At 69.1% G+C, this 221853-nt stretch carries 219 protein-coding genes and 7 tRNA genes (2 of these 226 running past the window's edge); 90 read left to right on the forward strand and 136 right to left on the reverse strand.

Annotated features, from left to right (window positions below; genetic code table 11):
- The 22 genes from rpsE to AC1RN5_RS09690 form a co-directional block, all read right to left on the reverse strand.
- Positions 1-300: the start of a 30S ribosomal protein S5 gene (gene rpsE / locus AC1RN5_RS09585; protein ID WP_304700164.1), read on the reverse strand. 303 nt of this gene lie to the left of the window's left edge; the window shows 300 of its 603 coding nt (coding positions 1-300); its start codon is at positions 298-300; its stop codon lies beyond the left edge, outside the window.
- A 10-nt stretch (positions 301-310) separates the two neighbouring features.
- Positions 311-670, reverse strand: coding sequence for a 50S ribosomal protein L18 (gene rplR / locus AC1RN5_RS09590; RefSeq protein ID WP_421931210.1), 360 nt, complete (start codon positions 668-670; stop codon positions 311-313).
- Between the two features lie 3 nt (positions 671-673).
- A complete protein-coding gene (rplF, locus tag AC1RN5_RS09595) occupies positions 674-1207 on the reverse strand; it encodes a 50S ribosomal protein L6 (RefSeq protein WP_493040954.1) in 534 nt (177 codons plus the stop codon).
- 1 nt (position 1208) lies between these two features.
- Positions 1209-1604 carry a 30S ribosomal protein S8 gene (rpsH, locus tag AC1RN5_RS09600; protein ID WP_304700156.1) on the reverse strand — a complete coding sequence of 132 codons (396 nt, stop codon included), beginning with the start codon at positions 1602-1604 and terminating at the stop codon, positions 1209-1211.
- Between the two features lie 10 nt (positions 1605-1614).
- Positions 1615-1920 (reverse strand): 30S ribosomal protein S14, encoded by a 306-nt coding sequence (gene rpsN, locus AC1RN5_RS09605; RefSeq protein ID WP_304700154.1) that lies wholly within the window; start codon positions 1918-1920, stop codon positions 1615-1617.
- 21 nt (positions 1921-1941) lie between these two features.
- Positions 1942-2502 carry a 50S ribosomal protein L5 gene (rplE, locus tag AC1RN5_RS09610; protein ID WP_421931208.1) on the reverse strand — a complete coding sequence of 187 codons (561 nt, stop codon included), beginning with the start codon at positions 2500-2502 and terminating at the stop codon, positions 1942-1944.
- A complete protein-coding gene (gene rplX / locus AC1RN5_RS09615) occupies positions 2495-2809 on the reverse strand; it encodes a 50S ribosomal protein L24 (protein ID WP_215340959.1) in 315 nt (104 codons plus the stop codon). The genes rplE and rplX overlap by 8 nt, the downstream gene beginning before the upstream one ends.
- Entirely contained in the window at positions 2809-3177 is a 369-nt protein-coding gene (gene rplN / locus AC1RN5_RS09620; protein ID WP_056018090.1) for a 50S ribosomal protein L14, read from the reverse strand. The genes rplX and rplN overlap by 1 nt, the downstream gene beginning before the upstream one ends.
- A gap of 15 nt (positions 3178-3192) precedes the next feature.
- Positions 3193-3444: a 30S ribosomal protein S17 gene (gene rpsQ, locus AC1RN5_RS09625; RefSeq protein WP_215340960.1), complete on the reverse strand. Its 252-nt coding sequence runs from the start codon at positions 3442-3444 to the stop codon at positions 3193-3195.
- 12 nt (positions 3445-3456) lie between these two features.
- Complete coding sequence (rpmC, locus tag AC1RN5_RS09630; RefSeq protein ID WP_421931207.1) at positions 3457-3651, reverse strand: 50S ribosomal protein L29; 195 nt, start codon at positions 3649-3651, stop codon at positions 3457-3459.
- Positions 3651-4082 (reverse strand): 50S ribosomal protein L16, encoded by a 432-nt coding sequence (rplP, locus tag AC1RN5_RS09635; protein ID WP_421931206.1) that lies wholly within the window; start codon positions 4080-4082, stop codon positions 3651-3653. Before rplP ends, rpmC begins: the two co-directional genes overlap by 1 nt.
- 11 nt (positions 4083-4093) lie before the next feature.
- Positions 4094-4855 carry a 30S ribosomal protein S3 gene (rpsC, locus tag AC1RN5_RS09640; RefSeq protein ID WP_215340963.1) on the reverse strand — a complete coding sequence of 254 codons (762 nt, stop codon included), beginning with the start codon at positions 4853-4855 and terminating at the stop codon, positions 4094-4096.
- A complete protein-coding gene (gene rplV, locus AC1RN5_RS09645; RefSeq protein ID WP_421931205.1) occupies positions 4855-5235 on the reverse strand; it encodes a 50S ribosomal protein L22 in 381 nt (126 codons plus the stop codon). Before rplV ends, rpsC begins: the two co-directional genes overlap by 1 nt.
- A gap of 1 nt (position 5236) precedes the next feature.
- Complete coding sequence (gene rpsS / locus AC1RN5_RS09650) at positions 5237-5515, reverse strand: 30S ribosomal protein S19 (RefSeq protein ID WP_056730050.1); 279 nt, start codon at positions 5513-5515, stop codon at positions 5237-5239.
- A 3-nt stretch (positions 5516-5518) separates the two neighbouring features.
- A complete protein-coding gene (gene rplB / locus AC1RN5_RS09655; RefSeq protein ID WP_421931204.1) occupies positions 5519-6355 on the reverse strand; it encodes a 50S ribosomal protein L2 in 837 nt (278 codons plus the stop codon).
- Positions 6356-6359: 4 nt separating this feature from the next.
- Positions 6360-6659, reverse strand: a complete 300-nt coding sequence (locus tag AC1RN5_RS09660; RefSeq protein ID WP_421931203.1) for a 50S ribosomal protein L23 — start codon at positions 6657-6659, stop codon at positions 6360-6362.
- Positions 6659-7297 (reverse strand): 50S ribosomal protein L4, encoded by a 639-nt coding sequence (gene rplD / locus AC1RN5_RS09665; RefSeq protein ID WP_215340968.1) that lies wholly within the window; start codon positions 7295-7297, stop codon positions 6659-6661. The genes AC1RN5_RS09660 and rplD overlap by 1 nt, the downstream gene beginning before the upstream one ends.
- Entirely contained in the window at positions 7297-8052 is a 756-nt protein-coding gene (rplC, locus tag AC1RN5_RS09670; protein ID WP_421931202.1) for a 50S ribosomal protein L3, read from the reverse strand. Before rplC ends, rplD begins: the two co-directional genes overlap by 1 nt.
- 13 nt (positions 8053-8065) lie before the next feature.
- Complete coding sequence (gene rpsJ / locus AC1RN5_RS09675) at positions 8066-8374, reverse strand: 30S ribosomal protein S10 (RefSeq protein WP_056730043.1); 309 nt, start codon at positions 8372-8374, stop codon at positions 8066-8068.
- A 323-nt stretch (positions 8375-8697) separates the two neighbouring features.
- On the reverse strand, positions 8698-9450 hold the full coding sequence (locus AC1RN5_RS09680) for a hypothetical protein (protein ID WP_493040955.1): 753 nt from the start codon (positions 9448-9450) through the stop codon (positions 8698-8700).
- Positions 9451-9525: 75 nt separating this feature from the next.
- Entirely contained in the window at positions 9526-10365 is an 840-nt protein-coding gene (locus AC1RN5_RS09685) for a GIN domain-containing protein (protein WP_493040956.1), read from the reverse strand.
- A gap of 90 nt (positions 10366-10455) precedes the next feature.
- Positions 10456-11943, reverse strand: coding sequence for an adenosine deaminase family protein (locus AC1RN5_RS09690; RefSeq protein WP_493040957.1), 1488 nt, complete (start codon positions 11941-11943; stop codon positions 10456-10458).
- A gap of 163 nt (positions 11944-12106) precedes the next feature.
- Here AC1RN5_RS09690 and AC1RN5_RS09695 point away from each other — a divergent pair, with 163 nt between their 5' ends.
- Positions 12107-13093: an MBL fold metallo-hydrolase gene (locus AC1RN5_RS09695; RefSeq protein ID WP_493040958.1), complete on the forward strand. Its 987-nt coding sequence runs from the start codon at positions 12107-12109 to the stop codon at positions 13091-13093.
- A 72-nt stretch (positions 13094-13165) separates the two neighbouring features.
- Positions 13166-13948 carry a beta/gamma crystallin-related protein gene (locus AC1RN5_RS09700; RefSeq protein WP_493040959.1) on the forward strand — a complete coding sequence of 261 codons (783 nt, stop codon included), beginning with the start codon at positions 13166-13168 and terminating at the stop codon, positions 13946-13948.
- An 81-nt stretch (positions 13949-14029) separates the two neighbouring features.
- Here AC1RN5_RS09700 and tuf (AC1RN5_RS09705) read toward each other — a convergent pair whose 3' ends face one another.
- From tuf (AC1RN5_RS09705) to rpsL, 4 genes are all read right to left on the reverse strand, one after another.
- Positions 14030-15220 (reverse strand): elongation factor Tu, encoded by a 1191-nt coding sequence (gene tuf, locus AC1RN5_RS09705; protein ID WP_421931186.1) that lies wholly within the window; start codon positions 15218-15220, stop codon positions 14030-14032.
- 48 nt (positions 15221-15268) lie between these two features.
- Positions 15269-17347 carry an elongation factor G gene (gene fusA / locus AC1RN5_RS09710; protein WP_493040960.1) on the reverse strand — a complete coding sequence of 693 codons (2079 nt, stop codon included), beginning with the start codon at positions 17345-17347 and terminating at the stop codon, positions 15269-15271.
- A 102-nt stretch (positions 17348-17449) separates the two neighbouring features.
- Positions 17450-17923 carry a 30S ribosomal protein S7 gene (rpsG, locus tag AC1RN5_RS09715; protein ID WP_293492233.1) on the reverse strand — a complete coding sequence of 158 codons (474 nt, stop codon included), beginning with the start codon at positions 17921-17923 and terminating at the stop codon, positions 17450-17452.
- A gap of 12 nt (positions 17924-17935) precedes the next feature.
- The gene (gene rpsL, locus AC1RN5_RS09720) at positions 17936-18307 is read right to left on the reverse strand and encodes a 30S ribosomal protein S12 (RefSeq protein WP_111278705.1); all 372 of its coding nucleotides are present in this window, start codon (positions 18305-18307) and stop codon (positions 17936-17938) included.
- A gap of 328 nt (positions 18308-18635) precedes the next feature.
- Between rpsL and AC1RN5_RS09725 the strand changes: the two genes are divergently transcribed.
- Complete coding sequence (locus AC1RN5_RS09725; protein ID WP_493040961.1) at positions 18636-19247, forward strand: hypothetical protein; 612 nt, start codon at positions 18636-18638, stop codon at positions 19245-19247.
- A gap of 59 nt (positions 19248-19306) precedes the next feature.
- Here the strand turns inward: AC1RN5_RS09725 and AC1RN5_RS09730 are convergent, their stop codons facing one another.
- From AC1RN5_RS09730 to AC1RN5_RS09775, 10 genes are all read right to left on the reverse strand, one after another.
- Positions 19307-20419 carry a ferritin-like domain-containing protein gene (locus AC1RN5_RS09730; protein WP_421931194.1) on the reverse strand — a complete coding sequence of 371 codons (1113 nt, stop codon included), beginning with the start codon at positions 20417-20419 and terminating at the stop codon, positions 19307-19309.
- Positions 20420-20579: 160 nt separating this feature from the next.
- Positions 20580-24773, reverse strand: a complete 4194-nt coding sequence (rpoC, locus tag AC1RN5_RS09735) for a DNA-directed RNA polymerase subunit beta' (protein WP_421931193.1) — start codon at positions 24771-24773, stop codon at positions 20580-20582.
- Positions 24774-24865: 92 nt separating this feature from the next.
- Positions 24866-28954 (reverse strand): DNA-directed RNA polymerase subunit beta, encoded by a 4089-nt coding sequence (gene rpoB, locus AC1RN5_RS09740; RefSeq protein ID WP_421931192.1) that lies wholly within the window; start codon positions 28952-28954, stop codon positions 24866-24868.
- Positions 28955-29304: 350 nt separating this feature from the next.
- Positions 29305-29685 carry a 50S ribosomal protein L7/L12 gene (gene rplL / locus AC1RN5_RS09745; RefSeq protein ID WP_421931191.1) on the reverse strand — a complete coding sequence of 127 codons (381 nt, stop codon included), beginning with the start codon at positions 29683-29685 and terminating at the stop codon, positions 29305-29307.
- 45 nt (positions 29686-29730) lie between these two features.
- Complete coding sequence (gene rplJ, locus AC1RN5_RS09750; protein ID WP_493041484.1) at positions 29731-30246, reverse strand: 50S ribosomal protein L10; 516 nt, start codon at positions 30244-30246, stop codon at positions 29731-29733.
- Between the two features lie 408 nt (positions 30247-30654).
- Complete coding sequence (gene rplA / locus AC1RN5_RS09755; RefSeq protein ID WP_421931190.1) at positions 30655-31344, reverse strand: 50S ribosomal protein L1; 690 nt, start codon at positions 31342-31344, stop codon at positions 30655-30657.
- Between the two features lie 3 nt (positions 31345-31347).
- Positions 31348-31779: a 50S ribosomal protein L11 gene (rplK, locus tag AC1RN5_RS09760; protein WP_421931189.1), complete on the reverse strand. Its 432-nt coding sequence runs from the start codon at positions 31777-31779 to the stop codon at positions 31348-31350.
- 111 nt (positions 31780-31890) lie between these two features.
- Positions 31891-32460, reverse strand: a complete 570-nt coding sequence (gene nusG / locus AC1RN5_RS09765) for a transcription termination/antitermination protein NusG (RefSeq protein WP_421931188.1) — start codon at positions 32458-32460, stop codon at positions 31891-31893.
- Positions 32461-32465: 5 nt separating this feature from the next.
- Positions 32466-32771 (reverse strand): preprotein translocase subunit SecE, encoded by a 306-nt coding sequence (gene secE / locus AC1RN5_RS09770; protein ID WP_215340986.1) that lies wholly within the window; start codon positions 32769-32771, stop codon positions 32466-32468.
- Between the two features lie 68 nt (positions 32772-32839).
- Positions 32840-32915: transfer RNA gene (locus tag AC1RN5_RS09775), tRNA-Trp, on the reverse strand.
- A gap of 188 nt (positions 32916-33103) precedes the next feature.
- On the opposite strand from AC1RN5_RS09775, the gene AC1RN5_RS09780 reads away from it, so the two are divergent.
- Positions 33104-33277, forward strand: a complete 174-nt coding sequence (locus AC1RN5_RS09780; RefSeq protein ID WP_493040962.1) for a hypothetical protein — start codon at positions 33104-33106, stop codon at positions 33275-33277.
- Positions 33278-33354: 77 nt separating this feature from the next.
- On the opposite strand, the gene tuf (AC1RN5_RS09785) is transcribed toward AC1RN5_RS09780, so the two are convergent.
- From tuf (AC1RN5_RS09785) to AC1RN5_RS09795, 3 genes are all read right to left on the reverse strand, one after another.
- Positions 33355-34545, reverse strand: coding sequence for an elongation factor Tu (gene tuf, locus AC1RN5_RS09785; RefSeq protein ID WP_421931186.1), 1191 nt, complete (start codon positions 34543-34545; stop codon positions 33355-33357).
- Between the two features lie 24 nt (positions 34546-34569).
- Positions 34570-34643 (reverse strand) — tRNA-Gly (locus tag AC1RN5_RS09790).
- Positions 34644-34692: 49 nt separating this feature from the next.
- Positions 34693-34778: transfer RNA gene (locus AC1RN5_RS09795), tRNA-Tyr, on the reverse strand.
- Positions 34779-34901: 123 nt separating this feature from the next.
- Between AC1RN5_RS09795 and rlmB the strand changes: the two genes are divergently transcribed.
- The 5 genes from rlmB (at position 34902) to AC1RN5_RS09820 (ending at position 40223) form a co-directional block, all read left to right on the forward strand.
- Positions 34902-35699, forward strand: a complete 798-nt coding sequence (gene rlmB, locus AC1RN5_RS09800; protein WP_493040963.1) for a 23S rRNA (guanosine(2251)-2'-O)-methyltransferase RlmB — start codon at positions 34902-34904, stop codon at positions 35697-35699.
- A 126-nt stretch (positions 35700-35825) separates the two neighbouring features.
- Complete coding sequence (locus AC1RN5_RS09805) at positions 35826-37493, forward strand: hypothetical protein (protein WP_493040964.1); 1668 nt, start codon at positions 35826-35828, stop codon at positions 37491-37493.
- 80 nt (positions 37494-37573) lie between these two features.
- Entirely contained in the window at positions 37574-38326 is a 753-nt protein-coding gene (locus AC1RN5_RS09810; protein WP_493040965.1) for a YjbE family putative metal transport protein, read from the forward strand.
- A 2-nt stretch (positions 38327-38328) separates the two neighbouring features.
- A complete protein-coding gene (locus tag AC1RN5_RS09815) occupies positions 38329-39018 on the forward strand; it encodes a TerC family protein (RefSeq protein WP_493040966.1) in 690 nt (229 codons plus the stop codon).
- Between the two features lie 11 nt (positions 39019-39029).
- Positions 39030-40223 carry a lanthionine synthetase C family protein gene (locus tag AC1RN5_RS09820; RefSeq protein ID WP_493040967.1) on the forward strand — a complete coding sequence of 398 codons (1194 nt, stop codon included), beginning with the start codon at positions 39030-39032 and terminating at the stop codon, positions 40221-40223.
- A 280-nt stretch (positions 40224-40503) separates the two neighbouring features.
- On the opposite strand, the gene AC1RN5_RS09825 is transcribed toward AC1RN5_RS09820, so the two are convergent.
- Positions 40504-40641: a hypothetical protein gene (locus AC1RN5_RS09825; protein WP_304700904.1), complete on the reverse strand. Its 138-nt coding sequence runs from the start codon at positions 40639-40641 to the stop codon at positions 40504-40506.
- Between the two features lie 98 nt (positions 40642-40739).
- On the opposite strand from AC1RN5_RS09825, the gene AC1RN5_RS09830 reads away from it, so the two are divergent.
- Positions 40740-41936 carry a BaiN/RdsA family NAD(P)/FAD-dependent oxidoreductase gene (locus AC1RN5_RS09830; RefSeq protein ID WP_493040968.1) on the forward strand — a complete coding sequence of 399 codons (1197 nt, stop codon included), beginning with the start codon at positions 40740-40742 and terminating at the stop codon, positions 41934-41936.
- Here AC1RN5_RS09830 and AC1RN5_RS09835 read toward each other — a convergent pair.
- Positions 41914-42210, reverse strand: a complete 297-nt coding sequence (locus tag AC1RN5_RS09835; RefSeq protein WP_493040969.1) for a hypothetical protein — start codon at positions 42208-42210, stop codon at positions 41914-41916. The two genes, AC1RN5_RS09830 and AC1RN5_RS09835, sit on opposite strands and share 23 nt — an antisense overlap.
- Before the next feature lie 44 nt (positions 42211-42254).
- A complete protein-coding gene (locus AC1RN5_RS09840; protein WP_493040970.1) occupies positions 42255-43022 on the reverse strand; it encodes an SDR family oxidoreductase in 768 nt (255 codons plus the stop codon).
- A gap of 202 nt (positions 43023-43224) precedes the next feature.
- Here AC1RN5_RS09840 and AC1RN5_RS09845 point away from each other — a divergent pair, with 202 nt between their 5' ends.
- Positions 43225-44145, forward strand: coding sequence for a LysR substrate-binding domain-containing protein (locus AC1RN5_RS09845; RefSeq protein ID WP_493040971.1), 921 nt, complete (start codon positions 43225-43227; stop codon positions 44143-44145).
- Positions 44142-44897, forward strand: coding sequence for an EcsC family protein (locus AC1RN5_RS09850; RefSeq protein WP_493040972.1), 756 nt, complete (start codon positions 44142-44144; stop codon positions 44895-44897). The genes AC1RN5_RS09845 and AC1RN5_RS09850 overlap by 4 nt, the downstream gene beginning before the upstream one ends.
- Here the strand turns inward: AC1RN5_RS09850 and AC1RN5_RS09855 are convergent.
- On the reverse strand, positions 44866-45519 hold the full coding sequence (locus tag AC1RN5_RS09855) for a DUF1868 domain-containing protein (RefSeq protein WP_493040973.1): 654 nt from the start codon (positions 45517-45519) through the stop codon (positions 44866-44868). The two genes, AC1RN5_RS09850 and AC1RN5_RS09855, sit on opposite strands and share 32 nt — an antisense overlap.
- A gap of 3 nt (positions 45520-45522) precedes the next feature.
- A complete protein-coding gene (gene metG / locus AC1RN5_RS09860; RefSeq protein WP_493040974.1) occupies positions 45523-47337 on the reverse strand; it encodes a methionine--tRNA ligase in 1815 nt (604 codons plus the stop codon).
- A gap of 170 nt (positions 47338-47507) precedes the next feature.
- Here metG and AC1RN5_RS09865 point away from each other — a divergent pair, with 170 nt between their 5' ends.
- Positions 47508-47930, forward strand: a complete 423-nt coding sequence (locus AC1RN5_RS09865) for a DUF1761 domain-containing protein (protein WP_493040975.1) — start codon at positions 47508-47510, stop codon at positions 47928-47930.
- Here the strand turns inward: AC1RN5_RS09865 and AC1RN5_RS09870 are convergent.
- The 3 genes from AC1RN5_RS09870 to AC1RN5_RS09880 all read right to left on the reverse strand — a co-directional run bounded on the left by AC1RN5_RS09870 (position 47927) and on the right by AC1RN5_RS09880 (position 50337).
- Positions 47927-48781 carry an FkbM family methyltransferase gene (locus AC1RN5_RS09870; RefSeq protein ID WP_493040976.1) on the reverse strand — a complete coding sequence of 285 codons (855 nt, stop codon included), beginning with the start codon at positions 48779-48781 and terminating at the stop codon, positions 47927-47929. The two genes, AC1RN5_RS09865 and AC1RN5_RS09870, sit on opposite strands and share 4 nt — an antisense overlap.
- 65 nt (positions 48782-48846) lie before the next feature.
- The gene (locus AC1RN5_RS09875; RefSeq protein WP_493040977.1) at positions 48847-49983 is read right to left on the reverse strand and encodes an aminotransferase class I/II-fold pyridoxal phosphate-dependent enzyme; all 1137 of its coding nucleotides are present in this window, start codon (positions 49981-49983) and stop codon (positions 48847-48849) included.
- Complete coding sequence (locus AC1RN5_RS09880) at positions 49984-50337, reverse strand: DMT family protein (RefSeq protein ID WP_421931170.1); 354 nt, start codon at positions 50335-50337, stop codon at positions 49984-49986.
- 92 nt (positions 50338-50429) lie between these two features.
- Between AC1RN5_RS09880 and AC1RN5_RS09885 the strand changes: the two genes are divergently transcribed.
- Genes AC1RN5_RS09885 through AC1RN5_RS09900 form a run of 4 tightly spaced genes read left to right on the forward strand, consistent with a single transcriptional unit; the run spans position 50430 to position 54374 of the window.
- A complete protein-coding gene (locus AC1RN5_RS09885; protein WP_493040978.1) occupies positions 50430-51533 on the forward strand; it encodes a polyamine ABC transporter substrate-binding protein in 1104 nt (367 codons plus the stop codon).
- Positions 51530-52693, forward strand: a complete 1164-nt coding sequence (locus tag AC1RN5_RS09890; RefSeq protein WP_493040979.1) for an ABC transporter ATP-binding protein — start codon at positions 51530-51532, stop codon at positions 52691-52693. The genes AC1RN5_RS09885 and AC1RN5_RS09890 overlap by 4 nt, the downstream gene beginning before the upstream one ends.
- Positions 52690-53586: an ABC transporter permease gene (locus AC1RN5_RS09895; protein ID WP_493040980.1), complete on the forward strand. Its 897-nt coding sequence runs from the start codon at positions 52690-52692 to the stop codon at positions 53584-53586. The genes AC1RN5_RS09890 and AC1RN5_RS09895 overlap by 4 nt, the downstream gene beginning before the upstream one ends.
- Entirely contained in the window at positions 53583-54374 is a 792-nt protein-coding gene (locus AC1RN5_RS09900) for an ABC transporter permease (protein WP_493040981.1), read from the forward strand. The genes AC1RN5_RS09895 and AC1RN5_RS09900 overlap by 4 nt, the downstream gene beginning before the upstream one ends.
- Here AC1RN5_RS09900 and AC1RN5_RS09905 read toward each other — a convergent pair.
- Complete coding sequence (locus tag AC1RN5_RS09905) at positions 54371-55780, reverse strand: amidase (protein ID WP_493040982.1); 1410 nt, start codon at positions 55778-55780, stop codon at positions 54371-54373. The genes AC1RN5_RS09900 and AC1RN5_RS09905 overlap by 4 nt on opposite strands.
- 424 nt (positions 55781-56204) lie before the next feature.
- On the opposite strand from AC1RN5_RS09905, the gene AC1RN5_RS09910 reads away from it, so the two are divergent.
- On the forward strand, positions 56205-57104 hold the full coding sequence (locus AC1RN5_RS09910) for a class I SAM-dependent methyltransferase (RefSeq protein ID WP_493040983.1): 900 nt from the start codon (positions 56205-56207) through the stop codon (positions 57102-57104).
- Positions 57105-57120: 16 nt separating this feature from the next.
- Here AC1RN5_RS09910 and AC1RN5_RS09915 read toward each other — a convergent pair whose 3' ends face one another.
- Positions 57121-57633: an SRPBCC family protein gene (locus AC1RN5_RS09915; RefSeq protein ID WP_493040985.1), complete on the reverse strand. Its 513-nt coding sequence runs from the start codon at positions 57631-57633 to the stop codon at positions 57121-57123.
- Between the two features lie 155 nt (positions 57634-57788).
- On the opposite strand from AC1RN5_RS09915, the gene AC1RN5_RS09920 reads away from it, so the two are divergent.
- Positions 57789-57864 (forward strand) — tRNA-Thr (locus AC1RN5_RS09920).
- 105 nt (positions 57865-57969) lie between these two features.
- Positions 57970-58308, forward strand: coding sequence for a PilZ domain-containing protein (locus AC1RN5_RS09925; RefSeq protein ID WP_421931162.1), 339 nt, complete (start codon positions 57970-57972; stop codon positions 58306-58308).
- Positions 58309-58311: 3 nt separating this feature from the next.
- Here the strand turns inward: AC1RN5_RS09925 and AC1RN5_RS09930 are convergent, their stop codons facing one another.
- Positions 58312-58500 (reverse strand): hypothetical protein, encoded by a 189-nt coding sequence (locus AC1RN5_RS09930; protein WP_493040986.1) that lies wholly within the window; start codon positions 58498-58500, stop codon positions 58312-58314.
- 168 nt (positions 58501-58668) lie between these two features.
- Here AC1RN5_RS09930 and mgtA point away from each other — a divergent pair, with 168 nt between their 5' ends.
- Positions 58669-61233 (forward strand): magnesium-translocating P-type ATPase, encoded by a 2565-nt coding sequence (mgtA, locus tag AC1RN5_RS09935; protein WP_493040987.1) that lies wholly within the window; start codon positions 58669-58671, stop codon positions 61231-61233.
- Here the strand turns inward: mgtA and AC1RN5_RS09940 are convergent.
- The gene (locus tag AC1RN5_RS09940) at positions 61224-61532 is read right to left on the reverse strand and encodes a UBP-type zinc finger domain-containing protein (RefSeq protein WP_493040988.1); all 309 of its coding nucleotides are present in this window, start codon (positions 61530-61532) and stop codon (positions 61224-61226) included. The two genes, mgtA and AC1RN5_RS09940, sit on opposite strands and share 10 nt — an antisense overlap.
- The gene (locus AC1RN5_RS09945; RefSeq protein ID WP_493040989.1) at positions 61525-63219 is read right to left on the reverse strand and encodes an FAD-dependent oxidoreductase; all 1695 of its coding nucleotides are present in this window, start codon (positions 63217-63219) and stop codon (positions 61525-61527) included. Before AC1RN5_RS09945 ends, AC1RN5_RS09940 begins: the two co-directional genes overlap by 8 nt.
- A gap of 117 nt (positions 63220-63336) precedes the next feature.
- Between AC1RN5_RS09945 and AC1RN5_RS09950 the strand changes: the two genes are divergently transcribed.
- Together AC1RN5_RS09950 and AC1RN5_RS09955 are read left to right on the forward strand one after the other, a co-directional pair.
- Positions 63337-63804, forward strand: coding sequence for a YaiI/YqxD family protein (locus AC1RN5_RS09950; protein ID WP_493040990.1), 468 nt, complete (start codon positions 63337-63339; stop codon positions 63802-63804).
- A 62-nt stretch (positions 63805-63866) separates the two neighbouring features.
- Complete coding sequence (locus AC1RN5_RS09955; RefSeq protein WP_493040991.1) at positions 63867-64415, forward strand: c-type cytochrome; 549 nt, start codon at positions 63867-63869, stop codon at positions 64413-64415.
- Positions 64416-64767: 352 nt separating this feature from the next.
- Here the strand turns inward: AC1RN5_RS09955 and AC1RN5_RS09960 are convergent, their stop codons facing one another.
- The 3 genes from AC1RN5_RS09960 to AC1RN5_RS09970 form a co-directional block, all read right to left on the reverse strand.
- Positions 64768-67995, reverse strand: a complete 3228-nt coding sequence (locus AC1RN5_RS09960) for an efflux RND transporter permease subunit (RefSeq protein WP_493041485.1) — start codon at positions 67993-67995, stop codon at positions 64768-64770.
- Positions 67995-69185, reverse strand: coding sequence for an efflux RND transporter periplasmic adaptor subunit (locus AC1RN5_RS09965; protein WP_493040992.1), 1191 nt, complete (start codon positions 69183-69185; stop codon positions 67995-67997). The genes AC1RN5_RS09960 and AC1RN5_RS09965 overlap by 1 nt, the downstream gene beginning before the upstream one ends.
- 260 nt (positions 69186-69445) lie before the next feature.
- The gene (locus AC1RN5_RS09970; protein ID WP_493040993.1) at positions 69446-70216 is read right to left on the reverse strand and encodes a class II aldolase/adducin family protein; all 771 of its coding nucleotides are present in this window, start codon (positions 70214-70216) and stop codon (positions 69446-69448) included.
- A 112-nt stretch (positions 70217-70328) separates the two neighbouring features.
- On the opposite strand from AC1RN5_RS09970, the gene AC1RN5_RS09975 reads away from it, so the two are divergent.
- The gene (locus tag AC1RN5_RS09975; protein WP_493040994.1) at positions 70329-70949 is read left to right on the forward strand and encodes an HAD family hydrolase; all 621 of its coding nucleotides are present in this window, start codon (positions 70329-70331) and stop codon (positions 70947-70949) included.
- A gap of 33 nt (positions 70950-70982) precedes the next feature.
- Here the strand turns inward: AC1RN5_RS09975 and glpK are convergent, their stop codons facing one another.
- Entirely contained in the window at positions 70983-72482 is a 1500-nt protein-coding gene (glpK, locus tag AC1RN5_RS09980; protein ID WP_493040995.1) for a glycerol kinase GlpK, read from the reverse strand.
- A 121-nt stretch (positions 72483-72603) separates the two neighbouring features.
- On the opposite strand from glpK, the gene AC1RN5_RS09985 reads away from it, so the two are divergent.
- The 3 genes from AC1RN5_RS09985 to AC1RN5_RS09995 all read left to right on the forward strand — a co-directional run bounded on the left by AC1RN5_RS09985 (position 72604) and on the right by AC1RN5_RS09995 (position 75102).
- Complete coding sequence (locus tag AC1RN5_RS09985) at positions 72604-73728, forward strand: DUF2336 domain-containing protein (RefSeq protein ID WP_493040996.1); 1125 nt, start codon at positions 72604-72606, stop codon at positions 73726-73728.
- A gap of 31 nt (positions 73729-73759) precedes the next feature.
- Complete coding sequence (locus tag AC1RN5_RS09990; RefSeq protein WP_421931145.1) at positions 73760-74542, forward strand: NAD kinase; 783 nt, start codon at positions 73760-73762, stop codon at positions 74540-74542.
- A 77-nt stretch (positions 74543-74619) separates the two neighbouring features.
- Positions 74620-75102, forward strand: coding sequence for an Hpt domain-containing protein (locus tag AC1RN5_RS09995; RefSeq protein WP_493040997.1), 483 nt, complete (start codon positions 74620-74622; stop codon positions 75100-75102).
- A 126-nt stretch (positions 75103-75228) separates the two neighbouring features.
- Here AC1RN5_RS09995 and AC1RN5_RS10000 read toward each other — a convergent pair whose 3' ends face one another.
- On the reverse strand, positions 75229-76014 hold the full coding sequence (locus AC1RN5_RS10000) for an NUDIX hydrolase (RefSeq protein WP_493040998.1): 786 nt from the start codon (positions 76012-76014) through the stop codon (positions 75229-75231).
- 44 nt (positions 76015-76058) lie between these two features.
- The gene (gene spbR / locus AC1RN5_RS10005; RefSeq protein WP_493040999.1) at positions 76059-77207 is read right to left on the reverse strand and encodes a SpbR family protein; all 1149 of its coding nucleotides are present in this window, start codon (positions 77205-77207) and stop codon (positions 76059-76061) included.
- Between the two features lie 179 nt (positions 77208-77386).
- Here spbR and AC1RN5_RS10010 point away from each other — a divergent pair, with 179 nt between their 5' ends.
- Both AC1RN5_RS10010 and AC1RN5_RS10015 read left to right on the forward strand, forming a co-directional pair.
- Positions 77387-79204 carry a hybrid sensor histidine kinase/response regulator gene (locus AC1RN5_RS10010; protein ID WP_493041000.1) on the forward strand — a complete coding sequence of 606 codons (1818 nt, stop codon included), beginning with the start codon at positions 77387-77389 and terminating at the stop codon, positions 79202-79204.
- Positions 79205-79259: 55 nt separating this feature from the next.
- On the forward strand, positions 79260-80456 hold the full coding sequence (locus AC1RN5_RS10015; RefSeq protein WP_493041001.1) for a CaiB/BaiF CoA transferase family protein: 1197 nt from the start codon (positions 79260-79262) through the stop codon (positions 80454-80456).
- A gap of 38 nt (positions 80457-80494) precedes the next feature.
- Here the strand turns inward: AC1RN5_RS10015 and AC1RN5_RS10020 are convergent, their stop codons facing one another.
- The 3 genes from AC1RN5_RS10020 to AC1RN5_RS10030 all read right to left on the reverse strand — a co-directional run bounded on the left by AC1RN5_RS10020 (position 80495) and on the right by AC1RN5_RS10030 (position 83633).
- Positions 80495-80854: a DUF6616 family protein gene (locus AC1RN5_RS10020; protein ID WP_493041002.1), complete on the reverse strand. Its 360-nt coding sequence runs from the start codon at positions 80852-80854 to the stop codon at positions 80495-80497.
- 196 nt (positions 80855-81050) lie between these two features.
- Entirely contained in the window at positions 81051-81875 is an 825-nt protein-coding gene (locus AC1RN5_RS10025; protein WP_493041003.1) for a transglycosylase SLT domain-containing protein, read from the reverse strand.
- A 63-nt stretch (positions 81876-81938) separates the two neighbouring features.
- Positions 81939-83633: an ATP-binding protein gene (locus tag AC1RN5_RS10030; protein ID WP_493041004.1), complete on the reverse strand. Its 1695-nt coding sequence runs from the start codon at positions 83631-83633 to the stop codon at positions 81939-81941.
- 344 nt (positions 83634-83977) lie between these two features.
- On the opposite strand from AC1RN5_RS10030, the gene AC1RN5_RS10035 reads away from it, so the two are divergent.
- Positions 83978-84676 (forward strand): energy transducer TonB, encoded by a 699-nt coding sequence (locus AC1RN5_RS10035; protein ID WP_493041005.1) that lies wholly within the window; start codon positions 83978-83980, stop codon positions 84674-84676.
- A 15-nt stretch (positions 84677-84691) separates the two neighbouring features.
- Here the strand turns inward: AC1RN5_RS10035 and AC1RN5_RS10040 are convergent, their stop codons facing one another.
- The 6 genes from AC1RN5_RS10040 to AC1RN5_RS10065 all read right to left on the reverse strand — a co-directional run bounded on the left by AC1RN5_RS10040 (position 84692) and on the right by AC1RN5_RS10065 (position 90451).
- The gene (locus AC1RN5_RS10040; RefSeq protein WP_493041006.1) at positions 84692-85858 is read right to left on the reverse strand and encodes an acyl-CoA dehydrogenase family protein; all 1167 of its coding nucleotides are present in this window, start codon (positions 85856-85858) and stop codon (positions 84692-84694) included.
- Between the two features lie 65 nt (positions 85859-85923).
- On the reverse strand, positions 85924-86958 hold the full coding sequence (locus AC1RN5_RS10045) for an NAD(P)/FAD-dependent oxidoreductase (RefSeq protein WP_493041007.1): 1035 nt from the start codon (positions 86956-86958) through the stop codon (positions 85924-85926).
- A 41-nt stretch (positions 86959-86999) separates the two neighbouring features.
- Positions 87000-87779: an ABC-2 family transporter protein gene (locus AC1RN5_RS10050; protein ID WP_493041008.1), complete on the reverse strand. Its 780-nt coding sequence runs from the start codon at positions 87777-87779 to the stop codon at positions 87000-87002.
- The gene (locus AC1RN5_RS10055; RefSeq protein ID WP_493041009.1) at positions 87776-88573 is read right to left on the reverse strand and encodes an ABC-2 family transporter protein; all 798 of its coding nucleotides are present in this window, start codon (positions 88571-88573) and stop codon (positions 87776-87778) included. Before AC1RN5_RS10055 ends, AC1RN5_RS10050 begins: the two co-directional genes overlap by 4 nt.
- Positions 88563-89540 (reverse strand): ABC transporter ATP-binding protein, encoded by a 978-nt coding sequence (locus tag AC1RN5_RS10060; protein WP_493041010.1) that lies wholly within the window; start codon positions 89538-89540, stop codon positions 88563-88565. The genes AC1RN5_RS10055 and AC1RN5_RS10060 overlap by 11 nt, the downstream gene beginning before the upstream one ends.
- Before the next feature lie 233 nt (positions 89541-89773).
- A complete protein-coding gene (locus tag AC1RN5_RS10065) occupies positions 89774-90451 on the reverse strand; it encodes a Crp/Fnr family transcriptional regulator (protein WP_493041011.1) in 678 nt (225 codons plus the stop codon).
- 81 nt (positions 90452-90532) lie between these two features.
- Between AC1RN5_RS10065 and AC1RN5_RS10070 the strand changes: the two genes are divergently transcribed.
- A complete protein-coding gene (locus AC1RN5_RS10070) occupies positions 90533-91549 on the forward strand; it encodes a zinc-dependent alcohol dehydrogenase family protein (RefSeq protein WP_493041012.1) in 1017 nt (338 codons plus the stop codon).
- On the opposite strand, the gene AC1RN5_RS10075 is transcribed toward AC1RN5_RS10070, so the two are convergent.
- Positions 91546-92142 (reverse strand): TetR/AcrR family transcriptional regulator, encoded by a 597-nt coding sequence (locus AC1RN5_RS10075; protein WP_493041013.1) that lies wholly within the window; start codon positions 92140-92142, stop codon positions 91546-91548. The two genes, AC1RN5_RS10070 and AC1RN5_RS10075, sit on opposite strands and share 4 nt — an antisense overlap.
- A gap of 146 nt (positions 92143-92288) precedes the next feature.
- On the opposite strand from AC1RN5_RS10075, the gene AC1RN5_RS10080 reads away from it, so the two are divergent.
- The gene (locus AC1RN5_RS10080; RefSeq protein WP_493041014.1) at positions 92289-93080 is read left to right on the forward strand and encodes an enoyl-CoA hydratase; all 792 of its coding nucleotides are present in this window, start codon (positions 92289-92291) and stop codon (positions 93078-93080) included.
- Positions 93081-93135: 55 nt separating this feature from the next.
- Entirely contained in the window at positions 93136-94599 is a 1464-nt protein-coding gene (locus AC1RN5_RS10085; protein WP_493041015.1) for a flavin-containing monooxygenase, read from the forward strand.
- 18 nt (positions 94600-94617) lie between these two features.
- Here AC1RN5_RS10085 and AC1RN5_RS10090 read toward each other — a convergent pair whose 3' ends face one another.
- Both AC1RN5_RS10090 and AC1RN5_RS10095 read right to left on the reverse strand, forming a co-directional pair.
- Positions 94618-97059, reverse strand: a complete 2442-nt coding sequence (locus tag AC1RN5_RS10090; protein ID WP_493041016.1) for an ATP-binding protein — start codon at positions 97057-97059, stop codon at positions 94618-94620.
- A gap of 113 nt (positions 97060-97172) precedes the next feature.
- A complete protein-coding gene (locus tag AC1RN5_RS10095) occupies positions 97173-98150 on the reverse strand; it encodes a LysR family transcriptional regulator (protein ID WP_493041017.1) in 978 nt (325 codons plus the stop codon).
- A gap of 104 nt (positions 98151-98254) precedes the next feature.
- Here AC1RN5_RS10095 and AC1RN5_RS10100 point away from each other — a divergent pair, with 104 nt between their 5' ends.
- The 5 genes from AC1RN5_RS10100 to AC1RN5_RS10120 all read left to right on the forward strand — a co-directional run bounded on the left by AC1RN5_RS10100 (position 98255) and on the right by AC1RN5_RS10120 (position 100820).
- Positions 98255-98815, forward strand: a complete 561-nt coding sequence (locus AC1RN5_RS10100) for a hypothetical protein (RefSeq protein ID WP_493041018.1) — start codon at positions 98255-98257, stop codon at positions 98813-98815.
- Positions 98815-99444, forward strand: coding sequence for a GNAT family N-acetyltransferase (locus tag AC1RN5_RS10105; RefSeq protein WP_493041019.1), 630 nt, complete (start codon positions 98815-98817; stop codon positions 99442-99444). The genes AC1RN5_RS10100 and AC1RN5_RS10105 overlap by 1 nt, the downstream gene beginning before the upstream one ends.
- A complete protein-coding gene (locus tag AC1RN5_RS10110; protein WP_493041020.1) occupies positions 99441-99962 on the forward strand; it encodes an isochorismatase family protein in 522 nt (173 codons plus the stop codon). The genes AC1RN5_RS10105 and AC1RN5_RS10110 overlap by 4 nt, the downstream gene beginning before the upstream one ends.
- Positions 99959-100210 (forward strand): hypothetical protein, encoded by a 252-nt coding sequence (locus AC1RN5_RS10115; RefSeq protein ID WP_493041021.1) that lies wholly within the window; start codon positions 99959-99961, stop codon positions 100208-100210. Before AC1RN5_RS10110 ends, AC1RN5_RS10115 begins: the two co-directional genes overlap by 4 nt.
- A 199-nt stretch (positions 100211-100409) precedes the next feature.
- Positions 100410-100820: a helix-turn-helix domain-containing protein gene (locus tag AC1RN5_RS10120; RefSeq protein ID WP_421931118.1), complete on the forward strand. Its 411-nt coding sequence runs from the start codon at positions 100410-100412 to the stop codon at positions 100818-100820.
- On the opposite strand, the gene AC1RN5_RS10125 is transcribed toward AC1RN5_RS10120, so the two are convergent.
- The 8 genes from AC1RN5_RS10125 to uxaC form a co-directional block, all read right to left on the reverse strand.
- Positions 100817-101617 (reverse strand): TrmH family RNA methyltransferase, encoded by an 801-nt coding sequence (locus AC1RN5_RS10125; protein WP_493041022.1) that lies wholly within the window; start codon positions 101615-101617, stop codon positions 100817-100819. The genes AC1RN5_RS10120 and AC1RN5_RS10125 overlap by 4 nt on opposite strands.
- Before the next feature lie 10 nt (positions 101618-101627).
- A complete protein-coding gene (locus AC1RN5_RS10130; RefSeq protein WP_493041023.1) occupies positions 101628-103739 on the reverse strand; it encodes a M13 family metallopeptidase in 2112 nt (703 codons plus the stop codon).
- Positions 103740-103860: 121 nt separating this feature from the next.
- Positions 103861-104877: a sugar kinase gene (locus AC1RN5_RS10135; RefSeq protein WP_493041024.1), complete on the reverse strand. Its 1017-nt coding sequence runs from the start codon at positions 104875-104877 to the stop codon at positions 103861-103863.
- 103 nt (positions 104878-104980) lie between these two features.
- The gene (locus tag AC1RN5_RS10140) at positions 104981-107761 is read right to left on the reverse strand and encodes a TonB-dependent receptor (protein ID WP_493041025.1); all 2781 of its coding nucleotides are present in this window, start codon (positions 107759-107761) and stop codon (positions 104981-104983) included.
- 365 nt (positions 107762-108126) lie between these two features.
- Positions 108127-109599 (reverse strand): L,D-transpeptidase family protein, encoded by a 1473-nt coding sequence (locus tag AC1RN5_RS10145; protein ID WP_493041026.1) that lies wholly within the window; start codon positions 109597-109599, stop codon positions 108127-108129.
- A 216-nt stretch (positions 109600-109815) separates the two neighbouring features.
- Entirely contained in the window at positions 109816-110571 is a 756-nt protein-coding gene (gene kduD, locus AC1RN5_RS10150) for a 2-dehydro-3-deoxy-D-gluconate 5-dehydrogenase KduD (protein WP_493041027.1), read from the reverse strand.
- Positions 110572-110576: 5 nt separating this feature from the next.
- Complete coding sequence (gene kduI, locus AC1RN5_RS10155) at positions 110577-111422, reverse strand: 5-dehydro-4-deoxy-D-glucuronate isomerase (RefSeq protein ID WP_493041028.1); 846 nt, start codon at positions 111420-111422, stop codon at positions 110577-110579.
- Positions 111423-111446: 24 nt separating this feature from the next.
- Positions 111447-112886 carry a glucuronate isomerase gene (uxaC, locus tag AC1RN5_RS10160; protein WP_493041029.1) on the reverse strand — a complete coding sequence of 480 codons (1440 nt, stop codon included), beginning with the start codon at positions 112884-112886 and terminating at the stop codon, positions 111447-111449.
- A gap of 155 nt (positions 112887-113041) precedes the next feature.
- Between uxaC and AC1RN5_RS10165 the strand changes: the two genes are divergently transcribed.
- Genes AC1RN5_RS10165 through AC1RN5_RS10180 form a run of 4 tightly spaced genes read left to right on the forward strand, consistent with a single transcriptional unit; the run spans position 113042 to position 114509 of the window.
- A complete protein-coding gene (locus AC1RN5_RS10165; RefSeq protein WP_493041030.1) occupies positions 113042-113284 on the forward strand; it encodes a type II toxin-antitoxin system Phd/YefM family antitoxin in 243 nt (80 codons plus the stop codon).
- Positions 113281-113697, forward strand: coding sequence for a type II toxin-antitoxin system VapC family toxin (locus AC1RN5_RS10170; RefSeq protein WP_493041031.1), 417 nt, complete (start codon positions 113281-113283; stop codon positions 113695-113697). The genes AC1RN5_RS10165 and AC1RN5_RS10170 overlap by 4 nt, the downstream gene beginning before the upstream one ends.
- A gap of 3 nt (positions 113698-113700) precedes the next feature.
- Complete coding sequence (locus tag AC1RN5_RS10175; RefSeq protein ID WP_493041032.1) at positions 113701-114018, forward strand: MazG nucleotide pyrophosphohydrolase domain-containing protein; 318 nt, start codon at positions 113701-113703, stop codon at positions 114016-114018.
- A complete protein-coding gene (locus AC1RN5_RS10180; RefSeq protein WP_493041033.1) occupies positions 114015-114509 on the forward strand; it encodes a GNAT family N-acetyltransferase in 495 nt (164 codons plus the stop codon). The genes AC1RN5_RS10175 and AC1RN5_RS10180 overlap by 4 nt, the downstream gene beginning before the upstream one ends.
- Here the strand turns inward: AC1RN5_RS10180 and AC1RN5_RS10185 are convergent.
- Positions 114506-115984 (reverse strand): flavin-containing monooxygenase, encoded by a 1479-nt coding sequence (locus tag AC1RN5_RS10185; protein ID WP_493041034.1) that lies wholly within the window; start codon positions 115982-115984, stop codon positions 114506-114508. The two genes, AC1RN5_RS10180 and AC1RN5_RS10185, sit on opposite strands and share 4 nt — an antisense overlap.
- A 63-nt stretch (positions 115985-116047) precedes the next feature.
- On the reverse strand, positions 116048-118051 hold the full coding sequence (locus AC1RN5_RS10190) for a GTP-binding protein (protein ID WP_493041035.1): 2004 nt from the start codon (positions 118049-118051) through the stop codon (positions 116048-116050).
- 241 nt (positions 118052-118292) lie between these two features.
- On the opposite strand from AC1RN5_RS10190, the gene AC1RN5_RS10195 reads away from it, so the two are divergent.
- The 7 genes from AC1RN5_RS10195 to AC1RN5_RS10225 all read left to right on the forward strand — a co-directional run bounded on the left by AC1RN5_RS10195 (position 118293) and on the right by AC1RN5_RS10225 (position 122826).
- The gene (locus AC1RN5_RS10195; RefSeq protein ID WP_493041036.1) at positions 118293-119231 is read left to right on the forward strand and encodes an amidohydrolase family protein; all 939 of its coding nucleotides are present in this window, start codon (positions 118293-118295) and stop codon (positions 119229-119231) included.
- Positions 119232-119306: 75 nt separating this feature from the next.
- Positions 119307-119687 (forward strand): YciI family protein, encoded by a 381-nt coding sequence (locus tag AC1RN5_RS10200; RefSeq protein WP_493041037.1) that lies wholly within the window; start codon positions 119307-119309, stop codon positions 119685-119687.
- The gene (locus AC1RN5_RS10205; protein WP_493041038.1) at positions 119684-120940 is read left to right on the forward strand and encodes an RNA polymerase sigma factor; all 1257 of its coding nucleotides are present in this window, start codon (positions 119684-119686) and stop codon (positions 120938-120940) included. The genes AC1RN5_RS10200 and AC1RN5_RS10205 overlap by 4 nt, the downstream gene beginning before the upstream one ends.
- A gap of 36 nt (positions 120941-120976) precedes the next feature.
- Positions 120977-121444 carry an SRPBCC family protein gene (locus tag AC1RN5_RS10210; protein WP_493041039.1) on the forward strand — a complete coding sequence of 156 codons (468 nt, stop codon included), beginning with the start codon at positions 120977-120979 and terminating at the stop codon, positions 121442-121444.
- Positions 121445-121544: 100 nt separating this feature from the next.
- Entirely contained in the window at positions 121545-121952 is a 408-nt protein-coding gene (locus AC1RN5_RS10215) for a VOC family protein (RefSeq protein ID WP_493041040.1), read from the forward strand.
- A 28-nt stretch (positions 121953-121980) separates the two neighbouring features.
- Entirely contained in the window at positions 121981-122379 is a 399-nt protein-coding gene (locus AC1RN5_RS10220) for a DoxX family protein (protein ID WP_493041041.1), read from the forward strand.
- A gap of 99 nt (positions 122380-122478) precedes the next feature.
- Positions 122479-122826, forward strand: a complete 348-nt coding sequence (locus AC1RN5_RS10225; RefSeq protein WP_493041043.1) for a YciI family protein — start codon at positions 122479-122481, stop codon at positions 122824-122826.
- Between the two features lie 3 nt (positions 122827-122829).
- On the opposite strand, the gene AC1RN5_RS10230 is transcribed toward AC1RN5_RS10225, so the two are convergent.
- Positions 122830-123774, reverse strand: coding sequence for a DUF808 domain-containing protein (locus AC1RN5_RS10230; protein WP_493041044.1), 945 nt, complete (start codon positions 123772-123774; stop codon positions 122830-122832).
- A 153-nt stretch (positions 123775-123927) separates the two neighbouring features.
- Here AC1RN5_RS10230 and AC1RN5_RS10235 point away from each other — a divergent pair, with 153 nt between their 5' ends.
- The 3 genes from AC1RN5_RS10235 to AC1RN5_RS10245 are packed head-to-tail and all read left to right on the forward strand — an operon-like array spanning position 123928 to position 125984.
- Positions 123928-124350, forward strand: a complete 423-nt coding sequence (locus AC1RN5_RS10235; RefSeq protein ID WP_493041045.1) for a hypothetical protein — start codon at positions 123928-123930, stop codon at positions 124348-124350.
- Between the two features lie 48 nt (positions 124351-124398).
- Entirely contained in the window at positions 124399-125433 is a 1035-nt protein-coding gene (locus AC1RN5_RS10240; protein ID WP_493041046.1) for a glycosyltransferase family 2 protein, read from the forward strand.
- Positions 125434-125438: 5 nt separating this feature from the next.
- Entirely contained in the window at positions 125439-125984 is a 546-nt protein-coding gene (locus tag AC1RN5_RS10245; protein WP_493041047.1) for an arsenate reductase/protein-tyrosine-phosphatase family protein, read from the forward strand.
- Here AC1RN5_RS10245 and AC1RN5_RS10250 read toward each other — a convergent pair.
- The 3 genes from AC1RN5_RS10250 to AC1RN5_RS10260 are packed head-to-tail and all read right to left on the reverse strand — an operon-like array spanning position 125974 to position 128470.
- Positions 125974-126564 carry a hypothetical protein gene (locus AC1RN5_RS10250; RefSeq protein ID WP_493041048.1) on the reverse strand — a complete coding sequence of 197 codons (591 nt, stop codon included), beginning with the start codon at positions 126562-126564 and terminating at the stop codon, positions 125974-125976. The genes AC1RN5_RS10245 and AC1RN5_RS10250 overlap by 11 nt on opposite strands.
- Before the next feature lie 2 nt (positions 126565-126566).
- Entirely contained in the window at positions 126567-127787 is a 1221-nt protein-coding gene (locus AC1RN5_RS10255; RefSeq protein ID WP_493041049.1) for a M48 family metallopeptidase, read from the reverse strand.
- Positions 127788-127795: 8 nt separating this feature from the next.
- The gene (locus AC1RN5_RS10260) at positions 127796-128470 is read right to left on the reverse strand and encodes a hypothetical protein (protein WP_493041050.1); all 675 of its coding nucleotides are present in this window, start codon (positions 128468-128470) and stop codon (positions 127796-127798) included.
- Positions 128471-128651: 181 nt separating this feature from the next.
- Here AC1RN5_RS10260 and AC1RN5_RS10265 point away from each other — a divergent pair, with 181 nt between their 5' ends.
- Together AC1RN5_RS10265 and AC1RN5_RS10270 are read left to right on the forward strand one after the other, a co-directional pair.
- Entirely contained in the window at positions 128652-130733 is a 2082-nt protein-coding gene (locus AC1RN5_RS10265; RefSeq protein ID WP_493041051.1) for a TonB-dependent siderophore receptor, read from the forward strand.
- A gap of 10 nt (positions 130734-130743) precedes the next feature.
- A complete protein-coding gene (locus AC1RN5_RS10270; RefSeq protein WP_493041052.1) occupies positions 130744-132075 on the forward strand; it encodes a PepSY-associated TM helix domain-containing protein in 1332 nt (443 codons plus the stop codon).
- Here the strand turns inward: AC1RN5_RS10270 and AC1RN5_RS10275 are convergent.
- Both AC1RN5_RS10275 and AC1RN5_RS10280 read right to left on the reverse strand, forming a co-directional pair.
- Complete coding sequence (locus AC1RN5_RS10275; protein ID WP_493041053.1) at positions 132026-132460, reverse strand: GNAT family N-acetyltransferase; 435 nt, start codon at positions 132458-132460, stop codon at positions 132026-132028. The genes AC1RN5_RS10270 and AC1RN5_RS10275 overlap by 50 nt on opposite strands.
- A 37-nt stretch (positions 132461-132497) precedes the next feature.
- On the reverse strand, positions 132498-133922 hold the full coding sequence (locus AC1RN5_RS10280) for an MFS transporter (protein WP_493041054.1): 1425 nt from the start codon (positions 133920-133922) through the stop codon (positions 132498-132500).
- A gap of 109 nt (positions 133923-134031) precedes the next feature.
- Here AC1RN5_RS10280 and AC1RN5_RS10285 point away from each other — a divergent pair, with 109 nt between their 5' ends.
- Positions 134032-134937: a LysR family transcriptional regulator gene (locus tag AC1RN5_RS10285; protein WP_493041055.1), complete on the forward strand. Its 906-nt coding sequence runs from the start codon at positions 134032-134034 to the stop codon at positions 134935-134937.
- A 22-nt stretch (positions 134938-134959) separates the two neighbouring features.
- Here the strand turns inward: AC1RN5_RS10285 and AC1RN5_RS10290 are convergent, their stop codons facing one another.
- Genes AC1RN5_RS10290 through AC1RN5_RS10305 form a run of 4 tightly spaced genes read right to left on the reverse strand, consistent with a single transcriptional unit; the run spans position 134960 to position 140366 of the window.
- Positions 134960-136204: a gallate dioxygenase gene (locus tag AC1RN5_RS10290; RefSeq protein WP_493041056.1), complete on the reverse strand. Its 1245-nt coding sequence runs from the start codon at positions 136202-136204 to the stop codon at positions 134960-134962.
- A gap of 45 nt (positions 136205-136249) precedes the next feature.
- Entirely contained in the window at positions 136250-137458 is a 1209-nt protein-coding gene (locus AC1RN5_RS10295) for an MFS transporter (RefSeq protein ID WP_493041057.1), read from the reverse strand.
- A complete protein-coding gene (locus AC1RN5_RS10300) occupies positions 137455-137943 on the reverse strand; it encodes a hypothetical protein (protein WP_493041058.1) in 489 nt (162 codons plus the stop codon). The genes AC1RN5_RS10295 and AC1RN5_RS10300 overlap by 4 nt, the downstream gene beginning before the upstream one ends.
- Positions 137944-137969: 26 nt before the next feature.
- Positions 137970-140366: a TonB-dependent receptor gene (locus tag AC1RN5_RS10305; RefSeq protein ID WP_493041059.1), complete on the reverse strand. Its 2397-nt coding sequence runs from the start codon at positions 140364-140366 to the stop codon at positions 137970-137972.
- Between the two features lie 177 nt (positions 140367-140543).
- On the opposite strand from AC1RN5_RS10305, the gene AC1RN5_RS10310 reads away from it, so the two are divergent.
- Both AC1RN5_RS10310 and AC1RN5_RS10315 read left to right on the forward strand, forming a co-directional pair.
- On the forward strand, positions 140544-141224 hold the full coding sequence (locus AC1RN5_RS10310; protein WP_493041061.1) for a TetR/AcrR family transcriptional regulator: 681 nt from the start codon (positions 140544-140546) through the stop codon (positions 141222-141224).
- Positions 141225-141291: 67 nt separating this feature from the next.
- Positions 141292-141966, forward strand: a complete 675-nt coding sequence (locus tag AC1RN5_RS10315; protein WP_493041062.1) for a DsbA family oxidoreductase — start codon at positions 141292-141294, stop codon at positions 141964-141966.
- Between the two features lie 3 nt (positions 141967-141969).
- Here the strand turns inward: AC1RN5_RS10315 and AC1RN5_RS10320 are convergent, their stop codons facing one another.
- Positions 141970-143643: a class I adenylate-forming enzyme family protein gene (locus AC1RN5_RS10320; RefSeq protein ID WP_493041063.1), complete on the reverse strand. Its 1674-nt coding sequence runs from the start codon at positions 143641-143643 to the stop codon at positions 141970-141972.
- A gap of 316 nt (positions 143644-143959) precedes the next feature.
- On the opposite strand from AC1RN5_RS10320, the gene AC1RN5_RS10325 reads away from it, so the two are divergent.
- From AC1RN5_RS10325 to AC1RN5_RS10335, 3 genes are read left to right on the forward strand one after another with little or no spacing between them, the layout of a single operon-like run.
- A complete protein-coding gene (locus AC1RN5_RS10325; RefSeq protein WP_493041064.1) occupies positions 143960-147391 on the forward strand; it encodes a class I SAM-dependent DNA methyltransferase in 3432 nt (1143 codons plus the stop codon).
- On the forward strand, positions 147388-147885 hold the full coding sequence (locus AC1RN5_RS10330) for a hypothetical protein (protein WP_493041065.1): 498 nt from the start codon (positions 147388-147390) through the stop codon (positions 147883-147885). The genes AC1RN5_RS10325 and AC1RN5_RS10330 overlap by 4 nt, the downstream gene beginning before the upstream one ends.
- Positions 147882-148625, forward strand: a complete 744-nt coding sequence (locus tag AC1RN5_RS10335; RefSeq protein WP_493041066.1) for a hypothetical protein — start codon at positions 147882-147884, stop codon at positions 148623-148625. Before AC1RN5_RS10330 ends, AC1RN5_RS10335 begins: the two co-directional genes overlap by 4 nt.
- Here the strand turns inward: AC1RN5_RS10335 and AC1RN5_RS10340 are convergent.
- Positions 148622-149692, reverse strand: coding sequence for a LacI family DNA-binding transcriptional regulator (locus AC1RN5_RS10340; protein ID WP_493041067.1), 1071 nt, complete (start codon positions 149690-149692; stop codon positions 148622-148624). The genes AC1RN5_RS10335 and AC1RN5_RS10340 overlap by 4 nt on opposite strands.
- A gap of 101 nt (positions 149693-149793) precedes the next feature.
- On the opposite strand from AC1RN5_RS10340, the gene AC1RN5_RS10345 reads away from it, so the two are divergent.
- Positions 149794-151269: a UxaA family hydrolase gene (locus AC1RN5_RS10345; RefSeq protein WP_493041068.1), complete on the forward strand. Its 1476-nt coding sequence runs from the start codon at positions 149794-149796 to the stop codon at positions 151267-151269.
- Positions 151266-152654, forward strand: a complete 1389-nt coding sequence (locus tag AC1RN5_RS10350) for a mannitol dehydrogenase family protein (protein WP_493041069.1) — start codon at positions 151266-151268, stop codon at positions 152652-152654. Before AC1RN5_RS10345 ends, AC1RN5_RS10350 begins: the two co-directional genes overlap by 4 nt.
- Here AC1RN5_RS10350 and AC1RN5_RS10355 read toward each other — a convergent pair.
- Entirely contained in the window at positions 152651-153979 is a 1329-nt protein-coding gene (locus tag AC1RN5_RS10355; protein ID WP_493041070.1) for a pectate lyase family protein, read from the reverse strand. The two genes, AC1RN5_RS10350 and AC1RN5_RS10355, sit on opposite strands and share 4 nt — an antisense overlap.
- Positions 153980-154099: 120 nt before the next feature.
- Between AC1RN5_RS10355 and AC1RN5_RS10360 the strand changes: the two genes are divergently transcribed.
- Both AC1RN5_RS10360 and AC1RN5_RS10365 read left to right on the forward strand, forming a co-directional pair.
- A complete protein-coding gene (locus AC1RN5_RS10360; RefSeq protein WP_493041071.1) occupies positions 154100-154930 on the forward strand; it encodes a 2-keto-4-pentenoate hydratase in 831 nt (276 codons plus the stop codon).
- Positions 154931-155011: 81 nt separating this feature from the next.
- Positions 155012-156292: an MFS transporter gene (locus AC1RN5_RS10365; RefSeq protein ID WP_493041072.1), complete on the forward strand. Its 1281-nt coding sequence runs from the start codon at positions 155012-155014 to the stop codon at positions 156290-156292.
- Here AC1RN5_RS10365 and AC1RN5_RS10370 read toward each other — a convergent pair.
- Positions 156289-157632 (reverse strand): FAD/NAD(P)-binding protein, encoded by a 1344-nt coding sequence (locus AC1RN5_RS10370; RefSeq protein ID WP_493041074.1) that lies wholly within the window; start codon positions 157630-157632, stop codon positions 156289-156291. The two genes, AC1RN5_RS10365 and AC1RN5_RS10370, sit on opposite strands and share 4 nt — an antisense overlap.
- A gap of 166 nt (positions 157633-157798) precedes the next feature.
- Between AC1RN5_RS10370 and AC1RN5_RS10375 the strand changes: the two genes are divergently transcribed.
- Both AC1RN5_RS10375 and AC1RN5_RS10380 read left to right on the forward strand, forming a co-directional pair.
- Complete coding sequence (locus AC1RN5_RS10375; RefSeq protein WP_493041075.1) at positions 157799-159055, forward strand: cytochrome P450; 1257 nt, start codon at positions 157799-157801, stop codon at positions 159053-159055.
- A gap of 414 nt (positions 159056-159469) precedes the next feature.
- Positions 159470-161986 carry a TonB-dependent receptor gene (locus AC1RN5_RS10380; protein ID WP_493041076.1) on the forward strand — a complete coding sequence of 839 codons (2517 nt, stop codon included), beginning with the start codon at positions 159470-159472 and terminating at the stop codon, positions 161984-161986.
- A 235-nt stretch (positions 161987-162221) separates the two neighbouring features.
- On the opposite strand, the gene AC1RN5_RS10385 is transcribed toward AC1RN5_RS10380, so the two are convergent.
- Together AC1RN5_RS10385 and AC1RN5_RS10390 are read right to left on the reverse strand one after the other, a co-directional pair.
- Positions 162222-162950 (reverse strand): dienelactone hydrolase family protein, encoded by a 729-nt coding sequence (locus AC1RN5_RS10385; protein WP_493041077.1) that lies wholly within the window; start codon positions 162948-162950, stop codon positions 162222-162224.
- 9 nt (positions 162951-162959) lie between these two features.
- Entirely contained in the window at positions 162960-163730 is a 771-nt protein-coding gene (locus AC1RN5_RS10390) for an SDR family NAD(P)-dependent oxidoreductase (protein ID WP_421931076.1), read from the reverse strand.
- A gap of 120 nt (positions 163731-163850) precedes the next feature.
- Here AC1RN5_RS10390 and AC1RN5_RS10395 point away from each other — a divergent pair, with 120 nt between their 5' ends.
- From AC1RN5_RS10395 to AC1RN5_RS10440, 10 genes are all read left to right on the forward strand, one after another.
- A complete protein-coding gene (locus tag AC1RN5_RS10395) occupies positions 163851-165350 on the forward strand; it encodes an FAD-linked oxidase C-terminal domain-containing protein (RefSeq protein WP_493041078.1) in 1500 nt (499 codons plus the stop codon).
- Positions 165328-166383, forward strand: a complete 1056-nt coding sequence (glcE, locus tag AC1RN5_RS10400) for a glycolate oxidase subunit GlcE (RefSeq protein WP_493041080.1) — start codon at positions 165328-165330, stop codon at positions 166381-166383. The genes AC1RN5_RS10395 and glcE overlap by 23 nt, the downstream gene beginning before the upstream one ends.
- Positions 166384-167601: a glycolate oxidase subunit GlcF gene (glcF, locus tag AC1RN5_RS10405; RefSeq protein ID WP_493041081.1), complete on the forward strand. Its 1218-nt coding sequence runs from the start codon at positions 166384-166386 to the stop codon at positions 167599-167601. It abuts the gene before it with no gap.
- Between the two features lie 206 nt (positions 167602-167807).
- Positions 167808-169019, forward strand: coding sequence for an acyl-CoA dehydrogenase family protein (locus AC1RN5_RS10410; RefSeq protein WP_493041082.1), 1212 nt, complete (start codon positions 167808-167810; stop codon positions 169017-169019).
- Between the two features lie 238 nt (positions 169020-169257).
- Positions 169258-170007: an aminoacyl--tRNA ligase-related protein gene (locus AC1RN5_RS10415; RefSeq protein ID WP_493041083.1), complete on the forward strand. Its 750-nt coding sequence runs from the start codon at positions 169258-169260 to the stop codon at positions 170005-170007.
- Between the two features lie 138 nt (positions 170008-170145).
- A complete protein-coding gene (locus AC1RN5_RS10420) occupies positions 170146-171366 on the forward strand; it encodes an acetyl-CoA acetyltransferase (RefSeq protein WP_493041086.1) in 1221 nt (406 codons plus the stop codon).
- Positions 171363-171791: a nuclear transport factor 2 family protein gene (locus AC1RN5_RS10425; protein WP_493041088.1), complete on the forward strand. Its 429-nt coding sequence runs from the start codon at positions 171363-171365 to the stop codon at positions 171789-171791. The genes AC1RN5_RS10420 and AC1RN5_RS10425 overlap by 4 nt, the downstream gene beginning before the upstream one ends.
- Positions 171788-172309, forward strand: coding sequence for a nuclear transport factor 2 family protein (locus AC1RN5_RS10430; RefSeq protein ID WP_493041089.1), 522 nt, complete (start codon positions 171788-171790; stop codon positions 172307-172309). The genes AC1RN5_RS10425 and AC1RN5_RS10430 overlap by 4 nt, the downstream gene beginning before the upstream one ends.
- 4 nt (positions 172310-172313) lie before the next feature.
- Positions 172314-173072: an SDR family oxidoreductase gene (locus AC1RN5_RS10435; protein WP_493041090.1), complete on the forward strand. Its 759-nt coding sequence runs from the start codon at positions 172314-172316 to the stop codon at positions 173070-173072.
- 9 nt (positions 173073-173081) lie between these two features.
- A complete protein-coding gene (locus AC1RN5_RS10440) occupies positions 173082-173885 on the forward strand; it encodes a DUF1295 domain-containing protein (protein ID WP_493041091.1) in 804 nt (267 codons plus the stop codon).
- 41 nt (positions 173886-173926) lie between these two features.
- Here the strand turns inward: AC1RN5_RS10440 and AC1RN5_RS10445 are convergent, their stop codons facing one another.
- The gene (locus tag AC1RN5_RS10445) at positions 173927-175384 is read right to left on the reverse strand and encodes a carotenoid oxygenase family protein (protein WP_493041092.1); all 1458 of its coding nucleotides are present in this window, start codon (positions 175382-175384) and stop codon (positions 173927-173929) included.
- Positions 175385-175863: 479 nt separating this feature from the next.
- Between AC1RN5_RS10445 and AC1RN5_RS10450 the strand changes: the two genes are divergently transcribed.
- The 4 genes from AC1RN5_RS10450 (at position 175864) to AC1RN5_RS10465 (ending at position 180408) form a co-directional block, all read left to right on the forward strand.
- A complete protein-coding gene (locus AC1RN5_RS10450; protein WP_493041093.1) occupies positions 175864-176685 on the forward strand; it encodes a flagellin in 822 nt (273 codons plus the stop codon).
- Positions 176686-176875: 190 nt separating this feature from the next.
- Positions 176876-177997 carry a CapA family protein gene (locus AC1RN5_RS10455; protein WP_493041094.1) on the forward strand — a complete coding sequence of 374 codons (1122 nt, stop codon included), beginning with the start codon at positions 176876-176878 and terminating at the stop codon, positions 177995-177997.
- Positions 177998-178011: 14 nt separating this feature from the next.
- Positions 178012-179031, forward strand: coding sequence for a hypothetical protein (locus tag AC1RN5_RS10460; RefSeq protein WP_493041095.1), 1020 nt, complete (start codon positions 178012-178014; stop codon positions 179029-179031).
- A 3-nt stretch (positions 179032-179034) separates the two neighbouring features.
- Positions 179035-180408 carry an MmgE/PrpD family protein gene (locus AC1RN5_RS10465; protein ID WP_493041096.1) on the forward strand — a complete coding sequence of 458 codons (1374 nt, stop codon included), beginning with the start codon at positions 179035-179037 and terminating at the stop codon, positions 180406-180408.
- On the opposite strand, the gene AC1RN5_RS10470 is transcribed toward AC1RN5_RS10465, so the two are convergent.
- Positions 180405-181430 carry a LacI family DNA-binding transcriptional regulator gene (locus tag AC1RN5_RS10470; RefSeq protein WP_493041097.1) on the reverse strand — a complete coding sequence of 342 codons (1026 nt, stop codon included), beginning with the start codon at positions 181428-181430 and terminating at the stop codon, positions 180405-180407. The genes AC1RN5_RS10465 and AC1RN5_RS10470 overlap by 4 nt on opposite strands.
- Before the next feature lie 137 nt (positions 181431-181567).
- On the opposite strand from AC1RN5_RS10470, the gene AC1RN5_RS10475 reads away from it, so the two are divergent.
- From AC1RN5_RS10475 to AC1RN5_RS10485, 3 genes are read left to right on the forward strand one after another with little or no spacing between them, the layout of a single operon-like run.
- Positions 181568-184198 carry a TonB-dependent receptor plug domain-containing protein gene (locus AC1RN5_RS10475; protein ID WP_493041098.1) on the forward strand — a complete coding sequence of 877 codons (2631 nt, stop codon included), beginning with the start codon at positions 181568-181570 and terminating at the stop codon, positions 184196-184198.
- Between the two features lie 56 nt (positions 184199-184254).
- Positions 184255-185775 carry a tannase/feruloyl esterase family alpha/beta hydrolase gene (locus tag AC1RN5_RS10480; protein ID WP_493041099.1) on the forward strand — a complete coding sequence of 507 codons (1521 nt, stop codon included), beginning with the start codon at positions 184255-184257 and terminating at the stop codon, positions 185773-185775.
- Positions 185760-186968 carry a DUF6351 family protein gene (locus AC1RN5_RS10485; protein WP_493041100.1) on the forward strand — a complete coding sequence of 403 codons (1209 nt, stop codon included), beginning with the start codon at positions 185760-185762 and terminating at the stop codon, positions 186966-186968. The genes AC1RN5_RS10480 and AC1RN5_RS10485 overlap by 16 nt, the downstream gene beginning before the upstream one ends.
- Here the strand turns inward: AC1RN5_RS10485 and AC1RN5_RS10490 are convergent.
- The 21 genes from AC1RN5_RS10490 to AC1RN5_RS10590 all read right to left on the reverse strand — a co-directional run bounded on the left by AC1RN5_RS10490 (position 186940) and on the right by AC1RN5_RS10590 (position 205751).
- Complete coding sequence (locus AC1RN5_RS10490; protein WP_493041101.1) at positions 186940-187620, reverse strand: isochorismatase family protein; 681 nt, start codon at positions 187618-187620, stop codon at positions 186940-186942. The two genes, AC1RN5_RS10485 and AC1RN5_RS10490, sit on opposite strands and share 29 nt — an antisense overlap.
- 106 nt (positions 187621-187726) lie before the next feature.
- A tRNA-His gene (locus AC1RN5_RS10495) sits at positions 187727-187803 on the reverse strand.
- A 40-nt stretch (positions 187804-187843) separates the two neighbouring features.
- The gene (locus AC1RN5_RS10500) at positions 187844-188674 is read right to left on the reverse strand and encodes a LytTR family DNA-binding domain-containing protein (protein ID WP_493041102.1); all 831 of its coding nucleotides are present in this window, start codon (positions 188672-188674) and stop codon (positions 187844-187846) included.
- A gap of 75 nt (positions 188675-188749) precedes the next feature.
- Complete coding sequence (locus AC1RN5_RS10505) at positions 188750-189448, reverse strand: energy transducer TonB (protein ID WP_421931059.1); 699 nt, start codon at positions 189446-189448, stop codon at positions 188750-188752.
- A gap of 9 nt (positions 189449-189457) precedes the next feature.
- Positions 189458-189892, reverse strand: coding sequence for a biopolymer transporter ExbD (locus tag AC1RN5_RS10510; protein ID WP_421931058.1), 435 nt, complete (start codon positions 189890-189892; stop codon positions 189458-189460).
- A gap of 5 nt (positions 189893-189897) precedes the next feature.
- A complete protein-coding gene (locus tag AC1RN5_RS10515; RefSeq protein WP_493041103.1) occupies positions 189898-190821 on the reverse strand; it encodes a MotA/TolQ/ExbB proton channel family protein in 924 nt (307 codons plus the stop codon).
- A 618-nt stretch (positions 190822-191439) separates the two neighbouring features.
- On the reverse strand, positions 191440-193539 hold the full coding sequence (locus AC1RN5_RS10520) for a TonB-dependent receptor (RefSeq protein ID WP_493041104.1): 2100 nt from the start codon (positions 193537-193539) through the stop codon (positions 191440-191442).
- Positions 193540-193721: 182 nt separating this feature from the next.
- Positions 193722-196001, reverse strand: a complete 2280-nt coding sequence (locus AC1RN5_RS10525) for an NADP-dependent malic enzyme (protein WP_493041105.1) — start codon at positions 195999-196001, stop codon at positions 193722-193724.
- A gap of 82 nt (positions 196002-196083) precedes the next feature.
- The gene (locus AC1RN5_RS10530; RefSeq protein ID WP_493041106.1) at positions 196084-198057 is read right to left on the reverse strand and encodes a hypothetical protein; all 1974 of its coding nucleotides are present in this window, start codon (positions 198055-198057) and stop codon (positions 196084-196086) included.
- A gap of 173 nt (positions 198058-198230) precedes the next feature.
- A tRNA-Phe gene (locus AC1RN5_RS10535) sits at positions 198231-198306 on the reverse strand.
- 65 nt (positions 198307-198371) lie between these two features.
- Complete coding sequence (yacG, locus tag AC1RN5_RS10540) at positions 198372-198545, reverse strand: DNA gyrase inhibitor YacG (RefSeq protein WP_421931054.1); 174 nt, start codon at positions 198543-198545, stop codon at positions 198372-198374.
- A complete protein-coding gene (locus tag AC1RN5_RS10545) occupies positions 198542-199579 on the reverse strand; it encodes a ribonuclease E/G (RefSeq protein ID WP_493041107.1) in 1038 nt (345 codons plus the stop codon). Before AC1RN5_RS10545 ends, yacG begins: the two co-directional genes overlap by 4 nt.
- Positions 199576-200157 carry a Maf family nucleotide pyrophosphatase gene (locus AC1RN5_RS10550; RefSeq protein WP_493041108.1) on the reverse strand — a complete coding sequence of 194 codons (582 nt, stop codon included), beginning with the start codon at positions 200155-200157 and terminating at the stop codon, positions 199576-199578. Before AC1RN5_RS10550 ends, AC1RN5_RS10545 begins: the two co-directional genes overlap by 4 nt.
- A gap of 18 nt (positions 200158-200175) precedes the next feature.
- Positions 200176-200394: a translation initiation factor IF-1 gene (infA, locus tag AC1RN5_RS10555; RefSeq protein WP_215341158.1), complete on the reverse strand. Its 219-nt coding sequence runs from the start codon at positions 200392-200394 to the stop codon at positions 200176-200178.
- A gap of 154 nt (positions 200395-200548) precedes the next feature.
- Positions 200549-201001 carry an arsenate-mycothiol transferase ArsC gene (locus AC1RN5_RS10560; protein ID WP_493041109.1) on the reverse strand — a complete coding sequence of 151 codons (453 nt, stop codon included), beginning with the start codon at positions 200999-201001 and terminating at the stop codon, positions 200549-200551.
- A 6-nt stretch (positions 201002-201007) separates the two neighbouring features.
- Positions 201008-201487, reverse strand: a complete 480-nt coding sequence (locus AC1RN5_RS10565) for a UPF0262 family protein (protein WP_421931049.1) — start codon at positions 201485-201487, stop codon at positions 201008-201010.
- A 156-nt stretch (positions 201488-201643) separates the two neighbouring features.
- Positions 201644-202312, reverse strand: coding sequence for an SH3 domain-containing protein (locus AC1RN5_RS10570; protein ID WP_493041110.1), 669 nt, complete (start codon positions 202310-202312; stop codon positions 201644-201646).
- A gap of 107 nt (positions 202313-202419) precedes the next feature.
- Positions 202420-203664 carry a mechanosensitive ion channel family protein gene (locus tag AC1RN5_RS10575; protein WP_493041111.1) on the reverse strand — a complete coding sequence of 415 codons (1245 nt, stop codon included), beginning with the start codon at positions 203662-203664 and terminating at the stop codon, positions 202420-202422.
- A gap of 57 nt (positions 203665-203721) precedes the next feature.
- Positions 203722-205014: a histidinol dehydrogenase gene (gene hisD, locus AC1RN5_RS10580; RefSeq protein ID WP_493041112.1), complete on the reverse strand. Its 1293-nt coding sequence runs from the start codon at positions 205012-205014 to the stop codon at positions 203722-203724.
- A gap of 42 nt (positions 205015-205056) precedes the next feature.
- Positions 205057-205476, reverse strand: a complete 420-nt coding sequence (locus tag AC1RN5_RS10585) for a DUF2948 family protein (protein WP_493041113.1) — start codon at positions 205474-205476, stop codon at positions 205057-205059.
- A 71-nt stretch (positions 205477-205547) separates the two neighbouring features.
- Positions 205548-205751, reverse strand: coding sequence for a hypothetical protein (locus tag AC1RN5_RS10590; RefSeq protein ID WP_493041114.1), 204 nt, complete (start codon positions 205749-205751; stop codon positions 205548-205550).
- A gap of 69 nt (positions 205752-205820) precedes the next feature.
- Here AC1RN5_RS10590 and AC1RN5_RS10595 point away from each other — a divergent pair.
- Positions 205821-205895 (forward strand) — tRNA-Thr (locus tag AC1RN5_RS10595).
- 65 nt (positions 205896-205960) lie between these two features.
- Here AC1RN5_RS10595 and AC1RN5_RS10600 read toward each other — a convergent pair.
- Entirely contained in the window at positions 205961-206176 is a 216-nt protein-coding gene (locus tag AC1RN5_RS10600) for a hypothetical protein (RefSeq protein WP_493041115.1), read from the reverse strand.
- A gap of 65 nt (positions 206177-206241) precedes the next feature.
- On the opposite strand from AC1RN5_RS10600, the gene AC1RN5_RS10605 reads away from it, so the two are divergent.
- A complete protein-coding gene (locus AC1RN5_RS10605) occupies positions 206242-206820 on the forward strand; it encodes a DUF2239 family protein (protein ID WP_493041116.1) in 579 nt (192 codons plus the stop codon).
- Here AC1RN5_RS10605 and AC1RN5_RS10610 read toward each other — a convergent pair.
- The 4 genes from AC1RN5_RS10610 to AC1RN5_RS10625 all read right to left on the reverse strand — a co-directional run bounded on the left by AC1RN5_RS10610 (position 206817) and on the right by AC1RN5_RS10625 (position 209986).
- Positions 206817-207164, reverse strand: coding sequence for a hypothetical protein (locus tag AC1RN5_RS10610; protein ID WP_493041117.1), 348 nt, complete (start codon positions 207162-207164; stop codon positions 206817-206819). The genes AC1RN5_RS10605 and AC1RN5_RS10610 overlap by 4 nt on opposite strands.
- Before the next feature lie 62 nt (positions 207165-207226).
- Positions 207227-208123, reverse strand: a complete 897-nt coding sequence (locus AC1RN5_RS10615; RefSeq protein ID WP_493041118.1) for a hypothetical protein — start codon at positions 208121-208123, stop codon at positions 207227-207229.
- Entirely contained in the window at positions 208123-208500 is a 378-nt protein-coding gene (locus tag AC1RN5_RS10620) for a hypothetical protein (RefSeq protein WP_493041119.1), read from the reverse strand. The genes AC1RN5_RS10615 and AC1RN5_RS10620 overlap by 1 nt, the downstream gene beginning before the upstream one ends.
- Positions 208478-209986, reverse strand: a complete 1509-nt coding sequence (locus tag AC1RN5_RS10625) for a hypothetical protein (RefSeq protein ID WP_493041120.1) — start codon at positions 209984-209986, stop codon at positions 208478-208480. The genes AC1RN5_RS10620 and AC1RN5_RS10625 overlap by 23 nt, the downstream gene beginning before the upstream one ends.
- A gap of 232 nt (positions 209987-210218) precedes the next feature.
- On the opposite strand from AC1RN5_RS10625, the gene AC1RN5_RS10630 reads away from it, so the two are divergent.
- Complete coding sequence (locus AC1RN5_RS10630; protein ID WP_493041121.1) at positions 210219-211088, forward strand: FkbM family methyltransferase; 870 nt, start codon at positions 210219-210221, stop codon at positions 211086-211088.
- A gap of 99 nt (positions 211089-211187) precedes the next feature.
- Here AC1RN5_RS10630 and AC1RN5_RS10635 read toward each other — a convergent pair whose 3' ends face one another.
- From AC1RN5_RS10635 to AC1RN5_RS10660, 6 genes are all read right to left on the reverse strand, one after another.
- Positions 211188-211889 carry a glycine-rich domain-containing protein gene (locus AC1RN5_RS10635; RefSeq protein ID WP_493041122.1) on the reverse strand — a complete coding sequence of 234 codons (702 nt, stop codon included), beginning with the start codon at positions 211887-211889 and terminating at the stop codon, positions 211188-211190.
- On the reverse strand, positions 211889-212299 hold the full coding sequence (locus tag AC1RN5_RS10640; protein WP_493041123.1) for a hypothetical protein: 411 nt from the start codon (positions 212297-212299) through the stop codon (positions 211889-211891). Before AC1RN5_RS10640 ends, AC1RN5_RS10635 begins: the two co-directional genes overlap by 1 nt.
- Positions 212300-212308: 9 nt before the next feature.
- On the reverse strand, positions 212309-212953 hold the full coding sequence (locus AC1RN5_RS10645) for a hypothetical protein (RefSeq protein WP_493041124.1): 645 nt from the start codon (positions 212951-212953) through the stop codon (positions 212309-212311).
- Positions 212953-213201 carry a hypothetical protein gene (locus AC1RN5_RS10650; protein ID WP_493041125.1) on the reverse strand — a complete coding sequence of 83 codons (249 nt, stop codon included), beginning with the start codon at positions 213199-213201 and terminating at the stop codon, positions 212953-212955. Before AC1RN5_RS10650 ends, AC1RN5_RS10645 begins: the two co-directional genes overlap by 1 nt.
- Positions 213189-213824: a phage adaptor protein gene (locus tag AC1RN5_RS10655; RefSeq protein WP_493041126.1), complete on the reverse strand. Its 636-nt coding sequence runs from the start codon at positions 213822-213824 to the stop codon at positions 213189-213191. Before AC1RN5_RS10655 ends, AC1RN5_RS10650 begins: the two co-directional genes overlap by 13 nt.
- A gap of 76 nt (positions 213825-213900) precedes the next feature.
- The gene (locus AC1RN5_RS10660) at positions 213901-215097 is read right to left on the reverse strand and encodes a P22 phage major capsid protein family protein (protein WP_493041127.1); all 1197 of its coding nucleotides are present in this window, start codon (positions 215095-215097) and stop codon (positions 213901-213903) included.
- 259 nt (positions 215098-215356) lie between these two features.
- On the opposite strand from AC1RN5_RS10660, the gene AC1RN5_RS10665 reads away from it, so the two are divergent.
- Positions 215357-215749, forward strand: a complete 393-nt coding sequence (locus AC1RN5_RS10665) for a hypothetical protein (protein WP_493041128.1) — start codon at positions 215357-215359, stop codon at positions 215747-215749.
- Here AC1RN5_RS10665 and AC1RN5_RS10670 read toward each other — a convergent pair.
- Both AC1RN5_RS10670 and AC1RN5_RS10675 read right to left on the reverse strand, forming a co-directional pair.
- Entirely contained in the window at positions 215743-216432 is a 690-nt protein-coding gene (locus AC1RN5_RS10670) for a hypothetical protein (protein ID WP_493041129.1), read from the reverse strand. The two genes, AC1RN5_RS10665 and AC1RN5_RS10670, sit on opposite strands and share 7 nt — an antisense overlap.
- A 1-nt stretch (position 216433) precedes the next feature.
- Positions 216434-217255, reverse strand: coding sequence for a hypothetical protein (locus AC1RN5_RS10675; protein ID WP_493041130.1), 822 nt, complete (start codon positions 217253-217255; stop codon positions 216434-216436).
- A 257-nt stretch (positions 217256-217512) separates the two neighbouring features.
- Between AC1RN5_RS10675 and AC1RN5_RS10680 the strand changes: the two genes are divergently transcribed.
- The 3 genes from AC1RN5_RS10680 (at position 217513) to AC1RN5_RS10690 (ending at position 219739) form a co-directional block, all read left to right on the forward strand.
- Positions 217513-218469, forward strand: coding sequence for an IS1595 family transposase (locus AC1RN5_RS10680; protein WP_493041131.1), 957 nt, complete (start codon positions 217513-217515; stop codon positions 218467-218469).
- 260 nt (positions 218470-218729) lie between these two features.
- Complete coding sequence (locus tag AC1RN5_RS10685) at positions 218730-219359, forward strand: DUF433 domain-containing protein (RefSeq protein WP_493041132.1); 630 nt, start codon at positions 218730-218732, stop codon at positions 219357-219359.
- Positions 219359-219739 carry a DUF5615 family PIN-like protein gene (locus AC1RN5_RS10690; protein ID WP_493041133.1) on the forward strand — a complete coding sequence of 127 codons (381 nt, stop codon included), beginning with the start codon at positions 219359-219361 and terminating at the stop codon, positions 219737-219739. The genes AC1RN5_RS10685 and AC1RN5_RS10690 overlap by 1 nt, the downstream gene beginning before the upstream one ends.
- 132 nt (positions 219740-219871) lie before the next feature.
- Here AC1RN5_RS10690 and AC1RN5_RS10695 read toward each other — a convergent pair whose 3' ends face one another.
- The 4 genes from AC1RN5_RS10695 to AC1RN5_RS10710 all read right to left on the reverse strand — a co-directional run.
- Positions 219872-220582 (reverse strand): hypothetical protein, encoded by a 711-nt coding sequence (locus AC1RN5_RS10695; RefSeq protein WP_493041134.1) that lies wholly within the window; start codon positions 220580-220582, stop codon positions 219872-219874.
- Positions 220583-220713: 131 nt separating this feature from the next.
- Entirely contained in the window at positions 220714-221214 is a 501-nt protein-coding gene (locus AC1RN5_RS10700; protein WP_493041135.1) for a hypothetical protein, read from the reverse strand.
- 15 nt (positions 221215-221229) lie between these two features.
- Entirely contained in the window at positions 221230-221787 is a 558-nt protein-coding gene (locus AC1RN5_RS10705; RefSeq protein ID WP_493041136.1) for a tlde1 domain-containing protein, read from the reverse strand.
- Positions 221780-221853, reverse strand: the final stretch of a protein-coding gene (locus AC1RN5_RS10710; protein ID WP_493041137.1) for a portal protein. 1834 nt of this gene lie beyond the right edge of the window; only the last 74 of its 1908 coding nucleotides appear in the window; its start codon lies beyond the right edge, outside the window; its stop codon occupies positions 221780-221782. The genes AC1RN5_RS10705 and AC1RN5_RS10710 overlap by 8 nt, the downstream gene beginning before the upstream one ends.

The raw sequence follows: 221853 nt of genomic DNA on the forward strand, positions 1-221853 counted from the left end.
GCGGCTCTCGCGGAGCGGCACGCGGATCATCGTCTTCTTGGCCTCCTCGGTGGCCTTGCGGATGGCTTCGGGCACTTCACGCGCCTTGCCATGCCCAAAGCCCACGCGGCCCTTCTGGTCGCCGACGATCATGAGGGCGGCGAACGAGAAACGACGGCCCCCCTTCACGGTGGCGGCGACGCGGTTGATGTGCACCAGCTTCTCGACGATGTCGGAATCGGCGCGCTCTTCAGCGGGGTTGCCGCGGTTGCGATCGCGGCGATTGTCGCCGCCGCCGCCTTGTGAGTTTCCACGAGCCATCTGCGTACCCCTAGAAGTTCAGGCCGGCTTCGCGCGCGGCGTCGGCGAGGGCCTTGACCCGGCCGTGGTAAATGTAGCCACCGCGATCGAAGACGACGTCCTTGACGCCCTTTTCGATGGCGCGCTGGGCGACCAGGGCGCCGACGCGGGCGGCGGCGTCCTTGTCCGAGCCCTTGGCCTTCTTGTCGTCGCCTTCCAGCGAGGACGCGGCGGCCAGGGTCACGCCGCGAGCATCATCGATGATCTGGGCGTAGATGTTCTTGGACGAGCGGAAGACCGACAGGCGCGGACGCCCGTTGGCCAGCGACCGCAGGCGGATGCGCGTGCGCTCGGCGCGGCGCTTGGCGGTGTCACGAGGAGTAAGAGCCATGACCTACTTCTTCTTGCCTTCCTTGCGACGGACCACTTCGCCCGCATAGCGGACGCCCTTGCCCTTGTAGGGCTCGGGGGGCCGGAGCCGGCGGATCTGCGAGGCGATCTCGCCAACGACCTGCTTGTCGATGCCGCTGATCTTGATTTCGGTTTGCTTGGGCACCGCGAAGGTGATCCCGCTGGGCGGGGGCACATCCACGTCGTGGCTGAAACCGAGCTGCATGGAGAGCGCTTCGCCCTTCATCGCGGCCCGGTAACCGACGCCGACCAGCTCGAGAGTCTTCTCGAAACCGGTGGTGACGCCGATGACCATGTTGCCGACCAGGGTGCGCGAGAGGCCCCACATGGCTTGCGCCCGGGTGTTCTCGACCGCCTTGGTCAGGTTGAGCTCGGCGCCCTCGTGCTTGACCACGATCTCTTCGGGCAGGGTCCAGGAGAGTTGGCCCTTGGGCCCCTTCACCTCGATGGTCTGACCGGAGATGGTGACCGTGACCCCAGCGGGGACGGCGACCGCCTTCTTTCCGATACGGGACATTCTAGTAGACCCTGCAGAGGACTTCGCCGCCCACGTTCGCGTCGCGCGCGGCCGTGTCGGACATGACGCCCTTGGGCGTCGACAGGATCGAGATCCCAAGACCGTTCTTCACGGGCTTCAGATCAGAGATCGACGAATAGACGCGACGGCCAGGCTTCGAGATCCGGCGGATTTCCACGATGACCGGCTGGCCGTCGAAGTACTTCAGCTCGATTTCGAATTCCGGGAAGGCGCCGGGCTGCTGCACCAGGTGGTAGCCGCGGATGTAGCCTTCGTCGGCCAGGACGTCGAGGACGCGCGCGCGCATCTTCGAGGCCGGGCACATGACTTTCGCACGGCCGCGCGTGGCGGCGTTCTTGATGCGGGCGATCATATCGCCAACGGGGTCGTTCACCATGAGACCCTCCTCACCAGCTCGACTTCACGAGGCCAGGAATCTGGCCACTCGATCCCAGATCGCGCAGGGCGATCCGGCTCATACGGAGCTTGCGGTAATAGGCCCGCGGACGCCCGGTGACTTCGCATCGATTACGGATGCGGGTCTTGGACGAGTTACGCGGCAGCTCGGCAAGCTTGAGGCGAGCTTCGAAGCGTTCTTCGAGGGGCAGGCTCTCGTTGTTGGCAACCGCCTTCAGCGCATCGCGCTTGCTGGCGTATTGCTTGACGAGCTTCTTGACCATCTCGTTGCGGTTTACGGCGCTTTTCTTAGCCATCTGTTCTTTCCTTCCCGCCGGTTACGCTTGAACGAACGGGAATTGGAATTCCTTGAGAAGCGCGCGCGCTTCGTCATCGGTCTTCGCTGTCGTGGCGACGATGATGTCCATGCCCCACATTTGGTCGATTTGGTCGTAGTTGATCTCCGGGAACACGATGTGCTCCTTCAGACCCATGGCGTAGTTGCCACGACCGTCGAACGAGGTCGGCTTCAGGCCCCGGAAGTCCTTCACCCGCGGCAGAGCGATGGTGATCAGACGGTCCAGGAACTCGTACATGCGGTCGGCGCGCAGGGTGACCTTCGCCCCGACGACCATGCCTTCGCGCAGCTTGAAGCCGGCGATGGAGTTACGGGCCTTGGTGGGCAGCGGCTTCTGGCCGGCGATCTTGGCCAGGTCCGCGATGGCGGCATTGACCTTCTTGGAGTCGGCCACGGCCTCGCCGATACCCATGTTCAGGACGATCTTGTCCAGCTTGGGGATCTGCATCTCGTTGGTATAGCCGAACTGTTCCTTCATCACCGCGCGGATGCGCTGGCGATATTCGGACTTCAGCCGCGGCTCGTAAGCTTGCTCAGCCATTGATCACCTCACCGGTCGTCTTGGCGACGCGGACCTTCTTGTCGCCATCGACACGGAAACCGACGCGGGTCGGCTTGCCCTTGGAATCCACGATGGCGACGTTCGAGACGTGCAGCGCGGCTTCCTTGCTCTTGATACCGCCCTGGGGATCGGCTTGGGTCGGGCGGGTGTGACGCTGAACCAGGTTCAGGCCTTCCACCACGACACGCTCTTCCTTGGGCATGACCTTCAGGACGGCGCCTTGGCGGCCCTTGTCCTTGCCGGCGAGGATCACGACGCGATCCCCCTTCTTGATCTTCGCGGCCATCACAGCACCTCAGGCGCGAGGGAAATGATCTTCATGTGGTTCTTGGCGCGCAGTTCACGGGGAACCGGGCCGAAGATCCGCGTGCCGATCGGCTCGCTTTGCTTGTTCACGATCACGGCCGCGTTCTTGTCGAACCGGATCACCGAGCCGTCCTTGCGCTTGATGGCGGAGGACGTGCGCACGACGATGGCCTGAAGGACGTCGCCCTTCTTCACGCGACCGCGCGGGATGGCTTCCTTGACGGAGACGACGATCTTGTCGCCCACGCCGGCGTAACGACGGCCAGCGCCGCCGAGCACCTTGATGCACATCACACGACGCGCGCCGGAATTGTCGGCGACTTCGAGGTTAGTCTGCATCTGGATCATGGGATCAGACTTTCCTTACGAGCCCTGGACAGCGGCGGCCTTAGGCAGCGCTTCCCAGGTCTTGGTTTTCGATTTCGGCGCGCATTCGATGATGCGGACGATCTCGCCGGCCTTGTAGACGTTGGCCTCGTCATGGGCGTGGTACTTCTTGGACCGACGGACGGTCTTCTTCAGCACCGGGTGCAGGAAGGTCCGTTCGACCTTCACCACGAGCGTCTTGTCACCCTTGTCGGAGACGACGACGCCTTCGAGAATTCGCTTGGGCATGTGTCGTTCTCCTTAAGCCGCAGCCTGCTTGGCGCGCAGGATGGTCTTGATCCGCGCGATGTCCTTGCGGACTTCGTTCGAGCGGTGGGTCTTCTCGACCTGGCCCGTGGCGGCCTGGAAGCGCAGGTTGAACTGCTCTTTCTTCAGGTTCAGCAGGGACTCGGCCAATTGATCGGGGGTCATGCCCCGGACGTCTGCAATCTTCATCACGCGGCCTCCGCCGTGACGGTTTCGATCCGCGTGACGATGCGGGTCTTCACCGGGAGCTTGGCCGCGCCGAGGCGCAGGGCTTCACGGGCCACATCGTCCGGCACGCCGTCGATTTCGAACATGATCCGGCCCGGCGCGACGCGCGCGGCCCAGTACTCGACCGCGCCCTTGCCCTTACCCATCCGGACTTCGGCGGGCTTGTCGGTGACGGGAACGTCCGGGAAGATCCGGATCCAGACCCGACCCTGACGCTTCATCTGGCGAGTGATCGCACGACGGGCGGCTTCGATCTGGCGGGCGGTGATCCGCTCGGGCTCAATGGTCTTCAGACCGTAGGAGCCGAAGTTCAGCGTGAAGCCGCCCTTCGAGTTCCCGTGGATCTTGCCCTTGAACTGCTTGCGGTACTTGGTTTTCTTCGGTGACAGCATAGCTCTGGATCCTACGCTCCGGCCTGGTCGCGACGGTCACGGCGCGGCCCACGGTCCGGACGGTCGCCCGAACGGTCACGTCCGCCGCCTTCGCCGGCCGGGCCGGATTCGGTGGCCAGACGCTTGTCCAGCGCCATCGGGTCATGGTCGAGGACTTCGCCTTTGAAGACCCACACCTTCACGCCGATGATGCCGTAGGTGGTCTTGGCTTCGGTGACGCCGTAGTCGATGTCGGCCCGCAGGGTGTGACGCGGAACGCGACCCTCGTGATAGCTCTCGGTCCGCGCGATTTCGGCCCCGCCGAGGCGGCCGGCCACTTCGACCCGCATCCCCTTGGCGCCCAGACGCAGCGCGCTTTGCAGCGAGCGCTTCATGGCGCGGCGGAAGGCGATCCGGCGTTCCAGCTGCTGGGCGATGTTCTCGGCCACCAGTTGGGCGTCGGTTTCGGGCTTGCGGATCTCGACGATGTTCAGGTGAACCTCGCCGTCGGTGATGGTGTTGACGTCCTTGCGGAGCTTGTCGATGTCCGCACCCTTCTTGCCGATGATCACGCCAGGGCGCGCGGCATAGATGGTGATGCGGCACTTCTTGTGCGGACGCTCGATGATGATGCGCGAGACGCCGGCCTGATAGAGACGCTTCTTCAGCATCTTACGGACCTTGATGTCTTCGTGCAGCAGCTTGCCGTACTCCGGACCGTCGGCGAACCAACGGCTGTCCCAGGTGCGGTTGATGCCGAGGCGAAGCCCGACCGGATTTACTTTCTGACCCATCAGGCAGCCTCACCCAGTTCGCGGACCACGATGGTGATCTCGCTGAACGGCTTTTCAATGCGCGACGCACGGCCGCGAGCGCGGGCGGCGAAACGCTTCATCACCAGGTTCTTGCCCACGAAGGCCTCGGCGACGACCAGGGAGTCGATGTCGAGGTTGTGGTTGTTCTCGGCGTTGGAGATCGCCGAATAGAGCGCCTTGCGGACGTCCTGGGCGATGCGCTTGGGGCTGAACTCGAGTTCGTTCAGGGCCCGCTGCACCTTCAGGCCGCGGATCGACTGGGCCACGAGGTTCAGCTTCTGAGCCGAGGTGCGCAGGGTGCGCACCTTGGCCATGGCTTCAGCGGCCTCGAGCCGACGGGGTTTCGCTTGCTTGGACATGCTACTTCCTCTTCGCCTTCTTGTCGGCGGCGTGGCCGGGGAAGTACCGGGTGGGCGCGAACTCACCGAGCTTCATGCCGACCATGTCTTCGCTGACCAGCACGGGGACGTGCTTCTGGCCGTTGTGCACGCCGAACGTCAGACCGACGAACTGCGGCATGATGGTGGAGCGGCGCGACCAGGTCTTGATCACGTCCTTGCGGCCGGACCCTTGGGCGGTCTCGGCCTTCTTGAGCAGGTATCCGTCGACGAACGGACCTTTCCAGACGGAACGGGTCATGGATTAACGAGCCTTCCGAGCATGGCGCGAACGGATGATGTACTTGTCCGTCGTCTTGTTGGTGCGGGTCTTGGAGCCCTTGGTCGGCTTGCCCCAAGGCGTGACCGGGTGACGACCGCCCGAGGTGCGGCCTTCGCCGCCGCCGTGGGGGTGATCGACCGGGTTCATGACGACGCCGCGGACGTGCGGGCGGAAGCCCATGTGACGCGTGCGGCCGGCCTTACCCAGGACCTGGTTCATGTGGTCCTGGTTGGACACCGCGCCGACCGTGGCCATGCAGGTGTCCTGGACCATCCGGAGCTCGCCCGAACCCAGACGGATCTGGGCGTAGCCGGCGTCGCGGCCGACCAGCTGGGCGTAGGCGCCGGCGGACCGGGCGACCTGGCCGCCCTTGAGGGGCTTCAGCTCGATGTTGTGGATGATCGTGCCGATGGGCATGCCACGAAGCGGCATGGCGTTGCCCGGCTTCACGTCGGCCTTCTCGGAGGCGATCACCTGGTCGCCGACCTTGAGGCGCTGCGGAGCCAGGATGTAGGACAGCTCGCCGTCCTCATACTTGATCAGCGCGATCCAGGCGGTGCGGTTGGGGTCGTATTCCAGGCGCTCGACGGTCGCGGGCATGTCCCACTTCCGGCGCTTGAAGTCGACCATCCGATAGAGGCGCTTGGCGCCGCCGCCGCGGAAGCGGACGGCGATACGGCCACCGCCGCCACGACCGCCGGACTTGGTCAGGCCCTGAACCAGGGACTTGACCGGCCCGCCCTTGTGGAGCTCGGAACGGTCGACCAGCACCAGGCTACGACGGCCCGGCGAAGTCGGATTGTAATGCTTCAGAGCCATCGGCTTAGAGCCCCGTGGTGATGTCGATCGACTGGCCTTCGGCCAGGGTCACGACAGCTTTCTTGACGTCCGAGCGACGGCCCGGACGGCCCCGGAAGCGCTTGGTCTTGCCCTTGACCACCAGGGTGTTGACCTTGGTGACCGTGACCTTGAACAGCGCTTCGACGGCTGCGGAGATTTCGTCCTTGGTCGCGTCCATGGCCACGCGGAAGACGACCTTGTTCTGCTCGGAGAGCAGGGTGGCCTTCTCGGTGATCACGGGCGACAGGATCGCGTCGTAGTGGCGGGCGACGGGGTTAGCCATCACGCGGCCTCCTTCTCAGCGAAACGAGCGTTGATCGCATCCACCGCGTCCTTGGTCAGGACCAGCGTATGGCGACGCAGCACGTCATAGACGTTGAGGCCGGCGTTCGGCAGCACATCCACGTTGGGAATGTTGCGAGCGGCCAGGGCGAAGTTGTTGTCCACTTCGGCGCCGGCGATGATCAGCGCGTTCTTCAGGCCCATGGTGTCGAACTGGGCGCGAAGGGCGGCGGTCTTCGGATCGGTCAGCACCGCGGCGTCCAGGACGACCAGCGAGCCGGTCTTGACCTTGGAGGACAGCGCATGGCGCAGGGCCAGGGCGCGGAACTTCTTGGGCAGGTCGAAGGCGTGGCTGCGGACCACGGGACCGTGGGCCTTGGCGCCGCCGACGAACTGAGCCGCACGGCGCGAACCGTGACGAGCGCCGCCGGAGCCCTTCTGCTTGTACATCTTCTTGCCCGTACGAGAGACCTCGTTGCGGACCTGGATCTTGTGGGTCCCGGCGCGGCGCTTGGCGAGTTGCCAGGTCACCATGCGCTGAAGGATGTCGCCACGGATCTCGTCGATGCCGAACACGGCGTCGGACAGTTCGATCGAACCACCCTTGGCGCCGTCAAGTTTGATGACGTCGAGTTTCATTATTCTGCGCCCTCGGCTGCGGGGGCTTCGGCCGGAGCCTCGTCCACCGGCGCCGCGTCAGCGGCGGGAGCGACCTGGCCAGCCTTGCGGAAGCCGCCGGGGACCGGGGCTTCAGCCGGACGAGCCGACTTGATGGCGTCGCGGATCTTTACGTAGGTGCCCTCGGTGCCGGGGACCGCGCCCTTGATCAGGATCAGGCCGCGCTCGACGTCGATGCGCCAGACCGAGACGTTCAGGGTGGTGACGGTTTCCTGGCCGAGGTGGCCAGCCATCTTCTTGCCCTTGAAGGTCTTGCCGGGATCTTGCCGTTGACCGGTGGAGCCGTGCGCACGGTGGGAGACCGACACCCCGTGGGTGGCGCGCATGCCGCCGAAGTTCCAGCGCTTCATGGCGCCCTGGAAACCCTTACCGACCGTCTTGGCCGTCACATCGACCTTCTGGCCGGGGACGAAGTGGTCGGCGGTGAGCTCGGCGCCCACGTCGATCAGGTTGTCCGCGGTGACGCGGAACTCGGCCAGCTCATGCTTGGGCTCGACTTCGCTCTTGGCGAAGTGACCACGCATGGCCTTGGAGGTGTTCTTGGCCTTCTTGACGCCGGCTCCGAGCTGGAGGGCGACATAGCCGTCTTTATCCTGGGTCCGATGAGCGGTGACCTGGCAGCCTTCGAGGCTGAGGACGGTCACCGGCACATGGGTTCCCGCTTCATCGAAGAAGCGCGCCATGCCCAGTTTCTTGGCGATCACGCCGGTACGCATCGACCGATCCCCTCTAGAGCTTGATCTCGACGTCCACGCCGGCGGACAGGTCGAGCTTCATCAGCGCGTCCACGGTCTGCGGGGTGGGGTCGACGATATCGAGCACGCGCTTGTGCGTGCGGATTTCGAACTGCTCGCGCGACTTCTTGTCGATGTGGGGCGAGCGGTTGACGGTGAATTTTTCGATGTGCGTCGGCAGGGGGATGGGCCCCCGCACGGTCGCGCCGGTGCGCTTGGCCGTATTGACGATCTCACGCGTGGAATGATCCAGCACGCGGTGATCGAAGGCCTTGAGCCGGATGCGGATGTTCTGACGATCCATATCGCTCTTCAATTTCCCCTACAGACGACGGTCCGTCCGCGTGACTTTGACCATTTCAAAGACCAACCCAAACGCCCCCCGGGGGAGACGCTCGTACGCGTAAGTCCGCTAAAAACGACATAGGCCCGCGCGAAAGGTTTCCGCGAGGGCCCCGCCCGGTCGCCCAATTTCTCAGGGTTCCGGGTCGTTCTGCGAACCGCGTCTGCGCCTCAAATCACTTCGAAGCGCACAGCCGATCCAACAAGAGGCGCGTCTATACGTGTGCGACTCGGCCTCGTCAAGGCCAGCAACGGCCTCGGTTCAGGAAGTTTCGGAGGCGCGGTTCAGTAGCAGGCCAGGCCCGCGCAGAACTTCTTGCCCTTGGGTCGGCCCCACCGGACATTCCCATCCCCGTCATAGGCCACTTTCGCCTGTCCGGCGAGCAGGCGCACGGTGATCAGCCCCGATCCGCGCATCTCGGCGTCCAGCATGCCGACGGTTCCGCGGTCGTCGATGCGCCCGTCGCCCTTCATGATCAGCTTGGCGGTGGAGGTGACCCCCTGCCCCACCACGATGGTCCCCGAGCCGTCCACGGTGGCCCTCAGGGCGCCGTCCACGTGGCTGGCGATCACCTGGCCCGGTCCGGTCTGGGTCACGGTCAGGCCGCTGGAGAGCGGCCCCAGCCGCCAGGCGCCGCAGCCGCTGGCCGCGAGTTTCAGCGTCCTCCCCGCCCCCGCCTGGCCGAACACCGCGCCGCGGGTGGTGATGTCGGCGTCCAGCGGGACCCGCGCGGTCAGGGTGGGCAGGTCCTTGATGGCGATGGCGCGTCCCCAGCGGCTGACGCCGGCGGCGCTGCAGCGATAGCCGAACACCCAGGGCAGGGTCTGCTCCAGCCAGGAGCTGGCGCCGGTGACCCGGGCCCCGCCGCCGGCCACGGGATGGATGGCCAGCCGCGGATCGGCGGTGAGCGCCATGTCGGCCCGCGCCTCGGGGATGACCACCACCCGGGCCGCGGGGGCGTCCAGGGTCAGGGTCGGCGCGGCCATGGCCAGGGCCGGCGCCCCCAGGGCGATCGTCAGACTGAGCAGGAACTTCATGGCCCGACCAGACCAGAGAAGTTTACATATGTAAATCCCAACCCCCGGAGGACCTCTCCCGCAAGCGGCCGGACCTCAGCCGACGCTCACATTGCCCGAGCCGACGATGGCCTTGGACACCGTGCCGGTCACCGACTTGACGTGGACGTCGCCGGACCCGGCGATCTTCGCCGTCAGGCTGCCGGCCACGCCGTTGAAGTCCACATTGCCCGAGCCGGCGATGGAGGTGGTCACCTGGCTGGCGCGGCCGCCGGAGATCTTGACGTCGCCGGAGCCGGCGATCTTGACGTTCAGCGGGCCCGAGATCGAGGCCACGTCCACGTCCCCGGACCCGGCCACCGACACCTCCAGCGCCCCGGCCACGGCCTGGGTGCGGACGTCGCCCGACCCGGCCACCCGCAGGTTCGCCTCCCCGGCCGAGCCGGTGCTGGTGTCGCCGGAGCCGGCGACGTTGATGTTCATCTTCCCGGCCACATTGCCCACCGTCCAGTCGCCGCAGCCGGCGTTGGAGAGCTCCAGGCTGGCGGTCTTGCCCACCGAGCCGAACACCGCCCCGCCGGCCTCGACCTTGGCGTCCTTGGGGGTGCGGATCACGATCTGGGGCATGTCGTCATAGGCCACGTCGCCGATCCCCGAGACATAGACCCGGGTCCTGCCGCCGCTGCTGTTGCAGCTCTTGATCTTCCGGTCGAGATCGCCGTCGACGATGGTCTTGCCGGCCAGGCTGCGGACCTGCAGGGGCAGGCTCGGATTGGTGGTCAGGAACTCCACCTTGATGTCGCCCCGGTCCTCGGGGATCACCACGACCCGGGCGACGGCGTCCTTGACCTCGACGGTGGCGGCGTTGGCGGCGGACGCGGCGCCGGCCATCAGGGCCAGGGCGGACGCGGCGGCGAGAATGGTCGGGAGACGCATGGGGTCCCTCCTCTTGATGGATCAATCTTGAGGCGACGGTAGACGGCGCCGCCGGCCAAGGCAGCTTAATTCGAGGTCATGACACCGCGGTCATCTGGCGGCCGCCTCGAAGGCCGCCAGCAGCCGCTCGTGCCGCCACTGCTCGCGGGCCTTGTCGCTGGCGGCCAACAGGGCCGCGCAGGGGCCGGGCTTCGGCTCGGCCTGGCCGATCTGGCCGGCGCAGGCCTTGGCCGGCCGCCGATAGGTCCCCGGATCGGACCACAGCCCCTCCCCGCTGAGGAAGGAATAGGCGATGGCGTTGCGCGCCGAGGCCTTCAGGTCGCCATAGCTCGCCCCTTCGCCGGCGGCCCGGGCGTATTCATGGGAGAGGTCGATGCGCAGGATGCCGGCGTCGTCGGTGGAGAGGCTCACCGGCACCCGGCGCTGGCGCAGCCAGGCGTAGGGATGGGCCTTGCCGGAGACCTCCAGGATCTTGTCGTTGGAGGTGAGGTTCACCTCCACCAGGATTCCCTGGGCGGCCATCTCCGCGGCCAGGCCCTCGGCGTCGGCCTCCAGGGGCAGGTCGACCCCGTGCCCAATGCGCCGCGCCCCGGCCACCCGCACCGCCTGGGCGATGTGGAAGCGCAGGTCCTCGGGCGCGGCGTATTTGAAGGACAGCTCGCCGGCGTGCAGGGCCGCCTTGGCGGTGCGGCCGTGGTCGGTCAGATAGTCCACCATCCTCATGTGCAGGCTGTAATTGGCCAGGGCCTGGGGATGGTCCTCCGGCGCCACCAGCTGCAGCCCGACCCAGCGCCGGTCGGCGGCGATCAGCGCCACCCCGAGCTGGAGCTGGGCGAAGGTCTGTTCCGGCGGCCCAACCCGCCCGGCCTGGACCAGGTAGCGCACGGTCACCTGGCAGCCCGGCGCGGCCTCCGGCGTCGAGCACTTCATCACCGCCCGCGCCCGCGCCTCCAGGGCGTCGGTCTCGGCCATGGCGGCCGGAACCAGGGCCTCAAGGCCCGCGGCGCTGTTGGCCGCCTTCTGGGCCGCCAGGTCCCCGCCCTTCCAGCCGACCTTCGCCCCCAGGATCCGCGACGCCGCCCCCTGGGGCGTCACCATGGCCTCGAGATAGAAGGTGTTCTGCCGGGCCAGGCCGTCCATCACCAGGGCCAGGCTATCCCCGCCCCGCCTTGATCCCACCGCCCCGAAGCGCCCGAAGGCGCCGAAGAACTGGTCGTGGCCCGAGCGGTCCAGGAAGTCGGGATGACGCACAGACAGGCTGTCGATCATCGCCGTGCGCAGCAGGTCGTCGCCGCCCAGGCCCGCGGCTGGCTTGAAATCCTCGCCGGGCTGGCAGGGCGGGGTCAGGGCCAGGGTCTTGAGGTTGACGCAGAGGCCGTCCTCCGCCGCCCAGGCCAGCAGGGTCTCGGGGAAGATCGCCCCGGCGATGTGGTTGTGCAGCTCGCCGCCCTTGGGCATCTGGCGCGTGAAGGCGGTCAGCTCGCCGCCGGTCATCCTGGCTAGGTCCGGCGCGGCCTGCGCCCCGCCCGCCGACAGGGCCAGAACCAGCCCTGCGGCCGCCCAGAATCTCCTCGCCATGATCCCCGCTCCTTTGCCGCAGGCGGCCCGAGGCGGAGGGGGGAGTCAAGAGCTTGGCCGGCGAGACTAGCCCTCGCCCGACCCGCGCGAAAGTTAACGATCGGAGATTTGACAGCGCCCCCCGCAGGGCCGCGATCCTGGCTCCATCCTGGGGAGGATCACCATGCCGCGCCTGAAGCTCATCGCCCTGACCGCCCTGGCGCTCCTGGCGCCCCGGTCGGTCGACGCCGAGGCCCCCAGGCCGGCCGCCCAGGCCGTCGCCCCCGGCGTCTGGCTGATCCCCGGCGGCATCGCGCCACGGCGCCAGCCCGACGGCAATACGGTGATCTTCGCCGCCCCCAAGGGCCTGGTGGTGATGGACACCGGTCGCCACGTTTGGCAGCGCCAGGCCATCCTCGACTTCGCGGCGGCGCAGGGCCGCCCCATCGCCGCCATCGTCAATTCCCACTGGCACCTGGACCATGTGAGCGGAAACCCCGACCTGAGGCGCGCCTATCCGGCCGCGAGGGTCTATGCCAGCGCCGCCATCGACAAGGCCCTGACTGGTTTCCTGGCCAAGGGCGCCGAAGATGGTCGGGCCTATCTGAAGGCGGGCGAGCTGCCCAAGGAGACCCTGGAGGACGTCGCCGGCGACATCGCCACCGTCGAGGCCGGCGCGGCCCTGCGCCCCGACGTGGTGGTCACCGGCTCGGAAACCCGGAAGCTCGCGGGCCTGCGGCTCGCGGTGAACCTGGCGCCCCACGCCGCGACGGCCGGGGATGTCTGGCTCTACGATCCCGCCAGCCGCGTGGCGGCGGCGGGGGACCTGGTCACCCTCCCCGCCCCCTTCCTGGACACCGCCTGTCCCGAGGGTTGGCGCAGGGCGCTGGACCAGGTCTGGGCCACCCCCTTCACGACCCTCATCCCCGGCCATGGCGCCCCCATGACCCGGGCGCAGTTCGGACTTTACCGCCAGGCCTTCGCCGCCGTGATCGACTGCGCCGCCTCCGCCGAGACCAAGGCGGCCTGCGCGGCGGCCTGGACCCGCGCGGTCCAGCCCCTGCTGGGGTCGGATCCCGTCGACCTCAAGCGGGCCCAGGGCATGACCGAGTACTATGTCGGCGATGTCCTGCGGGCTCCTGGCGTGAAAGCGGACTGCCAGACCGCCTAGAAGCTTGGCCTTTTCCGCGCTTCAGCGTCGCCCTAGGGTGGCGGCAGGGACGGTTCTCAATCGGAGTGGGCTATGAAGATCAGGACATGGGCCGCTGGAGCGGCCGCGGCCGCGGGCGCGGCGATCTTGGGGGCCGCGGCCCTGGGAAGCGCCCAGGCGCAGGGCTACAGCGCCCCGCCGCCGGGAAGCTACTGGCAGAGCTGCCAGAAGGTGCGGGTGACCGACGGCGGCCGCCTGACCCTGTGGGCCGAATGCCGCGACTATAGCGGCCGTTACCGGGCGACCAGTCTCGACTTCGAGGGTTGCCGCAGCGAGATCACCAACGAGAACGGCCAGTTGAGCTGCCGAATGGCCGGGCCCTATGGCGGCCCGGGCGGCCAGGGGGGCTATGGCGACCGGGGCGGCTACGGCAGCGGAGGCTGGGGCTCCGGTGGCGGCTATAATGGGGGTTACAGCGGCGGCGGCTACGGCAACCAGGGCGGCTACGGAAACCAAGGCGGCTATGGAGGCCAAGGCGGCTATGGCGGCCAAGGCGGTTACAATGGCGGTTATAACGGCGGCTACAACGGCGGCTACAACGGCGGCTACGAGCGCCCTCGGGCCCGGGGCGGCTCCATCACCCTCTATGACGGCCTGAACTTCACGGGCGGGGCCTACGCCACCAGCACCGAGATCACCAACCTGCCCAAGCAGAACAATGACCGCACCCTCAGCATCAAGATCGGCCGGGGCGCGTGGGAGGTCTGCACGGACAAGGACTTCGGCGGCCGCTGCCTGATCCTGGACAAGGACGTGGCGGACCTGAACCGGATCGGCCTGGCCTACGCCATCACCTCCCTGCGGCAGGTCCGATAGCGCCATAGGAAAAGGGCCGCCCGGGTTTCCCCGGACGGCCCTGATCTTGTCATCCTGCCCCCAAGAGGGAGCGGGTAGAGACTACTCGACGATCTTGGAGACCACGCCGGCGCCGACGGTGCGGCCGCCTTCGCGGATGGCGAAACGCAGGCCCTGGTCCATGGCGATCGGGGTGATCAGCTCCACGTCCAGCTCGGCGTTGTCGCCCGGCATGATCATTTCCACGCCTTCCTTCAGCTTGATGATCCCGGTCACGTCGGTGGTCCGGAAGTAGAACTGAGGACGGTAGTTGGTGAAGAACGGGGTGTGACGACCGCCCTCTTCCTTGGTCAGGATATAGGCCTCGGCCACGAACTTGGTGTGCGGGGTGATCGAGCCCGGCTTGCAGAGAACCTGGCCGCGCTCGACGTCTTCACGCTTGGTGCCGCGCAGCAGCACGCCCACGTTGTCGCCGGCCTGACCCTGGTCCAGCAGCTTGCGGAACATTTCCACGCCCGTGCAGATGGTCTTCTGGACGGGGCGGATGCCGACGATCTCGACTTCCTCGCCGACCTTGACGATGCCCTTTTCGATCCGGCCGGTCACCACCGTGCCGCGGCCCGAGATCGAGAACACGTCTTCCACCGGCATCAGGAACGGCAGGTCCACCGGACGCTCCGGCTGCGGGATGTAGGCGTCCACCGTCTCCATCAGCTTCAGGATCGACTTCTCACCGATCTCCGGATCGCCGCCGTCCAGCGCCACCTTGGCCGAACCCATGGTGATCGGGATGTCGTCGCCCGGGAACTGGTACGACGACAGGAGCTCGCGCACCTCCATCTCCACCAGCTCCAGCAGCTCGGCGTCGTCCACCAGGTCGACCTTGTTCATGTAGACCACCAGGGCGGGCACGCCCACCTGGCGGGCCAGCAGGATGTGCTCGCGGGTCTGCGGCATCGGGCCGTCGGCGGCCGACACCACCAGGATCGCGCCGTCCATCTGGGCCGCGCCGGTGATCATGTTCTTCACATAGTCGGCGTGGCCGGGGCAGTCGACGTGGGCGTAGTGACGGTTGGCCGTCTCATATTCCACGTGCGCGGTGTTGATCGTGATCCCGCGCGCCTTCTCCTCCGGAGCCGCGTCGATGTCGGCATAGGCCATCGCCTTGGCCCCACCGGCCTTGGCCAGCGTCATCGTGATCGCGGCCGTCAACGTCGTCTTGCCATGGTCAACGTGACCAATCGTGCCGATGTTGCAGTGCGGCTTAGTGCGTTCGAACTTTTCTTTAGCCATTTCAAGCTCCAGCCCTGTCCGGGCTCGTCCTCTAAACTAGGGTTGGGGTTAGGCGTACTTCTTGATCACTTCGTCGGCCACGGCCTGCGGCACCGTCTCGTAGTGATCGTAGGTCATGGAGAAGTTGGCGCGTCCTTGGGAGAACGAGCGCAGGGTGTTGATGTAGCCGAACATGTTGGCCAGCGGCACGAAGGCCGTAACCACCTGGGCGTTACCCCGGGTTTCGGTGCCCTGAATCTGGCCGCGGCGGCTGTTCAGGTCGCCGATGACGTCGCCCATATATTCGTCGGGCGTCACCACTTCGACCTTCATGACCGGCTCGAGCAGCTTGGGAGCGCCCTTCTCGCGAAGTTCGCGGAAGGCGGCGCGGGCCGCGATTTCGAAGGCCAGGACCGAGGAGTCGACGTCGTGGTAGTTGCCGTCATACAGCGTGGCCTTGAAGTCGATCAGCGGGAAGCCGGCCAGCAGGCCGTTTTCCTTGGAGGTGTCGAGACCCTTCTGAACGCCGGGAATGAACTCCTTCGGGATCGAGCCGCCGACGACGGTGTTCTCGAAGACGAAGCCCGACCCGGGCTCGCCCGGCTCGAACAGAATCTTGACGCGGGCGAACTGGCCCGTACCGCCGGTCTGCTTCTTGTGAGTGTAGTCGATGTCGGCCTTGCGGCCGAGGCTCTCGCGATAGGCCACCTGCGGCGCGCCGATATTGGCGTCGACCTTGTAGGTGCGACGCAGGATGTCGACCTTGATGTCCAGGTGAAGCTCGCCCATGCCCTTCATGACCGTCTGGCCCGACTCCTGGTCGGTGAAGACCGTGAAGGACGGATCCTCGGCGACCATCTTGGCCAGGGCGACGCCCAGCTTTTCCTGGTCGGCCTTGGACTTCGGCTCGATGGCGATCTCGATGACCGGCGCCGGGAAGTCCATCTTCTCCAGGATGACTGGCGACTTCAGGGGGTCGCAAAGGGTATCCCCAGTGCGGGTGTCCTTGAGGCCGGCCAGGGCGACGATGTCGCCGGCGAAGGCTTCCTTGATGTCCTCGCGATTGTTGGAGTGCATCAGCAGCATGCGGCCGACGCGTTCCTTCTTGTCGCGGGAGGAGTTCAGCAGGCCCATGCCGGTTTCGAGCTTGCCCGAATAGATGCGGCAGAAGGTCAGCGAGCCCACGAAGGGGTCGTCCATGATCTTGAAGGCCAGAACCGACAGCGGCTCCTCGTCGGAGGCCTTGCGGACCACCGGCTCTTCCGTCTTGAAGTCGATGCCCGGGGTCGGCGGAATGTCGATCGGCGAAGGCAGGTAATCGACCACGGCGTCGAGCAGGGGCTGGACGCCCTTGTTCTTGAAGGCCGAGCCGGCGAGGATCGGATAGAAGGCGCCGGTCAGAACCGCCTTGCGCAGGCACTTCTTGATGACCTCGACCGACGGCTCTTCGCCGCCCAGATAGGCTTCCATCGCCTCATCGTCGAGTTCGACCGCGTTCTCGATCAGGTAGTGGCGGGCTTCTTCAGCCTTGGCCTGCATGTCGGCCGGGATTTCCTCGTCGCGATAGGTCGCGCCCAGGCCGTCATTGTCCCAGACCACGGCCTTCATGCGGACCAGGTCGACGATGCCCTTCAGCGAGGCTTCCGAGCCGATCGGCAGTTGGATCGGCACGGCCTTCACGCCCAGGCGATCACGGATCGTCTTCAGGCACATTTCGAAGTCGGCGCCGATCTTGTCCATCTTGTTGACGAACACGATGCGCGGAACGTTGTAGCGGTCGGCTTGGCGCCAGACGGTCTCGGTCTGGGGCTCCACGCCCTGGTTGCCGTCCAGCACCGCGACGGCGCCGTCGAGCACGCGCAGCGAGCGTTCGACTTCAATGGTGAAGTCCACGTGGCCGGGGGTATCGATGATGTTCAGGCGGTGACCGTTCCAGATGGCGGTCGTCGCGGCCGACGTGATCGTAATGCCGCGTTCCTGCTCCTGCTCCATCCAGTCCATGGTGGCCGCGCCATCGTGGACCTCACCGATCTTATGGCTCTTGCCGGTGTAGTAGAGAATCCGCTCCGTGGTCGTGGTCTTCCCGGCATCGATGTGGGCCATGATGCCGAAGTTACGGTAGTCAGAGATTTTGTGCGCGCGGGCCATAGCGGATAGCTCTGCTGGAAAAGGCGTTCGGGATAGGCTGAACGAACAGCGCGGGCGGTTTAACTCAAACCGCCCGCGCCGAAAAGGGATGGTTCGTGCTGGTTACCAGCGGTAGTGCGAGAAGGCCCGGTTGGCTTCGGCCATCTTGTGGGTGTCTTCGCGCTTCTTGACGGCGGAACCCCGGTTCGAGGAGGCGTCCAGCAGTTCGCCGGCCAGCTTCTCGGTCATGGTGTTCTCACCGCGCTTGCGGGCGGCGGTCACCAGCCAACGGATGGCGAGAGCCTTCCGCCGGTCGGGACGCACTTCGACGGGCACCTGATAGGTGGCGCCGCCGACCCGGCGGGAGCGGACTTCGATGCCCGGCGCGACGTTTTCCAACGCGGCGTGGAAGGTTTCCAGGGGACCCTGGTCCTTGCGCTTGGCTTCGAGGATGTCGAAGGCGCCGTAGAGGATATTCTCGGCGACGGCTTTCTTGCCTTCGTACATCACGTAATTCATGAACTTGGTGACCGTCAGGTCCCCGAACTTCGGGTCGGGCAGGACTTGACGTTTCTCGGCGCGACGGCGGCGGGACATTCTTCTTATTCCTTACTTAGGACGCTTGGCGCCGTAGAGCGAACGACGCTGCTTGCGATCCTTGACCCCTTGGGTGTCGAGCACGCCGCGCAGGATGTGGTAACGGACGCCAGGAAGGTCCTTAACCCGGCCGCCGCGGATGAGCACGACGGAGTGCTCCTGCAGATTGTGGCCTTCGCCCGGGATGTAGCACACCGCTTCGATGCCGGTGGTCAGACGCACCTTGGCGACCTTACGAAGCGCGGAGTTCGGCTTCTTCGGGGTCGTCGTATAGACGCGGGTGCAAACGCCACGGCGCTGAGGGCAGCCCTTGAGGGCCGGCACCTTGTTGCGCACCGGCTTATTCTGCCGGGGCTTGCGGATGAGCTGATTGACTGTTGGCATCTATTCTCTGCTCTGGAGGCGTGTGCCGTTGGGCCGTGGCGCCTCAGTTGGGGTCCGTATTCAAAAGCTCCGAAACCGGCTCGCTGAACGCAAAAACTCGCCGGCGCGCTTTGGGTCGCGTTCCGGCGGGTCTGGCTGTCCGTTTCGGGACTTGCCGTTCAACGGGGCGAAGGGAAGAATCCCCGGCCTCGAAAGGAGCGCGGTTCATACTCGCCAAGCCCCTCGGCGTCAACGTTTGCGAAAGCGCGCGCGCCTCGCCTGCTTTCGGACATGAATTCGCCCCGCCCGTCCTCGCCCTATGGCGAAGGTTGCAGGAACGGGACTGGGCATGGGGAACGGGAGGCGCTGGCGACTGGGAGCCCTCGCGGCGGCGTCCCTCATCGGCCATGTGGCCGTCCTGTCGGTCCTGGCGGTCAACCACGCCAAACCGGCGCGCTACGAGCCCGCCCCGGTGTTCGAGGTCACCATCGCGCCCCGCATTGTCGAATCGATTCCCCAGGCCTCGCCCCGGCCGCGGCCGCAGCTGCGCCCCCGTCCCTCGCGCCTGCGGCCGGACGATCTCTCCGTCGCGCCGTTGTTCGTGCCCGAGGCGCCGCCGCCGGCCACCCCGGCGCCCACGCCCCCCAGCCTGACGCCCCAGCTCTCGGCCACCCTGCGCCGCAGCCTCGGCTGCGCCAATATCGGCGGCTCAGGCCTGAGCCAGGCCGAGCGGGACGCCTGCATGGAACGTCTGGGCGAGGGGGCGAAGACCGCGGTCTATATCCCGCCGGGCCTCAGTCGCGCCAAGCAGGCCCTGCTGGATCAGGCCGCCGCCAAGCGAAAGGCCTATCGCGACTATCGCGACGCCCCGATGCCCCCGGGGCTCTCCACCTCCGACGCCGCCGGCGGCCTCACCGGCCTTGGTGACGCCGCGCCCCACAAGACCACCGTGCCCTTCTAGCCCGCGACGCAGAACGGCCCGGGGTCGCCCCCGGGCCGCCCGCAGGACGCCATGAGGTCCTAGGCGGCGATCACCTCGTCGCCGCGCATCAGGGGGGCCTCCAGGGTGGCCCAGTCGATCTGGCCGTCGTGCTTGAGGTTCTCGAACTGCAGGACGCCGAGGGCCTCGAACTTCGGACGGATCTTCTCGGTCAGCAGGCCGATCCGCTTCAGGTTGGGGATCATCCGCTCGAACAGGAAGGTGCGGAAGGCCCGGCCGCCCTGGGTGGCGTTGTTGATCTCGATCGCCTCGGCCTCGGTGAAGCCGAACTCCTGGGCCACGTTGGTGGAGACCAGGCGGTCGCGCATGACCAGGCAGGCCTCGTAGGCGAACTGGGCCCGCTCCTCGATCTGGTCCTCCGGCAGGGCCCGGATCCAGTCCTCCAGATAGTTCACCCCGAAGGCCACGTGCCGGCCCTCGTCGCGCATCACCAGGCCCACCACGTCACGCAGCAGCGGATCCTCGGTGGTCTGGTGGATGGTCTGGAAGGCGGCCAGGGCCAGACCCTCGATGAGGATCTGCATGCCGATGAACTTCAGGTCCCAGCGCGGGTCGGTGAGCACCTTGTCCAGCAGGAACTTCAGGCTCGGATTGATCGGGTAGATCATCCGGCAGCGCTCCATCAGGTACTTGTGGAACACCTCCACATGGCGCGCCTCATCGAAGGTCTGGGAGGCGGCGTAGAGCTTGGCGTCATGGGTCGGCGCGCAGCTCACCAGCTGGGAGGCCACCATCAGGGCCCCCTGCTCCCCGTGCAGGAATTGCGAGAGGGTCTGGGCGTTGGAGCGGTGGGAGAACTCGCGCTTCTGTTCGGCCGTCAGGGCCTCCCACTTGGGATGGCCGGCGAAGCCCTCAGGCCCCTCCCCGGCCGCCACGTCGCGGGGCGGCGGCGGCGCCTGCGTCCAGTCGATGTCCAGCTCGGTGTTCCAGTTGAACCGCTTGCCCAACTCGTAGAGCCGCCGGATCTTGGAATTGGCCGTCTCGTAGTCCCAGTTGTAGGAGCCGGTCAGCGGCGTGTTGAAGATCTCCCGGATCACCTCGACATCGTGGTCCGACAGGCGGGCGGCGAGGTCCTCGGAATCGAAGGTCTGGACCTCGGTGGGCGGTCCGTCGACGAGCGTCACGTGCAGCATGGCTGGCTCCCTTTCGCCCGGTCACGCGCCGGGCTCTAGGGGTGACGATAAAGATGACGCCGGCGTCATCTTTGATCCAGATCAAGAAATACACCTAAACGAAACGGCCCGGGATCGCTCCCGGGCCGCTCGTTAAGCGCACTGACTGGACGGTTTGGGTCTAGCCTTCGACCTTCTCGGCCTCGGCGTCGGCCGCGATGATATCCGGCAGCGGCTCCATCGCCTCTTCGCGGCTGGCCGAGAGGGCCTCGTCGCGCTTGGTGGCGATGCGCTGCAGGTTGCGCAGGTAAGAGCCCGTGCCCGCCGGGATCAGGCGGCCCACGATCACGTTTTCCTTCAGCCCTTCGAGGGTGTCGGTCTTGCCCTGCACCGAGGCTTCGGTCAGCACGCGGGTCGTTTCCTGGAACGAGGCCGCGGAGATGAAGCTGCGGGTCTGCAGCGAGGCCTTGGTGATGCCCAGCAGAACCGGCTGGGTGATCGCCGGGCGGCCGCCGCGGGCTTGCGCCTTGGCGTTCTCCTCGTTGACTTCCGTCATGTCGAGGTGGTCGCCCTTGAGCAGGCCGGTGTCGCCGGGCTCGAGGATCTCGCCCTTCTGCAGCATCTGACGGACGATGGTCTCGATGTGCTTGTCGTTAATCGGCACGCCCTGCAGACGGTAGACTTCCTGGATTTCGTCCACGAGGAACTCGGCCAGGGCTTCGATGCCCAGGATGCGCAGGATGTCGTGCGGATCCGGGTTGCCGTCGATCAGGTACTCGCCGCGGCGGATCACGTCACCGTCGTGGACGGCGATGTGCTTGCCCTTGGGGATCAGGAACTCGACCGCCTCGCCACCATCTTCCGGGGTGATCTTGATGCGGCGCTTGTTCTTGTAGTCGCGGCCGAATTCGACGCGGCCGTCCATCTCGGCGATGACCGCGCAGTCCTTGGGACGACGGGCTTCGAAGAGTTCGGCCACGCGGGGCAGACCACCGGTGATGTCCCGGGTCTTGGCGCCTTCCGTCGACATCCGGGCGATGACTTCACCCGGCTTGATCTCGTCGCCGTCGCCCACCGAGAGGATCGCGCCCACCGGCAGGAGGTAACGGGCCTCGCCGCCGTTGGAGATCCGCATATAGGCGCCGTCGGCGTCCAGGACCGCCATGGCCGGACGCAGGTCCGAACCCTTGGTGGAGGTGCGCCAGTCGATGACCACGCGGTTGGAAATGCCGGTGGCTTCGTCGGCCTCTTCGCGGACGGAGAAGTTCTCCACCAGGTCCTCGAAGCGGATCTTGCCGCCGACCTCGGTGATGATCGGGATCGAGTAGGGGTCCCACTCGGCCAGACGCTGGCCGCGCTTGACCTTCTCGCCATCACGGACCTTCAGGCGCGCGCCATAGGGCGGCTTGTAGGTCTCGCGATCCTTGCCGTCGACCTGCACGCTCATCTGCAGGTTCCGGGAAAGGCAGATCAGCTCGCCGTCAGGGGCGATGACGGTGTTGCCCCCGGCCAGCTTCACGGTGCCGGTGTTGGTGCTCTCGTAGAAGGACTGCTCGGCCACCTGGGCGGTGCCGCCAATGTGGAAGGTCCGCATCGTCAGCTGGGTGCCGGGTTCGCCGATGGACTGGGCGGCGATGACGCCGACCGCTTCACCGATGTTCACCGGGGTGCCGCGGGCCAGGTCGCGGCCGTAGCAGGTCGCGCAGACGCCGTTGGCGGCCTCGCAGGTCAGGACCGAGCGCACCTTCACCGACGGGACGCCGGCGTTGTCGATCAGGTCGCAGATGTTCTCGTCCATATAGGTGTCGGCCGGAACGATGACCTCACCGGTGCCCGGGTCCTTGATGTCCTCGGCGGTGGAACGGCCCAGGATGCGCAGCCCCAGCGAGACCAGGACGTCGCCGCCCTCGATGACCGCGCGCAGGGTGATGCCCCGCGTGGTGCCGCAGTCTTCCTCGTTGATGATGCAGTCCTGCGCCACGTCCACCAGACGACGGGTCAGGTAGCCGGAGTTGGCGGTCTTCAGGGCGGTGTCGGCCAGGCCCTTACGGGCGCCGTGGGTGGAGTTGAAGTACTCCTGGACGGTCAGGCCTTCCTTGAAGTTCGAGATGATCGGCGTCTCGATGATCTCGCCGGAGGGCTTGGCCATCAGGCCGCGCATCCCGCCGAGCTGCTTCATCTGGGCCTGCGAACCGCGGGCGCCGGAGTTGGCCATCATGAAGATCGAGTTGATCTCCAGCTCGCGGCCGTTCTCGTCCTTCGGCTGGGTCGAGATCTCGGCCATCATCTCGTCGGCGACGCGGTCGGTGGCTTTCGCCCAGGCGTCGACGACCTTGTTGTACTTCTCGCCCTTGGTGATCAGGCCGTCGGCGTATTGCTGCTCGTACTCTTCCACCAGCTTGCGGGTCTGGGTGACGATGGGCTTCTTCCGCTCGGGGATGATGATGTCATCCTTGCCGAAGGAGATGCCGGCCTTGGCCGCTTCCTTGAAGCCCAGCCCCATGATCTGGTCGGCGAAGATGACCGTCGCCTTCTGACCGCAGTGGCGGTAGACGATGTCGATCAGGTTGCCGATTTCCTTCTTGGTGAGGTTCTTCTCCAGGAGCCGGTGACCGACCGCCGGGTGGTGCGGGAACAGGGCCGAGATCTTCATCCGGCCGGGCGTCGTGTCGATCAGCTTACGCTCCAGCACGCCGTCGGCGTTCATCTCGCTGTGGCGGGCCTTGATCTTGGAGTGGATGCTGACCACGCCGTGGTCGAGCGCGGCTTCGATCTCGCCCAGGTCGGAGAAGATCTTGCCTTCGCCCGGCTCGCCTTCGCGGGCGAGGGACAGGTAGTAGAGCCCCAGCACGATGTCCTGCGACGGCACGATGATCGGTCGGCCGTTGGCCGGCGACAGGATGTTGTTCGTGCTCATCATCAGCACGCGCGCTTCCAGCTGGGCTTCCAGCGAGAGCGGCACGTGGACGGCCATCTGGTCGCCGTCGAAGTCGGCGTTGAAGGCCGCGCAGACCAGCGGGTGAAGCTGGATGGCCTTGCCCTCGATCAGCTTGGGTTCGAAGGCCTGGATGCCCAGACGGTGCAGGGTGGGCGCGCGGTTCAGCAGAACCGGGTGTTCGCGGATCACCTCGTCCAGGATGTCCCAGACGGCGGGCTGCTCGCGTTCCACCATGCGCTTGGACTGCTTCACGGTGCCCGACAGGCCCTTGGCGTCGAGACGCGCGTAGATGAAGGGCTTGAAGAGCTCGAGCGCCATCTTCTTGGGCAGGCCGCACTCGTGCAGCTTCAGTTCCGGACCCACGACGATGACCGAACGGCCGGAATAGTCGACGCGCTTGCCGAGCAGGTTCTGGCGGAACCGGCCCTGCTTGCCCTTCAGCATGTCGGCCAGCGACTTCAGGGGCCGCTTGTTGGCGCCGGTGATGACCCGGCCGCGACGGCCGTTGTCGAACAGGGCGTCGACGGCCTCCTGCAGCATCCGCTTTTCGTTGCGGATGATGATGTCGGGGGCGCGCAGCTCGATCAGGCGCTTGAGGCGGTTGTTGCGGTTGATGACCCGGCGATAGAGGTCGTTCAGGTCGGAGGTCGCGAAGCGGCCGCCGTCCAGCGGCACCAGGGGACGCAGTTCCGGCGGGATCACGGGGACCACCGACAGGATCATCCATTCCGGCTTGTTGCCGCTTTCGATGAAGCTCTCGATCAGCTTCAGACGCTTGGACGTCTTCTTCAGCTTCATTTCCGAGGTGGTGGTGAGGAGGTCCTCACGCAGCCGGTCGGCTTCCTTGGGCAGGTCGATGGCCCGCAGCAGGCCCTGGACGGCTTCGGCGCCGATCTCGGCGGTGAAGCTGTCGTCCCCGAACTCCTCCTGGTAGCGCATGTACTCGTCTTCCGAAAGCAGCTGGTGCTGCTTCAGCGGGGTCAGGCCCGGCTCGGTGACGATGTAGTGCTCGAAATAGAGCACGCGCTCGATGTCCTTCAGGGCCATGTCCAGCATCATCGAGATGCGGCTGGGCAGGGACTTCAGGAACCAGATGTGGGCGACCGGGCTGGCCAGTTCGATGTGGCCCATCCGCTCGCGCCGGACGCGGGCCAGGGTGACCTCGACGCCGCACTTCTCGCAGATGATGCCCTTGTACTTCATGCGCTTGTACTTGCCGCACAGGCACTCGTAGTCCTTGGTCGGGCCAAAGATCCGCGCGCAGAACAGGCCGTCACGTTCCGGCTTGAACGTGCGATAGTTGATGGTCTCGGGCTTCTTGATCTCGCCGAAGGACCACGACCGGATCTTCTCAGGCGAAGCCAGGGCGATGCGGATACGGTCGAAGGTCGGAACGGCCTGGACCGGGTTGAAGATATTCAGGACTTCCTGGTTCATCAGAATTCCAGTTCGTCAGCAGTTTCAGTGGCGAAGCGGGAGGAGCTGACGGGCCCCTCCCCTCGCATTGACGATGGCGTGCGACGCCGGCGTTAGCCGTTCTCGAGCTCGACGTTCAGGCCCAGGGAACGCATTTCCTTGACCAGCACGTTGAAGCTTTCCGGGATCCCGGCCTCGAAGGTGTCGTCGCCGCGGACGATGGACTCGTAGACCTTGGTCCGGCCGGCCACGTCGTCGGACTTCACCGTCAGCATTTCCTGCAGGGTGTAGGCCGCGCCGTAGGCTTCCAGAGCCCAGACCTCCATCTCCCCGAACCGCTGGCCGCCGAACTGGGCCTTGCCGCCCAGCGGTTGCTGGGTGACCAGGCTGTAGGGGCCGATGGAACGGGCGTGGATCTTGTCGTCCACCAGGTGGTGCAGCTTCAGCATGTAGATGTAGCCGACCGTGACCGGGCGCTTGAACTGCTCGCCGGTCTGACCATCGTAGAGGATGGACTGGCCGGAACGGGCCAGGCCCGCCTTTTCGAGGAGGTTCTCGATGTCGTCGATGTGGGCGCCGTCGAAGACCGGGGTCGCGAAGGGCACGCCCTTGGACAGGTTCTTACAGAGCTCGATCAGTTCCTCCTCGGTGTCGGGGAGTTCCTGATCCTTGCCGTAGATGCTCTGCAGGTGGTCGATCAGGGCCTTCTTCTGGCCGCCGTTCTGCCAGGCTTCCAGCAGTTCGGCGATCTGACGGCCGAGGCCGGCGGCGGCCCAGCCCAGGTGGGTCTCGAAGATCTGACCGACGTTCATGCGCGAGGGCACGCCCAGCGGGTTCAGCACGATGTCCACGTTCTGGCCGTTGGCCAGGTAGGGCATGTCCTCGATCGGCAGGATCTTGGAGATGACCCCCTTGTTGCCGTGACGGCCGGCCATCTTGTCGCCGGGCTGAAGCTTGCGCTTCACGGCCACGAAGACCTTGACCATCTTCATCACGCCGGGGGGCAGTTCGTCCCCGCGCTGCAGCTTGTCGACCTTGTCCTCGAAGCGGCGGTCCAGACGCTTGCGGGCCTCGTCGAACTGGCGGCGCATGGCCTCCAGCTCGCCCATGGCCTTCTCGTCGTCCAGGGCGATCTGCCACCACAGGCCGGGGGCGATCTCTTCCAGCTTCTCGGCGGTGACTTCGCCACGGCCCAGGCCCTTGGGGCCGGAGATGGCGGTCTTGCCGGTGAGCAGGTCGCGAAGGCGCGAGGTCATGTTGCGGTTCAGGATCGCGAACTCGTCGTCGCGGTCCTTGCCCAGGCGGTCGATCTCGGCGCGCTCGATGGCCATGGCGCGTTCGTCCTTGTCGACGCCGTGACGGTTGAACACGCGGACTTCCACGATGGTCCCGGCGACGCCCGGGGGCAGGCGCAGGGAAGTGTCGCGGACGTCGGAGGCCTTTTCACCGAAGATGGCGCGCAGGAGCTTTTCTTCCGGCGTCATCGGGCTCTCGCCCTTGGGGGTCACCTTGCCCACCAGGATGTCGCCCGGCAGGACCTCGGCGCCGATCGCCACGATGCCCGCTTCGTCGAGGTTGCGCAGGGCTTCCTCGCCGACATTGGGGATGTCGCGGGTGATCTCTTCCGGACCCAGCTTGGTGTCGCGGGCCATGACCTCGAACTCCTCGATGTGGATCGAGGTGAAGACGTCATCGCGCACGATGCGCTCGGAGATCAGGATGGAGTCTTCGAAGTTGTAGCCATTCCAGGGCATGAAGGCGACGAGGGTGTTCCGGCCCAGGGCCAGTTCGCCCAGGTCCGTCGACGGGCCGTCGGCGATGACGTCGCCGGTGTTGACCCGGTCGCCCACCCGCACCAGCGGACGCTGGTTGATGCAGGTGGAGGTGTTGGAACGCTGGAACTTCTGCAGGCGGTAGATGTCGACGCCGGCCTTGGTCGGGTCGTTCTCCTCGGTGGCGCGGATGACGATCCGGGTGCCGTCGATCTGTTCGACGACGCCGGCTCGGCGGGCCACCACGACGGCGCCGGAGTCCACGGCCACGATGGCTTCCATGCCGGTGCCGACCAGGGGCGCATCCGACTGGATGAGCGGCACGGCCTGCTTCTGCATGTTCGAGCCCATCAGGGCGCGGTTGGCGTCATCGTTTTCGAGGAACGGGATCAGCGAGGCGGCGACGGAGACCACCTGCTTGGGCGAGACGTCCATCAGGTCGACGGTGTCGCGCGGCAGCAGGCCCGGCTCGCCATTGACCCGTCCGGCCACCAGCTCCTCGACGATCACGCCGTCCTTCAGGGTGATGTTGGCCTGGGCGATGACGTGCTTGGCCTCTTCCATGGCCGACATGTAGACCACCTCGTCGGTGGTCTTGCCGTCCTTGATCCGGCGGTAGGGGCTCTCGATGAAGCCGTACTTGTTCACCACCGCGTGGGTGGCGAGCGAGTTGATCAGGCCGATGTTCGGGCCTTCCGGCGTCTCGATGGGGCAGATCCGGCCGTAGTGGGTCGGGTGCACGTCGCGGACTTCGAAGCCCGCCCGCTCGCGGGTCAGACCGCCCGGGCCAAGCGCCGAGAGGCGGCGCTTGTGGGTGATTTCCGACAGCGGGTTGGTCTGGTCCATGAACTGCGAGAGCTGCGACGAGCCGAAGAATTCGCGCACGGCCGCGGCGGCCGGCTTCGCATTGATCAGGTCGTGGGGCATGACCGTGTCGATATCGACGCTGGACATGCGCTCCTTGATCGCCCGCTCCATCCGCAGCAGGCCGACGCGGTACTGGTTCTCCAGCAGCTCGCCGACCGAACGCACCCGGCGGTTGCCGAGGTTGTCGATGTCGTCGATCTCGCCGCGGCCGTCGCGCAGGCCCACCAGGGTCTTGAGGACCGCCAGCACGTCTTCCTTGCGCAGGATGCGCACGTCGTCGGGGCAGTCGAGCTCCAGGCGGATGTTCATCTTCACGCGTCCGACCGAGGACAGGTCGTAGCGCTCGCCGTCGAAGAACAGCGACTTGAACATGGCCTCGGCGGCTTCCACCGTCGGCGGCTCGCCGGGACGCATGACGCGATAGATGTCGAAGAGGGCGTCTTCGCGGGCCGAGTTCTTGTCCACGCGCAGGGTGTTGCGCATGTAGGCGCCCATGGTCACCTCGTCGATGTCGAGGGTGTCCAGGGTGGTGAAGCCCTGCTCTTCCAGCGCCGTGATCAGCGGCTGGTCCAGCTCGTCGCCGGCTTCGGCGTAGATCTCACCGGTCTGGTGGTTCACCAGGTCGCGCGCCAGGTAGCGGCCCACCAGGGCCTCCGGCGGCAGCAGCAGGGTCTTGAGACCCGCGTCGGCGAACTTCTTGGCGTTGCGGGCCGAGATCTTCTGGCCGGCCGGGGCGATCTCCTCGCCCGTCTCGCCGTCCACCAGAGGATACTCCGGCTTGGTCCCGCGCCAGCGCTCGGGCTTGTAGGGGGTGGCCCAGCCGGCCGCGCCCTTCTTGCCCTCAAGGCGCTTCTCGTAGGGCACCGCGTCGTAGAAGGTGGAGAGGATCTCCTCCCCGTCCATGCCCAGCGCCATCAGGAAGGTGGTGGCCGGCAGCTTGCGGCGACGGTCGATGCGGACGAAGACCACGTCCTTGGCGTCGAACTCGAAGTCGAGCCAGGAACCGCGATAGGGGATCACCCGGGCGGCGAACAGCAGCTTGCCCGAGGAGTGCGTCTTGCCCTTGTCGTGGTCGAAGAACACGCCCGGCGAACGGTGCATCTGCGAGACGATGACCCGCTGCGTGCCGTTGACGATGAAGGTGCCCTTCTCCGTCATGAGCGGGATATCGCCCATGTAGACGTCCTGCTCCTTGATGTCCTTCACGGAGCGGGCGCCGGTTTCCTCGTCGGTCTCGAAGACGATCAGGCGAAGCTTGACCTTCAGCGGAGCCGCATAGGTCATGTCGCGCTGGACGCACTCTTCGACGTCGTACTTGGGTTCCTCGAACTCGTAGGTGACGTATTCGAGCACCGCGCGTTCGTTGAAGTCCTTGATCGGGAAGACGGACTTGAAGACCGCCTCCACGCCCTCGTCACGACGCTCGCCGGCGCGGGTCTCGCGCTGCAGGAACTGTTCGTAGGAGGAGCGCTGAACCTCGATCAGGTTCGGCATCTGCACGGCTTCAGGGATGCGGCCGAACGAGTGACGGATCCGCTTTTTACCGGTGAAGGATTGCGCCATTTTATTCCCTTGAGCGACGCCCGGAACGGTTTCCAGGCGTCAGGTCTTTTATCCCGCGTCCACCCTCGAACGCCCTTGCGGGCGCCGGACGCTGGAGCCCCTGTATCGCCAGGGGCGTTCCCTCGCATGGCCGGAGGGCGGTGGGCCATGCCTCGGAACATAGGCGCGCGTCAGAATCGCGTGTGACACGAATCGTATTTTGCGAAGGAGCCGAGATAATCGCTCTCGCGCAGGATGTGAAGCCCTTATCGAGATTTAGTTCGTCACGGCGTCGGCGGCGAAACGAAAACGGGCCCCGGAGATCGCTCTCCGGGGCCCGCTCGAGACAGGCGGCGAACCGCGCGTCAGTCTTACTTCACGGTGACGGTCGCGCCGGCTTCGGTCAGCTTCTTGGCGACGTCGTCGGCCACTTGCTTGGACACGTTCTCGACGACGTTCTGCGGAGCGCCTTCGACCAGGTCCTTGGCTTCCTTCAGGCCGAGGTCCGGACGGACGCCGCGGACTTCCTTGATCACGTTGATCTTCTTGTCGCCACCGGCGGTCAGGACAACGGTGAACTCGGTTTGCTCTTCGGCGGCTTCAACCGGAGCAGCGGCGCCGGCGGCGGCGGCCACGGCCACCGGAGCGGCGGCGGAGACGCCCCACTTTTCTTCCAGCAGCTTGGACAGCTCGGAGGCTTCCAGGACGGTCAGGGCGGACAGGTCATCGACCAGTTTTTCAAGCTTCGACATTTGGATAGTTCCTTAGGGAGTGGGTGTTGTCGGGGAAAATGACGATCAGGCGGCGTCTTTGGCGGCGTAGGCCGACATGACGCGGGCAAGCTGAGCGGCCGGGGCCTGCAGAACGCCGGCGACCTTGGTCGCGGGAGCTTGCAGAAGGCCGATGATCTTGCCACGGAGCTGGTCCAGCGACGGCAGGGTGGCGAGAGCGCTCACCGCCGACTTGTCCAGCACCTCTTGACCCATGAGCCCGCCGATGACGGTGAACTTCTCGTTCTCCTTGGCGAACTGGGTCGCGACCTTGGCGGCGGAGACAGCGTCCGGCGCATAGGCGATGGCGACAGGGCCGGTGAAGAGGGCGTCGCCCGCCTCGCCGACCGAACCGTCCAGGGCCTTCTGAGCCAGGGTGTTCTTCACCACCTTCAGGTGAGCGCCTTCCTTGCGGAGGCGGCCACGCAGATCGGTCATTTCCGCAACGGTCAGACCCAGATTGTGGGTCACGACCACGGCGCCGGCGTCGGCGAAGACGCCCTTGAGCGTCTCGATCGTCACCTGCTTTTGAGCGCGGTCCATTGCGGTCTCCATACTCAGGTCCAGCCGCCGGACGATTCCGGCGACCGCATAGATGATCGTTGCGTGAGGAAACCCCACGCGGCCGATCAGCCTGTCCGAGAGAAGCCGCAGCCTGCGCGCCCATTCGAAGCGAATGGTCGATGAGGCGTCATCTTCCCGTCTCCCCGCGGCTGAGGAAGGGCTCTTCCTCGCGTTACGGTCTCCGGTGACCCCGGAAACCCCGCAGTTCATGGACAGGATCGAGACCCGAAGGCCTCGAGCCCACCTCCCCTTGTCCGGGAGGCGAAACTTTAGAGGGGCGGGCTCTACACGAGCCCGGCCCGCCCGTCAAACCCGACGGGGAAAAGGAAACGGGCGGGCCCCGCGAAGGACCCGCCCGCCATATCCGACTTCAGCTGGATCTCAGCTTCAGACGCCGACCGAAGTGGTGTCGACGCGGAAGCCCGGGCCCATGGTGGACGAGAGGCTGATGCGCTTGATGTAGATGCCCTTGGCGCCCGAGGGCTTGGCCTTGTTCAGGGCGTCGACCAGGGCGCGCACGTTGGCCAGCAGGGCGTCTTCGGTGAAGCTCGCCTTGCCGATGCCGGCGTGGATGATCCCGGTCTTCTCGGTGCGGAACTCGATGGCGCCGCCCTTGGCGTCCTTCACGGCTTGACCGACGTTGGGGGTCACCGTGCCGACGCGCGGGTTCGGCATCAGGCCGCGGGGGCCCAGCACCTTACCCAGACGGCCGACGAGGGCCATCATGTCCGGCGTGGCGATCACGCGGTCGAACTCCATGAAGCCGCCCTGGATGCGTTCCACCAGCTCCTCGGCGCCGACGATGTCGGCCCCGGCGGCTTCGGCTTCGGCCGCCTTGGCGTCCTTGGCGATGACGCAGACGCGGACGTCGCGGCCGGTGCCGGAGGGCAGGCTGACGACGCCACGGACCTGCTGGTCGGCGTGGCGGGGATCGACGCCGAGGTTGACGGCGATCTCGATGCTTTCGTCGAACTTGGCGGTGGCGTTGGCCTTGACCAGTTTCACGGCGTCGGCGACGGCGTGGTTGGCGAGGCGGTCACCGGTCCAGGCTTGGACGCGTTTGGCTTGCTTGGGCATCTCTTAGGCCTCCACGATCTCAAGACCCATCGAACGGGCGGAGCCCTCGATGATCTTGGCGGCGGCTTCAACGTCGTTGGCGTTGAGGTCCTTCATCTTCTTCTCGGCGATGTCGCGCAGCTGGGTGCGCGAGATCGAGCCGGCCACGTCGCGGCCGGGCAGCTTGGAGCCGGACTTCAGGCCAAGCGCTTCCTTGATGAAGTGGGTCGCCGGCGGGGTCTTGGTGATGAAGGTGAAGGACTTGTCCTGGTAGACGGTGATCACCGTCGGCAGGGGCGTGCCCTTGGTTTCCTTCTCGGTGCGGGCGTTGAACTCCTTGCAGAAGCCCATAATGTTGACGCCGCGCTGACCCAGCGCCGGCCCGATGGGCGGCGAAGGCGTCGCGGAGCCCGCGGGCACCTGCAGCTTGATATAGCCCAGAATTTTCTTGGCCATGTTCTCCTCTGTGACCGGACGTCCGGTCTGTTGAGCCGTGGTCCGGCCCTGGCTGGGCCTCCCACGGATTTAAAGGCCCCTCCCCGCGGATGCGGAGAAAGGCGGCGCCAGTCAGGTCGTCTTTTCGACCTGGCTGTATTCGAGCTCGACCGGCGTGGCGCGTCCGAAGATGGACACCGTCACGCGCAGGCGGGCGCGTTCCTCGTCGACCTGTTCCACCGAGCCGTTGAAGCTGGCGAACGGACCATCGGTGACGCGGACCTGTTCCCCGATCTCGAACTGGATCGTGGGCTTGGGCCGCTCGACGCCTTCTTCGATGGCGCCGATGATGCGGGCGACTTCCTTTTCCGAGACCGGCTGCGGCTTGTTCTGGCTGCCCAGGAAACCGGTGACCTTCGGGGTGTTCTTGATGAGGTGGTAGGCCTCGTCGGTGAGCTCCATCTTCACCAGGACGTAGCCCGGGAAGAACTTGCGCTCGGCGTTGACCTTCCGGCCGCGGCGGATCTCCACCACGTCCTCGGTGGGCACCAGGATGTCGGAGAAGTTGTCCTCCAGCCCCTGGCTGCGGGCCTGTTCGCGAATCGACTCGGCCACCTTCTTCTCGAAGTTCGAGTAGGCGTGGACGATGTACCACTTGTGGCGGGGATTGGCGGCGACGGTGGCGGGAGCTTCAGCGTTCATTTCGACTATCCCGCATTCGCGAGCTTGAGGAGGAAGGCCATGGCGAGGGTCAGGGCCCCATCCACCAGGGAGAAGAAGGTCGCGGCCAGCACCACCATGATCCCCACCATCACCGAGGTGATCCAGGTCTCCTTGCGCGTCGTCCAGGTGATCTTGCGCGCCTCGGCGCGGACTTCCCGGAAGAACTGGGCGGGGCTGGTCTTCTTCTTCGGCGCGGCCTGCGCCAGGGCCGATGCAGGCGCGATCACCGCGGCCGTCTTGGCGGCGCGGTTCTTCATCGCTTGCGGCGTGGAACCCGGTTTCCTGGCCATCTAGGCGCTCGACACTCTCTTATAGGCGGGCGGCGGACCTCCGCGCCCTGGTCTACGTACACATAGGTTGGCAGGAGTGGAGGGACTCGAACCCACGACCCTCGGTTTTGGAGACCGATGCTCTACCAGCTGAGCTACACTCCTACGACCCTCGCCCTTGCGGGCGCGGCCTCTGAACAATGAACAGCGCGCCGGAAAGCCTTCCGGCGCGCGCTCATCGCTAGAGCCGGGTCGTTTAGCAGTGGCCGCCCCCCCAAGCAATAGTCGCGGCGCGCGGATCGAAGCGGCCGGCACCTGCGTTTGTCCGGGGCCCCGCCAGATCAGGAAATCCCATGCCAGACCGCGACCCCAACGCCGCCAAGACCCGCGACGAGGACATGAAGCCGGCCTCCCCGCCCCGCCCGGCCACCGAGCCCGCCGGGAGCAAGGATTCGAGCCGAAACGCCAAGACCCTGACCAACCCCTCGACCGGCGAGCCCGAGCCCGGCACGCCCCGCCCCACCTGACGCGCAGCAAAAAGGCCTCCGGATCGCTCCGGAGGCCTGATCTTGTCTTCCTGCCCCCAAGAGGGAGCGGGTAGAGACTACTCGACGATCTTGGAGACCACGCCGGCGCCGACGGTGCGGCCGCCTTCGCGGATGGCGAAACGCAGGCCCTGGTCCATGGCGATCGGGGTGATCAGTTCCACGTCCAGCTCGGCGTTGTCGCCCGGCATGATCATTTCCACGCCTTCCTTCAGCTTGATGATCCCGGTCACGTCGGTGGTCCGGAAGTAGAACTGAGGACGGTAGTTGGTGAAGAACGGGGTGTGACGACCGCCCTCTTCCTTGGTCAGGATATAGGCCTCGGCCACGAACTTGGTGTGCGGGGTGATCGAGCCCGGCTTGCAGAGAACCTGGCCGCGCTCGACGTCTTCACGCTTGGTGCCGCGCAGCAGCACGCCCACGTTGTCGCCGGCCTGACCCTGGTCCAACAGCTTGCGGAACATTTCCACGCCCGTGCAGATGGTCTTCTGGACGGGGCGGATGCCGACGATCTCGACTTCCTCGCCGACCTTGACGATGCCCTTTTCGATCCGGCCGGTCACCACCGTGCCGCGGCCCGAGATCGAGAACACGTCTTCCACCGGCATCAGGAACGGCAGGTCCACCGGACGCTCCGGCTGCGGGATGTAGGCGTCCACCGTCTCCATCAGCTTCAGGATCGACTTCTCGCCGATCTCCGGATCGCCGCCGTCCAGCGCCACCTTGGCCGAACCCATGGTGATCGGGATGTCGTCGCCCGGGAACTGGTACGACGACAGGAGCTCGCGCACCTCCATCTCCACCAGCTCCAGCAGCTCGGCGTCGTCCACCAGGTCGACCTTGTTCATGTAGACCACCAGGGCGGGCACGCCCACCTGACGGGCCAGCAGGATGTGCTCGCGGGTCTGCGGCATCGGACCGTCGGCGGCCGACACCACCAGGATCGCGCCGTCCATCTGGGCCGCGCCGGTGATCATGTTCTTCACATAGTCGGCGTGGCCGGGGCAGTCGACGTGGGCGTAGTGACGGTTGGCCGTCTCATATTCCACGTGCGCGGTGTTGATCGTGATCCCGCGCGCCTTCTCCTCCGGAGCCGCGTCGATGTCGGCATAGGCCATCGCCTTGGCCCCACCGGCCTTGGCCAGCGTCATCGTGATCGCGGCCGTCAACGTCGTCTTGCCATGGTCAACGTGACCAATCGTGCCGATGTTGCAGTGCGGCTTAGTGCGTTCGAACTTTTCCTTGGCCATGGGATCCTACGGGCGTTTGAGAGATGGAGCGGGTAGCGGGAATCGAACCCGCATCCTCAGCTTGGAAGGCTGCTGCACTACCATTGTGCTATACCCGCAGAACGGGGTGCTCGTGAGCGAGCCTCCATAGAGTTTCGCTCCGGCGCGTGGTGGGGGAAGTAGGACTCGAACCTACGAAGGCGTACGCCAGGGGATTTACAGTCCCCCCCCTTTGCCACTCGGGACATTCCCCCAGCGCGCTCGGAGCCACACCGAGGTCCGAACAAAAAGCCTCCGCCGATCGGTGCGTCCGGTGCTAAAGCCGGTCGCGAGCGGCGGGAAATCTGTCCGGTTCCCGATTTGGAGTGCGCCTTATAGTGTCGTCACACAGCGAACGCAACGCGCCCTGGAAGGGTTCTAAAAAGGGCCCCCACGGAAGGCATTCCGGACGGCGGGACGCGGTTTCCGACGACTGGCTCTGGGGTTGGCACGCCGTGAGCGCCGCCCTGGCCAATCCGGCCCGCGAACCGGCCGACCGCCTGCTGGCCACCGCCGACCGCGCGAAGGAGCTCACGGCGCGATTCGGACGCAACCCGGCGCTGGAGATCGTCGAGCCCGGCGTCATCAGCCACAACCTTCCCAGCGGCGCGGTCCACCAGGGCCTGGCCCTGCAGGTGGCGATGCTGGAGCCGGTGGCCCTGGAGGAATTCGAGGCCAGGCCCGGCGCGGTGGTGCTGATGCTCGACCAGGTCACCGACCCGCAGAACGTCGGCGCCATCCTGCGCTCGGCCGCGGCCTTCGGGGCGGCCGGCGTCATCCTGCAGGACCGCCACGCGCCGAAGCTGACCGGGGCGCTCGCCAAGGCCGCCGCCGGCGCCGTGGACCAGATCCCCACGGCCCACGTGGTGAACCTGTCGCGGGCCCTGGAGACCCTGGCCGACCTCGGCTGGCGGGCCGTGGGCCTGGACGGGACCGCCGACCAGTCCCTGGAGCAGGCGCTGGACGGAACCCCCACCGTCCTGGTGCTGGGATCGGAGGGCGAAGGCATCCGCCGGCTGGTGGCCGAACACTGCGACGCCCTGGGAAAGATCCCCATGCCGGGCGGTTTCGAGAGCCTGAATGTCTCGGCCGCCGCCGCGGTGGCGCTTTACGAGGCTTCCCGCACTCGCGCTTGAGGGGAATTGAATACCCGCCACGCGATTCCCCCTTTTGATTTCCGGCCCAGAGCGTGATCTGTTGCGTGACTGTTAAGGTTTAGGGCCAGTGTGCGGCTCGGATCTCGACATGGGATGGGGGCCCCAATGGCGAATATGTTGACCAAGTGGATGTTGCGCGGCGCGGCCGCGACCGTGCTGTTAACCGTCGCTGGCTGCAGCGGCCCCACCTCCCACGAGGTCGCCCCTCCCCCGGACGCCTACACCCAGGCCCCGCCGCCCGAGCTGATGGGCGCCGCGCCCGGCGCCGCCGACGACACCGGCCTGATGGGCGGCCCCGGGGGCGCTCGGCAGATCGCCCCGGCCTCGCGGCCCGCCTCGCGCTATGCCGACCGCCTGGTCACCTATCGCCGCGCCGACGGCGTCCTGGTCACGGCCATGCGGCCGGTGCCCAACCCCGAGGACATGTCGGCCCGCGAGCGCCGCCTGGTCTATGGCGGCCGCTACGCGCCCCGGGCCCATGTGAGCTCCGGAACCCGCACCCGCCATGCGGAGGCCGCTCAAGCCTATTACGCGCCGGCCAAGCCGCGCCCGGCGGTCGCCGCCAAGCCGGCGGTCGCAGCCGCCCGGCCCGCGCCCGTCGCCAAGCCCGTCATCGCCGCCAAGCCCGTGGTCGCCGCAGCGCCCAAGGTCGTGGAGCAGGCCAAGCCGGCGCCCGCGCCGAAGCCCGTCCCGGCCCTGGCCAAGGCGCCCCAGCCCAGCTTCCCGGCCACAGGCCTGGCGGTCCCCGCCGATCCCAAGCTCGCCAAGCTGCAGACCGCCGTCGGCGGCGAGGTGGCCTCCGGCTCCAAGCTCACCGTTCCCGAGGCCGTCACCAAGGGCCAGGCCGGCCAGGTGTCCCTGTCCCTGCCCCAGACCCTGCTGGCGACGATCCAGCGCGAGGCGGCCAAGCTCGGCCTGACCAAGGCCGCCAAGAAGGCCGAGGTCACCGCCACCCTGTCGGGAACCGGCTACGAAATCACCCCCAACGGTCCGCAGACCGCCAAGCTGAAGACCGGCGAAGCCGCCGCCTTCAACTGGCAGGTCAAGCCGGGCGCCGGGGAGCGTGGTCCCCTGAAGGCCGATGTCGACGCCCGCCTCACCGGGATCAAGCCGCCGATGACCTTCTCCCTGGCCAGCATCGAACAGGCCCTGGCCGCGCTGATGCCGGAAGCCCCCGCCAAGAAGAAGGGCCTCGACCTCTCCGGCCTGCTGAGCAAGCTGACCATCCCGGGGATGAAGGACGTCGCCGTGCCTGGCGTCGGCCGCGTGCCCTCCAATAAGGTCGTCGCCGGCGCCCTGGTGCTGGCGGCCCTGGCCCTGCTGATCGCGCTCGCCCGCGGCGCCTCGGAGAACCGTCGCCGCGCCGAGCGTCGCCGCAAGTTCCGCACCATGACCGAAACCGGGACCTCCCACGTCGAGCCGGAAGAGCATCATGGCGGCCTGGCCGCGCCCCTGGCGGCGGCCGCGGCCGGCGCCGCGGTGGCCGGCGCCATCGCCTCGCACCATCATGACGAGGGGCATGGCGACGCCCATGGCGACCATGGTCACGACGCCCACGCGGCGCATGACGATCACGCCGCCGCGCACGACGATCATGGCCACGCGGCCCATGACGACCACGGTCACGGCGACGCCCATGCCGCCCATGACGACCACGGCCATGCCGCGGCGCATGATGATCATGGCCACGCGGCCCATGACGACCATGGTCACGCCGCGCACGACGACCATGGGCATGACGCCCACCACAAAGAACCCGAACACGCCCACTAGACCGTAAAATCCCTCCCCCGCGTGGGGAGGGATGGTCACCTCAGCTTGCCCTGTCAGGCGCGGCGCCGCATTGAGGGGCCATGTCCCTTGCTCTGCACTTGCCTGCCGCCGGCGCGGTCGCCGCCTTCTTCCAAGTCGTGATGATCGATCTGGCGCTGGCCGGCGACAACGCCGTCGCCGTGGGCCTGTCGGCCGCCGGCCTGCCGGAAAAGCAGCGCCGCAAGGCCATCATCCTGGGCCTGGCCGGCGCGGTGGTGATGCTGATCGGCTTCGCCCTGATCACCGTCCAGCTCCTGAACGTGGTGGGCCTGCTGCTGGCCGGCGGCTTCCTGCTGCTGTGGGTCTGCTGGAAGATGTGGCACGAGCTGGCCGAGCAGGGCCGCGAGGCCTCCGCCGAGGGCGAGCGCGCCCTGGAGGAGGCCACCGGGGTCGCCATCGGCGCCCACCCCAAGCACGCCGCCAAGGCCAAGACCCTGGGCGCGGCGCTTCTGCAGATCCTGATCGCCGACCTGACCATGAGCCTGGACAATGTCCTGGCCGTCGCAGGCGCCGCGCGGGAGCACCCCAAGGTGCTGATCGCCGGCCTGATGATCTCCATCACCTTGATGGGGGTGGCGGCCAGCTGGATCGCCAAGCTGCTGCACCGCTTCCGCTGGCTCGGCTATCTGGGCCTGGCCATCGTCCTCTATGTCGCCCTGCACATGATCTGGGAGGGCCATCGCAGCGTCCTGATCGATCTGGGCAAGGCGGAGGCCTATAACGCCGCCATGCCCGGCGCCCTGGACATCACCCCCGACGAGATCGCGGCCCACGCCGCGCAGAAGAAGCGCTAGCCATGGGCGATCTGCTGGAGGTTGGCGTCTGGGGGGCCTTCGTCGCCTTTCTGCAGGTGATGCTCATCGACCTGGTCCTGGCCGGCGACAACGCCGTGGCCGTGGGCCTGGCGGCGGGAGGCCTGCCGGCCGAACAACGCCGCAAGGTGATCCTCTGGGGCCTGGCCGCGGCCGTGGTGATGCGGATCGGTTTCGCCCTGATCACCACCCAGCTGCTGGGGATCATCGGCCTGATGCTGGCCGGCGGCCTGCTGCTGCTCTGGGTCTGCTGGAAGATGTGGCGCGAGCTGCGGGAACAGGCCACCCACGCCCAGGCCGACGCCCTGGCCGAGCACGCGCCGGTCAAGCCCGCCAAGAGCTTCCGGGCCGCCTTCCTGCAGATCCTCGCCGCCGACCTCTCCATGAGCCTGGACAACGTCCTGGCCGTGGCCGGCGCGGCCCGCGAGCACCCGATGGTGCTGGTCTTCGGCCTGATCTTCTCCATCGCCCTGATGGGGGTCGCCGCCAACTGGATCGCCGGCCTGCTGCACCGCCACCGCTGGATCGGATATCTGGGCCTGCTGATCGTGCTCTATGTCGCCCTGCACATGATCTGGGAAGGCCACCGCGACGCCGTCCACCGCCTGGGCCACGCGCCCGCCTACAACGCGGTGATGCCCGGCCCCTTGGACATCAAACCTAAGGAACACTGACGGGCCGCCGGATGACCGATCTCTATCCCGCCGATCGTCATGAGCCGCTGCGCCGCCTGCCCTGGGACGCCGCCGCCGTCCGCGGGGAAATCAAGGCCATCGTCGCCGAGACCCGCCGGGCGATGCGCAGCCAAGGCCTGTGGCCGGTCCACCCGAAGGATCGGGAGACCGACTCTCCGCCCCTAGCCGATCTCTATCTGGGCGCGGCCGGGAACATCTGGACCCTGGATCATCTCACCAAGGCCGGCGCGGTGGCTGAGGCGCCAAGCCTCGCTCACCACCTGGCGCCGCTGCGCGAGCAGACCCGGGCCTATTATCAGTCGCGCGGCGTGCAGACCCGCTCCTATCTGAACGGGGACGCCGGCCTCTTGCTGGCGGAATGGCGTCTCGCACCCTCGCCAGCCCTGGCCGACGCCTTGGCCGAAGTCATCGCCGCGAATACCGACGACCCGGCCCTGGAATTCATGTGGGGCGCGCCAGGGACCATGCTGGCGGCCCTGGCCATGCATCTCGCCACCGGCGAGGCCCGGTGGGCCGACCTATTCCGGGCGGGGGCCGAGGTGCTGGAGGCGACGTTCCTGCCCGTCGCGGACTTCCCGGCGCCGATCTGGACCCAAGACCTCTATGGCTCCCAGCGCCAATATTTCGGCCTGGTTCACGGCTTCGCCGGGAACGCTTTCGTCCTGATCCAAGGCCGCGCACTGCTTGAGCCCCAAACCTGGGCTCGGTGGTCACCCCGGCTGGCGGAGACCCTGGCGGCGGCCGCCACCCATGGCGAGGGCGGCGTCAACTGGACAGCGGGGGTTGGACCCAGCCGGCCGGGCCGCATTGCGCCAGTCCAGGTCTGCCACGGCGCACCGGGCATGGTTCTGGGCCTGTCAGACCTCGACCAGCCAATCGACGACCTCTTGTTAGGTGGCGGCGAACTGATATGGCGCGCCGGCCCCCTGACCAAGGGGCCGGGAGTCTGCCATGGGACGGCGGGCAACGGCTACGCCCTCCTCAAGCTGTTCGAGCGCACCGGCGACGAGCTGTGGCTGGATCGGGCGCGGGCCTTCGCGATGCACGCCATCGGCCAGAGCCGGGCGGACGCGGAGACCGTCGGCAGGCGGCGATATTCGCTCTGGACCGGGGATCTGGGCGTGGCCGCCTTCCTCTTGGATTGCCTCGAAGGCAAGGCGGCCTTCCCGACCCTGCACCCCTGAACGCAGAACGGCGCGCCAAGCCCGGGAGGGAGCCTGGCGCGCCGGGGACCGGACGTCGCGTTGAGGGACGGGAAATGACGTCCGGCCTTGGGATGAACAATGCCGCCCCCGGCTTGAACCCGCGCTGAACGGAGCCCGGCGCCGCCTGTTCATCTCCGGCTGGAACAAAGCTTGGCCTTGTCTCGTTTCCCGACCGGCGACGAGCCCCAAGCTCCAGTCGCCAAGGCCGGAGAGTCCCCGAACCATGTCCCCCGGGGACTCTCCGGCTATGGCCGGGTGTTCAGGTCTTGAGATCGGGCCTGGAAGCCAGGAAGGCGGCCTTCTCGGCGGCCGTCAGCACCTTGCCGGGCTTCAGCCGGGCGACCTTGGGGGTCGGCGGCGCATAGATGCGGGGCTGGCCCTTGGCTGGCGGTTTCATGTCGAGGCCCTTGAGTTGGACTCCCACCATCGCACACTCCGGCGTCGCTGAGGCGACAGATTGACGACGCCGGCCGCCGCCTCGGCTAAAGACGGGCCATGACAGAGACGATTGCGGTGATCGGCGGCGGGCCGGCGGGCCTGATGGCCGCCGAGGTGCTGAGCCGCGCCGGACGGGCGGTCACCGTCTATGAGCGCATGCCGAGCCTGGGGCGGAAGTTCCTGATGGCCGGCCGCGGCGGCCTGAACCTCACCCATTCCGAGGATTTCCGCGCCTTCGTCGGCCGCTACGGCCCGGCGGCCGAGCATCTCCGCCCCCGGCTGGAGGCCTTCACCCCCGCCGACCTGACGGCCTGGGCCGAAGGTCTTGGCCAGCCCACCTTCGTGGGCTCCAGCGGCCGGGTGTTTCCCAGGACCCTGAAGGCCTCCCCCCTGCTCCGCGCCTGGCTGGGGCGGCTGGACCGCCAGGGGGTCCGCTTCCGCACCCGCATGGAGTGGCGCGGCTGGAACGCGGCCGGCGAACTGGTGTTCGCGGGCGGCGAGACCGCGCGGCCCGACGCCACGGTCCTGGCGCTCGGTGGCGCGAGCTGGGCCAAGCTCGGCTCCGACGGCGCCTGGGCCCAGACCCTGACGGCGCAGGGCGTGGCCCTGTCGCCTTTCGAACCCGCAAATGTCGGCTTCACCGTCGACTGGAGCCCGATGTTCCGGGAGCGGTTCGCGGGCCAGCCGCTGAAGGCCATCGCCCTGTCCCACGGCCGCCGCACCCTGCGCGGCGAGGCGGTGGTGGCCGCCTACGGCATCGAGGGGGGCGCGGTCTACGCCCTGTCGGCCGACCTGCGCGCGGCGATCGCGGCGGCGGGCACGACGACCGTGGAGATCGACCTGCGGCCCGGCCTGACCCACGAACAGCTCGCCGCCCGGCTGGACCGGCCCCGGGGCGGGCAGTCCACGGCCACCTTCCTGCGCAAGGCCGCCAACCTCTCGCCTCTGGAGATCAGCCTGCTGCGGGAGGCCCACGGCGCCGCCCTGCCCGCCGACCTGGCCGCCGCCATCAAGCGGGTTCCGATCCGGCTGACCGGGACCCAGGGCTTGGCCCGCGCCATCTCCACCGCCGGCGGCGTGCGCTTCGACGCGGTGGACGAGGATCTGATGCTGAAGGCCCGGCCGGGCGTCTATGTCGCCGGGGAGATGCTGGATTGGGAGGCGCCCACGGGCGGCTACCTGCTGCAGGCCTGCTTCGCCACCGGCGCAGCGGCGGCGCAGGCGATCCTGGCTAGACCGCCAGGTGGGGAATGATCCAGCGGCGGGGATATTTCCATCCCAGGGCGCGGACCTGACCGTCGGCGAGACCCAGGGTCTTCATCAGGCTGGCCGGAACCTGGCTGATGGCCTGGACCGGCTCCAGGCCAGCCACCGGGCTGGAGGCCACGATCCCGGCCTTCAGCGCATGGTCGACGCCGGTCCACTCGGCCTTGGCGCGATCCTCGTGGCCCACGGCGAAATAGTGCCGCAGGAAGGCCGTCTCCTCCGGAGCCTGCACCATCACGCCGATCAGCCAACCGCCCGCCATGCCGACCACATAGGGCCGTTCCGGCGGGCGGCCAACAGAAGGTTCTAGAACTCGGCCGAGCCGCCGTCGCAGGGCACGGTGGTCCCCGTGGTGTAGGCGCTGGCGCGGGAGGACAGGAAGATGGCCACCCCGGCGATGTCTTGCGGCGTGCCGATCCGTCCGCGCGGATTGGCCTTGGCGATGGCGTCGCCGGCCCGCGCGAGGGTCGCGGCCATCATGTGGCTGGGGAAGGGTCCGGGCGCGATGGCGTTGACCAGGATGTTCTCCGGCGCCAGGCGCTTGGCCAGGTGCCGGGTCAGCATGATGCAGCCGGCCTTGGAGGTGGAGTAGGAATAGGTCTCCAGGCCGGGGGGCTCGATGCCGTTCACCGAGGCGATGTTGATCACGCGCGACGGATCCTCGTGGGTGGCGGCGGCGCGCAGTTGCGGCAGCAGCTTCTGGGTCAGGAAGAAGACCGACTTGGTGTTGAGATCCACCACCTTGTCCCAGCCGCTCTCGGGGAACTCGTCGATCGGCGCGCCCCAGGTGGCGCCGGCGTTGTTCACCAGCACGTCCAGCTTGGGCTCCCGCTCGGCGATGGCCGCGGCCAGGCCCTCGATGCCGGCCATGGCGCCCAGGTCGAAGGGCAGAGAGATGCAGGTCCCGAACTCCGACAGCTCCTCGGCCACCCGATCGCAGACCTCGGCCTTGCGCGAGGAGATGTAGACCTTCGCCCCGTTCTCCACATAGCCGCGGGCGATCATCTCGCCGATGCCGCGGCTGCCGCCGGTGACCAGAACGACCTTGCCTTCAACGCTGAACAGATTGCGCAATGGGTTTCCTCGCAAACAGAGAGCCGGCGTCGCTGCGCCGTTGAAAGCGGGCTTTATGGCGAGGCCCGGCCCGGGTGGCGAGGGCTTTCCGCCGGGTCAGGGCAAGTTTTCGAGCATCAGGTATGGCCCGGCTCCGTGGGTGGGCGGATCGGCGAGACCGTCCCTGGCGCGGCGAGGATTTCCGACCTAGCGTAGTCGAGAGATGAGTGAATTCGATATCAATCACATACGCCGGATGGACGGCGGCCTGCTGCTGGTGTTCCGCGAGCTGCTGCGGCGCCGGCGCGCCTCCGAGGTGGCCGCGCGCCTGGGCCTCTCGCCCTCAGCGGTGAGCCACGCCCTCACCCGCCTGCGCGACCTGTTCGACGACCCGCTGTTCATCCGCCGCCCCCACGGCTTCGATCCCACCGCGCGTGCCCTGCAGCTGGGGCCGGAGGTCGAGGCCCTGCTGGAGCTGGCGGGGTCGCTGGGGCGCCAGGGCGGGTTCGACCCCGCCCAGACCGACCGTCTGTTTCGGATCAGCGCCCCGGAGTTCGTCACCGCCCTGATGGGCGCCCGCCTGATCGAGCGCCTGAACAGCGCGGCCCCGGGGGCGGGCTTCGAGGTGGCCTTCCTGGCCCAGGATCGCGCCGCCGACGCCCTGCGCCAGGGCCGGCTCGACCTGGCCATCGGCCGCTTCGGCCAGCCCCGCCCCGGCTTCACCCAAGAGCACCTGTACGAGGACCGCTACTGCGTGGTGGCGCGGCGGGGGCATCCGGTGATCGACGGGCAGATCGACTTCGAGACCTATCGCGACATCGGCCACGTGCTGAGCTTCTCCCGCAGCGAGGCGCCCCAGGAGGAGGCCGTGGAGAGCCGCGTCCAGATCGCCGAATGGCGCCAGAGGACCGTGGCCATGGTGCCCCAGTGGCTGACGGCGCTGGCCCTGGTGGCCGGCAGCGACGCCATCGCCACCCCGCCCCGCCGGCTGGCCGAGCGTCAGGCGCCGCTGCTGGGCTTGCAGGTCCTCGATCCTCCCTTCAAACCCCACGAGTTCGCCGTCAGCGCCCTGCGCCGCGCCGGCGGGGAGGACGCCGGGCTCGACTGGTTCCTCGACCAGGTGCGCGCGGCGGTGGAGCCATGAACGAGATTTCCGACGTCGCCTATGACGCCCAGGTCCTGGCCGAGATGGCCGCCTGGCGTGAGCGGGTGCTCAAGCCCGCCGGGCCCTTCGACAAGGCCGCGCGCAATGTGCAGGACAGGATCAACAACCTGATCCCGGAGAAGGTGCACGACGTCATCACCGCGGCCATGGAGCAGATGACCCGGGCGATCCTCACCGGCGCCGACTATACCAGCCCGCCACCCGTGGAGGGCGCGACCCTGCGGGCCCGCGAGGCCCAGGCCCGCGACAAGATCATGGCCTGGCGCACCACCGCCGCGGCCGAGGGCGGGGTGGCCGGCGCGGGCGGCTTCCTGTTGGCGGCGGCGGACTTCCCGGTGCTGATCGGGCTGAAGATCAAGCTGCTGTTCGACCTGGCGGCGATCTACGGCCACTCGGGCGACGACCTGGCCGAGCGGCTCTACATCCTGCGGATCTTCAGCCTGGCCTTCTCCAGCGCCTCGCGGCGTCCCGAGGCCTATGCCGCCCTGGCCGACTGGGACAGCGCCCGGGCCATGGCCGACGGCGGACTGGAGAGCCTCGACTGGCGCCGCTTCCAGCAGGAGTACCGGGACTATATCGACCTGGCCAAGCTGGCCCAGATGATCCCGGTGATCGGCGCACCGGTGGGCGCCTTCGTCAACTACCGCCTGCTGGACCGCCTCGGCGAGACGGCGATGAACGCCTACCGGATGCGCTGGTTCAACCGACCGGCAGGCGAAGCCTCGGCCTGAAGGCCAGCATGTCATCGAAGGCGCAGTAGTCGGGCGCACCGAGCTGCAGCACCTGCCCGGCGAGCCGTCCGCGCCAGGCTTCGAACGCCGCCTCGAAGTTCGCCTGCTCGTCGGCCGTGAAGGGCTCCAGCAGGTAGCCGAGCTGGGTATGGAAGCCGTAGCTGTCGTGGCCGGGCTTGCGGACTCCCGTCGCCGCCGACAGGCGGTCCCGCAGGTCGCGCAGCCGCCGCTCTTCGTCGGCGTCGACCGGGGTGAGCTCGAAGCGGAAGGGTTGGATCGGCTTGGCCAGATCGACCCGCAGCCGATAGGGCGGCGCGCAGGTCACGCCCTTCAGTCGCTCACCGACGATCTCGTCGCAGACCGGCATCGGCGCATCCAGCGGCACGCCCTCCGGCCATAGGCCGGGGGTTCGATGCTGGTCGTCGGCGCCGCCGAAGACGGTCATGTGGTAGCTGGCCACCGGCAGCAGGGCGAGCTTGCCCGCGAAGCTCGCGCCCGCCGCCTCAGCCCTGACCTCGGCCAGGCTCCGCGCCAGCCAGCCGTCCGCCGGCAGGTGGACGATCACCGTATTCCCCGCGAAGGGCTTGGCGCGCCCGTCACGATGGAACTTGGGGTGGCTCAAGCCCTAGGCCTCCGCCTCGACCGGCTCCGGCCCGCCGAAGCGTTCCAGCCAGGCGGCGACCTGGTCGTTCTCGATCTTCTTGAACAGCACCTCCGGCGCGGCGACCTTGCGGCCGGCGGGCAGGATGTCGAGGATGGCGGCGCCCTCCCCGGTCGGCCAGACGCCCGGGAAGGCCTCCCCCACCCCGCCGGCGATCTTCTCGGCGGCGAAGGGGATGAAGGGCTCCGACACCTTGGCGAACAGGGCCACCAGGTTGAGGCCGGTGCGCACGGCGACGGCGGCGCGGGCCGGGTCGGTCTTGATGGCGGTCCAGGGGGCGGCTTCGGTCAGGTACTGGTTGCCCAGCACCCAGAGCTGCCGCAGGGCCTGGGTCGCCTTGCGGAAGTCGATGGCCTCCATCTGCTCGTTCAGGTCGGCCAGCTTGGCGGTGACGTCGGCGTGGAGCTTCTCCTCCAGCGGGCCGGGCTCGCCGCCCGCGGGAACCACGCCCTCGAAGCGGGTCTCGGTGAACTTCAGGATGCGGTTGACGAAATTGCCCAGCACGTCGGCCAGGTCGGCGTTCACCTGGGCCTGAAACTGCTCCCAGGTGAACATGGTGTCGCTGCTCTCCGGCGCATTGGCCATGATCCACCAGCGCCAGTAGTCGGCGGGCAGGATCTCGAGCGCGGCGTCGATAAACACCCCGCGCTGGTGCGTCGTGGAAAACCGGCCGCCGTAATAGTTCAGCCAGTTGAAGCCCTTGAGCGTGTCCACCAGCTTCCAGGGCGCGTTGGAGGACGGCCGCCAGGTCCCGTCGGGATTCTTGGTCTCGTTGGAGCCGAACAGGGTGCAGGGGAAGCCCACGGTGTGGAAGGGCACGTTGTCCTTGCCCATGAACTCCACATAGCTGACGTCGGCGGCGGCGGGGCCGCGCCACCAGCTCTCGTACTCGGTCTCGCTGGCCGGATCGGCGCCGGGCTTGGCGGCCGACCATTCCCAGGTGGCGGCGATGTACTCGATCGGCGCGTCGAACCAGACATAGAAGACCTTGCCCGCCAGGCCCGCCACGTCGGGGCGTTCGCCCGCGGGGTTCGGGCCCCAGTCGGCGGCGTTGACCGGCACGCCCCACTCCAGGTCTCGGGTGATCCCGCGGTCCTGCAGGCCCTCGTCCAGCCACTTCAGCGCCGTGGACGTGACCAGCACCGGCCACTTGCCCTTCTTGCTGGTGATCCACTCGCGCAGCTTTCCGTCGAAGGCGGTCTGCTTGAGGAACAGGTGCAGGGAGTCGCGGATCTCGATGTCGTCGGACCCCGAGACCGAGGAGCGCGGATGGATCAGGTCGACGGGATCGAGCTGGCGGGTGCAGTTGTCGCACTGGTCGCCCCGGGCGGCGTTGTAGCCGCAGTGCGGACAGGTGCCGACCACGTAGCGGTCGGGCAGGAAGCGCTTGTCGGCGTTGGAATAGACCTGCTGGGTCACGCGGCCCTCGATGAAGCCGGCCTCCCACAGCCCCTGCGCGAAGCGCTGGGTCAGGGTGCGGTTCTGGATCGAGGACGAGCGGCCGAAATGGTCGAAGCTGATGCCGAAGCCGGCATAGAGGTCGCGCTGGATCTGGTGCTGGTCGTCGCAGTAGGACCGTACGTCCTGGCCAAGCGCCGCGGCGCCCAGTTCGGCCGGGGTGCCGTGCTCGTCGGTGGCGCAGATGTAGAGCGTCTCGCGGCCCCGCGCCCGCTGGAACCGGGCATAGACGTCGGCCGGCAGCATGGAGCCCGCCAGGTTCCCCAGGTGCTTGATCCCGTTGATGTAGGGCAAGGCCGAGGTGATGAGGATGCGGGACATGGGCGGACTCGAAATGAGGAGTTGCGGGAAGCGCGGCTTATAGGGCGCCCCATCTGGTTTTCCCAAGCCGCCCGCGCAAGTCCCGCTCGTCTTTCCCTGCGGAGAGCTTCAGCATAACGTCGGTATGGACCGTGGCCGGCAGAGCCGCGGCGGGTCAAGGGAAGAGACGAATGTTCAAGAATATCAACTGGATCGCCGTATTGATCTGTGTGGCCCTGCTGGAGGGCCTGGGCTTCCTCTGGTACGGACCCCTGCTGGGCGAGGCCTGGAGCGCCGCCTATCGCGACTCCATCGGCCGCGATCCGGACATGACCAACATGGCGGTCACCCAGAGCCTGGGGGTGGTGAACACCCTGATCCTGGTGGTCGGCCTGGCCTGGGTCTTCGCCCGCCTGGGGGTGACCTCCCTGGCCGGGATCGGCACGGCGGTGGCGGTGTGGTTCTTCTTCAACTTCACCACCATGGCCATCGAGTACCTCTATATGGGCCTCGCGCCCAACCTGGTGCTGATCAACATGGGCTACCAGCTGGTGAGCTACCTCGTCGCCGGCGCGGTTCTCGGCCTGATGCCGGCGCGGGCCAAGCCGGCCTAGGCCCCGGCGTTCACCAGGCCGAGGTAGCGCTCGAAGGCGTCGGCCGGGAGCACGCCCCGGGCGGCGAGCAGGGCGATCATGCGGCCGGCCAGGTCGATGCTGTAGAAGGCGTGATGGGCCAGCAGGGCCACGGTCTTCATCAGTTCGGGGTCCAGGCCGCCGGGCGCCACGGGGTCGCGCACATAGACGATGTCGGCCTCCAGCAGCTGGTTGAAGGGGCTGCGGAAGTCGCCGTCGCGTAGCACCGGGGCGATCGACCACTTCTTCAGGGCGGTGAAGCAGTGCGGCATGAAGCCCTGGCCGCGCATCCAGACGTCGATCTCGCCGAAACTGGGCTGGCCCTGGTAGAGCGGCACGAAGGAGACCTCCAGCTGGACCATCGCGCAGCGGGCCAGCTTGTCGGTCCCGTGGCGCAGGGCGGTCAGCTCGCCGCCCTGGATGTCCATCTTCAGGAAGTCGAGGCCCGGCAGGTCGTCGATGTCGTCCAGGCGTGTGGTGGCGACCGGCAGCTCGCGCTCGACCTCGCCCAGCCGCTCGAAGCCGTTGAAGAAGGCCAGGTGGTCGGCGCTGGGGCGGAAGAGGGAGGTCATCCCCGACTGCGGGGCGGCCAGGTAGAGGGTGGCGGGCCGCCCGTCGCCCACCACCTGCGGAAAGATCCTCACCCGCTCGCCATAGAGCTGGCGCAGGGCGTCGTGCTGGCGCGGATCGGCGTCGAAGGCGTTCAGCTCGGCGAGCCCTGCGTCCACCATGTCCTTGTAGACGGGTGTCTCCCCCAGGTCGGCGGCGCCGATATCGGCCACCTGCAGCGGCCGCTCAAGGGCCAGGAGATCGAAGAGGTCGCGGGTCGCCATGGGTCAGATTGAGACTGATTCTCGCGCCTTGGGCGCGTCTTGGGCGCCGCGGCGCGACGCTCGCCCTAGGCCGCCGTCCGCGCGGCGAACCAGGGGATCAGACGGTCGATGGCCGTCTGGATCTCGGGGGTCGAGACCGCGAAGCTCATGCGGATGAAGTGGCCGCCCTCGACGGGATCGAAGTCCAGGCCCGGCGCCGTCGCCACGCCGGTCTCGCGCAGCAGGTCCTTGCAGAAGCTCAGGCTGTCCTGGGTCAGGTGGCCGATGTCGGCGTAGATGTAGAAGGCCCCGTCCGGCGGCGCGATCTGGGTCAGGCCCAGCCTGGGCAGGGCCGCCAGCAACAGGTCGCGGTTGGCGCGATAGACCGCCACGTGGCCCTCGAGCTCCTCGCGCTCATCCATGGCCGCCAGGGCCACATGCTGGCTGAGCGTCGGGGCGGTGAGGAACAGGTTGCCGATATAGGCCCGCGCCCTTGCAAGGTCCCGCTGCGGCGCCAGCAGCCAGCCAAGACGCCAGCCCACCATGCTGAAATACTTGGAGAAACTGTTCACCACCAGGGTGTCGGGCTCGAACTCCAGCATCGACCGCGCGGGGCCCACATAGCTGAGCCCGTGATAGATCTCGTCGGAGACGATGCGGATGCCGCGCTCCCGGCAAACCCGGGCGATAGCCTCCAGTTCGCCCGCCTCGATGATGGTGCCGGTGGGATTGGCGGGGCTGGCGACGATCACCCCGGCCGGCGCGGGGTCCAGGGCCGCCAGATGCGCGGCGGTGAGCTGGAACCGGCTCTCCGACCCGCAGGCGATCTCCACCGGCTCCAGGTGCAGGGCCTTGAGGGTGTTGCGGTAGGCGACGTAGCCCGGCCGCGCCAGGGCCACCCGGTCCCCCGGATTGAAGGTGGAGGCGAGCGCCAGGACCAGGGCCGGCGAGGCCCCGCAGGTCAGGATCACCCGCTCTGGCGCGACGCTGACGCCATAGGTCTCCAGGTAATGGCGGGCGATGCGCGCGCGCAGGGCCGGGCTTTCCCAGTAGCCGCCGCGATCGGCGTCCAGCATCTCGTGGGCGACGGCGATGGCCGCCTTCGGCGCGCCCGTCGAAGGCTGGCCGAACTCCATGTGGATGATCGAGGCCCCCTCGGCCTTAAGCCGGTGAGCCAGGGTGCTGATGCCGATGGCGTGGAAGGGATCGATCTGGGCGGGCATCTAGAGCGGTCCCTTGAAGACGAAGAAGGCGCCGGCGGCGATCAGCAGGAACCCGATGCCGTGATTCCAGGTGAACCGCTCCCCCAGATAGGTCACCGAGAAGATGGCGAAGATCACGAGGGTGATCACCTCCTGCATCGCCTTCAGCTCCATGGGATCATAGACGCCGCGCCCGATCCGGTTGGCCGGGACCGCCAGGCAGTATTCGAAGAAGGCGATCCCCCAGCTGGCCACGATCAGCAGCCAGATCGGCCGGTGCTCCACCTTCAGGTGCCCATACCAGGCGAAGGTCATGAAGACGTTGGAGGCGATCAGCAGGAGGATCGGGGCGATGGCCGCCGTGGTCATGGGCATGCAGGGGCTCCGGGCGCGGGAATCGATGATTTCGCACTTAACGCGGCGGTTCGCAGCCCTATAACCTTGCGGGACGCATGGGGGAGAACGCGATGGCGGATTGGGGCAAGCGGCTGGGCATGGCCGCGGTCGGGATGATGGCGCTGGTCCTGGCCTCCTGCGGCCAGGGCGGCCCTGGAACGCTGCACATCTACAACTGGTCGGACTATATCGACCCGGCGATCCTGAAGGACTTCACCAAGGAGACCGGCGTCAAGGTTGTCTACGACACCTTTGATTCCAATGAAGTTCTGGAGACCAAGGTGTTGCAGGGGAACACCGGCTACGACCTGGTCGTCCCCTCCAACCACAACGTCCCCCGCTACATCGCCGCCGGCGCCATCCAGCCCCTGGACAAGTCCAAGCTGACCGGCCTGTCCAACCTGTGGCCCGACATCATGGCCTATATGGAGCCCTTCGATCCGGGGGCGAAGTACAGCGTCCCCTACATGTGGGGCACCATCGGCATCGGCTACAACAAGGACGCCATCGCCAAGCGCCTGCCCGGCGTCACCATCGACAGCTGGGACATCGTCTTCAAGCCGGAGAACCTGGCCAAGCTGAAGGACTGCGGGGTCTATTGGCTGGACGCCTCGGAGGACATGTACGCCGTCGCCCTGAACTATCTGGGCAAGGACCCCAACTCCAAGGCGCTGGAGGACTATCAGGCGGCCACCGAGATGTTCCTCAAGGCCCGGCCCTATGTCCGCAAGTTCCATTCCTCGGAGTCCATCGAGGCGCTGGCCAACGGCGATATCTGCATCGCCATCGGCTATTCCGGCGACATGCTGCAGGCCAAGAGCCGCGCCGAGGAAGCCGGCGACAAGGTGCACCTGGACTATGTGGTGCCCAAGGAGGGCAGCCAGGTCTGGTTCGACGTCTTCACCATCCCGAAGGACGCCCCGAACCCGGCCGCGGCCTACAAGTTCCTCGACTACATGCTGCGTCCCGAGGTGATCGCCCGGGCCTCGACTTTCACCGAGTATGCCAACGCCAACAAGGCGGCGACCGCCCTGGTGGCCCCAGACGTGCGGGACAACCCCAACGTCTATCCGACCCCCGACCAGCTGCTGACCCTGTTCGTCACCTCCTCCAAGGACCAGAGCCTGCTGCGCGAGGTGAACCGACAGTGGACGCGGGTGCAGACCGGCCGATGACCACCACGCGCCGGCCACGCCTCAACATCGGCGCCGTCCGTTCCAGCTTCGCCCCCTGGACGGACCCGGCCCTGGAGCCCCTGGTCCGGTTCGAGGGGGTGACCAAGCGTTTCGGGACCGAGACGGCGGTGAACGATGTCTCGCTGTCGATCTATGAGAGCGAGTTCTTCGCCCTGCTGGGGCCGTCTGGCTGTGGCAAGACCACCCTGATGCGCCTGCTGGCCGGGTTCGAGACCCCGGACGCCGGCCGCATCACCCTGGCGGGGCAGGACCTGGCCGGACAGCCGCCGCACCAGCGGCCGGTGAACATGATGTTCCAGTCCTACGCCCTCTTCCCGCACCTGAGCGTGGAGCAGAACATCGCCTTCGGCCTCAAGCAGCAGGGCGCGCCCAAGGGCCAGATCGCCGACCGGGTGACCGAAATGCTGGCCCTGGTGCGGCTGGAGGGCCTGGCGAGGCGCAAGCCCCACCAGCTCTCGGGCGGCCAGAGGCAGCGGGTGGCGCTCGCCCGCGCCATCGCCCCCAATCCCAAGATGCTGCTGCTGGACGAACCCCTCGCGGCCCTGGACAAGAAGCTGCGTGAGGAGACCCAGTTCGAGCTGATCGCCCTGCAGCAGCGCCTGGGCATGACCTTCCTGATCGTCACCCACGACCAGGAAGAGGCCATGGTCACCGCCGACCGGATCGCGGTGATGCGCGAGGGCCAGATCGTCCAGATCGGCCGCCCGGCCGAGGTCTATGAGACCCCCAACTCCCGCTACGTGGCCGACTTCATCGGCGACGTGAACCTGTTCGAAGGCGCGGTGACCACCGCCGACGGCAAGCGGGTGACGCTGGCCACCCCCGACTGCCCGGCGGGCTTCGAGGCCCTGGAGGACGACCCCTTGGCCGTCGGCTCCACCGCCTGGCTGGGGGTGCGGCCCGAGAAGATCCAGCTGCACCTCGACCCGCCCAAGGAGGGTCCCAACCGCATGGCCGGCAAGGTCGCCGACTACGGCTATCTCGGCGACTGGACCACCTATGTGGTGGAGCTGGAGAGCGGCCGCACCGTGCGCGCCGCCCGCGCCAACGCCTCGCGCCTGGTGGCCCGGCCCATCGCCTGCGACGATCCCTGCTGGCTGACCTTCGCCCCGGACGCCGCCGTGGTGCTGACCCGATGAAGGGTCGCCCCAGGACCGGTCTGGCGGCCCTGGCCCCCTTCCTGTGGCTGGGGGTCTTCTTCCTGTTTCCGTTCCTGCTGGTGGCCAAGCTGTCCCTATCGGACACCGCGCTCGCCATGCCGCCCTATGCGCCGCGGCTCGACTGGAGCGCGGGCTGGGCCGGGGTGCGGGCCTTCTTCGCCGCCCTGGACTTCGAGACCTACGCCCGCCTGACCGGCGACAGCCTCTACATCGCCTCCTACCTCTCAAGCCTGAAGTTCGCCGCCGTGGCCACGGGGATCCTGCTGCTGATCGGCTACCCCATCGCCTACGGCATGTCGCGGTTCGAGGCCTCGACGCGCCAGGCCCTGCTGATGGCGGTGATCCTGCCCTTCTGGACCAGCTTCCTGATCCGAGTCTACGCCTGGATCGCGGTGCTGAAGCCCGAGGGCCTGCTGAACACCTTCCTCTCCCAGTTCGGCCTGCCCGAGCTCAACCTGCTCAACACCGACACCGCGGTCTATATCGGCCTGGTCTACGCCTACCTGCCCTTCATGGTGCTGCCGCTCTATGCGGTGCTGGAGAAGCAGGACCAGAGCCTGCTGGAGGCCGCCGCCGACCTGGGTTGCACGCGGACCCAGGCCTTCTGGCGGGTGACCTTCCCCCTCTCCCTGCCGGGCGTCGCCGCCGGCGCCCTGCTCTGCCTCATCCCCATGGTGGGCGAGTTCGTGATCCCCGACCTGCTGGGGGGTTCGGGCACCCTGATGCTGGGCAAGACCATCTGGACGGAGTTCTTCGCCAACCGCGACTGGCCGGCCGCCTCGGCCGTGGCCATCGCCATGTTGGCCACCCTGGTGATCCCCATCGTCCTCTACCAACGCCAGCAGACGAAGATGATCGAGGCCGGGCGATGAAGCGCGGCGCCTCGGCGTTCAACTGGGTGGCGGTGACGGCGGGCCTGGCCTTCCTCTACCTGCCCATCGTCCTGCTGGTGGTCTACTCCTTCAACGCCAGCCGGCTGGTGACGGTGTGGGGCGGATTCTCCACCAAGTGGTACGGCGCCCTGCTGCGCGACGACCAGCTGCTGGCCGCCATCGGGGTGACCCTGCGGGTCGGGCTGATCTCGGCCAGCCTGGCCACGGTGCTGGGAACCCTGTCGGCCGTGGCCCTGGTGCGCTCGGGGCGGTTCAGGGGCCGGCTGCTGTTCTCGGGCATGATCTATGCGCCCCTGGTGATGCCCGAGGTGATCCTGGGACTCTCCCTGCTGCTGCTGTTCGTGGCCTTCGGCCTGCCGCGCGGGTTCTGGACGGTGACTGTGAGCCACGCCACGGTCACCCTCTGCTACGTCACGGTGGTGGTTCAGGCCCGGCTGATCAGCTTCGACAAGGCCCTGGAGGAAGCCGCCCGCGACCTGGGCTGCACGCCGCTGCGGGCCTTCTTCGCCGTCACCCTGCCCAATATCGCCCCGGCCGTGGCGGCGGCCTGGATGCTGGCCTTCACCCTGTCCCTCGACGACCTGGTGATCGCCAGCTTCACCTCGGGGCCCGGGGCCACCACCCTGCCGATGCGGATCTACAGCCAGGTCCGGTTGGGGGTCAGCCCGGAGATCAACGCGGTCTCCACCCTGCTGGTGGGTCTGGTGGCGACCGGGGTGATCGGCGCCTACCTGTTCCAGCAGCGGCGGGGCGGTCGCGAGGCCTAGATCGGCGCGACCCGGTCGAACCAGGGCCTGGCCGTCTCCAGCTGCCCGGCGAGGCGGAACAGGGTCGCCTCGTCGGCCATGCGCCCCACGAACTGCAGGCCGATGGGCAGGCCGCCCTTGGACCAGGCCAGGGGCACGGTCATGGCCGGCTGGCCGGTGTTGTTGAAGGCCTGGGTGTTGGGCATGAACTTGAAGAGCCGCTCGGTGAAGGCCCGCAGGTCCTCCGTCAGGTGGCCGATCGGGATGGCCGGGCTGCCCAGGGTGGAGAGCAGCAGCACGTCGTAGGTGGAAAACAGGCCCGCCACCGCCCGGCCATAGGCGTGGATGGCCGCCAGGCCGCGCACATAGGTGGCGCCGCTGACCCCGGTCCCGCGCCGATACATGCCCCAGGTGAGCATCTCCACCTCGTCCTCGGTGACCGGTCGGCCGCGGCGCTCGGCTTCGGCCTCGAAGGTGGCCGCGACGCTGGCGGCGATGACGTCGCCAGCGCCCTGCTGCATGGCCGCCAGGTTTCCCGGCACGGTCACCTCCTCCACCGTGTGGCCCAGGCTTTCGCAGAGCCGGGCGGCGTCCAGCACCGCCTGGACGCATTCGGGGTCCAGGGTGTCGGAGGCCAGCGCCGCGGTGGTGAAGCCGATCCGCAGCTTGCCCGGCGCGCGGCCGACCTCCTGGGCGTAGGGGGTGGCGGGCGCGTCCAGATAGTAGGGGTCGCCCGGCTGAGGCCGGCAGGCGATGTCCAGCAGCACGGCCGAGTCGCGGACCGAGCGGGTGACGGCATGCTGGATCGAGGCCCCGCCCCAGCCCTCCCCCAGGGGCGAGAAGGAGACGCGGCCGCGCGACGGCTTCAGGCCGAACAGGCCGCAGGCCGAGGCCGGCGTGCGGATGGAGCCGCCGCCGTCGCTGGCGTGGGCCGCGGGCACGATTCCGGCCGCCACCGCCGAGGCCGCCCCGCCCGAGGAGCCGCCGGGCGTGCGCGAGACGTCCCAGGGATTGCGGCAGGGGCCCAGGAAGGCGCTCTCGGTGATGGGCATCAGGCCATATTCGGGGGTGTTGGTCTTGCCGAAGATCACCAGGCCCGCCTGGCGGTAGGCGGTGGTGAGCGCGCTGTCGGCGGCGGCCACATTGTCCTTCAGCAGGGCCGAGCCCGAGGAGGTCACCGTCCCGGCCAGGGTCGCCCCCAGGTCCTTGAGCAGGAAGGGCACGCCGGCCAGGGCCCCACCTTGCGGCTTGGCGGCTTCCTTGCGGCCCCAGTCGGCCAGGTCGAGGGTCACGGCGTTGAGGGCCGGATTGACCTGGCCCATGCGGGTGACCGCGGTCTCCAGCAGCTCGCCGGCGGAGACCTCGCCCTTGGCCACCAGGCCCACCAGGCCCACGGCGTCGTGGCTGCGATAGTCCTCGAACTTCATGGCGCTCTCCCCGTATCTTTCCGTCAGAGGATCACAGGGCGCTTGGCCCGCGCGACCGGGAAATTCGCATGAGGGGCATTTTTCTTGGGAACACTCTCGCGGCCCGCGAATTGATAGGGGGCGACGGCAAATCGCCCCCCCGACTTGAGCCGTCGCCCTGGCCCCGGGCTCCTTCACAGGAGCGCCGGGGCTTTCTCTTTCCCCCTGCGACACCAGACCGGTTTGCGGTCGACGCGAGTCTTGGGCATAACCCGGTCAGGTTTTTGGAGACTGGCGCTCGGTGAGCGACGGTCGACCTGTCGGGGGACAGGTGATGGCGCTTCCGGCTTGGCCGGGAGCGCCTTTTCCTTGGGCGTTTCAGCATCCCACGCGCTTGCCGCCCGCCGCTCCGGCCGACATAACCGGCCAAGCTATGGAGTCGCGCATGGTCGCAGAAGTCTATGTTCCGCCCATCAACTATGACGAGGAACGGCTCCGCTCGGCCAACATCTTCCGCGACACCTTCGGCCACATGACGGACGGCCAGTGGCTGGCGACGCTCCGGGCCTCGGTCACCGATCAAACCATTGAGGGCGTCGTGTTTCCGGGCTTCCCGGACCCCGACCTGCAGTCCCGCGTGCACGGGAGTTCCGGCGTGGACGCGATCCACGAGGCCTTCATGTTCTACCTGTTCGTGAAGGGCAATCTGCAGGGATCCCTCCGCCTCGATCCCGACGCCCGCCTGCTCGACTTTGGGTGCGGCTGGGGGCGGATGATGCGTCCCTACATGCGCCACTATGATCTGGCGAACATCTACGGGTTCGAGCCGTCCACCCTGTTCTCCAAGATCGCCCGCGGCCTGAACCCCTACGCCTGCATCCTGACGGGGGAGTTCCTGCCCAACCGGCGCATCCCGCGCGACAGCTTCGACCTGGTGATCGGCTATTCGGTCTTCTCGCACCTGTCGCCGCACTCGGCGGCCCTGTGGCTGCGCGAGACCGCCGAGGTCCTGCGACCGGGGGGCTTCGCGGCCTTCACCACCTGGGGCGGCCGGTTCCTCGCGGAGCTCGCCAACCAGAAGGCCCGCAGCGAGGCCGGCCAGGAGGTCCACTGGTTCTACACCTTCGTGCTGAGCAAGATCGGCGATACGGCCGACGCCCTGCGCCGCTACGAGGCCGGGGAGTTCATCTGGCACGACACGGGTCTGGGCCCGCTCTATGGCGAAGCCTATTTCGGCCCCGACCCGCTCAGGAAGATCATCGAGGACAACCTCTTGCCCCTGGAGCTGGTGCTGTTCGACACCAACAGCCTGCCGCAGGACACCTTCATCCTGCGGCGAATCTGATCGGCGCCGGTGGCCCCTAGTAGGCGACCTCCACGCCCACCAGGTCGCGGTAGGCGTCGCGGGTGGCCTTGAAGGCCTCGAAGGGGAACTTGATGGGAACCCCGGCCAGGGCGCAGGCCAGCATCTCCAGGTGCGCCGCCCAGCCGGCGGCCGAGCGTCCGGCGTCCTCGTCGGGCGGCAGCTTCAGGGTCAGGGTCAGGTCGACGGCCTCGCCGCGCGGGGCGATCTCCCAGCGGACGGGCCGCTGAGGCTCGCCGGGGCCACTCCAGGAATATTCCAGCAGGCGGCCGGGTTCCACGGCGCTGACCGTCGAGTCGACCACCACGCCGCTGTCGCCGAAGTCGAGCCGCACCGCGCCGCCGGGCCGCAGTTCGATCGTTCCGGGCGCCAGCCACTGCGGGAGCAGTTCAGGCGCGGTCAGGGCGGTCCAGACGGCCTGGGGATCGGCCGCGATCTCACGGCTCAGGGTCGCCACCACCATCGGGCCCTCACGGAAGAAGGTCGCGGGACCAAGTTGAGCGTCTGACATGGGTCACCTCCTGGCGCCGACCCTAGGGGACCGCGCGGCGAGGCTCGTTGACCCACGTCAAAGCTCGTTCCCGTCCCAGGCGGAAGCGGTTGCCCCCCTCGCCGCGAAGCAGCTAAGGAATGGCGACCCGGCCCCAGCCCCGGGCGACGACAGACGCCGGATTAGCTCAGCTGGTAGAGCAGCGGTTTTGTAAACCGAAGGTCACGGGTTCGAGTCCTGTATCCGGCACCACTTCGAACCCCCTCTCATGCGCCGACCTGCGCCGCCTCGCCGCATTCCGCCGGCGAAAGGCGAAGCTTAGAAAAATTTAGCATCCTTGGCCTATGAGCTTGGCCCATGTCTGAAGCCGCCTGGATTGATCGTCGTGTAGAACCTCGCGCCCCCGTCAGCGACCGGGTGCGGGTCTTCTATGGTCCCAACCTCGGATCCTGGTGGGACGCCACCATGCGCGACGTCAGCGCCAGCGGGTTGAAGCTGGAGATTCCGGCCCTGGTGCCCCTGCCCAAGGCGCTCACCGTCCTGCATGTTCCGGACGGCCAGGTGTTCATCGTGCGGGCCAAGTGGCGCAACCACGACATGGTGGGCTGCAAGATCAACCAGAAGCACAGCCTGGAAACCGAGACCGACCCCGCCTTCGCCCAGATCAAGGCCGCCTGGCAGTCGCTGAAGACCTAGGGCCTAAACCGGGCCCGTCGCATCACCGGCGCCGGGGCGCTTGGAGTTCTCGCAAGGATAGGCGCTGAGTGGTTTGGCGCGTTCCTCGACCAGAAGCTGTTCGATGACACGGCGCTGATCGGGCTCGCGCTCCGACAACAGCAGTCGTTCGAAATGGGCGACGTTCAGAGCCCGCAAGACTTCCGGCGCCATGGGAACCTCCTGCCCAACAACCAAGGGTGTGTTGGACGTCTCATCATGCGCTTCCTAGATTCGCCTGTCACGGGGCTTGCTTCAACCTTAGGTCGATTTGCCGCGGGCGCGGCGGTGGCGGCTTAATCCAGATCAAGGCGGCCGATCGCACACCGCCAATGCTGCCGCATGGCCCGCCGCCCCGCCCCGCTCCCCAACCTCGCCCCGGCTCCCGAGTGGAGCCGTCCGGCGGAGGCCGTCCTCGCGGCCCTGGGCGCCACCCGCGACGGCCTGACCTCGGCCGCGGCGGCCGAGCGCCTGCGGCGGACCGGCCCCAACATCGTGCGTGACGAAGGCCACCAGGGCGTCCTCGGCCTGGCCCTGCGACAGGTCCAGAATCCCCTGGTGCTGATCCTGGTCTTCGCCGCCCTGATCGCCGGGGTGATGCAGGAGTGGCTGGAGGCGGCCATCATCCTGAGCATCGTCCTGGGCAGTTCGGCCCTGGGCTTCACCCAGGAATACCGCGCCTCCAACGCCGTGGCCCAACTGCGCCAGCGCCTGGCCCTGCTGGCCAGGGTGCGGCGGGACGGCAAGGTGGCGGCCGTCCCCTTCAGCGAGATCGTGCCCGGCGACGTCGTTCTGCTGTCGGCCGGCGCCATCGTGCCCGCCGACGCCATCGTTCTGGAGGCCCAGGACCTGTTGGTGAGCGAGGCCGCCCTGACGGGGGAGTCCTTCCCGGTGGAGAAGCGGCCGGGCCTGGCGGCGGCCGACGCGCCCCTGGCCGAGCGGACCAACATGGTCTTCCTGGGCGCCTCGGTGCGCAGCGGCATGGCCGAGGTCCTGGTGATCCGCACCGGCCAGGCCACCCAGTACGGCGCCATCGCCGAGCGCCTGAAGACCAAGCCCGTGGAGACCGACTTCGCCCGCGGGGTGCGCCAGTTCGGCGGGCTGCTGATCCGGGTGATGGTGGCGGTGGTGATCTTCGTCCTGGCGGTGAACCAGCTGTTGGGCCGGCCCTTCATCGAGTCCCTGCTGTTCGCCGTCGCCCTGGGGGTCGGGCTGTCGCCGGAGCTGCTGCCGGCGATCATCAGCGTCACCCTGGCGGCGGGCGCCCGGGACCTGGCCAAGCGTGGGGTTCTGGTCCGCCAACTGGACGCCATCGAGAACCTGGGCGGCATGACCGTCTTCTGCACCGACAAGACCGGCACCCTGACCGAGGGCCAGATCGTCCTGGAGGCCGCGACCGACCCGGCGGGGCAGGCCTCGCCGGAGGTGGCGCGCCTGGCCTTCCTGAACGCCGCCTTCGAGACCGGCATCGCCAATCCCCTGGACGAGGCGCTGATGGCGGCCGGAGCGGCCGCGGGTCTCGATACCGCGGGGTGGCTGAAGGTCGACGAGATCCCCTACGACTTCACCCGCAAGCGCCTGACCATCGTGGCGCAGGCGCCGGCCACGCCGCAGACGCGCCTGCTGATCACCAAGGGCGCCTTCAGCAACGTGCTGGACCTCTGCGTCACCTGGCGCGACGGCGATGACGAGGCGCCCCTGACGGCGGCGGCGAGGGCCCGCCTGGAGGCCTATTTCCAGGCGCGCGGCGAGGAAGGCTTCCGGGTCCTGGCCCTGGCCACGCGGACGATGGAGGTCCGCCCCGACTACGTGCGGGCCGACGAGAGCGGGATGTGTTTCCAGGGCTTCCTGGTCTTCATGGATCCCCCCAAGCCCGAGGCGGCGGCCGCCATCGCCGCCCTGGCGGCGCTCGGGGTCTCGGTGAAGGTGCTGAGCGGCGACAACCGCCACGTCGTCGGCCACGTGGCCCGCAGCCTGGGCCTGGACACCGACACCCTGCTGACCGGGGCGCAGGTCGCCGCCCTGAAGGACGAGGCCCTGTGGAACCTCGCCCAGCGCACCACCGTCTTCGCCGAGGTCGATCCGCAACAGAAGGAGCGCATCGTCCGCGCCCTGCAGCGGATGGGCCACTGCGTCGGCTATCTGGGGGACGGCATCAACGACGCGCCCTCCCTGTTCACCGCCGATGTGGGGGTCTCGGTGGAGGGCGCCGTGGACGTGGCCCGCCAGAGCGCCGACGTGGTGCTGACCCGCCGCGACCTTGGGGTGCTGCGCGACGGGGTGGTCGGCGGGCGCCGCACCTTCGCCAACACCCTGAAATACATCTGCATCACCACCAGCGCCAATTTCGGCAACATGGTGAGCATGGCGCTGGCCGCGCCCTTCCTGCCATTCCTGCCCATGGCGGCCAGCCAGATCCTGCTGAACAACTTCCTCTCCGACCTGCCCTCCATCGCCATCTCCACCGACGCGGTGGAGGCCAGCCAACTGGGGTCGGCCCAGCGGCTGGGGGTCGCCGACATCCGTCGCTTCATGATCGTCTTCGGCTTGGTGAGCTCAGCCTTCGACCTGCTGACCTTCGCGGTGCTGCTGCGCCTGTTCCACGCCAACGAGGCCACCTTCCAGACCGCCTGGTTCGTGGTCTCCCTGCTGACCGAGCTGGCGGTGGTGATGGTGCTGCGCACCCGGCTGCCGGCCTGGCGTAGCCGTCCAGGGACCCTGCTGGCCGCGACCACGGCGGGGGTGGCGGTCCTGGCCCTGGCCACGCCCTATATGGGACGGCTCTCGGCCCTGTTTGGCCTCACCCCCCTGTCGGGGGTCCTGATGGCGACCCTGGTGGGCGTCGTCCTGGCCTATATCGCGGCCACCGAGGCGGTGAAGCTGTGGTTCTTCCGGCCTCAGACGTAGCGCGGGATCGGCCCGACCTGGGGGGTCGTGTCGTTGGTCAGGTCCAGGAACACCTCGTCCACATAGCACCAGCCCCAGCCCTCGGGCGGGTCGTAGCCCTCGATCACCGGATGGGCCGTGGCCTGGAAGTGGGCGGTGGCGTGCCGGTGCGGGGACTGGTCGCAGCAGCCGACGTGGCCGCAGGTGCGGCACAGGCGCAGGTGAACCCACCTGGAGCCGATCTTCAGGCAGTCCTCGCAACCCTTGGCGCTGGGGGTCACGGGGCGGATGGCGTCGCCGTGGGCGCAGCTGTCAGGCATGGCTGGGCTCCCGATTGGACAAGGGACCGATGTCGGCCAGATAGGTGTGCAGGGCGGCCACCACCTGGGCGCCCTCCCCCACCCCGGCGGCGACCCGCTTGACCGAGCCGGCGCGCACGTCGCCGATGGCGAAGACCCCGGGGCGGCTGGTCTGCATGGGCCGGGGCAGGACGCCGGCCCGCAGGTCGAGGTCCAGGCCGGTGGGGATGAAGCCCTTGGCGTCCACCACCACCTCCGATCCGGCCAGCCAGTCGGTGTTGGGCTCCGCCCCGATGAACAGGAACAGGTGGCCGATGTCGCGGGTCGTCTCGGACCCGCTGCTTGGATCACGCCAGGCGACGGTGCGTAGGACGCCGCCCTCGCCCTCCAGGGCGGTGATCTCTGCCGGGGTCACCACCTCCACATTGGGCTGGGCGCGGATGCGGTCAATCAGGTAGCGGGACATGGTGGCCTCCAGCGGCCGCCGGGCCAGCATCCAGACCTTCTTCACCTGGCTCGACAGATAGACCACCGCCTGGCCGGCCGAATTGCCGCCTCCCACGAGCACCACCTCCTGGCCCGCGCAGAGGCGGCCCTCCAGGGGCGAGGCCCAGTAGTGGACGCAGGCCCCCTCGAAGTCGGGCAGGTCGGCGATGTCGAGGCGGCGGTAGCGGGCCCCGGTGGCGACGACCACGGCGCGGGCCCGGGCGCGCTGGTCGCCGCCGAGCTCGAGGGTGAAGGGCGCGCCGGGCTCCGAGGGAGGCAGTCTCATCGCCTCGTCGGGGATGGCCATCTCCACACCGAACTTCTGGGCCTGGTTATAGGCTCGGGCCATCAGGGCCATGCCGCTGATCCCGGTCGGGAAGCCGAGATAGTTCTCGATGCGCGAGGAGGCGCCGGCCTGGCCGCCGAAGGCGCGGCAGTCCAGCACCAGGACCGAGAGTCCCTCGGACCCCGCATAGACCGCCGCGGCGAGCCCCGAGGGGCCCGCGCCGACGATGGCCACGTCATAGATACGGTCGGGATCGATGGGCCCCACCATGCCGATGCAGCGGGCGAGCTGCCCCTCGGTGGGATTGCGCAGCAGCTGGCCGCCGGGGCACAGCACGATCGGCAGCTGGCCCGGCTCCACGCTGAAGCGGTCCACCAGGGCGCGGGCCTCGGGATCGGTCTGCGGGTCCAGGGTCTGGTGCGGATGGCCGTTGCGCGACAGAAAGCCCACCAGACGCAGGACGTCCGGATCGCCGATGTGACCGACGATCACCGGGCCGCCGGCGCCGCGCTCGATCAGGCCGACCCGGCGCAGGATCAGGGCGCGCATGATCTTCTCGCCCATCTCGGCCTCGGCCACCAGCAGGGCGCGCAGGCGTTCGGGGGGCAGGACCATGGCCTCGACGTCGCTGACAGCGGTGGCGTCCACCAGGCTGGGGCGGCCGCTGAGCTGGGCCAGCTCTCCCATGAAGGCGCCGGGGCCATGGGTGACGATCAGCTGCGGCGCCCCGCCCTCCCCGCGCCCGACGATGTCCACCGCGCCGGACAGGATCAGGGTCAGGCCGTGGCCCGCCTCGCCGGCTCGGACGATGGCGGCGCCGGCGGGATAGGTCCGCGCCTCGCCGAAGCGCCGGGCGCGGGCGATCTCGGCGGCGCTCAGGGTCGGGAACCGCTGGTCGTCGCGGGCGTCGTCGAAGGGGGGCTGGGGTGCGGCCATGGCCTATCCTTCCACCCGCGCCGCGGGGATGAAAAGCCGTGCGATGGCGGAATGGGCCGGGCGCCCGATCTTGCGGCGCCCCTGTCGCTTTTCCGTGGATGGCGCTAGGGACGCGCCATGACCCACAAGCCCATCGAGATCTTCATCGACGCCGACGCCTGCCCGGTGAAGGACGAAATCTACAAGGTCGCCCAGCGCTATGGCCTGAAGACCTGGGTGGTTTCCAACGCCTTCATGATGATTCCGAAGTCCTCGATGATCGAGCGGGTGATCGTCGACGCCGGCCCCGACGTGGCCGACGACTGGATCGCCGAGCACGTGGCCCCCGGCGACGTGGTGGTGACCAACGACATCCCCCTCGCCGAGCGCGTCCTGCAGGCCCAGGGCCACGCGGTGACCCCCAACGGCAAGCCCTTCACCGCCGACTCCATCGGCCAGGCCATCGCCAACCGGGCCCTGATGGAGCAGTTGCGCTCCACCGGCGACATCCTGGGCGGCCCCAAGCCCTTCGACCGCAACGACCGGTCGCGGTTCCTGCAGGCCCTGGACGAGATCATCCAGAAGGAGCGGCGCAAGCGGGGTTGAGGCGCTTGCCAACGGTGCGGCTTGGAGTAGCTTGCCGGCCATCCTGACTGGAGAGATTTCCCATGCGCCGCCTCGCCCTGACGCTCGTCGCCACCGTTTGCCTCGCCGGCCTGTCGGCCTGCGGCAAGACCGCCGAGAAGGGCGAGAAGAGCCAGGAGCACGCCGAGGCCGCCGCGCCGGCCGCCGCCGTGGCCGAGCCCACCGACGAGGAGAAGCACGAGCTGCTGGAGAGCCTGCCGGCCCCCTACAACACCGGCGACCTGGCCAACGGCAAGAAGGTGTTCGCCGTCTGCAAGTCCTGCCACACCATCGTGCCTGGCGGCGCCAACATGACCGGCCCGAACCTCTACGGCATGTTCGGCCGCAAGCCCGGCATGGCCGCGGACTTCAACTATTCCGACGCCGTGAAGGCCGCGACCTTCACCTGGGACGCCGAGCACCTCGACCAGTGGCTCACCAGCCCCAAGACCTTCCTGCCCGGCACCAAGATGACCTTCATCGGGGTCAAGGACGCCAAGGACCGGGTCGACCTGATCGCCTATCTGAAGGTCGAGACCGGCTACAAGCCCCACGCGGGGAACGAAGCCCACGAGGCGAACGAGGCTCACTAGCCCGCGCCGCGATCATGACCTGGGATCGGCTCGATCCCAGGTCGCGCCCGCCACCACAGGACGGCCCGCCTCAACTCCACATAACGGGTTCGCTCGGAAAACGTGTGGTGACGCCTGGGCAACCTTGACGCGCATCGCGGACACCCTCACCATATTGGGGTCGGGTCTGGTCGAGCATCTCAGCCGCGACATTTCCATCCCGCCCGTCTCCCCCCTGGTGAGGGCGGGTCTAGGGGTATGGCCTCCCCCGCTGGGGCCGTACCGGCGCCGGCTGTGCGACGCCCCCGTCGCCGCCGGCGCAACCATCCCATAGACGCACCTCCCTCCCCGCTTCGGCGGGGAGGGCTCTTGCCTATTCGGCGGCGTTGGCCGCGCGGGTCTGCTCGGCCTCCTCGAAGGCCTCGATGCGGCGCGAGGTGGCGAGCGGCGACTTCGTGAAGCGAGCCAGCAGGTTGTAGAAGATCGGCACGATGAACAGGGTCAGCAGGGTCGTGAAGATGGCCCCGAAGAAGATCACCACCCCGATGGTCTTGCGGCTCTCCCCGCCGGCCCCGCCCCAGACGATCAGCGGGATGGAGCCCGCCGCCGCCGAGATCGAGGTCATGATGATGGGCCGCAGGCGCAGGGAGGCGCTCTCGATCACCGCCTCGCGGATCGACAGGCCGTCGTCGCGCAGCTGGTTGGCGAACTCGACGATCAGGATGCCGTTCTTGGCGGCGATCCCCACCAGGATGATCAATCCGATCTGGCTGTAGGTGTTGATGGTGGACCCGGCCACCAGCAGGCCGAACAATCCCCCCAGCACCGCCACCGGCACGGTGAGCATGATCACCGCCGGGTGGATCCAGCTCTCGAACTGGGCGGCCAGCACCAGGAAGACCAGCAGCAGGGCCATGCCGAAGGCCAGGCCCACGGCGCCGCCCGCCTCGAGGTAGTCGCGGGCCGTGCCGCCCCACTTCACCGTGGTGCCGGGATGCTTGGCCACCTCGGCCTGCAGGAAGGTCACCGCCTCGCCCACCGTGTAGCCGGGATTGAGCTGAACCGAGAGGGTGATGGCCCTCAGGCGGTCGACCCGGGACCGGTCGGGGGTGTCGCCGCGCACATGGGTGGTGACCACCGAGGAGAGCGGGATGGTGGCGCCGGAGTTGGTGCGCACATAGAGGTTGGCCAGGTCGGTCTCGTTCTGGCGGTTGGCGCGGTCGGTCTGCAGGATGACGTCGTATTCCTGGCCATCACGAATGTAGGTGGTGACCTTGCGTGAGCCGAACATGGTCTCCAGGGCCCGGCCCACCGACTGGGCCGAAACCCCGAGTGTGGCGGCCTTGTCGCGATCGAGGTCCACCAGCAGGCGCGGCGAGGTGGGCTCATAGTCCAGGCGCGGCCGCGCCATGCCGGGATTGGCCTGGACCGCGGTCATCAGCGGCCGGATCAGCCGCTCGATCTCCGGGTACTCGTTGCCCACCACGATGAGGTCGACATTGCCGCCGCCGCCGGGGCCGCCGCCCCGCTGCAGGCTCGGACGGACCGAGGCGATGGCGCGGATGGCGGTGATCTTGGAGAAGTCCTTGTTGAGCTGGGCGGCCAGGTCCTGCGAGCTGATCTTGTGCTTGGCGTCGTCGGGCAGGGCGGCGTTGGCGTTGCCGGTGTTGAACTGGTTCTGGCCGAAGCGCGGAACGCCCAGGGTATAGCGGTTGATGGTCCCGTCCTTCAGCAGGGCCTGGAGGCGGGCCTCCACCTGCTTGGCGGCCGGCAGGGTGTAGTCGTAACCCGCGCCCTCGGGACCCTGGATATTGATGTCGACGCGGCCGCGGTCCTCGTTGGGGACCAGCTCGCGCGGCAGGGTGTTGAAGAGGACGAAGGCGAGACCCGCCAGCACCACCACCAGGCCCACGGCGGAGACCGAGGCCGCGCGGCGGCCCAGCAGGGCGTCGAGGGAGGCGTGGTAGGAGGCCCGCAGCTTGCCCATGCCGGAGTCGACGTGGCGGGCGATGAAGCCCTCCCCCTGCGCCGGACGCAACAGCTTGGAGGCCAGCATCGGTGACAGACTGAGCGCCAGCAGGGCCGAGAAGGCCACCGCCGCGGTGATGGCCACGGCCAGCTCCACGAACAGCTTGCCGATATAGCCCGGCAGGAACATCAGCGGCGCGAAGACCGAGATCAGCACGATGGTGGTGGCCACCACGGCGAAGAACACCTGCCGCGCGCCGCGCTGGGCGGCCACCACCGGGGGTTCGCCCTCGTCCACCCGGCGCTGGATGTTCTCCACCACCACGATGGCGTCATCCACCACCAGGCCGATGGCCAGCACCAGGGCCAGCAGGGTCAGCAGGTTGATGGAGAAGCCCAGGGGGGCGAGTACGATGAAGGTGGAGAGGATGCAGATCGGCGCCACCACCGAGGGGATGACCGCCGCCCGCCAGGTGCCCAGGAAGACGAAGTTCACCAAGGCCACGAGGGCCAGCGAGATGGCCATGGTGATCCAGACCTCCTGGATCGCGTGCTTGGTGAAGACGGTGAAGTCCACCGCGATCTCCAGCTTGGTGCCGGGGGGCAGGGACTTGTTGATCTCCGGCAGCTGGTCGGCGACCCCCTTGGAGATCTCCAGGTCGTTGGCCTGGCTCTGGCGGGTGATGGCGATGCCCACCATGTCGCGGCCGTTGGAGCGGAAGGTGCGGCGACGCTCGTCGGCCCCTTCCTCGATGCGGGCGATATCCCCCAGCCGGGTGACATAGGCGTTGGAGCCCGCGTCGCTGGCCGAGGCCGCGCCGCCGGCGGTGGCGCTGGACCCCAGGGCCCCGCCCTCCCCGGCCACGCTGGCGGAGGTCGTCGCGGCGGTGCGCGAGGCGGTCACCGGCAGTTCTCGGAACTGTTCGGGCGTGGAATAGCCGCGGGCGACGCGGATGGTGAAGTCCTTGGCGGGCGCCTCCAGGGCGCCGGCAGGGAGTTCGAGGTTCTGGGCGTTCAACGCGGTCTCGACGTCATCGACGGTGATGCCCCGCGAGGCCATGGCCTGCGGATCGAGCCATATGCGCATCGAATAGAGCTGGCTGCCGCCGAGGTTCACCTGGGCGACGCCGGGAATGGTGGAGATCCGCTCCACCAGGTAGCGGTTGGCGTAGTCCGAAAGCTGCAGCCGGTTCAGCTTGGTGGAGGAGAAGGCCAGGAACATGATCGGCGAGGCGTCGGCGTTGGCCTTGGCGATCTGCGGCGGGTCGGCCTGCTGGGGCAGTTGCGAACTCACTCGGCTGACGGCGTCGCGCACGTCGTTGGCCGCGGTGTCGAGGTCGCGGTCCAGCTTGAAGGAGACGCTGATCCGCGAGGTGCCGTCCCGTGAGGAGGAATTGACCCGATCGATGCCCTGGATGCCGGCGACCTGACGCTCGATCACCTCGGTGATCCGCTCCTCCACCACCTCGGCTGAGGCGCCGCGGTAGGTGGTGCTGACCGAGACCACGGGCGGATCGACGCTGGGAAGTTCGCGGACCGACAGCGAGGTGAAGCAGGCCAGCCCCACCACGCACAGGATGATCGCCGCCACCGCGGCGAGCACCGGGCGGCGGACGGAAATGTCGGACAGCATCATGCCGCGGGCCGGGCGCCGCCCGCTCCCTGGCGCTGGCCGCCTTGGCCGGCCGGACGAACGGCCTGGCCGGGCTGAACCTTGTTGAGGCCGTCGCCGACCACGCGGTCGCCGGCGGCGACCCCGTCCTTCAGTTCGACGAAGCCGTCCTGGCGCACCCCGGTGACCACCGGGCGCTGTTCGGCCACGGTGCGGTCGCCCTGCTTGGCGAGCACGTAGACGAAGGCGTTGTCGCCCTGGACCGAGACCGCCGATTCCGGGGCCGAAAGCGCGACGCGCGTGCCCTGGGCGATGGCCACCCGCATCATCATGCCGGGCTTCAGCCGGCGGTCGGGATTGGGGAATTCGGCGCGGGCGGTGAGCGCCCGGGTCTTCTCGTCGATGCGGGTGTCCAGCAGGGCGATACGGCCGCTGATCCGCTCGCCGGGATAGGCGTCGACCGTGGCGGTGACCGGCTGGCCCTGGCGGACCGAGGCGATGTAGCGGTCGGGCACCTGGAAATCGACGCGGATGGCGCTGGTGTCGTCGAGGGTGACGATGGCCGCGCCCGGATTGATCAGGGCGCCGGGGGCGATATCGGACAGGCCGACGACCCCGGAGAAGGGCGCGCGGATCAGCCGGTCGCCCTGGCGCGCCTGGGCCGCGGCGACATTGGCCTTGGCCGACAGATAGTTGGCCTCGTACTGGTCGATCATGGCCTTCGAGGCGAAGCCCTGCTGGCCGAGGGCCTTGTAGCGGTCATAGGCGCGCTGGGCCTGGACCATGCTGGCCTGGGCCTGGGCGAGGCCGGCGTCCTGCTCGGTGGCCTTCAGCTCCACCAGCACGGCGCCCTTGCCGACCGCCTGGCCGGGGGCGAAACGCACCCGCTCCACCAGCTGGGTGGCGGCCGCGGTCAGGGTGACCGACTGGCGGCCCTTGGCCACGCCGATTACGTCGATGGTGTCGGTGAAGGGCCGGGCCTGGATGGCGACCACCGAGACCTCGGCCGGACCGCCCATGCCGCCCATGCCGCCGGGACGCTGGGCGCCGCCCTGCCGTCCGGCCTGGCCGCCGCCGGGCCCTTGGGCCGTGGCCGCGGGAGGGCCGCCCGGGCCCGCCTTCTTGCCGAGGGTCAGCTTGTACGCGCCCGCGATCAACATGAGGATCAGCACAAGGACCGCGCCGGCGAGGAAGAAATGGCGTCGTAGCAAGCGGGGGGACTCCGTCGCCTCGATAATGCGGGCGGCAAGGGGGTTCAATTATCGCGCGGTCTTATGGTCAGTACGTAGCGCCCGTCCAGTGACAGAACGATGGCTGTACGTGTCTGGCCGGAAATAGGACGCAGACAGACCGCCCAATCGCCGTAATTGGCGGGGGCGAGCCTTGTATTCAACCGGTTAGCGCCAAGAAAACGGGCGCCCCGTCAGGAGCGCCCGCAGACTGTTGTTATGCCAAAATCATCCGTGCGCGGTCAGGCGTCGTAGCCCGGCAGCTCCCGATCGAGTCGGCGCAGGGCGCCCGGCCAGGCGAGCTTGCCGCCGATGCCGCGCATGACCTGGCCCTTGACCTCGGTCTGGGCGGCCTCCGGCGCGAACAGCACGTTCTCACGGCCGGCCGAGAGGGCCATGATCTGCATCTGGCAGGCGCGCTCCAGGTAATACATGCCGGTCCAGCAGTCGGCGGCGCTCTCGCCCACCGACAGGGTGCCGTGGTTGCGCAGTAGCATCAGGGTCTTGTCGCCGATGTCGGCCACCAGGCGCTCGCGCTCGTCCAGGTTCAGGGCGATGCCCTCATAGTCGTGATAGGCCAGACGCGGCAGGACGATGCAGGCGTGCTGCGACAGGGGCAGCAGTCCCTCCTTCTGGGCCGCGACCGCGACGCCCTGGTCGGAGTGCAGGTGCATGACGAACTTGGCGTCTTCCCGCGCGGCGTGGATCGCCGAGTGGATGGTGAAGCCCGCCGGATTGATGAAGTACGGAGTCTCCTGGAGGATCTTGCCGTCCAGGTCGATCTTCACCAGGGACGAGGCGGTGATCTCGCCGAAATACATGCCGTAGGGATTGATCAGGAAGTGGTGCTCCGGTCCCGGAATCCGGGCCGAGATGTGGGTGTAGATCATGTCGTCCCACCCGTAGAGCGCCACCAGCCGGTAGAGGGCGGCGAGGTCCACGCGGGCTTCCCATTCCTCCGCGCTGACCTTGCCCTTCAGAGAATTCACGCCTGCAAGCGAACCATCGGCCATGGCGGCCTCCCTCGTCTGATCGTTGGTGATCGTTGGTTACAGGGTCGCGCCGCGGGGCCCCAGCGTCAAGCCGGGCTTGTCGGGGCGCATGCCCCGGCCGAAGCTTGCGCCCATGAGTCCGAGGAAGCTGAGCGGGGTGATCTTCGACGCCGACGGGGTGCTGCAACACGCGGGGCCTTTCCTCGGCGAGGACTGGATCTGGCCGGCGGCGCGGCACCGGGCCTTCGTCTCCGATCTCTATGGCGGCAAGCTCTCGGCCGCCGACCTGGCCGACGCCCCGACCTTCGCCGCCGCCTGCGGCCGGGCTCTCGCCGAGGCCGGCTGGACGGAGGGCGCCGACGTCTATCTGGCACGCTGGGCGGCCCGCGCGGTAGCCCCCGACCCGGCCATGCTGGAGGACGTCCGCCGGCTGCGGGCGGCCGGCATCGCCTGCCATGTCGGCTCCAATCAGGACGCCTTCTGGGCCGCGCACCTGGAGCACGGCCTGGGCTACGGCGCCCTGTTCGACGGCCTCCACCTCTCCTGCCGCCTGGGGGCCGCCAAGCCTCAGACCGCCTTCTTCGAGGCCATGCTGGCGGCCATCCCCCTGCCCCGCGAAGCCCTGGTCTTCTTCGACGACAAGGCGGCCAATGTGGCGGCCGCCCAGGCCTGCGGCCTCACCGCCCGGCTGTTCGTCGACCGGGCCCAATACCTGAGGGACCTGGAAGATCTGTACGGCCCCTCGGCGACCTAACCCCAGGTGATCTTCGCGCGGCGCTGACGGGCCCTAGCCCTCGGTCCGCACCCGGGCCACGGCGTCGAGCCAGCGGGCGTAGGCGGCCTCGCGGCCGTGCGCGTCGAGCTTGGGATCGTGGCGCTCGGTGGCCGGCCGCGACGCCGCGGCCTCCTCCACCGTAGCGTAGACCCCGGCCCCCAGCCCCGCGAACAGGGCCGCGCCGAGCGCCGTGGTCTCCTGATAGGTGGCCCGGCCCACCGGCACCCCGGTGAGGTCTGCCAGGCGCTGGCTGAACCAGGAGGAGCGCGACATGCCCCCGTCGATGCGGATCTCCACCGACTTCCCAAAGGCGTCGGGCGCGTCGGCGCGCATGGCCTCCACCAGGTCGCGGGTCTGCAGGGCGCAGGCGTCGAAGGCGGCCTGGGAGATCTCGGCGAGCGTGGTGTCGCGGGTCAGGCCGAACAGGGCGCCCCGGGCCTCGGCGTCCCACCAGGGCGCCCCCAGGCCGGTGAAGGCCGGGACCATGACCACCCCGTGGTCCTCCTTGGCGCCCTGGGCCAGGGCTTCGATGGCCGATCCGCCGCCGGGCACGTTGAGCCCCTCGTTGATCCATTGCAGGGCCGCGCCGGCGATGAAGATCGAGCCCTCCAGGGCGTAGGTCGTCCGCCCATTCACCCGTGCGGCCACCGTCGTCAACAGCTTGGCCCGCGACAGGGGAGCGGTCTCGCCGGTGTTCAGCAGCATGAAGCAGCCGGTGCCATAGGTGGCCTTCATCTCGCCGGGCGCGATGCAGCCCTGGCCCATCAGGGCGGCCTGCTGGTCGCCGGCCACCCCGCGGATCGGAATGGCGCGGCCCAGCAGGGCGGCGTCGGTCTCCCCATAGTCGGCGGCGCAGTCCAGCACCTGGGGCAGCAGGGCGGCCGGAACGTCGAGCATGGCCAGCATCTCGTCGGACCAGCGCTGGCGCTTGATGTCGAACAGCAGGGTGCGCGAGGCGTTGGTGGCGTCGGTGGCGTGGACCTTGCCGCCGGTCAGTTTCCAGATGACCCAGGAATCCATGGTGCCCACCAGCAATTCGCCGGCCTGGGCGCGGGCCCGCGCGCCGGGGATGTCCCCCAACAGCCAGGCGATCTTGGTGCCGGAGAAATAGGGATCCAGCAGCAGGCCGGTGATCTCGGTGACCCGGGGCTCGTGGCCCGCGCGGCGCAGGTGCTCGCAGGTGGCCGCGGTGCGGCGGTCCTGCCAGACGATGGCGCGGTGGATCGGCTCGCCGGTGGCCTTGTCCCAGATCACCACCGTCTCGCGCTGGTTGGTGATGCCGATGGCGGTGATGTCCTCGATCGGCCGGCCGGACTTGGCGATCGCCTCGGCCATCACCGCGACGCTGGTGGCGAAGATCTCATTGGCGTCGTGCTCCACCCAGCCGTCGGCGGGATAGAACTGCTCCAGGGGACGGCCGGCCTCCGCCAGGGCGCGGCCCTGGGCGTCGAACAGGATGGCGCGGGTCGACGTGGTCCCCTGGTCCAGGGCCAGGATCAAAGGTTCGGCCATTTCGCCCCCTAAACTCATTCAAGCTGCACAATGCGCCGAAGGCGTGTTCAGCGGGTTGTAACCATGTTTTCATACCGTCCTGAGCAGAATCGCCGCGAACGATTCCAGCAAGGAAACGGGTTTGAGCGTAGCCGCCAAGACCGAAGAGATTCTAGGTCTCGCCAGGAGCCGCGCGGTTCACGACCGCGAGCGCCTGCTGCTGGCCATCGTCGACCTGTGCGACGCCGGCGACGGCGCCGAGGCGGTGATGAGCGCCCCGCCGGTCCAGGCCCTGCTCTCCTCCATCTTCATGAGCCTGGTGGTGGAGGCCGAGCGCGACATCCGCCGCCGCCTGGCCGAGAAGCTGGCCACCGCGGCCTGGGCGCCCGCCGCCCTGATCAATGTCCTGGCCCTGGACGACATCGAGATCGCCCGGCCGATCATCGCCGCCAGCCCGGTGCTGCAGGACCAGGACCTGGTGCGCCTGCTGGTGGAGGCCACCATCGAGCACCAGATCGAGGTGGCCCGCCGCCCGAATCTCGGCCTGCCGGTGGTGATCGCCATCCTCAAGCAGAACGAGCCGGCGGTGCTGACCGCGCTCGCCGGCAACATCAGCGCCGAGGTGGGCGGGGACCAGATCACGACCCTGGTCCAGGCCTCGCGCCGCGTCGCCTCCCTGCGCTCGCCCCTGACCCGCCACCCGGCCCTGACCGACGACCTGGCCCGCGAGATGTACCTTTGGGTCGGCCAGGCCCTGCGCCAGGCCCTGACAGCCCGCTTCCGGCTGGATTCCCAGGCCATGGACGCGGCGCTCGCCGAGTCGGTGCGCGAGGCCCACGGCGGCCTGCCCTCCGACCACGAACGCCACGAGGTCACCGAGCGCGAGGGCGAACGCGAGGAGATGGAGCAGCGCCTGCTGGCCAAGCTCGACATCGCCGGTCAACTGCGCCCCGGCTACCTGTTGCGGGCCCTGCGCGAGCAGAAGCTGTCCCTGTTCATCGGCGGCCTGGCGACGCTGGGCCGCTTCGACCCCGACCATGTCCGGCGCTCGGTGGATTCCGACCGCCCCGAGCTGCTGGCCCTGGCCTGCGCGGCCGTCGGCATCGACCGCAGCGTCTTCCCCACCATCCTGGCCCTGGTCCGCGAACTGAATGGCGGACGCCCCGGCGGCGGCCCGGAGGGGGAGCGCCGGGCCTCGGGCGCCTTTGGCCCCTTCGCGCCGGACATCGCCAACGCCGCCTTCCGTCAGGCCGCCGGCAGGGTTTGACAAGACCGCCGTTTCTCGCGCACCTCGGGCCATGTTCAAGGCCGAGCCCTTCGTGTCCCGTCTCGCCTTCCTGGCCAGCGACCGGTCGGAAGCCCAGGAGGCGCGCGCCGCCCTGATCGCCCGCTATGGCGACGCCCCGATGGAGGACGCCCAGGTGATCGTGGCCCTCGGCGGCGACGGCTTCATGCTGGAGACCCTGCACGACCAGATCGGGACGCCCAAGCCGATCTACGGCATGAACCGCGGCTCCGTCGGCTTCCTGATGAACGAGTACAGCGAGGACGCCCTGCTGGAGCGGATCAACCTGGCCGAGCGGGCCGTGATCCACCCCCTGCGCATGACCGCCCTCGACGTCCGCGGCCAGGAGCACAAGGCCCTGGCCATCAACGAGGTCTCCCTGCTGCGCCAGACGCGGCAGACCGCCAAGCTGCGAATCTCCATCGACGGCAAGGTGCGGTTGAACGAACTGTCCTGCGACGGCGCCCTGGTGGCGACCCCGGCGGGCTCGACGGCCTACAATCTCTCCGCCCACGGACCGATCATTCCCCTGGACGCCAAGGTCCTGGCGCTCACTCCCATCAGCGCCTTCCGGCCGCGGCGCTGGCGCGGCGCCCTGCTGGCCCACACCGCCAAGGTCAGTTTCGAGATCCTGGAGGCCGACAAGCGGCCGGTCAGCGCCGTGGCCGACAATTTCGAGGTCCGCGACGTGCTGGAGGTGCATGTCGCCGAGGCCCGAGACATCAGCATGCGCATGCTGTTCGACGCCGGCCGGAGTCTCGAGGAACGGGTGCTCGCAGAGCAGTTTTCCGTTTGATCTCCGGAGGTTCCCGCCTCATTCGTTGTTAACGCCTCCAATCTAGGCTTTCATCGACTAAGTGCAGGAGCCGAGTCGTGAGCCAAGAGAATTCCGGTCAGGTGATCCAGGTCCCGAACACCCTCCGCCTGAAGGTGGGCGGCCGGTTCGGAGCGATCGATCCCAGCGCCATCGCCAAGGCGGAAGCCGCCCTGAAGAGCCTGTCGGGCAACTTCTCCCAGTGGCTGAACGACGAGGTCACCAAGCTCGAAGGCGCCCGACAGCGGGTCAAGTCCGAGGGCATGACGCCCGAGACCATGGAATTCCTCTACCTGCGCGCCCACGACCTCAAGGGTCTTGGGACCACCTATGAGTTCCCGCTGATCACCCGCATCGGCGCCTCGCTCTGCCGACTGATCGACGACAAGGACAAGCGCATGCAGGCGCCCATGGCCCTGATCGACGCCCACATCGACGCCATCAAGGCCGCCGTGCGCGACGAGATCAAGACCGACGACCATCCGGTCGGCAAGGCCCTGATCCAGGCCCTGGAAGCCCGCGTCACCGAGACCGGACTGTAATCACCCTATCGCTCCCCTCCGGGGGAGCTGTCAGCGCAGCTGACTCAGGGGGCTCGGGCGGCGCCGCCGCATCCCCCTCCACGCCCTTCGGCGGTCCCCCTCCCCCGATGGGGGAGGAATTGAGTCTCACATCACATTGGCGAGCGGCTCGGCGACGATTCCGTAGCCGGCGTCGGCCGGCAGGGTCAGGACACGGCCCTCGGGGCGCTCCTCGATCTTCGGCAGGACGGTGACCAGGGTGCGGCCCTGGGCGCGCGCCATGCAGTCGGCGGCGCTGCTGGCCTCGGCCAGCAATTGCACGTTCATCCGGGTGGGGAAGATCACCTTCCGCGCCCCGGCTTCGGCCAAGCGCAGCACCTCGCCGGGCTCGATCCATTCGGCGTCAACCGTCTCGCGCCCGTCGCAGGCGGCGAGTTGGTCGGCGGGCGCCAGCGCCGCATAGAACCAGGTGTCGAACCGCTTGGGGGTCAGGGGCGGGGTGATCCAGCGGGCGAAGATGGTCAGGGCGTGCAGGTCGAGCTTGGCGTCCAGGTCCTTGACCACGTCCAGGAAGGCCAGCTCGCCGCGGTCCACCGCCTGGCGCACGTCCATCGGGGCGATCTGGTCGCCCATGGGCGAGCCGTCGGTGTGGGAGGCCAGCAGGATTCCCGCCTCCTCGAAGACCTCGCGGATGGCGGCGATGCGCAGGCCCCGCTGCTCGGCGTCGAAATCGACGTGACCCAGGGTGTGGTCGGCCCAGGTCGGGTCATGGTCACCGGCGTGGGACTTGCCGCCCGGGAACACCAGGGCGCCGGAGGCGAAGTCGATCTGGTGGTGGCGCTTGACCATCAGCACCTCGAAGGCGGGGTCGTCGCGCAGCAGCAGGATGGTGGCGGCGGGCTTGATGTCCGCGTCGGGGGCGATCTCGGTCATGCCCCCAGCTTGGAAGCCCGCGGGCCCCCGCGCAAGCCTGAGCGTCAGGCGCTCTCCGACAGGCGCACGGTGTTGCGCGCCTCCTGGGAGATGCGGTCCATCTTCTCCAGCAAGTATTCGACGTCCTCGCGGGCGGCGTTGGCGGGCTGGGTGAGGAACCGCTGCAGCATGCGCTCCTGGAACCGTTCACGGTCCTTGGCGCCGCCGTCGAACTCCATGGAGTGGAAGGTGTCCACCCCGGCCCGGAAGGCCGGGAACAGGCGCGCCGGCAGGCCTGCCCGCTCGTAGATGGCCCGCAGGCCCAGCGGGCCGGCGTCGTGGATCATCAGCCAGGTGCGGTGGTGCGGCACGCTGGCCAGCTCGGCCAGGCTCCACTCGAAGAAGGTCATGTGGCCGTGGGCCAGGGCGCGCAGCAGCAGGGAGGCGGTGAGCCGCTCGTGCTTGTGCAGGTGGCCGACGAAGCTCTTCACGTCCGGGGCGCGGCCGGCCTGGTCCACCAGGTCGATGGTGGCCCGCTCCTTGGTCCCCATGGCGATCTCGAGGGCGACCTCGGCCGACAGGGCGTGGTGGTTTAGCAGGTGGTCGCGGACCTCCTCGCTCACCAGATCGATCAGCTTCTCGGTGACCGCCAGGGGTAGGACGTTGCGATAGGCCACGGCGGCCAGCACCCGCTCGGACTTCTCAAAGCGCTCGAGGACCTTGGCCAGGGCCCGGTCGGCGAAGTCGGCGTTGTCGTTGGAGCAGGCGGCCTCCACGGCGCGCTCCACGCCGTACTCGACGATGGCGTTGGTGACGGTCTGGGAGACGCGGGGGCGCTTGGCGATCACGACCTGGCGGACGGGGCCGCCGAGCCGAACGATCTCGGCCAGGTCCTCGTCGGTGAAGACCGGCGAGGAGGACAGCATCGGCAGGGAGATGCTCTCGACGTCCTTGGCCAGCTTCAGGGCGACGTCGCGCGGCACGACGGTGGAGTTCTTCAGGGTGACGGCCAGCGCCCGGCGCACCAGCTCGGCGGCGTCGGCGGCCATGACCCGCAGGATCTCCTGGGCCTGGACGCGCTCCTCCCCGGTCAGCTCGTAGCGGTCGATGTTCCGGCACAGCTTGTGGGCCGCCACGGCGCGCTCGTCCGGGGTCGCGCCCTTGACCAGGGTGCGTATGTCGTCGTCCGTCAGCGCGGCCCGCGTGGTCGCCATGTCTGCACCTGTCCCCGATCCGGAATCACCGGAGTCCCTCACAATCATAATGCCTGGTTAGGCTTAATGATCGGTTGCCTCGCACAGGCCGACGGAAGCTGTGGATTAACGGTGTCGGGTAACCTCCCGCCAACCCTGTGGCACTACCTTACGTGGCGACATCTCCCCCGAGGCGCCCCATGGCCACGACCACAGACGATCGGACGGCCGAACCCGTGAGGGGCGGACAATCGGTGAATCAGCAGGCCTTGGAGGCGCAAACCGCCCTCCTGCCCTACGCCCTGGCGGTCTTCGCCGTCAGCCTTCCCGCCTATGTCTGGGCCGGCAGCCATGCGGTCAACGCCGTCTGGATGACCGGCACCTTCGCCATCTTCGCCGCCGCCTGGGGCGCGTTCTACGGCGTGGTTAACTGGTTGAAGGACCCCGAGGCCGCCGCCAACACCGAGATGCGCGGCCGGATCCATATCCTGGCGGCCCTGATCTGGGCCCTGGCCGTGGCCCAGATCGCGGCCTTCTCCGACGGCGCGGGGCCCGCCCGCGAGCCCCTGCTGATGACGGCGCTGGCCGCCTCGGTGGTGATCATCTTCTTCGCCTCCCCTTGGCTGCCCAGCCTGCTGATCGTCGGGCCGGCCGCCGCCGCCGGGCCGCTGATCGCCCTGTTCTCGCGGCCGCAGGACCGCGACCTGGCCAGCAACGCCTGGGGCGCCGTGGCCCTGGCCATGGCGCTCGCCCTGATCCTCAACCGCATCCTGCGCCGCCAGTTCGCGCTCGCCGCCGAACGCGAGCTGCTGATCGCCGACCGGGCCGGCAAGGTCGAGGAGGCGCGGCGCCTGGCCCAGTCCAAGTCCGATCTGGTGGCCACCCTCAGCCACGAGATCCGCAACGGCCTGACCGGCGTGGTCCACGTCCTGGCCGGCGCCGCCGGCCGCAACGGCCGTGGCGCGCCGTCCCGCGAACAACTGACCGCGGCCCTGGACGCCGCCAACGACCTGATCTCGGTGCTCAACACCACCCTGGATTCCGAGACCGCCGAGGCCGGTCGCCTGTCGGTGGACGCCCGCCCCTTCGACGTCGTGGCCCTGCTGCGCGACCTGGTGCTGCTCAACCGTCCCAACGCCTCGGCCAAGGGGCTGGAACTGTCCCTGCACGTCGCCCCGGAACTGGCCGACACCGAAACCGGCGCCGCCCTGGCCGACGCCCACCGCGCCCGCCAGATCATCGCCAACCTGATCGGCAACGCCGTGAAGTTCTCGGTCCGCGGCCGGGTCGAGGCCCGGGTCGAGCTGACCGCCGCCGGCCGCCTGGCCATCGAGGTCGCCGACACCGGCCCGGGTCTCGCCGCCGACGAGCTGGAGCGCGCCTTCGAACCCTTCCACCGCATCGAGCGGACCAGCGCCGGCACCTCAGGCGCGGGCCTGGGCCTGTCGCTGGCCCGCCAGCTCGCCCGCCTGATGGGCGGCGACCTGACCGCCCACAGCGCCGTGGGCGTCGGCAGCTGCTTCCGGCTGGAACTGCCCTATGATCCCGAGGCGACGGCCGAGCGGGTGATCGAGACCGCCGAGATCGTCCACCAGCCCGACCCCGCCGAGCGCCGCACCCTGAAGGTGCTGATCGCCGAGGACGACGCGCTGAACGCCGCCATGCTGCGGGCGGTGATCGAGCAGCTGGGTCACCAGGTGGTCCACGCCGTCGACGGCCGCCGCGCCTTCGAGCTGGCCAAGATCTGCGATTTCGACCTGCTGATGATCGACGGGCGGATGCCCAACATGGACGGGCCGGCCACCATCGCGGCCATGCGGAGCCTCGAGGACGCCAAGGCCGGCGTGCCCATCGTCGCGGTGATCGGCGGCGACGCCGACGAGGCCAAGGAGTGCGTCGACGCCGGCGCGGACGCGGTGCTGCGCAAGCCGGTGAGCGTGGCCGCCGTGGCCCGCGCCGTGGCCGACGCCATCGCGGTCACCCGCCGAGACAGCCCGCAGGCGCGCCTCACCGCTTGAGGGGCGGGCCGCCCTCCCCCACTATGATCCCCAACCAACAAGGTGGGGAACGCGCGTGCTGCTCAAGGGTCTGAAGGTCGTCGAGTTCGCCTCCTATATCGCCGCCCCCGGGGCGGCGGGGATCCTGGCCGACTGGGGCGCCGACGTCATCAAGGTGGAGCGCCCGCAGGGCGACCCCATGCGGCACGTCTTCGCCGACGCCAAGAGCGAGCTCACCGGCAACCCGACCTTCGGCATGGACAACCGCGGCAAGCGCGCCGTGGTCCTCGACATCGCCAAGCCCGAGGGCCGCGACGCCCTGGCCCGCCTGGCGGCCGAGGCCGACGTCTTCCTGACCAATGTGCGGCCGGTCTCGCTGAAGAAGTACCGGCTGGACGAGGAGACCCTGCGGGCGGCCAACCCCCGGATGATCTACGCCGTGGTCACCGGCTATGGCCTGGAGGGCCCCGACGCCCACCTGCCGGGCTTCGACGTCACCGCCTTCTGGTCGCGGGCCGGGGTGGCCCGCATGCACACCCCCAAGGGTTCCGACCCCTTCATCCTGCGCACCGGGGTTGGCGACCACACCACCTCGCTGGCCACCACCTCGGCGATCCTGGCGGCGCTCTATGAGCGGGAGAAGACCGGGGTCGGCCGGCTGGTCTCCACCTCCCTGCTGGCCACCGGGACCTATGTGGTGGGCTCGGACCTGGCGGTGCAGTTGGTGTTCGGCAAGCTGGCCTCCAACCGCCCGCGCACCGATCCCTTCGATCCCCTGGCCAACTTCTACAAGAGCCGCGACGAGCGCTGGTTCGTGCTCAATCCCCGCGGCGGGGCGGCCGACTGGCCGGTCCTGGCCAAGGCCTGCGGGCGGCCCGACCTGCTGGAGGACGAGCGCTTCAAGGGCGGCAAGGCCCGCAAGGCCAACAACCGCGACCTGGTGGCCGAGTTCGAGGCCGCCTTCGGGGCCCTCGACTTCGAGGAGATCGCCCGCCGGCTGGACGAGGCCGACCTGGTCTGGGCCCCGGTCCAGACCCCGGCCGAAGTCGCCGCCGACCCGCAGGTGGCCGCCGCCGGCGCCCTGATCGCGGTGGAGGACGGCCACGGCGGAACCTACCGCTCCCCCAACGCCCCCGCCCGCTTCCCCGGCGCCGACGCCACCCAGCGGCCGCCCGCGCCGGGCCTGGGGGAACACACCCGCGTCGTGCTGGAGGAGATCGGCTACTCGGCCGCGCAGATCGACGCGATGATGGCGAGCGGCGCGGCGGGATAGGGGGCCCTCGCGACCCAAGGCGACGAAATGGCGTAACTTCAAGCCGCCGGTTCGGGCCGTTTCAGCGCGACGTTGGCTGCCAGGACTTCCGCGACGCTGGCGATAGAACCACTGACGCCGACCTGTTCGAAGAGATCGTGCCACCCAGACTGGACGACGGCCTGGTCAAAGCCGCGCTGGAACTCAAAGCTCGGAACCTTGTAAACGCAGAAGAAGTCGTAGGGCGCCCGGTGATCGGTCTCGAGGTCGTTGTAGCCCCACCCGATCACTTCGACGCCGTTGCTGACAAGGCCCTCTACTGCGTCCCGCACACCGGCGGCGAACTGTTCCCGTTCGGTCTGCGTGAGTGCGAGCCAAGCGGGCCGATATTTGTAAAGCTCGACGAAGATCTGAGACATCCCCCAACCCCCTAGACGACCTGTCCTGACGCGGTGAATGGCCCCAAAAATCTCATAACCCATTCCCGCTGTCGAGCCGGCGATCGAGACCTTGGTCGCTCGCCCAGCGACCGCCTTTTTCGAGACGATCCACCCTTGGCCGACATCCAGGAGGTCCGCTCCCCGTCGACGCCGGCGACCGCTACGGGAGCGGTCCCTAGCTCTTGCCGTCGCGGGCGTCCGACAGGACCCGCAGCATCTCGCTGGAGAAGATCGAGCCCGACAGGCGGGCGCTGGTGGAACCTGCGTCGGGGCTCTGAGAGCCGCGCAGGATCAGGTCCACCAGGGCGTCCTGCTCCTTCATCCGCTCGGTGCGGCGGGCCGAGGCATATTGCAGGAAGCCGTCGTCGGCCGGCGCGGAGGGGGCGTCGACGCCCTTCCCCATGCCACCGGTGCGGGTGAGGTTGGCGTAGACCTCCGCCACCGTGGCCGCGCGGCCGTCGCGGTAGAAGATCGAGCGGTTGGCCTGGGCGGCGTCCGGGAACAGGGCGGCGGCCGAGGCACCGGGCCGGGTGTTGGCCGCCTCGATCAGCCGGGCCGAGCCCTGGGGGCCCAGGAAGTGGGCGGCGTAGAGTTCGCCCGCCGTGGGGGTGCGGCCGGTGCGGCCCTTCAGATAGGAGGCGTGGTCCGAGGCCAGCTCGCCGGCCATCAGCGAGGCGGCGTGGGGATCGAGCCGCAGGTCCATCACCGCCTTGCGCGCCTCGGCCCCGTTCACCGAATAGCGGCCGTCGGACCCCTTGGTGATCAGGTCGGCGTAGCGGGCGTAGCCGTACTTGGAGCCATGCTGCTTGAGGGTGGAGAGCCAGGTCTGCTCGACGAACTGGAACAGGCCGGCCGCCGAGGACGACGCGGCCTTGGCCCTGGGATTATAGCCGCTCTCGCGATTGGCGGTCTTCATCAGGAAGGTGAAGTCGACCCCCGTCGCGTTGGACGCGCGTTGGATGGCGGCTTCGACCGCGCCCCTGAGACCCTGGATCGCCATGATCCCTGGTGTGACGCGTCATGGTTAACGCCGCGCTAACCATGCTGCGGCGGACGGGCGCAGTCAGGCCACGGCCGCCTCGGCCGGGCCGTCCCCGGCCCCCCGGTTCAGGCAGTCCTCGAGGATGCCCAGCAGGCGCGACAGCTCGATGGGCTTGGCGATGAAGTCGTCCATGCCGGCGGCGAAATAGGCGTCGGTCTCGTGCGACAGCACGCTGGCGGTGACCGCGATGATCGGGGTGCGGGCCCGGCCGAGCGCCTGCTCCCGGGCGCGAATCCGCTGGGTGGCCTCCAGTCCGTCCATGCCCGGCATGTGGATGTCCATGAGGATCGCCGACCAGGCGCCGGTCTCCCAGGCCTCGATGGCCGCGGCCCCGCTGTCGACGGCGACGATCTCGATGCCGATCTGCTCCAGCAGGGTGCGGATCACCAGGCGGTTGGTGGGATTGTCGTCGGCCACCAGCACTCGCAGGGCGTCGTCGAACTCGGGATCGGCCTCGTCGGCGGCCGTCGCGGCGGGCGCCTCGGTTCGGGGCAGCGGCACGTTGAAGCGGAAGCAGGATCCCTCCCCCGCCGTGCTGCTGAAGTCGATCTCCCCGCCCATCAGGGCCAGGATGTCGCGGCAGATGGCCAGACCCAGGCCCGTGCCGCCGAAGCGCCGGGTCGTCGAGGCGTCGGCCTGGACGAACTTCTCGAACAGCCGGGGCGCGCGGTCGGCCGCGATGCCCAGGCCGGTGTCGGTGACGCTGAACCTGAGCTCGTCGCCCTCGGCGTCGATGCGGGCGGCGACCGAGCCGGCCTCGGTGAATTTCAGGGCGTTGGCCAGCAGGTTGGAGATCACCTGGCGCAGCCGCACCTCGTCGCCATATCGCCAGCCCTGGGCCTGCGGCGTCACCTCAAGATGGAAGGCCAGGCCCCGCTCGGCGGCCAGGCCGCCATAGAGGGCGCTCAGGTCCTCGGCGAACCGCCCCAGGTCGAAGGCCGACGGCGAAAGCTCCAGGCGGCCGGCCTCGATCTTCGAGACGTCGAGGACGTCGTTGATGATTCCCAGCAGGGCCCGGCCGGAGTCCTGGATGGTGGCCAGACGCGCGCGCTGCGGCTTGGACAGGGGATCTCCGGCCATGGCCTGGGCCATGCCCAGCACGCCGTTCAGGGGCGTGCGCAGTTCGTGGCTCACGGTGGCCAGGAACTCGGTCTTGCTGCGGCTGGCGCCCTCGGCCACCAGCACCAGGTGCTGGGCCTGGATGCGCAGGGCCTCGTTGTTGGCCAGCTCCTGCTCGATCTGCCGGGTCAGGGCCTCGGCCGCCAGCCTGGCGCGCACCTCGCGGAACACCACGCCTCGGGTCATGGTCGACAGGCCGATGGCGCCGAAACAACCCGCGAGGCCGACAAAGGCGTACTGCGCCGCGGCGTCGGGGCCGATCTTGCCGGCGAAGACCACCAGGGCGGCCAGGGCGACGACGACGCAAGGATAGAGCACGCGGCGGCTGGGCCCGACGGTGGCGAAGCCCAGGGCCATGATCACGAAATAGATCAGCTTGGGCGGCTCGAAATGCAGGGCGAGATACGCCACCACATTGGTGATGATCAGCAGGTTGGCGCCCAGGGTCAGCCCTTCCAGGCTGGGATAACTCACGTCCTGCCGGCCGCACCAGGCGTAGCCCGCCAGGCAGACGGCGGACGCCAGGGCGGCGAGCCCCACCAGGGTGATGAGGGCCGACCCGGTCTCATAGAAGGGATGGCTGATCGAGATGATCAAATAATAGACACTGGCCGCAAGTAGATAGCCGCGGACCACCGGCCGATATACTGACGCGAGCTCCGAGGGCGGCAAAGCCAGGCGGCTATTGATTAGCATTGTCTGATCGAATCCCAGCCGTGCCCGACAGGTATGGCTGAGCTCGAATTTAATTCAAGTTAATGCGCGTTATACTAAAGCTGAACACCCTCGAATACTTGCGACACTATGTCGCGTCTCAGCGCACGCCTGCGCCACAACCTGACCGCCCCTCGGACAAGGTTTAGCTTCCCCAAGGTCAAGTCTCCGCCATGATCGGGGCGCGACCCTGGAGCCGGTGACAAGAACAACAAAGGGAGGTCGCCTTGGTCGTCCAACACCCATTGCTCGCCGGACACCCGCGGGATCCGCGCGCCAGGCCCCCGCTCTCGCGGGCCATGACGGCGGCCATCGGGGTCTCCATCGCCGCCCATCTGGGCCTGGTGGCCTATCTCGCGGTCCAGCGGTTCCAGGCCCCGCCGGAGCCGGCCGCGGTCGCCCCCGATCCCGGCTTCAAGGTGGAGATCTACACCCCGCCGGCCAAGCCGATCCTGGAGACCAAGCCGGAACTGCATCTGCGTGAGACTCCGCGCCCCGATGTGCCGCCGGTGTCGACGATCCAGGCGCCCCCAACCCCGCCCACGGTGATCGAGACCGGGCCGCCCCCCACGTCCATCGCCCAGACCGCGGCGCCGCCGAAGGTCATCGACGTGCCGGCCCCGCCGCCGGTGATCACCTCGCCGACCTGGCTGCGCAAGCCGGGCGCGCGGGAGTTCGCCCGCTTCTATCCGGAGAGCGCCATGCGCCGGAACATCGAGGGTGGGGCGACGCTGGCCTGCCTGGTGGGCGGCGACGGCTCGGTGAGCGCCTGCCAGGTGATCGGCGAGAGCCCCGACAACGCCGGCTTCGGCCAGGCGGCCCTCAAGCTCGCGGCCTATTTCCGCATGAGCCCCCAGACCCGCGACGGCCAGCCGGTGGACGGCGCCATCGTGCGGATTCCGATCCGCTTCGACCTGGGGACCTGAGCGGGCTGGGCCTGTTCAGTAGCTCTTGGGCAGGCCCAGCACGCGCTCGGCGATGTAGTTGAGCACCATCTCGCGGCTGATGGGGGCGATGCGGGCGATCATCACTTCGCGGAAATAGCGCTCCACGTCGTATTCCTTGGCGTAGCCCATGCCGCCATGGGCCAGGACCGCGGCCTCGCAGGCGTTGAACCCCGCCTCCCCGCCCAGGTACTTGGCCGCATTGGCCTCCGCCCCGCAGTCACGGCCGGCGTCGTAGAGGGCCGCGGCCTTGAAGGCCATCAGGTTGGCGGCCTCCAGCTCGGCCCAGGAGCGGGCGAGCGGATGGGCCACGCCCTGGTTCTGGCCGATGGGCCGGCCGAACACGATGCGCTCCTTGGCGTAGGTCGTGGCCTTGGCCAGCGCCGCGCGGCCCAGGCCCACGGCCTCGGCGCCGAACAGCACCCGCTCGGGGTTCAGCCCCTCCAGCAGGTAGTAGAAGCCCCGCCCCTCCTCCCCGATCAGGTCGCCCTCCGGGACCTCCAGGTTGTCGATGAAGACGCTGTTGGATTCCACCGCCTTGCGGCCCATCTTCGGGATCACCGTGGCCGAGATCTTCGAGCGGTCGAAGTCGGTGTAGAACAGGCTCAGCCCCTCGGTGGCCTTGCGCACCTGATCCTTGGGCGTGGTCCGCGCGATGATCAGGATCTTGTTGGCCCGCTGGGCCATGGTCGTCCACACCTTGCGGCCCGAGATCACATAGCCGTGGTCGGTGCGCACCGCCCGCGTCGTCAGGCTGGTGGTGTCGAGGCCGGAGTCCGGCTCGGTGATGCCGATGCAGATCTTGTCCTGCCCCGAGATCAGCCGCGGGATGGCGCTGGCCTTCAGGGCCTCGGAGCCGAACTTGGCGATGGGCATGGGGCCGAAGATGTTCAGGTGCAGGGCGCTGGCGCCGGAGAACCCCGCCCCGGACTGGGCCACGGCCTGCATCATGATCGCCGCCTCGGTGAGACCCAGGCCCGCCCCGCCCAGCTCCGTCGGCATGGCCGTGCCCAGCCAGCCGCCGGCGGCCATGGCGGCCACGAAGGCCTCGGGGAATTCGCCGGTGTCGTCGGTGCGCCGCCAGTACTCGGCGTCGAAGTCGGCGCAGACGCGGGCCACGCTGTCGAAGATCGCCTGCTGCTCGTCGCTCAACCAGAAGGTCATCTGCCGTCCCTAGTCTTTCATTTGGTCGCGTGACGGGCGCCAAGACCGGCGTCCACTCTTGGCTGTCACGCTCCGGTGTCGAACCTGCCCGGATCGAGCCGGGCGGCATAGGGACCGACATCCCCCTCCGTCACGCAAGCGGTGATGATCCTGGCCACCAGGGGCGCCAGCAGCCAGCCGTTGCGCCGCGCGCCCACCGCCAGCAGCACGCCATGATGGCGCCCTCGGCCCACCATGGGCAGGCCGTCCGGCGTGGCGGCGCGGACCCCTGTCCGGGCGGTGACCTTCACATCCTTCACCGCCGGGAAGAGGCGCGCGCCGGCCTCCAGCAACCGCGCCACCTGATCGTCCTCGACGGCGAGGTCTTCCACCCCGGCCTGCATCGTGGCCCCCAGGGTCAGGCCGTCCGCCGCACCGGTGACATAGGCCCCCTGCCCCCGAACCACGATGCCGCCATAGGCCGGGCCTTCGGTGCGCAGGATGTGGCCCTTGATCGGGGCGAGCCGATCCAGCAGCGGCGCCATGACCGCCAGGTCGCGGCCCATGCCGGTGGCGATCACCAGTCGCTCGCCGCCCTCGAAGCCATCGGCGGCGCGGGCGTGGAAGGTGACGCCCGCGGCCTCCGCGGCCCGACGCAGGGCGACGAGCGTCGGGGCGGCGTCGATGCGCCAGTCCTCGCGGGTCAGCAGGGCGTGGCCCCAGCCGGGCGCGAGCCCCGGCGCCAGGCCGATCATGGCGTTGCGCGACAGCTCGGTGGGATGCAGGCCCAGTTTGCGGATGCCGGCGTCGGCGACGTGCAGGTAGGCGGCGTCGCCGACGGCCATCGCCCCCGCGCGATCCACCGTGACGCCGATCCGCGCCTCCAGGGCCGGCCACAGGTCGCGGGCCGCCAGCATCAGGTCGAAGTGGCCCCGCGTCTGCGCGTCCAGCACCGCCTCGAACACCGGCGCCAGCATCCCGGCCGCGACAGCCGAGGCCGTGCCGCCCTCCGGCGACGGATCATAGACCGCCACCTCGGCCCCGGCGTCGGCCAGGGCGAGTGCGGTGGTCAGGCCGAGCGCGCCCGCGCCCGCGACCGTGATCCTCGGCTTGCGGCTCATGGGCCTAACCAACGGGCTTCGGCCGTGAAATCAAGTCATTCTCACGCCGAGGGCGAGGCGCCGCGCCGATAGCGGGCCAGGCCGAGGTTGAACAGGGCCACGGCGATGGCGGCGTAGAGCACCGCCCCGAACACCACCACGGCCAGGGTCTGGCCGCCGGGATGGCGCACCATGCCCATGGGCGCCAGCACCACGAAGCCCGCGGGCAGGATGGTGAAGGCGATGGTCTTCACCGCGCCCTTGTAGATCGACCCCGGATAGCTGGAGAACAGCAGCATGAAGTCGGTCAGGTCGCGGGCGAAGCTGCGGGCGCCCGCCGCCCAGAAGGCCAGGCTGGCGAAGCTGATGCTGGCGCTGACATAGACGGTGGTTCCCGCCGCGATGGCCAGCAGCAGGGCCGGCAGGTCGGTCCAGTCCAGCCTGGCGAACACCGCGAGCACGGAGATCGCGCCCAAAAGGTCGCCCCAGGCCGTGGCGATGCTCTCGCGGGCCAGCAGGCGCGGGATCAGCCCCTTGGGCTGGGTCAGCAGGGCGTCCAGTTCCCCGCGCAGCAGGGTGGCGGCCATGTCGCGGTAGCCGCCGAAGAACACCCCGGAAATCCCCACCACAGACATGGTCAGTCCGAACAGCAGGGCCATGTCCTTCAGGCCCCAACCGCCAATCGAGCGGAAGCCGGCGAAGAACAGCACCCAGAGCGTCAGGAAAAAGATGTCGTTGACGATCATCCCCCCCACCTGGATCGCGAAGTTGCCGCGGTCGGAGAAGGAGGTGCGGATCGCCGCGGCCGACTGGGCGGCATAGAGCCGAAGGCTTCGGATCATACCCCGCCCTCCCGCAGCACCTTGGCCAGACCCGCCCGCCACAGGGTCAGGCACAGCAGGCTCAGCAGCACGATCCACAGCACCTGCCAGGCCGCCGCCTTCAGGAACATGGCCCCCGACGGATGCAGCGCCTGGACCCCGGCCCAGTAGAGGTGGGCGGCGAAGGGGGTGGCCTCGCCGATCTTCCGCAGCCAGTCGGGATAGAGCGTGATGGGGGCGAACAGGCCGCCGAGCAGGAACATCAGCTTCTGGATGACCAGCTGCACGGGCAGTATCCGCCGCGTCCAGAAGGCGCACAGCCCCGCCACCGCGTAGAGCAGCATGCCCACCGTCACCGCCAGCACGCCCAGGACGAACAGATAGGGATAGGTGGCGGCCGGCGGCCCCTGGCGCCCCGTCACCGTCAGCCACACCACCGCCGTCACGCCCAGGACCGCCAGCCGCACCAGGGTCCCGCCCAGGCTCTGGGCCAGGCTCTGCAGCAGGTAGAATTTCGGCCGCAGCAGGTGGGGCTCCAGCCCGCCGGAGCGGATGTCGTCCTCGAACCTCAGATGCACGGCGGGCAGGGACAGGGTGATCCACTCGGTGGCCAGGACGTAGAGCACCAGCCCGCCGGCCGGCAGGGGGATGGCGCCGGCCACGGGTTCGGCGGCGACCTTGTCCCACAGGGCCGACAGCACGGTCATGATCAGGACGTAGAACAGGCAGCGTCCGGCCAGCACGGTCCAGCCGGCCATGGCCTGGCCCGCCCCGATCCGCAGGGCGACGCACGCCGCGGTCAGGTCACGCCGCATGGGTCGAGGCGTAGATCTCGGCGATCACCTCCTCCATGGGGGGATCCTCGATGGTGACGTCCTCGATGCCGCCGTCGGCCAGGGCCGCGGCGATCACCTGCTCCACGCGGGTGAGCCTGGTGTCCACCTCCAGGATGGTGGCGTGGGCCTCGGAAGGCCGGCGCGTCACCCCGGGCAGGTTCAGGGACACCCCCTGGCCCGCCGACTGGAAGGTGATGATCTTGCGCCCCAGGAACCGGCGTCGAAGCTGGTCGGTGGGCTGGTCCACCACGATGCGCCCCTGGTTGACGACGATCACCCGGTCGCAGACCAGTTCGATGTCGCGGGTGTCGTGGCTGGTGAGCAGCACGGTCTGGCCGTGGTCGCGGGCATGTTCGCGGATGAAGTCGCGGATCGCCGCCTTGGCGGTGACGTCCAGGCCGATGGTGGGCTCGTCCAGGAACAGCAGGTTGGGGCCGTGCAGCAGACTGGCGGTGATCTCGCACCTCATCCGCTGGCCGAGCGACATCCGGTGGACCGGCTGGTCCAGCAGGTCGGTGAGCGCGAACCGCTCGGTCAGTTCCCCCAGCCGCTTGGCGAAGGGGGCGGCCTCCTGGTCGTAGATGTGCCGCAGCAGGGCGAAGCTCTCGCGGGCCGGCAGTTCGCCCCACAGCTGGGAGCGTTGGCCGAACACCACGCCGATACGATAGGCGAGCGCCTTGCGCTGCTTCCAGGGTGTCAGGCCCAGCACGCTGGCCTCTCCCGAGGAGGGCTCCAGGATGCCCGACAGCATCTTCAGCGTCGTCGACTTGCCCGCGCCATTGGGGCCGATGATGGCCACGCGCTCGCCCGCCGCGATCTCGAAATCGACGCCGGCGACGGCCTCGACCGTCACATGTTCGGGGGAGAAGGACTCGAAGAAGCCGCCACGCCGCCTAGCGTAGCGGTAGGCCTTGGAGAGCGACTTGACGGTGATGACGGCGGACATGGCGGGCTTCGATTTCCGAGAGGGTCGATGGGTCTGGCGAGAGGCAGGCAAGCGGCGTCGGAGCCCGGTAATTGAGCTCTTCGCCGCACGGCATCTGGCCAAACAGTTTGGTCATCGTCTCAGGTCGAAAACCCGCGAACAGGTTCGCGGAACGGCGTCATGTCTAGACGGCGATTCCCGATTTCACAACCAGGGCGCAACGAAGCTGCGCCCTGTGTGGCTTTCGCGCACGCTCATGCCCTCGCCGGCCGGCCCAGGGCGCGCAGGGCCGCGGCGTCGCGGACCCTGATGCGGCGATAGGCGACCTCGATCAGCCGGCGGGCCTCCAGTTGCTTCAGCGCCTTGTTGATGGTGGGCCGGGAGACGCCGATCATGGCGGCGAGGTCCTCCTGGCGCAGGCGCACGACCTCGCTGCCGCCGGTCCGGGCCGCCCCGGCCAGGGTGCGGGCCAGGCGCACCAGAACCGGCTGGGTCAGGCCCTGGGCCACCGCCGTCTGCGAAGCGCGGTGGAAGCCGGCGATCAGCAGGGCCAGGTCGCGCCAGATCATCGGCTCATGGGCGGCGGCCTGCTCGAGGGCCAGTTGGGGCAGGTGCAGCACACGGGCCGGGCCGAAGGCGACGGCGTCGTGGGTCTGGGGGCCGCCGTCCACCGCCGACAGGCCGCCGAACCATGCGCCCGGCCCCAGGATCACGGCGACGGACTCCTCGCCCTGCGCCGTGCTGCGCACCAGCCGGATCTCGCCCTCCAGCACCGCCGTCAGACCGTCGGGCGGATCGCCCAGGCCGAAGACGCGTCCGCCGGCCGGGACCGGCCGGACCCGCGCGGCTCTCAGCAGCAGGGCCTGGCGGTCCGCGGGCACGGCGCCGAACCAGCGGTCGGCCTGCAGGACAGTGAGGTCGGCGGGAGTCATCGGCGCGCCAGATTGTAAAGCAGGCTACAATTCCACGCGCTCGCCCATGCGACAACGCCGCGAACAGACTCGGGAGCTTCCATGCGCGCCTACCGCTTCGACCAGCTCACCAGCCTCGACGACCTGGCCCTGCACGACGAGCCGACGCCTGCGCCGCAGCGGGGCGAGGTGCTGATCCGGATCGACTCGGTGTCGCTGAACTACCGCGACCTCTCCCTGGTGCTGGGAAACTATGTCGGTCCGTCGAAGGCCGGCGTGATCCCCTGCAGCGACGCCGCCGGCGAGATCGTCGAGGTGGGCGACGGCGTCACCGCCTTCAAGGCCGGCGACCGGGTGATCAGCGCCTTCCACCCGCGCTGGTTCGGCGGCCGCCCGCCCGCCACCGCCGGCCGCGAAACCTATGGCAACGGGACCGACGGCTGGCTCGCCGAGTACAAGGTAGTGTCGCAGGAAGCCGTCGTGCGCCTGCCCGACCCCCTGACCTTCGAGGAGGGCGCCACCCTGCCCTGCGCGGCGGTGACCGCCTGGACCGCGCTCTCCGGCCACGTCCCGATCCGCGCCGGCCAGACCGTGCTGACCCTGGGGACCGGCGGGGTCTCGATCTTCGCTCTGCAGCTGGCCAAGGCGGCCGGCGCCAAGGTGATCGCCACCACCTCCAGCGCCGCCAAGGGCGAACGGCTGACCGCGCTCGGCGCCGACCAGGTGGTGAACTACGCGGAGATCGCCGACTGGGGCCGGCACGTGAAGAAGGACCTCACCGGCGGCCTGGGCGTCGACTGCGTCGTCGAGGTCGGCGGCCCGGCCACGGTCACCCAGTCCCTGCACGCGGTGCGCTGGGGCGGCGAGGTGGTGCTGATCGGCTTCCTGACCCAGGACAATCCGGGCATCGACTACTTCCACCTGAAGGGCAGCGGGGCGGTGGTGCGCGCCATCGGGGTCGGCGACCGCGCCGCCCTGGAGGACCTGGTCCGCACCGTCAGCCAGACGGGGATCAAGCCGGTCATCGACCGGGTCTTCGCCTTCGGCGAGGCCCGGCAGGCCTTCGAGCATCTCCAGGCCGCCCGTCACATCGGCAAGATCGTCATCAAGGTGGGCTAGCGGCGGCGGAACAGGGCCTCCAGGCCCTGGATCACGTCCTCCATCAGCCCGCCCTCGGTGTCGATCGGGTCGGCCAGCATCATGGAGGCCGCCCCGTGGCCGCAGGCCCAGACGGCGAGCGCCACCTTGTGGATCATGTCGGCGTCGCGGTCCTGTTGGGTGGGCGCCTGGGCGATGGCGGTTTCCAGCACGGCGAAGACGCGATCGCGGGCGGCGGCCACGTCAGGGTCGGCCAGGACCGTGGGGTCGAACATCAGGCCGTAGAGCGCCGGCTGGGCGCGGGCGAAGCTGAAATAGGCCAGGGCCGTGGCGCGGATCGGCGCGTCGCCGGCCGTGGCCGCCGCCCCGCGCAGGGCGGCCTCGAACTCGCCGAAGCCTTCGGCCGCCAGTCCCGCCAGCAGGGCCTGCTTGGAGGCGTAGTGGTGATAGACCGAACCCGGCGCGATGCCGGCCCGGGCGGCCAGGGTGCGCAGGTTCAGCTTGCCGAGCCCGCCCTCCTCCAGCAGGGCGCGGGCCTCGTCCAGCAGCAGGGCCCGCAGGTTCCCCACATGATAGCCGCGGCGGCGCGCGATCCCGACGGGCGGCCAGGGCATCAGCGGCCCTCCCCACGCGGCAGGCGGTCGATCGCGGAACGGCGAGGCATCTGGTGCTCCGATGGATAGGTGATCATTGTTCAGCGGATTGCCCCCGGTTGTCGAGGCCGGGAAACGCGGCGCGCTGGGATACGGGAGGAACGGCGATGAGCGGTGAGGTTCGCATCGAGATCGAGGCCCGCCCCGGCGGCGCCTGCGTGGCCCATGTCACCCTGGACAATGCGGCCAAGCTGAACACCCTCAACAGCGCCCTGATGAAGGAATTCGCCGCCCGCATCGGCGCGCTGGCCAAGGACGAGAGCCTGCGGGCGGTGGTGCTCACCGGCGCGGGGGACCGGTCCTTTATCGGCGGGGCGGACATCGACGAGATGGCCGGCCTGGACGCCACGACGGCCCGGGCCTTCATCACCCGGGTCCACCGCTGTTGCGCGGCCCTGCGCGACCTGCCCGTCCCCGTGATCGGCAAGATCAACGGCTACGCCCTGGGGGCTGGCCTGGAGGTGGCCGCGGCCTGCGATCTACGGGTCGCCGCCGATGGCGCGGTGTTCGGCATGCCGGAGGTCAAGCTGGGCATACCCTCCGTCGTCGAGGCCGCCCTGCTGCCGGCCCTGGTGGGCTGGGGCCGCACGCGCCAGATGCTGCTGCTGGGGGAGACCTTCAGCGCCGCCGACGCCCAGGCCTGGGGCTTGGTGGAGGCGGTGGTCCCGGCCGCCGACCTCGACGCGCAGGTGGAAAGGTGGATCGAAAGCCTCCTGGCCGCCGGGCCCGGCGCGGTGCGCCTGCAGAAGGCCCTGATCCGCCGCTGGGAGGACCTGCCGATGAAGGACGCCATCGCCGCCGGGATCGACGCCTTCGAGGCCGCGTGGAGCACGGACGCCCCGGCCAAGGCCATGGCCGAGTTTCAGGCGGCGCGCGAGGCGCGGCGAACTAACCGTTGATCACCTAGGGCGCCGCCGCTAGCCTTTCCCCAACGACAAGCGGGAAACGGAACACATGGGCGCGGACTTCAAGGTCGCCATCCTGGGCGCGGGCTTCGCAGGCCTCTGCATGGGGCTGAAGCTGCAGGCCAAGGGCGAGACGTCCTTCGTGATCCTGGAAAAGGCCGACCGGGTGGGCGGCACCTGGCGGGAGAACATCTACCCCGGCAGCGGCTGCGACATCCCCAGCCACCTCTACTCCTATTCCTTCGAACCCAATCCCGACTGGCCGGAGATCTTCTCGGCCCAGCCCGACATCCTGGCCTACATCGAGGACCTGGTGGAAAAGCACAGCCTTTCCAGCCACCTGCGTTTCAATTCCGAAGTGGTCTCCGCCGCCTGGGACGACGGGGCGGCGCTGTGGCGGATCGGCATGGCGGACGGGTCGAGCCTGACCTGCGAGACCTTCGTCACCGCCTGGGGCCAGCTCAACCGCCCCAAGCTGCCTCCGATCCCCGGCCGCGACGACTTCGCGGGACCGGCCTTCCACTCGGCCCAGTGGGACGCCTCGGTCGATCTGGCCGGCAAGCGGGTGGCGGTGATCGGCAACGGCGCCAGCGCCGTCCAGTTCGTGCCGGAGGTGGCCAAGGTCGCCGGGTCGCTGACCCTGTTCCAGCGCTCCCCCAACTGGATCGTGCCGCGCATGAACCGGCCCTACACGCCTGAAGAGAAGGCCCGGTTCCGGGCCGAGCCGTCCTTCATGGCCAAGGTGCGCGGCGACATCTTCGAGATGGCCGAGGCCCGCCTTGAGGCCAAGCGCGCCGGGACCCTGCCGGTCGAGGAGACGCCCATCCCCCTGGCCCACCTGCACGCCCAGGTCGCCGACCCGGACCTGAGGGCCAAGCTGACCCCCGACTACGAGATCGGCTGCAAGCGCGTCCTGATCTCCAACGACTTCTACCCGGCCCTGACCCGGCCCAATGTCCAGCTGGTCACCGAGGCGATCATCGCCATGACCCCGCGCGGGGTGGTGGACGCCACCGGCCGCGAGCACCCGGCGGACGTGGTGATCTACGCCACCGGCTTCGAGACCCGCTCCTTCGTGGGCGACACCGGCATCACGGGTGTGAACGGCCTGCGGCTGAGCGATGTCTGGATCGACGGACCGGAGGCCTATCTGGGACTCTCGGTCACCGGTTTCCCCAATCTTTTCATGCTGTACGGGCCGAATACGAACCTGGGGCACAACTCCATCATCTTCATGATCGAGGCCCAGGCCGACTATGTGCTGCAGGCCCTGGACGCCATCGCCACGGCGGGACCGGTGTCGGTGCGCCAGGAGGTCGCCGACGCCTACAACGCCGACCTGCAGAAGGCCCTGGCCGTCACGCCCTGGGCCGGCGCCTGCACCAGCTGGTACAAGACCGCCGACGGCCGCATCCTCAACAACTGGCCCCACACCGCGCGCGCCTACGCCCAGGCGGTCGAGCGGTTCGAGGTCGAGGATTACGAGTTGGTGCGGGCGGTCCAGCCGGCCTGACCCGCTTCCCCGCCAGGCTCAGGCGGCGGCCGAGGCCGGGTCGGCGGTCTCCGGCGCGGCCTCCAGCACCGTCTGCAGGGCGGCGAACAGGCGCGCGGCCTCGATGGGTTTGGCCACGAAACCGTCCATGCCGGCCTCGGCGTATTCCGCCACCTGGTGAGCCATGGCGTTGGCGGTGAGCGCGATGATCGGCGTGCGCGGCCGGCCCTCGGCGGCCTCCCGGGTCCGGATCACCCCTGTGGCGGTGGGCCCGTCCATCTCCGGCATCTGGACATCCATCAGGATCACGTCCCAGGGCTCCCGCGCCCAGGCCTCGACCGCGAGGGCGCCGTTGTCGACGACGGTGGGATGGATGCCGATCTGATGCAGCAGGGTCTTGAGCACCAGCTGGTTGACGGTGTTGTCCTCGGCGGCCAGCACCCGCAGGGCGCCGACCTGGATCTCGCCCGCCTGCGGCTCCTCGGCGGCGGGGGGCGGGAGGACCAGTTCCACATCGCTCTTGGCCAACGGAAGGGTGACGACGAAGGTGGTCCCCTGCCCCGGCGTGCTCCGAGCGGAGATCGCTCCGCCCATCAGCTGGGCGAGCTCGCGACAGATCGCCAGGCCCAGGCCCGTGCCGCCGTAACGGCGGGTGGTGGAGGCGTCGGCCTGCTCGAACTTCTGGAACAGGCTGGCCAGGCGCTCGGCCGGAATCCCGATGCCGGTGTCGGCCACGGTCAGGGTCAGGCCGGCCTCGGTTCGCGCCACCGACACCCGGACCTCCCCCGTCTCGGTGAACTTCAGCGCGTTGGAGACCAGGTTGTAGAGGATCTGCCGCACCCGGGTGGAGTCGCCCACATAGACGCCGCGGGCCTCGCCCTCGACCGCCAGGTCGAAGGACAGGCCCTTCTTGTTGGCGATGGCGGTGAAGGCCGCGTGCGCGCCGCGCGCCAGGTCGCTGATGTCGAAGGCCGTCTCCTCCAGCTCCAGCTTGCCGGCCTCGATCTTCGACAGGTCCAGCACGTCGTTGAGGATGTGCAGCAGCGTCTCCCCGGACTGGCGCACCACGTCCAGGCGGGTGCGCTGCAGGGGACTGAGCTCGTCGGCGGCCATGGCCTGGGCCATGCCCAGCACCCCGTTGAGCGGGGTGCGGATCTCGTGGCTCATGGTGGCCAGGAAGGTGGACTTGGCCCGGTTGGCGGTCTCGGCGTCCTCCTTGGCCTGTCGCAGGGCCTGCTCGGCGGCCTTGCGGTCGGTGATGTTCTGCAGGGCGCCGATCAGGCGCACCGGACGTCCGTCCCCGTCGGTGATCAGGCGGCAGGCGCCGGAGGTCCAGACCTCCCGGTCGTCGGCGCGGATCACCCGGTACTCGGGACGATAGGGCTCGCCGTGCTCGACGTGCCGCTTCCACTGCGCCTCGACATCAGTCCGGTCCCGCGGATCGATGGTGGCGTAGATGTCCCGATAGAGCTCGTGGTAGGTCTTGGGTTCCGTGAAGAAGGTGTCCTCGGCGCCGGCCTTGATCAGCTCACGGCGCACATAGTCCATCTCGTAGACATGGATGTCGGCGATCTCCATGGCCAGGGTCAGCCGCTGCTCGGACCGCTCGGTCCGCTCCAGGGCCTCCACCAGGTGGGTCACGTCGTGACTGGCGGCCACCATGCCGCCCACCTCACCGCGCGCGTTCCACCAGGGCGCCAGCTCGACATTGGTCCAACTGGGGCGGCCCTCGGCGTCCTGACCGGCCAGCCGCTCCTCGCGGATGGTCTCCCCCGCCAGGCAGCGGTCATAGGCGAAGCGCCAGCGTTCCGCCCACGGCGTCACCTCGTAGAGGGTGCGGCCCACCACCTCCTCGGGAACCCGGCTCACCTTCTCGGCCCAGCGAGGACTGCAGCAGAGAATTCTCTGGTCCCGGTCGGTCAGCACCACCGCGCCCGGCAGGGCCGCGACCACGGCCGTCAGGGTCGCGGAGATGGCGTCGCGCTCGCGCAGGCTCTCTTCCCGGGCGCGGGTGGCCTGGGCGCGGGCCCATTCGTCGGCGATGAAGGCCGCCAGATCCTTCAGGCGACCGGCGAGGCTGGAGTCATAGGGCTTCACCTCGGTCCCCGTCACCGCCAGCACGCCGGGCGCGCCGCCATCGGCCAGCTTGATCGGGGCGGCGGCGTAGAACCGCAGATAGGGCGGCGCCAGGACCCATTCGAGATCGGCGAAGCGCGGGTCGCGGCGGCCGTCCTCGATCCAGAGCGACTGACCGGTCTCCAGCACGATGGCCGCGCCGGGATCGAGGGGGTGGTTGCCGGAGGGATCGCGGCTGCGCCAGGCGCGGCCCCCCTGCACCAGGATCACCTGGGCGTCGACGGGGCCAAACAGGGTCTTGGCCAGGCGGGTGGCGCGATCGCAGACCTCCTGGCTGAGATCCAGCTCGAAGGGACGTTGGTCGCCGGAGTCCGTCTCCGCGCTCGTCGAGATGAGGTGTTCCATTGGCCTCCCCCCGGCTTCTGGCGCTTTTCGTCGCCGAGCGTCATCCCGCCAGGGTTAAGGGCGTATTTATACGGCGCGTCAAAAAGACCACGGCTCCTTGAAATGAGGAGAGGTCAGGCCCGCGCCGACGCCGCCGGCCAGGCCCAGCTCTCGAACTCGGAGGGGTGGATGAACTCCTTGCGGAACCAGGGCCGCTCGCGGGCGTCGAAGATCGACACCAGCCACTCGGCGACCCGGGCCACCCGCGGCGACTTGACGGCGTCGCGATGGTGGCAAAGCCAGAGCGTGCCGCTGGCCAGCGGCGGGATGTCCAGCATCACCAGGTCCTGGGTCATCCTCAGGATGGCGGTGGGAATGGGTCCGATCCCCGCGCCGCGCTGGATGGCGTAGAGCATGGCGGTCGAGGAGTTCACCACCAGGGCCGGGGCCGCCAGCTCCATGAAGGCGCTGGTCTTGGCGTGCCACTGGCCGCGTTCGCTGACCTGGGCCGAGTGGGCGATGAAGCGGTGGCCCACCGCGGCCTCCAGCTTGGTGGGGGCGCCATAGGTGTCGATATAGTCCTGCGAGGCGAACAGGGCGTAGTGCAGGGTCGCCAGCTCGGTGGCCGCCACATCGGGGACTCCGCCGCCGTCGGTGAACTGGATCGACAGGTCGATGTGGGCGTCCACCGGGTTCTCCCGGTAGAAGCCGCAGTCCATGGCCAGGCGGATGCCGGGGCTCTCCTTCATGAACTCGGCGATCTTGTCCCCCAGCAGGAAGCCGCCGACGCCCTCGGGGGCGGCGATGGTCACCTCGCCGGCGTCGTGGCGGTCGGCCTCCAGGGCCAGGCGCTCGATGTCCACCGAGGCCCGCTGCATGGACAGGGCCCGGTCATAGATCCGCTCGCCGGCCCGGGTCAGGCTGACCCCGCGCAGGCCGCGGTCGAACAGCCGCACCCCCAGCCGGGTCTCCAGGTCGTCGATGCGGCGGGTGATGGTGGGCTGGCTGGTGCGCAGACGGCGCGCGGCCGCGCCGAAGCTGCCGGCCTGGGCCGCGGCCACGAAGGTCTTGATGTCGTCCCAGTCGGCGCGCCCGCCGTCGTGATTTTCCATCCAACCCAACCAGAAACGTGGCGCCCCCATACGAAGTTCTGGGCTGCCCGCACTCGCCCCGAGGCTCTACCAAAAGCCGGCTTCACACAAGGCGCGTGACCAGCATGCCCGCCACCACCGACTTCGCACAAGCCACCCGCGACACCCTGTCGGGCCTGGGCCTGACCCTGGCCACGCCGGGCGAGATCGTCGAGGGGCACGCCATCGCCGCGCGCACCGTGAGCCCCGCCATCGCCAGCGTCGCCACCCTGCAGGCGGTCCAGGACCGCACCCAGGGCTCCTCCTTCGCCTATCGCGGCCCCGACGGCCGGCTGGCCGGCGTGCTCTGCGTCATCCCCCTGACCCGGGCCGCCGCGCCGGAGCTGGCGGCGGGACGGTTCGACGGGATCACCCCGCCCCTGGCCCAGGCCGCGCGGCCCGGCGAGCGGGTGATCGCCGTCTATGGCTGGGGCATGGCCGGGGTCAGCTGGCGCGGCCGGGCCGTGGTCATGGCCGGCGCCGTGGCCATCCACCGCGAGATCTTCGACACCGTCCCCCTCTATGGCCGGGCGGCGACGCCGGGGGGCGAGCGCGCCCTGCTGCGACGCCTGGGCGCCCGCCCCGTGCCGGGACCCGGCGGCCTAGTGGTCTGCCCCGCCTGGACCGTCCACCGGAGAGCCGCCTGATGACCGCCAATGTCCGCCTGCCCCTGGAGGCGCGCGCCCCGGCCGAGGTCGACGAGGGCCGGCTGGAGGTGGCCGTCTGCCGCACCCTGGCCGACCTGATGCAGGCCATGGCGGTCCGCTCCCTGGTCTATATGGGCGAACAGGCCTGTCCCTATGACGAGGAGTTCGACGGCAACGATTTCGCCGGCGCCACCCACCTGGTCCTGCGCCGCAACGGCGAGCCGATAGGGACCCTGCGGGTGCGCTGGTTCGCCGACTTCGCCAAGGTGGAGCGGGTGGCCGTGCGCAAGGAACACCGCCGGGGCCGGGCCACCCTGATGCTGATCCTGGCCGCCAAGAAGCTGGCGGAGAAGAAGAACTACCGGAAGATCCTCGGCTACGGCCAGGTGCGGCTGATCCCGTTCTGGGAGCAGTATTTCAACGCCTATGTCCGCCCCGCCCGCGACGGCTTCGTGGTCTCCGACCACGACTATGTGGAGATGGTGGTGGAGGGCGTGCCCCCGCCCGACGCGCTCACCCTGGACTCCGATCCCTACGAGCTGCTGCGGCCGGAGGGCGCCTGGAACGAGCCCGGCGTCCTGGACAAGTCGGCCGATCGCGTCCCCAGCAATCCGGGCGCCTTCGCATGATCTTCGCCCCGGACTCCTCGGCCCTGGTCTGCCTGGACCTGCAGCGGGAGCGGCTCGGCGGCGAGGGCGCCGCGGGCGCCGTGACGGCCTGCCGCGCCGTGCTGGAACAGGCCCGGCGGCGGCGCTGGCCGGTGCTGCACGTCCACAATCGCCACGCCCAGTTCGCCGGCGGCCGGCCGATCCCCGGCCTGGAGCCCCTGCCCAGCGAGGCGGTGTTCGCCCGCCAGGGCCCCTCGGCCTTCACCAACAAAACCTTCAGCCAGACCGCCCAGGCCCTGGGCGGCCCCCTGGTATTGGTCGGCTTCTCCCTGGCCGACACGGTGATGGCCACCGCCTTCGCCGCCGCCGACCGCGACCTGGCCGTGGACGTCGTCGAGGATGCGGTGGGCGGCGATCCCGCCACTCGGCGCGTCCTGCTCAAACCCCTTGCCGCCCTGGCGCCCCGCACCCGGGTGCTGACCTTCCGTGACCTGTTTCTCGAGGACGCCACGCGGTTCGCCGCGGCGAACATGCCATGAGCGATTTCAAGACACCGCTGAGCTTCCTGCCCGAGGGCCCGCCCCAGTGGACGGCCGAGATGGAGCTCGACGACCAGACCGTCGAGCTGCTGGAGATGGCCAGCCTGCTCAGTCCGCGGGACATGGCGACCCTGTCGGTGATCGTCCGTCGGGCCGCCGAAATCTCCGAATCCGAGGGCGAGGACGTCGCCATCGCCGTCCTGGACCAGATCCACGGCATCCTCGACGGCCGGGTGTCCGACGCCTGAGCCGCCCCTGCGGCGGTCGGACTCGCGCGCCGCGCGTCGCCAGGTCCTGATCGACGCGAGCCTGCGACCCCTGATAGGCGAGAATTAACCCTGGGGTGCGGCCCTATGTCTTACGCCAGACAATTCAGTGGCGAGGGCCCCTTCGCAGGTGCAGAAAGGCCACGCGTGTTTACGCATCCGTGACCATAAGGACATGTCTGTGAGCGAGAACCTGGACGAGGCGGGCCCTGATCCCATCGACGTCGCCGTTGGCCACCGCATCCGCGTGCGGCGCAAATGGCTGGGAATCTCCCAGTCGAACCTGGCCGAACACCTGGGCGTGTCGTTCCAGCAGGTCCAGAAGTACGAACGCGGGGCCAATCGCACCTCGGCCTCCATGCTGGTCCGCATCGCCGAGAAGCTGGAGACCACGGTCGCCGAGCTGGTGGGCGAGAACGACCGCCCGAGCGGCGACGAGAGCCTGTTCGAGAAGCTGGCCGTGCCGGGCGCCGTGCAACTCCTGGAAGCCTTCGCCAGCGTCCAGCAGCCATCCCTGCGCACCGCCATCCTCAACCTGACCCGGTCCCTGATTGAAGAGACCGAAGAACCGGCCCCCAAGCGCGCCCGCTAGGGCCGCTCGGCCGCGAAGGCCAGGTGGTGCAGGACGATCCCCGCGGTCGTCGCGACATTCAAGGAATCAAAGCCCGTGGCCATGGGAATGGCCACCGTCGTCGCGCGCGCCAGGACTGAGGCCGCCAGGCCCGGCCCCTCCGCCCCCAGCAGCACGGCGGTCTTCGCCGAACGCCTAAGGTCCACGAGCCGGGTCGCGCCGCCCGGGCTCAGGGCCACGGCCGCAAAGCCCGCGCTCTCCAGCACCTCCAACAGATCCCCCGTCGCCGTCGCGAACGGGGTGACCAGCACCGCCCCCACCGAGACCCGGATGGCCTTGCGGTACAGCGGGTCGCAGCAGTCGCTGTCCAGTAGCACCGCGTCGACGCCGAAGGCCGCGGCGTTGCGGAACAGGCCGCCCATGTTGTCGTGGTTGCCGATGCCCGACAGCGCCAGGACCAGCGCCCCCTCCCCCAGCCCGGCCAGCATGTCGGTCGCCCGCGGCGGGTCGCGCCGGCGGCCCAGGGCCAGGATGCCCCGATGGATGTGGAAGCCCACCACCGCGTCCATGGCGGCCTGGCTGGCCGCATAGACCGGCAGGTCGTCCGGGAGTTGCTCCAGCAGGTGAGCCAGCCCCGCCACCCGCTTCTGCGCGATCATCAGCGAGACCGGCTCCACCAGGGTCGAGCGGGCGAGCACGTTGAGCACCACCTCGCCCTCGGCCACGAACAGCCCCTCGCGCCCCACCAGGTCGCGCTCCCGCACGTCGCGATAGGCCGCGACGCGCGGGTCGGCGGGGTCGTCGATCGGGATGATCACGAAGCGGCGTCTACCAGATCTTCACCCGGTCGGCGGGCGCCAGATAGAGCTTCTCGCCCGGCTTGGCCCCGAAGGCCGGATACCAGGCGTCCAGGTTGCGCACCGTGTCGGCGCGGTATTCACCGGGCGAATGGCCGTCCGTCAGCAGGGCCCGGCGCAGGGCGGCCTCGCGGGCCTTGGACCGGTAGTTCTGGGCCCAGCCCAGGAAGAACCGCTGGTCGGCGGTGAAGCCATCGATCACCGGCGCCGGCGCACCCTTCAGCGACAGGTGATAGGCGTCATAGGCCGTGGCCAGACCCGCCAGGTCGGCGATGTTCTCCCCCAGGGTCAGGTCGCCGTTCACCGCCAGGTCCGGCAGCGGCTTGTAGGCGTCGTACTGGGCCGAGAGCTGCTTGGCCGAGGCCTTGAAGTGGGCCATGTCGGCGTCGGTCCACCAGTTCCGCACATTGCCGTGCGCGTCGAACAGGGCGCCGGCGTCGTCGAAGCCGTGGCTGATCTCGTGGCCGATCACCCCGCCGATGGCGCCGTAGTTCACCGCCGGATCCGCCTTCGGATCGAAGAAGGGCGGCTCCAGGATGGCGGCCGGGAAGCTGATGGAGTTCTGCATCGGGGCGTTCAGCGCATTGACCGTCTGGGGCGTCATGTACCACTCGCCGCGGTCCACAGGCTGGCCGAGCTTGGCCAGGTTGCGGCGGTATTCGAAGAGCTCGCCCCTCTGCCAGTTGCCGTAGGCGTCCCCGGCCACGATCTGCAGGCCGGAATAGTCGCGCCACTTGTCTGGATAGCCGACCCCGACCTGGAAGTTGGCCAGCTTCTCGTGAGCCTTGGCCTTGGTGACCGGGTCCATCCAGTCCAGCCGGTCGATGCGCTTGTCGAAGGCGGCCAGGATGTTCTTCACCATGCCCTCGACCTCCGCCTTCGATTCCGGCGGGAAGTATTTGGCGACATAGAGTTTTCCGATCGCCTCGCCCAGGGCGTTCCCGGTGAAGTCGACGCCGCGCTTCCAGCGCTCCGACTGCTGCGGCGTGCCCGACAGGGCGGTCGAATTGAAGGCGAAGCTCTCGTCCACGAAGGCCTTGGAGAGGTAGGGCGCGCCCCGCTCCACCGTGTGGAAGGCCAGGTAGTCCTTCCAGGCCGCCAGCGGCTCGGACGCCACCAGCTTGGCCTCCCCCGTGATGGCGGTGGACTGCCAGGCACCGAACAGCGGCTGCTTGGCCAGGCCGGCGGCGGTCAGGAAGGCGTCCCAGTCCATGCCGGGCGCCTTTTTGGAAAGCTCCGCGCGGGTCCATTGGACGTTGGTCTTGGGGATGTCGAAGGTGTCGGCCGCGGTCCAGTGCGTGGCCGCGATCTTGGTCTCCAGGGCCAGGACCCGGGCGGCGCGGGCGTCCCCATCGCTGAAGCCGGCCAACCGAAGCTGGTTGGCGACGTGGGCCTTGTACTTGGCCCGCAGGTCCACGTACTTCGCCCCGGCGTCCAGATAGTAGGTGCGGTCGGGCATGCCGAGCCCGCCCTGGATGATGTAGGGCAGGTACTGGGTCGTATCGTTCAGGTTCTCCACCACCCACAGGCCGAAGATGCGGTCGGTCTTGGTGCTGGTGGCGTTCATGATGTCCACGTCGGCGCGGATCGAGCCGCCGAGCTGGGCCGACAGGTCCTTGCGGGTCTTGATCGCCGCGATCTGCGCCAGTTCCGGGGCCAGCGGGGTGGCGCCCTTCGCCTCCACGGCCGCCTCGTCCATGAAGCTCGCATAGTAGTCGCCGATCATGCGGGCCTCGGACCCGGCCGGGCCCTTCGTCTTGGCCGCCGTCTCGATCAGCTCGACCGTGCGCTTGGAGGCCGCCTCCCGCAGGACGGCGAAGGTGTTGTAGCTGGAGCGGTCGGCGGGGATCTCGGTGGTCTTCACCCAAGTCCCGTTGGCGTAGCTGAAGAAGTCGTCGCCGGGCTTCACCGAGGCGTCCATGCCGGCGGTGTCGAAGCCGAAGGTCCCGTAGGCGGGCTTGGGCTTGGGGGCCTCGGCCACCGGCGGCGGGGTCGGCGCCGGGGGCGCGGCGGCCGGGGTGGCGCAGGCGGCGAGGATGACCGGCGCGCAGGCGGCCAGCAGCAGGGTTTTCAGGTTGGTCATTCTAAGGCTCCCAGGGGACCGGGCGCGTCACGGCGCGCTCTCAGCGTTTGAGCCTTCATACACCGGCCCGGCGATTTGGGCGCCCGGAGTGGATTAATCTTCTGTCATGCGAGGCGGTTAGCTACCGCCGCACGTCCAGCCCGCTCGCCGACAGCAGGGCCTCGACATCGGCCAGGGTCGCCGGGTTGAAGTCCCCGGGAATGGTGTGCTTCAGGGCCGCCGCCGCCACGGCGAAGTCCAGGGTCTCGGCCTCGCTCAAGCCGGCCAGCAGGCCGTGGATCACCCCGGCGGCGAAGGCGTCCCCGCCGCCGATTCGGTCGACGATGGGGTTCAGCGGCCGGCTCTCGGTGCGCCAGGCGCCCTGTCTCGAGAACAGGAAGCCGGTCAGGTCGTGGTGGTTCACCGTGTGCTGCACCCGGTCGGTGCAGGCCAGGCGCTTGAGGTTCGGCCAGGCCTTGAAGGCCCGCTCGGCGGCCCAGCGGCGCAGGCCCTCGGCCTCGAGGCCCTCCGGGGCGGCGGTCTTCAGCACCAGGGCGATGTCGCGGTGGTCGCCGAACACCAGGTCGGCCTGGCTGAGCATCTCCGACAGGATCGCCGGGGCGTCGCCGTTCCAGGCCTGCCACAGGGTCGCGCGATAATTGCAGTCCATGGAGACGGTCAGGCCCAGGCGGCGGGCGGCGCGCACGGCGTCCACCGCGGCCCCGGCGGTGTCGGGCCCGATGGCGGCGGTGACGCCGGAGACGTGCAGCCAGCTCGCCCCCTGCAGGGCCGCCTCCCAATCGATGGTCCCCGCCCCGCGGCAGAAGGCGGAGTCGGCGCGGTCGTACAGCACCTGGGCGGCCCGCTGCCCCGCGCCGGGGGTCAGGAAATAGAGCCCCATCCGGCCGGGAATCCGGGCGACGCCGCCGGTGTCCACCCCGTGGCGGCGCAGCTCGTCGATCGCCGCCTGGCCCAGGCCGTTGTCGGGCAGGACGCTGAGCATGCGGGCGGAATGCCCGAAGCGGGCCAGGGAGACCGCCACATTGGCCTCGGCCCCGCCGAAACAGACCTTCAGGCTCGGCGACTGCAGCAGGAGCTCGTTCTCGGGCGCGGCCAGGCGCACCAGCACCTCCCCGAAACAGACCACTTGTCCCGCCACGCGTCTCTCCTCTCGGCGCGGCGCAAGGGCCGCGCGCCCTACCCTAAACAAAGCGGCGCGCCGGGGAACCGGCGCGCCGAAAGTCTCTCCTCGGGGGGATGGTCTAGTAGGTGTAGCGCACGCCCAGCAGGTATTCCCGGCCGGTGTGGTGGTAGAAGTTCACCAGGTCCTTCTCGCCGTTGAACTGGTCCTGGAACTCGTCGGTCAGGTTCACCCCTTCCAGGGTGAACTTCAGGTGGTCGTTCCAGGTGTAGGTGAACGAGGCGTCGACATTGAAGGTCTCGTTGGTGCCGTCATAGGGCACCGGCAGGGCCGCGGTGTTCTCCTGGCCCAGGACGCGGGTCAGGTACTTGTCGCGGTGACTGGCCGAGACCCGGGCGCTGATCTTCTCGTCCTCATAGTACAGGGTGACGTTGTAGGCCTTGCGCGACAGCCCCGTCAGGTCGGTGGTGGCCACCGTGGCGCCGGCGGCGTTCAGGTAGTTGATGGACGATTTCACGCTCGTGTAGTTGGCCAGGATGCCGGTGTTGGCCAGGGGCCCGGGCAGGAAGCTGAAGGGCTGCTGGAAGCTGATCTCGAAGCCCTTGACGTCGCCGCCGGGGGTGTTGATCGGGGTGGTGAAGTTCCAGGTGGCCGAGGGGCTGCAGCCCACCGTGGCGCCGCAGGCGGCGGTGGCGACGCTGTCGGGGATGCCGAAGCTGTTGCCGCTGAACACCTGCTGGGTCGAGAGCGTCTGCACGAAGGTGTCGATCTCCTTCTTGAAGAAGGCGACGCTCAGCAGGGCCTCGGGCCGATAATACCACTCGAAGGACAGGTCGTAGGCCTTGGCCCGGAACGGATCGAGCTTCGGGTTGCCGGCGGTGACGGTGCGCGAGGAGCCGGAGACGCTGACGCTGGCCCCGGGGGTCAGGTTGCCCAGGTTCGGCCGCGACATGGTCTGGGCCGCGCCGAAGCGGATCAGGAAGTTCTCGAAGGGCTCGATCACCGCGTTCAGGGACGGCAGGGTGTCGTCGTACTCGCGGTCCACCGTGATCGGCACCGGGGCGCCGGCCAGGAAGGTGTAGCCCGAGGCGGTCTGCTGGGTCTTCACGTAGCGGACGCCGATATTGCCGCGGAACGGCATGCCGGCCAGCTCGGTGTCCCAGTCGGCCTGGATGAAGCCGCCCTTGTCCTTCTCGCCCACGGAGTTGTTGTTGGACAGCGACGGCTCCTTGCCCAGCCGCCAGGCCCCGCCGAAGGCGGTGGGGTCGTTGAGCATGAACAGGGACAGGGCGGTGAAGTAGTTGGGCGAGATCCAGGTGGTCGGCGTGCCGGCCGGAACCCCCAGGCCCTCGGTGGGCAGGGTCACGGTCTTGGCGTAGCTGGAGGTCGGGATCGCCAGGACGCCGGCCGGAACCGTGGTCTCTTGGTTCGAGGAGGTGCCGTTGGAGCGGCGCATCTCGGTGGTCTCGAACTCGTACTTCTTCCAGGACAGCCCGCCCTTGAAGGTCAGGATGTCGTTGGCCTTCCACTCGCCGTCGAAGGAGACGGTGTCGTAGGTGTTGACCGCCGTCTGCGGCCGCATCCGCACCTGGGTCAGGGTCCAGGCGCTGGGATTGGCCAGGTCGGCGTTGCCGTAGCTCAGCAGCGGCGCGCGGCCCTGGCCGTAATCGAACTTGTAGCCGTCCACATTGAACTGATCCCAGATGATCGTCGTCTGGATCGGGTTGTCGTGGTCGGACTTGGAGTGGCCGGCGACAGCGTGGACCTTCAGGCTGTCGGTGAGCGAATGGCTGAAGTCCAGGGAGTACTGGGTGAAGGTTGTGGACAGCTCGTCGTAGCGATCCTCGATCCGCAGATCGACGTCGTTGAAGGTGCCGGCCGTCATCACCCCGTTGGTGATGGTGGAGGACACCACATTGGTGTCGGCGATGCCGCAGGAGGTGTTGACGTTGGCCGCGGTGCAGGCGCCGCCGACGCTGAAGGACGGGGCCTCCAGGAACTGCTCCTCGCGGTTGCCGTCCAGCTTGGCGTAGAGGTAGTCGAAGGTCAGCTCGGTGGCGTCCGTCGGCTTCCACTGCAGGGCGAAGGTGGCGCCCAGGCGCTCCTGCTCCTGGTCATAGCGGTCGTAGCGCGGGAAGCGCGGATGGAAGGCGGCGTTGTTGGCCGCCGCCGCCGGATTGACAGTGGCGGGCAGGCCCGCCCCGTTGGGCAGGGCGTCGAAGCCCGGCGAGAACGAGGTGCCCGGCGCCCAGCGCACCGTCGAGGTGCCCACGTCCAGCAGCGAGCGCTTGGTGTAGGCCAGGCTGAGCAGGGCGCCGAGGGTCCCGTCGGCCCAGGTGTTGGAGATCATGCCGGCGGCGCGCGGCGAGGCGTCCTCCGACAGGGAATTGTAGCTGGCCTGGGCCGAGGCCACGAACTTGAACCCGTCATAGTCCAGGGGCCGGGCGGTGCGCAGGTCCACGGTGGCGCCCAGGGAGCCCTCCTCCGTCTCGGCCGCGGCGGTCTTCTGCACGGTGATCGAGTTGAACAGGTCCGAGGCGAAGATGTTGAAGTCGAAGTTCCGGCCGCGGTTGGTGCCCCCCGAGGCGTCGGTGCCGCCAGCGGTGGAGAGCGCCTCCATGCCGTTGATGCGCACGCGGGTGAACTGGGGCCCCAGGCCGCGCACGGTGATCTGACGGCCCTCGCCGCCATCGCGGGTGATGGCCACGCCGGAGATCCGCTGGATGGATTCCGAGAGGTTCAGGTCGGGGAACTTGCCGATGTCCTCGGCCAGGATGGTGTCGCCCGCCGTGGCGCTGCCGCGCTTCAGCTCCAGGGCCTGCTGCAGGCTGCCGCGGAAGCCGGTGACGACGATCTCGTCGACCTCGGTCTGCTGCGCGAAGGCCGGCGCGGCGACGGCCATGGCCAGAGCCGCCAGGGACGCGCCACTGAGCAGCGCGCGCGTTTTCGTCCAAGACCCAGTGCGGACCATCTGTCCCTCCCTGTGCGAAGCCGTCTGCGACGTTACGCCGTCAGACGGAGGGCGCCGATCGGCGCAACCCCGCGTTTCCCCGTTTATGACACCGGTGTCATTAACCGCTAAGAGCCTCTGACACCGGTGGCAATGAGAATAGCCATGGTTCTGTCTTATTCGCAAGACCGGTCGCTCGAAACGCGAACAGCCGGCGCCTCAAAGCTTTGCAGTGCGCTGAAACCGCCACGCCGGTGGGGATTTTGATGCGACAGGAGACGGGCGGGTCTCCCCGCCCCCCGGGGCCGGACGACAGCCTAGGGACCGAGCGGCGCCGACTGCGGGTCGGGCTTGGCCTCTTCGGGATTGAGGGTCGGACGCGGGAGGTCCAGGCCCATGGCCTTGGCCAGCTTGATGTCCAGGCCATAGGGATCGGACCGGTAGACCACCACCCCGGCCTCGTTCACGAAGGCCGAGTGGTAGAGCAGCCGCACCGGGATGTCGGCGCCGAGCTGGACGACCCCGGTGTCGCCGGTGGCCAGCACCGCCTCGAAGCGTTCGCTCACGCCATAGAGACCAGCCAGGTGGCGCGCGAAGTCCACGGCGTTCTCCACCCGCACGCAGCCGTGGCTGCGGTGGCGGGCGGCCCGGGCGAACAGGCTCTTGGAGGGCGTGTCGTGCAGATAGATGGCGTAGGGGTTCTGCATGTCGAACTTCACCTGGCCCAGCGCCGCCTTCGGACCCGGCCGCTGCACGACCCGCCCGTTGGTGACGTACATGTTCTCGCGGCGCAGATAGGCCGCGCCGCGCGGCAGGATCTCGGCCCGCGCGATGCTGGCCGGCACGTTCCAGGGCGGATTGACCACCAGCTGGCTGAAGCTCGATTGCAGGCTGGGGGTCTGGCGGTTGGCGCTGCCCACCACAGTGCGGCCCGACCAGTCGGCGACCCCGTCCCTGTAATAGGTGAAGAAGGCGCCCGCCGTATTGACGTCGATGCGGGTCGCCGGCGCCTCGCGCCGCAGCCAGCGGCGGCGCTCCAGGTTCAGCACCAGCTGGCGGGCGTGATCGGTGGGGCCGGCGTTGAGCACGCCGATGGTGTCGTTGCCCACCTTGCCGGTGGCCTGCATGCCGTTCTCGGCCTGGATCCGCTTCAGGGCCTCGACGATCGGCGCCGACAGGGTCTGGGAGGCCAGGGGCGGTCCGGTGAGATAGCCCAGGTCGTAGAGCCGCTGGGCGATCATCGGCACGCGGTAGTCGGCGACGCCCGGCAGGATGGCGGCGCCGGTGGGAATGGCCGCGACGCCGGCGCGGGTGATCTGGGCCCGCAGGGCGACATAGGCGGCCGACAGGGCCTGGTACTCGGCGTCCCGCGGCGGCAGGCGGTCGAGCCAGGCGCGCAGCTCGCGGCGGTCCAGGGCCTGGGACAGGCCGGCGATGACGTCGGTGCCCTGGCGTTCCAGGGTGAACAGGCCCTGGGACGCCGCGGCGGGGTCCACCAGGCCACGGGCCAGGCCGTCGGCATAGGTGATGGCCGCCAGGGTCAGGGCGATGTCGCGGGTGGCGAGGTCGCGGCTGGGGGCGGGCTGGAAGGCCGCGCCGTCCAGGCCGTGGCGGATGGCGCCTTCCAGGGCCGTGGAGAAGGCCTTGGCCTGATCTTCGGTCCAGGCCGGGGTCCAGCCGCGCAGGCTGTAGAAGCGCTTGGCTCGCGGATCGGTGGCCAGGGCCTGCAGGACCAGGGGATCGATGACCGGCGAGGTCGGCGGCAGGGGGAACAGTTGCGCCCGCGCCACGGCCGGTCCGGCCAGTCCCAGGCCCAGGGCCCACGCGCCCAGTTGGCGGCGTGTTGCGCGCGCCGGTTGTTCCGTCTCGTCCCCCGGACGCCCGTCTTTGGCGCCGCCGCCCCCGAACAACATCAATTCCAGCTCACACCTGTACGCCTCAGCTATGGGGCAACGCGCGAACCGCGACTAGGTCGCTCGCGCAACAGGTGATCTTGCAAAAAGGCCTCAGCGGGCCAGCCAGCCGCCGTCCACCGGCACCAGGGTCCCGTGCACATAGTCGGCCGCCGCCGAGGCCAGGAACACCGCCGCCCCGCCGATATCCTCGGGCCGGCCCCAGCGGCCGGCCGGGATGCGGGCCAGGATGTCGCGCGAACGCACCTCGTCGGACCGCAGGGCCTCGGTGTTGTTGGTGGAGAAATAGCCCGGCGCGATGGCGTTGACGTTGATCCCCTTGCCCGCCCACTCGTTGGCCAGGGCCTTGGTGATCCCCGCCAGGCCGCTCTTGGAGGCCGCGTAGGAGGGCACGCGGATGCCGCCCTGGTAGGACAGCATCGAGGCGATATTGATGATCTTGCCGCCTCGCCCCTGCTCCATCATCCGCCGGCCCACCGCCTGGGTGAGGAAGAAGGTGGTCTTCAGGTTGACGTCCATCACCGCGTCCCAGTCGTCCTCGGTGAAGTCCACGGCGTCGTTGCGGCGGATGATCCCGGCGTTGTTCACCAGGATGTCGATGCCCCCCAGGTGCTGCACGGTCTCGGCCACGATCCGGCCGATGGGCTCCATCGTCGACAGGTCGGCGGCGATGTCGTGGAACCGGCGGCCCAGGGCCTCGACGGCGAAGCGGGTGTCCACCGGCGGGGTGCGGCCCACGGCGGCGATGTCGGCGCCCGCCGTGGCCAGGGCCGTGGCGATGGCCTGGCCCAGCCCCGTATTGGCGCCGGTGACGATGGCGGTCTTGCCGGTCAGGTCGAAGGGGGACATGGGCCCTACTTCAGCTGGCAGATGTCGAGGACGTGCATGTCGGTATAGTCCAGATTCTCGCCGCCCATGGCCCAGATGAAGCCGTAGTTCGAGGTCCCCGCCCCCATGTGGATCGACCAGGGCGGGCTGATCACCGCCTCGTCGGCGCCCACCACGATGTGCCGCATGGCCTCGGGCTCGCCCATGAAGTGGAAGACCTTATTGTCGCCGGCCAGGTCGAAGTAGAAATAGATCTCCGAGCGGCGGTCGTGCAGGTGCGGCGGCATGGTGTTCCACACGCTGCCCGGCTTCAGGAAGGTGACCCCCAGCAGCAGCTGGGCGGACTCGCAGACGCCGGGGATAATGTACTGATAGATGGTCCGCTCGTTGGAGGTCGCCGCCTCCCCGCGCTCCAGCGGATTGGCCTGGCTGATGGCGATGTGCTGCAGCTTGCAGACCTTATGGGCCGGCGTGGAGGCCAGGTAGAACTTGGCCGGGTTCGCGCCGTCCATGCTCTCGAAGGTGACGTCCACCACCCCCATCGGGATGTAGAGGCCGTCGCGGGGCGCCATGTCGAAGGCCTGGCCGTCCACGGTGATCCTGCCGGCGCCGCCGACATTGACCACCCCCAGCTCCCGCCGTTCCAGGAACGGATGGCCCGCCGCCGAGGCCGGCTCGCTCTGGACCGGCAGCTTCACAGGCTTCGACACCGGCGCCGCCCCGCCGATCACGAAGCGCTCATTGTGGCTGTAGTTCAGGCTGACCGTGTCCGGACTGAACAGGTCCTGCACCAGATAGCGGTCCCGCAGCTCGTCATTGCCGGCGCCCTTCATCATGTCCGGGTGGGTGGCGTGATAGGTTTTCGTGAACATGATCAGGTCCTTGGAAAGTCTTTCTCAGGCCGCCAGGCGCGTGCGCGGGCGGTCTAGCTTGTAGGCGCGTTTCGGGAGATTGTAGGCGAGATCCACCGCCAGCTCGGCCGCCTCGTCCTCGTCCATGCGGTGCTCGCTCACCAGCTTGGCCAGGAACGAACAGTCCACCCGGCGGGCGACGTCGTGGCGGGCGGGGATCGAGAGGAAGGCGCGGGTGTCGTCGTTGAAGCCGACGGTGTTGTAGAAGCCCGCCGTCTCCGTGGTCTGCTCGCGGAACCGCCGCATCCCCTCGGGGCTGTCGTGGAACCACCAGGCGGGACCCAGCTTCAGGATCGGATAGTGGCCGGCCAGCGGCGCGAGTTCGCGGGCGTAGCTGGTCTCGTCCAGGGTGAAGACGATCACCGATAGGTCGGTCTCATTGCCGAACCGGTCCAGCAGAGGTTTGAGACCCCGCACATAGTCGGTGGGGGTCGGGATGTCGGCGCCCTTGTCGCGGCCGTAGCGCGCGAAGACCTGGCGGTTGTGGTTGCGGAACGAGCCGGGATGGATCTGCATCACCAGCCCGTCCTCCAGGCTCATGGCCGCCATCTCGGTCAGCATCTGGGCGCGGAACAGCTCGGCCTCGGCGGCGGTCGCGCGCCCGGAGATGATGGTGTGGAAGAGGGCCTCGGCGGCCAGCGGCGACAGGTCGGCGGTCGCGGCCGTCGGATGGCCGTGGTCGGTGGAGGTGGCGCCGGCGTCGGCGAAGGCCGCGCGGCGCACGCGGTGGGCCTCCAGATAGCCCGGCCAGGATAGGACGTCCTGGCCCGAGAGGTTGGCGAACCGTTCCAGTGCGGCCTGGAAATCCTCATGCTCGGCGTCGATGACGGGGTCGGGCCGATAGGCGGTGATCACCTGCCCGCCCCATCCACTCTCGCGGATCGCCAGGTGATGGCGCAGGCTGTCGGACGGGCTCTCGGTGGTGGCCAAGGCCTCGATATTGAAGCGGTCGAACAGGGCCCGCGGCCGGAAGGCCTCGGTGGCCAACTTCTCGTTGATGGCGTCGAAATAGCTGTCGGCGGTCTCGGCGCTAAGGCGTTCGGTGAAGCCGAAGACATCGGAAAACACATGGGACAACCACAGGGCCGAGGGCGTTCCCCGGAACAGATGCTGGGCCCCCGCGAACAGCCGCCAGGCCTCCCGCGGATCGGCGTCCGACGATCCGGCCTTCGAGGCGACGCCCAGCTTCTCCAGGGGAATCCCTTGCGAATAGAGCATCCGGTAGAGGTAGTGGTCGGGCGCCAGCAGCAGCTCGGTGGCGTTGGGAAACGGGGCGTTGGCGGCGAACCATTCCGGATCGGTGTGGCCGTGGGGCGAGATGATCGGCAGCCCCCTCACCTGCTCGTACAGCCGCCGCGCGATGCCCCGCATCCCCGCCTCGGCGGGGAACAGCCGGTCGTCGTCGAGGATCAGCGGCTTGGGCATCGGGTCTTGAGCGTTTCCGGAGGCGGTCTGCGGCCACCTGTCTTGGCGCAAGGTAACCGGTGTCATATGCCAGGGCAACGGCGATTTGACGCCCCTAGACCGGCCTGCGCCGATCGACTAAATTAGCTAGCTAACAAGCTAGCTAGGAATAGACCATGCACACGGTCGGTGTCTTCGAGGCCAAGAACGGGCTCTCCGCCCTGCTCGACGAGGTGGAAGCCGGCGGCGAGGTGATCATCACGCGCCGGGGCAAGCCGGTCGCCCGGCTGGCGCCCATGGAGTCCGGCTTCAGCCGCGCCAAGGCCCGCGCCGCCGCCGCGGGCCTTCGCCACGCCAGCAAGGGTCAGACCCTGGGCGGCCTGAGCCTGAAGAATCTCATCAGCGAGGGCCGCCGATGACCTTCGTCATCGACAACTCCGTGGCCCTGGCCTGGTGCTTCGAGGATGAGCAGACCGAGGGGGTCATGACCCTGCTGGACCGCGTCGCCGAGGACGGGGCCGTGGCGCCGCAGCTCTGGCCGCTGGAGGCGCTCAACGGCCTGCTGAACGCCGAGCGGCGCGGCCGCGTCAGCGCCGCGGCGCGTCGCCGGCTCGCCGGTTTCCTGCAGGACCTGCCGATCGTCATCGATGACGAGACGGCGGGCCGGGTGTGGGCCGCCACGGCGCCCCTGGCCGAGGCGCACCGCCTGACCGCCTATGACGCGGCCTATCTGGAACTGGCCCTGCGCCTCAACCTGCCCCTGGCCACCCGCGACGCGGCCCTGATCGAAGCCGCCAAGGCCGCGGGCGTGCCCCTGCTGACGACGGACTGAGCCATGGCCGACTTCAAGGACCTCGACGACCGCGCCTGGGCGATCCGGCGGCTCTATGCGGAGCTGGAGACCGAGCGCTACGGCCGCCCGTGGACCGCTGAGGAGGTCGCCCTGGGCTTCATGGGCGACGTGGGTGACCTGGCCAAGCTGGTCCAGGCCGCCGAGGGGGTGAGGGCCATCCCCGACGCCAAGGCCAAGCTCGCCCACGAACTGGCCGACTGCCTGTGGAGCGTCATGACCCTGGCAAGGCTGTACGAGGTGGACCTGGAGGCGAGTTTCCTGAGCACGATGAATGAGTTGGAAGCACGGTTGAAACCATGATCGCCTTCCGACCGCTGGCGGCCGCCGACTTCCGGATGCTGACCCGCTGGCTGGCGGAGCCGCATGTGCGGCGCTTCGTCCAGAAGACGCCGATGAGCCTCGACGAGGTCACCGCCAAATACGGCCCGCGAGTCCGGGGCGAGCAGCCGCTGGTCTGCCACGTCGCCTGCGATGACGACGTCCCCTTCGGCTACCTGCAGGCCTATCGCAACCGCGACTGGCCGGACGCCGCTGACGGCCAGACGGACGGCATCAGCCTGGACCTCCACATCGGTGAACCGACCTTCCTCGGCCGTGGGCTGGGCCGCGCCATGCTGGACGCCTATGTGCGCGGCCTCGCCCTACCCCACTTCGCGCAGACCACCGCCTATATCGCCCACGACCAGGCCAACACGGCGGCGCTGGCCTGTTCGAAAGCTGTAGGCTTCAAGGCGGTGCGCAAGTTCGTCGAGGATGGCGAACCGATGCTGTTGTTGCGGCTGGAGCTCTAAGCCGCTTCCAGCCGCCGCGCCTTGGCGCCGGCCTTGTTGGAGAATTCCAGCACCCCGTCCTCGATCTTGGTGAAACGCAGGTTCAGCAGGTCGAGCGCGTAGTTCTGGTGCAGCTTCCACGGCGCCTTGGTCCCCTGCTTGGGGAACTTGTCCATGGCCCGCTGCACATAGCCCGAGGAGAAGTCGAGCCACGGAACCTCGCCGATGGTCGGGTCGGTGTTGCGCGGGGTGACCTGGCGGTTGCCGGTCTTCGTCATGTGGTTCAGCAGGCGGCAGACATACTCGCAGGTCAGGTCGCACTTCAGCGTCCAGGAGGCGTTGGTGTAGCCGAAGGCCGAGGCCAGGTTCGGCACGCCCTCGTACATCATCCCCTTGTAGGACAGCGTCTTGCCCGGATCGACGGGACGGCCGTCGACCGTGAGCTTCAGCCCGTTCATCGCCTGCAGCACCAGGCCGGTGGCCGAGACCACGATGTCGGCCTCCAGCACCTTGCCGGACTTCAGCTGGATCCCCGTCTCGGTGAAGGTCTCGATATGGTCGGTGACCACCTCGGCCGCCCCGCTCTTGATGGCCGCGAACAGGTCGGAATCCGGCACCAGGCAGATGCGCTGGTCCCAGGGATTGTAGCTGGGGGTGAAGTGGGTCTCGACGTCGTAGTCGGGGCCCAGCTCCTTGCGGACCATGCCGACGATCCCCGCCTTCACCTTGGCCGGCTGCTTGCGGGCGTAGTTGTAGAAGAACATGCCGAACAGCACCTTGCGCCAGCGGGTGATGGCGTAGGCGAGCTTGGCGGGCAGCTTGCTCCGCAGCCAGTTGGCAGCCCGGTCCTCGGCCGGCGCCGAGACCACATAGGTGGGCGAGCGCTGCAGCATGGTGACGTGGGCCGCGGTCTTGGCCATCTCCGGCACCAGGGTCACCGCCGTGGCGCCCGAGCCGATCACCACCACCTTTTTGCCGGCGTGGTCGAGGCCTTCCGGCCACTTCTGCGGGTGGACCAGCTGGCCCTTGAACCGCTCGACCCCGGGGAACTCAGGCGTATAGCCACCCGCATAGCTGTAATAGCCGCCGCACAGGAACAGGAAGTTGGCGCTGACCGTGCTGGCCTTGCCGTGGGTCTCGATCTGCACGGTCCAGCAGGCGTCCTCGGTGGACCACGAGGCGCTCTTCACCTGGGTCCCGAAGCGGATGTGCCTGTCGATCCCATAGTCGCGGGCGGTCTCGCGGATATAGGTCAGGATCGAGGGGCCGTCCGCGATGGCCTTGGCCTCGGTCCACGGCTTGAAGGCGTAGCCCAGGGTGTACATGTCGCTGTCCGACCGGATGCCCGGATAGCGGAACAGGTCCCAGGTGCCGCCGATGGCCTCGCGGCCCTCCAGGATCGCATAGGTCCGGTCCGGGCAGTTGGTCTGCAGGTGATAGGCCGCGCCGATCCCCGACAGGCCCGCGCCCACGATCACCACGTCGAAGTCCGCCATACCCGATCCCCAAATTCCTGAAGGGCCACTTAGACACAGGCCCCGCGCGGAAAGGAAGCCCCTCTAGGCTTCCCCGATCCACGCCAGGTCCGGCCGCGACAGGCGCAGCAGGTACATCCTCCGGTCCAGGGGATGGAGGTCGGTGCGCCGCCGGGCCGGTGGGTCGCCGCGCACCGGCCGGTAGTGGTCGGTCTCGGACTCCAGCACCCCCTCGCCCCGGGTCAGGCCCGGCAGCCGCTGTTGCAGCTCGTGGACCCGCGCCGCCGGGATGTCCCCCTCCAGGCGGCAGAGCGCCCCCTGCAGCAGCGGCGGCCGGGGCGCCGCCTCCAGTCGCGCCAGCAGCGGCAGGAGCGTCCCCAGGGTGTCGGCCGGGATCTCCAGCTCGAAACGGTGCATGGGCTCGCACACCACCGACCCGGCCTGCTTCAGGGCCGCCATCAGCACCAGCGGCGTCAGGTTGCGGAAGTCGCCGGCCGTGCTGGACATGCTCTTGTCGAAGATGGCGTGGGAATGGCTCTGGCGCGGCTGGTAGCCGGAGTGGGTCATGGTCACCACGCAGTCGGTCACCGGCCAGCCGTACAGTCCCTGGGCCAGGGTCTTATGCACCGTCTCCTCCACCGCCTTGTGGAAGGCCAGGGGAATGGACCCCAGCTCCACCTCCAGGCGGAACACCACGCCGGAATGCAGCGGCCCCGGCTCGATCCGCAGGCCCACCGTGGCCAGGAAGGGATTGGGCTTCTGCCGCAGGACCTCGACCGCCGACCCGACGCCGGCCACCCGCTCGATGCACAGGGTCGTGGTGGCCTCGAAGGCCACCTGCACGCCGAACTCCCCGGCCAGGGTCTCGGCGATCACCTCCTTCTGCACCTCGCCATAGAGGGAGACGAAGACCTCCTGGCGCAGGTCGTCCTGCCGCAGGCCGATCAGCGGATCCTGTTCGGAAAGCTGGGCGAGCGCCGCCAGCATCGCCCCCTTGTCGGCCGGGCGCAGGGGCCGCACCAGAGTCTCCAAGGTCGGCGCCGGGAAGTGGCGAACCGCCGCCCCGGGCCGGGGCACGCCGATCGCGTCGCCGATCCGCACCTCGGCCAGCCCCCAGACCTTGCCGATCCGCCCGGCGGCCAGGGCCTCGGCCCGAACCGCGCCGCCGCGCTCGAAGACGGCGAGCGCCGTGACCTTGCCCTCCCCGTCCCCGCCGAAGGCGACCCGGTCCCGCGTCCGCAGGGTTCCGGAGAACATGCGCACGTAGGCGATCTTCTCCCCCGCCGGCCCACGCTCCACCTTGAACACCGCGCCGCTGACCGGTCCCTCGGGCGTCCCGCGCGCGGCGGGCAGCAGCTCGGCGATTCCGGCCATCAGGGCCTCGATCCCGGCGCCCGTGATGGCCGAGCCGAAGAAGACCGGATGGGCCTGCCCCCGCCCGGTCTGCACCGCCAGCGCCTTGCGCAGGCCGCGATAGGACAGCGCCCCGCCCTCCACATAGGCCGCCAGGATCGCGGCGTTGTGGTCGGCCAGCCGCTCGGCGAGCAGGCCGATGAAGGCCCGATCGTCGGCCCCGAAGGGCGTCACGACCGCCTGGCGCTCGCCCAGATGCTGGACCGCGCCCATCGGAACCCCCGCCTGGGTCAGCCGCTGCCCGATGGCCGCCAGCAGGGCCGCGTCCTGGGCGCCCCGGCGGTCGATCTTGTTGACGAAGATCAGGGTGGGGATGGCCAGGCGCTGCAGGGCGCGCATCAGCACCCGGGTCTGGGCCTGCACCCCCTCCACCGCCGACACCACCAGGACCGCGCCGTCCAGCACGCTGAGCACCCGCTCCACCTCGGCGATGAAGTCGGGGTGGCCCGGCGTGTCGATCAGATTGACCGTGACGTCGCCGATGGCGAAGGCGGCCACGGCGGACTTGATGGTGATACCCCGCCGGCGTTCCTGCGCCAGGGAGTCTGTCTGGGTGTCGCCGCCGTCCACGCTGCCCATCTGGGCGATGGCCCCGGCGGCGTAGAGCAGGCGTTCGGTGAGGCTAGTCTTTCCGGCGTCGACGTGCGCCAGGATCCCAAGGTTGAGCGTTCGCATGCAGCGTCATGTCCTGTCGATAGGGGGCTCCTCTCTCGATGGTCATGATGCTTTGGCGCACGGGGCTCTCCGGGTTGGGTGACTGAGGCGGGCACTAGGTCAGAGGTCGCGCGCCTCGGCAACCCGCGTTCGCCCAAGCCACGCCCGTGCAACTCCAGGTGTGGCTTTCGCGTCCCTCGCCCGCGAATTCGGGATTCCCCCGCTTGCCCGGCCTGCCGCGATTGCAGAGCCTGGTTTCGCCATGGCCACGCCCTTTCAGAGCGCCCTCGAAACCGCCGACCTGGCGGCCCTGCGCGCCTGCCCCAAGGCCGACCTGCACATCCACGCCGTCATGGGCGGCAACCGCGACTGGGTGCGCGAGACCACCGGCGTGGACATCGCGCCCTTGCAGGGGGTGCTCGCCTCCATGGACGAGATGCACGCCTGGACCACCGCCCGGGTGGGCGAGCTGTTCCACGGGGCGGCGGGCCGGGCCATCGCGCTCGAGGCCACCTTCGTCCAGGCCGTCCGCGACGGGGTCACCCGCATCGAGGTGGGGGAGGATGTCTGGGGGATCACCCTGCACGAGGGCGGGGCGGAGTCGGTCTGGGCCGCGATGACCGGCGCCCATGCCCGAGGCGGGCCGCAGGTCGACTGGATCCCGCAGATGGGCATCTCCCGCCACTGCCCCATCCGCGCCATCGACTACTGGATGGCGCCCCTGCTGGAGCTGGGGGTGTTCGCCACCTTCGACATGTCCGGCGACGAGTTCGCCCAGCCCATCGAGGTCTTCGCGCCCGTCTATCGCCGCGCCAAGGCCGCGGGCCTGAAGCTCAAATGCCATGTGGGCGAATGGGGAACCGCCGACGACGTCTGGCGCGCCGTCGAGCTGCTGGAGCTGGACGAGGTGCAGCACGGCATCGCCGCCGCCGAGTCCCCGGAGGTGATGCGCAAACTGGCCGAGGCCGGGATCAGGCTGAACCTCTGCCCCACCTCCAACCTCAAGCTCGGCCGGGTGGCGCGGATGGCCGACCACCCGATCCGCCGCCTTTACGACGCTGGGGTTCGGGTCACGGTCAACACCGACGACCCCCTGATGTTCGGCAATGGGCTGTCGGACGAATTCCTGGCCCTCTTCCAGGCGGGCGTCATGACCGCCGCCGAGCTGGACGCCATCCGCCTGGAGGGACTGCGGGACTAGGCGCGCGCTTTTTCTTCGACGCCCTGTCGGGCCCGGGCATACTGGTTCGTCCTAGCCTCGATCAGGGACGCTCCGATGCTCTACGCCATCCTCTGCTACAACACCGAAGAGATCGTCACCGGCTGGACCCAGGCGGAGGATGACGCCGTCATGGCGAGCCTCGACAAGGTCCACCAGAAGCTGATGGACGAGGGCCGCTTCGGTCCCGCCATCCGCCTGATGCCCACCACGGCGGCCACCTCCCTGCGCCGCGAGGAGGGCCTGGTCCTGGACGGCCCCTTCGTGGAGACCAAGGAGCAGCTGCTGGGCTTCTACATCGTCGAGTGCAAGGACCTGGAGGAGGCCCTGGACACCGCGCGCCAGCTCACCAAGGCCAATCCGGCCTCGGGCGGCGGCTATGAGGTGCGGCCCCTGCGGCTGTTCCTGCCCGGCGTGCCCGGGATCGGCGCCTCATGAGCGACCTGGCCTGGATCGAGCAGGCCATGACGGCCGCCCGGCCCCAGGCCGTCGGCGCCCTCCTGCGCTATTTCCGCGATCTCGACACCGCCGAGGAGGCCTTCCAGAACGCCTGCCTGCGGGCCCTGAAGGCCTGGCCGGAGAACGGCCCGCCGCGCGATCCGGCCGCCTGGCTGATCATGGTGGGCCGCAACGCCGCCATCGACCAGGTCCGCCGCCAGAGCCGCCAGACCGCCCTGCCCGCCGAGGACCAGATCTCCGACCTCGACGACGTGGAGAGCCCCCTGGCCGACCGCCTGGACGGGGCCCACTACCGCGACGACATCCTGCGGCTGCTGTTCATCTGCTGCCATCCCGACCTGCAGCCCACGCAGCAGATCGCTCTCGCCCTGCGCATCGTCTCGGGCCTCTCGGTCAAGCAGATCGCCCGCGCCTTCCTGGTGAGCGAGAGCGCCATGGAGCAGCGGATCACCCGCGCCAAGGGCCGCATCGCCCGGGCCGAGGTGCCCTTCGAGACCCCCGGCGCCGTGGAGCGCTCCGAGCGCCTCGCCGCCGTGGCGGCCATGGTCTACCTAGTCTTCAACGAGGGCTATTCCGCCGGCCCCGACGAGGTCGCCGCCCGCAGCCCGCTCTGCGAGGAGGCCATCCGGCTGTCGCGCCTGCTGCTGCGCCTGTTCCAGGCCGAGCCGGAGATCATGGGCCTGACCGCCCTGCTGCTGATCCAGCACGCCCGCTCGGCCGCCCGCTATGACGCCGGCGGCGAGATCATCCTGATGGAGGACCAGGACCGGTCCCTCTGGAACCCCGACATGATCGCCGAGGGCCTGGCCCTGATCGACAAGGCCATGCGCCACCGCCGCCCCGGCCCCTATCAGATCCAGGCCGCCATCGCCGCCCTGCACGCCCGCGCCGCCACCCCCGGCGAGACCGACTGGCCGCAGATCGACCGGCTCTACGCCCACCTGGAGATCCTCACCCCCTCCCCGGTCATCACCCTGAACCGTGCCGTGGCGGTCTCGAAGGTGGCCGGCCCCCAGGCCGCGCTGGACATGATCGCGCCCCTGGCCGGGCGGCTGGCGGGCTATTTCCACTTCTTCGGCGTCCAGGGCGCCCTGCTGCTGCAGCTCGACCGCAGGGACGAGGCCCGCGAGGCCTTCGGCCGCGCCATCGCGCTGGCCAACACCCCGGCCGAAGCCGCCCACATCCGCCTCCACCTCGACCGCCTCCAGCAGGACAGCGCCGGCGCGGCCTAGGGACAGATCGACAAGCCCACCGACGGGAGACCCCAGATGACCGCCGACGCCCAGCACGAACTCGTCCTCGAACGCGTCTTCGACGCCCCTCCGGAGAAGGTCTTCCAGGCCTGGACCGATCCCGCCATCCTGCCGCGGTGGTTCGCGCCCCGGCCCTTCACCACGCCGAAGGTGGAGATCGACCTGCGCCCCGGCGGCGTCTTCAACGTCGTGATGCGGTCCGAGGACGGGACCGAATACCCCAATCCCGGCGTCGTCCTGGAGGTGGTTCCCGGCCGCAAGCTGGTCACCACCGACGCCTTCGGCCCCGGCTGGGTCCCCGCCGGCCAGCCCTTCATGGTGGCCGAGGTCACCTTCGAACCCCTCGAGGGCGGGAAGACGAGATACACCGCCCGCGCCCGCCACTGGACCGCCGAGGCCAAGGCCCAGCACGAGCAGATGGGCTTCCACGAGGGCTGGGGCCAATGCGCCGACCAGCTGGCCGAGGTGCTGGCCACGATGTGACGCCCGCGGCGGAAAATCCCCGGCCCCGCTGTCGGGTCGCCGCCGCCCCGTTCGTCCTAGGATCACAGCGCCGCAGGCGCGCGCACATCGGAGAGCCGATATGACCCAGACCATCGATCCCGTGTTCAAGGGGGTCATCCCCTATCTCAACGTCGAGGGCGCCGGCGCGGCCTCGGAGTTCTACCAGAAGGCCTTCGGGGCCAAGGAACTGGCCCGCATGCCCGCCGAGGACGGTAAGCGGTTCATGCACATCCATCTGGAGATCAATGGCGGCTCGCTGATGCTGGCCGACAGCTTCCCCGAGCAGGGCTACGCCCACCAGCCCTCCCACAGCTTCACCATGCAGCTCATCGTCCCCGACCTCGACGTCTGGTGGGCGCGCGCCATCGCCGCCGGCGCCACGGCCACCACCGAACCCCAGGTGATGTTCTGGGGCGACTACTGGGGCGCCATGGTGGACCCGTTCGGCGTCCACTGGGCCTTCAACCAGCCCGTCGAACAGGCCTGAAAATACAGGACAAAGGGGGAGAAAGCTCATGTCCGCCGAAACCACCTCGAAAGCCATGGCGTGGACCGGCCGGGTCCTCACCGGCCTGTTCGCCGCCTTCATGGTGATGGACACCGGCATCAAGCTGGCCCGCCTGCCCGTGGTGGCGCAGACCCTGGCCCAGCTCGGCTATCCGCCGGAGCAGGGTCTGGCCATCGGGATCATCGAGGCGGTCTGCCTGGCCCTCTATCTCTGGCCGCGCACGGCGGTCCTGGGCGCCATCCTCTTCACCGCGGTGATGGGCGGGGCCATCGCCAGCCATATGCGTCTGAACGATCCCCTGGTCAGCCACACCCTGTTCGGGGTCTGGCTCGGCCTGCTGATGTGGGGCGGCCTGTGGCTGCGGGACGGGCGGCTGCGGACGATGATCCCTCTGCGGCGCCCCTAGGAAAACCTCGTCCCAGGCGCCCGACCTGTCGATTTCGCGGCGCCTGGTTCGTCGTTGTGGCAAGGCGCGCCTGTCGCCGCCTCGGAGGAGACCCGTCCCATGCCCCGCTACCTGCTCACCATCTACCAGCCCGACGGCCCGGCCCCGCCGCCGGAGCGGCTTGGCCCGATCATGGCCGACCTGGCCCAGGTCAACGCCGACCTGCGCGCCGCTGGAGGCTGGGTTTTCGCCGCTGGCCTGACGCCGGGCGCCCCGGCCCACGTGCTGCGGCTCACCGACGGCCAGGTCCAGATGACCGACGGCCCCTTCGTGGAGGCCAAGGAGCATGTGGGCGGCTTCACGGTGATCGAGGCGGCGGACCTCGAGGCCGCCCTCAGCTGGGGCGCCCGCTTCGCCAAGGCCATCACCCTGCCCATCGAGGTTCGCCCTCTGCAGGCGAACGACTGAGCCTCAGTGGGCCTTGGCGGGCCGCATCCTGTGGACCAGGTGCAGGACGCCGACGATCACCGCGCCCACCGCCAGGCCCACCAGGGCCGAGCCCGCCGCGAAGCCGATCCACCCGGTGATCCCGCCGACCCCCGGGACCTGGCCCGTCCAGTGGGACAGGCCCTCCACCAGGTGCGGGATGGCGTTCCAGCCGAAGTGCTCCAGGCCGTGCACCAGGATGCCGCCCCCGACCCACAGCATGGCCGCCGTGCCGATGGTGGACAGGCCGGCCAGGACCGGCGGCATGGCCCGCACCAGGCCGCGCCCCAGGGCCCTGGCCCCCCGCGTGCGCCGCTGGGCCAGGTGCAGGCCGATATCGTCCATCTTCACCAGCAGGCCCACCACTCCATAGACCCCGATGGTCAGCAGCAGGCCCACCAGGGCCAGGGCCGCGGCCTGGATGGCCAGCGGCCGGGCGGCGACGTCGGCGAGGGCGATGAACATGATCTCCGCCGACAGGATCAGGTCGGTGCGGATGGCCCCGGCCACCTTCTCCGCCTCCAGCTCTGTGGAGGAGAGCGCCAGGTCCTCCTCGTCGTCTCCGGCCTCGTGCGGCAGGAAGACCTCCAGGATCTTCTCGCTGGCCTCGAAGGTCAGGTAGGCGCCCCCCAGCATCAGCAGGGGCGTCACCAGCCAGGGGGCGAAGGCGCTGAGCGCCAGGGCCCCGGGCAGCAGGAACAGAAACTTGTTGCGCAGGGAGCCCATCGCGATCTTCCAGACGATGGGCAGCTCGCGGTCGGGGGTGAAGCCCATGGCGTAGCCGGGGGTCACCGCGGCGTCGTCCACCACCACGCCCACGGCCTTGGACCCGGCCTTACCGGCCGCCCCGGTCACATCGTCCACGGAAGCCGCGGCGATCTTGGCGATCCCCGCCACATCGTCCAGCAGCGCGGCGAGGCCGGAAGCCATCTGTCAGTCCCTCTGAGAAACTCGGTCCGCCTCAAATCGGTGAAAACGCCTGCGCCTCCAAGCGGAAACTCCCGGGCCATGACCGCACAGGTAATGGCGGCGCTTCGGCCGCTTCCCTAGGCTGAAGCCAGGCAATTCGAGAAGGGACCCTCCATGACCATCTTCTGGCGCAACTGGCTGTCGGCATGGTGCTGGGGCGTGGCCCTGTTCGGTCTGGTCCTGGCCGGGGCCGGGCTGGAGGCGACCAGCGCCCCGACCCGCCTGATCTTCGGTATCCTGGGCGGCCCCGAGCCCCTGGACCTCGACGCCCAGATGCGGTTCGCCCTGGCCATCACCGGCGCCGTCACCCTCGGCTGGGCGATCACCCTGAGGGCCGCGCTCGCCGCCGCCTACGAGCTGGGGGCCCGCGCCCGGCCCGTCTGGGTCGGGATCACCACCGGCCTGCTGGCCTGGTACCTCCTCGACAGCAGCCTGTCGGTGGCGACCGGCTATGGCCTCAACGCCGTTCCCAACACGATCATCGCTGCGGCCTTCCTGGTTCCGATCCTGCGCGGCGGCGTCCTGCGCCGAGCGTAAGCCGGGATTAACCCTGATCTCCGAAGCTGCGGGGCCCCGGAGACTTCGATGACGCGCCTGGCCCTGGTGATGATCGCCCGCGACGAGGCCCACCGCATCGCCCGGGCCCTGGACAGCGCGCGGCCCCACGTCGACCTGATGATCGTGCTGGACACCGGCTCCCTCGACGCCACCGCCGAGGTCGCCCGGGCCTGCGGCGCCCAGGTCCACGACTTCGCCTGGGTCGACGACTTCGCCGCCGCCCGCAACGCCGCCCTGGACCTCTCGCCCGCCGACTGGAACCTGGTGCTGGACGCCGACGAGTGGATCGAGGCCGGCGCCGAATGCCTGGCCGCGCCCCTGCCCCAGGACGCCATGGGCTGGGTGCGCCGCGACAACCTGCTGGACCAGTCCGGCGCCGACACCCTGGCCCAGACCTGGATCCCCCGCCTGCTGCCCCGAGGCGTCCGCTACGAGGGCCGCATCCACGAACAGCCGGTGGGCCCGGCCAAGGGCGTCCGCCTACCCCTGACCCTGGGCCATGACGGCTTCACCGCCGAGAACCTGGCGCGCAAGGGCGACCGCAACGAGGTCCTGCTGATGGCCGAACTGCGGGACCAGCCGGAGGACCCCTATCTCTGGTTCCAGCTCGCCAAGGAACTGCAGGTCCGCGGCCGCCCGCCCCAGGCGGCGCTGTGCTTCACCGAGTCCCTGCGCCTGGCTCCCGCCGACGTCCCCTGGCGCCACAGCCTGGTGGTCCGCGCCGTCACCGCCCTGAAGGAGGCCGGCCAGCTCGACGAGGCCCTGGCCCTGGTCGCCGCCGAGACCCCGGCCTGGGCCGCCTCGCCAGACTTCCACTTCGCCGCCGGCGACCTCTATCTGGCCTGCGCCACCGCCGCCCCCGACCGCGCCGTGGGCGAGTTCCTGCCCCTGGCCGAGGCCGCCTGGAAGACCTGTCTGGAGATCGGCGAGCAGCCGCACCTGGATGGCGCGGTGCGCGGCCGCGGCGGTCACATGGCCGCCCACAACCTGGCGGCGCTCTACGAGACCTTCGGCCCGCCCGAGGCCGCCGCCAGGTACCGCCAACTCGCCGAGGCCGGCTGAGCCCCATGCTGGATCGCCGCGGCCTCTTCCTCCTGCCCCTGCTGGGCGTTGCTCTGGGGGGCCGCGTTGCGGCGGCGTCCGAACCCGTCAAGATCGCCTTTGTCGACACCGGCAACACCGGCCGCAGCCTGATGGCCGAGACCCTGGCCCGGGCGCTCGCCGCGCGGCGGAACCTGCCCATCGCGGTGATCTCGCGCGGCCTGGACGTCGATCCCTTCGACGAGGCGCCGGAAGCCAATGCCCGGCGCCTGATGGCCGACCGTGGCTTCGATGTCGCCGCCCACCGCGCCCGGCGCCTGGAGGCCCCCGACGTCGCCCACGCCGACCTGATCCTGACCATGACCCAGGCCCACGCCGCCAGGGTGATCGCCCTCTATCCGGACGCCCGGGCCAGGACCTTCACCCTGGCCGCCTACGCCGCCGGGACGGACGCCCCGATCCCCGACGCCTGGGGCAAGCCGATGGCCGCCCATCGGGCGGTCCTGGCCCAACTGGACCTCTACCTCCCCCTGGCCCTGGCCAAGGCGGTGGCGGGCCGCCCTAGCCGGTGACCCGGGCGGAGGCCAGGATCGCCTCCACCTCCGGCAGGCTGGCTTGGAAGTAGTGCTCTGCCGGCGCCAGGTAGACAATCAGGTACAGCTTGCCCGAGACCTCGGCCACCACGCCGGTCCCCTTGATCTCCAGACCCTCGCTGGTGGCGGCGTCCAGGTCGAAGCGCACCCCCGGCGCGCCGCCCAGCGTCGCGGCCCGGGGATGGGTCAGCTCAACCCGCTGATAGCCCATGGCCGCGACGCTGTCGGACACGAACTCCAGCCGCTCGCTGGCCGACATCCCGGCCCGCACCAGCGGGGTTGGGCGCTCCTTCACATAGGACCGGACGATGTTGTCGCCGGGAACCAGGCCGCTGCCGACATAGAGGGCGTTCAGCAGCGGGCCATCGATGGACAGCACGCGGACCTTCTTGCCGCGATTGAACATGATCGGGCTGATATCCGACCACATCCGGCCCAGGGTCATCTCTTGGCCATTGCCGGCCTGGAACCGGCCGGCCGGCGCGGCGGTGACGGTGGCGCAGCCCGCGAGGCTCAGCGCGACAAGTACGGCGGCCAGGGGCCGGATTACGGTGCGCATGGTCAATTCCCCGATTTCAAGCTGTTCAGACTGTCTTGCACGATCCAGGCGTCCTCCGCGGCGGGCGTCTTGGCCAGATAGGTTTCGTAGGCGACCCTGGCGCCGGCGGCGTCGCGCTCTTTGCGCCGCAGGTCGCCCAGCTCACGCCACACCGCCACCGGCGCGTCCGGATAGGCCGCCGCCGCCAGATAGGCGTCCCGCGCCAGGGCCAGATCACCCTCGCCGCGCCGCTGCCGATAGGCCTCGCCGCGATAGAAGTTCAGCACCCCAAGATCCTCGCCGTCGGTGGCCAACCGCCCGATCAGGTGCAGGGTCTGGCCGAAGTCCCGCCGTCGCAGGTCGTCACGCAGCCAGGCGGCCAGATGCGGCCGGATCGCGGCCCGGTGCCGGGCGCGTCCAGCCTCCCCTGTGTCTGGCACGGCCCGGAGGTCGTCCTGCAAGGCGGCGATCCGTTCGGCGTCCACGGGGTGGCTGGCGAAGATGTTGGTGCGGGCGCCCGAGGTGCGGACACGCTTGAAATCCGAAGCCGCGGTCTCGTCCATCTGGGCGCGCCACACCCCGGTGGCCGCCGTCGGCGCGTAGCCGGCCTGGACGGCGCGGGCGAGGCCGAGGCGGTCGGCCTCCAGCTCGTTCTCCCGATCGTAGCCGAACAGCGAGGCCATGCCCGCCAGATAGACCACGTCGATCAGGCCCCGCGTCGCATCCATGATCGAGCGCGCGCCGTCATAGGTCTGGGCGCCGCTGGCCGCGGCCACGCCCGCCACCGCCACGCCGGCCGACAGCACCATCATCGCGTTGGCCGTCGACTTCTTCCGCCGCCAGGACAGCAGGGAGTGGTTGCGGTCGAAGTGGCTGACCTCGTGGCCGAGGATGAAGGCCAGCTCGGCTTCGCTGGTGGCCCGGAGCAGGCTCCCGGACCAAACCTCGGTATAGCCGTTGGGCGCCATGGAGGCGTTGAAGAACGGCCGGTCCATCACATAGACCCGGATGTCGGCGCAGTGATCCCGAGCGACCTTGCAGGCCACGTCACGGACATAGGCGGTGAGCGCCGGATCACGGTCCAACTCGGCCGATTGCCGGGCCACCGTCTCGGCCTGGTCGGACACCGACCACAGCCCGCCCTCGTCGCTGGCGACGTCGGGCCGCACGCCCGCCAGCCGCTGGGCCTGGGCGGGCGTGGCCAGGCTGGCGACGGCCGCGGCGATCAGCAGACCAGAGCGCATCGGCCCGCTCAGAGCGGCGCGTCCTTCAGCATCGCCGTCACCAGGATCCTGGCGCCCTCCGGCTGGCGCATGTCGGCGTTGGGTCCGGCGAGCGCGGTGTTGTACCAGACAATCTTGCCGGTCTTCAGATCCACCAGGGAGGCCATGGCGTACTGGTTGCCCAGCGGGACGCTGACCCCCAGGGCCGCGAACCCGATCATCGCCACCACGCGGCCGCCGCTGGCATAGGTCCCGCGCGCGGTGACGAACATGGCGTAGTCGGCCTCATAGGCCGCGCCCAGCGCCTGGGCGCCGTCGCCGATCGTCCAGTCGAAGGCCCCCTTCTTCGTGGGGATGTAGCCATAGGGGATGGATTTGGTGACCGCCTCGTTGAGCCGCAGAAGCTGACCGGTCCGACCCTCCATCGCGCCTTCGGGATTGACCATCCGGAACTGGTGCGCCCGCGCCTTCAGCGACGAGGACATCTCGGCCGTCAGGTTGTCCTTGCCCTGCTGGCTCCAGTCGGCGCGCGGGTCCTGCAGGCCCGAGGCCGTCAGGACCGCCAGGTGCACGTCCGGCTGCAGCAGGATGATCCGGGCGCCCGCCGGCGGCTTGGGCCCGTCCTTCACGGCCAGTTGGGTGCTGGTGGTGGTGCAAGCGGCCAGCAGCAGGCAAGCGGTCATGGCCGCCAATACGCGTTTCATCAGATGGAGCCCCCCGGCCCGTTTAAGCGCGGCGTGGTCGCCGCGTGCGCAACCTAGACGGTTATCGCCTCGCCTGTCGACGACGAAAAGCCATGCGGCGAAGCCTACCCATTTGACACCCAAGGCCACGCTCGGTACTTGCTCTTGCGACTCGTTATTAGTTGCAAGAGAGAGACCTTCCATGACCGCCTCCCCCCGCGCCCTGCTCCTGGCCGGCGCCGCCCTCGCCGCCGCGTCGATCTGCACCGCCGCCTGGGCCGATGACGACGCCGAGGCCGGCGCCTTGGTGGAAGGCGTGATCGTCACGGGCGCGCGCGCCCACACCTCGGCGGTCACCGGCCTGGACATGAGCCTGAAGGAGACCCCGCAGTCGGTGACCATCGTCAGCCAGGCGCGCATCCGCGACTTCGCGCTCACCAGCGTCAACGACCTGCTGGCCCAGGTGACCGGGGTGAATGTGGAGAAGGTCGAGACCGACCGCACCTATTACAACTCCCGCGGCTTCGACATCACGAACTTCCAGGTGGACGGCGTCGGCCTGCCGCTGATCTGGGGCATCCAGTTCGGCGACCTGGACACCGTGCTGTTCGAGCGGGTGGAGACCGTGCGCGGCGCCAACAGCATGATGACCGGCACGGGCAACCCCTCGGCCACCGTCAACTATGTGCGCAAGCGCCCCACCCCCGAGTTTCAGGGCGGTCTGGCCGTGCAGGTCGGCTCCTGGGAGGACTACCGCCTGGAGGCCGATGTCGGCGGCGCGCTCAACGCCAGCGGCACGGTGCGCGGCCGGCTGATCTACGCCAATGAGGACAAGGGCTCCTATCTCGACCACTACCACGTCAACCGGAACGTCTATTCCGGCATGCTGGCCTGGGACGTGACGCCTCGGCTCACCGCCACCGCCGGCTACGCCCTGCAGGACAACCGCTCGCGCGGCGTGCTCTGGGGCGCCCTGCCCCTGACCTATTCCGACGGGACGCGGGTGGACTATCCGGTCTCGGCCACCACCTCGGCCGACTGGACCCACTGGAACGTCAAGGACCAGACCGCCTTCGCCGAGCTGAACTACCGGTTCGACAACGGCTGGAAGATCAACGGCGTGGCCACCTACAAGCGCTTCGACGAGCACGCCAAGCTGCTCTACGCCTATGGAAATCCGGACCCCGTCACCGGCCTCGGCGTCTTTGGCATGAGCGGCGTCTATCCGTCGGAATACGAGAGCTACATCCTCGACGCCTACGCCTCGGGCCCCTTCCAGCTGTTCGGCCGCACCCATGAGCTGGTGATCGGCGGCCAGGCCTCGCGCTCCACCGGCCAGGAGATCGAGGACTTCTCGGCCGACACCATCGTCTTCCCCGCGGTCGGCCAGTGGGGCTCCGTCCAGGTGGCCGAGCCCAGCTATCCGGGCCCCTACCTCGCCTCGGACCAGTCCGACCGCCTGGCGCGGGTCTACGCCGCCGTCCACCTCGACCTCACCGACAGCCTCAAGGCCGTCGTCGGCTTCAACGCCCTGAAACTGAAGTCCAAGGGCTATTCCTACGGTGTCGACACCCCGCGCGACGACAGCGAGGTCAGCCCCTATGTCGGCGTGGTCTGGGACCTGACCCCCAACATCTCGGCCTATGCCAGCTACACCGACATCTTCAATCCGCAGTCCGAGGTGGACATAACCCACGCCACCCTGGCGCCCGCCCACGGCAAGGCCTACGAGGCCGGCGTCAAGAGCGACTGGCTCGACCACCGCCTGTTCCTCACCGCCGCGGCCTTCAAGTCCGAGCAGTCGAACCTGGCCGAGTACGCGGGCAGCTTCCCGGACGGGAAGAGCTACTATGCCGGGGTCGACACCACCGTCACCGGCTATGAGCTGGAGGCCTCGGGCGCGCTGACCGACCGGTGGACGCTCAGCGCCGGCTGGACCGACCTGAAGATCGAGGACGCCGGCGGCGCGCCGACCCGCACCTATGTGCCGCGCAAGACCCTGAAGGCCACCACCACCTATCTGTTCCCCCAGCTGCGCAACCTGAAGCTCGGCGCGGCGGTGCGCTGGCAGGGTGAGGTCTCGGTGCAGGACCTCGTGCGGATCGAGCAGAAGGCCTACGCCCTGCTGGACCTCAGCGCCGGGATCGACGTCACCGACAAGGTGCGCGCCACGCTCAACGTCAAGAACGCCGCCGACCGGAAATACCTCACCAGCCTGATGTGGAACCAGTCGCACTACGCCGCCCCGCGCAGCGTCGCCCTGCGCCTCGACTACAGCTTCTGAGGTCGCCGCCATGGACGCCCTGCGCCCGGCCCTGACCTTCCTCCACCGCTGGGTGGGCCTGGCGATCGCCGGCTTCCTGTTCGTCTCCGGCGTCACCGGGGCGGTGATCTCCTGGGACCACGAGCTGGACGACCTGCTCAATCCCCGGCTGATGTTCGCCCAGTCCAAGGCGGGGTCGCCCCTCCCCGCCCTGGACCTGGCCCGCGCCATCGAGGCCCGCGACCCGCGCGTGATGGTCACCTATGTCCCCCTGGCGCCGGAGCCTGGGGGGACGCTGGCCTTCGGGGTCGAACCGCGCCAGGACCCGGCCACCCGCAAGCTGTTCGAACCCCGCTACAACCAGGTCTTCCTCGACCCGGCCACCGGCGCCGAACAGGGCCGGCGCGCGTGGGGGGCGGTCTGGCCGATCACCCGGGAGACCTTCGTCTCCTTCCTCTATGTCCTGCACTACAGCCTGCACATCCCGGCCTTCTGGGGGATCGACCGCTGGGGGATCTGGCTGCTGGGGGGCGTCGCCATCCTCTGGACGATCGACTGCTTCGTCGGCTTCTACCTGACCCTGCCCCCGCGCCGCGCCGCGGACGCCAGGGCCGGACGCGGCTTCTGGGCCCGCTGGAAGCCGGCCTGGCGGATCAAGACCTCGGCCAGCGCCTATCGCGTCAACTTCGACATCCACCGCGCCTTCGGTCTTTGGCTGTGGGGGGTGCTGTTCACCGTCGCCTTCACCGCCTTCTCCCTGAACCTCTATTCGGAGGTCTTCTATCCGGTGATGTCCAAGGTCAGCCGGGTGACCCCCGGTCCCTTCGATGTCCGCAAGCCGGCGCCGCACGACAGCCCGGTCATCCCCGCGCGCACCTACGCCCAGGTTCTCGCCGTCGCCCAGGCCGACGCGAAACAACGCGGCTGGAAGGACCCGGCCGGCAGCGCGTTCTATTCCCCCGAATTCGGCATCTATGGCGTGGCCTTCCACCCGCCCGGCGGCGACCATGGCGCGGGGGGCGTCGGCCCGCCCTACCTCTACTATGACGGAACCACCGGCGCGCTGCTGGGGGACCGCCAGCCGTGGAAGGGCACGGCCGCCGACATCTTCCTCCAGGCCCAGTTCCCCCTGCACTCGGGCCGCATCCTGGGCCTCCCCGGCCGCATCCTGATCTCCATCACCGGCCTGGTGGTGGCCGCCCTCAGCGTCACCGGCGTGGTCATCTGGCAGCGCAAGCGCCAGGGCCGGGTGAAGCGGCGGCGGTCGCGCCGGGCGCAGCGCGCTCACCCTGGCCAAGACCCCGGGCGCGCCGTCAGCCGCCCTTCCGCAGAGGTCTCGAGAAGCCCGTCTCCACCGGGCTGAAGCCGGTGGCCTGGCAGAATTCCGCCAGGCCCTCGGCCTCCAGCGGCGCGGCCAGGACCAGTTCGCCGCAGCCGGCCATCCGCGCGGCCTGGGACGCGGCCTTCAGCAGCAGTCGCCCGATTCCCCGCCGCCGCGCCTCGGGCGCCACCAGCAGGGCGCTCACCACCCCCTGGGGCCGATCGGCCAGCAGGCCCTGGCGCGCGTGCAGCACGATCAGCCCGCTGGGCGGCCCCCACTCGACCGCCAGCAGCACCGTGGCCCGCTCGGCCCGCATGCGCTCCAGCCGCGCGCCCACCGCCGCCGCCGAGCCGCCCAGCAGCTCGGCGAGGCCCGGCGCGTCCACCGCGTCGGCGGCGCGGATCTCCAGTCCATGGCGGGTGGTCAAGCGTCTCTACCTCGGCGCCGGGCGGCGCCCACAGACCCTAGCCCGCCCGGCTGCGATCGGCGACAGGGGGCTGCGCCCTCAGGCCCGCCCGCCGTCCCGCCAGGGCGATCGCGAAGGCCACGGCCACCAGCCCCGCGGCCACGGTGAAGGTGGCGCCCATGCCGGTCGCCAAAGCCTGGGGCGAGGCGCTCGTGACGTCCCTCGCCGCCGAGGCCAGGGCGAACACCGCCCCCAGCACCGAGGCTCCGGTGATGAGCCCCAGGTTGCGCGACAGGCTCAGCAGGCCTGCGATCACCCCGCGCTGGTCGGGCGCGACGTCGGTCAGGACGGCGGTGGTGTTGGCCGCCTGGAACAGGGCGTAGCCGCCGGTGACCACCACCATGGCGCCGATGTAGCCCCCGGCCCCGAACCTGGCCGGGGCCACCGCCAGGGCGAGCAGGCCCGCCGTCAGGCTCGCCAGGCCCGCCAGGGTCATGGCCGGCGCGCCGAACCGGTCCGCCAGCCGCCCGGCCGGCGCCCCGCTCAGGGCCGCCACCAGGGGTCCCGCCGTCATCACCAGCCCGACCCGCGCCGCGTCCAGCCCCAGGCCGCCCGACAGGTAGAAGGGCCCCACCACCAGGGTGGCCATCATCACCGTGGCCACCAGCAGGCTCATGGCCAGGCCGGCGGCCAGCCCCGGTCGCCGGAACATCGCCAGGGGCAGCAGGGGCTGGGCGGCGTGGCCCTGCCAGATCCAGAAGAGCGCCGCGCCCGCGACCGCGAGCAAGCCCAGCGGGAGGGCCCCCTCGCCCGCCCCGGTCATGGCCAGGGCGTAGACGCCCAGGGTCAGGGCCAGCAGGGCCGTGCCCACCGCGTCGAACCGCCCCGCCCTGGCCCGGGGCGGATCGGCCGGCAGGGTGCGGGCCGCCAGCACCAGGTTCAGGATCCCCAGGGGAAGGTTGATCAGGAAGATCATCCGCCAGCCGAACCCCGATATCAGCAGCCCGCCCAGCGACGGCCCCAGCGTCGTCCCGATCGCCGACATGCTCCCCAAGAGCCCCATGGCCGCCCCCGTCCGCCCCTTCGGAACCGTCTCCCCCACCAGGGCGAGGGTCAGGGCCATCATGACGGCCGCCCCCAGACCTTGAGCGGCGCGGGCGGCGATCAGCAGCTCGAGGCTGGGGGCGAGGCCGCACAGCAGCGAGGCCAGCGTGAACAGGCCGATCCCGGCCAGCAGCAGCCGACGGCGCCCCAGCAGGTCCCCCAGCCGCCCGACCCCGACGATCAGGCTGGTGAGCGCCAGCAGATAGGCCAGGACCACCCACTGGGCCTGCTGGAACGAGGCCTCGAAGGTCCGCGCCAGGGTCGGCAGCCCCACATTGGCGATGCTGGTGTCCAGGGCGGGCATGAGCATGGACAGCGACAGGCCCGCCAGGGCCCATCGCGCCCCGGCCTTCGCCTGCCTGACTTCGATCCGTGTCATCGCGCCGCCTCCGCCTTCGCTCCGGATGGGAGCGCCGCGACCCTAGGGCCCGGCCCGGCATGGCGGAACGCGCACGGTTTGCATTTCATTCGTGCATATGACGCCATACATGGCGACCGATGCGCGCGAGGACCGCTCCATGACCGACCTCAACCTCCTCGTCGCCCTCGAGGTCCTGCTGGCCGAGGGCGGCGTCGCCGGCGCGGCGCGGCGCCTGCGGCTCAGCCCCTCGGCCATGAGCCGCACCCTCGCCCGCCTGCGGGCGGCCACCGGCGACCCCCTGCTGGTGCGCGCCGGCCGCGGCCTGGTCCCCACGCCGCGGGCCCTGGAGCTGCGCGACCAGGTCGGCCCGCTGGTGGAGGCGGCCCAGGCCCTGCTGCGCCCGGCCCAGGCCCTGGACCTCGACCGGCTCGTCCGCACCTTCACCCTGCGGGCCAGCGAGGGCTTCGTGGAGACCTTCGGCCCCGCGCTCATCGCCCGCCTCGCCGCGCAGGCGCCCGGCGTGCGCCTGCGCTTCCTGGCCAAGACCGACCGCGACTCCGCTCCCCTGCGCGACGGCCGCGTCGACCTGGAGACCGGCGTCGTCGGCCAGGCCCAGGGTCCGGAAATCCGCGCCCAGGCCCTGTTCCGCGACCGCTTCATCGGCGTGGTGCGCCCGGGCCACCCCCTCGGCGAGGGCGAGATCACCCCCGCCCGCTACGCCGGCGCCCGTCACATCCTGGTCTCGCGCCGGGGCGCCGAGACCGGCCCCGTCGACGAGGCCCTGGCGCCCCTGACCCGCGAGATCGCCACCACCGTCGGCGGCTTTTCGGCGGCCCTGGCCCTGGCCCGCGCCTCGGACCTCGTCGCCACCGTGCCGGAGCGCCACACGGCCCCCCTGCGCGAAGGTCTGTTCAGCTTCCCCCTGCCCGCCGCCCCGCCGGAGATCACCGTCTCCCTGCTCTGGCATCCCCGGATGGACGCCGACCCGGCCCACCGCTGGCTGCGGGGCTGCGTGCGGGACGTGACGGCCTGAGACGCCCCGGCCGCCCGTCGGCCTAGACGGAATAGAGGATCTTGGCGTTGCGGGTCTTCTGGAAGGCCTCCAGCGTCTCGCCGCGCATGTGGGCGTAGACGTGCAGGTTGCTGAGGCCGACCACCGCCGCCAGCTTCTCCAGCACGAAGAAGATCGCCCCGTACTGGATCAGCGCCCGGAAGTCGCGGCGCCGGATCATGTCGCGCTCCTCGCCCGAGAGCCCCGCCCGCTCGAAACAGGCCTCCGGGTCGGACAGGAAGGCCGCGCGGGCCTCGGGAAGCACCAGGCCGTGCAGGAAGCTGTTGAGCCGGAAGGTGAGCACGCTGCGGTCGAGGTCGAAGGGATAGGTGCCCTCCAGGGTCTCGGCGCCGGCCAGTTCGCGCCCCGCCCGCGCCCGCGCCTCGGCCGCCTGCGGCGCCGAAAGCGGCTGGGCCTGGTTCTCGTAGATCGCGGTGCCGATGGCCGTCATCGAGGGCAGGTAGACGTCGCGATGCAGGCATTTGATCGAGGCCGACAGGGCGCCGCGCATCACCAGCCACATGATGACCTCGGCGCTCTCCAGGCCCCCGAGCCGGGCGTACTCGGCCTGGGTCATCCGGGTCAGGGCCTCGGGGTCGTGCTCGAACAGGTCGAGGAACTGCTGGTCCCAGGCCAGGTTGTTGAACCCCGCCCGCTCGCCGTGGACCTGGTGCGACAGCCCGCCGGTGGCGACGATGGCCACCGTGATGTCCTCCGGAAAGCTCTCGATGGCGGTGCGCAGGGCCTTGCCCAGCTTGTAGCAGCGCGCCGCGCTGGGCGCCGGGAACTGCAGGACGCCGACCTGCAGCGGCACGATGGCCGCGGGCCAGGGCCCATCGCCCTCGCGCAGCAGCGACAGCGGCGAGAGGCAGCCATGGTCCAGGGGCTTGCCCTGGAAGAAGGACATGTCGAACTCGTCGGCCATCAGGGCGCGGCCGATGTGGCGGGCCAGCGCCCCGTGCCCCGGTATGGGCGGCAGGGCCCGACGCCCCGCCCCCTCGTCGGCGGGCTCGTAGGATTCGCCGATACCCAGGCAGAAGGCCGAATAGTGATCGAAGAAGAAGGAGGTGACGTGGTCGTTGTAGATCACCACCAGGGCGTCGGGCGCCTTCTCCCGCAGCCAGAGCTTGATGGGCTCATAGGCCTCGAAGATCGGCTTCCAGACCGCGTCCTCCTGCTTGTTGTGGTCTAGGGCGAAGCCGATGGTCGGGGTGTGCGAGGTGGCGATGCCACCGACGATGTGGGCCATGACGGAGGTCCTTCGGATCAACGGTGGAGGCGTGGGCGGCGGGCGTCATTCGAACCGCACCAGCCTCGCCAGCAGCGCCGCCAGCAGCAGCGGCGCGCAAAAGATCCCGAACACCGCCACCAGGGGCAGGTGCTGGCTCAGCGCCCAGCCGCCGACCATCGGGCCCGTGAAGGCCCCGATCCGGCCGATGCCCGAGGACCAGCCGATGCCGGTGGCGCGGACCGCGTCGGGATAGACCCGCGCCCCGATCGGATAGAGGGCGTTGACCCCGCCCTGCAGGGTGACGCCGATGACGAAGGCCCCGGCCAGCACCCCGGCCAGCGGCAGCGCCACCCCGCCGAACACCAGGAAGGCGCCGGCCGCCGCCACCAGGAGCACGCAGGCGAGCGTGCGGATGTCGACCCGCGCGCTCAGCAGGCTCATCCCCACCGTGCCGACGAAGGCGCCGAGGTTGTAGACGGCGCTGGCCAGGATCGCCTGGGTCTCCGGCAGGCCGGCCTCGATGGCCAGCTTGGTGATCCAGCTGGCGATGAAGTAGAGCGCCATGAAGCCGCAGATGGTCGCGCCCCACAGCAGCATCGAGGCCGGCAGGCGCGGGCCGGCCACCACCTCGCGCAGGCGGGTGCGGGCCTGGCGCTCGACGGTGGAGATCTGCGCCGGCACCAGGGCCAGGACCAGCGGCACGAACAGGGACGAGACCAGGCCGGTGCCCACCAGCACGTTGCGCCACCCGTACAGCGGCAGGGCCCAGGCGGTGACCAGGCCGGTGATCATGGCGCCGAGGGGATAGCCGGCCTGCAGCACGCCGACGGCGAAGCTCCGCCTCTGTTCCGGCGCCGCCCGGGCGGCCAGCGCGGCGATGCTGGCCAGCACCGTGCCGATGCCGGTCCCCACGCAGAACCGCAGGGCGACGAGCTGGCCGATCGACTGGGCTCGGCTGCTGGCCAGCATGGCCAGGGTCATGATCGACAGGGCGATGAGGATCATCCGGCGGCGGCCGAACCGGTCGGCCAGGGGCGCCAGGCCGAGCCCACCCAGGGCCATGCCCGCCAGGCCGATGCTGAAGACGATGGAGAGCTCGGCGGGGCTGACGCGCCATTCCTTCTGCAGGGCCGGGGCGATGTAGGACATCACCAGGATGTCCATGCCGTCGACCATGTTCAGCAGGAAGCAGACCAGGATGGTCAGGGCCGCGGCGGGCGAAATGCGCCCCGCCGCCGCGACCGGGACCTCCGTCACCCGACGTCGGGTCACGCCGCCCCGCTCGCGTCGTCGGCCGCCAGGCGCCGCCGGACGATCAGGGCCAGGGGCACGGTGTAGAACAGGTGGGACACGAAACCGCCCAGGATGACGTTCACGTCGAGATAGTTGGGGTGGTCGTCCCCCACCACCGCGATCGCCACGTGCATCACGATCCAGATCAGCGCCGCGAAGACCATGGCCAGCAGGGTGGCCTCCCAGCCGCGCCGCCGGAACCCGGGCCAGACCAGGGCGAAGGCCACGCCCCAGGCCAGGGCGAAGGTGAAGTGGATCCCGGTCCCGACGACATAGGCCAGCGGCCCCAGCGCCGCCTGCGCGCCCTTGCCGAACACCAGGCCCACGGCGTTGCGGGGGATGCCCTCCAGCGGCATCAGGTGCTGGACCCCGACCCAGACCAGGGCCTCATAGATCCAGATCACCACCCCGCCTGTCAGGCCGCCGGTGAGGCCAGCGCCGATCGCGCGCCTTGGCATGGTCATCGCTGGCCCTCCGCCGCCCGGCCGCCTCAGAACTTCACCAGCACGGTGCCGCCGAAGTAGCGGTCGAAGTCCCGCGGCAGGGTCTGGGCCACCGCCCCGGCGCCGCCCACCGATCCGGAGATGCGGCGCAGGCCGGCGACGTACTGCTCGTCGAACAGGTTCTTCACATAGAGGCTGATCTTCAGCCGGTCGCCGGGGGGCGTCAGGTTGACCGCCGCGTTGGCGACCCCGAAGGACGGCCGGAACCAGACGGAGTTGGGATTGTTGGCGTCGGCCAGGTTGGTGAACAGGGTCTTGTCGGTCCAGGTGTAGTTGGCCGAGACGTTGACGCCCCAGTCGCCGAGCGCGAAGTCGTAGACCCCGGTGAGCCCGTACTTGCTCTCGGGCGCGTTCAGCGGGACGCCGCCCTTGATGTTGAGGGTCGGGGTCACGAACAGGTCGTCGAACTTGTTGTCGGCGAACAGGAAGTTGCCCGTCAGCCGCAGTCCGGTCATCGGCCGCAGGGTGAGCTCGCCCTCGATCCCCTTGGTGAACAGCTTGCCGGCCGAGCGCAGCACCGGCGCGCCCGAGCCGTCCGTGCCCGACGACGAGGTCTGGTAGCCGAAGAAGGTGGTGTCATAGGCCGTCAGGTTGGCGGTCAGGCGGCGGTCGAACCACTGCGACTTGACGCCGATCTCCCAGGACCGCGAGGTCTCGGGCCCCACCGGGCTGGCGTCGAAGCCGGCCTGGGTGACGTAGATGTCGGCGTCCACCGCCTGGGCCTTGTAGCCGCGGGCCCAGGAGACATAGGTCATCAGCTCCGGCGAGAACTCGTACTTCGCCGTCACCCGGCCCATCAGGGCGCTGTCGGTGAACTTGCGGTTGGCGTGGAACTGCGGGGTGCCCACATTGGCGCCCGGCGCGACCTGGCCGGCGGGGTTGATGTTGGTGGGCGAGCCGATGTGGTCGCCGTTGGGGCCGGTGACCTTGTCGTGGTCCCAGTCCAGCCGGTCGCGCACGGCCCGCGCCCCGGCGCTCAGGGTCAGCTTCTCGGTGGGATGGAAGTTCAGGTTGGCGAAGATCGCCGCGTTGACCGTGTGGACCTTGGTGATCAGGTCGGCCAGCACATAGGCGGTGTCGCGGTTGACCGTGACGGTGTTGGGCGTGGGGAAGCTGACATTGCCCGGGATGTTGGAGCGCACCCCGGCGATGGTCAGGTCCCGCTCGGTCTTGGCGTCGTAGTAGTAGAGGCCGGCGATGTAGTCGACCGCGCCCCCGACCGGCGAGGCGATGCGCAGTTCCTGGCTGAAGGTGTCGTTCTTCTCCAGGCTGTTGCTCTCGCCGCAGACCCCGTTGCGGCAGGAGAAGCTCAGCGGATTGAGCAGCAGGGCGTCCAGCCGCGTCAGGGCGTCGGCCGCCGAGATCCCCGGCACGGTGGCGTTGAACAGCTGCTGGGGGGTGACCCCGGTGAACGGCGCGTTGGTGCCGTCGCGGTCGCGGATCGCGAAGTCCTTGTACTGGCGGTAGGCGGTGATGCTCGTCAGCGTATGGCTGCCGATCTCGATGTCCCCGGTCAGGGAGACCCCGGCGTTCTTCTGGTAACCCTCCTGCTGGGTGTTGAAGTTGACGAAGCGGTTGTCGGGCCCCACCGGCGTGCCGGTGAAGGCGGCGGTGACGTTGCCCGAGGCGGCGGGGACCCGGATCGGCTCGCCGCAGCAGTCGGCCTCCCGGTCGCTCCAGTCGCCGGCCAGGGTGAAGCTGATCCCCTCGGCGGGCTCGTACAGCAGCTTGCCGCGGAAGCCGTAGGACTCGACATTGTTGACGGTCTGGCCGGTGGCGATGTTCTTCACCACCCCGTCCTCGTGCAGGTAGTAGCCGAACAGGCGGAAGGCGAGCTGGTCGTTGATCGGGCCGGTCAGGGTCAGCTTGGCGGTGCGCTCCCCGTGCTCGGCGATCCCGAGTTCGCCGCTGCCCTCGAAGGCCTCGCGGTTGGGGCCCTTGGTGACGATGACCACGGCGCCGGCCGAGGCGTTCTTGCCCTGCAGCGTCCCCTGCGGCCCGTTGAGCACCTCGACCCGCTCCAGGTCGCCGATCCCGTCGAAGACCGAGCCCACCCGGGTGTAGACCACCCCGTCGACGATGGTGGAGACCGAGGGCTCGACCCCCACCGAGAAGCTCTCGGTGCCGATGCCGCGGATGGAGAAGTTGAACAGGCGGGCCTCGTCGGCGGCCTGGAAGTTCAGCGAGGGCGCGAACTGGACGAAGTCCCGCGCATTGTCGATCGCCAGGTCGTCCAGGGCCTTGGCCTCGATGGCGGTGACCGAGACCGGCACCGACTGCAGGCGCTCGGACCGCTTCTGGGCGGTGACGATCACCTCCTCCACCACCGGGCCGGTGGTGGCGGTCTGCGCGAAGGCGGCGCCCGAAGCGCCGGCGAACGCCATGGTCAAAGCAAGCACAGACACGCTGGAACGATGCGTCATAACCGTTTCCTCCCCCGAGATGACGGCGTTGCGCCGCCTTGTTTGGACTCCGAGTAAACTGACCAGTTAGTCAAATCAACAACCAACTGACCGGTTAGTCCATTGTGCGGCGCACACCGGACGCGCTACGATCCGGCCATGGAACATCGATTGAAGAGCGCGCCGGCCGCCGCGGGCCCCGACCGGGCGCAGGCCCCGAGGCGCAAGCTCCGCGACGCCGACGCCACCCGCGACGCCATCCTGCGGGTGGCCACCGAGGACGTGGCGGCCAAGGGCCTGCACGGCTCGCGGGTGGAGGAGATCGCCGCGCGCACCGCCACCAGCAAGAACATGATCTACTACTATTTCGGCAGCAAGGAGGGCCTCTACGCCGCGGTCCTGGAGCGCGCCTATGCCGACTTCCGCTCCGCCGAGGCCGGCTTCGACTACGCCCCGCTGCCGCCGCTGGAGGCCCTGGCCGCCCTGGCCGGCAACACCTTCGACGCCCACGTCCGCAACCCCCACGTGGTGCGGATCCTGATGACCGAGAACCTCGACCACGGCCGGCACGGCGACCGCATCGACCACTCCGCCCAGCGCCGCCTGGTGCTGGAGGCAACCGGGGCGATCCTGGCGCGCGGGGTGGCGGCCGGGGTGATCCGGGCCGACGGCGCCGACCCCCTGCAGTTCCACCTGACCATCAGCGCCCTCAGCTTCTTCTTCGTCGGCAACCGGCACACCTTCGGCAAGGTCTTCGACTACGACATGGCCGACCCCGCCAACATCGCCGCCCGCCGGGCCGAGGTGATCGAGATCATGCTGTCGCGGTATCGGGCCTGAGGCGGCCCCTGCCCCGCCGCGCGGGCTGGGCTATACCGGGCGCCTGGCCGCAGCGAGGAAGCCCCCCGTGACCCCCGTCCCCATCGTCTACTTCTCCGACCTGCTCTGCGTCTGGGCCTATATCGCGCAGCTGCGGATCGACGCCGTCCGCCGCGCCTTCGGCGACCAGGTGGTGTTCGAGCGCCGCGTCTGCTCGGTGTTCGGCGACACCGCCCGCAAGATCCCCGCGACCTGGGGCCAGGAGGGCGGCTACCAGGCCTTCAACGCCCACCTGCGCCACGCCGTCACCGCCTTCCCCGAGGTGGAGCTGAACCCCGAGGTCTGGCTCACCGCGCGGCCGGCCTCCTCCTGGAGCGCCCACCTGTTCCTCAAGGCCGCCCAGCTCGACGAGGCGGCCGGCGGCGGCGTCCCCGGCCTGGCCGAACAGCTGGACCGCGCCCTGCGCCGCGCCTTCTTCGTCGAGGCCCGCGACATCGCCCGCCGCGAGGTCCAGGACGAGGTGGCCGCGGGCCTCGGCCTCGACCTTCCCCGCATCGGGGCCGCCATCGCCGACGGCCGCGCCTTCGCGGCGCTGGCCAGCGACCACCAGGACGCCGAGGCCATGCGCATCCAGGGCAGCCCCAGCTTCGTGCTCAATGACGGCCGCCAGAAGCTCTACGGCAATGTCGGCTTCCGCATCCTGGAGGCCAATATCCAGGAGCTGCTGCGCGCCCCCACCCCCACCCAGGCCAGCTGGTGCTAGGGGCTAGGCCCAGCGCGCCGCCGCCTCGTCGCGCAGCTGGCGCTTGAGGATCTTGCCCGAGGCGATGCGCGGCAGGGGCTCGGCCGCGAAGTGGAAATAGCGGGGGATCTCGAACCGGGCCAGGCGCGGTTCCAGGAACGCCCGCAGCTCGGCCGCGTCGAGGGCCGAGCGGGCGTAGATCGTGGCCCCCACCTCCTCGCCCAGCCGGTCGTCGGGCACGCCGTAGACGCTGGCCTCGATCACCTCGGGATGCTCCAGCAGGGCGGCCTCCACCGCGCCGCAGCCGATGTTCTCGCCGCCGCGGATCACCAGGTCCTTGATGCGGTCGACGATGTAGACGAAGCCGTCCTCGTCCACATAGGCCACGTCCCCGGTGCGCATCCAGCCGTCGACGAAGGTCTCGGCGTTGGCGTCGGGCCGGTTCCAGTAGCCGCGCATGATCGAGGCGCCGCGGATCTGCAGCTCGCCCCGCGTCCCCGCCGGCTGCGCCACCCCCGCCTCGTCGACGATGCGGATGTCCAGCACGCCCGACACCCGCCCCGAGCTGGCCGGATGGGCCAGGTAGTCGGCGCCGGCGATGCTCGTGCCGATGGCGTTGGTCTCGGTCATGCCCCAGCCGGTGTTGGGCGCGGCGTTGGGGAAGGCCTTGTCGATGGCGCGGACCTGTTCCGGCGCCCGGCTCGCCCCGCCGCCGCCCACGGCGATCAGCGAGCTCAGGTCGCGCCCCTCGCGGCGGGCGATCTCCACCAGGTCGCCGGTCACCGCCGGCGGGCCGTTGAAGCCGGTGATCTTCTCGCGCTCGATGATCTCCACGGCCTGGGCCGGGTCCCACTTGTACATGCAGACCAGCCGCCGCTGGGCGCGGAAGCTCTGCAGCAGGCTGACGTGCAGGCCCGAGACGTGGAACAGCGGGATGGACAGCAGCGCCGCCGGCTGCGGCCCGCCGGCCACGGGCGCGAACCCCGCCAGCATGCCCGCCTGGGCGTCCAGCTCCCACGACAGCAGGGCCGACATGATGTTGCGGTGGGTCGAGACCGCCCCCTTGGGATGGCCCGTGGAGCCGGAGGTGTAGAGCATGATGGCGTCGTCGTCGGGCGCCACCTCGCGCTCGGGCGGCCCCGCCCCCACCGGCGCGGCGCTGGCCATCACCTCGTCATAGCTGCGCACGCCGGCCGCCAACGGCTTGGTGGCCCGCACCGCGATCACCGAGAGGCCCGCCGGCGCATCCTGGCAGGCCGCCAGCCGGTCCAGACGCTCCTGGTCGGCCAGCAGCAGCTTGGCGCCGCTATCCTTCAGGCCGTATTCCATCTCGTGCGGCTGCCACAGCGCGTTCATCGCCACCGCGATCGCCCCGATCGAGGTCGCCGCCATGAAGCCCAGGATCCATTCCGGATAGTTGCGCATGGAGATCGCGACCCGGTCGCCCGTCTCGACGCCGTAGTCGCGGGCCATCACCGCGGCCAGGTGCTGCGAGCGCGTCCAGGCCTCCTCGAAGCTCAGCCGCTCGTCCTCATAGACGATGAACGGCAGGTCGCTGCGCCCGGCCTCGAACAGGGCCCGCAGATTGGCCGGCGCGTTCTTGAACGCCCGCACCCGCCGCCCCAGGGCCTCGATCTCCACAAGCTCATAGGGCAAGCCCTCGCCGGTCAGCTGCGCCAGCGCCTCGATCCTGTTCACGTGTCTCTCATCCCCAACCGCCCGGACTTCGCGCCAGGCTGACGGAGCGTTAGGCGCCAGAGTTCGGCGGCGATGTCCAGCCACCCCGCCGCGATCCCGTTCCCCCGCTCATCCCGGCGACCGCGAAGCGGCGGCGCGAAGCCGCCAAGGCCGGGCTCCCGATTCATCCCGGGCGGCGGGCCGGTAGGCGAGAGTCGGATGGATGGGGAACAATCCTCCTGCCCCATATTCTGTCCCCACGGCGCGACTCTTGCGCCCTCGCTCACAACGTCTAGGTTGAGCTGCGCTCCAGTTCAGCGCGCGGGGGAAGTTCAGTTTGGACGTCGAGGCCTTCATTCGGCGCTGGTCGAACCTTGAGGGCGGCGCCGAGCGCGCCAACTACGCCATGTTCCTCACCGAGCTGTGCGCGGTGCTGGAGGTGGAGCCCCCCAACCCCGCCGGCGGCGACCGCGCCGCCAATGACTATGTCTTCGAACGCGCAGTGAAGCCGCGCCTCAGCGAGGCCTCCACCACCCCCAAGCGGATCGACCTCTACAAGAAGAACGCCTTCATCCTGGAGGCCAAACAGTCGCGCCTGCCCGGCAAGAAGAACGCCATCGCCGGCCAGGCCAGCCTTTTCCAGGAGGCCGAAGAGGCGCCCGCCCGCAGCACCACCGTTCGCGGCTGGGACGTGATGATGCAGAATGCGCGCAAGCAGGCCGAAGGCTATGTCTTCCTGCTGGACGCCGACCATCCCGCCCCGCCCTTCATCATCACCTGCGACGTCGGCCACTGCCTGGAGCTCTATGCCGATTTCACCGGCACCGGCCGGGCCTACGACCAGTTCCCCGACCGCAAGGGCTTCCGCATCTTCCTGGATGACCTGCGCGATCCCGATGTCCGGGCGCTGTTGGTCAAGGTCTGGACCGATCCGCACAGCCTCGATCCCACCAAGGAATCCACCCGCGTCACCCGCGAGATCGCCAAGCGGCTGGCCGAGGTCAGCAAGGCCCTGGAGGCGAAGGAGAAGGATCCCGAGCACGTCGCGCACTTCCTGATGCGGTGCCTGTTCACGATGTTCGCCGAGGACACCGGCCTGCTGCCCAATGACAGCTTCAAGGCCCTGCTGGCCAAGAGCGTCGCCGACCCCACCCACTTCCCGCAGCGCCTCAAGCGGCTTTGGCAGGAGATGGAGCATGGCGAGGAGTTCAGCCACGTCATCGAGGCGCGCGTGCGCCACTTCAATGGCGGCTTGTTCAAGGACACCACCGTCTTCGAGCTGGGCCGCGAAGAGATCGGCGAACTGCTCGCCGCCGCCAAGTCCAACTGGACCCAGGTCGACCCCGCCATCTTCGGGACCCTGCTGGAACAGGCTCTCGATAAGACGGAACGCCGCAAGCTCGGCGCCCACTACACGCCGCGCGCTTATGTCCAGCGGCTGGTGGAGGTCACGGTCATGGAGCCCCTGCGCGCCGACTGGCAGGCGGCGCTGACCCGGGCCGAGGACGCCAAGGAGGCCGGCAAGGACGCCGACGCCATCGCCCAGGTCCGCGCCTTCCACCACCAGCTCTGCACGACACGCGTCCTTGATCCAGCCTGCGGCACCGGCAACTTCCTCTATGTCGCCCTGGAGCTGATGAAGAAGCTGGAGGGCGACGTGCTGCAAACGCTCATCGCACTTGGAGATCGGCAGTCCGACCTAACGCTCGCGGGCGAGAGCATCGACCGGTCAAACATCACGGTCGATCCCCACCAGTTTCTAGGTCTGGAGCTCAACCCCCGCGCCGCCGCCATCGCCGAGCTGGTGGTCTGGATCGGCTATCTGCAATGGCACTATCGCAACCACGAGAGCCACCCCGCCGAGCCCATCCTGCGGGCCTTCAGCAATATCAACTTCGGCAAGCGCGAGGGCTATGACGCCGTCCTCACCTGGGACGGCTACCCGGTCCCCGGCGTGGTGGAGAAGGACGGCAAACGGGTCGAAACCTATCCCAATCCCCGGCGGCCCGACTGGCCGGTCGCGGAGTTCATCGTGGGGAACCCGCCGTTTATTGGCAAGGGCAAGGACATGCGCGAGGCCCTTGGCGACGCCTATGTGGAGAGTCTTTGGAGCGCTCACCCTGATATCAACGACTCAGCTGACTTCGTGATGTATTGGTGGGATCACGCTGCCGCATCACTTACCGCACCACGAACGGCACTCCGACGATTCGGCCTTGTTTCCACGAACTCTATAACCCAGGAGTTTTCGAGGAGAGTAATAAAGCAACGTCTAGCATCTAAGCCGCTCTCCTCCATCATCTACGCGATTCCAGATCACCCATGGACTAAGGCATCGCCGGATAGCGCCGCAGTTCGCATCGCAATGACCGTCGTTGCACGGGGATCAAGACCCGGAGTATTGGATCAAGTTATATCGGAATCTGATTTAGATACTGATGAACCAAAGATACAATTTTCTCGCGAAAACGGGACAATACACTCCGATCTGTCGGTTGGTTCAGACGTTACCGACGTAGCGAGCTTGGTTGCGAACTCCGGGATATGCACAACGGGCGTAATATTTCTCGGAGACGGCTTTCTTCTGACTGCCTCGGAAGCAAGGCTCCTCATCGAACGCAACCCTCTGTCTGCTAGGGTCATCAAGAAGTATGCTAGCGGCCGAGATCTCAACGGTCGGATGAGAGAAAAGCGGATCATTGATCTCGACGGATACGACGAAATTTCAATTCGAAGAGAATTTCCCGAGATCTATCAGCGACTTCTTGAACTCGTTAAACCGGTTCGAGCCCTCAACAGGGAGCCATATCGACGAGACAACTGGTGGCTATTCGCTAGAAAGAACACGGACCTCCGAAGTTTTATAAATGGACAATCTAAATACATCGCGACGAGCTTAACATCGAAGCATAGATTTTTTACATTTGTGAATTCCGACACTATTCCAGACCAAACCTTGGTTTGCATCGGACACTCCGACGCTTATGTAATGGCCGTTTTGTCCTCGAAGGCGCACGTGGCCTGGTCCCTAAGATTGGGGGGCTGGCTTGGCGTGGGAAATGATTCCAGATACCTAAAAATCAAATGCTTTGACCCATATCCTTTCCCCGATGCAGGTGCTGAACTTGAGTTGCGTCTGCGACAGCTAGGCGAGGAACTCGACACCACCCGCAAGCTCGTCCAGGCCGAACACCCCGACCTCACCCTCACCGGCCTCTACAACCTGCTGGAAAAGGTGAAGGCCGGTGCCGCCCTCACCCCGGCGGAGGTAGACGCCAAGCAGCGCGGCCGGGTGCTGATCCTCAAGGAACTGCACGAGCAGATCGACGCCCTGACGGCCCAGGCCTATGGCTGGCCGGCCGACCTCACCGACGAACAGATCCTCGAACGCCTGGTGGCCCTGAACGCCGAGCGCGCCCGGGAAGAGGCCGCCGGCCAGGTCCGCTGGCTGCGCCCCGACTATCAGATCCCCCGCTTCGCCAAGGGGGCCAAGGCCAAGACCGGCGAGCTTGACCTGGGCGAGACGGTGGTCGCCCTCGACAAGGGCCTCCCGCCCTGGCCCAAGGACCGCTACGAGCAGCCGCTCGCCATCGAGGCTCTGCTCACCGCCACGGGCCGCGCCATGGATCCCGCCGAACTCTCCCGCGCCTTCAAGTCCGGTGGCAAGAAGATCGAGCAGCGCGTCCTCCAGGCCCTCACCAACCTCGCCCGCTACGGCCGCGTCACCGCCCTGCCCGACGGCCGCTACGCGGCGCGGCGGGCGGCGTGACCAGCGCGGCCGACATCGATGCGCTGTTGGCCGCGCCGAAGACCCTGAGCGGCGCGCCACGGTGGGCGCGCGACGACACATCGGCAGTCGTCAAGCTTGCTTCGCCCGTCGCGATATCCGGCGTCTTGGGGGGTCTGATCCTCCACGCTCACGCGACCTTGCAGACGACGCCTCAGCGGGGCGGCTGCGCACTGATCTACGAAGACAGGCCGATCCAACGGCTGTCCATCCTCCCCGATCATGCGCACCACAACCCCTTCAGGGCGTCAGCCCCAGCAGGACTGCGTGGCCTCACCCTGCCCGCCGATGCGAGCCGGCTGCACGCCTGGAAGCACAACCGAGCTTGGCCGCGCGTGGGAGGTGACAATGTCGCCTTCGCCGAACCTTTGCCGGTCGAGGTAACCTCGATGAACGAGGGGCTAACGATCTTTTTGGCCCTTTGCGGTATAGAGGGCGATCTCCCGCCGCCGCCTTGGGAGCCGAGACTGCTGTGAGCCTGATCTTCGATCTGAAACACGTTCTGAATGCCGTCGCCGCCGAGCCGGACGTTTCCACACGGGTGGAAACGACGACGCTCCTGCCGGGCGGCGGCGTCGCCACAGTCTCAGTGCGCCCGGCAGGCGACAGCTTCGTGGTTTCTGATGATGGCGCTGCGCGCGAGACCATGCTGTCCCTGGGGCTGGCCGAATTCTCGCGGGGCGACGCCCGCCGAGCACGTGAGATAGCGCAGGCGCGCGGCCTTTCGTTCGAGCACGACACATTCATGCTTCAAGGCGTCGGGCCAGAGCAGATTGGCGCCGCGATCGCCTATGTCGCCGACGCGACCCGCACCCTGGTCGCCGAAGCCCTGGAAGCCCGAACCCGGCGCGGTCAGCGGGATCTGGTCAGCCGGACCGTCGACCGCCTGCACGAGCTGCTTCCGGGTGCGACGGTTGACGCCGAACGCGAACTGCTCGGCGCCAGCACCAAGGCCCACCGGTTCGACTTGGTTATGAGCCTTCCGGGTGACCGCTACGCGGTCTTCCAGACCGTGACGCCATCGCCGGCCTCCATCGCCCCGGCGCACCTGAAGCTATATGACCTGCGGCAAGCCCATGCTGACTGGCCGCGGGAAGTCGTCGTCGAGGACTTGTCGGTTTGGCCGGGCGAAGATCTCGCCATCATGCAGCAGGTCGCTGACCACGTCCGCGACTTCAAGGCCCCCTGGACCGACCTGCGTCAGCTCGCCGCCTAGCCCCCCACCGTCCCCGTCGACCCCCGCACCACCAGCTGCGGCTGCACCTCGTGCGCGTCCGCCCGCTTCTCCCGCAGGGCGTTGGGCACCAGCATCTCGCCGGCGATCCGGCCCATGTCGCGCAAGGGGAGCCGCACCGAGGTCATGGGGGGCCAGAGGCGCACGGCGATGGGGGCGTCGTCATAGCCCACCACCGAGACGTCCTGCGGGATCCGCAGGCCGGCCTCGCGGGCGGCGGTGTAGACCCCCGTGGCCATCTCGTCATTGAGGCAGAAGACCGCCGTGGGGCGGGCCTCCAGGGCGAAGAGCTCGTGGGCGGCGTTGACCCCGCTCTCATAGGTGTAGGCGCCGATCTTGGCGTAGTCCGGCGCCAGATGCAGGCCGCGCTCGGCCAAACCTTCCTCGAACCCCTTCTTCCGCTCAATGGATGAGCGGAAGGTGGGCGGGCCGGAGATGAGCGCGATGCGGGTGTGGCCGAGGTCGGCCAGGTGGCGGGCGGCCTCGGCGGCGCCCTTGCCGTCGTGGCTCACCAGCATGCGGTCGGGGGCGTCCAGGGCGACGGAGCCGATCCGCACATAGGGGACGTCCAGCTCGCGCAGCAGGGCGGCCAGCTTCTCGTCCTCCGAGACCGGCGAGGGCAGGACCACGGCGAACAGCTTCTGGCGCTCCACGAAGTCGCGCATGTCGGCCAGCAGGCGGGGCGAGTGGCGGTCCACCGGGCGGACCACCAGCTCGAAGCCGGAGCCGGCCATGGCGTCCAGCAGGCCCTGCTGGTGGCTGATGGTGTGCTGGGGGTTGGGGTTGTCGTAGATCAGCCCCACCAGGAAGGAGCGGCGGAAGGCCAGGCCGCGGGCCTGGGGGTCGGGGACGTAGCCGGTCTCGCGCATGATGGCGAGCACCGCCTTGCGGGTCTCCTCCTTGACGAAGGGGCTCTCGTTGATGACCCGGCTGACGGTCTTCTTCGACACCCCGGCCAGGCGGGCGACGTCGTTGATGGTGTGCCGCTTGCGGGCCGGGTCGGCCTCGGCGGCGCGGGCCGTCTTCTCGGGGGGGTCGCCTGGCGCCAACGGGGTGTCCTCGACTCTGTCGCCCGTATGTAGCCCGCGTGCGGCGCCCGCGCCAAGCTGGCCCCTTGCGGCGGGCATGACACCGGTATCATTCTAGGGCCATGCGCAGCCTGCTCCAGATCCATCCCGACGACGACGTGGCCGTCGCACTTGTCGGTCTTGACGGTCAAAGTGTTGTCGATGGTCGGCCCGTGTCGGCCGACATTCCCGCGGGCCACAAACTGGCTCTGCGCAAGGTGTTGAAGGGGGCGCCGGTGCTGAAATACGGCTGGCCCATCGGCCATGCGCTGGCCGACATCGAGGCCGGCGACCACGTGCACAGCCACAACTTGGCGACCAACCTCTCGGGGCTGGAGGACTACCGTTATCTTCCCTCCGCGACGGCCGACATGTGCGCGGGGCGGGACGACGCGACCTTCGACGGCTACCTGCGCGCCGACGGCCGGGTGGGGACCCGCAACGAGATCTGGGTCCTGTCCACCGTCGGCTGCGTGGCCCGCACCGCCCAGAGGATCGCCGCCGAAGCGACCCGCCGCTTCGCCGGCCGGGTGGACGGGGTGGTGGCGCTGACCCACCCCTTCGGCTGCTCCCAGCTCGGCGACGACCTGGCCGCCACCCGGGCCATCACCGCCGCCCTGGCCCGCCACCCCAACGCCGGCGGGGTCCTGATTGTCGGCCTGGGCTGCGAGAGCAACCAGCTCGGCCCCCTGCTTGAGGGCCTGGAGGGGATGGACCCGGCCCGACTGAAGGCCTTCTCCGCCCAGCTCTCGGAGGACGAGATCGAGGAGGGGCTGGCGGCGATCGAGGCCCTGGTGGCCGTGGCCGAGCGCGACGTGCGCACGCCCCGCCCGCTGTCGGACCTGGTGATCGGCCTGAAGTGCGGCGGGTCCGACGGGCTCTCGGGCCTGACCGCCAACCCCCTGGTGGGGCGGATCGCCGACGCGGTCACCGGCGCCGGCGGCACGGCCATCCTCACCGAGATCCCGGAGATCTTCGGCGCCGAACGCCTGCTGATGGCCCGGGCGGAGAGCGAGGCGGTGTTCGACGACATCGTCAGGATCGTCAATGATTTCAAGACCTACTTCCTGGCCCACGGCGAGCCCATCAGCGAGAACCCCTCGCCGGGCAACATCGCTGGCGGCGTCACCACCCTGGAGGAGAAGTCCCTCGGCGCGGTTCAGAAGGCCGGCCGCGGGCCGGTCACCCAGGTGCTGCGCTATGGCCAGAGGACCGACCGGCCGGGCGTCGTCCTGCTGGAGGCGCCGGGCAATGACGCGGTCTCCTCCACGGCCCTGACGGCGGCGGGCGCCACGGTGATCCTGTTCACGACCGGGCGCGGCACCCCGCTGGGCTTCCCCGCCCCGACCCTGAAGATCGCCACCAATTCCAGCCTGGCCCAGCGCAAGCCGCGCTGGATCGACTTCGACGCCGGCCCCGTGGCCAGCGGCCTGCCCATGGACGCCGCCGCGGAGTCCCTGCTGGCCACGGTGCTGGCCACCGCCTCGGGCCGCCACACCCGGGCCGAGGAGAACGGCGAGCGGGAGATCGCCCTGTGGAAGCGCGGGGTCACCCTTTGAGGCTGTCGGAGGCGACCCTTTCCCAGATAGCTCAAGGGGTTGAGCTCCCGGGCTACGACCGCGCGAAGGCCGCGATCGGGGTCGTCCACTTCGGCCCCGGAGCCTTCCACCGGGCTCACCAGGCCTGGTATTTCGACCAGATGCTGGCGGCGGGCGCCGGCCCTTTCGCCGTGGCGGCGGTGTCGCTGCGCAGCGGCGGGGTCCGCGCGGCGCTCGCCCCCCAGGATGGCCTCTACGTCCTGGCCACGCGGGAGGCTCGGCCCAGCTTCCGGGTCATCGGGTCGATCAAGGCGGTGCTCACCGCGCCGGGGACCCCGGAGGCGGTGTTCGCCCAGTTGATGGCGGCCCGCCTGGTGACCGCCACGGTGACCGAGAAGGGCTATTGCCTGACGCCCGCCGGCGGCCTCGACCTCGCCCACCCCGACATCGTCCATGACCTGACCCGGCCGCCCTTGCCCGTCAGCCTGGTGGGCTGGCTGGCGCAGGGCCTGGCGCGGCGGCGGGAGGCGGGGCTCGCCCCCTTCCTGACGCTCTCCTGCGACAACCTCTCCGACAACGGCGGCAAGCTGGGGCGGGCGGTCGCCGCCTTCGCCCGGGCCTCGGGCGACGTCGCCCTGGCCGACTGGATCGCGGCGAACGCCGTCTTCCCCTGCAGCATGGTGGACTCCATCACGCCTGCCACCGATGACGCCCTGCGCGCCGAGGTGGAGGCCGCGACGGGCCTGGCCGACGCCTGGCCGGTGCAGCGGGAGGGCTTCCTCCAGTGGGTGGTGGAGGACCGGCTGGGGGACCTGTCGCCGGCTTTCGCCGCCGCCGGGGTCACCCTGACAGCCGACGTCGCGGCCTTCGAGCGCGCCAAGCTGCGGCTGCTGAACGGCGCCCATTCGACGCTGGCCTATGTCGGCCTGCTCAAGGGCCACGAGACGGTGGCCCAGGCCATGGCCGATGCCGACCTGTCGGCCTTCGTCGAGACCCTGATGACCGACGACATCGCCCCCACCCTGGGTCCCACGCCAGCCCTCGACGTCCCGGCCTATATCGCCGCCATCCTGGCCCGCTTCCGCAACCCGGCCATCGTGCATCGGCTGTCGCAGATCGCCTGGGACGGCTCCCAGAAGCTGCCCGTCCGCATCCTGCAGACCACCGCCGACGCGCTCGCGGCCGGGCGTTCCCTGGAACGTCTGGCCGTGCCGGTCGCCGCCTGGATGAGGTTCATCGAGCGCCGGGCCAGCGAGGGCGGCGAGATCGTCGACCCCCTGGCCAAGGACCTGGCGCGCCGCAGGGGCGTGGCCGATTTCCTCGCCCTTTCAACGGTCTTCCCGCAGGACCTCGCGGCGAACCCGGCCTGGCGCGCGGCGGTCGAGGCGGCCTATGCGGCCCTCTAGGTGCCCTTGGCCTTGGCGCTGGAGTCCAGCACCTCGGGCCGCCTGGGCGTCATGTCGTCGAGGTTCCAGTCCGCCGGATTGAAGGGCCGCGCCGTGGGCTTGGGGTGCGGGTAGCCGTGCAGGGCCTGCTCGGAATCGATGATCGTCCCGCGCCCCTCGGCCACGTCGGCCAGCAGCCGGACGTCATCATAGTCCCGGTCCCAGGGCCGGGCGCCGGCGTTCATCAGCACCGACTTCTGCACCTCCACCGCTGGCATGGGCTTGAAGCCCTGCGGCCAGGTCGGCGGCGTCTTGGTCTCGATGATCCTCGCCGGACCGGTGGTGTAGCGGCCCAGCATGGGCAGCGGCCGGCCGATGCGGTCCACGGCGATGTTGTCCCTGGCGTAGTACTCCACGTCCCCGTCGCCCCCGAGCTCGAAGAAGGCCACCTGGTCGGGGGTGGAGATGCCCGCCCGCATGGCGTTGCCCACGGCGACGATCTGGCCGGTCTGGTAGGGGTGATCGCCCCACTCATTGGCCTGCAGGTTGTAGTGCAGGACCCGCTGGCCGGGGTCGAAGATCAGGTTGTTGGCCATCACCGCCCGCACCCCGCCCTTGAACAGCGCGTTGCGCTCATAGTTGTGGGCGTAGAGGTTGCCGACGATCAGCAGGTCGCTGGCGTTGTCGTGGATCAGGCTGCCCTTGGAATGCTCGATCTTGCCGTGGGTCGAATAGGCCAGGCTCTCGGCGATGATGTTGTTGGAATAGGTGATCCGGTGCGAGGTCGCCGCCCGCCAGTCGTCGGGGGTCTTGCCCACGAACCTTAAGCCGGAGACCGACAGGTTCTCGTCCGTCGCCCAGGTGAAGGTGCAGTGGTCGACGATGACGTTATAGGCCCCGCTGACCGTGGAGAAGGCGTCCTCCTCCCAGCCGCTCTTCTTGGGCTGGCCGGCCTCGCCCGGCCGCACGCGGATGTGCTGCACGATCACGTCATGGGCCGAGACGTCCATGCCGCCGCGAATCAGGGTGACGCCCGGGGACGGCGCCGTCTGGCCGGCGATGGTGAGGAAGGGCTCGTCCACCTTCAGCGTCTTCCGGTCGAGATCGATGACCCCGCCCACCTCGAAGACCACGATGCGTGGCCCCTTGGCCTCCACCGCCTCGCGGAAGGAGCCGGGCCCCTCGGAGGCCAGGGTGGTGACCCTGATGATCCGCCCGCCACGGCCGCCGGGGGTGGTGGCGGCCCAGCCCTGGGCGCCCGGGAAGGCCAGCGGCTCGGCGGCCTGCGCCGCGCCGGCCGCCAGCAGGATCGAAAACGCCGCGGCCGCGGCCAGACGCATGCCCATGGAAGCTCTCCCTGACGTCCCTGGAAATTGCGCATTTGGGACTTGATTTGAAAATGACACCGGTTTCCTCTAGAGACAACAGCGCCTTTTGCGGGCGAGTGGGGTGGGAGGCGATTTCGCGTGAGCGTTCCGGCGGCAGGCATGGCCGAGGGCTTCCCCACGGACGAGGTGGCGGCGCGGTTCGTCCGCGCGCGGCGTTCGGCCACCGCCCTTCCCGATTTCCCCGGCCCCCTGCCGAGCGACCTGGCCACCAGCTATCGGGTGCAGGACGCCGCCATCGGCCTGTGGGACGACGAGGTCGTGGGCTGGAAGGTCGGGCGGGTGCCGCCCGAGCATGAGCAACGCCTGAACAGCAACCGCATCTGCGGTCCGGTCTTCGGCCGCGCCGTCTGGCATGTGAAGCCCGGCCAGGTGACGCCCTTCCCGGTGTTCATGGGCGGGTTCGCCGCGGTGGAGGCCGAGTATGTGGCCCGCATCGCCTTCGACGCCCCAGCCGACAAGCTGACCTGGACCGCCGAGGAGGCCGCCGAGCTGATCGGCGCCATGCATATCGGCATGGAGCCGGCGGGCAGCCCCCTGGCCAGCATCAACATCCTGGGCCCCACCGCGGTGGTGGCCGATTTCGGCAACAACGCCGGCCTGATGATCGGCGCGGAGATCGCCGACTGGAAGGGCCGGCGGATCGAGGATCTGCGCTGCGAGACCCTGATCGAGGGCCAGGTGGTGGGCCAGGGCGGGGCCTTCGTCCTGCCCGGGGGTCCGATCGAGTCCATCCGCTTCCTGGCCGAGAACACCGCGCGCCGGGGGCGGCCGCTGAAGGCGGGCATGTATGTCTGCACGGGCGCCGCGGCCGGCATCCATGACATCGTGGCCGGCCAGACCGGCGCGGTACGGTTCCACGGCTTCGGCGAGATCGCCTGCTCGGCCTATCCGGCCAAGCCCGCGACCTGACAAACAACCTCCCGCGCTCGGCGATGGCGCGGGGGATCAAGAGATGTCGCCAAGGCGAAGAAACAAAAGGGCGTTCTGTCCATGACCACCACCACCGACACCGCCGTCGCGGGCGGCCAGATGACCCGCCGCCGCTGGGTGATCTGCGCCCTGCTCTTCACCGCCGTGGTGATCAACTATGTCGACCGCCAGATGCTGGGGGTGCTCAAGCCCTTCATGTCCAAGGAGATGGGCTGGAGCGAGACCGACTACGCCGACATCGTCTTCTATTTCCAGGCGGCCTACGCGGCGTCCTACCTGGTGTTCGGGGCCTTCGTGGACCGCGTGGGCGCCAAGATCGGCTACGCCACCGCCTTCATCATCTGGCAGGTGGCCCACATCGCCCATGCCGGGGCCACCAGCCTGCAGCAGTTCTTCCTGGTGCGGATGCTGCTGGGGATCGGCGAGGGCGGCAACTTCCCCGGCGGGGTGAAGGCGGTCACCGAGTGGTTCCCCAAGAAGGAGCGGGCCTTCGCCACCGGCATCTTCAACGCCGGCTCCAACATCGGGGCGGTCATCACCCCCCTGCTCGCCCCCATGATCATGCTGGCCTACGGCTGGCGCGCGGCCTTCGTCATCACCGGAGTCATCGGCCTGCTGTGGATCATCGCCTGGGTGATCATGTACCGGGCGCCGGAGAAGGAGCCCAAGGTCAACGCCGCCGAGCTCGCCCACATCCGCTCCGACCCCGAGGACTCCGACCAGAAGGTCAGCTGGCTGAAGGTGGCCGGCAAGCGCGAGACCTGGGCCTACGCCATCGGCAAGTTCCTGATCGACCCGGTCTGGTGGATGCTGCTGTTCTGGCTGCCGGACTACTTCAAGAAGACCTTCGAGCTGGACGTCACCACCTTCGGCCTGGTGCTGGCGGCGGTCTATCTGATCTCCGACGTCGGCAGCGTGTTCGGGGGCTGGATGTCCTCGCGCCTGATGAAGGCCGGGCGCAGCCTGAACGTCTCGCGCAAGCTGACGATGCTGCTCTGCGCCCTGGCCACCCTGCCCTACTTCTTCATCAACCAGATCCACGACCTGTGGACCGCCACCGCCGTGGTCGGGCTGGTGGCCGCCGCGCACCAGGCCTTCTCGGCCAACCTCTACACCCTGCCCGGCGACGTCTTCCCCCGGAGCGCGGTGGGTTCGGTCATCGGGATCGGCGGCATGCTGGGCGGGATCGGCGGCATGGTGATGGCCAAGTCGGTGGGCCAGGTGCTGGAGCACGCCGGCGGCTATGGCCCGATCTTCGCGGTCTGCGGCTGCATCTACCTGCTGGCCCTGCTGGTGGTGCACCTGCTGTCGCCGCGCCTGGCGCCGGCCAGGCTCGACTAAGCGGCCGAGGACCAGCGCGGCAGGGATTCCAGCAGGCCGGCGGCCGTCGCCTCGGCCTGGACTCGGATGTCGGGGACCGAGGTCATCTCCCAGACCGCCCCGCGGGTGATGGAGCCGACGGCGTAGAGGCTGGGCCAGGCCACGCCGTCGCGGCCCACCAGGCGCGAGGCGTCGTCGACCTCGGCGCCCAGGCGGTTGGGATCGGGACGGATCAGGCCCCGGGCCAGCAGGCGGGCCAGCAACGGGTCGGCCGACCGGGTGATGTCGCCGGGCAGGCCCATGCAGTTGATCACCGCCCCGACGCTCATCCGGCGCAGGGCCTCGCCGCCCCGCGGCCGCCAGACCACCTCGACGCCGCGGCCGTGGGGGGCGAGCGCCACCACCTCCCCGGCCCTCAGGGTCAGGTCGCGGGCCCGCATCAGGGTGGCGAGCTGGCGCGCGGCGCTGGGCGCCAGGCGGTGGCGGTGAACGTCCCACCAGGGCCGAAGGTGGCGCAGGAAGGCCGCGCGCTCGGGCTGCGACCAGGCGCGCCAGATCTCCCGGACGTGGGGCCGCAGGTCATCGACCGCCTCGCGCCAGCCGTGCCGGTCGGCGGCGGCGCGCACCTCGCGCAGCACGGCCAGGGGCGAGCCCTGGGGCCGCGAGGCCGGCGGGCGGGCCGCGACCGGAGCGTGGGGGCGCGGCGACAGGCCCCGCCGCGAGATCGCCCAGGTGCGCCGCCCTGGCCGGGCGTGGCTCAGGACCGCGTCGACCATGGTCAGGCCGGTCCCCAGCAGCAGCAGGTCGCCCTCGGGAAGCTCGGTCTCCACCCAGGGATTGGCCAGATACCGAGGCGAGGTCAGTAGGGCGGGATCGGCGCCGGCCGGGGGCTCGGGGGCCAGCACGCCGGGCGCCAGGACCACGGCGTCCGCCTCAATCTCCCGCCCCAGGGCCAGACGGACCGTCCAGGCGCCGTCATGGGGGACGAGATCGACCACCTCGTCCTGCTCCAGCAGCAGGCGGTCGGCGCCGAAGGTCTCCAGGGCCTGGCGCAGCAGATCCTGCAGGTAGTCGCCATAGACCCCGCGGGTGACGAAGCCGCCGTGCGCGCTCCAGCCGCCGCGCAGGCTCAGCCATTTGGTGAAGTGGTCCGGCTGGTCGGGATAGGCGCTCATATTGTCCACCCGCACGTTCAGCAGGTGGTCGGGATTGGCGGTGGCATAGGCCGCGCCGCGGGCGAAGCGCCCGGCCCGCTCGATCAGCCGCACCTGGGGTCCGGCCCGGTCGGCGGCCAGGTGCAGGGCGGTCAGCAGCCCGCTGAAGCCTGCGCCGACGATGGCGACGGTCGATCGACGGGACATGGCGGCTCCTGGGCGACGGGTCTCCGACTTAATTCCTATAATTATTGTTGACTTTAAAGTGAGAAGAACTGAGGCGCCGGCCAGGGGCGGTGACGCGGCGGCGCCTTGTTAAGTTGACGCACGAGTCATTTTCCGCCAAAGCCTGACCAAAGGCCGGAGGAACCACATGAGCGACGGATCGATCGATCTCAACAGCGATGCGCGGGCGAAGGCCTACGCCACCCCGCTCGAGCTGCTGGACCCGGCGCAGCCGGAGCTGTTCCGCAACGACGCCCACTGGCCGGTCTTCGAGCGCCTGCGCAAGGAAGACCCCGTCCACTACACCGCCGAGCATGAGTTCGGCCCGTACTGGTCGGTGACCAAGTACAACGACATCATGGCCGTGGACACCAACCACGAGGTCTTCTCGTCCGAGGGCGGGATCACCATCGCCAACCAGACGGCCGGCGAAGGCCCCCTGCCGATGTTCATCGCCATGGACCCGCCCAAGCACGACGTGCAGCGCAAGACGGTCAGCCCGGTGGTGTCGCCGATGAACCTGGCGATCCTGGAGCCGCTGATCCGCGAGCGCGCCGCCAAGATCCTCGACTCCCTGCCGATCGGCGAGGAGTTCGACTGGGTCGACAAGGTGTCGATGGAACTGACCGCCATGACCCTGGCGACCCTGTTCGACATGCCCCAGGAAGACCGGCGCAAGCTGACCTACTGGTCCGACGTGGTCACCGCGGCGCCCGGCCAGGGCCTGATCGACACCATCGAGCAGAAGATGGAGATCTTCGTCGAGTACCACGCCTATTTCACCAAGCTGTGGAACGAGCGGGTCAACGCGCCGCCGAAGGGCGACCTGATCTCCATGCTGGCCCACGGCGAGGCCACCCGGAACATGGAGCCCCGCGAATACTTCGGGAACATCGTGCTGCTGACCGTCGGCGGCAACGACACCACCCGCAACACCATCTCGGGTTCGGTCCTGGCGCTGAACCAGAACCCCGACCAGTACAAGAAGCTGCGCGAGAACCCCGGCCTGATCCCCTCGATGGTCTCCGAGACCATCCGCTGGCAGACGCCGCTGGCCCACATGCGCCGCATCGCCACCCGGGACTTCGAACTGGGCGGCAAGACCATCAAGGCCGGCGACAAGGTCGTCATGTGGTACGTCTCGGGCAACCGCGACGACGAGGTGATCGCCAACCCGAACGCCTACATCATCGACCGCGAGCGTCCCCGCCAGCACCTGTCCTTCGGCTTCGGCATCCACCGCTGCGTCGGCAACCGCCTGGCCGAGCTGCAGCTGAAGATCATCTGGGAAGAGATCCTGGCCCGCTTCCCCGACATCCAGGTCGTGGGCGAGCCGAAGCGTAGCTATTCGAGCTTCGTGAAGGGCTATGAGAGCATGAAGGTGGTCATTCCCACCCGCTACTGAATATCCCGATTTTACTGACGGGTATGTACAATATTGACGCCGCTCTCCCCTCGGGAGGGCGGCGTTTTCATTTCAACTCTCTCGCTCACCTGACACACTCAAAGCATAGAATTTGGCGTAGATCATCGTTCGCATAACGATGTTCCACATACCCTAGTTAACTTCGACGACGGACTCGAATAACGTCGTTTTATTGACGGCTGCGCACAATAATATGTCGCGTTTTCTCCTGAAAGGCGTCCCTTTCATTCCCCAACGTCAATGTCGTCGTTGTTTTTAAACAGAAAATGATCTCTATCCGAACGCCGTTCGACTCTTCAGTTTCACTGCGTTGCAGCCGAGAGCCGTACAAGAGCTCCGGTGGCGTTGGGAGGTACTAGGATGAGGAATTCTCTGCTTATTCGGAGCGCGCTGGTGGCAGGCGTCTCCGCCGTCGCACTGGCGTCCGCCGGTTCGGCCATGGCGCAAGCCGGCGCCCCTCCGGTCATGATCGAGGAACTGGTGGTCACCGCTGAAAAGCGTGAAGCCAGCCTTCAGGACGTGCCGGTGGCGATCACCGCCTACACCAGTGAAAAGCGCGACCTGCTCGGCGTCGCCACTGTCGAGGATCTGGCGCGCATGACGCCCAGCCTCAGCTACACCAACAATGACCGCCTCTCGATCCGCGGCTTTGGACGCCTGACCAACGCCATCGGCACCGACCCGTCGGTGGCGCTGTATTCGGACGGCGTGTTCTCCAACTCCATGGCCGACGCCTCGACCCCGTCGCTGTTCATCGAGCGGACCGAAGTCCTGCGCGGCCCCCAGGGCACGCTCTACGGCCGCAACTCCATCGGCGGCGCGCTGAACATCATCGGCAAGCGCCCGACCGAGGACTTCAACGGCGAAGTCCGCGCGACCCTGGGCAACTACGGCGTCTGGCGCACCGACGCCCTGGTGCGCGGCTCCATCGTCGACCACCTGCGCTTCCTGCTCGGCGGCTCGCTCGAGCGTCGTGAAGAGGGCTTCATCCACAACAACGGCCCGGCCGGCGACACCGGCGCGGTCAAGCGCTACATGCTGGAAGCCCAGGTCGAAGCCGACCTCGGCGAGAACATCGTGGCGCGCCTGCGCTATACGAAGTTCGACTGGGACGACAGCTACGGCGTCGGCAACGTCTTCGAGAACACGATCTCGCCCTATGACACCACCGCCCTGGTGGGCCTGGGCAACCCGGCGCTCTACTACAACGCCACCCTCGGCTTCGGCGGCGTGAACCCGGCCATCGCCGACCCCTACAAGGTCAACACCAACCGCACCAACTACGGCAAGCTGTCGGATCACAACCGCCTGCAGGCCGACGTCACCTGGGATCTCGGCGACCTGACCGTGAAGTACCTGGGCGGCTTCCAGGCCTATACCTACGACACCGGCGGCGACCAGGACGGCACCGCCCGCACGGGGAACTTCAACGTCCCGGCGGCGACCCCCTTCGGCGCCTACACCGCGGCGAACGTGTCCCCCGACCAGGCCTTCTTCTACCAGGAGCGCCAGAAGTGGTTCTCCAACGAAATCAACGTCTCCACCAACTGGGACGGCCCGCTGCAACTGATCGGCGGCGTCTACCAGTACCACCAGACCTATGATCAGCCGCAGGGCCTGCGGGTGATCGGCGATCCGACCGTCCAGAACCCCATCAGCCTGGCCACCGGCGGCCTGGCCGCGCCGAACCCCGAGGGCAACTACCTGAAGGTCGACGGCCACCTGGAGGTGGACTCCTACGCCGCCTTCACCCAGTTCGACTGGGAGCTGAACGACACCTGGAAGATCACCGGCGGCCTGCGCTACACCAAGGACGAGAAAGAGGGCACCGACTTCGCCCGCTACGTCTCCCGTTCGCCCACCACCACCACGGTGCTGGCGCTCGGCGGCGTCCCCGGCGCGGTGGGCGGCAACCTGGCGGTGGACTTCACCACCTTCGTGGTCTGCGGCGGCCCGACGATCGCCACCTGCCTGGCCAACCCGATCTATTCCAACCTGACCCAGCTGCCCACCGGCGGCCTGCAGCGCAAGCTGTCGGGGTCGTGGGATGCGGTCAGCGGGACCCTCGGCCTGCAATGGCAGCCCGATCCGGACACCAACGGCTACCTGCGCTACAGCCGCGGCTACAAGTCCGGCGGTTGGGTCGCCTCCAACGGCCTGTCGCCGCAGCCCTACGCGGACCCGGAATATGTCGACAGCTACGAGCTGGGCCTGAAGAAGACCTGGGGCGGCCGCCTGCAGATCAACAGCGCCCTGTTCTATAACGACTATCAGGGCTTCCAGACCCCGCTCACCGTGGTGCTGAACCCGTCCACGGGCTCCACCGGCACCCAGTTCCTGAACCTGGACGCCAAGGTCTGGGGCCTGGAGGTCGAAGGGCAATGGTCGCCCATCGACAACCTGGTCCTGTCGGCCAGCTACGCCTATCTGAACACCGAGATCCAGAAGGGCTGCTGCTTCGTCGACACCACCGACCCGAAGGCGCTTCAGCCGGGCGCCCGCCCGGTCGGCGCGCCGCTTGCCAACGGCAGCCGCAACCAGACCCTGGTGGGCAACCAGCTCCCGCTGGCGCCTGAGAACAAGTTCAACCTGAACGCCAACTACACCTGGCAGTTCGACGCCGGCTCGCTCACCGCCGGCGCCAGCTACACCTATACCGACGACCAGCAGACGACGATCTTCGCCTCGCCGCTCTACACCGCCCCCTCCAACAGCCTCGCCGACGCCCGGTTGATCTGGAAGGACGGCGAGGACCGCTTCACCGTCATCGGGTTCGTCAAGAACCTGACCGACGAAGTGGCCTATCAGAGCTCGACCCCGACGGTCCCGTCGCCGCAGGTGGGCAACCGCCGCACGGTGAAGCTGAACTTCCCGCGCACCTACGGCGTGGAGTTCCAGTACCGCTTCTAAGCCGCGGACCGGAAACGACAATTAGGGCGGCGCCGGAAACGGCGCCGCCCTTTTTCGTGGGTTGAATTGCAGCCCCCCAGGCAAACCCCATGCGTCATCCCGGGCGAAGCGCAGCGAAGGCCCGGGACCCAGGGGCGGTGCGCAGGGCCCCTGGGTCCCGGATCGGCCTGACGGCCGTCCGGGATGACGGGAGTTGTTTATCTGGGAGCGGCGTGCGGTCGCGCCGACGAGCGGCCTAGAGCAGGTTGCGCTTGAACAGGGCCAGCAGGCGCTCCCAGTGGCGCTCGGCGCTGGCCTTGTCGTAGGCGGCGCGCTGGGGGAAGGCGAAGCCGTGGTGGGCGCCGGGATAGATCTCCACCTCGCCGTTCACCTGGTTGGCGGTGACCGACTGGCTCAGCGACTCCACCATCTCCAGCGGCGCATAGGGGTCGTCCTCGGCGCAGGCGAAATAGACCTCGCCCTTGACCTTCTGGGCGGCGAGGTGCGGGCTGTCGTGCTGGTCGGTGACCAGGGAGACGCCGTAGACCGAGGCCGCGGCCTTGATCTGATCGGGGAAGTGGGCGGCGGCGTTGATGGCGTACTGGCCGCTCATGCAGTAGCCCACCGCTCCCATGGGGCCCTTGGCGGCCGCGGGGTCGGCGGCGACATGGGCCAGCAGGGCCTTGGTGTCGCTCATGATCAGCGGGATGTTGATGGAGGCCATCAGGGCGAACATCGCCTTGCGGTCCTCCTCGGTGGCGAAGCCCCCCAGCTCCAGCACGCCCGAGCGGTAATAGAGGTTGGGCAGGACCACATAATAGCCGCTGGTGGCCAGGCGCCGGGCCATGTCGCGCAGCTCCTCGCGGATGGCCGGAGCGTCCATGTAGAACAGGATCACCGGGTGCGGCCCATCCCGCTCGGGATGGACGATGAAGGTGGTGGTGGCGCCGTGCGGCGTGGCGATGTCGATCGTCTGCTCGATCATGGCGGCGCCCTAGAAGTTCACGCGGGCGCTGATGGCACCGTCCACCAGCATGTTGATCCCGGTGGTGAAGGACGACCGGGGGCTGGCCAGGAAGACGGTGGCGGCGGCCACCTCCTCCGGCGTGGCCATGCGGCCGGTGGGGTTGCGCTTGATCATCTGCTCGAAGAAGGCCGGCATGCCCGCCTTCACATTGCCCCAGACCCCGCCCTCGAAGAAGACCGTGCCGGGCGAGACCACGTTGCAGCGGATGTGCTTGGCGGCGTTCTCCTTGGCCAGGCCCTTGGCGTAGTGGATCTGGGCGGCCTTCATGGCGCCGTAGGCCGAGGCGCTGGAGGCCTCCGCGGCGGAGACCGAGGAGGTGATGACCATGCAGGCGTCCCCCTTCTCGGCGGCGGCCTTCTCCAGGAAGGGCTTGGCCGCCTCCATGGCGTTGACCGCCCCCATCAGGTCGATGTCGAACATCGCCTTCCAGTCGGCCTCCTGGGCGCCCTGGACCAGGGCGCTGGCGTTCGAGACCAGGATGTCGATGCCCCCCAGGGTCTCGCCGGCCTGGGTGACGAAGGCCTTCAGGGCCGGGCCGTCGGCGATGTCCACCACCGCGCCCCAGGCCTCGACGCCCTTGGCCTGCAGGGCGGCCACGGTCTCGGCCACCTGGTCGGCGTTGCGGGCGCAGATGGCGACCTTGGCGCCCTCCTCGGCGAACAGGTCGGCGATCGCCCGCCCGATGCCCCGCGTCGCGCCGGTGACCACCGCCGTCTTCCCCTTGAGTCCCAGATCCATGGCCGTCTCCCGTTTGGTTCGTTGCGACCTTTCTAGCGCGGGGCGCGCGGCCCGCGAGGTCTTTCTGGCCTCGGCGTTCCAAGTGATTGACGCCCCCGCGGGCCCGGACCAAGTAGGGCCATGCTCGATCAGTTCGACGCCCGCCTCGACGCCGATTTCCCCGCCGTCGATCCCGCGCGCCTGATCGCCGCCCTGGGGCCCCTGCTCCCGACCGACGGCCTGAAGACCACGGTGGAGGCCCTGCGGCCCTACGAGACCGACGGCCTGGCCGCCTATCGTTCGCTGCCGGCCGTCGTGGCCCTGCCGGAGACCACCGCCCAGGTGCAGGCGGTGCTGCGGGCCTGCTCGGAGCTGGGAGTCCCCGTTGTGGCCCGCGGCGCGGGCACCGGCCTGTCGGGGGGCGCCCTGCCCTTCCCCGGCTGCGTCCTGCTGAGCCTGGCCAAGTTCAGCAAGATCCTGTCGATCGACCGCGAGGCCCGCACCGCGCGGGTGCAGCCCGGCGTGCGCAACCTGGCGATCTCCGAGGCGGTCGCCCATCTGGGCCTGTTCTACGCGCCGGACCCCTCCTCGCAGATCGCCTGCAGCATCGGCGGCAATGTGGCGGAGAACGCCGGCGGGGTGCACTGCCTGAAGTACGGCCTGACGGTGCACAATCTGCTCTCCCTGGAGATGGTGACCCTGGAGGGCGAGGTCCTGCGCCTGGGGTCGGACGCCTATGACGCACCGGGGTTCGACCTGATGGCCCTGATGACGGGTTCCGAGGGCCTGCTGGGGGTGGTGACCGAGGTCACCGTCAAGCTCACGCCGCTGCCGGAGACCACCCAGGTGCTGCTGGCGGCCTTCGACGACGTGGCCGTCGCCGCCCAGGCGGTGGCCGAGATCATCGCCGAGGGGATCATCCCCGCCGGTCTGGAGATGATGGACGGCCCGGCCCTGCGGGCGGCGGAGGACTTCGCCCTGGCGGGCTATCCCAAGGACGCCGCGGCCATCCTGCTGTGCGAACTGGACGGCGCCGCGCCGGACGTGGCCGAGGAGATCGCCCGGGTCTCGGCCCTGCTCACCGCCTGCGGCGCCGTCGAGGTCCGCCAGGCCCGCGACGAGGACGAGCGCCGCCGGTTCTGGGCCGGACGCAAGGGCGCCTTCCCCGCGGTGGGGCGGATCGCGCCGGACTATTACTGCATGGACGGCACCATCCCCCGCCGGTCCCTGCCCCATGTGCTGACCGAGATCACCCGGCTGTCGGAGGTCCACGGCCTGGCGGTGGCCAATGTCTTCCACGCCGGGGACGGCAACCTGCACCCGCTGATCCTCTACGACGCGGCCAGGGAGGGCGACCAGGAGGCCGCCGAGGCCCTGGGCGGGGCGATCCTGGAGCTGTGCGTCGCCGTCGGCGGCACCATCACCGGCGAGCACGGGGTGGGCCGCGAGAAGATCAACCAGATGTGCGTGCAGTTCAGCCCCGCCGAGATCGCCGCCTTCCACGCCCTGAAGCGGGCCTTCGATCCCAGGGGCCTGCTCAATCCCGGCAAGGCCATCCCGACTCTGGCCCGCTGCGCCGAGTTCGGACAGATGCACGTCCACCATGGGGAATTGCCGTTTGCCCACCTCCCCCGGTTCTAGCGTCGACCTCACCGAGGCCCTGGCCGCGCGCGTGCGCGCCGGCGGCCCCCTGCGCCTGGAGGGCGGCGGGACGCGGACCTTCCATGGCCGTCCGGTGACGGGCGAGCCCCTGTCCCTGGCGGGACATCGCGGCGTGGTGGACTACGATCCCAGCGAACTGGTGATCACCGCGCGGGCCGGCACCCCACTTTGCGAGATCGAGACGCTGCTGGCCGCCGAGAACCAGATGCTGGCCTTCGAGCCGCCGGTGTTCGGGGCGGCGGGCACCCTGGGCGGGGCGGTGGCGACAGGGCTGTCGGGGCCCCGCCGGCCCTTCGTCGGTCCCTTGCGCGACTATGTGCTGGGGGCGCGGATCATGAACCCGCAGGGCGAGGTTCTGCGGTTCGGCGGCACGGTGTTCAAGAACGTCGCCGGCTTCGACGCCTTCCGGCTGATGGCCGGCTCGCTGGGCGCCTTCGGGCCGATCCTGGAGGTGTCGCTGCGGGTCGCCCCGCGACCCCGGACGGAACTCGCCCTCGCCTTCGAGATGGAGAGCCGGGCCGCCCAGACCTGGGTCACCGGCCTGATGGGCCGACCCCTGCCGCTGTCGGGCGCCTTCCACGACGGGGCCCGCCTGCACCTGCGGCTCTCCGGCGGCGAGGCCGGGGTGGCGGCGATGCGGGCCGAGCTGGGGGGCGAGACGGAACCGCTCTCCACCTGGGAGGCCATCCGCCACATGACCCATGCGGTCTTCCAGGCGCCGGTGCTGTGGCGGGTCTCGGTCCCGCCGACGGGCGCCGCCGAGGGCTTCGAGGCCGCGGCCTGGGACTGGGCGGGGGGACAGCGCTGGCTCGCCGCCGAGACGGTCGATCCGCAGGTCTGGGTCGCGGCGGACCGCGCCGGCGGCCACGCGACCCTGTTCCGCGGCCAGGCGCCCGACGGCCAGGTCTTCCAACCCCTGCAGCCGGCTGTCCTGGCCCTGCAGAAGCGGCTGAAGGCCGCCCTGGACCCGGCGGGGATCTTCAATCCCGGCGTCATGTATGAGGGGCTCTAGATGAAGACGGTCATCCAGGGTCCGCTGGCCGGGACCACCGGCGGCGACATCGCCGCCCACGCCCTGCGCGCTTGCGTCCACTGCGGCATGTGCAACGCCACCTGCCCCACCTACCAGATCACCGGCGACGAGCTGGACGGGCCGCGCGGCCGCATCTACCTGCTGAAACAGGCCCTGGAGGGTCAGCCGGTCAGCGCCACGACCCTCAAGCACCTCGACCGCTGCCTGGGCTGCCGGGCCTGCGAGACCACCTGCCCGTCGGGGGTGCAGTACCACCGGCTCTACGACATCGGCCGCGAGGCGGTGGTGGCCCAGGTCGGGCGGCCCTGGCCCGAGCGGCTGACGCGGGGCCTGATCCGCAGGGTCACCACCTCGCCGGCCCTGCTCGGCGCGGCCCTGGCCCTGGGCCGCGCGGTCCGCTTCGCCCTGCCCAAGGCCCTGGCCGCCAAGGTGACGCCCCGCGTGGCCACCGGCGCCCGGCCCACCACCTCCCATGCGCGCCGGATGCTGATGCTGGCCGGCTGCGCCCAGCCGGCGGCCGCGCCGCACTTCAACGCCGTGACCGCCCGCATCTTCGACCGGGTGGGCGTCACCCTGGTGGAGGCCCCGCGCGCCGGCTGCTGCGGGGCGGTCAGCTTCCACCTCGACGCGCCGCACGAGGGCGCGGCGGCCGCGCGCCGCAATATCGACGTCTGGTGGCCGGAGATCGCGGCAGGCGCCGAGGCCGTGGTGGTCAATTCCAGCGGCTGCGCGGCCTTCATCAAGGACTATGCCGACGTGCTGCGGGACGACCCGGCCTATGCGGAGAAGGCCCGGGCGGTGGCGTCCCTGGTGCGAGATCCGATCCAGTTGCTGTCGGAGGCCAACCTGACGCCGCGCCGCGCGCCCGCCGAACCCCGCATCGCCGTCCACGAGCCCTGCACCCTGCAGCACGGCCTGCGCCTGACCGGCCGCATCGGAACCCTGCTGCGGGGTCTGGGCTACGCCCCCCAGCCGGTGGCCGACGCCCACATCTGCTGCGGCTCGGCCGGCGCCTATTCCCTGCTGCAGCCGGAGATGTCGGGCAGGCTGAAGGCCGCCAAGCTGGCCAACCTCAACGCCTCGCAACCGGGCGCCATCTACACGGCCAATATCGGCTGCTGGATGCACCTGGCCCCGGACTCCACCGCCCCCGTGCGCCACTGGATCGAGGCGGTCGACGAGGTCACGCGGCCTTAGAGCGTGACAGCCTGAAGTGGATGCCGGTTCAGGCTGTCACGCTCTAAACATATAAAAGACGAGCCTGTTTATCCGTTTCAGATGACTTCATCTGAAACGGACAGGCCCTCGTCGGCCCGTTGACAGCCTGCCGCAGCGGCAGTCTCATGTCTGGATAAGCGGGCGGGCTCGACCACGCCGGCGCAAAGACATTTAGGGATACGACCATGGCAGATTTCGGCGGCGCCGATCTGGACGCCTTCCGCACCCAGGCCCGGACGTGGCTGGCGGAGAACTTCCCCCCCTCCCTGAAGGACCGCGCGGACATCGCCGCGGCCGAGGCCCCCGTGCCGGTGGAGGGCGACTACAAGCTCTGGAAGGAGCGCATGGGCGCCAAGGGCTGGGGCGTTCCCACCTGGCCCCAGGCCTATGGCGGCGGCGGACTGTCGGCGGCCGAGACCCGGGTGCTGCGGGAGGAGATGGCGGCCATCGGCGCCTGGAACCCCATCGGCGGCATGGGGGTGATGATGTTCGGCCCCACCCTGCTGGAGTACGGCACGGAAGAACAGAAGCAGCGCCACATCCCGCCCATCGTCCGCGGCGAACTGCGCTGGTGCCAGGGCTATTCCGAGCCGGGCTCGGGCTCCGACCTGGCGAGCCTGCAGACCAAGGCTGAGGACAAAGGTGAATATTTCCTCGTAAATGGTTCAAAAATTTGGACTTCTGGCGCTCAATACGCCGACTGGTGCTTCTGCCTGACCCGGACGGATCCGACCAAGAAGCATGAGGGGATCAGCTTCCTGCTGATCGACATGCGCACGCCGGGGGTGGAGACGCGGCCGATCCTGCTGATCTCCGGGTCGTCGCCCTTCTGCGAGACCTTCTTCACCGACGTGAAGGTGCCCAAGGAGAACCTGGTGGGGCCGCTGAACGGCGGCTGGACGGTGGGCAAGCGGCTGCTGCAGCATGAGCGCAACGGCCTGTCGGGCGGCGGCGACGGCCGGCCTCGGCACGATCCGAAGATCCTGCGCGAGACGGCCCGAAAGTACCTGGGCGTCGACGAGAGCGGCCGGCTGGCCGACCGCGACTTCCGCGCGCGGCTGGTGCAGCACGACATGGACGCGCGCGCCTATGCGCTCACCATCCAGCGGGTGGCGATGGAGAGCCGCAGCGCCAACGGGCCCAGCGCGGCCACCTCGATCATGAAGAACGCCAGCTCCAAGATCGGCACCGATCACTGCGAGCTGATGGTGGAGGCCATGGGCCAGAGCGGCCTGGGCTGGGGCGGGGAGGATTTCACCCCGGAGGAACGGGCCGCCCAGCGGGCCTATCTGCGGATCAAGTCCAGCACCATCGCCGGCGGCTCCTACGAGATCCAGAACAACATCATCTCCAAGCGGATCCTGGGTCTGCCCGACACCAACATCCACACCTACTAGAACCGGGCTTGCGGGCGGGCGCGGTTGACCCGCGTCCGCGCTGCGCCTAAAGCGCGGCCATGGCCACCTCGACCGCCATCTTTGCGATGACCGACCTGCGGAGCGTGCTGAACGCCCGCGGCGGCCGAGGTCTGCGCGTCTTCGGATAGACCGCGGGATCAGGCGTGAGCCTCTCCCCGGCGCTCCGGGGACGTGAAACCTCCACCTGACATTCCCAAACCTATCTGGAGGAGCCGCCGTGCTTTCCCTCTACCAATCCAATGGGTTGGTCCACTGGACCGACCGTGAGATCCGCCTGCGCGAGATGATGCAGGCCCACTTCGCCGCCGAGGTCGCGGCCTTCCTGACGAACGCCAACCCCGCCTGGGACATCCGCCGGACAGAGGCGCCGCAGCTGACGCCGCGCGACCTCGTCTCCGCCGCCTACGGGCCCGAGGACATCTTCTTCGTGGAGCGGCTGGCCGAGCATGACGTGCAACTGGTCCTGCGCCCGGAGACCACGCCCTCGACCTACGCCTACATGCAGCACCTGCTGAACAGCCATGGCGGGGTGAAGCTGCCGCTCTGCGTCTGGCAGGCGGGCAAGTCCTTCCGTCGCGAGCAGGACCAGGTGAGCAAGCACATGCGGCTCAAGGAGTTCTGGCAGATGGAATTCCAGTGCGCCTACACCGCCGACACCGCCAACGACTACCACGCCGCCAGCCTGGAGCCGGTGCGGCGGATGATCGAGGCCATGGTGCGCCTGCCGACCCGGATCGTGCCGTCGGACCGGCTGCCGGCCTATTCGGAGGTGACGATGGATGTGGAGGTCGACAACGGCGACAAGTGGATGGAGGTCAGCTCCATCTCGCGGCGCACCGACTTCCCGCAGCCCGCCCGTTTCGCCACCAAGGGCGGGGCGATCCGCGAGGTGGAGGTCCGCGTGCTGGAGATCGCCATCGGCCTGGACCGCTGCGTCTACAACTGGGGCGTGGCCGACGCACGGTAGGGTCGGCCCCCTCCCCTGGCCAGGCCATTTGGCCAGGGGAGTTCCCCAACGTCAGCCCTGACAAGGCGTCCGGTTTGCAGCATGGTTCGTACAAGGGAGCGGCGCCGCCAAGAGCGCCGCCCGGCGGAGGACAAAACCATGGTCTATATCCTGGGCGGCTGGCAGAGCGACTTCGCCAAGAACTGGGCGCGCCAGCAGATGGACTTCGCCGACGCCTTCGCCGAGGTGGTGGGGGAAGGCCTGGCGGCCGTCGACCTGGAACCCAAGGACATCGACACCGGCCATGTGGGCAACTTCGTCGGCGACCTGTTCGCGGGCCAGGGTTTGCTGGGCGGGTTCTTCGGCCTGGTGCATCCCGACTTCGACGGCATGCCCACCTCGCGCCACGAGGCGGCCTGCGCCTCGGGCAGCGTGGCGATCCTGGCGGCCACCGCCGAGATCGAGGCCGGCCGCTACGACACCGCCTGCGTCGTCGGGCTGGAGATGATGCGCAATGTCTCGGGCCAGCAGGCCGCCCAGAACCTGGGCGCCGCGGCCTGGGCCGGGCACGAGTTCCAGGACGCCACCTATCTGTGGCCCAAGGCCTTCTCCGACCTGGGCGAGGAGTATGATCGCCGCTGGGGGCTGAAATACGAACACCTGATGCGCATCGCGGAGATCAACTTCGCCAACGGCCGCAGGAACCCCAATGCGCAGACGCGCCAATGGGCCTTCAACGACAAGAGCTTCACCGCCGACGACGAGGCCAATCCGGTGGTCGAAGGGATGATCCGCAAGAACGACTGCGGCCAGGTGACCGATGGCTCGGCGGTGGTGTTCCTGGCGTCCGAACAGGCCGCGCGCGACTATGCCGGCAAGCGCGGCCTGCCCCTGGAAAGCCTGCCGCAGATCAAGGGCTGGGGGCACCGCTCCGCCCCCATCAGCTATGACCGCAAGGTGCGCGCCAGCGAAGGGCAACCCTATGTCTTCCCGCAGGTGAAGCGGGCGATCGACGACGCGCGGCGCCGCGCCGGGGTCTCCGACATCGCCCAGCTGGACGCGGTGGAGACCCACGACTGCTTCACCACCACCGAGTACATGGCCATCGAGCACCTGGGCCTGACCGCGCCGGGGGAGGCCTGGAAGGCGGTGGAGGACGGCTCCATCGAGATCGGCGGCCGGCTGCCCATCAACCCCTCCGGCGGCCTGATCGGCGGCGGCCACCCGGTGGGCGCCACCGGGGTGCGCATGACGCTGGACGCCTACAAGCAGGTGACCGGCACGGCCGGCGACTATCAGGTGGAGGGCGCCAAGACCGTCCAGACCCTGAACATCGGCGGCTCCACCACCACCACCGTCAGCCTCGTGGTGGGCCTGTGAGCGCCAAGCTCGATGTCATGAAGGCCCTGATCGCCGCCTGGTCCAAGGGCGACGTCGATGGGGCGCTGGCGCACATGCACGAGGACATCGTCTGGCACTACGCCGCCAGCGTCGCCCCGCCGCTCAAGGGCAAGATCAAGGCGCGAAAGTTCCTGGAGAACTTCAAGAGCCAGATCAGCGAGGTCCGCTGGCGGATGTTCGACTATGCCGAGAACGGCGACCGGCTGTTCGTGGAAGGCGTCGACGAATACCTCTCCAAGGACGGCGGCCTGGTGGCCGCCCCCTATGCCGGGGTGATCGAATTCAAGGGTGACCTGATCATCGGCTGGCGTGACTATGTCGATATCGGCGTCATGGAGGCCCAGAAGGCCGGCCACCCCCGCTCGGCCTGGGTCGACGCCCTGATCGACAGGCCGGCCCTATGAGCCACGCCCCCGAGATCCAGGCCCTGCTGGACAAGCAGGCGATCACCGAGGTCCTGGCCACCTATTGCCGCGCGGTGGACCGCGCCGACCTGCCCCTGCTGGCCGCCTGCTATCACGACGACGCCACCGAGGATCACGGCGGCACCTTCCAGGGCAGCGCGGCCGACTATATCGCCGGCATCGCGCCGATCCTGCCGCGCGGCGGGGTCATGACCCACACCACCACCAATGTCCTGATCGCCCTGGCGGGGGACACCGCCCAGGTTGAGAGCCACATCCTGGCCTTCGCCCGGCTGAAGAAGGACGGCGAGAAGTTCGACACCCTGACCCTGGCCCGGGCCGTGGATCGCTTCGAGAAGCGGGACGGGACCTGGCGCATCGCCGCCCGACGGATGGTCTGGGAGTGGAACCACGAGATGCCCATGGCCGAGACCTGGGGCCGCGGCCTGATCGCGCCCGACCCCACCGTGCTGGTGCGGGGCCGCAAGGTCCCCGACGACCTACTGTATTCGGGCTAGGACCATGGAGCTCAAGGACAGCATCGCCCTGGTCACCGGGGCCAACCGTGGCATTGGCGAGGCCTTCGTCCGCGCCCTGCTGGCCGCCGGCGCGGCCAAGGTCTATGTCGGCGCCCGCGACCCCGCCAGCGCCGCCCACCTGGCCGCCGAGGCGCCCGGACGCGCCGTCCCCCTCGAGCTGGACGTCACCCGGCCCGACCAGATCGCCGCGGCGGCCAAGGCCTGCGGCGACGTCTCGATCCTGATCAACAACGCCGGGGCCTTTCACAACCAGACCCTGATGACCGCACCGGATCTGACCGCCGCCCGTGACGAGATGGAGGTCAACTATTTCGGCCCTCTGACCCTGGCCCGCGCCTTCGCAACCATCCTGGCCAGGAACGGCGGCGGCGCGATCTGCAACGTGCTGTCCTCCGGCGGCCTAGTGGCCGTGCCGGCCATGGGCGGCTACAGCCCGTCGAAGTTCGCCGGCCGCGCGGCCACCACCTGTATCCGCGCCGAACTGGCCGGCCAGGGCACCACCGTCACCGCCCTGATCGTCGGCTCGGTGGACACCCGCATGGCCGCCCACGTGGCGGGCGCCAAGGAAGACCCAGCCGACATCGCCAAGGCGGGGCTCGCCGCCATCCGCCGCGGCATCGACGAACTGGACACCGACCGCATGGCCATAGAGGTCCGCGCCTCCCTCGCCCGCGACCCCAAGGCGCTGGAGCGCAGCATGGCCAAGATGCTCACCGCCGCCCAGGTCACCACAGGACGCTAGAGAGACCCCATGGAAATCGCCAACCTGCTGGCCCTCAACGCGGCCATCTCCATCGCCCTGTTCATCGGGCTATGGCTGTTCAGCATCCGCATCCAGGACCCCAGCTTCATCGACAGCTGGTGGCCGCTCGGCATGGTGGTGATGGCGGTCACAAGCTACGCCATCACCGGCGGTCGGGGGCCGCACGCCCTGGCGCTCACCCTGCTGTGCGCGGTCTGGGGGCTGCGGCTGGGGATCTACCTGCTCTGGCGCTGGCGCAAGCACGGCGCCGACCGCCGCTACGCCACCATGATGGGCAAGGCCAAGCTGGAACGCGGCTGGGGCTACGCCAAGGCCTCCCTGCTGCTGGTCTTCGCCCTGCAGATGCCGTTGCAGTTCGTGGTCTGCCTGCCGGTGCAGCTGGGCCAGGTCCACGCCACCACGATGCTGGGGCCGATCGCCTGGGTGGGCGTGGCCTTGGCGGTGATCGGCATCGGCTTCGAGAGCCTCGGCGACTGGCAGCTGATGAAATTCAAGGCCAACCCGGCCAACAACGGCAAGGTGCTGGACAGCGGCCTGTGGCGCTACACCCGCCATCCCAACTATTTCGGCGACGCCTGCGCCTGGTGGGGCCTCTGGCTGATCGCCGCCGACACCGGCCTGGCCGGCGCGCTCTCCATCGTCGGCCCGGTGCTGATCACCTTCCTGCTCACCAAGTGGAGCGGGGTCCCCACCGTCGAGGGCCGCATGCGCCGCAAGCGGCCCGACTACGAGGCCTATGTCGCCCGCACCTCAGGCTTCGTGCCCATGCCGCCGAAGAAGGTGGTGGGGTAACCCCTCCTCCGCTCATCGCCGCGAGAGCGGGATGAGCGGGATTAGGAGGTCAGCATGTCCCGCGGCGCCCAGACCGCGTGGGTGCCGCTGCACAGCTTGTGAGGCAGGCGGATGCGGCAGACGGGGCCGGCGGCGAGGTCCTTGGCGTCCAGCAGGACGCATTCCGAGGTCCCGGCGTTCTCGTCGGTGAGGAAGCTCACCAGATAGCCGTCGTCCTCGTCCACCGCCCCGATGCGCGGGCAGAAGGGCGCCTCGCTGGCGTAGACGCCCTCGGGCAGCATGAACTCGCTGCTCGCCCCGGTTTCCAGGTCGTGCTTCACGAAGCCGCGGAACAGGAACCAGCCCTCCTTGGCCACGGTGGAATAGGCGTAGCGGTACTTCCGCCCGGCATAGCGGGCGTTGATCATGCCGAATTCCAGGATGCGGTCGTCGAGGTGGCCCTCGGTGGTCTCGCCGGTCTTCAGGTTGAAGCGCCAGCGGTGCAGCTTGGGCTTGAACCGGTATTCGTCCAGATAGGCCATCATGTGCTCGAAGCCGGGGGGCGCGTCCTTGTTCGGCTCCGGGGTCGGGTCTTCCTGGAAGTAGCCGTCCAGCACGATTTCGTCGCCCTCCTCATAGGCGTTCAGCCAGTGCAGGACATAGGTCGGGGCGGCCTCGAACCAGCGGATCTCGCCGCCGTGGCGCGGGACGATGGCGAAGCGCGAGGGGATCCCCTCGTGCAGCCGCACCGCGTGAATGTTCCGCTCCAGCAGCTTGGCGTCCCAGAACACCGGCAGGTCGTTGAGGATCGAATAGTGCTCGGTGAAGGCCATGTCGTGCGGCAGGCGCGGGCCCGGCAGCGGGATCGGCATATAGGTCTTCAGCCGGTTGTCGGGTCCCACCACGCCATAGTGCATGTAGGGGGCGTGCTTTGAGTAGTTGAAGAACATCAGCTCGCCGGTGGCCTCGTCCACCTTGGGGTGGGCGCTGATGCCGTCGATGGGCACCCAGCTCTCCAGGCCCTCCTGATCCAGGGTCAGGGGATCGAGGCGATAGCCCTCCCCGCACTGATAGAAGGTCGAGAGCGCCTTGCCGGCATGGACCACGATGTCAGTGGAGGACGAGTCCTTCAGGAAGCCGTGGGCGCCCCAGCCCGGCCGCTTGGCCAGCTGGACCGGATCGGCGAGGCCGCCCCATAGGGAGGCGGCGGCCTCCTGCTCGGCCTCGAAGCCGCGGGTGCGCACGAAGCGGTTGCGGTAGCTGGCCTGGCCGTCGCGGAACTCGATCTGGTGGATCATCCCGTCGCCGTCGAAGGGATGGAAGCGGCCCAGCGGCTGCTGCACCTGGTTCTCGGTGTTGCGCAGATAGACCCCGTCCAGGTCGGTGGGGATGGCGCCGGAGATCACCTCCAGGTCGGTGGCGTTGACCTCCTCGTGCAGTGGCGTCCAGGCCCCATTGAGATAGGGGTGGTTGCTGGGCAGCAGGCTGGTGACGACGGGCGGAAGCCGTTCGACCTTCATGGAGACGCGTCCTCGGTGGCGGCCCTTCTGAAACCGGGGCCATGGACGCACCCTAGCGGGGCGCCGGCCCTGGACAAGGGCGCCGCCCGCACCAAGAGGCGCAGGTCGGACTTTTCCGGACTCTATTTCACGTCCGGGTGCGACAAAATGGACCGGGCCGCGCGCGCCCGAGGGTCCATTTCGTTAACGAATCTTTCAGCGCAAATCACCCCGCGCCGGCAGCTTGAATCAAGCGCAACCCCTTATGAGTCTAGGGCTGCAGTCACGCCGCCCCCGGCGCGCCCGGCTAGACTCTTGTGAGGCGTCCGGGGGACTCTTGGTGAATCTAGTTTAAGGAACGGCGACAGTATTCCCGCGATTCATGACTCTTAAAGTTCCGCGTAACGATTCAAGAACCCTGTCTCACTACAAAGGCCTCAGAGCAAAAATGCTCCCGCTCACCAAAACGGTGAACGAAACCTAAAAGTGGGGTTATCCAGATGCCGAATAGCGTCAACACCAATGTCGGGGCCATGGTCGCCCTGCAGAACCTGAACCAGACCAGCTCGGAACTGATGACGGTTCAAAACCGCATCAACACCGGCAAGAAGATCGCTTCCGCCAAGGACAACGGCGCCATCTGGGCCATCGCCCAGAACCAGCGTGCGACCTCCGGCTCCCTGAACGCGGTCAAGGACTCCCTGCAACGCTCGCAATCGACCGTCGATGTCGCCATCGCCGGCGGTGAAGCCGTTTCCGATCTGCTCCTGCAGATGAAGGAAAAGACCCTCGCCGCTTCCGACTCCAGCCTCGACACCGCCTCGCGGACCGCCCTGAACGAAGACTTCATGGCCCTGCGCGACCAGATCGCCAAGTCGGTCACCAACGCGACCTTCAACGGCGTGAACATGATCCAGGCCTCGGGCACCACGATCGCCGCCCTGGCCAACGACGACGGCACCTCGAAGATCACGGTCCAGACGCAGGATCTGTCCCTCACCGGCATCGGTCTGACGACCGGTTCCTCGATCGGCACCCAGACCGCGGCGAGCAACATGATCGCCACGATCGGCACCGCCATCGGCACGGTTTCGACCGCTCTGTCGAAGCTGGGTACGGGCTCCAAGGCCCTGGCCTCGCACCTGACCTTCGTCGGTAAGCTGCAGGACTCGATCGACGCCGGTGTGGGTAACCTCGTCGACGCCGACCTGGCCAAGGAAAGCGCCCGCCTGACCTCGCTGCAGACCAAGCAGCAGCTCGGCGTCCAGGCGCTCTCGATCGCCAACAGCTCGTCCTCGGGCCTGCTCAGCCTCTTCCGCTAAGCGCCCAACTAGCTCCAGTACGCGTACAGAGGGGAAGGTTCCGCCACGGCGGGGCCTTCCCTTTTCTGTTTGGGGCCCTCGCCCCATGAAAGCGCTTTCACCCTTTCCAGACCTCGCCGTCTCGCGCTAGATAGGACGCAAGACATACAATTTATCCGCACAAGAAAGTTGCGGATCGGCGAGGGACGACATGGGCGGCGACATCCTTCTCCTGGCGGCCGGCGACGTGGCCCCCGACCGGGACGATCCCTCCGAGTGCTTCGCCCTGGCGGCCGAGACCCTGCGCCAGGCCGACATCGCCTTCTGCCAGCTCGAGTGCAACCTCACCGAGGGCGGCTCGCGCCTGCCCCAGGCCCGCCACACCCACCGCTCCAACGCCAAGGCGGCCCAGGCCATGAAGGCCGCCGGGTTCAATCTGGTCTCCTTCGCCGGCAACCACTGCATGGACTGGGGCAGGGAAGGCTTCTTCGACACCCTCGCCAACCTGAAGGCCGCCGAGCTGGCGGTGGTGGGGGTCGGGGCCAATATCGACGAGGCCCGCGCGCCGGTCATCCAGGAGATCAACGGAACCCGGGTCGCCACCCTGGCCTATTCCTCCATCCTGCCGATGAGCTACTGGGCCGAGGCCGACCGCCCCGGCTGCGCGCCCCTGCGGGCCCACACCATCTATGAGCAGATCGAGCACGACCAGCCGGGCACCTCGGCCCGGGTCCACACCTATGCCCACCGCGGCGACCTGGCGGCCCTGCTCGACGACATCGCCAGGGCCAAGGCCCAGGCCCAGGTGGTGGTGGTCTCCCTGCACTGGGGCATCCACTTCGTTCCCGCCGTCCTGGCCGACTACCAGCGGGAGGTGGCCCACGCGGCCATCGAGGCCGGCGCCGACCTGATCCTGGGCCACCACGCCCATATCCTCAAAGGGATCGAGGTCTATCGCGGCAAGGCGATCTTCTATTCGCTGAGCAACTTCGCCGTGGACCTGCGGATGACGCCCGAACACGCGGCCAGCAAGGGGTTCAAGGAGATCCAGGTGCTGGCGCCCGGCTGGGAGCCCGACTTCGACAGCCTGTACAACTTCCCCCCCGACGCCCGCATGACCCTGATCGCCAAGGCGGTGATCCGCGACGGGGCGATCGCGGAGGTGGGCTTCCTGCCGGCCTTCATCAACCGCCAGGCCCAGCCCGAAGTGCTGAAGGCCGCCGATCCGCGCTTCGCCCAGGTGGTGGACTATGTCCGCGCCATCGGGACGGCGGTGGACCTCGACACCCCCCTCGTCGCCCGCGGCGACGAGGTCCTCATCCAGATCTCCTAGGGGAGCCGACCGCGATGAAACGCGCCGTGCCGTTGGAGGTCATCACCCTCCTCTACCTGCTGTTCTATATTCCCAACATCATCCTCACCAAGCACATGGCCACCTCGCCCGACGCGGTGCTGGGGCGGCCGCTGACGGGGCTGGAGATCCTGCCGGCCTCGCTGATCCTGTCGGGCGCGGCGACGATCCTGTGGATCTGGTTCGCCGGCTGGTGGAAGTCGGCCAACCAGGTGCGGGTGGGGCCGCTGTCGGTCCCCTTCCCCACCAGGTGGACGATGCTCTCGGGCCTCTGCACGGCCTTCGTGCTGTTCACCGTGCCCCTGTCCTATACCTTCCAGGGGGTCTCGATCCCCTACATCCAGCTGCTGATGCGCGGCGACGTCCTGCTGATCGCGCCGGTGGTGGATCTGGTCTCCGGGCGAAAGGTGCGCTGGTGGTCCTGGGCGGCCCTGGCGCTCGTGGCGCTGGGCCTGTTCATCACCATCAACGCCCGGGGCGGCCTGAAACTGCCGCCGCTGGCGATCGCCACGGTCGTCGCCTACACGGTGGGCTACTTCGGGCGTCTGGCGATCATGACCAAGGTGTCGAAGACCGGGGCGGCGGGCTCGGTGAAGAGCTACTTCGTCGAGGAGAAGATCATCGGCATCCCGGTGGCCATCGCCGTCCTGGCGGCCATCTCGTGGTTCGGCCTGGGGAACCAGGGCGGCCAGCTCGGCTGGGGCTTCGTGGATGTCTGGACCAGCGACAAGCTGCTGCCCATCGCCCTGCTGGGCCTGACCCTGTTCGTGGTCTCGGTGTTCTCGATCCTGATCCTGCTCGATCCGCGCGAGAACACCTTCTGCGTGCCCCTGGAGCGCTCGGCGAGCCTGCTGGCCGGGGTGGTGGCCTCCTATGTGCTGGCCTTCACCCTGGGCCTGCCCAAGCCGACGACGGCCGAGCTGATCGGATCGGGCCTGCTGATCGGGGCCATCGTCCTGCTGTCGGTGGCCCCGCGGCTGGCGGCGCGGCGGGCCATGGCCCTGGCCGAGGCCTAGGCCGTGCTGACCCGCATCGTCGCGCGGCACGTGGCGGGATCGAGGTTCGAGGACCTTCCCCCCGAGGCGGTGACGGCGGCGCGGCGGTCGCTGCTGGACGCGGTCGCGGTCACCCTGGCGGCCAGCGGGCTCGGCGAGGGCTGCGGCCCCTTCATCGACCTGGCCCGGGAGGCCGGCGGCCGGCCCGAGGCCACCGTGCTGGGGGCCGGGTTCAGGGCGCCGCTGGCCGCCGCCGTCCTGGCCAATGGCGCCATGGCCCACGCGCTGGACTTCGAGGACGCCCTGGACGGGGCGCCGGTCCATCCCAACGCCGCCTCCACCCCCGTGGCCCTGGCCCTGGCGGAGACCCTGCCCGGCGTGACCGGGCGAGACCTGATCACGGCGCTGGCGGTGGGTTGCGACCTCACCTGCCGGCTGGGCCTGGCCCTTAAGGTGAACCCCGACGACTACGGCTTCTATCCCCCGCCGATCCTCTCGGCCTTCGGGGCGGTCGCCACGGCGGGCAAGCTGCTGGGCCTGGACGAGCGCGGCCTGCTCGACGCCTTCGCCCTGGCGCTGAACCAGGCCGTGGCCAGCGCGGAGTTCAAGGGGGAGCCGGCCTCGGTTATCCGCGCCGTCCGCGACGCCTTCCCGGCCCAGGCGGCCCTGCAATCGGCCCTGCTGGCCGCCAAGGGCGTCCGCGGGTTCGATACGGCGCTGGAGGGCAAGGCCGGCCTCTTCGCCCTCTATGCGCGGGGCGCCTACGATCCAGAGGTCATCACCGACCGGCTGGGGACGCGGTTCCACGGCGCCGGGCTCAGCCTCAAGCCCTGGCCAAGCTGCCGGGGAACCCACGCCTTCATCGAGGCGGCCCTGACGCTCAGCGCGCGGCACGGCCTGCAGCCCGGCGACATCGCCGCCCTGATCGCCACCGGCGGCCCGGTCCAGGTGATGCTGGTGGAGCCCGCCGCCCAGAAGCAGGCGCCGGCCACCGCCATCGACGCCAAGTTCTCCATCCCCTTCACCGTGGCCGCCGCCCTGGTGCGCGGCGAGATCAACCTGGAGACCTTCTCGGCGGGCTCCCTGGCCGATCCCGAGGTCCTGGCCCTGGCCCGCAGGGTCAGCTTCGTCCAGGCGCCGGGCGGCGACATGCGCACGGGGGCCTCGGGAAGCCTGGAGATCCGGATGACGGATGGGCGCTCATTCCATCTGGCCGTGCCCGAACCCCTGGGAGCGCCCAGCAATCCGATGACCGAGGCGGCCCTCATCGCGAAGTTCATCGCCTGCGCGGGCCATGCGGAACGGCCCGTGGCCGATGCGGCGGGGTTGGCGGCACGACTGCTGGCGGCGGACGAGGAGCCGGACTTGAAGGGGCTGATCGGAAGCCTGGCGGGTTAGCCGCTCTTCCTGACCACCAGTTCGAAGCCCACATCGACGATGGGGTCGGCGACCCGTTCGCCGCGGGCCCGCTGCAGCAGGAAGCTTACGGCCTGGCGGCCGATGGCCCGGCCGTCGATGCGCACCGTCGTCAGGGCGGGGTTCACGTCGGCGGAGAAGTCGAGGTCGCCGAAGCCGATCACCGCCAGGTCGCCAGGCACGTCCAGGCCGCGGCTCTGGGCCTCGGCGATGACGCCATAGGCGGTCCAGTCCGACGAACAGACCACGACGTCGGGCCGCGCCCCGCCCTCCCAGGCCTGGGCGAAGCTCCAGCGCCCCTGGCCCACGGTGGTGACGCCCGCGAAGTTCAGAACCGCCGGGTCGGGCCGCCCGTTCTGGCGCAGGGCCTCGGTGAAGCCCGCCTGACGGGTGGCGGCCCGCGCGCCGGTGGCGGAGATCAGCAGGGGCGTCCTCCAGCCCTTGTCGATGACGCGGGAGGCCACCGCGCGGCCGACGGCGTCGTGGGAGAAGCCCACCACCATGTCGATGGGATCGGCCGGCAGGTCCCAGGTCTCGATGATCGGGGTGTTCTGGGCCACCAGCCGCTGGCGCATGGCCGGGTCGGTGATGGAGCCGGTGAGGATCACCCCGTCGGGACGACGCCCGAGCACGGCCGAGAGCTGGCGCTCGACATGCTCGTCGGCGGCGCCCGTCAGGCCCAGCATGACGCTGTAGCCGGCGACCGCCAACTCGTCGGTCATGGCCTGGATGGTGGCGGCGAAGATCGACTGTTCGATGGTGGGCGCCAGGGCCGCCACGAGGCGGGAGCGGCTGGAGGCCAGGCCGCCGGCCACCAGGTTGGGCGTGTAGCCCAGGGTCTGGACCGCGACCCGGATGCGCTCAGCGGTGGCGGCGGAAAGCTTCTCCGGCGCGTTGAAGAACCGCGACACGGTGGCGCCGGAAACCCCCGCCAGCCGGGCCACTTCCGCCAGGGTCGGCGGGGCGTCTTCGGCGCGGCGGACGAGGCGGAGAGGTGGCGTCACGCCGGTGAGGTTGGGGCAAAAGTCCTTGGATCGCAACGATGAACGCGCTTACATTTGCGCGTTGACATTGTACGTCAGACATACAATCAATCCTCCAAACGGCGCCAAGAGCGTCCGATCCCTGGGGAGGATTATCGATGTCGGGACTGAAGATGCGCGGCTGTTATCTGGCCGGAGCGGCGCTGGGCGCCCTGATGACGTTCGGCGCGGGCCAGGCCAGCGCCCAGGACGCCGAACTCACCGAAGTCGTGGTCACCGGCAGCCGCATCCGCGGCGTCGAGGCGGTCGGCTCCAACGTCGTGGCCATCAGCCAGGAAAAGATCGTCCAGAGCGGCACGTCCTCGGCCGCCGACCTGCTGCGCAAGGTGCCGCAGGTGGTGGGCCTGGGCCCCTCGGCCACCGCCTCGACGGCGCAGAACGGGGCGGCCAACGCCACCCGTGGCTCCGGGGTCAACCTGCGGGGCGTGGGCGTCAACGCCACCCTGCTGCTGCTGAACGGCAAGCGCTTCCCGGCGGCGGGGACGCAGGGCCAGTTCACCGATCCCTCCGTCATCCCCTTCCTGGCCCTGGAGCGGGTCGAGGTGGTGCCGGACGGCGCCTCGGCCATCTACGGCTCCGACGCCGTGGCCGGGGTGGTCAACCTGCTGATCCGCAAGAATTTCGACGGGGCCCAGACCAACGCCCGGATCTCCTCGGCCGACGGCTACGAGAGCCACCAGATCAGCCAGCTGCTGGGCAAGAGCTGGGACAGCGGCAATGCGATGATCGCCTTCGAGCACACCTACAACACCCCGCTCAAGGCCACCGACCGCGACTTCTACACCTCCGACCTGCGCGCGCGGGGCGGTCGCGACCTGCGGGCCAACCAGTGCAATCCGGGCAACATCATCATCAGTGGCGTGACCTACGCGATCCCGGCCGGCGGGGTGACGGCGGCCAACGCGGCGTCCCTCGTGCCCGCCACCAACCTCTGCGACAACCTGAAGTACAACTACATCATCCCCGAACAGCAGAAGAACAGCGTGGTCCTGTCGGCGCGCCAGGACATCAACGACAGCATCAGCCTGTTCACCGAGGGCTTCTATTCCAAGCGCCAGGTGGTGAACCGCAACATCATCACCTCGTCCCTGACGGTGCCCGCCACCAATCCCTTCTATGTCCGCCCGCCCGGCGCCCCGGCGGGGACCTCGGAGTCGGTGAACTACTCGTTCTTCAAGGACTTCGGGTACAACTACGTCTCGTCGGGTTCGTCCTCGGGCGAGCTGACGGCCGGCGCCGAGATCAAGCTGCCCGGCGCGTGGAAGGCCCAGGCCTTCGCCAGCTACGGCCGTTCCGACGACCTCAACAAGCAGCGCTCCAACTACTACGCCGCCGGCGGGGTCGCGGCCCTGGCCGACACCAATCCGGCCACGGCGCTCAACGTGTTCGGCGGGGCCAACAACCCGGCCACCATCGCCAAGGTCTCCAGCGGCCAGTTCATCATCCAGGCCCGCACCGGCCTGAAGACCTACAATGTGCAGGCCGACGGCCCGTTGTTCACGGCGCCCGGCGGCAAGGTCCGGCTGGCGGTGGGGGCGGAGTACCGCGAGGAGCAGCTGGTCACCAACCTGTTCGGCGGCGCCCCGGGACCGGCCACCACCACGGCCTATTCCAACGTCACCCGCAACATCGGGGCGGCCTTCGCCGAGCTCTACGTGCCCCTGGTGGGCCCGGAGATGAACCTGCCCCTGGTGCAGAGGCTCGATCTGTCCCTGGCCGGCCGCTACGAGGACTATTCGGACGTCGGGACCACCAAGAACCCGAAGATCGGCCTGACCTGGGAACTGATGGACGGGGTCAGCTTCCGCGGCAGCTACGGCAAGTCCTTCCGCGCGCCCAGCCTGGCGGAGAACAGCCCGATCGGCGGCGGGGCGGGCCTCTACGGCGACACCCTGCCCGATCCGTCCTCCCCCACCGGCACCAGCCAGGGCATCGGCATCGCCGGCGGCAACCCGAACCTGCAGCCCGAGACCGCCAAGACCTGGTCCTTCGGCGTCGACCTGCGCCCCGAGGCCATCCCCGGCTTCCACGCCAACGTCACCTATTTCAAGGTCGACTACGAGAACCAGATCGTCGCCCTGCGCGGCACGGCGGGCCTGCTCTCCCTGCCCTTCTATTCGCAGTTCCTGATCCGAAACCCGACCCCGGCCCAGATCGCGGCCCTGCAGGCGCAGTACGTCACCAACACGCCGATCAATGTCGCCCTGGTGAAGTACATCCAGGACGGCCGCCGCCATAACCTGGGCACCAACATCATCCGCGGCTTCGACTTCGACGTCGGCTACGACTGGACCACCAGCTTCGGCGATCTGGAGGCCAGCGTCAGCGGCGAGTACTTCACCAAGTTCGACCTGTCGCCGGCCCCAGGCGCGCCGATCAGCCCGGTGGTGGACACCATCAACTATCCGCCGGAACTGCGCATGCGCGGCGAGCTGGCCTGGCGCAACGACGCCTGGAGCGCCCGCACCGCGGTCAATTTCGTCGGGGCCTACAAGAACAACACCGTCACCCCGGCCAAGAAGGTGGACGCCTACACCACCGTCGACCTGCACCTGGGCTACGACCTGAGCCGGCGCGGCGGCTGGTTCGACGGGATGAGGGTGGCCTTCGACGCCCAGAACCTGTTCGACCGCGACCCGCCCTTCGTGGACATCTCGGGCGGCTACGACCCGCAGATGACCAATCCCATCGGCCGCCTGGTGGGGATCTCCCTCGACAAGCGCTGGTAGGTCCCAAGGACCGGAGCGGCCGCCCCGCTCCGGTCCGCCACGTTCTGGAGCACGCCATGGCCGCCCCGCGCCTTTCCCTCGCCGCCTGCGCCCTGGCGCTGGGCCTGGCCGCCCCGGCCCTGGCCCGGGCCGCCGACTGTGGCGACCTGAAGGGGCTGAAGCTCAAGGACGTGGAGATCACCGCGGCCACGGCGGTGGCGCCGGCCCCCACCTGGAGCCCCCCGCAGCAGCGCAGCTACAACGCCGTCGTCTCCACCCCGTTCTGCCGGGTCGAGGGGACGATCGAGGGCGGGATCGGCTTCGAGCTGTGGCTGCCGGCGCCCGACCGCTGGACCGGGCGTTTCCTGGGCGCGGGCGTGGGCGGCGACGCCGGCATCTACAACTACTCGGATCTGGCTCGCGGGGTGGAGCGGGGCTACGCCGCGGCCACCACCGATTCCGGCCACAAGATCACCGAGCCGCACTGGATGCTCGATCCTGTGAAGGTGGAGAACTACGCCCACCGCGCCGAGCACCTGATGACGGTGACGGGCAAGGCCATCGCGGCGGCCTATTACGGCAAGCCCACGGCGCACGCCTATTTCATCGGCTGTTCGGGCGGCGGGCGGCAAGCCCTGAAGGAGCTGCAGTCCTATCCCGACGACTATGACGGCATCGTCGCCGGCGCCCCCGGCCCCTACATGATGATCCAGTCGGCCCGCTTCATGGCCATCGCGGTGGAGGAGATGCGCCGCCCGACGGCGGCCCTCACCGACGCGGACTGGGACCTGGTGACGACGCGGGCGGTCAGCGACTGCGACGCCAGGGACGGCGTGGTCGATGGCGTGGTGGAGCAGCCGCTCGCCTGCCGGTTCGACCTGGACGCCCTGACATGCGGGAAGCTCGCCGGGCGATGCCTGACGCCGGCCCAGATCGCCATGGTGCGCTGGATCTACGCGCCCCTGAAGGACAGCGCGGGACGCGATCTGGACTCCGGCCTGGTCCCCGGGGTGCGGACGCGGCCGGGACCGCCCTCCCCCCTGCTGCGGGCCATGTTCGCCGACGGGGCGCACCGGGACGTCGACTGGGACGCCATGACCTTCGACGTCACCAGGGATCTGGACCTGGTGCGCCAGACCATGCCGACCCTGGCCGCCGACCAGACCGACCTCACCGGCTTCAAGGCGCGCGGCGGCAAGTTCATCCTCTATCAGGGCTGGATGGACCCCTCGATCGGGGCCAGGCAGTCGCTGGACTATTACGGCCGGGTGCGGGCCCGGATGGGGGCCAAGGCGGCTGACAGCTTCACCCGCCTGTTCCTGGCACCGGGCGTGCTCCATTGCGGCGGCGGGGCGGGTCCGGACCTGTTCGGCGGCTCGGGGCGACCGGCGCCGATCGACGATCCCGACCATGACCTGCTGGCGGCCATCGTCGCCTGGGTGGAGCAGGATCGCGCGCCCGAGCGGATCGTGGCCTCCAAGGTCGTGGGCGAGAAGGTGGTGCGGACCCGTCCGCTCTGCGCCTGGCCCAGGGTCGCGCGCTACAAGGGAACCGGCGGCGCCGACGAGGCGGCGAACTTCACATGCGCAAAGGCCTGATCTTCGTCACCGCCCTGGCCGCCCTGCTGGCCACCCGAGCGCCCGCCGCGCCCCGCCATGAGACCGGGACCCTGCCCAATGGGGCGACCTATCTCATCGATGTTCCGGAGGGCTGGAACGGGACCCTGCTGCTGTTCAGCCACGGCTATGCGCGCGGCCCCGCCAACCCGGCCCAGAACGCGCCGGGCGAGGCCGTGAGGCCCCTGTTGCTGGCCAGGGGCTACGCCCTGGCCGGATCGTCCTACGCCAGCACCGGCTGGGCGGTGGAGGACGCCGTCCCCGACCAGATCGCCACCCTGGACGCCTTCGCCACGCGGATCGGCAAACCCAAGCACACCCTGGCCTGGGGGTCCTCCATGGGCGGCCTGACCACCGCGGCCCTGATCGAGCGGCATCCGGAACGGTTCGACGGGGCCCTGCCGATGTGCGGTTCGGCGGGCGGGGCGATCCCGATGATGAACGGAGCCTTCGACGCTGCCTTCGCCTTCAAGACCCTGCTGGCGCCGGACCTGAGACTGGTGGGCGGGGTCGATGACCGCGCGGTGGCCGAGCGGGCGGGCGCCGTGGTCGCCCAGGCGCGCCAGACGCCTCAGGGGCGGGCGCGGCTTGCCCTGGTGGCCGCCCTGGCCCAACTGCCCGGGGCGACCCTGGACGACCAGCTCAAGAGCTTCGTGATGGGGGTCTTCTTCCCGCGCGCCGACCAGGAGCGCCGGGCCGGCGGGGTGTTCTCCTGGAACACCGGCGTGGACTATCGCCGGCAGCTGAGGGCGACGGGCGCGCGGGCCGAGGTCGCCAGGGCCTATGCCGCGGCGGGGCTGGACCTGGACCAGGACCTGGCCGCCGTGAACGCCGCCCCCCGCCAGGCGGCCGATCCGCGGGCGGTGGCCTATCTGACCGCCCACTACGTCCCCACCGGCGCCCTGACCCGGCCGGTCCTGACCCTGCACACCACCGACGATCCCCTGACCGTCTCGGCCAACGAGGGCTCCTACGCCGCCAAGGTGGCGGCCCGGGGCAAGGGGAGGCTGCTGCGCCAGGTCTTTGTGGCCCGCACCGGCCACTGCGCCTTCCAGCCCGAGGAGCTGGCGGCGGCGGTGGATATCCTGGCGCAGCGGGTGGAGACCGGGCGCTGGGCGCCCCTGCCCCGCGCGCCCTTCGTGGCCTTCAAGCCGGGACGGCTGCTCCGGCCCTGATCAGGCCCAGGACCTCGTCGGTGGGCCGCACGTCGCCGAAGCTGCGGTAGACATTGTAGAGGGCGGCGTTGTGATCCTGGTCGCGGCGCGCCGCATTGCCGTCAGCGACCATGATGACCCGCAGGCCCAAGGTGCTGGCGTCGCGGGCGGTGGACTCGCAGCAGATGTTGGTCAGGGTGCCGGTCACCAGCACGGTGTCGATCCCCCGCGCCGCCAGCAGCGGCGGCAGGGTCGAGCGGCCGGGGAAGAAGGCGCTGGTGGCCGACTTCTCGGCCAGGACGTCGCCCTCGTGGACCTGGAACTCGTGCCAGAGCCGCTCGGCCAGGCTCCCCGCCCCGCCGCTGGCCGCGTACATCGCCGCGACCCGCTCGCCATAGAATGCGGTGGAGGCCGGCGTCGGGGCGCTGTTGGTGGGCAGCACCCAGGCCACCGTCCCGCCGGCCGCCCTCAGGGCGTCGGCGATGGCGCGGATATTGGGGACGATGCCGCGGGTGTAGGGCAGCTCGTTCAGGAAGAAGGGCACCATGTCGATGACCAGCAGGGCGGTCTGTTCCGCGGTGATCTGCTCATAGGCGTGGCGGCGTCCCCGGCGGTCTTCCTGACGCGCGTATTCACGGGGCTCGATGTGCCAGTCGTGCAGCAAGGCTTCCATGGTCGTCGCTCCCTGACGAGGAGCAGACATGATTCGCCGCCGCGCGAACAGAGCGGGAACAAGGCTGAAACTGCGTGGGGAAACCGCCGGGACGGCGGATCAGCGATGGTACCGCCTCTCAGGCTTGAACTGAGGACCTCCGGTTCCACAAACCGGCGCTCTAACCAACTGAGCTAAGGCGGCGCATCGCGAAGGCGTGTTCTAGTCGGGCGCGGCGCCAGGATCAAGCGGCGGACGACAGGACCCCGGCCCTAAATCTCCGACTGCCGGCCAGGGTCTCGCCGGAGGTCAGGCGGAGGTTGAAATCCCCGGAGGGCTTGGTGTCCACCTCGGCGATGGCGGCGCGGCTGACCAGGCGGGAACGGTGGATACGGACGAAGCCGTCGGCCGCCAGCCGGCGCTCCATGGCCGCCAGGGAGGCGCGGTGCAGGATCGTCGCGCCGCGGGTCCGCAGCTGCACATAGTTGCCCGCCGCCTCCACCCAGATCAGGTCGGCGACCGGCACGAAGCGACGGCGTGCGCCGTCTCGCACCTCGATGGCGGCGAGGGGGTCGGCCGGCGGCGCGCGGCGGGCGCGGACCTCGCGCCAGATGGGGTAGCAGGCCACCGTCCCGGCATAGACCAGCAGGTCCTTGCGCAACTCGTAGGGCCAGTCGCCGAGCGGCCCCAGGGGATCGTAGACCGCGCCCAGCACCAGATAGGCGGCGCTCCTCAACAGGCCCATGGCGACGACGTGAACGAGAGAGAAGGCGAGCGCGGCGCCCAGGTGCGCGGCGATCCAGCCGAAGGGACCCGACAGGCGGGGCGGCGCGCGCCGGACCAGCCAGAGCACGGCGGGCAGCAGGGCCACCATCACCAGGCCGCTGGAGGTCTCCCAGACGGCGGGCTCCCACCAGGAGACCGGCGCGCCGGCCTCGGCGCGGTCATGCAGGACGCTGAGGATATCGACGGCGATCACGCTCGCGCAGAAGGCGGCGAAGAGGCCGACGAACAGGACATCGCCCCGGCGATCGTCGGCGCTATCCCCTCCCCTGGACGGACTCGCGTGGGTCATGGGGTTGAGCATAGCGCAAAGAAAAGGCCCCGGAGGCGAACCTCCGGGGCCAATATCTTCAAGCGACCTTTGGGGTCAGCCCTTCGGCAGGGTGAACCGGATCGGGATCCGGATGCTGCCGCCGTCGACGGGCGAACCGTCGAGGGTCTTGGGCTTCATCCTGAAGAGCTTGCTCAGCTTCAGCGCCGCTGAGCCGAAGTCCTGATCGCTCGGATCTTCCGAGACCACAGAACAGCCTTCCAGGGTTCCCTTGGCCGTGACCGTGCAGCTGATCATCGCACGGCCTTCAACGTTCATCCGTTGAGCCCGCTCCGGGTAGTACCGGGCGATGTCTTCGCCGCTGGGCTTGCGGGCCCAGTCAGGGTTCGAGATGACCGACGGGCGCGGAGGCGCCACGGGGGCCGGAGCCGGGGGCTTCGGTTCCTCGATCCGCTTCTCGACCGGCGGAACCGGCAGAGGGGGGATCGTCGGCATGTCCGCCGGCACGTTCACCGGAGGCCGCGGTTGCAGCTTCGGCGGCGGCGGCGGCGGGGTGTTCGGCGGAGGCGGAGGCGGCGGGGGCGGCGGCGGCGGGGCGGGCTTGATGATCGCCACGTCCGTCACGTCGTCCGAGTACTCCTTGAACTCCGAGTGGAACTTGGCCTTCCACAGATAAAAGCCGACCACGCCGTGCACGATGATGGAGCCGATGATGGCGGCCGTCACACCGTTGTTGCGCTTTTTGACCGGCGCATCGAACGGATTGTGCCCGGGGTGGGTGATGTCTTCAGCCATGCTCCACCCCTACTGCTTGTCTTCGCCGATCAGCGCCACGCTATAAAACCCGTTGTCCTGGAGCTGGTTCATCACGCCCATGAAGTCCCCGTAGAGGACGTTCTTGTCGGCGCGGATGAAGATCCGCTCTTTCTCCGGATTGCGCTTGTTGCCGATATTCTTCCGCAGGTCGTCGCCCAGGGTGGCGATCTCAGTGGGATAGTCCCCAATGAAGAGTCGGCCGGAGTCCTGGATCGATATGTAGACCGGCTTAGGAGGGTTGGTAGACGGCTTCGCCACCGCGTCGGGAAGTGCGACCTTCACCGTTACGGCGGCCATGGGAGCCGCCACCATGAAGATGATCAGGAGGACCAGCATGACGTCCACGAAGGGCGTCACATTGATCTCGCTGTTCGCTTCCACGGCGTACCTGCCACCCCCAGAACCTGAGAGTTTGGCGCCCATGGTGATTAGGCCCCTTTGTCGAGCTGCCGGGAGATGGCGTTCATCAGCTCAGCCACGAACCCTTCGGTACGCGCACCGTAAGCGGAGATGCGGGTCTGGAAGTAGTTGTAGAAGATAACCGACGGGATGGCGGCGAACAGACCGATACCGGTGGCCAGCAGCGCTTCGGCGATACCGGGAGCGACGACGGCCAGGTTGGTGGTGTTGGTGTTCGCGATCCCGATGAACGAGGTCATGATCCCGTAGACGGTGCCGAACAGACCGATGAACGGACCGGACGAACCGACCGAGGCCAGGAACTGCATGCCGCTGGAGAGGCGACGGCCGAGCGAGGATTGCACGGCGGCCACGGCGTTTTCCGCACGGTGAAGAACCGTTTCACGGTGAGCGCCGGCGACAGCCAGGCCCGCCTGACGGGACAGTTCGACTTCTTGGGCGGCCGCGGCGGCCATATCGGCCAGCGGATTGCCTTCGAATTCGTCGGACATGCCGATCCGGCCCATGTCGTTGATCGACTTGGCCGAGCGGAAGGCTTCAAGGAAGCGGTCCGTTTGACGGTTCAGAGAGCCGTACTCGAGCAGCTTGGTGACCAGCAGGGTCCACGAGAAGATGGAGCAGAGCACCAGGCCGATCATGACGACCTTCACGACGGCTTGCGCGTCGAGGGCCATCTGAATGACGCTGAGCTTGCCAGCGTTCTTCATTTGGGGCGGAGCAGCAGCGTCGGCCGGAGCGGCCTCGGCGGCGGGAGCAGCGGCGGCGTCGGTAGCCGGAGCGGCGGCGGCATCAGCGGCGGGAGCCGCGGCGGCGGCGTCAGCGGCAGGCGCGGCCGGAGCGGCGGCGTCCTGCGCGAACGCCGGCGCGCTCGCCATCAGCGCCAGGGCGCCAATGAGAGCGATGAAAGGAGTCGTTCGTTTGTTGTCGAGCATCTGTCGCCAGTTCCTGATTGGTCTAGCACGTTTGGACCGAGGGTCGTCGCGCGAGAGCGTCTCCACCCCAATTGAAAATGCCCGCCGTTCCTCGCGTAACCACGAAAGGAACAACGGAGCCGCTATCGCTGCGCCCGACCCCGTAACCCGTGTCGCAAGGCGCGACGGTCGTGTTCCGGTGGCGGGAGCGACCTCGCCCTCCCCGAGGGGAAGTTGAAGTCTTACCGCTATGTTAGACGTGCGGCAGGGGTGCTTTGGCAACCCCTTTTCCAAGCGTCAAGGGGGGGGACCGCCAAGCGCAAGCATATGGATGTGTCGGAAGATACGGTATTGCTGCACCGCACAACGCATTACACAAGTATTCCCGATCGTTTTTCTACTTGCGAGGGAATTTATGTGCTGCGTTGCAGCAATTTCGACGGAACGCCGGTCTTGAAATAACACGGTCGCCGAACAGCTCCGGCGCACCCGCGCCTGATTTTCGGTCATGTCGTCGTCGTGGGAGGCAAATGGGAGTCCGGGGCCGAGCCGTCAAGCTCAGAGGCGTCGACTCGCGCGCGGAAGCCGCCGGCCATGGCCTGGCGGCCACAGTCCTCCGGCGCGGGCCCCGGCCGGACCCTAGAAGCTGTAGGTGACGCCCGCGCGGAGGGTGCGGCCCGGCTGCGGAGCGATGTCCTTCAGGAAGGAGGTGTGCTCGCGCGCCTCCTGGTTGGTCAGGTTGCGGCCGTCGAGGAAGAGCTTGAAGTCCTGGTCGGCCAGGGGGCGCCAGGACACCCGGGCGCTGAGCAGGGTGTAGGCGTCCGTCGGCAGCTCGAAGGCGCTGAGCCGTCCCTGCTCGGCCACGTGGCGCACCTCCACCTGCCCCTCGAGGCGCGGCGCCTTCCAGACCAGGCGGCCGGTGACCGAATAGGGCGGGATCCGCGCCGGCGGGCCGACGTCGGTCTGGCCGTGGACATAGTCATAGGAGCCTTCGGCCGACAGCACCCCGTCCCCGCCGCGCCAGAGGTCGTAGGCGCCCTCCAGTTCGCCGCCATAGAAGGTGGCGTCGGTCTGGGTGAAGCGGACCACCGGCAACTCGCCGGCCGGATCGATCGCCCCGGCGTCGTCGACGAACAGGCCGGTGCGCATCTCGTCGATGAAGCCCTTGTAGCCGGCGCTGTAGATGTGGGCCTCGACCCGGCCGTTGTCGCCCGTCCACCGCAGGGTCGCCTCCAGGGAGGTGACCTGCTCGGCGTCCAGGGTCGGATCGCCGATCTCGTAGCTGCCCGTGCCCCCATGGGGACCGTCGGCGAACAGCTCGAACTCGGTGGGGGCGCGGCTGTTGTGGGCCAGGCTCAGGCCCAGGAACCAGTCGCTGGCCGGACGCCAGAAGGCGGCGACCGAGGCCGAGGCGTTGGTGAAGTCCTGCTTGCCCGCCGCCGTGGTCCAGTTGGTCCCATGGGCGGCGGCCGCGTCGCTGGTGGGCCGGCCGCCGAGATCGGCGTCCAGGGTGCGCCGGTCGATCCGCAGCCCGGCCTCCACGCCCCAGGTGTCGCGGTCCAGGCGCTGGAGCAGGAAGGCGCCGATCTCCTGGATGCTCACCGGCGGGATGAAGGCCTCGGCCCCCAGGGCCTCGAAGTCACGGCCCAGCACCTGGACGCCCACCGCCCCCTTCCAGCCGTCGCGCTCGCGCTGCACCAGCTCCAGGCGCCCCTCGGCGCCCTTGGAGAGGAAGGTCGTGCCCACCGCGCCGCTGGCCACGTCCACCTCGCGGTGTTCGTAGTCGGCGTAGCCCACAGAGAAGCGGGCCTTCTCGAAGGGCCCGGTCTCGAGGCTGGTCTCGCCGCGCAGGTCGTAGCGGGTCTGGTCGAGGTCGATATAGACCGGCCCCTCGGCCGGCGGCGGGCCGACCTGGACCACCTGCGGGAACGGCACGCCGTATTGGGTCTGGGTCCGCTTCACCGAGGCGCCGAGGAAGCCGCGGTCGCCGATATAGGAGAGACCGACCCCGTAGGCGGTGAGGTCCACATCGGTGTTCTTCACCACCCGGTCCGGCAGGGCGGCGACGCCATTGGCGGCTTCATACCTGGAGGATACCGGATTTGAGGGGCTGTCATAGTCGCCGCTGGCGCGCCGGACCGCGTCGAGAGCCACGACCCAGGGCCCCTTCCCCGCCTTCAGTCCGGCGGAGACCGAATAGCTGTCGTCGCCCGAACCGTAGGAGGCGGCCACATGACCATCCGCGGCGCCCGTGGCCGGGGTGGAGGGCACCCGCTCGTCGAGGATGTTGACCACCCCGCCGATGGCCGAGCCGCCGTAGGCCAGGGTCGAGGGTCCCCGCAGGACCTCGATGCGCGAGGCCTCCCCGGGGTCGGAAGCCACGGCGTGGTCAGGGGAGAGCGAGCTGGCGTCCACCAGGCCGACGCCGTTCTGCAGGATCAGCACCCGCGGACCCGACAGGCCCCGGATGATCGGACGGCTGGCGCCGGGGCTGTAGGCGGTGGAGCGCAGACCCGGCATGCCGTTGAGCAGGTCGCCGATCCCCACCGGGGGCGCGGTGGAGAGCTGGGCCTGGGTCACCACATTGATACTGGTGGTGGCGGAGTCGAGGGAGACGGCGTACGGCGCGCCGGTGACGATCAGCTCCGAGACGGTGGGGCCCGCCTCCTCCGCCATGGCCCGGCCGGAGCCAAGAGCCGAAACGCAGACCGCGGCGAGAAGAAGCGTTTTGGCGCGCATGTGGGAACCCCTGAAAGCAAGCCCGGGGACCACTATGTTATATCATAACATCACTCAAGCGGATTTCTGGCCAGAACCTCGGCGACCGTTGGAGCGCCTGGAAAATGGGCGCGGGCGCCCTTCCCGCCCCTCCTATGTCCCGCGCGTGACGGACGCCCGAACCGGCGGCAGGGCGCCACGCCCTAGGGAATGTATCCCGTGCTCGCCTCCACCGCGGCCAGGGCGGTGAGGTTGACGATGCCCCGGGCGGTGACGCTGGGGATCAGGACGTGGATCGGTTTGGACATGCCCAGCAGCATCGGCCCCACCAGCAGGGCGCCCGTGGACGCCTGCAACAGGGTCAGGCTGATATTGGCCGCGTCGAGGTTGGGCATGACCAGCAGATTGGCCGCGCCCTTCAGGGCGCTGTCCCCCACCAGGCGATTGCGCAGGCCCTCCAGCAGGGCGGCGTCGGCATGCATCTCGCCGTCCACCTCCAGGTCCGGAACCTGGGCGCGCAGCAGGGTCAGCGCCTGGCGCATCTTGCGCGCGCTGGGGGAGTTGGAGGCGCCGAAGCTGGAGTGGGAGAGCAGCGCCGCCTTGGGCTCCAGGCCGAAGCCGCGCACCGCGTCGGCGGCCAGCCGCGTCATCTCGGCGATCTGCTCGGCCGTGGGGTCGGGGTTCATGTGCGTGTCGCAGATGAACAGCACCCCGCCCCGGGTGATCAGGGCCGACAGGGCATGGATGCGGTCGATGCCCGGCCGCCGGTCGATGATGGGCATCACATAGGTCATGTGCCGCCACCAGTCGCCGGAGCCGCCGCAGAGGGCGGCGTCCACATAGCCCGACTCCAGCAGCATGGCGGCGGCCACGGTGGGCCGGCGCTCCACGCGGCGGGCGGCGGCGTCCGGCGGCGCCCCCCGGCGGCCCACCAAGTCCTGGTAGCGCGCCACCAGGGGGGCGAAGACCTCACGGTCCTGGGCGGGGTCGAGGATCTCCACCTCGGCGTCCGGCCGCATGCGCAGACCCAGTGCGGCGATGCGGGCGAGGATCACCTCACGCCGCCCCACCAGGACCGGCCGGGCCAGGCCCTCGTCCACCACCGTCTGGACCGCCCGCAGGACGCGGTCGTCCTCGCCCTCGGCATAGGCCACCTTCTTCATCGCCTTGCGGGCGGCGTCGAAGATCGGCCGCATCAGCTGGCCGGAGCGGTAGACGAACCGCTCCAGCTCGGTGCGGTAGGCGGCGAAGTCGGCGATCGGCCGGCGCGCCACCCCGGTGTCCATGGCCGCCTTGGCCACGGCCGGGGCGATCTGCAGGATCAGGCGGGGATCGAAGGGCTTGGGGATGATGTAGTCGCGGCCGAACAGCGGCGCGGCCCCGCCATAGGCGGCGGCCACCACCTCGGAGGCCTCGGCGCGGGCGAGCGAGGCGATCGCCTCGACGGCGGCCAGCTTCATGGCCTCGTTGATCACGCTGGCGCCGACATCCAGGGCGCCGCGGAAGACGAAGGGGAAGCAGAGCAGGTTGTTGACCTGGTTGGGATAGTCGCTGCGGCCGGTGGCGACGATGGCGTCAGGCCGGGCGGCGGCCACCAGCTCGGGCAGGATCTCCGGCTCGGGATTGGCCATGGCCAGGATCAGCGGGTTGGGCGCCAGCAGCGGCAGCCACTCGGCCTTCAGCACCCGCGGCGCCGAGAGCCCCAGGAAGACGTCGGCGCCGGACAAGACCTCAGGCAGGGTGCGGGCGTCGGTCTGGCGCGCATAGGCGGCCATGTTGGGGGGCATGTCGGGCTCGCGGCCCTCATAGACCACCCCCTTGATGTCGGTCAGGGTGATGTTCTCGGGCTTCAGCCCCATCAGCACCAGCAGGTCGACGCAGGCCAGGGCCGCGGCGCCGGCGCCCGAGGTCACCAGCTTGATCTCGGGCAACGACTTGCCCTGCAGGACCAGGGCGTTGCGCACCGCGGCGGCGCAGACGATGGCGGTGCCGTGCTGGTCGTCGTGGAAGACCGGGATATTCATCCGCTGACGAAGGGCCCGCTCGATGGCGAAGCACTCCGGCGCCTTGATGTCCTCGAGATTGATCCCGCCAAAGGTCGGTTCGAGAGAGGCGACGATGTCGACGAAGCGGTCGGGATCCAGCGCGTCGATCTCCAGGTCGAACACGTCGATGCCGGCGAATTTCTTGAAGAGGACGGCCTTGCCCTCCATCACCGGCTTGCTGGCCAGGGGGCCGATATTGCCCAGGCCCAGGACGGCCGTGCCGTTGGAGATCACCGCCACCAGGTTGGCGCGCGCTGTCATCTCGTCGGCGGCGGCGGGATCGGCGACGATCGCCTCGCAGGCCGCGGCCACGCCCGGGGAATAGGCCAGCGCCAGATCGCGCTGGGTGTCCATCCGCTTGGTGGGCTCCACCGACAGCTTCCCCGGCCGGGGAAGGCGGTGATAGTCGAGCGCGGCTTTCCGGAAATCGTCGTCCATGGCGGTCAGGTCTCCCAGAGGGACCTCTGCGATGGACTGGCGTGATCTTCAAGCGTCGCGGCGCTTTTCCTGCGCGCCGCGGCTATTTCGTGACGGGCGAGGGATAGGAGGCCTCGGGGGCGAGCAGGCGCGCGTCCGCGGCCCGGGCGTCGCCCGGCTTGTCGGCGAACAGGCCGAAGGCGTCACGCAGGGCGGCCACGTGCGGTGGTGGTGTGGGCTCGGCGGCGCCGACGGCCTGAGGGCGAAGCTCCAGGGCGTCCCTGGCCGGCCAGCGCCAGTATTCGCCATGGGTGAAGCCCGAGACGGTGGCGTCGTGATCGAGGGGCACGTCGACGATCCCGTGTCCCAACCGCACCTTGTCCACACCGCCCCGCAGGGGTCCGCCGATGATGTCGCCGTTCACGATGGCATGGTGGGGGAAGTAGAGATTGGTCCAGGCCGTCGCCGCGAAGGGCGCGGCGTGGTGCGGCCAGACCCCCTCGAAGATCTTGCCGGCCTTCGGCCCCTGGTCGGTGCGCGGCTGCGGCGGGGCCGTGGGGTGGCGCTTGTAGACCCTGACCTGCTCGCGGAAGGCGTCGTCGGACTCCTCCATCAGCAGACTGGCATAGGTGAGAGGACTGCCGATGGTGATGAAGTCGCTGATGCGCCAGGGCGAGGACTTGCCCGGCGCGCTGGCGGTGTTCAGCGCCACGCCATAGGCGCGGACCGCCTCGCGCCAGTCCAGCAGGCGGTCGAGGTCGTCCGGCGCGGCCTCGAGGGCGGCCGCGGCCGCCTCCACGGCGCTGGCCGCGGGCTTGGTGCCCAGCAGGTCGAGCTGGTCGTAGACCTTGCCCCAATAGTGGGCCAGCAGGCGGTAGGCCACCACAGTGCCCAGGCTGTGGGCCAGGACGATCACCCGGTCGTAGCGGCGCGGACCGGCGCTATCATGCAGGGCGGTGAGCAGCTGCATGCCGCGGGCGCGGATGCGGTTCTGGTTGGGGATGTTCACCGGCGAACCGGAGAACATGCGCGCGGAGTCGGTCATCACCGGGGTGAGGAAACTGGCGTTCGCCCTCAGGCCCAGCACCAGCAGCGCGCCGAGGCCGACCAAGGTCATGACGGCGGCCGCGCGCGAATCCAGCGACATGCCGTCGACGTCGAAGAGCGCGCTGTCGGCGAGGGAGACCCCCAGGGCGCCGAGGGTCAGGGCGCCGCCCAGGGCGAGACAACGGGCGCGCCGGTCGGGCATCAGCAGCATCGGGGCGGCGTAGCCTGCCAGGGCCAGCAGCCCGGCGTTGACGAAGTCGCGCACCGTCCAGCCCAGGCCGCGGGCCAGATCGGGTCCCGCCGCCAGCAATCCCACGAAGACGGCCAGCAAGGCCGCCGCGGCGACCGCCCACCCCGCGGCGGACCCTGCAGATGTGAAGGTCGACCAGTCGCGGGGCGGCGACCGCGCCCCGAAGGCGACGGCAGCGAGCACCAGCCCCCCGGCCACCGCCAGCCCCACCCCGTCGCGCAGGCCGGGAAACAGCCAGAGCCCGGCGGCGATGGCGGCCAGGACCGCCAGCTGCGCCGCCCAGACCCCGATCCTGGGAAGCCGGGCGACCAGGACAAGGCCCCCGAGCGCCACCGCCAGCCCCACCGCCTCAGGACGCGCCTCGGGCAGGGTCACGATCCCGGCGAACAACACCCCCCAGACTCCGGTGGCCAGGGCGATGGTCATGGCCAGCTGTCGGATGGGCCAGATCGCCTTGGGCACCTCGGTGGGCCGGCGCAGCATCAGGTCGCGGAACCACCGCCACAGGTGGGTGAAGCGGTTCCCCTCCATCAGGTCGGCCCAGTAAAACTGGTAGAAGTCCACCTGCCGTCCGTCCGCCACCTGGGTGACGATCCGGCGTTGGTCGGACTGCTCGTCGTCATAGATGGGAGTGCTGTAGACATCGGCGACGCCCGACGGCGAGGCGCGCGGATCGGTCCGCCAGACGGATTTGGCCAGCTCCACCACGTCGGTCATGGGGGTCTGCTCCCCCTGACCATGCACGAACACCACGGCGATCCGATGGGGTGGAGGCGGCATGGCGTTCCTCTCCGCGAAACCCGGCCCTTCACGCTCGCCAGGATTGCAGGTTCATCGAACGCAATTATCCAGAGCTGTCAAGCTTGCGGCCTGAACAGGTCCGGGCGGGCGGAACCGCGCGTCAAATCAGGCCATGCCTGGCTGGGGCGTCTTTATGGATGAGAGGAGGATGGTGGTGCCTGGGGGCGGATTCGAACCACCGACACGTGGATTTTCAATCCACTGCTCTACCAACTGAGCTACCCAGGCGTCTGCCCGCCTTCGCGGGAGCCGCGTCTATAAAAGAGGGTCGGGGCGGTGTCCAGCGAGGAGCATCAATTCCCGTCATCCTCGTCGTGGAGGCTGTCGGCCTCGTCCTCCTCCACCGGAATCGCATAGCTCCCCACCAGCCAGCGCTGGAGGTCGACGTCGGAGCAACGGCGCGAGCAGAAGGGCCGGTATTCGGTCGAGGACGGCTTCTTGCAGATGGGACAGGGGGCGGCGGTCACAGGGTCTTCACGTCCAGGCGGTCTCGGGACCAGTCGGGATTGGCCTCTATAACAAATCGCGCGCCGATGCGCGCCGCCAGGGCCTCGGCATAGGGCTTGGCGGCCGCGGCCACCGAGGCGGCGCAGGTGGCGACGAGGCGCCCGCCGGGATCGCTGGCGGCCTCGGCCTCCAGCCGCCGGATCAGGCGCAGGGCCAGGGTGATGTCGGATAGCCCCCCTGCCCCGTCGCCCAGGATGTCGCGGATCGCTCGGCCTCGGCGCGGTACGGTCATCTCCATGGTGCCGAAGCGGCCCACGGGGCCGATGGCGACGCCGGGATTGTCGGGGGAGAAGGCCGTGCGGGCCGCCGTCAGCAGGGCGTTGCCGTCATGACCGCGGCCGACCAGATCGATCACCACGATCCCGCCCAGGCCCTTCAGCCGCAGCAAGCGCGCGGATTCGGCGAGGGCCGTGAGGTTGGCCTGGCGGGTGACCCGCTTGACGTCCTGGCCCTTGCGCTCGCCGACATCGACGTCGATGGCCACCAGGGCCCGGGTCGGCTCGATGGCGAGGGTGCCGCCCTCCGCCAGGGGGTGGATGGTCTCCAGCGCCTCGGCCTCGGCGGCGTCGGCCATGGCGCGCGCCGCGCGGCCTTCGACGATGGGGGTGTCGCGGGCGAAGCTCGCCAGTTGCTCGCCGAGGTCCGGGGCGGCGGTCAGCAGACGGGGCTTGCCCTCGGCCGGGCCGATGAGCCGGACGGTGGCGAGCTTGCCGTCGCGGGGCTCGCTGCGGACCTCCACCTCGATCGCCTGGCCTTCGACGGGCCGCGCCTCGGGCCGGAAGGCCATCAGGGCCTCGACGCCGCCGAGATCGATGAAGGCCGAGGCGAAGGCCGGCTCCACCTTGCGCACCCGGCCCACCAGCCGGGCGCCGAGGCGGGTGAGTTCGGGGTCGTTGTCGCGGACGATCAGCAGCCGTTCCGGCGCGCCATCGAGGGTGACCACCCCGCGGCTCTCGCCGATCCCGCGATCGAGGTAGAGCTTGCGCACGCTCATGACCGCGAAAAGCCCAGGCCGGTCAGCAGGTTCTGGGTCTCATACAGAGGCAGGCCCACCACGGCGGTGTAGGAGCCCTGCAGGGCCATGACGAAGCCGCCGGCCCGGCCCTGGATGGCGTAGCCTCCGGCCTTGCCCACGCCCTCGCCGCCGGCGAGGTATTCCGAGATCTCGGCCGCGGTCAGGCGCTTGAAGTGCAGGCGGGTCTCCACCAGGCGGCTGGCGGCGCGGCCGTCGGGCGCGCACAGGGCCACCGCGGTCAGCACCTTGTGGGCGCGGCCCGACAGCAGCTCCAGGCAGGCGCGGCCCTCGGCCTCGCTCTCCACCTTGGGCAGCACCCGGCGGCCCACGGCCACCACCGTGTCGGCGGCCAGCACGTAGGCGGCGGGCTGCTCGGCGGCGACCTTGGCCGCCTTGGCCACGGCCAGCCGCAGGGCCAGCAGCCGCGGCGTCTCGTTGGGAAGGGGGGTTTCGTCGATCTCGGCGGCCACGACGGCGTCGGGCGCGAGACCGATCTGGGCCAGGAGATCGAGCCGCCTGGGGCTCGCGGAGGCCAGCACCAGGCGCGGCGTCGTCATCAGGGGGCCGTGCGCCCGCTAGCGGACGCGGAAGGTGATGCGGCCCTTGGACAGGTCGTAGGGGGTCATCTCCACCAGGACCTTGTCGCCGGCCGAAACCCGGATGCGGTTCTTGCGCATCTTGCCGGCGGTGTGGGCGATGATCTCGTGATCGTTCTCGAGCTTCACGCGGAAGGTCGCGTTGGGCAGGACTTCACTGACCGTGCCCGGAAACTCCAAAAGTTCTTCTTTAGCCATGCAGGCTCCAAATAGACGCCGATAAAAGTCGAACGGCCCACGCCTGAATCGAGGGGCGCGAGCCGTGGGAGAGCCCTCTATCATAACGCGGAGCCCGCCGCACGGTCGATAAGCACATGGTCTTCGTCCGCCGCGGCGCGGTCTATTCGCTGGCCTAGCGCCGGAACCGCTGGGCGATATGGTCGGCCAGGGCGTCGCGCACCTCGCGATAGGCCGCCAGCCGCGCCTCGCGGGAGCCCTCCACCAGGGTGGGGTCGAAGGTCGGCCAGTACTCGATCTCGGCCGCCCGGCCCCGGGTCATCTCCACGGCCCGGTGCTGGGCCTCCGGGGTCAGGGAGACCACCAGGTCGAAGGATGAGTCCTCGAGGTCCTCGAAGGTCTTGGGCCGATGATCGGAGAGATCGGCGCTCAACTCCGCCATCACCGCCTCGACGAAGGGATCGACCCCCTCGGCCTCGTCACGCTTCAGCCCGCAACTGTCCACATAGACCCTGTCGCCCAGGGCGCGCTTCATCAGCGCCTCGGCCATGGGCGAGCGGACACGGTTGAAATTGCAGGCGAAGAGCACCGCCCCTGGCAAGGGCGGCGCGGGCGGATCAGCGACCATCGAATCCTACCCCCGCCAATGCAGGGCGCAGATGAGGGTGAACAGTCGCCGGGCGGTGTCGAGATCGGTGTCGATCTTGCCCGCCAGCCGCGTCCGCAGCAGGTTCGAGGCCTCATTGTGCAGGCCGCGCCGGCCCATATCCAGGGCCTCGATCTGCGACGGGGTGGAGTTGCGGATGGCCTGGTAGTAGCTCTCGCAGATCAGGAAATAGTCCTTGATCAGCCCCCGGAACGGCGAGAGCGACAGGATATGGCGTCGCTCGTACTGCGGCCCCGCCACGTCCAGCACCAGCCGATTCTCCACCAGTCCCATCTTCAGGTCGTAGGGTCCGCCCTCGGCGCCCTCGGGATGGAAGTAGTTCTCCTCCAACAGATCGAAGATCGCGATCTGCCGCTCCTGCTCCTGGTCGCGCGAGACCGCGGCGAGGGACTCCTCGTCGATCTCCACGGTCTGCAGGCGGTGCTTGGTGCGGTCTTCGTCGGCCATGGCGGTCGGTGGGGAACGGGTCAGCGACGTTTATTGCAAACCAACCCCTAACGTCACCCTGCACGATCGCCTCACCTTGATCGCGGGCATAAAAAATCGCCCGGCGCTGGGGAGCGCCGGGCGAGGTCTATCGGGGGGAGGAAACTGAGTTGCGGTCTAGTAGCCGTAGGCCGCGTACTGATAGCCGGTGGGCTGGACGTAGCGGGCGTTGACATAGCCGACGCCGACGCCGCCCTGCCCCACCAGGATCCAGTCGCTGCCGCGCACCCGGGCCAGGGCCTGGAAGCGCTCGCCGGCCCGCAGTTGGCCCACGCGCTGGGCCGCCGTAGTCGGGGCGCCGCGCAGGTTCACCGTGGTGCGGGCCGCGAAGGTCCCGCCGTCCCTGACATAGGCGGCCGGGGCGATGTCGCCTGACAGGCGATAGCCGGCGTGGCTGTAGGTGGCGGGCTGCTGGTAGGCGGGTTGGCTGTAGCCCGGCTCATAGGTCTGGCCGTAGCCGTAGGCGCTCTGGGCCTGGCCCTCGCGCTGCATCTTGCAGCCGACATAGGAGCCGGTGGCCGCGCCCACCACCGCGCCGATGGCGGTGCCCGTGCCGCGGTCGTTCTTGGCCAGGTTCGAACCCGCCGCCGCGCCCAGCAGGGCGCCGATCAGGGCGCCGCCCGCCTGCTTGCCGCCGGGAGCGTCGCAGCTGACGATGGAGCCGAGGCCCGAACCGGTCGGCGCGCGGTAGGTCTGGGCCGAGGCGCTCGAGGCGGCGCCGGCGGTGAGAGCGGCGGCCATCGTCGCGACAGCCGCGCTGCGAATCAGCTTGGTGGAAGTTTGCATGGCTTGGTCTCCGTCTTGGAATGGGTTCGAAGCCTCGTCGGCTCCGATGACCCCACCCTAGAGGCCCCACCCTGAACCGGCGCCTGGACGGCCCTGTCAGAAAGCGTTCAGCTTCGGGGAGGGTCGTTGGCGGCCGCGCGAGCGGGCTCATCCCTTGGCGTGGAAGGGGTTGTGGGCGCTGTCGGGGCCGGAGCCCCCACCGGCCGGTAGGCGATCTCCACGCCTTCCTGCTCAAAAAGAGTCTTCAGGCGGCGATTATATTCGCGCCCCACCGCCCACTGGTCACGTGGCCGTGTGGTGACCCGCGCCTTGAGCAGCACCCCGGTGGGATCGAGCCGATCCACCCCCAGCACCTCGAAGGGCCGGGTGATCTGGTTGGCGAACTCCGGCTCGGCCCGCATCTCATCTCCCAGCCGGCGCATGACCTCCAGAGCCTTGTCCACGTCCGAGCCATAGGTGACCAGGATCTCGAACACATAGGAGGAGAAGGTCTTGGTCCGGTTGTGGATCACCTGGGCCTCCGAATAGGGGAAGATGTGCAGGGTGCCGTTCTGGTCGCGCAGGCGGATGGTGCGCAGGGTCATGGCCTCCACCGTGCCGCCGGAGTCCCCGATCCGCACATTGTCCCCCACCGAGACCACGTCCTCGGCGATCAGGAACAGGCCAGTGAGGAAGTCCTTCACCAGGGTCTGGGCGCCGAAGCCGATCGCCACCCCCACCACACCGGCGCTGGCCAGCAGCGGCCCCACCTTCACCCCGATCTCGGAGAGGAAGGTCAGGACCGAAACCACCACCAGGACGCTCTGGATGAAGCCCCGGATCAGGGGGCCAAGCGTGCGGATCTGCGCCGCGCGGCGCCCGTCGCCGCTGCGTCGCGCCACCCCGGCCACCATGTGGTCGACCACGAAGCCGGCCACCTCGACCGCCCCCACAGCCAGGATGACCACGCCGAGCGCCCGCAGCAGGCCGCCGCGGGTTTCCCCCTCCATCCAGGCGAAAGGATCGATTCCCCAGACCCTCGCCAGCAGCAGCAGGGCGCCGCCCAGGATCGCCAGGCGGATCAGCAGCCAGGTCAATCCGGCCGCGCGTGACACGCTGGCCTGCCTCACCTCGGTCGGCGTGTCGGCCAGGCGGCCGATCCAGAAGTTGAACAGGCGCCGCAGCCCCGCGATCATCAGCAGGGCGAGCGCCACCACGACCACGGAGAACAACAGGTTGAGGGCGGCTTCCCGCGGCCCGAGGCGCGCCAGGTCGATCCAGACGTCGTGCAGGGTAGCGAGCAGGCCTTCGCCGGCGGAAGGTTGCGCCGCCGAGGCGGCCGTCGCCGCGGGCGCGGCGGAAGCAACAGGCATGCGGAAACGGTCTCTGGCTGCGCCCACTCCAACGAAGCGGCAAACGTCCTTGGCCGCCTAGGGTTCCTGGATCTGACCCAGCCGGATGGCCGCCGATCGCGCGTGGGCGGGCAGGCCCTCGGCGTCGGCCAGGGCCGCCGTCGGCGGCCCCAGGATCGCGAACGCCGCCTCGTCGCACTTCACGATCGAGGTCCGCTTGATGAAGTCATAGAGCGACAGACCCGACGAGAACCGCGCCGCCCGGCTGGTGGGCAGGACGTGATTGGAGCCGGCGACATAGTCGCCGATCGCCTCGGGTGTGTGTCGACCCAGGAAGATGGCGCCGGCGTGCCGCACCCGGTCGGCCAGCCGTTCCGGGGTGTCCAGGGCGAATTCCACGTGCTCGGGCGCGATCAGGTTCACCAGCCGCGGCGACTCCTCCAACGGCGCGATGATCACCGCGCCGTGGTTGCGCAGCGAGACCGACGCGTCCTCGCTCGTTCCCAGGCTCTTCAGCTGCGCCGCGATCTGAGCTTCGACGGCGTCGGCGAAGGCCTCGTCGTCGGTGATCAGGATCGACTGCGCGGCCGGGTCGTGCTCGGCCTGGGACAGCAGGTCCGCGGCGATCCAGTCGGCCCGGCTGGCGGCGTCCGACACCACCACGATCTCCGAGGGGCCGGCGAGCGCGTCGATCCCGACGGCGCCGTAGACCCGGCGCTTGGCGGCCGTGACGAAGGCGTTGCCCGGTCCCACGATCTTGTCCACCGGCAGGATGGGTCCGGCGCCATAGGCCAGCGCCGCCACCGCCTGGGCGCCGCCGACCCGCCAGATTTCGGTGATCCCGGCCTCCTTGGCCGCCGCCAGCACCGCCGGCTGCAGGCGCCCCGGCGGGGTCACCATGGCGATCCGCTCCACCCCGGCCACCGAGGCCGGGACGGCGTTCATCAGCACGGTGGAGGGATAGGCCGCGCGGCCCCCGGGCACATAGATTCCCACGGCCTCCAGGGGCGTCCAACGCCAGCCCAGCTCGACTCCGGCCTCGTCCTTGAACCACTGGTCGGCGGGACGCTGGCGCTCGTGATAGCTGCGGATCCGCTTGGCCGCGAAGGTGATCGCCTCCCGAACCTCCGGCGCGCACTGGGCGGCGCCGGCCTCGATCTCCTCGGCCGTCACCCGGATGGTGTCGGCGTCGATCTCCGCGCGGTCGAACTGGCGACCGAAGCGCAGGACGGCGTCGAGCCCCTCGGCGCGGACCGCCAGGAGGATGTCGCGCACCAGGAGGTCGACCTCTTCGGGGGTCTCGCGGCGTTCCTCGATGAAGGCGGCGAAGGCGGCCTCGAAGCCGGGCTCGGAAAGACGGAAGCGGCGCATGGGCGCTCTTTAGCGGCGCGCGGCCGCGAACGCTACGCCTTGTCAGGTCTGGTGCGTGGGGGTTCGCGGCGTCGGCCAGGGCGCGGAGATGTCGGCCAGGACCGCGTCGACGCACTCCACGGCGATCCGCAGGTCGCCGCCGCCGGCGAAGCTAAGGGTGATGGTGCCGCCCGGCGGATCGCCCGGCTCGAACTCCAGGGTCAGCAGTTCGATCACCGCGGCCTTGGCGCCCCGCCGCAGATTTCGCGCCTGCACGCCCAGGACCGAACCGATCTGCAGCGCTGAACGGACCCGCTCGCCGCCCTTCCCTTCCCAGCGGTAGCGATTGAAGCTCACCGTCACGCGGCGGGCCTGGCGCTCCACGATGATGTCGCCGATCTTCGCCACCGCGTCCTGCAACGCCGCCGAAATGACCGCGAGGTCCTCGGCGTCTTCCGCCAGCAGGTGGAGCAGATCGCTCATGATGTCGTCCCAGATTGCGCCCCTGCGGGCGTCCCGCCCCCCGCATCGGCGATCCGTCGGGGTGAGGCTATCTAGCCCGAGGTTGGGCCGGGCGGAAGGCGGCCGGTCGGTGGTTGATCCGTTGGCGTGTCGGGTGGGGCCTTGCGGTCGGACGCCTTGCGCCGCCGCAGATTGGCGCGCAGCGCCTGGGCCAGTTGCGCCTCGCGTTCCTGCGGCTGCGTCTTGCCGGTTTTCGCCATATCCGAAGGGGTGAGGCGACGCGTCTGGCGCGTCAAGTTCTCTTCCCGCCGCTTTTAGGCTTCACGCGGCCCTCGACGTTGGCTATAGCCCGCCCTCGCCTTTTCGCCGTTGTAGCTCAGAGGTAGAGCGCATCCTTGGTAAGGCTGAGGTCCAGGGTTCGAATCCCTGCAACGGCACCACTACAAGCCTCTGCATTTGCAGAGGATTTCAGGGGGACGGATCGCACCAGCGGTCCGTCCCTTTGTCATTCCGGCGCCCCGCGCTCCGGCGTCGGCGCGGGCGCAGGGCCTTCCGGACAGGCCAGGACCGTGATCCCCGCCGTCAATTGCTCGCGGATCGCCTGTCTGGCCGCCGCGGTGAGGCCTTCGCAGTAGAGATCCACCCCCAGTCGGACCGCGGGCGCGGCCTGCGCGCAGCCGCAGAGGACAAGGGCGGCCAGGGGCGGAAGAATCGATTTCATCATTGGCTCCTGTCGAGGCCGATTATATATCCGGGTAATATTTCGAACCGGGAGGTGGGACCGCCATGGACGACGAGACCTTCACCGCCTTCGCCGGCCATGATCGGCTGGCCGCCGGCGCCCTCTCCCAGGTGGCCCTCGCCGCCAAGGCGGCCCACGACCGGGGCCTGGATCCGATCCTGGTCTTCGAGGACGCCACCGGCCGCACGGTGGAACTGGACTTCCGGGGCTCGTCCGCCGACGTCCTGGCGCGTCTGCCGGCCACCGAACCGCCGCCCAAACCTGGGCGCGGCCGGCCTAGGCTCGGCGTCACCGCTCGCGAGGTGACCCTGTTGCCCCGGCATTGGGATTGGCTCGCCGGCCAGCCCGGCGGCGCCTCGGCGGTGCTGCGCCGGCTGGTGGAGCAGGCGTCGCGCGAGAACTCGGGCGCCGGTGACGCGCGCCTGGCCCTGGAGGCCGCCCACCGCGCCATGACCACCCTGGCCGGAGACCTGCCCGACTACGAAGAAGCCATGCGCGCCTTCTATGCGAAGGACTACGCACGCTTCGCCGACCTCACCGCCGTCTGGCCGAAGGACGTCGGCGACTATCTTCGGCGCCTTGTCTCTCGCGTGGAACGGCTTCAGGCCGCCGGCGCCGCCTAGCGCCCGTCCAGGGACTTCAGCCCGATCCCCGCGACGAAGGCGGAGATGCCGGCGGCCAGCCAGGGCGCGCTCTTCACGACCCAGTTCCACAGGGCGGCGGCGCCCTCGATCTTGTTGCGGGCCGCCTCCAGCAGATCGACCCGCGCGACCGCGGCCTTCAGGTCCGACCGTAGCGCCTCCACCAGTTTCCCCGCCTCCTGGGCCTCCAGACGGACGAGGCGCTCCCGGACGTCATCGACCTTGGTGGTCAGGCCTTCCAGGCGACGCGTCTGTGCGGCGACGTTTTCGCCAATCTGACGGAGGGTTAGAATCTGGGCGTTCTGAAGCGCATCGAGCGTCTGCATACGGGAAGCATCCTCGCCACTCACTCCGACCAATGAAGTCTCCTGGTCGCCAAATTGAGGCGTCACTTTCGGAACCCGCTGATGGCTTGAGCCAATTGCGCGATTTCTCCCACGCTCGCGCCGGTCTCCTTCGTCGTGCTGTTGCCGGTCCCCGTGGAGTCCGACACCGACCCCGTAAACAGCGAGGTGGGCAGACCAGAGAACATGTCGATCTGTGAGTTCAGCGTGGTGATCGGCGCCTTCCGCAACTGATCATCGGCCGCGCGGAGCTGAGCGCCCAGGGCGGCCTGGGTGCTGATGTTGTCGCGATGGCTGGCGGCGAGATCGAGGGCCCCCTGCAGCTTCATCTGCCGGTCCTGCAGCGCCAGCTGCGCATTGGCCGAGGAGGCCTGCTGGCGGCGGTCGGCGTCCTGGCCCGAAAGGCCGGCGCTGGTGGTGAACATCTCCGACAGCAGCTGCGAGATTCCACTGCTCCTGGCCCGCGCCAGTTCGCCCTCGGTCTGGGACTTGGCCACGGCCGCGCCGGAGCCCCCAAAGGCCCCCTGCCCCGCGATGGCCAGGTCCTGCGCCGCCCGCGTCTTCCCGGCATTGGCGTCGAAGTCGGCGCTGGCGGCGTCGATCACCTGGTCCCGGTACGGATTATAGTAGGATGACAGGTTGTCGAGCAGGCTCGCCGAACTGACCGCCGGCGCGGCGCCGTTCAGCAGGTTCGAGAACCAGGCGTCGCTCCCGGCGGTCTTGGCGTCGCCGCCCCGCAGCGCGCCCAACCCGGCCGCCCCGCTCTCGGCCTGGCGCTCCAGGGCCGACACCGGGGCGACATAGTCATAGGGACTGGCGCCGCCGACCCTCTGGATCCCCAGGTTCAGGCTCTGCGCCATGTTGGTCACCCAGTCGGGGTTCGTCGGCGTCGTCACGCTGTGACTGGTCGAGGTGGAACTCGTCTTCGATTTCTTGCTCATCAGAGCGTCCTTTGCAGTTGATGTCCGACGGTTGCGTAGCCCTGTCGTCTCAGCACGCGGCTCCAGCCCGTCCGTCCGTCGATGGTGATGTGTCGGCAGCCCTGCCCCCGCGCCCAGGCCTCGATGCCGGGACGCATCGCCAGGAGCTCCCTCAGGTCCCCGCCGCCCAGCCAGACATGCAGTTTGTGGACCCCGTCCTCGCAGATCCGCTGGGTGACCATGGCCGCCGCCTCGCCGGCCCAGAGCTGCGCCCGGCCCGAGAGGATGTCCCCCAGCAGCTCCGCCTCGCCGGCGCAGTCGTCCCGCAAAGCCGGCAGCAGCCAGGCGCGATAGCGCGCCCAGCCGATCGCGCCCTCAGCGGCTTCCGGCCGGGGCAATGTCGAACACCGGGCGGCCAATGCGGCAGGCGGTGGGCGCCGAGCCGCCCGCGAAGCGCACGCGGAACATGCGCCCGCTCATCCGCAGGTCCACGCGCTCGGCGCCCGGGGCCATGCCGTAGGCGCTCGTGGCGCGTTCCTCGCCCTGCGGCGTGAGCCGGCTGGTCACCGAGACCGAGACCGGCCCCACCTGGTCGGCCATGTCGGGCCACAGCCCGCGCACCAGGGCCGTCGCGTCGGGATCAAGCAGTTGGTCGGCGCTCTCCACGAACCAGGAGAAGGCGCCGCCGTCGGCGCTGGCGCCCCGCTCGTGCCAATAGGCCGCTCCGCCCGGGTCGACGCCGATGGGATATTGCGAAGGGCCGGCGTCGATCATCGCCGTGCGCGCCATGGTCCCCCGCGACCAGGCGCCGTCCGTCAGGGACATCAGCAGGTAGCGGCTGTTCTCCGCCCCCTCCCGCGCATCGGGATAGTCGAAGCGAATCTCGCTGAGGGCCGAGGACGAGGAGGCGACGATCTTGTCCCCCTGGGAGGCGGCCAGGTTGTCGGCCAGCCCCTCGCGGATCGGACAAGGCAAGGCCTCGGGCGCCCCGCCCAGGACGTAGCGGTAGAACTGCAGGTCCGGACCCAGCCAGAAGGCCTGTTGCCCCACCACCACCGCGGCGTTGGGCCCGATCAGGCCGCACTTCTCGCCGACCCGGTCGAACCGCCAGGGCTGGGTCAGGGACCCGACGAAGGTCCCCAGGAACAGGGCGTGGCTGGTCCAGATCAGCAGGTAGGGGCCGATCACCCGGCCCGCCACGATGCGCCCCCCGCCCGGCAGGATGTACTCCCGGGCCGTGGTGGAGGCGGTGGTCGCCCACTCGGTGTTGTTGCGGACCGAGGAATGCCGCAGGCACAGCGGATTGAAGGTCCCCGACACCTCTTCGTTGCAGCCGAGCGCGAAAACCTGGTCGGTGGGCGCCACCAGCATGTGCGTCACCCGCGCCGGAGCGTTGGCGAGCGCCGCGGCGGCCGCGGCGGTGTTGTTGGTCCAGCCATAGATCCCGCCGTCCCGCGGACAGGCCAGCAGGTTCTCGCCCCAGGCCGCCAGCGACCAGGTGCGTGGGAAATAATCCCCCGACGACGGCTCCGACCAGTTCCCGGTCGAATAGGCGCCGGTCCCGAACCCCTGCCCCCCCGTCCCGTCGATCAGTCCCGCCGTCAGTCCGGCCGGGGTGACGTCATACAGCCCCCCGCCCTTGAAGACCTGCAGCTTGCTGTGCGTCCCGAAGGCGATGTTCAGCACCGCGGCCCTGTCGGTCCACGGCAGGACACCGCGGCAGACACCCGTCACCGGCGCATCCACCAATCGCTCCCACCCCCCGATCACCTGCGGACGGCCGCGCCAGAACCGCACATTGGAGGCGTCGGCCCACTGGCCAGCGGAGGCAAAGCTTGTGTCATCCGCCGAGAGGCCTGGCGGGATGTCGAGGGGGATGCGCATTGGGGGCCTTACCTGAGTGGGGGGAGGACACTGTGCCAAGGGCGAGCTTTGCCGACCCGCAGAGCGGGGTTCTCTCCAGCTTCAACTCGACCGATGCCGCCGCCGATGCCAAATTCGTACGAGGCCAGACTCGGCGATGCTGGGAGGTCTGCTCAGAGCAGAGCAGCAAGCGCGCCTTGGGCGGACACGTCGCGAGCCTTCGAGGCATCACCAAGGGAAACGAGCGGTGGCTATGATCGAGAAGACCAACGCTTATGGGCTCGAATTCCTCGTGCCGACAGCCGACATGGGCGTGAGCAAGTCTCTGCGAGAATTTGGTGAGTTCGCCCGACCGGAGATGGAACTAATCTCGGAGCTAGTCGGTGTCGGGACCTATATCGATATCGGTGCCAATATTGGGTCGATTGCCCTGCCCGTCGCGAAGACGGCCGCTCGGGTCATTGCCGTAGAGGCCAATCGAGAGGTCGCAGGCTTGCTTGCAGCGAACGCACTCAACAACGGCCTAAGCAATGTCGCAGTGCACCACGCAGCAGTTGGCGAGACCCGCAGGCTCGCCAAGTTTCCGATGATGCCCTTGTCCGAGATGGGCAACCTCGGCACCTCCGGCTTCCATCATGCCGGAGCTTACCCCGAGGAAGTGGTTCAGATGACGACGCTCGACGCCTTGGCTCCCGGCGACACGACGATCGTAAAGATCGACGTGGAGGGCTATGAACTTCAGGTTCTGCGTGGCGGAACCCGTGTCCTGAATGATGTCAGGCCAGCTTGGCTCGTCGAATCAAGCGGGGATACACCCGGCAATCGGGCGGTCATCGACCTCTTCGGCCAAGCTGGATACAGGCTCTGGTGGTTCCTGGCACCGTTTGTCACACCCCTCTCTGAGCGATCAGGCGACGAGGCCATGCGCAACAAGGGGGATTTCAACATCCTGGCCTTGCCTGATGGCAAGGAGCCAAGCTGGCCGATGCCGCCTGTTGTGGACGGACCAACTAGCCCTGCATTGGTGAAGGACTACCCGTATCTCGCGCGGTACGGGTACGGACGTCGAGACTGGCCTGAAACGCCACAGACAGCCAGCACGCCTCCTAACACTCAAAATTAAGCTCTAAACTTGATTCAACATCGCATCTCGATTCGAAACGGGCGAGTTGATCGCACATCATCAACACTGCAAGATTGAAGATGAATAAAGAGGCTCGCCTTATATGGCAGCCGAGACGATGAAATAGATCGCGCCCGGACCGCCGTCTGAACCGTCGGTGATGGTGCCACCGCCTGATCCACCGCCAGGCCAGTAGACCGCTCCAGTAGGAGGTGTCCCCTCCCCAGGCGCCGCGCCGCGGCCGGCGAAGAATAGCGGGAAAATGTCACTGAAGCCGGCTGCACCGCCGCCTCCAGTGCGATTGGATCCATTCCCTGCGCCTCCTGCACCTCCGAACTCACCAGCCGAGCCATTGCTGCCAACGAGCCCCCCTGCCCCGCCGGTGCGGTTCAAATCGCCATTGAGTCCCATGCCGGGCGTTTGAGTTAGCGCACCTCTTCCACCGGTCGCGGTCACGACGAAGCCCGCGGGAGTCGTCAGCGTCGTGTCGCCCCCATTTCCCCACGACCGAACACCCCCAGCACCCACATTGTAAGTGAAGGCCTGTCCCCGTTTCATCGAAAAGCGCTTCAGTGCCGCGCCGCCTCCGCCCCCACCACACTCTTGGCCTTCGGAGGCGAGTCCCGCCGCTCCGCCTGCGCCAATGATCCCGACGACGACATCGCAGTCCTGTGTTGCTGTGTAGGAGCCGGGCCCTGCGGTGAAGGTTCTGAAGGCGTGTATTGGTTTGGAGGCGCCCGACCTCTTGGGTGGATTCATCGCCTGGGACAGGCGCCTGGCCTTAAAAAGCCCAGGACGCATCAGTAATCCCCCCACTCAGCCGCGAACACGATCCCCGTATTGCTCACCCCGATCGCCACATAGAGCTCGGCATTGGCCGCCAGGATCATCGCCGCGTCCTCGCTGTACCCGAAGTCGGCCGGCGTCTGCCCCGTCGTCTGGGCCACGGTGTAGGCGGCCATCAGCTTGGAATTGATCAGCTTCTTGGTCGTGCCCGCGTCGTAGGAGACGTAGAGCTGCAGCTCCGTCGCCGTCACGGTCGCCCGCGCCAGGGCGGTGATCTTGGTCACCCGGGCGCCGTTGGGGCCGGCGGTCAGCAGCTTCTGGGTGTTGGTGGGGGTGTCGGAATAGGTGGAGTTGGCCGTCGTGCAGACGGCGACGCCCGACTTCGGCGTCTGGGGCGTGATGACGTTGTTGCCGGTGACGGCCATGGGTGATCCTCAGAACAGGAGTGAGAAGGCGATCGCCCGGGCGGTCGCGGCGGCGCTCGCGGCGGCGGCCTTGGCCGCCTGGTCGCTGGCGTAGTCGGAGAGGTCGGCGACGGCCGGCGCGGTCCAGGCCGGCGTCGTCCCGTCGGTCTTCAGGAACTTGCCGCCATTGCCCCCCTGCCCCGGCAGCACCCCGGCCTGGCCGGCCCAGGCCTGCTGGTCGACATAGGTCCGCACGGCGTCGACATAGGCCTTGATGGAGGTCCCCCCGATGGCCAGGGAGAAGACGTTGGCGCCGTCGCAGACCACCAGGGCGGTGTCGTTCACCGCCAGCGCCACGGTTGCGCCGGCCCCGGTCGTCAGCGTCACCGCCCCGCTGGCGCCGTTGCGGGCCAGATAGAGCTTCGACACCGACGGCAGGGTCACGGTGGCCGGGCCCGTCCCGGTGAAGTCCAGGATGGCCGAGCGCGCCTCGTCGTCGCCGTTGGAGGCGGCCAGGACATAGGGCGCCCCGGCCAGGGCCACGCTGGCGCGCCCGGCGATCGCCGCGTCGAGGCGGCTGATCGCGTTGTTCAGCTTCGGCGCGCCCCAGGTGTTGAGGTTTTCGCCGGCCGCCTGCAGCTCCAGCCGCAGTCGGGGGGTGTAGGATGAGGGCATTAGAGCGCAGCTCCCGTGTCTTGCCGGATCCAGTGGATTCCGTCGGAAAGGGCCAGGATGTTTAGGTCGCTCACCAGCAGCAGGCTGCGCGGCCAGGCCGCCGCCGGCGGCAGCTGGGCCTGGACGCAGGCGAAGACCGGACTCGGCGCCCCGGGCGCCCGCAGGGCCCGCAGGGCCCGCAGGGCCTCCAGGATCTCGCTCAGCATCGGCCTCAGGCTGGCCGGAGCGTCGGGGGTCAGGACGGCCATGCCGACCGCCCCCCGGCCGCCAGCAGCGGCTCGGCCGCCAGGGTGGCCAGCGCCTTGCCCCGGGCCTCCTTGGCGCGGGCCTCGCTCAGCGCCGCCTCCAGCCGCGCGGCGAACAGGCTCAGCAGCTCGGCGTCCCTCAGATAGGGCGCGGCCTCCACCAGGGCGCCGAACAGATACAGGTCCGGATAGTCGGCCAGCACCGCGTTGGTGGGCTGGGCGTCCGACAGGGCCAGCCGCCCTACCATCCGCAGGGTCAGGCCATAGGCGCGGTCGCAGGGCCGGTCGAAGGCGATGACGCCGCCGTTCAGGCTCCACGCCTGCGGCTCCCCCGCCGCCGTCGCCGCCGGCAGCAGGGCCGGATCGACGAACCGCAGCGCCGTGCGCCCCTCGGGCCGGTTGAGCCACAGGGCCACCGGCTCGCGGAACCCGGCCGGCAGGGGCACGGTGCGAACCCCGGTCGTGGCGGTCAACGCCTCCTCGGTCTCCATCATCCGCAGGCGCAGCACGCGGTTCAGCCGCGATTCAGCCAGCGCGATGAAGTCGCCCGTGCGGTCGGCCAGGTCGCCACGTTCCAGCCAGTCGGCCACGGCGGTCTTCAATTGGGCATAGGTCGCCAGCGCCATGCGACGCGCCTCCGTCTATCGGGTCTGGGAAAAGGAAGCCGGGGCGGCCACGAACCGGCGGCCGCCCCGCGGGCGGCTAGTTGTTGGCCAGGCGGCAGGCGAGCTGCGGCCGCAGGGTCTTGAAGCCGTAGAGCACGTCCAGCCGGCAGGGGAACTTGTCGTTGTTGATGTCGTACTGGCGCACGATCCGCATCGAGATCCCGTCGAAGGCCTCCCGCGCGGCGAAGTCGACGCCGCGCGGCATCACCATGTCGGCGGTGGCGAAGGCGAAGGCCCCCTTGTGATAGGCCATGGACAGGCCGTGGGCGGTGTTCCCGGTCCCGGCCACGGTCAGCGCCACGTTGTCGCCCGGCGAGCCGCTGACGTTCTGCAGCGCCCCGGAGGTGATGATCGAGGGGCTGATCTGGATGGTCAGGTTGCCGGCGCCATCGGCCGTCCCGTCGGCGGTGGCCACGAACTGCTGCAGCACGCCGGTGGAGCCCTTGGTCTCCGGATGCACCCGGAACACGCCGGTGATCGTGAAGATGTCGCCCTTCTTCAGAGCCGCGGTGGAGGCGGTCCAGGCGTCTGTCACCAGGGTCGCGCCGGTCTGGCCCGCCCCGTTCACCAGCGGGGCGCCGGCCTTGGAGCCCACGGTGTGGCTGGGCCACAGGGTGTTCTCCATGAAGTCGAACCCGGCGGTCCGGCCCATGAAGCCCTCGCGGTACTGCTTGGACAGGTTGGTCTTGTCGTTGAACAGACCCTTCAGGGCGTCCACCAGGTCCACATTGTCCTGGGTGTTCAGGTTGCAGGTCCGGCCGGCCAGCGGGGCCAGGTTGTCCACCAGGATCTTGCGGCCCTGCAGCACCTTGGCGAAGGTCGTGGCCGCGCCATGGTTGTTCACCTGGTTGTTGACGTCCTTGTACATGGTCATGGCGTCGGCCTCGATATTGGCCGCCAGCACGCTCATCGCCGGCTCCAGGACGCGGTCGCTGAAGTCGTCCAGGCTCATGGTCAGGTCCACGGAGGTGAAGTTCAGGTCCACCCCCTTCTGGGTCTGGACCTTCAGGTCGACACTGGTCTCGGTGGTGTCCTGGGCGGCCAGCGTCGAGCCGGTCCGCACGATGTACTGGTTGGGCAGGCGCACCTTCAGGGTGTCGCCCACCTTGGCGCCCTGGCGGGCGAAGCTGTCGTCGTACTCGCGGGTGATCGAACCCACGAAGTTCAGTTTCTGGTGCAGCACGCGCAGGGCTTCGCGCGTGACGGCGGTGGGGGAAAGCAGGGTGTTGGCCAAGGTCTGGCGTCCTCTTCGGATGGCGCGGCGGCCCTCAGGCGCGCGGCGCAGTGTTCATGGTAAGGATCAGCGGCGGCGGTCCTGGCCAGGCCAGCGCACGGTCCGGGGTACAGGCGCGGTTCGCGCGGGTGGTGATGGCGACTTCCAGAGCTGGATTGGTCGCGCGAAGGTTGTCTCGGTCGGCGGGCGACGCCGAATGTTGATCTTTCGCGACGTTCGGCTAGGTTCGAGAACGAATAAGGAACGAGGCGGCGGTTTGATGAGCCAAAGACTGGTGCGGCGGTACGGCATCCCCAGCGCGCTCCTGCTGTTGGGGTATGTCCCGACGCAGATCTACGTGGTGATGCCGATCGCTGCGCTTTGGATATTTTGGCTGATAATCCGCGAGCCGCCGGCTCAAGGGGTCGGTCAGAAGCTGACCAGGCTGGCGGCCATCTTCCTGATCATGGCCATCCCCACCGCTATCCTGTGCTTCTTGGTCGGCTATCTGTTCTGGCAAGGTGGCGATAGCGGCGAGGCTTTAGGGGTCATCCTGCTCTTGGTCGGTCCCTGGGCGGCCATACCCTTTGTCGCCGGTCTCATCGCCATGCTCGTCGTGCTCTTCCAAGAGCGCGGCATGCCAACCCAGCCGAATCAGCCTGGTCTTCAGTAGCCCGAGTAGCCGGGCAGCATCGGGATCCCAGGCGCACCATCCAGTCCCTTCGACAGCCGGGAGAGCAGAAGTCCTGGCGCGGTGGAGCCGAAGCCTGTTCCAAGCACGGCCCGGGATCGCTGCATCTCGGGCGAGAACTTGCCGCCCTCCAGGCGCGTGTCGTGGCCGGGAGTCGCCTTGTCTCCGACGCGTTTGCCGATCGTCGCCTGCATGACGTCCCCGACGAAGCTGTTCGAGTTCACGTTCCAGCCATAGAGGTTGTCGGCCCGGTTGGTCCGCCTGACCTCGGCGCGCGCGGGCGCCGAAGCCTCCTGCGCCGTCTTGTTCGGGATGAAGGTCTGAAAGACCGCGCGATCCGCACGGCCGAAGTCCTTGCTCTCCCGGGCCGGCGTCACCGCGCTTCGAACGCGCAGGTTCCCGGCCAGACCATCGCGAACGAAGGCGGCGCCCTCCGCTGATGGACCGCCGCGGGCGATGAACTGCCTGTCCCCGTCGTCGTACTCGATGAACATGTGGTCCGGGCCGGCGGACGCCCAAGATGGCAGCCATGGAAGTTTCGTCTGAAGGATGTCGTTGGCCTTGACGGTCACCAGGGTCCCGGGCGGACCGCCGGCCTTGGCTCTCTTGGGGGCGGCCGCCAGCGACGCCCGATTTCGAAGGATCAGCTTGTCGACGGTCGCCATCTCAACGCCCCTTCAGCGCCTGTTCGTTGCGGCGGCGGATCCACTCCCCAGTCGCCATCTCGTCGCGCACCCCGCCACCCGGAACCGCGGCCCCGGTGACCGAGATCGCCGGGCGCACGGCCTGGCTCTGGGCCAGGGTCTTGGCGGAGACCTGCTGCTTTTCCAGCTGCTCGCCCAGGTGGGCGCGGTGCAGGATCTTCCATAGCCGCGGGTCGGCGATCTCCCGCAACTCCTCCAGGGTCACCCCGAAGGCGCCGGCATATTCCACCAGCTTGGCGGCCACCTCCGGCGACCAGCCCTCGATCTCCTGACTCAGCACCCGGCCGGTCTCGGCCAACTGCTCGGCCGCCCTGCGCTGCGCCTCCAGGCGCCCCTTCTCGGTCCTGTGGGCGAGCGACCAGGCGAACTGGTCGCGCACCTGCTGGGTTTCCGTGAACTCCGCCCACAGCGCCTGGGCGCTCTGCGGATCGGCCTGGCCGAACGCCTCCCAGTCGACGCCCTGATACGCCTCGAGCTGCTGGTCCAGCAGGTGCAGCCGCGCCCGGTCGCCGATATCGGCGTGGGCAAGTTCGACCTCCTCGGCGTGGGCCCGGCGCTGGGCCTCCAGGGCGCGCCGGTGCTCGGCCAGCTCCTGGGTCTTGCGGGTATAGTCCCCGTGCATCAGGAAGGCGCCCTTCAGGGCCCGCGGGATGCGGTAGAACTGCCCGTCGTGCTCGACCTCCTCAAGGTCGTCCTCAGGGGGTTCGCCGGGCGCCTGGGCCTCGGCGACTTCGGCCAGGACGTCAGCGTCCACGGCCAGATTGGTCGCGTCTTCGTCTCTCATGATGTCCTCAGGGGTGATCGGCCCGCCAAGGGCCGGTGATGACGCACGCGCCAAGCCCCCGGCGATCCCGCGGGACTTCAAAGCGCATGTCGAAAAGGCCGCGACGCTCAGCCCGTGAGCAGGTCCCGCAGCGGGACCGGTGCGTGGAACGCACCTCTAACCAATATTGATATTGTCCCAAAAAGCCGCGCAGATGGGCGATGTTACACTTGACATACCCGCCCCAAAATATAGGGTGAGGTCATAGGAGAACTCCCGTGGCCAAGTCCGTTTTCAATGCCCCGCAATTCCAGACTGAAGCCGGCGCTTTCGAGTACGTGGAGGCGCGCCTTTGGCCCGATGGCGCGTTCTGCCCGCACTGCGGAGAGTGCGAGCGCGTCGGCCGCCTAGGCGGCAAGACCACCCGGATCGGCCTGCACAAGTGCTACTCCTGCAAGGGCCAGTTCACCGTGCGCCAGGGGACCATTTTCGAGTCCTCGCACCTGCCCCTACATCTCTGGCTGCAAGTCATCCACCTGATGTGCGCGAGCAAGAAGGGCGTCAGCACCCGCCAGATTCAGCGGATGCTGGATTGCTCCATGAAGACCGCCTGGTTCCTCACCCATCGCATCCGCGAGGCCATGGCTGACGGCGCTCTCACCCCCTTGGGCGGTGGCGGCGGGGACGTTGAAGCCGACGAAACCTACATCGGTCGGGACGGCAATTTCTCGGCGCGCGGCGGCAAGAACATGAATGCCGTGCTGAGCATGGTTGACCGTCAGACCGGGCGCGTGCGCTCCCAGGTGTTGGACAACGTGACCGCCAACGCCGTCACCAACGCCGTGGGCGCCAACCTTGCCGCCGACACCCGCCTGCTCACCGACTCCTCGAACGTCTATCGCCGCGTCGGCGCGGTCCTGGCGGGCCATGAAGCCGTCAATCACTCCAAGGGCGAGTACGTCCGCAAGGGCGACGTTACCGTCCACACCAACACCGTTGAGGGCACCTTCTCGATCTTCAAGCGCGGGATGCGCGGCATCTATCAGCACTGCTCGCGCAAGCACCTGCACCGCTATCTGGCTGAGTTCGATTTCCGCTATTCCAACCGGATCGCGGTCGGCGTGGATGACAAGGCCCGCGCCGAAAACGCCCTCATGGGTGTCCGCGGCAAGCGCCTCACCTATGAAACAGTTAGTCGCCGGTGGCCCGCCGCCGAAGGCCGGATCGTCTGGTAAGGGCCGATGGTTCACCAAGCCGCACCGCTGGCCGCGCCGCGACCGAAACCCGCAACTAGAATTGCCGTTTGGCGAATGAATCGGCGGAGGCCATATTCAGCCCATGGCGACTGAGCCCAAACCAGCGAAGTTGACCGACGAACAGCGCCACGCGCGGTTCGTGGAGATGGCTCATGAGGTAGAGGCATCCGCCGAGGTTGAGGCCTTCGACAGGGCATTTAGGCGTGTTGTACGCCCACCAGAGAAGCCGGTGAGCGACGATGACTGACAATGTCATCGGCGCTTTCAGCGAGGAGCAGACCGCTGCGCTCGCCGATGTTTCCCGTGGCCTTCTAAGGCAATGGGACCGAAAGGGCTTGCTCCACCCGAGCTTCGGCGTCAGCGACCCACACATCCCGTATGGGCGGATCTACTCGTTCCGTGATGTCGTATCGGCGCGCGTTCTGGGTCAGCTCCACGCCCATCGCGTTCCCCTGCGCCACCTCATCGAAGTTCACGCGAAACTGTCCAAGCTATCCGACACTCCATGGGCCTCCACTGTGCTGTACGTGCTGGGCAAGGAAGTGGTCGTCAAGTCACCGGGAAGCCGCTATCGCCACAAGCTGCTCACCGATCAGCAAGTGTTTGACATCCCTCTCAAGGTGGCGATCAGCGGCGTCCGAGCAGATATCTCGAAGCTGAATGATCGCCGCAAGCCGGGGCGTATCGAACGCGACAAGTTCGTCGCGCAAAATCAGTACGTAATCGCGGGCACCCGGATTCCAGTGGCGGCCATCCAAGGTTTCGCTGCGGCTGACTACAGCACCGCGCAAATTCTTCGGGAGTACCCCAACCTGTCCGCTGAAGACGTGGCCGCCGCCATCGCCTTCCGGTCGCAAATCGCGGCTTAGTGGCGGCGCAGCTAAAGCTCCGGTTCTTCACAGACGAAAACATTGGCGATTCGATAGTCCGCTATCTGCGCGGACGCGGGCACAGCGTGTACGTGTGTAAGAAGCATTTGCCCGAAGGAACGCCAGACCCTGTCGTGGCGACCACGGCGATGGAGGATGACCGTATCCTTGTCAGCCAGGACAAGGACTTCAACCACCAACGATTTGAGCAACCGCGCTATGCCACGCTCAGCCGCATCGGCCTGACCGGCCACGGGCCTGAACTCCTCGCCGCAGTCAAAGAGCACATCCATCTCGTTGAGGCCCAGTGGGCACACAAGGCAGCCGCTGAACGCATGGTCGCGCGGCTCAAGGTGGGGCAGGTGAAGTTCTCGAAGTGATGGCTGGGCTGGTGGGCCTCGAACCCACGACATCCGGAGTGACAGTCCGGCGCTCTTCCTGCTGAGCTACAGCGAATGTTATCTAGGAAGCCTTCAGCCAACCACAAGCCCAAGGGCCGGGCGTGCGCCGCGTCAGCCCAAGAACGATTGATTGTAGATTCGGGCCACCCTGACCCGAACGTCCACAGCGATAATTAGCCGGACGTGATCCTTGGGATGGTCGACGTCAGTCAGCAGGCGGTCAGTCTCGACCTCTAAGCTGGAAATCATGGCGTCGTCTTCAAGTAAGCACATCATTGGGTTGGAGGCGTCTCGATCGGCCATAACCTGCTCCTTGTGCTGCGGCATCGACAGCGCATCGAGCAGGGTCTTGATGCGACCGTCGATGTCCCCGCCCTGGTAGATGGCGCCCGCCGGCTCCTTTCGCAGAAAGAGCACCTTAAGGCCGCAGTGCAGGTCGTAGGAATCTCGGACAAGCGGCCAAAACCGGTGGCCATGCTTGTCGATGGGCTCGTTGAGGTCAATGAGTTCGCGCGGCGGCTCATCGGCAGGTTTGATGCGAGGAGCAAAGGGCGACAGGAGTGGTCGCCGATGGAGGTGGTGGCCTTGAATCAGCACTCCGCCGTTCAGTGGATACTCGCCGTTCGTGCTCACTGAGATGAGCGCCGGGTGGTTAGTCCAAAGGTCGACGAGTTGGGGGTGAAAATGCTTCCTAATCTCCCACTTAGCTTTGGGCTTCGGCTTGTTAGCCGAGGCAGGGAGGGGCCCGTCATAGGTCAAAGTGAATTTCATCAACGGCGTCCCCCGAAAGCCGCCTTCGCGTTGAGGAAGCGGCGCGCTCACGACACGCCGCCTTCATACCACAGCTTGCGCTTGGTATGGGAAGTGTAACATCGCCCGCAGATGTCAAGAACAAACGGAGAACAATTCGACGGTGACTGTTCCCACGGTGAGGTGCGGGTCGGCCTCGAGCCCTACTCGTACGGGAAGGGCGCGGTGTTGTAGGTGGTCCGCTCCTGGAGCTGGCCGGACTCGCCCCCCGTGATGGTCCTCTCCAGCACGTCGGTTCCGTCGAACCGGATGCGGGCGTCATAGGCGAGGTAAGCGTCACCGCCGTGAATCTGCAGCACGAAGCCGGACCGATCGGCCTTGAGGGCGACCTCGCCCGGCTCGTAGAGCCCCATCACCGCGCTCAGAGGGACGATGACGTCGCGCCCGGAAACGGTGATCCTGATCCGCCCCACCTGGCTCCGCGGCGCCTGGAACTCGCTGAATGGCCACTGGGTCTGCATCACTGTGTCAGGTCCGGCCGGCGCCTTGGAGATCCTGGCGGTCGCCACCAGCTTCCCGTTGTGGGCGGTCACCACGACGGGCACGCCCACGGCGGCCAGCCGGCCCGTCGCCGGCGCAGCGGGTACCGGCGCGCCGGCGATGAGCAGGAGGGAGCCCAGCGCCAACGCCATCATCCGTCGCATCTATCCCCTCCCCCTTCAGGTTGGCGGCCGCCGCCGACCCCCAGGCACAACCCAGAGGCGGTCGTCGCCGCTCCTCACCACACCGTCCCTCACATCTCGCGGCGTGACAATACAGCCCTCGGAGCTGTCTCTCGCCGCCATGTCGCCGCCGTGGATCAGGAAGGCGCTGCGGCCCTTCATGTCATTGGACTCCAGCGGGCTCAGCGGCAGGGCGTTGCGTAGCCTGCCGCCGCCATGGGTTCCCATCGGCCCGATGTCATAGCCGCCTCGCGGGAGAGGACCGGTGGACCCCACGCCGTCCATGGCCGGGTTGTTCATGCCCGCCCCCCTGCCGGCGTAGTTGCCCGGATGGACGGCGCCCACACCGCCTCTGTCGGGCATGGGCGTCTGGCCGGACGGCAGGTCACGCGCGGCGGCTTCGGCGTCGGGATAGCACATCCGCCTCTGGATCAGGGCCCCGGTGGACTGGTCATAGACCCAGTCGATCGGTATCAGGCCGGCGCGGATGTTGTTTCGGATCGTCTCCCGCACCTGGGCGCGCAGCTCGTCATGGTCTCGCCTCGGGTCAGGCATGATCTCCAACTCCCTTGCGATAGGGTCCGGTCGCCCGCATCCGGTTCGTCTCGGCCTCGAAGGCCT

It is taken from the genome of Phenylobacterium sp. GW821-FHT12F10 (genome assembly GCF_058806695.1).

What these genes read in the sequence shown, in the direction of transcription:
- rplR (WP_421931210.1), bottom strand. Translation starts at nt 670, where the DNA reads ATGGCTCTTACTCCTCGTGACACCGCCAAGCGCCGCGCCGAGCGCACG.
- rplF (WP_493040954.1), bottom strand. Translation starts at nt 1,207, where the DNA reads ATGTCCCGTATCGGAAAGAAGGCGGTCGCCGTCCCCGCTGGGGTCACG.
- rpsH (WP_304700156.1), bottom strand. Translation starts at nt 1,604, where the DNA reads ATGGTGAACGACCCCGTTGGCGATATGATCGCCCGCATCAAGAACGCC.
- rpsN (WP_304700154.1), bottom strand. Translation starts at nt 1,920, where the DNA reads ATGGCTAAGAAAAGCGCCGTAAACCGCAACGAGATGGTCAAGAAGCTC.
- rplE (WP_421931208.1), bottom strand. Translation starts at nt 2,502, where the DNA reads ATGGCTGAGCAAGCTTACGAGCCGCGGCTGAAGTCCGAATATCGCCAG.
- rplX (WP_215340959.1), bottom strand. Translation starts at nt 2,809, where the DNA reads ATGGCCGCGAAGATCAAGAAGGGGGATCGCGTCGTGATCCTCGCCGGC.
- rplN (WP_056018090.1), bottom strand. Translation starts at nt 3,177, where the DNA reads ATGATCCAGATGCAGACTAACCTCGAAGTCGCCGACAATTCCGGCGCG.
- rpsQ (WP_215340960.1), bottom strand. Translation starts at nt 3,444, where the DNA reads ATGCCCAAGCGAATTCTCGAAGGCGTCGTCGTCTCCGACAAGGGTGAC.
- rpmC (WP_421931207.1), bottom strand. Translation starts at nt 3,651, where the DNA reads ATGAAGATTGCAGACGTCCGGGGCATGACCCCCGATCAATTGGCCGAG.
- rplP (WP_421931206.1), bottom strand. Translation starts at nt 4,082, where the DNA reads ATGCTGTCACCGAAGAAAACCAAGTACCGCAAGCAGTTCAAGGGCAAG.
- rpsC (WP_215340963.1), bottom strand. Translation starts at nt 4,855, where the DNA reads ATGGGTCAGAAAGTAAATCCGGTCGGGCTTCGCCTCGGCATCAACCGC.
- rplV (WP_421931205.1), bottom strand. Translation starts at nt 5,235, where the DNA reads ATGTCCAAGCAAGCGAAACCCCGTCGGCTCGAGGCCGCTGAAGCCATG.
- rpsS (WP_056730050.1), bottom strand. Translation starts at nt 5,515, where the DNA reads ATGACCCGTTCCGTCTGGAAAGGTCCGTTCGTCGACGGATACCTGCTC.
- rplB (WP_421931204.1), bottom strand. Translation starts at nt 6,355, where the DNA reads ATGGCTCTGAAGCATTACAATCCGACTTCGCCGGGCCGTCGTAGCCTG.
- AC1RN5_RS09660 (WP_421931203.1), bottom strand. Translation starts at nt 6,659, where the DNA reads ATGGCTAACCCCGTCGCCCGCCACTACGACGCGATCCTGTCGCCCGTG.
- rplD (WP_215340968.1), bottom strand. Translation starts at nt 7,297, where the DNA reads ATGAAACTCGACGTCATCAAACTTGACGGCGCCAAGGGTGGTTCGATC.
- rplC (WP_421931202.1), bottom strand. Translation starts at nt 8,052, where the DNA reads ATGCGTACCGGCGTGATCGCCAAGAAACTGGGCATGGCGCGCTTCTTC.
- rpsJ (WP_056730043.1), bottom strand. Translation starts at nt 8,374, where the DNA reads ATGGATCGTCAGAACATCCGCATCCGGCTCAAGGCCTTCGATCACCGC.
- AC1RN5_RS09680 (WP_493040955.1), bottom strand. Translation starts at nt 9,450, where the DNA reads ATGAAGTTCCTGCTCAGTCTGACGATCGCCCTGGGGGCGCCGGCCCTG.
- AC1RN5_RS09685 (WP_493040956.1), bottom strand. Translation starts at nt 10,365, where the DNA reads ATGCGTCTCCCGACCATTCTCGCCGCCGCGTCCGCCCTGGCCCTGATG.
- AC1RN5_RS09690 (WP_493040957.1), bottom strand. Translation starts at nt 11,943, where the DNA reads ATGGCGAGGAGATTCTGGGCGGCCGCAGGGCTGGTTCTGGCCCTGTCG.
- AC1RN5_RS09695 (WP_493040958.1), top strand. Translation starts at nt 12,107, where the DNA reads ATGCCGCGCCTGAAGCTCATCGCCCTGACCGCCCTGGCGCTCCTGGCG.
- AC1RN5_RS09700 (WP_493040959.1), top strand. Translation starts at nt 13,166, where the DNA reads ATGAAGATCAGGACATGGGCCGCTGGAGCGGCCGCGGCCGCGGGCGCG.
- tuf (WP_421931186.1), bottom strand. Translation starts at nt 15,220, where the DNA reads ATGGCTAAAGAAAAGTTCGAACGCACTAAGCCGCACTGCAACATCGGC.
- fusA (WP_493040960.1), bottom strand. Translation starts at nt 17,347, where the DNA reads ATGGCCCGCGCGCACAAAATCTCTGACTACCGTAACTTCGGCATCATG.
- rpsG (WP_293492233.1), bottom strand. Translation starts at nt 17,923, where the DNA reads ATGTCCCGCCGCCGTCGCGCCGAGAAACGTCAAGTCCTGCCCGACCCG.
- rpsL (WP_111278705.1), bottom strand. Translation starts at nt 18,307, where the DNA reads ATGCCAACAGTCAATCAGCTCATCCGCAAGCCCCGGCAGAATAAGCCG.
- AC1RN5_RS09725 (WP_493040961.1), top strand. Translation starts at nt 18,636, where the DNA reads ATGGGGAACGGGAGGCGCTGGCGACTGGGAGCCCTCGCGGCGGCGTCC.
- AC1RN5_RS09730 (WP_421931194.1), bottom strand. Translation starts at nt 20,419, where the DNA reads ATGCTGCACGTGACGCTCGTCGACGGACCGCCCACCGAGGTCCAGACC.
- rpoC (WP_421931193.1), bottom strand. Translation starts at nt 24,773, where the DNA reads ATGAACCAGGAAGTCCTGAATATCTTCAACCCGGTCCAGGCCGTTCCG.
- rpoB (WP_421931192.1), bottom strand. Translation starts at nt 28,954, where the DNA reads ATGGCGCAATCCTTCACCGGTAAAAAGCGGATCCGTCACTCGTTCGGC.
- rplL (WP_421931191.1), bottom strand. Translation starts at nt 29,685, where the DNA reads ATGTCGAAGCTTGAAAAACTGGTCGATGACCTGTCCGCCCTGACCGTC.
- rplJ (WP_493041484.1), bottom strand. Translation starts at nt 30,246, where the DNA reads ATGGACCGCGCTCAAAAGCAGGTGACGATCGAGACGCTCAAGGGCGTC.
- rplA (WP_421931190.1), bottom strand. Translation starts at nt 31,344, where the DNA reads ATGCCCAAGCAAGCCAAACGCGTCCAAGCCTGGACCGGTGACCGCCTC.
- rplK (WP_421931189.1), bottom strand. Translation starts at nt 31,779, where the DNA reads ATGGCCAAGAAAATTCTGGGCTATATCAAGCTGCAGGTGCCCGCGGGC.
- nusG (WP_421931188.1), bottom strand. Translation starts at nt 32,460, where the DNA reads ATGAACGCTGAAGCTCCCGCCACCGTCGCCGCCAATCCCCGCCACAAG.
- secE (WP_215340986.1), bottom strand. Translation starts at nt 32,771, where the DNA reads ATGGCCAGGAAACCGGGTTCCACGCCGCAAGCGATGAAGAACCGCGCC.
- AC1RN5_RS09780 (WP_493040962.1), top strand. Translation starts at nt 33,104, where the DNA reads ATGCCAGACCGCGACCCCAACGCCGCCAAGACCCGCGACGAGGACATG.
- tuf (WP_421931186.1), bottom strand. Translation starts at nt 34,545, where the DNA reads ATGGCCAAGGAAAAGTTCGAACGCACTAAGCCGCACTGCAACATCGGC.
- AC1RN5_RS09805 (WP_493040964.1), top strand. Translation starts at nt 35,826, where the DNA reads ATGGCGAATATGTTGACCAAGTGGATGTTGCGCGGCGCGGCCGCGACC.
- AC1RN5_RS09810 (WP_493040965.1), top strand. Translation starts at nt 37,574, where the DNA reads ATGTCCCTTGCTCTGCACTTGCCTGCCGCCGGCGCGGTCGCCGCCTTC.
- AC1RN5_RS09815 (WP_493040966.1), top strand. Translation starts at nt 38,329, where the DNA reads ATGGGCGATCTGCTGGAGGTTGGCGTCTGGGGGGCCTTCGTCGCCTTT.
- AC1RN5_RS09820 (WP_493040967.1), top strand. Translation starts at nt 39,030, where the DNA reads ATGACCGATCTCTATCCCGCCGATCGTCATGAGCCGCTGCGCCGCCTG.
- AC1RN5_RS09825 (WP_304700904.1), bottom strand. Translation starts at nt 40,641, where the DNA reads ATGAAACCGCCAGCCAAGGGCCAGCCCCGCATCTATGCGCCGCCGACC.
- AC1RN5_RS09830 (WP_493040968.1), top strand. Translation starts at nt 40,740, where the DNA reads ATGACAGAGACGATTGCGGTGATCGGCGGCGGGCCGGCGGGCCTGATG.
- AC1RN5_RS09835 (WP_493040969.1), bottom strand. Translation starts at nt 42,210, where the DNA reads ATGGCGGGCGGTTGGCTGATCGGCGTGATGGTGCAGGCTCCGGAGGAG.
- AC1RN5_RS09845 (WP_493040971.1), top strand. Translation starts at nt 43,225, where the DNA reads ATGAGTGAATTCGATATCAATCACATACGCCGGATGGACGGCGGCCTG.
- AC1RN5_RS09850 (WP_493040972.1), top strand. Translation starts at nt 44,142, where the DNA reads ATGAACGAGATTTCCGACGTCGCCTATGACGCCCAGGTCCTGGCCGAG.
- metG (WP_493040974.1), bottom strand. Translation starts at nt 47,337, where the DNA reads ATGTCCCGCATCCTCATCACCTCGGCCTTGCCCTACATCAACGGGATC.
- AC1RN5_RS09865 (WP_493040975.1), top strand. Translation starts at nt 47,508, where the DNA reads ATGTTCAAGAATATCAACTGGATCGCCGTATTGATCTGTGTGGCCCTG.
- AC1RN5_RS09870 (WP_493040976.1), bottom strand. Translation starts at nt 48,781, where the DNA reads ATGGCGACCCGCGACCTCTTCGATCTCCTGGCCCTTGAGCGGCCGCTG.
- AC1RN5_RS09875 (WP_493040977.1), bottom strand. Translation starts at nt 49,983, where the DNA reads ATGCCCGCCCAGATCGATCCCTTCCACGCCATCGGCATCAGCACCCTG.
- AC1RN5_RS09880 (WP_421931170.1), bottom strand. Translation starts at nt 50,337, where the DNA reads ATGCCCATGACCACGGCGGCCATCGCCCCGATCCTCCTGCTGATCGCC.
- AC1RN5_RS09885 (WP_493040978.1), top strand. Translation starts at nt 50,430, where the DNA reads ATGGCGGATTGGGGCAAGCGGCTGGGCATGGCCGCGGTCGGGATGATG.
- AC1RN5_RS09890 (WP_493040979.1), top strand. Translation starts at nt 51,530, where the DNA reads ATGACCACCACGCGCCGGCCACGCCTCAACATCGGCGCCGTCCGTTCC.
- AC1RN5_RS09895 (WP_493040980.1), top strand. Translation starts at nt 52,690, where the DNA reads ATGAAGGGTCGCCCCAGGACCGGTCTGGCGGCCCTGGCCCCCTTCCTG.
- AC1RN5_RS09900 (WP_493040981.1), top strand. Translation starts at nt 53,583, where the DNA reads ATGAAGCGCGGCGCCTCGGCGTTCAACTGGGTGGCGGTGACGGCGGGC.
- AC1RN5_RS09905 (WP_493040982.1), bottom strand. Translation starts at nt 55,780, where the DNA reads ATGAAGTTCGAGGACTATCGCAGCCACGACGCCGTGGGCCTGGTGGGC.
- AC1RN5_RS09910 (WP_493040983.1), top strand. Translation starts at nt 56,205, where the DNA reads ATGGTCGCAGAAGTCTATGTTCCGCCCATCAACTATGACGAGGAACGG.
- AC1RN5_RS09915 (WP_493040985.1), bottom strand. Translation starts at nt 57,633, where the DNA reads ATGTCAGACGCTCAACTTGGTCCCGCGACCTTCTTCCGTGAGGGCCCG.
- AC1RN5_RS09925 (WP_421931162.1), top strand. Translation starts at nt 57,970, where the DNA reads ATGTCTGAAGCCGCCTGGATTGATCGTCGTGTAGAACCTCGCGCCCCC.
- AC1RN5_RS09930 (WP_493040986.1), bottom strand. Translation starts at nt 58,500, where the DNA reads ATGGCGCCGGAAGTCTTGCGGGCTCTGAACGTCGCCCATTTCGAACGA.
- mgtA (WP_493040987.1), top strand. Translation starts at nt 58,669, where the DNA reads ATGGCCCGCCGCCCCGCCCCGCTCCCCAACCTCGCCCCGGCTCCCGAG.
- AC1RN5_RS09940 (WP_493040988.1), bottom strand. Translation starts at nt 61,532, where the DNA reads ATGCCTGACAGCTGCGCCCACGGCGACGCCATCCGCCCCGTGACCCCC.
- AC1RN5_RS09945 (WP_493040989.1), bottom strand. Translation starts at nt 63,219, where the DNA reads ATGGCCGCACCCCAGCCCCCCTTCGACGACGCCCGCGACGACCAGCGG.
- AC1RN5_RS09950 (WP_493040990.1), top strand. Translation starts at nt 63,337, where the DNA reads ATGACCCACAAGCCCATCGAGATCTTCATCGACGCCGACGCCTGCCCG.
- AC1RN5_RS09955 (WP_493040991.1), top strand. Translation starts at nt 63,867, where the DNA reads ATGCGCCGCCTCGCCCTGACGCTCGTCGCCACCGTTTGCCTCGCCGGC.
- AC1RN5_RS09960 (WP_493041485.1), bottom strand. Translation starts at nt 67,995, where the DNA reads ATGCTGTCCGACATTTCCGTCCGCCGCCCGGTGCTCGCCGCGGTGGCG.
- AC1RN5_RS09970 (WP_493040993.1), bottom strand. Translation starts at nt 70,216, where the DNA reads ATGGCCGATGGTTCGCTTGCAGGCGTGAATTCTCTGAAGGGCAAGGTC.
- AC1RN5_RS09975 (WP_493040994.1), top strand. Translation starts at nt 70,329, where the DNA reads ATGAGTCCGAGGAAGCTGAGCGGGGTGATCTTCGACGCCGACGGGGTG.
- glpK (WP_493040995.1), bottom strand. Translation starts at nt 72,482, where the DNA reads ATGGCCGAACCTTTGATCCTGGCCCTGGACCAGGGGACCACGTCGACC.
- AC1RN5_RS09990 (WP_421931145.1), top strand. Translation starts at nt 73,760, where the DNA reads ATGTTCAAGGCCGAGCCCTTCGTGTCCCGTCTCGCCTTCCTGGCCAGC.
- AC1RN5_RS10000 (WP_493040998.1), bottom strand. Translation starts at nt 76,014, where the DNA reads ATGACCGAGATCGCCCCCGACGCGGACATCAAGCCCGCCGCCACCATC.
- spbR (WP_493040999.1), bottom strand. Translation starts at nt 77,207, where the DNA reads ATGGCGACCACGCGGGCCGCGCTGACGGACGACGACATACGCACCCTG.
- AC1RN5_RS10010 (WP_493041000.1), top strand. Translation starts at nt 77,387, where the DNA reads ATGGCCACGACCACAGACGATCGGACGGCCGAACCCGTGAGGGGCGGA.
- AC1RN5_RS10020 (WP_493041002.1), bottom strand. Translation starts at nt 80,854, where the DNA reads ATGTCTCAGATCTTCGTCGAGCTTTACAAATATCGGCCCGCTTGGCTC.
- AC1RN5_RS10025 (WP_493041003.1), bottom strand. Translation starts at nt 81,875, where the DNA reads ATGGCGATCCAGGGTCTCAGGGGCGCGGTCGAAGCCGCCATCCAACGC.
- AC1RN5_RS10040 (WP_493041006.1), bottom strand. Translation starts at nt 85,858, where the DNA reads ATGACCTTCTGGTTGAGCGACGAGCAGCAGGCGATCTTCGACAGCGTG.
- AC1RN5_RS10045 (WP_493041007.1), bottom strand. Translation starts at nt 86,958, where the DNA reads ATGAGCCGCAAGCCGAGGATCACGGTCGCGGGCGCGGGCGCGCTCGGC.
- AC1RN5_RS10050 (WP_493041008.1), bottom strand. Translation starts at nt 87,779, where the DNA reads ATGATCCGAAGCCTTCGGCTCTATGCCGCCCAGTCGGCCGCGGCGATC.
- AC1RN5_RS10055 (WP_493041009.1), bottom strand. Translation starts at nt 88,573, where the DNA reads ATGCGGCGTGACCTGACCGCGGCGTGCGTCGCCCTGCGGATCGGGGCG.
- AC1RN5_RS10060 (WP_493041010.1), bottom strand. Translation starts at nt 89,540, where the DNA reads ATGTCCGCCGTCATCACCGTCAAGTCGCTCTCCAAGGCCTACCGCTAC.
- AC1RN5_RS10065 (WP_493041011.1), bottom strand. Translation starts at nt 90,451, where the DNA reads ATGACTCCCGCCGACCTCACTGTCCTGCAGGCCGACCGCTGGTTCGGC.
- AC1RN5_RS10070 (WP_493041012.1), top strand. Translation starts at nt 90,533, where the DNA reads ATGCGCGCCTACCGCTTCGACCAGCTCACCAGCCTCGACGACCTGGCC.
- AC1RN5_RS10075 (WP_493041013.1), bottom strand. Translation starts at nt 92,142, where the DNA reads ATGCCCTGGCCGCCCGTCGGGATCGCGCGCCGCCGCGGCTATCATGTG.
- AC1RN5_RS10080 (WP_493041014.1), top strand. Translation starts at nt 92,289, where the DNA reads ATGAGCGGTGAGGTTCGCATCGAGATCGAGGCCCGCCCCGGCGGCGCC.
- AC1RN5_RS10085 (WP_493041015.1), top strand. Translation starts at nt 93,136, where the DNA reads ATGGGCGCGGACTTCAAGGTCGCCATCCTGGGCGCGGGCTTCGCAGGC.
- AC1RN5_RS10090 (WP_493041016.1), bottom strand. Translation starts at nt 97,059, where the DNA reads ATGGAACACCTCATCTCGACGAGCGCGGAGACGGACTCCGGCGACCAA.
- AC1RN5_RS10095 (WP_493041017.1), bottom strand. Translation starts at nt 98,150, where the DNA reads ATGGAAAATCACGACGGCGGGCGCGCCGACTGGGACGACATCAAGACC.
- AC1RN5_RS10100 (WP_493041018.1), top strand. Translation starts at nt 98,255, where the DNA reads ATGCCCGCCACCACCGACTTCGCACAAGCCACCCGCGACACCCTGTCG.
- AC1RN5_RS10105 (WP_493041019.1), top strand. Translation starts at nt 98,815, where the DNA reads ATGACCGCCAATGTCCGCCTGCCCCTGGAGGCGCGCGCCCCGGCCGAG.
- AC1RN5_RS10110 (WP_493041020.1), top strand. Translation starts at nt 99,441, where the DNA reads ATGATCTTCGCCCCGGACTCCTCGGCCCTGGTCTGCCTGGACCTGCAG.
- AC1RN5_RS10115 (WP_493041021.1), top strand. Translation starts at nt 99,959, where the DNA reads ATGAGCGATTTCAAGACACCGCTGAGCTTCCTGCCCGAGGGCCCGCCC.
- AC1RN5_RS10130 (WP_493041023.1), bottom strand. Translation starts at nt 103,739, where the DNA reads ATGACCAACCTGAAAACCCTGCTGCTGGCCGCCTGCGCGCCGGTCATC.
- AC1RN5_RS10140 (WP_493041025.1), bottom strand. Translation starts at nt 107,761, where the DNA reads ATGGCCGTCGCCGCGCCGGCCTTCGCGCAGCAGACCGAGGTCGACGAG.
- kduD (WP_493041027.1), bottom strand. Translation starts at nt 110,571, where the DNA reads ATGTCCCCCTTCGACCTGACCGGCAAGACCGCCATCGTCACCGGCGCC.
- kduI (WP_493041028.1), bottom strand. Translation starts at nt 111,422, where the DNA reads ATGTTCACGAAAACCTATCACGCCACCCACCCGGACATGATGAAGGGC.
- uxaC (WP_493041029.1), bottom strand. Translation starts at nt 112,886, where the DNA reads ATGCCCAAGCCGCTGATCCTCGACGACGACCGGCTGTTCCCCGCCGAG.
- AC1RN5_RS10165 (WP_493041030.1), top strand. Translation starts at nt 113,042, where the DNA reads ATGCACACGGTCGGTGTCTTCGAGGCCAAGAACGGGCTCTCCGCCCTG.
- AC1RN5_RS10170 (WP_493041031.1), top strand. Translation starts at nt 113,281, where the DNA reads ATGACCTTCGTCATCGACAACTCCGTGGCCCTGGCCTGGTGCTTCGAG.
- AC1RN5_RS10175 (WP_493041032.1), top strand. Translation starts at nt 113,701, where the DNA reads ATGGCCGACTTCAAGGACCTCGACGACCGCGCCTGGGCGATCCGGCGG.
- AC1RN5_RS10180 (WP_493041033.1), top strand. Translation starts at nt 114,015, where the DNA reads ATGATCGCCTTCCGACCGCTGGCGGCCGCCGACTTCCGGATGCTGACC.
- AC1RN5_RS10185 (WP_493041034.1), bottom strand. Translation starts at nt 115,984, where the DNA reads ATGGCGGACTTCGACGTGGTGATCGTGGGCGCGGGCCTGTCGGGGATC.
- AC1RN5_RS10190 (WP_493041035.1), bottom strand. Translation starts at nt 118,051, where the DNA reads ATGCGAACGCTCAACCTTGGGATCCTGGCGCACGTCGACGCCGGAAAG.
- AC1RN5_RS10195 (WP_493041036.1), top strand. Translation starts at nt 118,293, where the DNA reads ATGGCCACGCCCTTTCAGAGCGCCCTCGAAACCGCCGACCTGGCGGCC.
- AC1RN5_RS10200 (WP_493041037.1), top strand. Translation starts at nt 119,307, where the DNA reads ATGCTCTACGCCATCCTCTGCTACAACACCGAAGAGATCGTCACCGGC.
- AC1RN5_RS10205 (WP_493041038.1), top strand. Translation starts at nt 119,684, where the DNA reads ATGAGCGACCTGGCCTGGATCGAGCAGGCCATGACGGCCGCCCGGCCC.
- AC1RN5_RS10210 (WP_493041039.1), top strand. Translation starts at nt 120,977, where the DNA reads ATGACCGCCGACGCCCAGCACGAACTCGTCCTCGAACGCGTCTTCGAC.
- AC1RN5_RS10215 (WP_493041040.1), top strand. Translation starts at nt 121,545, where the DNA reads ATGACCCAGACCATCGATCCCGTGTTCAAGGGGGTCATCCCCTATCTC.
- AC1RN5_RS10220 (WP_493041041.1), top strand. Translation starts at nt 121,981, where the DNA reads ATGTCCGCCGAAACCACCTCGAAAGCCATGGCGTGGACCGGCCGGGTC.
- AC1RN5_RS10225 (WP_493041043.1), top strand. Translation starts at nt 122,479, where the DNA reads ATGCCCCGCTACCTGCTCACCATCTACCAGCCCGACGGCCCGGCCCCG.
- AC1RN5_RS10230 (WP_493041044.1), bottom strand. Translation starts at nt 123,774, where the DNA reads ATGGCTTCCGGCCTCGCCGCGCTGCTGGACGATGTGGCGGGGATCGCC.
- AC1RN5_RS10235 (WP_493041045.1), top strand. Translation starts at nt 123,928, where the DNA reads ATGACCATCTTCTGGCGCAACTGGCTGTCGGCATGGTGCTGGGGCGTG.
- AC1RN5_RS10240 (WP_493041046.1), top strand. Translation starts at nt 124,399, where the DNA reads ATGACGCGCCTGGCCCTGGTGATGATCGCCCGCGACGAGGCCCACCGC.
- AC1RN5_RS10245 (WP_493041047.1), top strand. Translation starts at nt 125,439, where the DNA reads ATGCTGGATCGCCGCGGCCTCTTCCTCCTGCCCCTGCTGGGCGTTGCT.
- AC1RN5_RS10250 (WP_493041048.1), bottom strand. Translation starts at nt 126,564, where the DNA reads ATGCGCACCGTAATCCGGCCCCTGGCCGCCGTACTTGTCGCGCTGAGC.
- AC1RN5_RS10255 (WP_493041049.1), bottom strand. Translation starts at nt 127,787, where the DNA reads ATGCGCTCTGGTCTGCTGATCGCCGCGGCCGTCGCCAGCCTGGCCACG.
- AC1RN5_RS10260 (WP_493041050.1), bottom strand. Translation starts at nt 128,470, where the DNA reads ATGAAACGCGTATTGGCGGCCATGACCGCTTGCCTGCTGCTGGCCGCT.
- AC1RN5_RS10265 (WP_493041051.1), top strand. Translation starts at nt 128,652, where the DNA reads ATGACCGCCTCCCCCCGCGCCCTGCTCCTGGCCGGCGCCGCCCTCGCC.
- AC1RN5_RS10270 (WP_493041052.1), top strand. Translation starts at nt 130,744, where the DNA reads ATGGACGCCCTGCGCCCGGCCCTGACCTTCCTCCACCGCTGGGTGGGC.
- AC1RN5_RS10280 (WP_493041054.1), bottom strand. Translation starts at nt 133,922, where the DNA reads ATGACACGGATCGAAGTCAGGCAGGCGAAGGCCGGGGCGCGATGGGCC.
- AC1RN5_RS10285 (WP_493041055.1), top strand. Translation starts at nt 134,032, where the DNA reads ATGGCGACCGATGCGCGCGAGGACCGCTCCATGACCGACCTCAACCTC.
- AC1RN5_RS10290 (WP_493041056.1), bottom strand. Translation starts at nt 136,204, where the DNA reads ATGGCCCACATCGTCGGTGGCATCGCCACCTCGCACACCCCGACCATC.
- AC1RN5_RS10300 (WP_493041058.1), bottom strand. Translation starts at nt 137,943, where the DNA reads ATGACCATGCCAAGGCGCGCGATCGGCGCTGGCCTCACCGGCGGCCTG.
- AC1RN5_RS10305 (WP_493041059.1), bottom strand. Translation starts at nt 140,366, where the DNA reads ATGGCGTTCGCCGGCGCTTCGGGCGCCGCCTTCGCGCAGACCGCCACC.
- AC1RN5_RS10310 (WP_493041061.1), top strand. Translation starts at nt 140,544, where the DNA reads ATGGAACATCGATTGAAGAGCGCGCCGGCCGCCGCGGGCCCCGACCGG.
- AC1RN5_RS10345 (WP_493041068.1), top strand. Translation starts at nt 149,794, where the DNA reads ATGCGCAGCCTGCTCCAGATCCATCCCGACGACGACGTGGCCGTCGCA.
- AC1RN5_RS10355 (WP_493041070.1), bottom strand. Translation starts at nt 153,979, where the DNA reads ATGGGCATGCGTCTGGCCGCGGCCGCGGCGTTTTCGATCCTGCTGGCG.
- AC1RN5_RS10365 (WP_493041072.1), top strand. Translation starts at nt 155,012, where the DNA reads ATGACCACCACCACCGACACCGCCGTCGCGGGCGGCCAGATGACCCGC.
- AC1RN5_RS10370 (WP_493041074.1), bottom strand. Translation starts at nt 157,632, where the DNA reads ATGTCCCGTCGATCGACCGTCGCCATCGTCGGCGCAGGCTTCAGCGGG.
- AC1RN5_RS10375 (WP_493041075.1), top strand. Translation starts at nt 157,799, where the DNA reads ATGAGCGACGGATCGATCGATCTCAACAGCGATGCGCGGGCGAAGGCC.
- AC1RN5_RS10385 (WP_493041077.1), bottom strand. Translation starts at nt 162,950, where the DNA reads ATGATCGAGCAGACGATCGACATCGCCACGCCGCACGGCGCCACCACC.
- AC1RN5_RS10390 (WP_421931076.1), bottom strand. Translation starts at nt 163,730, where the DNA reads ATGGATCTGGGACTCAAGGGGAAGACGGCGGTGGTCACCGGCGCGACG.
- AC1RN5_RS10395 (WP_493041078.1), top strand. Translation starts at nt 163,851, where the DNA reads ATGCTCGATCAGTTCGACGCCCGCCTCGACGCCGATTTCCCCGCCGTC.
- glcF (WP_493041081.1), top strand. Translation starts at nt 166,384, where the DNA reads ATGAAGACGGTCATCCAGGGTCCGCTGGCCGGGACCACCGGCGGCGAC.
- AC1RN5_RS10410 (WP_493041082.1), top strand. Translation starts at nt 167,808, where the DNA reads ATGGCAGATTTCGGCGGCGCCGATCTGGACGCCTTCCGCACCCAGGCC.
- AC1RN5_RS10420 (WP_493041086.1), top strand. Translation starts at nt 170,146, where the DNA reads ATGGTCTATATCCTGGGCGGCTGGCAGAGCGACTTCGCCAAGAACTGG.
- AC1RN5_RS10430 (WP_493041089.1), top strand. Translation starts at nt 171,788, where the DNA reads ATGAGCCACGCCCCCGAGATCCAGGCCCTGCTGGACAAGCAGGCGATC.
- AC1RN5_RS10435 (WP_493041090.1), top strand. Translation starts at nt 172,314, where the DNA reads ATGGAGCTCAAGGACAGCATCGCCCTGGTCACCGGGGCCAACCGTGGC.
- AC1RN5_RS10440 (WP_493041091.1), top strand. Translation starts at nt 173,082, where the DNA reads ATGGAAATCGCCAACCTGCTGGCCCTCAACGCGGCCATCTCCATCGCC.
- AC1RN5_RS10445 (WP_493041092.1), bottom strand. Translation starts at nt 175,384, where the DNA reads ATGAAGGTCGAACGGCTTCCGCCCGTCGTCACCAGCCTGCTGCCCAGC.
- AC1RN5_RS10450 (WP_493041093.1), top strand. Translation starts at nt 175,864, where the DNA reads ATGCCGAATAGCGTCAACACCAATGTCGGGGCCATGGTCGCCCTGCAG.
- AC1RN5_RS10455 (WP_493041094.1), top strand. Translation starts at nt 176,876, where the DNA reads ATGGGCGGCGACATCCTTCTCCTGGCGGCCGGCGACGTGGCCCCCGAC.
- AC1RN5_RS10460 (WP_493041095.1), top strand. Translation starts at nt 178,012, where the DNA reads ATGAAACGCGCCGTGCCGTTGGAGGTCATCACCCTCCTCTACCTGCTG.
- AC1RN5_RS10475 (WP_493041098.1), top strand. Translation starts at nt 181,568, where the DNA reads ATGTCGGGACTGAAGATGCGCGGCTGTTATCTGGCCGGAGCGGCGCTG.
- AC1RN5_RS10480 (WP_493041099.1), top strand. Translation starts at nt 184,255, where the DNA reads ATGGCCGCCCCGCGCCTTTCCCTCGCCGCCTGCGCCCTGGCGCTGGGC.
- AC1RN5_RS10485 (WP_493041100.1), top strand. Translation starts at nt 185,760, where the DNA reads ATGCGCAAAGGCCTGATCTTCGTCACCGCCCTGGCCGCCCTGCTGGCC.
- AC1RN5_RS10490 (WP_493041101.1), bottom strand. Translation starts at nt 187,620, where the DNA reads ATGGAAGCCTTGCTGCACGACTGGCACATCGAGCCCCGTGAATACGCG.
- AC1RN5_RS10500 (WP_493041102.1), bottom strand. Translation starts at nt 188,674, where the DNA reads ATGACCCACGCGAGTCCGTCCAGGGGAGGGGATAGCGCCGACGATCGC.
- AC1RN5_RS10505 (WP_421931059.1), bottom strand. Translation starts at nt 189,448, where the DNA reads ATGGCTGAAGACATCACCCACCCCGGGCACAATCCGTTCGATGCGCCG.
- AC1RN5_RS10510 (WP_421931058.1), bottom strand. Translation starts at nt 189,892, where the DNA reads ATGGGCGCCAAACTCTCAGGTTCTGGGGGTGGCAGGTACGCCGTGGAA.
- AC1RN5_RS10515 (WP_493041103.1), bottom strand. Translation starts at nt 190,821, where the DNA reads ATGCTCGACAACAAACGAACGACTCCTTTCATCGCTCTCATTGGCGCC.
- AC1RN5_RS10520 (WP_493041104.1), bottom strand. Translation starts at nt 193,539, where the DNA reads ATGCGCGCCAAAACGCTTCTTCTCGCCGCGGTCTGCGTTTCGGCTCTT.
- AC1RN5_RS10525 (WP_493041105.1), bottom strand. Translation starts at nt 196,001, where the DNA reads ATGGACGACGATTTCCGGAAAGCCGCGCTCGACTATCACCGCCTTCCC.
- AC1RN5_RS10530 (WP_493041106.1), bottom strand. Translation starts at nt 198,057, where the DNA reads ATGCCGCCTCCACCCCATCGGATCGCCGTGGTGTTCGTGCATGGTCAG.
- AC1RN5_RS10545 (WP_493041107.1), bottom strand. Translation starts at nt 199,579, where the DNA reads ATGAGCGTGCGCAAGCTCTACCTCGATCGCGGGATCGGCGAGAGCCGC.
- AC1RN5_RS10550 (WP_493041108.1), bottom strand. Translation starts at nt 200,157, where the DNA reads ATGACGACGCCGCGCCTGGTGCTGGCCTCCGCGAGCCCCAGGCGGCTC.
- infA (WP_215341158.1), bottom strand. Translation starts at nt 200,394, where the DNA reads ATGGCTAAAGAAGAACTTTTGGAGTTTCCGGGCACGGTCAGTGAAGTC.
- AC1RN5_RS10560 (WP_493041109.1), bottom strand. Translation starts at nt 201,001, where the DNA reads ATGGTCGCTGATCCGCCCGCGCCGCCCTTGCCAGGGGCGGTGCTCTTC.
- AC1RN5_RS10565 (WP_421931049.1), bottom strand. Translation starts at nt 201,487, where the DNA reads ATGGCCGACGAAGACCGCACCAAGCACCGCCTGCAGACCGTGGAGATC.
- AC1RN5_RS10570 (WP_493041110.1), bottom strand. Translation starts at nt 202,312, where the DNA reads ATGCAAACTTCCACCAAGCTGATTCGCAGCGCGGCTGTCGCGACGATG.
- AC1RN5_RS10575 (WP_493041111.1), bottom strand. Translation starts at nt 203,664, where the DNA reads ATGCCTGTTGCTTCCGCCGCGCCCGCGGCGACGGCCGCCTCGGCGGCG.
- hisD (WP_493041112.1), bottom strand. Translation starts at nt 205,014, where the DNA reads ATGCGCCGCTTCCGTCTTTCCGAGCCCGGCTTCGAGGCCGCCTTCGCC.
- AC1RN5_RS10585 (WP_493041113.1), bottom strand. Translation starts at nt 205,476, where the DNA reads ATGAGCGATCTGCTCCACCTGCTGGCGGAAGACGCCGAGGACCTCGCG.
- AC1RN5_RS10600 (WP_493041115.1), bottom strand. Translation starts at nt 206,176, where the DNA reads ATGAAATCGATTCTTCCGCCCCTGGCCGCCCTTGTCCTCTGCGGCTGC.
- AC1RN5_RS10605 (WP_493041116.1), top strand. Translation starts at nt 206,242, where the DNA reads ATGGACGACGAGACCTTCACCGCCTTCGCCGGCCATGATCGGCTGGCC.
- AC1RN5_RS10610 (WP_493041117.1), bottom strand. Translation starts at nt 207,164, where the DNA reads ATGCAGACGCTCGATGCGCTTCAGAACGCCCAGATTCTAACCCTCCGT.
- AC1RN5_RS10615 (WP_493041118.1), bottom strand. Translation starts at nt 208,123, where the DNA reads ATGAGCAAGAAATCGAAGACGAGTTCCACCTCGACCAGTCACAGCGTG.
- AC1RN5_RS10625 (WP_493041120.1), bottom strand. Translation starts at nt 209,986, where the DNA reads ATGCGCATCCCCCTCGACATCCCGCCAGGCCTCTCGGCGGATGACACA.
- AC1RN5_RS10630 (WP_493041121.1), top strand. Translation starts at nt 210,219, where the DNA reads ATGATCGAGAAGACCAACGCTTATGGGCTCGAATTCCTCGTGCCGACA.
- AC1RN5_RS10635 (WP_493041122.1), bottom strand. Translation starts at nt 211,889, where the DNA reads ATGCGTCCTGGGCTTTTTAAGGCCAGGCGCCTGTCCCAGGCGATGAAT.
- AC1RN5_RS10640 (WP_493041123.1), bottom strand. Translation starts at nt 212,299, where the DNA reads ATGGCCGTCACCGGCAACAACGTCATCACGCCCCAGACGCCGAAGTCG.
- AC1RN5_RS10645 (WP_493041124.1), bottom strand. Translation starts at nt 212,953, where the DNA reads ATGCCCTCATCCTACACCCCCCGACTGCGGCTGGAGCTGCAGGCGGCC.
- AC1RN5_RS10650 (WP_493041125.1), bottom strand. Translation starts at nt 213,201, where the DNA reads ATGGCCGTCCTGACCCCCGACGCTCCGGCCAGCCTGAGGCCGATGCTG.
- AC1RN5_RS10655 (WP_493041126.1), bottom strand. Translation starts at nt 213,824, where the DNA reads ATGGCGCTGGCGACCTATGCCCAATTGAAGACCGCCGTGGCCGACTGG.
- AC1RN5_RS10665 (WP_493041128.1), top strand. Translation starts at nt 215,357, where the DNA reads ATGAGCCAAAGACTGGTGCGGCGGTACGGCATCCCCAGCGCGCTCCTG.
- AC1RN5_RS10670 (WP_493041129.1), bottom strand. Translation starts at nt 216,432, where the DNA reads ATGGCGACCGTCGACAAGCTGATCCTTCGAAATCGGGCGTCGCTGGCG.
- AC1RN5_RS10675 (WP_493041130.1), bottom strand. Translation starts at nt 217,255, where the DNA reads ATGAGAGACGAAGACGCGACCAATCTGGCCGTGGACGCTGACGTCCTG.
- AC1RN5_RS10685 (WP_493041132.1), top strand. Translation starts at nt 218,730, where the DNA reads ATGACTGACAATGTCATCGGCGCTTTCAGCGAGGAGCAGACCGCTGCG.
- AC1RN5_RS10700 (WP_493041135.1), bottom strand. Translation starts at nt 221,214, where the DNA reads ATGCGACGGATGATGGCGTTGGCGCTGGGCTCCCTCCTGCTCATCGCC.
- AC1RN5_RS10705 (WP_493041136.1), bottom strand. Translation starts at nt 221,787, where the DNA reads ATGCCTGACCCGAGGCGAGACCATGACGAGCTGCGCGCCCAGGTGCGG.